This is a genomic window from Lentibacillus sp. Marseille-P4043 (assembly GCF_900258515.1).
In the GTDB taxonomy this organism is placed as follows: domain Bacteria; phylum Bacillota; class Bacilli; order Bacillales; family Amphibacillaceae; genus Lentibacillus_C.
Genome location: NZ_LT984884.1, coordinates 2593303 through 2823988, shown reverse-complemented (window position 1 = coordinate 2823988; position 230686 = coordinate 2593303). Strand labels below are relative to the sequence as shown.

Genomic DNA, 230686 nt, shown 5'->3' with positions numbered 1-230686 from the left:
CGCTTACATTGAAAATACCATTATCATTTAAAATTTTTCGAGCAACTTCTGCACCTGTCATGTGTGATGATGTTGCTTTTTTTGCATATTTTTTATAGGTGTTTTTCACTTTTGATTGCGCCAATAACGGAATAACCATTAATAGGACAAAGTAAATGATATACCCACCAAGTGACATTTGCATTCCTCCACTATTTTATTAAAACTAGCTTAAGGTCAATTTTAGTCAAAATTAATCAATAAGTCAACTGTTTGGTCCTTTCTTTGATCGTTTTTTTACTTCACCTTTATATTTTCTCCAACTAACATACGTCAGTGTAACTGCAATTAATCCACCAACAATTGCAATCATCCAGTACAATGGTGTCATATCACTGGTTGTTTCTACATTGGTAGCTGTTGAAAATGGAGGTTTTGTAAATGCATTGACAGCATATAGTGGAAAAACAAAAACACCTAACATTAACAGAACGAATAGGAAACGAACCAACAGATGCTTCATAGAGATCACCTCGTATACATCTTCTAACACTAATGTATATGCGTGTGATGTTAAATTTATAACGGATAACTTAGTCATTCAACCGATTTGAACTTCTAGCTGTTAACCAATATGCAATAAAAATAGATAATATACTGAGCCAGAAAGTAAAGTAGCCTATCTCATTCATATATTCCGTTAATGAACCATACATTGGCATCATCTCAAATACATAGTCAATCACATCATTATGTAACGTCCAAATTGCAGCAACTGCCAAATGTTTGAATTTAATTTTATAAAATGGTGCATAAAGTAACCCTTGAATTGCCATTGCACCATGTGATGCAATTAGCATGTAACCTTGCCAAGCTAAATGTCCGTCAACATTGAGCGTTAATAAATTCATAACGACTGCCCAAATTCCATATTTAAACAGTGTTACAATTGCAAGCGCCTCTAAGTAAGGTGCATGTTTTTTTAATAGAAAAAAAAGAAGAACGATTGTAAAAAACAGTGTTGCTGTTGGACTATCTGGTACAAAGATGAGAAAAATTGTTGGTGTAATCTCCAATTGTTGTTCATACCATATATATCCATAAATTGTTCCAAGTAAGTTAATAATAAATAAACAAAGTAAAAACTTTCTATCTTGCAGTATGTATCGTATCATAATAAACCCTTTCCATATTAAACAAAGATGGAAAAAGACACCTTCACCATTTTAGTATGGCAAAGGTGTCTAATTCGATTTATAACCGTCTATTTAGCTTCTTCATTAACAGATACAATAAATTCTGCTAAATCGTTTAATTCTTCATCGGTTCCTTTAAATACACCTGGAGGCATATCGCCGGTACCTTCTTGAGCAATTTTCATAACTTCTTCTTTCGAATGATCAATTCCGATTAAAGAAGGAGCAGCAGCCCCACCTTGTAAATCTTCACCGTGACAAGTCATACAATTGCTTTTGAATACTTTATAACCAGCACTATCTTTATCAATTTCGACATTTGTAGGTTGTACTGGTTTATTAGCTTCTGCACGAGCTTCCCAATCAACGTGTGCAGATGATTCATATGTTAACCAAATAACAGATGCTACACCAAGTAACATCATACCAACTGCAACAGGACGTTGGTGTGGTCTCCTACCAGGTCCTTTATCCAAAAATGGCGCTAATAACAGGCCACCAAATGCAAGACCAGGAATGACTAGAATACCAAATAGAATATATGGTCCACTTGCAAAGTCGTATTTTAACAATTCATATAAGAATAAGAAATACCAGTCTGGTAATGGTATATAACCCGCATTTGTCGGATCAGCCATACCTTCTAATGGTGATGGATGAGCAATTGTTAAGCAAAGAAATCCAACTAAGAATACAGAACCAACTAACCATTCTTTTAATAAAAAGTTAGGCCAAAAAGCTTCTGTTCTTCCAGGATACTCAGAATAGTCTTTGGGAACATTCGGTTTTGTATCGGCTGAAATTCGTGAATCGCCGACAAACTTCATTCCTTTACCCTTATGCACAGCTTTCCCCTCCTTTTATTTTATAGTGGTCCAGAAATACCTTGTTTACGTATTAGTAAAAAGTGAACTGCCATTAAGGCAAACAAACCTGCTGGCAAGAAAAATACGTGAATCGCAAAGAATCTTGTCAGTGTCTGTGCACCTACAATACTTGCATCACCAGCTAAAAGAACCTTTATCCACTCACCGATGAATGGAACACTTTCCGCTATTTCAAGTCCAACTTGTGTTGCGAAATAAGCTTTGTTATCCCATGGTAGCAGGTAGCCTGTAAATCCTAGTCCAAGCATACAAAAGAATAATAATACCCCTACCATCCAGTTAAGTTCACGAGGTTTTTTATACGCGCCTTGGAAAAACACGCGCAATGTATGTAAGAAAAGCATTACAATAACAACACTTGCGCCCCAATGGTGCATGCCTCGTACAATTTGACCATGAGCTACTTCTGTTTGTAAGTAGTAAACAGACTTCCATGCATTTTCAATATCTGGTACATAATACATGGTTAAAAACATTCCTGAAAGTATTTGTATTACTGTTACGAAAAACGTTAATCCACCAAAACAATAAACAAACGCTGAAAAATGGTGTGCCGGATTAACATGTTCAGGAACTTCGTGATCCGCAATATCGCGCCACAAAGGCGTAATATCAACGCGTTCATCGATCCAATCATACATTTTTTGTAGCATATTGTATTACGCCTCCTCTCTTGGTTTTGCTTCGCCAAGGTACAATATTCCGTTTTCCACTTTGCTTTCATAAATGTCAAGTCCAGCAGTTGGTGGTGTATGTGGAACGTTTACACCGTCTTTCGTGTAGCGTCCTCCATGGCATGGGCAGTAAAATTGGTTTGGATAATCTTCACTACCTTCCCAAGAAACAAAACAACCAAGGTGCTTACATATCGGGGAAAGTGCTACAACCTCATCGTTATCATCTAAGTAAACCCAAGCTGCTTTATCAACTTTAGATTCGTACCATGCATCAACTTGATCAATTTTCCAATCGATACGTTGTGGCTCATTTGTAAGATCATCGACAGATATATTAACATTCACTAATTCCCCTGATTTAGATGGCTGTAAAACTGGGTCAACGGCCATACGTAACATCGGGACAAGCATACCTGCTGCCATAAATCCACCTACACCCGTTAAGGTATAATTTAGAAATTGCCGACGGGATACTTGTTGCTTCTTTTCACTCATGATTTTCCCCCCTCTATTCGTTAATCACGGACATTTTTTATTAGATCAGATTACTAGGACATTACCATGATAGCGCAAACTGTTTGTCCGGTCAATATATAATCATTATTGCGGGCAAAAGATTTAACCTTTTACGGATATCATACTGGAAACTAAGCCCAGTACGATTTAATCAATTCACTAATCTGATTGACTTGATCATGAATAAATGAATGCATTTCTTTTGATTGTATATCACCGGATTGGATACCAGGTAACCATAGTAATGTTCCGTCTAATGCTTGTTCATTCTTTTTCCATGATGCATCAAATGTCACAAAGAATAAGTGTTTAAATGGCTGTGTAAAGATATTTTCAGTCCAAGCGTTTAACCTGCTTATCTCCTTTTCTTTAGACTCTGAATTTAAGTAATAATAGTTTGGTGCTAATAATATTCTCCCAGTCAAGCCCTTTTCAATTTCTTTGGCAAAGATAGACAGTACTTCACCCTGAAATGCATTTTTAGCTAAATTGGTGTCTTGTGACAACTGAAACGGAATTAATGGAACGATAACGGTATCAACATATTCCTTGGCCTGTATGTACTGCTGCAAATCTTGTTTAAGCCATTGCATGAATAACCAACCTCTCTCTCTATTCTTTTACAAAACGATAAAAAATATAAGCAAAATATTACGGTTCGTATAAATCTTATCTTATCCACACAAAAAAAATCAACCTATTGCTTTAGCAATTTAGGTTGATGCGGATGATTGGATTCAAGCTTATGTAGCTTTTTCACATATTTTTCAAAGTTCCGCTGATTTTTTTCATCCAATGATCGGTCGATTTCTGCTTGGATGACCTTTTTTTGGTAGTCAAAAAGTGTTTTATCTAATAACTGTTTCGCAAGATCTTGATCCTTTTTTGTGATGAAGTAATCTTCAGGAACAAACGGATTATCCTCAAGAACAGCTACATAAAGCGAATTTTGTTTTGCATTATTAAAATTCAACTGAATATACAGGGCTTCTTTTTGATTTAAACGTATATCGTGAAAAGATTTTTCTGCATCAGTTGTAACCAATTGACTTTTATAAAAACGAAATGGGACATCATCTGAACAATGACTGCTCATAATTATTGCACGTGGACAAAATCTCGCTTCCCTAATGAAGTGAACATTTGCTAATAGGTTATCATGATTTACCAAATAATTAAGAATCCAGACACTTTCTCGTTTTTTTAATTGATAATTGTTCAAAAACCATTGGATAAAGCTTTTTTTATCTTGTACGGAAACAGGAGTCTGCACGTATCTTTCCTCCTTTTTAATCCAGTAATACTTTATCTAGTTGTCTATTGGTTTAATCTGTGGAAAAATTCCTCAACTTCATAATCTTCTGGTTGTTGGGTTAAATAGGTCTTGAATATCGGCAGTGCTTCAGCAATCCTCCCTTCTTCAGTTAGAAAATAGGCATACTCTTTTAAAAATTCACTATCTTGATTTAGGTTATTATATGCTTCCTGATAGTGATTTAATGCATCATTATATGATTCTGTTTTTTCATAAGCTCGTGCCAATTCCCACTCATATAATGGATCATCCGCCCCGGATTTTTTAATTTGCTCTAATAGTTCAACAATTGCTGAATGGTTTTCTTTTGCCTTAAAGAATTCAACGAGAAATAAAATAGCCTCTTTATAGTCTGGGTCAAGTGCAATCGCTTCTCGAATCCATTTTTCACTTTCCTCATCTTCGTTTACTTGGTGTGCTAAAGATCCTGCGTAAAAGAAAAGTTCCTTATTAAATTCATCCACTTGCAGTCCTTTTTTTGCTGCATTATAGGCATCAATTGGCATTTCTTCCTCTTCGTATACTTTGGCAAGTTGATAATAAACAGTATGGTAATATGGATCAATTTCAACGACTTGTTCCCATGCTTTAATGGAAATATCACTTCTTCCTGCTTGATATGCAGTAAGTCCATATTTAAACAACGTATCAGAATCCTCGTTATCAACGTCCTGATAAATAGCTAATGCTTCTTCGTATTCACCGATACCAGCGTAACATTCTGCTAAACGAGTATGAATCGGCACATTCGCAATTTCACTCGTAACCTCAATAACCTTTTCGTAATGGGTAATCGCCTTTTTATATTCTCCGGTCGAGAACAACAATTCACCTAGTGCAAAATCAATAATCGGTTCCGTTGGATTTAATTGTTTGGCAGCTAATAATTTCTGTTCAGCTACTTCAAAGAGCCCTTGTGCTTGATATAAATCAGCAAGTTGAATTAGTGCTTCTAGGTACGATTCATCATCTTCTTTTATATCATTTAACAAATTAATGGCTTCTTCATCATTTTCAAGCTCGACATATATATCGGCTAGCATTATTTTTATTTCACTTTCCTGAGGATATTGTTGCATCAATTCCTGTAAAATAGTACTCGCCTCTTGTAAAAATCCCCATTGAATAAATAATTCAGCAATGGTAAATCTTTCTTCTTCATCCGCCATCGGTAAATAATCTTCTAATAGTGCGATCGCTTCATTACTTTTTTTACTTTCCATTAATCGAACAGCTTCCATTATAGTTTCCAAACTGTACATCCTTTCAATATAAAACTCATTTAAATTTTATCATAGATTGAAAAAGAATCCACTTCATGTGGATTCTTTTATTCTTGTTGGGCTTTTTCCAAATCAGCAAAAAAGTTGGGATAGGAGATTGCGATACTTGCTTCATCATCAAGAAATACACTCTCACTGGTAATACGTGAGGCGATCGCAATCATCATCGCAATCCGATGATCATCATAAGCACGTACATATCCACCTGTTAAAGGTGTCTTGCCATGGATGATCATGCCATCATCAGTCGCCTCAATATTTGCTCCCAATGTGGTTAAAACATCGACAACAGCTGCAATTCGATCGGTTTCTTTCACGCGTAATTCAGCTGCATCCCGAATAATAGTAGTCCCTTCTGCCTGCGTGGCCAGTAATGCAATAATTGGAATTTCGTCAATTAGCTTTGGAACAAGGTCACCTTCAATGGTTGCACTTGTCAAGTTTGCTTTCGAGATCGTTATATCACCAATTTTTTCCCCGCCAATTATTTGTTGATTGGCAATAGTTATTGGTACGCCCATTATTTGTAATACATCGATTATACCTGTTCGCGTTTCGTTAAGACCAACATTTTTTAATGTTAGGTTACTCCCAGGTACAATGGCTGCAGCTGCAAAAAAGAATGCGGCTGATGATATATCCCCCGGTACATAGATGTCTGTCGCGAGTAGTTCTTGTTTTCCTTTGACGATAATAGAATTTTCATCTTTATTCACATTTGCTCCAAAAGCTTGTAGCATATTTTCCGTATGGTTCCGTGTTTCCGCTTGTTCGACAACCTCAGTCATTCCATCTGCAAGAATTCCTGCTAATAATACAGCTGATTTAACTTGAGCACTTTTAACAGGAAGTTGATAGGATATCCCCGTTAATCCCCCGCCTCTGATCGCCAATGGCAGATAGGAGCTGTTTTCTCGCCCGTCAAAATTAGCCCCCATCTGTCGCGTTGGTGTAACTACACGGTCCATTGGTCTTTTTGTTAATGATGGATCCCCATAAACTGTAGTGAAAAGAGGCAATCCGGCAAGTACACCAATCATTAATCTGGCAGTAGTTCCGGAATTTCCAAAATAAAGAGGTGCTTTCGGTTCGGTTAGGGCTTTTACTCCTTTCCCGTGAATTAGTAAGGTTTTCTCATCTTTTTCAATTTTCACCCCAAGTGATTGAAAGATAGTTACTGTTCGCATGCAATCTTCGCCATCTAGAAAGTTTCTGACCTTTGTCGTACCAGTTGCCAGTGATCCTAATATGACTGCACGATGCGAAATTGATTTATCTCCAGGGACTTCTATAACACCTGTCAACGGTTGCTGGCATGGTTTTAGTTCTTTCTTACCCATTAAAGCATCCCCTTTTTACAAAATTAGAAAGTAAACATTTGGTCGACAAAATGTATCAGTGACCGTTTATTTATCTATTACAACTTCATACCCTTTTTTCTGTAGAATTTGACAGCATTGTAATTGGGTTGATTCGGTTGTAAAACTTAACCGCAAAACACCAGTAATATTGTCTCTAATTTCAAGTATTTCAATATTTTTTATACTAATGTTTTTAGCAGCAAGGATTTGGACAACGGAGGCAACAGCACCTGTCTGATCCGGAATATCAACATATAGATCATGGAAGGCAGGAATCGCACCTTTGTCTTCTTTTCCTAACCCATCACGATAATTTTTAGCTTGTTCTAAGTAGTCAATCATCTGTTGTTTGTCATTATAATCAAGGAAATGTTTCAACTCCGTCATTTCCGCTATCCAATCCGTTAATAGCTGTGACATTTTATTCCGATTATGATAGAAAATATCCTGCCACATTTCTGGATTGCTTGAGGCAATTCTCGTAATATCTCGAAATCCTCCCGCAGCAAGTTTTGGAATGAATGTATGTGTATACTCCCACTTTTTCGCCTGATGTACGAGTGACGAGGCAATCAAGTGCGGAAAATGAGAGATCACCCCTGTCATTTCATCATGTTCATTTGGATCCAGTGTAATAAAGTTACTATTAGTACTTTGCAACAGGTTTTTGAGAGATGCAAGATGTTCATTGGTACAGTTCCGCATCGGTGTTAACACATAAATAGCATTTTCAAACAAATGCTCTTTCGCGGCAATGATACCCTTTTTATGCGATCCTGCCATTGGATGCCCCCCGATAAAGGTTAAATAAGGGTTGGTTAATTGATTTGCTGCTAACATGACCGAACGCTTAACCGAGGATACATCTGTGATAATAACCGGATGCGAAAGCTCTATTTGGTCCAATTGCTGCATTAGCGAAATGGTTTCTGAGATAGGTGTGCCCAATATAACAAAATCAACTTGCTTCACACCTTTTGAAATAGACGTGCAAACTTCATCAATAATTCCATTCATCTGAGCAAATTCAATTGTTTGGCGGTCGGTATCATAGCCGATTATGTAATTTTCATCAGAAAGAGCTATGTTTTTGGCTAAGGATCCACCAATCAGCCCCAGACCGATAACAAGTACTTTTTGTTTTTCCATTTAATCCCCCTGTTGTGAAAATGCTGTTAAAATTGTTTGCAGTTCTTCCATATCCTGTTTTTTTCCAATTGTAATTCGGACTGTATTTGGGCATCCAATTCCGTCACAAGGTCTAACAATATACCCGTGTTTTAACAAATACGTAAACATCTCCTCACCAGATACAGGAACATGGACGAGTAAGAAATTTGTTTGCGAGTCGTCATAAGACCAACCAAGCTTATCTAAGGCACGCTCAAAATCAGTTCGTATTTGCCGATTCATTCGGTATGTTTCCTCAATGAATTGCTGATCATCCAACGCTATCGCGGCAGCTTTTTGTGCTAGAATAGATGTGTTAAACGGACCTCTAACAATATCCAATTTCGCAATCAAATCCTCATTTCCAATCCCGTATCCAACCCGTAAGCCAGCTAGACCGTAAGCTTTAGAAAATGTTCGTAATACTAGTAGATTGGGATAGCTGCTAATGTTTTCTAAAATAGTAGGTTTCCGTTCATCGTCAATGTACTCATAATACGCTTCATCTAAAACGACCAGGACATCTTTCGGACAATGCTCCATAAAGGAATAAAAAGCATCTTCTGGTATGATACTGCCTGTCGGGTTGTTTGGAGAACAAAGCCAAACAACTTTTGTATTTGCATCAATTGCATCAAGCATTGATTCTAAGTCATGGTACCCATCTTTAGTTGGAATTTCTTTTACATTTGCACCTTCGATTAATGCATGATGACTGTATTGCGGAAACGTTGGTGTAGCCATAACCGTTTTTGCATTTGGATAAAGAAACGTACGACAAATAATTTGAACCAGTTCATCTGACCCACTGCCAAAAACGAGCTGGTTTTCTTCTACATGTAACCGCGCTGCTAATTTCTTTCGTAAAGTTGCTGCATGTCCATCCGGGTAGCGTTCAAATTGCCCAAGCATTTCGGGCAATTCATCTCGCAGTTTTTGTGAATGACCGAATGGGTTTTCATTGGATGCTAGTTTGACAATTCGTGTTAGTCCAAACTCCCTTTTCACATCATCCATTTGTTTCCCCTGTTTATATGGTGCCATTTGGTTTAATATCTGCTTACCATCCATTGTTTTACTCACCTAACCTTTGCATTAAATCCGGCCGTAATTGCTTTGCTTCATGATGAAAAACGTGTTTTATTTCCTCTTGTCTGACCGTTGTATTGACGACCATCATGACACGTATACAGTAACCTAAACTATTTGGTACATCGATTTCTTGCATGCACATTACAGGGACATAGACCCAACCAGGTATTTGCCGGAGTGATTTTGCTGGAAAGGTAGCATTCAATTCGCCTGATACAGAAATCAAAACATGTGAAATAGAATCAACCTCTATATTATTTTTAAGAACCATATCTTCAACAAGACTTTTTGTATTTGTTACAATCTGATTCTCTTCATTAGCTTGGACTGTCGTTGCTCCTCGAACACCACGTATCATTTATCAACCAGCTCCCTTAAAAATGATTCTAAAAACACTTGAAGATCGTGATCATTGATTTCAGCTACAGTCGGGTTACCAGTCTGTTTTAATAACACCATCTGCACTTTATCATTGATAACCTTTTTATCTGATTTCATTTTTGCTATCAATGCACTCGTTTTAACCTCTTCTAGTAACAATGGGTAATCATTTCTTTTCAACCATTTATATAAATCGTCATATGGGAGATTACTAGAAAATAGAATCTCACTCACCTTTAGTGCAAATAACGTACCAATTGCTACTGCTTCCCCATGGGTTAATTTTCCATATCCTAGCTCAGCTTCCAATGCGTGACCGAGTGTATGGCCGAGATTTAAATACTTTCTGACGCCGGCTTCTTTTTCATCAGATTCTACAATACCTGCCTTGATGTGTATCCCTTTTTGTAAATGCTTTTCTAAATGTTCCCTTGATAACGAGGCAAGGTTGATTTCTGTTAGATCATTGAAAAACTGTTCATCGCCGAGTAATGCTTCTTTTACTAATTCCGCATATCCGGAACGCACCTCGCGTGGGTTTAGTGTTTGCAAAGTAGATGTATCATAGATTACTGCTTTTGGTGGGTAGAAACTGCCAATTAAATTTTTCCCTAATTCATGATTAATCGCAACTTTTCCACCAACACTACTGTCATGGGCTAATATGGTGGTTGGTACTTGAATGTAATCAATACCACGCATATAGGTTGCAGCAACAAAACCTGCAACATCACCGACAACACCACCACCTAAGGCGATAATCAATGACTGTCTATCAAGCCCATAAGTTAAGGCATCTGTCAGCAATTCATGATAGGTTTCCATACTTTTCGATTGTTCGCCATGTTGAACAATCGAGTGAAACACACGTTGGTCATTGGGCAAATTATTTCGTATATCATCAAGGTATAATTTGGAAACATGATCATCCGTGATAATAAAAAAAGACGAATACGTTTTTGGTAATAATTCCTTTAAAGAAAAGCGAACATCTTCCCCAGTATAAATAAAATAAGGATGTGTACTCGTTTTAATCAGCAATTTGTTCATCAAAAACACCTTATTTCTTCGCGGTAGTCCTCCACGGCTTTTTGTAACTTCGGAAACTGGTCATGCGGAAATTGTTCCAGCAATGTTCGTGCTATTTCAAATGCCACAACATGTTCCATGACGACAGAAGCAGCCGGTACAGCACAAGAGTCAGACCGTTCAATGCTGGCATTAAATGGCTCTTTCGTCTCAATATCAACGCTTTGTAATGGTTTATATAGCGTAGGAATTGGCTTCATTACCCCTTTTACAACAATTGGCATTCCTGTTGTCATTCCGCCTTCAAAACCACCTAGTCGATTGGTTTTACGATAATAACCATCTTGTTTATTCCAAGCAATTTCATCATGTACCTCACTACCATTTTTACGTGCTGCTTCAAAGCCAATGCCAAATTCAACACCTTTAAAGGCATTAATACTCGCTACACTACCAGCAATTCTGCCATCAAGCTTGCGGTCATAGTGTACGTATGAACCTACGCCAGCAGGCATTCCTTCCACATAAACTTCTACAACACCACCGATAGAATCACCATCTTTTTTCGCCTGATCAATCGCATCCATCATTTGCTTTTCAACTGTTTTATCTAGTGTTCTTACAGGTGATGCTTCCTGTTTTTCAATTCGTTCTTCCATGGAAAGTGATGGATCATCTTGTGCTTGGATTCCGGCAATCTCTTTTACATAGCCGATTATGTCAATTCCGAGCTGTTTTAATAATGTTTTGGCTACAGCCCCAGCAGCAACTCTAGCAGCTGTTTCTCTCGCCGATGAACGTTCAAGTACATTACGCATATCACGGTGCCCATATTTTAACGCTCCATTTAAATCGGCATGTCCTGGACGTGGGCGGGATACAGTACGCCTGATTTTTGCATCTTCATCTACTGGATCTTCCCCCATGATGTCTATCCAATGTTTAAAATCGTCATTATGTATTACTAGCGAAATCGGTGACCCTAATGTGTACCCATGTCGTACACCACTCGTGATTTCTACTAGATCTTTCTCAATTTGCATTCGTTTTCCGCGACCGTGGCCTTTTTGCCTGCGCAGTAATGAGGCATTAATATCTTCTTTAACCAACGGCATATTTGAAGGAATACCTTCGATGATTGCTGTTAATTGTTTCCCATGAGATTCTCCTGCAGTTAAGTAGCGCATATTTCATCCTCCATCAAAACAATTTTGTATTACTATACCATATCATATTCTAAATGTGACATTATTTTATGAAAAATTTTATTTATCCCGCATTATTTGGTAGTTAGACCTTCGCTAAATGGGTTCTTACTATATATCAATTCAATAAATTAGGAATTTTCATCTAAAGTTTGTTTGTTTTTTACACAGTAGATATATTATGCTCAATAACTAGAAATCAAATTCGGAGCTTTGACAACCGCTACGGGAAAACACTACGCTTTCCGCGGGCGCGGCTTCAGCCTCCGAAGCGGAAAACCGCCGCTTCGAAGTCTTCAGACACGTGCTGGGGCTGCGCTAACTCGCCCCACCGAAAACCATTGTTCCCGCAGGAGTCTCCGTGTTTTCCCTTCTCTAGTAGGTGCTATTACTTGATATACATGCTATATCTACACAAAAATTAGGGAACTTCTACTAGCGGAGTCAGAATACGTAGACTCCTTGAAAATACAGTTCGATTTTCTGCGTGCGATGTAACGCTGCCGAAGCATTCCTTGTCCTATGGGAACAGCACGAGTCCGAAGACCCCGCAGGACAAGGAAAACTCCAGTGGTATTACATCGCACGCAGAAAAAGTGGATTTCTTTTTCAAGGAAGCGTTCTTTGCTTCCGAGGAGGCTGAGGCCGTGCCCATGGAAAGCGAAGTATTCTGACGGAGCGAATCCAAGTACTCATATACCATTGGAACGGGAAGAAAGTGTCACCAAAGAGAACTTCATTACTGCGCATTATATATCAACTGCGAAATAAAGAAGTAACAAACATGGCGAAAAGAGCCTTATACAAAGAAACATACAAAAATACTCTTGACATGATCCGGCAAGAGTATTTCGTGTTTATTCTTTTTGGTAAAAAAATGTATCTTGTAAAGCTAAACCGTATTTGTTGGGACTGAAAATTTGTTCGGTACTACCAACAAACAACACACCATTTTCAACTAACGAATCACTAAAATTTTTATAGATTGTTTCTTTCGCCTGGTCCGTAAAATAGATTAGCACATTGCGGCAGACGATAAGATCATTGCCGCTGGGATAACGGTCGGCTAACAAGTTATGTCGTTTGAATGTAATCTTTCGTTTAATATGTTTATCGATGTGATATAACCCATGTTCTTCTGTAAAGTATTTTTCCTTCATCTGCTTCGGCAAGTCCTTTAATGCTTGCGCTGGATAAATACCTTGTTTGGCTTTTTCCAATACTGTATCATCGATATCTGTTGCGAGAACTTGTACGTCCGCATCAGGAAAATGTTCGTTTGCCATTAGAGCGATGCTATAGGGCTCTTCGCCTGTTGAACAGGCAGCACTCCAGATGGATAATTTCTGTTTCTTTTCCAGCAACAAAGGAAGGATTTTCTTCTGTAGTACATCCCAACGCTTCGGATTACGATAGAATTCAGAAACATTAATTGTCAATCGATCAATGAATTCCTGTAACAATTGTTCATTAGTGTCTAATGCTTGATAATATGTATCAAAATCAGCATATCCACGTTTGTTTCTTAGTGATGTGAGTCGGCGTTTCATTTGGGCCTCTTTATACAACCTTAAATCAATGCCAAGCTTTTGTTTGATACGTGCAATAAAATGTATGTAATCCTCAGCCATTTCTCTTCTCCTCTACTTAAAGGAAAACCTCCGTTTTAAACGGAGGTTTTTGTTTAATAAATCCATGCGCTATCTTGTTTCGAATAGGTTAAAACATCGCTTCCGTCAAAAAATAGGTTGATTTCACGTTCAGCACTTTCTGGTGAGTCAGAACCATGAATAACGTTTTTACCAACAGTAACACCGAAGTCACCACGGATTGTTCCAGGTGCAGCTTCCTGAGGATTTGTTTTTCCCATCATTTCACGTGCAGTTGCGATAACATTTTCCCCTTCCCAAACCATTGCAAACACAGGTCCGGAAGTAATGAAATCAACCAATTCACCAAAGAAAGGACGTTCTTTATGTTCTCCATAATGGTTTTCAGCCAAATCATTAGAAATAGTCATTAACTTAGCTCCAGCTAATTGAAAGCCTTTTCGCTCGAATCGATTAACAATCTCTCCGATTAAATTACGTTGAACTCCGTCAGGTTTTACCATTAAAAATGTTTTCTCCATCTTTCCACCTCTTCTAGTATGTATAATTAGTACAGCCTTTTAAATTCTAACAAATTTTTGCAAATATGACAACGACTTATGAACGCCTTTTCCCAATGTATTTTGCAATGTCTCGTAACGTGTTTTTTGCTTTATTATTTGGTAACTGATCGACAATGGCTAAAGCCTTTTTCAAATAAAGATCACTTAACTGATAGGAACATGAAATGGCATTTGTTTGATTTAAATTTCGAACAAGGTCATGCATGTGTGCTTCATTTACCGTATCCGGATTAGCAAATGCTTCTTTTAATAAGGCATAAAATGTTTCGTCTTGCATTGCATATAAAACAGGTAAGGTAATGTTCCCTTGAAGTAAATCGTGCCCAGCTGGTTTGCCAAGTTCAGTAGCTGATGATGTGAAATCAAGGATGTCATCAATTATTTGATAAGACATGCCAATGTAATACCCATACCTGTATAATTTGTTGGCAATTTCTTCTGGTACATCCGCGGCAATCGCGCCTAATTTACAGCTTGTTGCAATTAACAGAGCCGTTTTCCGCTTGATCCTGCGTAAATAATCGCGCAGTTGCTGGCTCCAGTCGTATTTATCTTTAATTTGTTCAATTTCCCCAATACACACTTCGACAATTGTCTTGGACAGCACGAGATGTGCATTTGGTTTTCGTAATGAAGTAATGCTTTCTAAGGATCGAGCTAATATGTAATCGCCTGCATACATTGCGACCCGATTATCATACATTTGCCTGATTGTCGGTTTCCCCCGTCGTAATTCTGCGTCATCAATTACATCGTCATGAACAAGTGTAGCCATGTGAATCAATTCAAGGGAGACAGCTACCGTCTTCATTCGTTCCATATCATAGTTGCCAAATTGTCCAGACAGCAGAACAAAGACGGGACGAATTCGTTTTCCGCCCGCTTCTAACAATTGGGTCGATGCTTTTCGTAATACAGGGTGTTCAGCTTGTATTACGTTATTTAACGCCACTTCAATTCGATCTAAGTCTTTTTTTAAAAATCCATATATTTTAGCTATTTTCATGCATGTCACCTTTAAATTCTCGTACTATTGTTTTGTTAAAAGCTAAGAAAGTATAGCATGTTGACCGCTAAAATAGCTATAGCCAACTCCAGCGCCTAGCGATACTTCGCTCAACTCCGTACGTCACTAAACGGGCGCTTACGCTTTTGTTTCCTCTTTATATCCCATATGCATTGCTGCTACACCACCCGTATAGCTCTTCACTTGGACATGAGAAAATCCTGCTTCTTGAAACATATGCTTTAATTCTTTTTTGCCTGGAAATCCTTTAGCTGATTCATGCAACCATGCATACTCTTGGTAGCTTTTTGCGAAGAGTCGTCCAATGAAAGGCATGATAAAACGAAAATAAAAATAATAGCCCTGTCTAAATCCAATCATTGTCGGCTGGGACGTTTCCAAGCATACCACTTTGCCATGTGGTTTAACAACACGGTATAATTCTTTTAATACAGTCATATAGTCTGGGACATTCCGTAATCCGAACCCAATGGTTACATAATCAAATGAATCATCAGCAAACGGAAGATCCATGGCGTTTCCATGCATAAAGCTGAGTTGCTTCATCGGAAATGTTTTCTTCTGCTTTTCTTTAGCTACTGTAAGCATGTTTTCGCTAAAATCGAGCCCGATAACTTCCCCATCTGGCCCAATTTTCTTAGCCAGTGAAATGGACCAATCTCCTGTACCACAGCAGACGTCCAGTGCTTTTGCTCCCTGTTTAACCTGCATTCGATTCATGACATCTTTCCGCCATGCCTTATGGCGCTGAAAGGAAATGATTGAATTCATGGAGTCATAGTTATCGTATATTTTTTCAAAGACGTGGTGGACACGTTCTTCTTTCGACTGTTGTGGCATCATTTACCCTTCTTCCGCTTTTGTAGTTTGTTTGTTCAAATTTCTCTTGATTTGATTGAAAATATGGTTTTTTAAGCTGGTATGATAGCCTGGAAGCTGCGGTAATATTTGCTCAATATGCTGTAGTGTACGATTGGTAATCGTCTCAACAGTTTTGACCATAGTCGAATAGGCGTCCGCACGAGATTGACTAAACCATAGATCAAGTAAAGGGGAGTAACCTTCTTTGGTAACATGCTCCCTTTCCTGTAGCAATTTACTAGCCAATAGCCATTCTTCGATAACATTTTTAACCGCGAATTCCTTAACATGTTCAGCAACATGAACAAATAAGAGGGATTCTATTTTCTGGGTTAACTTGATAAATGACAGAAATGAGTTTGCTTCTAAATAATATAGTTTCATTTTATATTCATTGATCTCTTTAATCGCGGATGCAAGGACATGAATCATATCATAGTCTCCGGCTTCTGCAAGTAAGGAATAGTACAACCCACTATAATAATCACCAGCTAAAACAGTAAGTTGCTTTTGCTGTTTTTGTTGTTTTTCCTCATCCGGTTGTGTAACTTTTATTACTTGATCATGTGTATCAAGTGCAATCTGAACTAGCATGGTTGTGATGATATATTGCTTTTTTTTTGCATCTGATAATGTTGTATTATCGATAATGGATATTAAAATCATTAATTTCTCGTCATCAAGCACGGGCTTTTTAATGTATTTTTCAAGATATGTATGCTGGATTTTGGTTTCAATCAAAGTCTTTATATTTTCAAGTTCCATACCTGATGTACTCAAAACGCCATCACCAAGCCCTTTCTTCTGTATAAACAAACTCTAGCCTATTAGACGCTAGATTTTATCGACATCTGTTAGACAGATATTTTTCGCCTTTGAATTTTCCATCTGTCATTATAGCATAATTTTATCGACAAATCATAAACAGACGAACAATAAAGTGAAAATATTAATCATTGTCCAGTTGTCCATGGCTTGTTTGGATGATCGCTTTCCCCCTAACTTTTACAGCTGATGTATGTTCTGTAAATTGGGCGATCATTACCTCGTCTTTATCCAGTTTTTCCGCATGGTGAAAGCGTGTATCTGTTCCCCTTGTTAATCCAATGACATTAACACCATCTTCTAATGCTTTAATTACAAAAAAATCTGTGTTTGCATTATCCATTTGAACTCCTCCTAATCTATACTTCTACACTATATCAAGAATTGGGTCTGTGAGCCAATCATAATAGAGTAAACAGAAAGAGGGTGCGTTATAAACGCACCCTCTTTCGCCCTATGTAAATCAATTATTTTACTGTATCTTTTAGGGCCTTACCTGGTTTAAACGCAGGAACTTTGCTTGCTGGAATTTCAATTTCTTCCCCAGTTTGTGGATTACGTCCTTTACGAGCTGAACGCTCACGCACTTCAAAGTTTCCGAATCCAATTAGCTGTACTTTTTCACCGTTTTTAAGTGAATCCATGACAGATTCAAAAACTGCATCGACAGCTTTTGTAGCATCTTTCTTAGAAAGCTCGCTTTTTTCAGCAACTGCATTTACTAAGTCTGTTTTATTCATGACATTCACCTCCTCCCAAAAGTTTCAATCGACATTGGAACAAATAATTAATCTTGTTTCATTTGTTAACCAATTAGCCTTCTTTTATACTTAAATGCCATCTTTTTCAAGGATGACAAGGCTTATAATAACGGAGTTTGCAACAAAATTCAACAATAAGATCGTTTTTTTTAGGTTATTATTGAATTTTAATTAACTTTTGCTATGATTTTTCCCTATTTATGGAAATATGCTTGCAGGCCGTCATTACCTGCTAATACTATATCTATACGACAAAAATGGTTGATTTCCTGCTGTTACTAAAAAAAATTTTAAAAAAGGTAAGAAAAGCGCAAGTGTCCGATTACTCGACCTACCGAAAACATCTGGTGTAGCATAATAGCTCCTCGAATTTAATACTTTCCTGCAAAACTGCAAAAAAAAAATAGCAGCCATGTAAGCTGCTATAAAATAATTGCGATTAAACCGCCTGACCCTTCGTTAATAATCCGTTCAAGCGTGTCCTTTAATTTGTATCTGGCATTCTCGGGCATCATTGCAATTTTTGCCTGTATGCCTTCCCTGACGATTGAACTTAGGGAGCGACCAAAAATGTCTGATTCCCAAATTGATAATGGATCCTCTTCAAAATCCTGCATGAGATATCGTACCAGTTCCTCACTCTGTTTTTCTGTTCCGATAATTGGTGAAAACTCAGACTCTACTTCAACCCGAATCATGTGGATGGATGGTGCAACTGCTTTGAGTCGTACGCCAAATCTGGAACCTTGACGAATAATTTCTGGTTCATCCAATTCCATATCTTCTAGACTAGGTGCCGCAATTCCATAGCCGGTTTGTTTCACCATTTGCAATGCACCTGATACCTGATCATACTCGCGCTTTGCATGTGCAAAATCCTGCATCAATTCAAGTAAATGGTCTTTTCCGCGGATTTCTTCACCGACTATTTCTTTTAAAACTTGATCATATAAATGGTCCGGTGCATGTAAATCAATTTCGGCAACCCCGTCTCCCATCTCCATCCCAGCAATATTCGCCTGATCGATATAATCGTAATCAGCGAAGTGTCCAACAATGTGATCGACATCACGCAGTCGTTTAATGTCCTTTACCGTTGTTTGAATGGCGTCCTGATAGTTCTCTCTGAGCCAATGGTTTTCTCGTAATACCATAACCCAGCTTGGCAAGTTAACATTTACTTCTAACACCGGGAATTCATATAACGCTTCACGTAATACGTTATATACATCGTGTTCCGTCATGGACTCTATGCTCATTGCCAATACAGGGATATCGTACGTTTCAGCTAATTCCTGGCGTAACAATTCTGTTTCTTGACTTGATGGTCTCACAGAGTTAACAACCATGATGAACGGCTTTCCGACTTCTTTTAATTCTTCAACGACTTTTGCTTCCGCATCAATATAATCACTGCGCGGTATTTCCCCAATTGTTCCGTCTGTTGTAACAACGACACCTATCGTAGAATGTTCCTGAATTACTTTTCGCGTTCCGATTTCGGCAGCATCATGAAATGGAATTGGTTCTTCATACCATGGGGTGTGAATCATTCTTGGTCCATTTTCATCTTCAAACCCTTTCGCACCTTCAACCGCATACCCAACACAATCCACAAGCCTCACATTGACGTCTAACCCTTCATCAACGTGAACAGATACAGCTTGATTTGGTACAAATTTAGGTTCTGTTGTCATAATTGTTTTTCCAGCCGCGCTTTGCGGCAATTCATCATGCGCCCTGCTTCGTTCGCTTTCGTCTTCAATATCTGGTAAAACAACGGATTCCATAAATTTTTTGATAAACGTTGATTTACCTGTCCGAACAGCTCCAACAATGCCTAAGTAAATATCTCCATTCGTGCGTTTCGAAATATCTTTAAAAATATCTACTCTCTCCAAACGATCCCCTCCCGATCTCACTAAACCTTTACTAATGAACAAACTACGAATAATTGACATTACAAGTCTATGATGTTGTCCTATCAAAATATGACTAAAAAAGTGAAAACAATAATTGCGATGCACCTATTAGCCTATTCTAATGACGTATACACCTGTTCTATTTCGAAAGGACCGCCCATTTAGTTGTTGACGCCTGCGTTGCCATTGTCCATTCAGATATAAATAAATTCCCTTGCAACAATATATGTTACAAGGGAATGATTATGCGTTATTTATTATTTTCTAAAAAGACAGGTTCTCCGTTACGAACCGTATACGGAAGGGAGTAAGCAGGAACAAACGGCGAGTTCTCTGCTAATAGATTGCGAATGTCTTCTCCTTCTTTATAATCGTGTTCATTCTTTTGCAATGCTTCGTATAAATCCATCCGATAATCAACAAATAATTGACCATCCGTATCCATTATAATTGGCAGGTTTTTTTGGGAATATGGACTTACAACGTACGGTTCACTGTCAAAGCCTAGTTTTTTATAATTCAGTTTATATACCCCGTTTTCAATTTCTTCGCCATATGGGGGATATAAATGTTCATTACGATAAATTTCTAATTTAACACGGACTTCGCGTATTGCTTCAGTCATACGTAAGTCAATTAATTTTACGCGTGGGTTATCCTCTGGTGTTATCAATGTATACTGGTAGACCCCGCCATTTTCATAGGCATTTCCAGGAATTTCTGTTATCAAATGTTTCGCCTTTAATGCGGTGAAGTCGACTAAGTATTTTTGGAAAATCGGTGTATCTTCTTCCTTCGTCTTAATTGGGACTAAACCATTTGTTTGTTCACGATAGTCATCAACAGATTTTTGAACTAATTCCAACTGATCTTCATTCGGTACTCGATTTTTTTCTAATTCATCATTTGGGTATAAACAGCCACTTAACAACATCGTTAATAGCAGCATTGCACCACATACACGTATATATGTAAATTTCACTAAAAAAGACCTCCTAAACCTTTTACCTGGTTGGCCCACTAAATACAATATAAAATATAATAATACTACCTATAATGAAACAAATGTAAGCTAATGTGGCTACAATTCCACTAAGCAATCCCTTTAGCTTGTACCTGCTTAAGTAAATAAGACCAATGGCTATAATTAACAAAGCCATCCCTATAAGCGATACCCACATTGCGATCATTGATACTGACATTTACTCACCCCTAAACACATAACGCTATTGTATCTGACAACGTATTATAACATAGAGAACGAAAATATAGCACGAAAAGACCTTTAATACACTATTAGGCATTAAAGGCACTAATCGTCTGAAATGAATGGTATGTGTTGAGATGAAGGGGGCTAACTTCATCTCTGTTTGACTAAATAACACCCACAACAACTCTATCCATGAATGCTTGTGCGATTTATTTTATGCGAGCTATTATGTTTTTGTATCCTCATTTGCCCAGTTTACGCTATTTCTTAAATAGTTGATTTAACGAGTTGCCATCCATTGGCATATTGCCGTTCGTAATAGACTTAACGATTTTGTCCTCTTTTTGTTTTGATAAAGGTTTATTTGCTAATTTTGACAGTCTACGTACTAGATTTCTTACTGTTTTTTCATCGGTAAAATCTGCGTTTTTAACTGAATCAGCCACATTATAGACGTCATTTGGGTCAATGTTTGCTTTTTGGTTTATTTTGTCAAAAAGGTTTTTTTGAAAATTGCTCACTTGCTCGCCTCCTTGCAATGTTTACTTCATCATAGTATATGCAAGAGGGCGATATAAGTGTTATTAGGAATACCTATTGCTTAGCAACAATGCAAGGTCGTCCATTTCTTCACGCTTATTCCGATTCATTAATTGATCAACGACGTCTTTAGGTTTTGCTTCTTCAAAAAGGATTTTGTGGATCCCATTTGTTATCGGCATTTCTATTTGTTGTTTCGTCGCGAATTGGTATGCTGCTTTTGTTGTTCGAACACCTTCTACAACCATGCCCATTTGATCCAACACTTGATCTAATTTATTTCCCTTTCCTAGTAGGTTTCCTGCACGCCAGTTTCTGCTGTGTACACTTGTACAAGTCACAATTAAATCACCGACACCTGGCAGCCCTAAAAATGTCAATGGGTTGGCACCAAGCGATGTTCCTAGTCGAGCGATTTCAGCTAATCCTCTTGTAATAAGTGCTGCCTTCGCATTATCACCATAACCTAGTCCATCAGAAATACCAGCACCTAGGGCAATGATGTTTTTTAGCGCACCACCAAGCTCCACTCCAATGACATCAGGACTTGTATACACACGGAAAAATTCATTAATAAATAAATCCTGGGCGATTTTTGCATTTGTCTCATTACTTGATGAAACGGTCACGGTTGTTGGTTGTCGTTTCCCAACTTCTTCCGCATGGCTTGGACCAGATAATACAACAATATCTTCATCATTATATTGGTCCATTTCTTCAGTAATCATTTCCGAAACACGCTTTAATGACTCCGGTTCAATCCCTTTCGACGCGTGGATTAGTGTTGCATTGTCCAGAGGCAAGTCATTCAATTGACCGCAAACTTCCCGAATCGCTTTCGTTGGCACAACAAGTACAATCGCGGTTACGTCCTCTACTGCTGCACTTAAATCATTGTACGCTTTTATTTCCTTTGGGATCATAATTTCCAAGTATTTTTCATTTTTATGAGTTGTGTTGATTGCCTCAACCTGTTCCTTGCGATGGGACCACAATTTCACCTCGTGTCCATTATCTGCTAGGACAATACTTAAAGCTGTTCCCCAGCTACCTGCCCCTAATACAGCTATTTTAGCCAAATCAATCTCCTCCTTACTGCCGTTTTCTTGCAAATATCTTGATTGGTGTACCAACAAATCCAAATGCATCCCTAATTTTGTTTTCTAGGAAACGTTTATACGAGAAATGCATTAAATCTGGGTCATTTACAAAGACAACAAAACTTGGTGGCTTAATTGCGACTTGTGTTGCGTAAAGTACTTTTAGCCGTCTTCCTTTAACAGTTGGTGTTGGATTCATTGCTAACGCATCCATAATCACGTCATTCAAAACATTTGTCGGTACCCGTTTCGCATGATTTTCACTTGCTAAGTTAATAGCAGGTGTTAGTGTGTGTAATCGTTTTTTTGTTTTCGCTGATAAAAAGACAATTGGCGCATAATCCAGAAATTGAAAATGGGCACGTAGCTTCGTTTCAAACTCTTTCATTGTTTTCTCATTTGTCTCAACGGTATCCCATTTGTTCACAACAATAATGACAGCTCGTCCTGCCTCATGTGCATAGCCGGCGATTTTTTTATCTTGCTCGCGAATTCCTGTTTCCGCATCAATTAAAACAAGCACAACATCTGAACGTTCGATTGCTTTTAGTGCACGCAACACACTATATTTTTCTGTTGTTTCGTACACCTTTCCCCGTTTCCGCATACCGGCGGTGTCGATGATGACATAATCCTGATCATCTTTATGTAAATGGGTATCAATGGCATCCCTTGTTGTTCCTTCTATTTCACTTACAATCACCCGTTCTTCATTCAAAATGGCATTAACCAGCGATGATTTTCCGACATTTGGTCTGCCAATCAAACTGAAGTAGATGGTATCTTCTTCTACATCGTCAGATTCCTGTTCTGGAAAGAGATCTACCACCGCATCCAGTAGATCGCCAAGGCCAAGCCCGTGTGAACCGGAAATTGGATATGGTTCTCCGAAACCTAGCGAATAGAACTCATAAATTTTTTCACGCATATCCGGATTATCTATTTTATTAACAGCGAGAACGACAGGCTTATTTGATTTGTATAATAGTTTAGCTACTTCTTCATCAGCAGCTGTTATCCCTTCTCTTCCGTTTACCAAAAAGATGATAACATCCGCTTCATCAACGGCTACTTCAGCTTGTTCCCGCATTTTTACTAGTAATGGTTCGTCACCAATTTCAATTCCACCAGTGTCAATAACATTAAATGTTGATGTTAACCATTCGCTCTGAGCATAAATTCGATCCCTCGTTACACCAGGGATATCTTCCACTATTGATATTCTCTCTCCAACTAAACGATTAAAAATAGTTGACTTACCTACATTTGGTCTCCCAACAATTGCAACTACAGATTTCCTCATAAAAAGGAACATCCTTTCTATTCTTCTCTTTTTTTCGGGTGAAACAGTATTATCCAATATAGCTTTATTAATTCTAGCAAAAGAATGTGCTTATCACAATGTTTTTCCTGTTTCAGCTAACAATGCTCTGCCTTGCTAGCCGTTCTTGGTCTGTTGTGTTAGTCCTTTTTGTTTTCGCATTGATTGCTTAAAATCTTGTGATAGTGCATAGATCGCTATTTTTCCCTGCTGTAATACTTCAAGAAGCGTCACAAATAAGACAAATGTTAACAGCATATCAAAAAAAGATTTATCACCTATGCCCTCTTGGATGGCATAATTAGATAAGATAAAACTATAATACATTTCGCCACACGTTATGCCAATGAGTCCAATTGCCAATCTTGACTCAAATTGTTTTGTAATAATGATTGTTAGTACAATAATCACGGTAGGAATCAAGACAGATCGAGGTATAAAAATCCAAATAGGCGTAATCTTTTCCCAAAAAAGAATAGCGGTGTACCCCAAACATATCGTAAACGAAGAAAACAGTAAATAGAATGACTTGGCAATCGCATGAAAAAAAAGCAATCCGACCAAAAGGACAATGAACGATAACTGGATAAGATATCCACCAATTTCAAGTGTCACGTTGGAACAAGCAATTAATAACAATAGAAGACAAGCAAAATACGTACGTCTCTTCCCTTTTTTCATTAAAAAGGTAACGACTATCCATAATAACCAGGCAAACCATAAAAATAATATTCCATCAGTCAATATACTCACCACCATTAGCATTATAGCTAACAAGGAACTTTCTTAAACAAAAATGTTATTTTCGCATTATTTATTGTTTTCCTCCCAACAACCCGTATACGCAATGTTTTCCGGGGGCAGTTTATTAGAAAACATGTTCCTAAACAGTTAGCAAAAAACGGTTCCCCCACATTAAGGAGGAACCGCTTTTTTACTAATTACTTATATTTATTAAGCTTATCGCCGATCATATCACCAAGCTGAAAACTAGATTGATCATCATCTTTTTCATATTGTTTGTAATCAGCTTCTGCTTGTTGTTGCTCCAACTCCTTGATACTTAATGAGATACGTTCTTCGTCCTCATTGACATCTAACACTTTTACTTGAACAGTTTGCCCTTCTTCCAGTACTTCCTGTGGTGTCCCAATGTGTCGATTAGCGATTTGGGAAATATGAACCAATCCTTCTACACCTGGTAACACTTCCACGAAAGCACCAAAATTTACTAGACGTTTAACTGTTCCCTCAAGGACATCGCCTTTAGCAACACGTTCTTCAATATTCTCCCATGGTCCAGGAAGTGTTTTTTTGTGGGAAAGAGAAATGCGTTCATTATCACGATCCACTGCCAATACTTCTACTTTAATCGATTGGCCTTCCGAAACGACATCGGTAGCTTTTTCAACATGTTTATGGGCAAGCTGTGAAATATGCACAAGTCCGTCAATACCGCCAAGATCTACAAAGACACCGAAACCAGTAATGCGTCGAACAATCCCTTCTAGCACTTGTCCTTCTTCTAATGATTGTAATAACCGTTGTTTTTGTGCCGTTAATTCTTCCTCTTCGACAGCACGATGTGACAATATGACGCGATTCTGTTCTCGATCTAAGTCAGCAATTTTGACAGTTAAACGCTTATTCAGATAATCAGAAAAATCTTCCACGTAAAATGTTTCAACGAGTGATGCTGGGATAAATCCTCTTAGCCCTACATCAACCACTAGTCCGCCTTTTACAACTTCTTTCACTTCTGTTTCGAAAATATCACCATTTTGATATTTCTCCTCAAGTGAACTCCATGCTTCGTCAGCGTCAATTGCCCGTTTTGATAAAACAATTTCATCATCTTCCACTTTTTTTACTTTTAATGTTAGTTTATCACCTTCGTCAACTTCTTCTGCCGTAGTTTCGATGTGAAGATTGGATAATTCACTAATTGGAACAATCCCTTCTGTTTTATATCCGACGTCAACTAGAACCTGTTTATCCTCTATTTTTACAACCGTTCCAGTCACAACATCACCAATTGCAATTTCTGTTAATTCATGATTCATCTCACTCATCACATAACCCTCCTTAAGATACAAACAACAAAAACAAAAAATATTCTTTTTTATAACTTCTAATAGTTATAATTATTTGTCAAGTAAAGTAGTTTCATGATTCGGTTTTTTGTAGACTGTTTTCACATTTTTACTTTCTACCCTGCAGCTCGTAAACACTTTGTAGATTTCTTGGCTGTATAATTATTTATCTTTTACTTTGGCAACTTCTTGTAAAATGCGATTGGCAACGTCTGAAATTGATAATGAGGTCGTATCGATTTCGATTGCATCGTCAGCTTTTACTAAGGGTGCTGCTGCCCGCTCGGAATCAATTTGATCTCGTTGTTCTATTTCCTTTTTTAATTCCGCTAAATCTGACGTAAATCCTTTTTTACTGTTTTCCGCGTATCTGCGCTTTGCCCGTTCTTCAACTGTTGCATGCAAAAATATTTTCACTTCTGCATCTGGTAAGACATGTGTCCCGATATCTCGGCCATCCATGACAACACCATGTTTAGCTGCAAGTGCTTGTTGTCTTTTGACCATGTCCTTGCGAATACTTGGATGTTTTGCCACATGGGAAACATGATTTGTAACCTCTAGAGAGCGAATTTCCAATGTGACATCATCCCCATTAACTAACACTCTTTGTCCGTTTTCCCCTTGTACAAGTTCGATATCTGTATGTATTAATAAATCAGCGAGACGACTTTCATCATCTAGTTGAATTTTTTCATCCAATGCCTTAAGGGTTAACGCGCGATACATTGCACCCGTATCGATATAAATAAAAGATAGTTCACTAGCGACGATTTTGGCTACCGTACTTTTTCCTGCAGCAGCTGGTCCGTCAATTGCGATTCGAATTGCCTTGTTATCCATTGGTGCTGTTCATTCCTCTCATTTTCCGTTACTAATAGCTGAAAAATTTGGTGATGCCAAATTTAATAGTAAAACGTAATATAAAAATAATAACATATCAAAAACAATAGCGGAAGTTGTTCCAAGTCTGTTTTATGCAGTGAACTTCTTAAGATATAAAAAAGCATAAAATTCGAAACGCTATTATGCTTACGCCACATGTTTTCGGTGGGTCGGGTAATCGACAGACCCAGGACGTCGCGCTCTTAGCCTGTAAGGGTGCTTGCGCTTTTCTTAAGATAGTTCTTTATTTCTAGCTTCTCGTTGCTTTTCAAAACAAAAACGGATAATATGCTGCCGATTTTGTGTTGAGATAGATGTGAATTTTAATGATGCTGTTCGTACTGAATTATCAGAAGTAATGACGCGAATCACCTCGGATTGTGCGTATACGTATTGATAATCACCGGTTTGCATAGGTAATACTAGCCATACATCCACCATTTCCTGCTCTTCTATCGTGGCCCCCCTAGGTAAAATGACGGATAAACCACCACCACTAACATCAGCAGTAACGGTCGAAAATGGGGCAAAAGACTCTTCTGTACTATGAATCGATACATCAACCGCAACGTCAATTCGGACATATTCTCTACGTTGAATACGTTTTATTTTATCTGGTTCCGGTATATTGATTACTAATCCCGGGACATTTAATTTCACCTTATCAACAATTTCAGAACGGAAAGAATAAACCGATTGGTCACTACCGATATATGTAACGGTGAAAGGTGTCTTTTTAGGTAAGGATGTTGATTTTTTTGTTTGTTCATCAATAGGATAATCGATAAAAATGTAATGCTTATTTTTCTCGATTACTTTGCATCGGAGTTTTCGTGTTTTGTTTGTAATAGGTTCTTTTGTTTCCAAGATGAGTACTGTTCCTATATTCATACATTTGTCCCCCAAATATCGGTGTTTTAATACGATATACCTATTATCACAGAAAAGTAAAAAAAGGGAAAGGCATTTGCCAATCCCTAAAAGTTTCCTGCAAATTTCAATTCTGTGCCACCTAACTTCTCCACCTTTTCTTCTGTCCCATTCATTGCATTAACAAAGATACGATACGTGTCATTGCCGAGAACACCTAAAAATTCGTATGTTAAAACTTCTTCACCAATATCATTATCAATAACCGCTAAATGTTCTTCGTTAATCTTTACTTCTGGATTTACTTTTTTCTTCGCTTCTTTCTTCGATATTTTCGGTTCAGGGATATCCCTATCAGCGTGATTCATGTAATAGTTTCGTGCTGTAAAGCCTAGTACATCTCCTTTATCAAGCCCTACCTTCACCTCTATCGAATCTGAATAAATTCGTACACCATCATCATTATAAAGGAACGAATAGACACCTATATTATCAAATTGGCTACTTTGAAAAATCTTCATATTTTCGAAATCGTATGTTTGTAAGTACTTCTCTGCCTTGTTCAACCCTTCATGTAAACTGATTTGTTTCTCACTGACAGGTCGATCCACTATTAGTGAAATTGGCTTCCCGCCCTTCTGTGCTAAGTCTAAATACCCATTTTTATCCCCATCTTTATAAGAAACACTGTATAAAGGGACATCTGCACCTTTTCCGCTTTTGGTTATGGTAAGCTTGTCCGCATTGTTCACATTAAATAAATCTTTACTTTGCTTCAAGGCATCCTTTTGGCTTATTTTATCACCTGATAAAAATTTGAAATTATGTTCCTCAGATGATGTTGCATTCACGTTGCTTTCCGGAAAACCTTCTACTTTTTTCTCTACCGTTTTCAACCCATCAATAATCGTGTTATCTGATTGTGCTTCATCGGATGCCAAGGCAAGCTGAACATCCATCCAGCGCAGATTATTATCTAAGACAACATGCTGGACTTGGCGTAATTCTTTCGTAAGGTCGCCAGATTGTTTATATAATGATTCTAATGTCTTCGTTTCTTTATCGGAAAGCGGCTCTTCTCCTAGGTCTCGTACAGCAGTTTTATAGGTGAAATCACCGATATTTGATAAAAATTCTTCTGTCTTATTAAATGGCAGCAACGAGAGTGGTAATTGTCCAACATTGGATAAAGCATCTGACGTAATTCGCCAAATTTCTACCAATTGTGGGGACAATGTATCTCTAGAATTCATTGCTAGCGCTGTACCAATTTTGTCATTTAATAAATCCATATGGTAAGAAAGTTCATGAAATGATCGTTGATACGTGTTTTCAGCCTGAATCAGTACAGCATTTTTCTCTCGATGTTCTTGGTATCCCCAAACCCCGACACCAATAAGCCCGATCGTTAGTACAGTAATTAAAATCCATCGTATCATTCCTATCACACCTTCCTATTTACAAAATATATGTTTGCCGATTTTTTTAATTTGTGGCCGTGACCAAATCCAAGCCGACGTTGCGGTATTGGGATTAAAATAATACAACGCATTACCTGTTGGATCCCAGCCGTTAAGAGCATCAAGAACGGCTTGTTTGGAGGTTTCGTTTGGCGTTAACCAAATTTGACCATCAGCAACTGCTGTAAATGCTCTTGGTTCAAAAATTACACCCGATACAGTATCTGGAAAAGTTGAGCTTTCAACCCGATTTAAAATAACAGCAGCAACCGCAACCTGACCGATATATGGTTCACCACGTGATTCTCCATGTACGGCATTGGCCAACAATTTAATATCGTTTTGAGAATACCCCTGTGGAACATTTACTGCAGTTGTCGATGTCTGATCTGTATTCGTATTAGGTTTGTTTGCTGACTGATTCGGTTTTGCCTTAGGTTTTGTTTGCTTTTCTTTGTCCACTCCGCCATAGTTGGTAAAGTCATTTCCTTTATTAATTTGTTCATGTACATATTGTTTATCGTACTCACTTGCCTTTACCAGTTTTTGTTTCGTAGTTTTACCTGCTAATCCATCAATGTCCATTCCAAACTCATATTGAAAATTCCGTAATGCCCAATATGTCCCCCAACCAAACACACCGTCGATATTTCCATTGTAAAATCCCAGATATTGCAACCTTGCCTGCAATTCGATTACATCTTCACCAGACGCCCCATGCTGAATTACTTGGTTACTAAAAGCGTGTACAACATTAGGGTTTTGGGAAGTTTGCAGTCCGATTGTAAAAAAACATATAATAATAAATAAAAGGGACATTTTTTTAAAGGTCATACTTCTTCCTCCTACTCTTCCATTATTGATATCTATTTTTTGATTAAATGTCCTTTTTATTCATGTATATAAAATAGGTTGTGGATGACTTGGAAATGAGAACGTAAAAAATCCTCCGCAAGTATGATTTGCAGAGGATTCTATGCACGTTGTTTTTCTTGTAAGATAAGGTTATGTGTTGGTTGTTGATTTGCTATCTTAACTTTTCGCAAACTATATACCCAGAGCACAATCATAAAAGGGATCAACAAAAATAACCAATCACTTGTAATAGTTTTTAAAATGTAGTTATACGTGCCATGCAGTAAAAATGGGACAACCAAAGCGAACATCATGTTTCGTTTTCGGTGTTGTTGATTCAGTTTTGCTTTGCCAAAGTAATATCCCATACTAACAGCGAATAAGGCATGGGATGAAACAGGAAACAATGCCCTGGAAAAAGCGTAACCGATCCCATTTGTCAACAAGTATAATAAGTTTTCAACCGTTGCAAAACCAAGGCTTATGGCAACAGCGTATACGATTCCATCATAATGAGCATCAAATTCAGTATGATGATAGATCACATATATGAAAATAAACCATTTGAAAAATTCTTCTATTAAACCACCCAAAATAAAGGAATTGATGACTGGACTTGTCACGATTCCCTCAGCCTGAAACGCGTATTGCAGGAACATAATTGGGAATACAAGTAACGCTCCATAGGTGAAAATCCGTATGATTAATCCTAAAGGTTCTGTAAAACGATCTTTTAAATAAAAGAAAGCCATTAAAGCAAAAGCAGGCGCTATACCGGCGGAAAGTATCGCAAACATTACGAAAGACCTCTTTCCAATTATAATAGTTTTATCGTATCATTAAGTAGCATGAAAGAAAATAGCAAATTCACCAGGTGGTTAGGCAGCTTACAATTAACAAACAGACAGAGGACGTGATGTAGTTGAAAAATATTTTAATCATCCATACAGGTGGAACCATCTCCATGCTGGAAAATAAAGAAACAGGTGAAGTCACCACAACAAACAAACATCCATTATCAAACATAGCGTACCATTTCAAATCCTATGCCAATGTAGATGAAAATATTGCATTTAAACTTCCTTCTCCACAAATTACGCCAAAACATATGCTGGAACTAGCAACAATCATTGATCAAAAGAGTGCTGTATATGACGGAATTGTTGTTACACATGGTACAGACACATTGGAAGAAACAGCTTATTTTCTCGATCAAGTTGTTCAGACAGATAAACCCGTTATTTTGACTGGTGCGATGCGTTCGAGTAATGAGATAGGATCTGATGCACTGTATAACTTAATTAGTTCATTAAGGGTTGCGGTGGAGAATGCTGCTTCCCAAAAAGGTGTGCTCGTTGTCATGAATGATGAGATTCATACCGCGGCAAATGTAACAAAGACATCGACGAGTAATGTTGCAACGTTCCAGAGTCCACAGTACGGTCCGATCGGAATTATAACAAAGGATGCCATTATTTTTCATCATACCATAATTGCTAGACACACGTATCCAATTAACAACGTGACAAAAAATGTGTTTTTACTAAAAGCCTTTGCGGGAATGGACGGGCAATTAATCGAAGCTGTGCAGCAAACCGAACCGGATGGACTTGTTATTGAAGGACTTGGCCAAGGAAATTTACCTAAAGACACCATTACACCTATTCAAGCATTGATAAAGCAGCAAATCCCAGTCATTCTTGTTTCCAGGTGTTATCAAGGTATTGTCCAACCAACATATGGTTATGATGGTGGTGGCAAGCAGTTAAAAGAAATGGGTGTTATCTTAGCTAATGGCCTTACTGGACCTAAGGCACGCATAAAGTTATTAATTGCCTTAGAGCAACAGCAACATGATCATGATACGTTGACGAATATATTTGCAGAATAAAGTACTGTTGTATGGAAAAAGCTCTTTTCGTAATGTTTGTTGCTTTTAAATTTCGTAGTTGATATAGAATGCGACGTAACTAAGAAGTCCCGCCAGAGTCTCGTTCGGATTGATCCACTCAGCACATATTAGAATGAGAGAAAGATTCACAAAATGAATTATCACTATGTCGCAGTTTATATCTATTAAGAAACAAGCAACAATCTTAGAAAACAGCTTATGAAAAAGGATGGGTGGTTACAATTGGTAACCTGTCCATCCTTTTATTGTTAGCCTTATTATCATTTATTTATAATCGAATTAGCTATTATTTCACCATGATACCTGCCATTTTCAATAAAAATCTCATTGTTATTATAGCCAGCAGCTACTACACCTGCCACATAAATTCCTGGTATATTCGTTTCCATTGTGTCTGGATCAAATTGTGGTTTTCCATTTGTTTCATTTACCGTGATGCCACTATTTTTCAAAAGTTGGTGATCTGGTTTATAACCGGTCATAGCAAATACATAGTCACTGTCAACTTTTTTCGTTTCCCCATCCACCATATAATAAACAGCATCCTCTGTAATTTCTGTAATGTGTGCATTAAAATCCATATGGACGATGTCTTTGCGGACTAACGAATCAAATTCTGGTAAAATCCACGGTTTTATACTTTTTGAATACGTACCACCACGATATAAAACAGTTACGCGAGCACCAGCCTTATGCAACTCCAATGTTGCGTCAACAGCAGAGTTTTTTCCACCGATCACAACTACATCCTTATTGAAATAGGGGTGTGCTTCTTTAAAATAATGCCTAACTTTTTCTAGGTTTTCGCCAGGGATATTCATTGTATTCGGTTGATCATAATAGCCAGTTGCAATAACCACGTGATTTGCTTGATAGGATCGTGTCTCTCCATTATCTTTTTCTGTTGTTACATCAAAACCATTTGTCGATTTTTTAATATCAATGACTTTTTCAAACGCATTTATTCGTATATTTTCCCGCTCGGCAACAGCACGGTAATAGGTTAATGCCTGAACTCGAACTGGTTTTTGTTTTTCGGTAACAAACAGATTACCGCCTATTTCTAATCTATCGCTTGAACTGAAAAATGTTTGGTGGGTTGGGAACTGATAAATGGTATTCACTACATTCTCTTTTTCTATAATTAACGGAGTAATACCACGGTTTTGCAATTCAATGGCACACGACAGACCACATGGACCCCCACCGATAATAATCGTATCTTCCTTCTGCATCGTACGCACTTCCTTTTCTTTACTTCTAGCCAAATTCTTTTTCACATACAAAGAAAAAACTCCTATCTAACTATACATGATAAGAGTTTTTCCGTCATTTATTCAGTTTGAGAATATACGATTTAAGAATTAAACCCAGCCACGGAATCTTGCCGCTTCGGCCATTTTGCGTACACCAATCATATATGCAGCTAAGCGCATATCAACGCGTCTAGTTTGTGCAGTGTCATAAATCGCGTTAAATGATTTAACCATAATGTTTTGCAGTTTTTCTTCAATTTCTTCTTCAGGCCAGTAATATCCTTGATTATTTTGCACCCATTCGAAATAAGAAACGGTTACACCGCCTGCAGATGAAAGTACATCGGGAACAAGCAAGATACCGCGTTCCGTTAATATTTTTGTTGCTTCAAGTGTTGTCGGACCGTTTGCAGCCTCAACGACAATACTTGCTTTAATGTTATTAGCATTTTGTTCCGTAATTTGATTTTCCACTGCAGCAGGTACTAGAATGTCACAATCTAATTCAAGTAACTCTTCATTTGTTATGGTATTATTGAATAGTTTTGTAACGGTACCAAAGCTATCTCTTCTGTCTAATAAATAATCAATATCAAGTCCGTTTGGATCATGAAGCGCACCGTAAGCGTCAGAAATACCGACTACTTTAGCGCCTGCATCATGTAAGAATTTAGATAAAAAGCTTCCAGCGTTTCCGAAGCCTTGGACAACTACCCTTGCCCCTTTTACATCAATTCCTTTTTTCTTTGCTGCTTCATTAATAACAATTGTAACACCTTTTGCAGTTGCAGATTCTCTCCCGTGCGAACCACCAAGCACGATCGGTTTACCAGTAATAAATCCTGGACTATTAAATTCATCAATACGACTGTATTCATCCATCATCCATGCCATGATTTGTGAATTTGTAAATACATCTGGTGCAGGAATGTCTTTGTTTGGACCAACAATTTGACTAATTGCACGAACATACCCACGACTCAAGCCTTCCAATTCACGGAATGACATTTCACGTGGATCACAAATAATTCCGCCTTTACCCCCACCGTAAGGCAAATCAACGATACCAGCTTTTAAACTCATCCAGATGGATAATGCTTTGACTTCTGTTTCGGTTACATCCGGATGGAATCGAACGCCACCTTTAGTTGGACCGACTGCATCGTTATGTTGAGCACGATAACCTGTGAAAATTTTGATGGAACCATCATCCATTCTGACAGGGATTCTTACAGTCATCATGCGAATCGGGTCTTTTAATAATTCAAATACTTCATCAGGGTAACCCAATTTATCCAACGCATTTTTTACAACAGTACGTGTTGAACTTAATACATCCATTTTTTGATTACTTTTTTCTTTGGTAGAATCTGCTGCTTTATCGGCTACCATGAATTTACCTCCTAGAATATCCATAAATATTTTATATAATAGCTGTACTCAGAGATTAGTATACACCTTCATCATAAATATGCAATAAAATAAAGCCATTTTATCTATTTATTTTAACCGCCAATGAAAGCGATTTCCTTAGACCCTGTTTTTAGAAGGTTTTGGGTGTTGCAAATGACCTATTTTATACTTTTTCTACCTCAACTATTTCAGGTGAATAGAGTGACAGCTACGTATAATTTGGATCATTCATATTTATTTCCCCTAAACGCACCAGGCCAATCATAACCGGATCAATAAAACGTGTCAATAATTGTTTTTACTGCATTTGTTCCCATGATAATTTTGCCATATTCCATTAATCTTGTTGAGGTGATAATGCTTGGCGATGAAAACTCGGACATGATCGCAATAACATGCTCTCGATTGTTTTTATTTAAATCGACATCTTCCAGTAGCATATAATAACGTTCATTCATATGATAAATTTGGCCACCAGTAATGGATTGTGCTAATAAGTAAGAAGATACTTGTATAATATCCTCGAATTCATCAAAAGAAAAAATCAATTCTTTGCTTTCATCCAAGGTAACTTTCATTTCAATAAAATCCTCATCCCAGTTTATATTTTCTATTTTTTGTGTAACAATCACATGCATACCCTGTGCTTGCATCAAATGAACTTGTACAAGCAGCATTCCTTCTAACTCAAACCCTAATTCACTACTTGCTTCATACATCATATCGCTAAACAAATTTCTGACTCCAGTAACATCTTCCCATAAATCATCTTTTGTAAAACCACGTTCAACTAAATCATCAAACGTTAAGAATATGGTAAATTGACTATCGGATACCCGTTCAATACGCATGTAGCATCCTCCTTTACTTAGCAATATAGTCTAATTTAGATCCTAAATTTTTGTGCTCTTACTATACTATATGCATAGGGAGCAATTGTTGAACTATTTGAAAAGGATCATTTTGCTTGTTTTTTCAAAGTTAGTACGTGACATTCAGCGTTTGTGCCTAAGCGAAATGGCAATCTGGTATAGCCATAACCTTCACTAACAAGAACATTGGAATGATGATGTTTGTGAAAACTACCCCTCTGATACGGCCCAAATCCAGCTATGCGAATTTGCCCTCCATGGGTATGTCCGGCTAATACGAGGTTGGCTTTCCGCTGTTCTTCTGCTTCTAAGTCATAAAACGTGCGTGGTGCATGAGTTGCTAATATGTAGAAATCTCCTTTTGCATGTTCCATCGCAAGGTCCATCCGTGCTTCTCGGTAATAACTACAATCCAAGCCTAAAATGCTCAGCATATCCCCGTTTTCGGCTGTTATGTCAGTGTGAGTGTTCGCTAAAATGATTACGCCTTCTTCTGATAACAGTTTAGCAATAGAAGGATAATCTGCCTCATAATCATTATTTCCCCATACAAAATAAATCGGTGCATTCCAGCGTTTTAACTTTTTAATGTTGGTTTTTGTTCGCTCAAGTGGGACACCCTTTTCCGTAAGATCTCCACCGATAATCACAATATCCATTTTTTCTGTTATGGATTCTAGTGTAGCATCGCGGATTATTCGTCGATGAATATCTGATATGAAAAAGATCCGGAAGTTGTCAAACCCGATTGGTTGTACAGTGTCATGAATCGTTTGATAATTGATTGTATCATGATGTGCTTGATAAACCATATACATAATGAAAACCAATAGTAACAGGATAACTAAAAAAAGCAAATATATCATCTATCCGCATCCTTTCCATTTGTATCCGATCATATCATATTTTAAGTGGTTCAGATAACGTGAAGATTCATAAGAAATAACAAAAAAACAGCATATCAATCGGTATGGTGTTTTTCCTTGATATGCATTTTTCGTTTATCTGAAGAGTTAAAAACAGGAAGGGTCAGAAAAAGCTACTGCTCGACTAACCAGACACAAGAAAAGGACAAGACGTTTGGAGGATATCTTATAACAGCAAAAAGAAAAGTGTCAAAAAAAGTCAAGAAATTGTCCCCTCAACCCGAGGGGACTAAAAAAACGAAATTGAGTTTTCTCAAGTCTTTCATAATAAAACGTAACAATTACACTTTCAATTTCACAATTTAAAGAAGTTGTAAACAAGTGTAAATATAAACAGCATACGAGGTGATCATTGCAAAGGCAATTTTGCTTTAATAATGTCCAAGTGTTCCCATCTTCCTTGCATGATTACTGGCCAATCGAAATGTAAATAGACCAATACCCATCCAAATCAACAAGTTGCAAATTCCATACCAAAATAAAGATCCGTTCTCAAAAAGTGTAGAACCTTCAATTACCATCTGCTTTAGTAAACCTACAATCGGTGCAAAAGGGATAAACATGAAAATTGTTCCCCAAGCACCATCAAAGTCTGTAAATGGGGTCATAATTACAAACAAAAGACCAAATTGCAACATGTTAAGAAATTGATCTATTCGTTTGAAAACGATTGTTATACTAGCAACTAAATATCCAATTCCGACAGCAACTCCAATAGCCATTAACAATGGGATCACATCTATCACTGAAAAACTTAAATAATTACCAGTCAGCACCATAATACAGATAAGAGCAATAATGATAAAGAAAATAATATAAAAAAGATTAGCTATATTCCGCAAAAGTAATACTAGTGTAGCGCCTAAAGGACTAAGAAAAATTTGTTCCAAGGTACCGTTTTGAGATTCCTCCGATATGTGAAACCCCATATCCCCAATGGCATCCAAAACCAAAACCCACAGGATATAACTAATGATCACAGCACTAAGCCGATCCCCCAGTATATCGCCACCAGTAACATATTTCCCTCCCAAAAATAAACCATAAAAAATTACTACAACCAAAAATACTTGGCTTATAAACTCAGTTGGATAACGCTTGAACTCAATAAAGTTTCGATGGAATTCAGCAATAAAAGCCGTTAAAATCATTCTAATCATTATTTATCTTCTTCAGCTCCTTGTATCATAAGTTCATCATTGTTTGTATAGTATCGAAAAGCTGTTGCCAAATCGGTGCTATCTTTTTGAAAACGTACAATTGGGTAAGGTTCAAGCACGCGAATAATATCATAAGGAGTTTGTAACCCATACAATAAAACCTTAAATGATGCTGGATTTATATATTCCGGATTATATGGTTCCAATAAACGCTTTAATTTATCGGATATTGGCTCTTCAGATTCAAATATGTACGTTCGATCATTAAAATGTTCCAGTACATCTTTTGTCTTTCCTCGTTTGATTATCTTACCCCTATTAATAATAACCACATGATCAGATAATCGCTCTGCTACCTCCATTTGATGTGTTGTTAACAAAATCCCGACATTATGTCTACTCGAAAGGTCTTTTATTAAAGCTTGAATGCGATCTGATGCATTAAGATCCAATCCCAATGTAGGTTCATCTAATAATAGTAATGGTGGTGAATGGATGAGAGCAGTACATATGGCGACCTGCTGTTGCATGCCTCTGCTTAATTGTTGGACAGTAGTATTAAGCTTATCTTCCAAACCAAAATAGCACATTAATTCTCGTCCTCTCTCCAAGGCTTTAGACCGTGGTACTCCCTTAATCCCTGCCCAATATTCAAAGTTTTCTAACGGCGTAAGACGCCAATATAAATTTCTGTTACCTTCTAACACAGCTCCAAAATAGTTGAGTGCGCTACTACGTTTTCTAATTATACTATTCCCATTAATTAAAACATCTCCGCCGCTAGGATCTATTAATCCAGCAATCATTTTTATTGTTGTAGTTTTCCCTGCACCATTTGGCCCTAAAAACGCAGTGATATCACCCGCCGATAGCTCCAAATTTATTGAACGCACCACTTTAAAAATATTATTTCTTTTCGTCTTAAAGCCCTTTTCCAATTTATCCACTTCAAGCAGCATAGACTACCTCCGAAATTATTTATTCTATTTATCAGTTATTTATATATGGAATTCCTTTATAATGTACAATAAATTCACCTTTTTGTAAATATTTTAACTTATTAAGTTTAACAATATAGGGATCAGAATCTTGTCATTATACGAACCTTTCTAGATCAGGATTTATTAGGGGGGGTTGTGTTTTTACTTGAGAATGTTGAACCATTGAAAAGAATCCTTTAATGCACAGTAAAAAAGTGCCGCATTGTATACTAACGGGTTCTCTTTAGAGGTGCAAACAAGAGAAAAACATCTCAAATCACAGAAAAATTTACAACAAAAACATCAGGGCAATTTACAGTAGTATTAACTTCTAATATTTGTTGGTGATAGAAAATTTATTGGGAGATTTCTGGTTCTGCTACAAATGGCCGCTCCAGAAAAACACTGCGCTTTCCGTGGGCGGCTGATGAGCCTCCTCGTGCTGTCGCACTGCGGGGTCTCACCTAGGCCTCTTCTCCCACAGGAGTCTCCGTGTTTTTCTTCCGCTGGATAGCAATCAGGGACAACAATTTTAAGTTAGATAATCTTAACTAGCGTAGGCAGAATACGTAGACTCCTGCGGGAACAGCACGTGTCCGAAGACCCCGCAGAGTGATTTTCTCGAGGAGGCTGAGGCCGTGCCCGCGGAAAGCGAAGTATTCTGCCGAAGCGGTTTTCCAGCACTAAATTAAGCGAGGATGTGAGAGTCAACAATATAAAGTTTATGTCATCCACAATCGGAACCGAGCCTTTTTGATTTCCACTTGTAAAATAACTGGTAGTTTATCAAATAAAATAGCAGAGTGAGAATATCTATTCCCACTCTGCTAAAGTTATTGCTATTTATCATGCTATTTTAACCAACAAATAGCCAAATGCATTGATATAACTACAAAAATAAGGGTGCGATACTGTATGTGATTTTGCACCCCATTTATATTGTTATTTGTTGTTTTGCAACCTTAAAGAGAACCCGTTAATTGTATACGCGGCACTTTTTTATTCTTCTAAAGCTTAAATTGATTTAATTCCTTATCCAGTTCATCGATCATGTCTTCAAGCTGGCTTACTTGTTGATGAACTTGCTGGAATGAGCGCTGCTGTTCTTCAACAGATGCGGCAATTTCTTCTGTACCTGCAGCTGTTTCCTCTGTTACAGCACTAATATTTTGGATAGATGATACAATTGTTGAACTCATATCACTTGAATCCTTCAAATCTCCTGTTAACTGCTGAAGCTGATTCGATATTCCGTTAACATTATCCTTTATAGTTGAAAAGGATACAACTGTCTGTTCCATCGATTGGGATTGTTCCTCTGATAGTACAGTTGTTTGTTCGGTAACGTCTTCAATTGTTTTGATTCCCGCTTGGATATTTTGTACCATCTTAAAAATTTGGCTTGTTGCTTTTGCTGACTCATCTGCCAATTTTCGAACTTCTTGGGCAACAACCGCAAACCCTTTTCCTTGCTCACCAGCACGGGCAGCTTCAATGGCGGCATTTAATGCTAACAGATTGGTCTGATCAGCAATGTCGTTCACAAGTTTAGCCGTATCCTCAATTTCTGTTGTATAGGTAACAAAGGATTTTACGGAAGTTTCGATTGATTTTGTTGAGTCAATACTTTTTTCCATAATGGACCGCTGTTTCTTTATCGATTCCTGTCCTTTTTCTACCGATGTTAGTGTTTCTTTACTCTTCTGTCTTGATAATTCACTCGTTTGCAAATTCGCCTCAACGTTTTCATTCATTTTATCCATATGATAAGCCGCATCTTGAATTTCCTCAGAGATGGACTGACTTCCTTGTGACAATTCATCGGTTGATGTTGCAACTTGACTAGAACTTTCTGTTAACTGTTGCATATTATTGGTTAATTTACTACTGAAATTTTGTACTTCCGTGCCAATTTTTTCAACCGATTGTATGGTTGTTTTTAGATTGGTAATCATCTGTTTAAACGCATTTGCCAATTGACCGATCTCGTTTTTCTCTTTTTCATTAACGGCAATATCAACCGTCAAATCACCATCTGCAACCTTGTTTGCGTATTCCGCCAAATGCTGGATTGGTCGTGCTGTTTTGGTTGTTAATCGGATAATCGCAAAAATGGAGACGATAATCAATACAATACTTGCAATGATTGTGACCGTAATGATACTCCCAATTTGTTTTCCTCTATCCGAAACGGTCTGATCATACCACTGATTGGAACTTCTTTGCAGCATATAAACATCATTTAAAACGCCGGAAGTTTTGGCAGCCTGCCGTTTGATCTCATTTGTATCTGTATCAGCAAGGGCTGTTTTAACAACAGGTTGTAGTGCTTCATATTTTGTCTGTACGCGTTGATACCATTGTTGATGTTCGGAAGTTTTTAGTTCGCCCTTTAATTCATCTAGCACATCTTTAATTGTTGTTAACTGTGTCGTAATTTCAGCTTTTGTCCCTGCTGATGGATTGTATGCATAATTACTTAATGCTTGTTGAACGGAAATAAATTCACTGTTTAATCCCTTTACTTCTAATAAAAGCTGAACGTCATTTTTAGATTCGTTTTGTAAACTATTCATTTGCATGATAATCATTGCAATCAAAGCCAAACTAAGAAGTAAAGGAATTAAGGACAGTATAAACAGTCGTTTTTTAATAGACATACACTCACTCCTCTACTTCAGTTGCTTGATCGATAATGGCTTGTTCTTCATCCGTCAATTTAATTAAGCGGATCGGTGCCAAGCCCACACCATTTTCTTTTAAGCCAAATGTTAGGTTTTCCCCATTTAACGTTTTACCATCGACTATCTTCTTAATGATGTCATATAACGCGACATCGACATTTTTAAGCATCGAGGTGACAACTGTTTTTTCAGCTAAGAAAAATTGGTCACTATCAACACCAAATGTATAAATGCCTTCTTCTTGTCCTGTTTTTAAGACACCGGTTCCTGTAAAACCAGCAGATGGGAAAATATAATCAGCACCTGCTTCAATTTGTTTCTGAGCAAGCTCTGCACCCTTTTGATCATCATTAAACGTGTTCGCATAGTCAACTAAAACTTTTGCGTCTTTGTTGACTTCTTTGACACCTTTTTTAAAACCTTTTTCAAAGTTTTGAATGACCGGTGCATTTTCACCACCAATAAATCCGACAGTATCTGATTTTGTTTTCATTCCTGCGATTAACCCAATCAGATACCCACCCTCATTTTCTTTAAATGTGATGGAGGTTACATTCTTTTTGTCTGAAACTGCATCAACTAGGATAAATTGCTGTTCAGGATATTTTTCCGCCAGTTCATCTACAGCTGGTGCAGCGTTAAAGCCGAGCCCGATTACAACATCGTGTCCTGCTTTGATAAGTTCCTCTAATTTTTCTTTGAAATCATTTTCTAATGGCTCTCGGTAATCAAACACGATTCCGAGTTCATCACGAGCTTTCTCTAATCCCTGAAATGCCGAATCACTGAATGATCCGTCTCCAAGCCCACCATCGGAAACAAGTAATCCAACACTTGTTACATCATTTGTTTCCTGGTTTGCGGTGCCTGCCGAACAAGCGCATAAGAAAACTAGCGCTACTAAAAATAGACGCCTCAATTCGATTCTCCTTTCTATGTTGTCTAATGTCAGACGTTTATTTCTTCCATTACCTTATATCGGTACATTTATTTAAAATCTGTAATAAACGATTAAATTCGTAATTTTTAGATCTTTGTATTTAAATTTATCCTGTGAGGCGATTTCATCATTGCAGTTTATTAAGGTTGTTTCTTATAGATTGTTGTTTTTGACACAATAGAAATAAAATGCGACGTAACTGCTGGGCTCTTTTCTATAGGTACGTGCATTTCACGCCGTCCGGGATCGCTTCGGGTGGATGCTTTCCGCGGGCACGGCCTCAGCCTCCTCGAGAAAACCACTCTGCGGGGTCTTCGGACACGTGCTGTTCCCGCAGGAGTCACCACCCTCCACTCACCCGGACTAGTGAAGTGGTAGGAATATTTATAGACACTTACAACTACGGCTAATGGTAGTAAATGTAATACCAGTGGAGAATATTCTGTATCCTGGTGTTTAAGATACTCCCACTACATCATTCCTAAATAGGTGTTTAAGAAATCCTAAGAAATCAGAAGCATTTTGAAGATATTCGAACTTTATAGAGGGAGGAAATACGTGTAGACTCCAGTCGCCCGCGGAAAGCGAAGTGTATTTCCGGAACGGCGGGAGAGCAATTTTCTAGTTGCGTCGCAGTTTCTATCAACTACGAAGCTAGAAAACAACCAAATTTACGGAAAGAGCTTCATTAATGACTATTTATAGTTGTTATTTAGCTCGCGGGTAGCTCTGAGCATTTGTTAAGTGGGGTTCTTTTATATAATAACAGCAATCTTTTATGAGCCAGGCAGTCTATATAAAAAACCACCTAACAACAGTGACCTGTCACTAGGTGGTTAAACGTTTATTCGGTAGGTAAGTGTAGAAGTTCATCTCCCCATACATAATAGAGTCCGACAAGGATACCGAGAACAATAATGATGACCAACACCAACCTGATGAATGGACGACTTATTTTCATATGTGCTCGCCCATTATCTTTCGTATGCACTTCTTTTCTTGGTGGTAAATTGAGAATATCAACTCCCCAGTCGACTTGCTCCGAATCTTCCGTAGACTCTTCTGCACTAGAATGATTATCGAACGAGGTGTTTGCTTGCCCTTCCTGAACTTCATTAACTAATTTTCTCAATTCTGTTGCCTGGTCTTCACGTTCTTTCGTCTGGTTCTCCATTAGCTAGCACCTCATTTTTGAAACCGGATAATTAATCCCAATAAAAAGTCAACAATAAAATGGGCTGTTATCGTTGTAAACAAATTTCCTGTTAGTTCAAACATATACCCGATATAAAAACTGACAAACAAGACCGAAACCAGCAATACTGGCTTCGTTATATAGCGAATATGGACGAGTGCGAATATGGAACTCGCTAGAATAAAACCAAAAGTTGTTTGCAACACGCCGCGAAACAACAACTCTTCTGAAACAGCTACAAGTAAAACAATCAGAAAGATACTCCCAATGGAACGATTCTGGAAAATTTTATTATTAATACCACCATCATCGTAATAACGCTTAGGAAAAATATACATAAGCAATAGATCACATAAAACGATGACCAATCCAGGAATAACCCCATACCAAACAACTTCTCGCATATCTAGTTGGAAATAGTCAAGCCATTGTGCCACGTGGTCAAAAAAGAATAGACTTAACACAAAACTAAGGATAAACAAAAGCATCTGGGACAAGATCAATTGTTTTCCCAACTCTTTGTCAGACATTTGTTGAATGATGTCACGTTGTCTAGCCATTGTGATCTCCTACAATCAATAAACGATGTAATTTCTCCTGCCACGTCGCCTCTTGTTCGATAGAAGGCTCCTGTTGTGGTGCCCACGCCGAAAATGAAAACCCGCAGTTACTGCAGCATGCGTGTTTTGGTTTCGTATAAGAATCTTGAAAGCCTTTATATAACTGTTCTCGTAAGCACCCTTGTTCATGTATCCAATCAATCATTTCCATTAGTTTTCTTTCTTTTATCGTTGTCCGTTCCTCGATAAAATACTGGATTCTCACAAAAGCCTGTTGCCAATTTTCATTATCATAAATGATTCTATTTTCTACTATCATACCATGTTTTTCGAATTGATAGTGTAAAAATCGCCATTGAATTTCACTTAGCTCAAAATCACGTGCTACCTCTTCCATATTAGCCGAAAGTAAATCCCCAGCATGGTAGCACTGCATCAACCTTTCAAACACAGTTGACAATTGCTCTACCGATGGAAGCTCTTTCTTAATTAAGTTATCAGGAATAAATCGATCTGTTTGTGAATAAAGGAGTAATCCAACACTTAACTCCCCATCCCTTCCTGCCCTACCAACTTCTTGGATATAGGATTCAATCTGTGATGGAAAATGGTAATGGATCACTAAACGAATGTTGCTTTTATCGATTCCCATTCCAAAGGCACTTGTACAACAGATAATATCTAATTGATCATTCATAAATTGCTGCTGAATGGCAACGCGATCGGTTTGCTCCATCCCACCATGATAAAAGGCAACCCGTTGATCCGGAAGTTTTAATCGCAATATACTTGCTATTGTTTCTGCTGACTGCCTACTAGAGAAATAGATAATTGTTGGAATTTTATATTGTTGGAACAGTTTTAACAATACATCCATTTTTTCTTGGTTGTCATTTACTTCTTGTATTGCAAAAATAATATTCTCTCTATCCATCGGAAAAATTCGCTTTACCATGTTTGGTCGCTCGAGAAATTTTACAATATCTTGTTGCACGTCTTTTGTCGCTGTGGCACTTAAGGCCATAATGGTTGGATTGTGTAACACTTCAATAATGTTACTAAGCTTTAAATAGTCTGGTCGAAACTCATGCCCCCATTGTGAAATACAATGTGCCTCATCAATCACAAATAAACGAACATGGATTCCTCTTAAACGATCTAGCAGGTCTTGCTGTTGCAATAATTCTGGTGAGACATAGATTAAATCATAGGACTGTAATTGACGGTATACCTGTCTTCGTTCATTCGGATGCATAAAACTATTCAATGCGACAACCGATTTGAATTTCATCGCTTTTAATTGTTTTACTTGGTCAATCATCAGCGATATTAACGGTGAAACGACAATCGTGGTCCCTTTTAAAAGTTTTGCCGGAAGCTGATAGCATAATGATTTTCCAGAACCTGTAGGCAAGATACCTAGAACATCATTTCCTTCCATGACTTCCTGGATAATTTCTTTTTGACCAGATCGGAACGCTGCATAGCCAAAATGATCATATAACGTTTGTTCCAATGTATCCTGTTGTTGGTTTATCATACAACTCACCTTTATTTGATTGATAGATTTTTAACAGTGGCTAATACGAGACGGATTTGAAAGTAGCTGATTTCGTCTGGTAATACTTGTTTTAATTGTTTTAAAGAAAATGAATTTATCTGCTTCATGGCATCAACAATTTGCGTATATTGTTCATTTGTAATAAACGGTGTTACCGGAAATGCCGGATTACATAGCGCAATTTCAACAATATGGTCATAAATGGTATTAACCTTTAACCGGCGTCGATCAGCAATTGCTTCCACAGAATAGTGACGCTTTAGCATCTGATATGTTCGATTGGCTGAATCCGTAATAAATGTCTGTTCTGTCGTATTATCGATCATGGCAAATAAGGTTGGAAATTCATGTTGATCGTGTTGAACGATGCTTACCATCCGATTCATGATTCTTGTCCACAACAATGGTACATCGGTAACTGGAATTTGATAGTAGTCTGCTAATTGCTGCCTGCTTTTTCCATAGTTTTTAAAGCCTGTTAGCCGATCAACAAATAGGCCAGCCTCTATTGTTTGGCATGTACTTAATATTCTATGTAACTCGTTATAAAGCGCATGTAAAAGTACTGCTTCATCCTTCTTATTATTTCGATAAAATTGTTTTACCCAGGCTTGAACGGACATTTTATCTACAACGGGAATAAACGAAAAGTTGCCCTTGCTGCTATTTGTTAGCGTTTGAATGAATAACAGCAGTCGATCTGAAAAAGTATCTGCCAATGCATGATAGTGCATACCATGAAAGTGTTCGAATGATAGTTTTCCTGCATGCTCTTTTAACCACCATTCCCCTTGTTCAGTGAGTTTGAAACCAGATGCTTCATCAATGGATAAAAGTGCTTTTTGTTCCAGTTGATGAATGATTGCATCAAACGTTTTTTTATGTAAGAATTTACCGATCCCATAAAAAGGTTGGATGTCATATAAATGGGCATCCTGAACCGTTTGAATGGATCTTTTTCCTGTTAACAAATGATAAATAGCTGAGGTGGTCCTTTTCGTTTTGATGTGTTCTGCACACGTTAGAATAACACCTTCCAGTAACATTATGTAACACCTCTAATTAATTATTTGTCCGCTTTTTGACATATATATGGGGAATTCTCCTTGAAACGAGTGAACGGTTATTGAAAAGTATCGGAAACAGTTTTACAATAAATGAGAACTTGTTTATCATGTTGGGAGATATGCTGTATGCCAAAGTATACAATTGTAGATAAAGAAACTTGCATAGCGTGTGGGGCCTGTGGAGTTGCTGCACCTGATATATATGATTACGATGATGAAGGCCTATCCTATGTCATCCTAGACGACAATAAAGGAACTGCTGAAGTCCCAGAAGTGTTAGAAGAGGATATGTTCGATGCACGTGACGGATGTCCGACGGATTCGATTAAAATTGCGGATAACTCATTTGATGGTGATCCTTTAAAATATGACGATGAAATGTAATACGACAGGCTGGTTTCTCCTATTTGGTCGAAATCAGCCTATTTATGTGCAGCGATCTTTACCACATCCAATACGTTTTTACCCAATGTAAATTGAATGATTTCGCTACCTGAAAAAAGTGCGCACAATGCGACAATCGTCGTCCAATTTGCACAAGTTCGCTTCTTTTCAATTTGTACAAGTGTTTTCTTAGAAATGCCTAAAACAGCTGCCATCCGGTCCTGCGTATAATCATTCTCCACACGGATTAATTTGATTTTAGCAGAAAGGGAGTGTATGATCGATTTCTGATCCATTGTAGACACCATTCCTATTACAGTTTCCATACCTTCCTATCTATCATAATTCGCTCTATTAGAAAAGTCAAAGCCAAAAAATTAAAAGTGTTTTGCGAGGAAATCTATGCTTAGGTATTTTTTCAAAAACAACAATCTTTTTAATAACGACCAAATTAAAGTACCATCCCTAACATAGGAATGGTACTTTGGTCGTTACAATCGTTTTTCCGTATAACGTTTGAAAAAGAATGAGATGACTGGATATAGCAGAATCATAAATAACGCATTTCCAATGGCATGATACGTGTCAAACGGCAATCCTGCTAGATAATAAGGAATAAATTTTCCCGTGATCGAGTAGTTTGTCAAGGAAATAATCAACCCATAAAAATACCCGCTGAATATGGCAAAAATAACGATAAGGCTTAATGGAATTCGCTTTGATAGCTTGCCTAACATTCCACTCATAAAGCCAATCATCGCCCACGAGATAACTTGCCAAATTGTCCAGATCCCCATTCCCAACATCATATTTGATAAAAATGTCGTTAACAGTGCTAAGCAAATTGCTGCTACAGGGCCTAAAAATATTCCACAGATGATAATTAGAGATGTAACGGGTTGTACGTTAGGCATGAAAGCGAATGCATATCTCCCTACAACAGCAAGGGCTGCCAGCAATGCAAGTAAGGTTAATTTATATGTATTCACTTCCTATCATTCCCATTTTTGTAAATCGAATGAAACTTCATCTCCAGGGGATAATTCAATATCTTTTGCCCCTTCCATTGCTGTTTCTCCATTCACAAAAAACATCCATGCGGTTTGTTCACCCTTATCCTGTGCTACCCCTTCAATTGATGTAATATATGCGCCGTCAAAATCGGTTTCAATCGTAAAGTTTTCCTCCATGACATCCATTAAATTTGCCCCATCTTCAATGGCAACATCCTTTTCATCGATATATTCCGTTTCTTTATCTTTTGATATTGTAATTGTGACTGTATCTTCGCTTTCTTCCCCTTCACTATTGCTTTGTTGTTCGGTTTGATTGTCGTTCGAAGTCGCTTGCTTCTCTTGTTCATCGCTGTCTCCGCACCCAGTTAATAAACCGATAATAACGATAAATGATGCCAATGTAAATAAACTTTTACGCATTTTCTTTTCCTCCCTGTTTAATAACATAAATGGTATAAATAGAAAAAAGCTGACACACGTGACGAGTCAGCTGCAAAAGACAATCGAAATATATATCATCCATATGAATTCGGTTGTCCCAATTGCTTATACCCTCGAAGCAGATGAAACGTTGATAAATTGGCAGGTCTACTGACTTGTGATGATTCCCTACTCTAGAGCCTTCCCATATGCATTGCATACAGTGGATATCCCTATTTTGTACATCACATACAGTTGCGAGGACAGTTCCAGCTTTTCACTGGATTCCCTTTTAAGCATGTGCACCAATTTCAACTACTTGTTCAATTTTCTTACCATGAAAATAGTATCATAAACTTAAGAAAATGAACATATTTTACGTATCTTTTAAATTTGTCGGAACTTTAAAGGTAAAGGTAGTCCCCTGGTTTAGTTTGCTTTGAACGGAAATGGTCCCATGATGCGCATCAATAATGTTCTTGGCAATTGCTAGGCCTAACCCAGTTCCTTTTTTCTTTTTATTCCGTGTTCTTGATTTATCGGCTTTATAAAAACGTTCGAAAATAAATGGCAAATCTTCTTCCGGAATACCACTGCCATTATCTTCAATCGTAACATAAAATTCTTCAGACGATGAGACAACCGCGACGTTTACGAAACCTTTGACACCAGTGTGGCGAATCGCATTATCAATCAGATTTGTAAAAACTTGTTCCATTCGATCAGGATCACAGTTCAGTGCTGCATTTGTTATTTCCTTTTTCAAATGTAACGTGATTTCATTATCATCAGCAGTTCCTTTGAATTTTTTGAGGATCCGTTCAACAAATTGTTCCACCTGAACGGTTTCTAAATTCAACTGAATATGACCTGCTTCCATCCGCGCCAGGTCCAGCAATTCACTAACAAGTCGACCCATCCGCTGTGATTCCTCGTGAATAATCTGTGCTAACTCATTCTTCTCCTCTGTACTTTCTGCCACATTATCGACAATTGCCTCACTATATCCTTGTAATAAAGAAATTGGTGTTCGTAATTCATGGGATACGTTGGCGATAAAATCTTTCCGTAATTTATCTAGCCGTCGTTCCTCGGTCATGTCCCGGATAACAGCAACTGCTCCGCGCACATATTTCTGATCGTATAATGGGGTCATAATCATTACCCAATTTCTACCTTGTAAAATAATTTCTTTTAAAACTTCTTTTTCTCCTTGAACAACTTCCTGTAAGACTTGGTTTAACTCACTAGGCAGCTTTTTTTCCTCTTCGTTTATTGGCAAATTGTTTTCAAAGTACCAATCTTGAATAAACCGTTCTGCAGGTGGATTGATTACCATCATCTCGCCATTTCGACTTAATGTAATAACACCATCTGCCATGGAATTTACAATACTTGAAAGTTGTTCTTTCTCTTGCCGTAATGCGTTAATATGAAATTTCAACTGTCTCCCCATTCGATTAAATGCCATTGCTAATTCACCAATTTCATCATGAGTCAAAATTGGTACTTTTGTATTAAACTCGCCTCTTGTTAAATCGAAAGCAGCTTCCCTCATTTTGATAAGTGGTGACGTGATTCTGGTTGATAAGAAAAAGGCAAAAATTGTTGTTAGGATAATTGCAATTCCAGCAGCAAGAAAAATTATTTTTGTTGTCTCTGCCTTTGTTTGGTTGATGACATCTAGTGATTGATAAACGAACACGGCTTTATTTTTTTCGGGAACAGGAATACCAACAATCATGATTTCCGTATCTGTCCCTGGTATCATCGTTTGTTTTTTCACTTTATCATTTTTGGTCAATACATCAGCTAGATCCTGATCCGTTTCCAACCAACTTTCCGTTAACTTGGATAATTGATTTTTATTGCTTGGTGATACCCATAATTGATCGTTTTCGGATACGATAGCCACCCTGCTTGACGGATCTTTCACACGATCAGTTGTTTCATAAAGCAAACCCCTGTCATCATATTGGTCCATCATTTCTGAAACCTTTGTTGCTGTTTGCATTAGATCGTTTTCAGCCTCATCAATATGAAGGTTTTCAAAAAATTCCAACAGTAAAATCGTTAAAATAAATAATACAAAAGAAACTAGCAATAATATGGTTACTGCTAGTTTCCCTACTACGCTACGCCAAAACATTATACATCATCAACCTCGAATTTATATCCTACGCCCCAAACCGTTACAATCATCTTAGAGGCTTCTTTGGATACATGGTTTAATTTTTCCCGTAATCGTTTCACATGGGTGTCAACGGTTCGCAAATCACCAAAAAATTCGTATTGCCATACCTCTTTTAAAAGTTGTTCCCGATTAAACACTTTATTGGGAGCCTTTGCTAGAAAACATAATAACTCGTATTCTTTCGGTGTTAAACTTACGTCCCCTCCATCAGCGGTAACCTGATGGGCATCATAATCAATCGTTAGATGTGGGAACATAATCATGTTTTTTTGCTCTACTGGCTCTTCTACTTCTTTTACAGTAGTAGACGTACGACGTAACAGGGCTTTCACACGTAATACGACTTCTCTTGGACTAAAAGGTTTGACAATATAGTCATCTGTACCGACTTCAAATCCTTGGACACGATTAGCTTCTTCCCCTTTTGCAGTTAACATAATAACAGGGGTATCTTTTTCTTTTCTTAATTTCTGACAAACTTCTATTCCATCCATCTCTGGCATCATGAGATCTAGTAAAATGACAGCATAATCATTCTCCAATGCTAACTGTAATGCGTCATTGCCATTGCTTGCTTCCTCGACAATGAAGTCTTCACGTTCAAGATACATCCGGATTAACCGTCTAATTCGATCTTCATCATCAACAACCAAAATTTTCGCATTAGCATCCATGTAAAATTCCCCCTCTTATACCCTTAGATAATGTAAGATTGGTAAAAAGTATAAGAAAAACGCTAAGTGCGCTTTTCTTATAATAATGAATCGACTAGGCGTACGAGTGCAACCCTGCTAGGATTAGGTTAACAGCAATAAGGTTAAACATGATGATGGCAAATCCGCCAACAGCTAACCAGGCTGATTTTTCCCCATGCCATCCTCTAGAAAGGCGTAAATGTAAGAATGCTGCATAAAAGAACCATGTTACAAGTGCCCATACTTCTTTTGGATCCCAGCCCCAGAAACGGTCCCAGGCTATTTGTGCCCAGATAGCTGCGAATATTAAACCGCCAAGGGTGAAAACTGGAAAACCAATTGCAACAGCACGATATGAAATTTCATCCAATAAATCTGGCTTCGCTTTTCTAAGCAATGGTTGAATTGCAGCACCAATCCTTTTTCTAACAATTAACCGGACAAGAACATAAATAATTAGTCCCGTAAAGACAGACCAAATAACGGTATTAAGCTTACGTCCTGCATCGGCCCCATGCATCCATGATGGTGTTTCAAACCAAGGTTCCATGACTCCCTCAGAAATCAATGTGCTATCATTCGGTGCAGCGATTGCTGGCATGTGATAGTCCGTTGTCATCTGCTCATCTTCTGGTCCGTATTGGAATTGAGCATGATAGTCCATTGTATTGAAAATAACCGTTATGACACTGAACCCAACAAATATGAACAACGCGAATAAAATAATTTCCAGCCAAGTTGTTCGACTGCTTCGTACAGATTGGTCGATTTGGCGAATTAAAAAGATTAATCCGGCCACAAAGCTAATCGATAGGATTGCTTCGGCAAGTGACACTGTCGTTACATGAATGTATAACCAATGACTTTGCAGTGAAGGCACTAATGGCGAAATTTCAGTTGGAAACATACTTGCAAAAGCAATAACAATTAAAGCAATTGGCAATGCGAATAAACCTAAAATACTTAAGCGGTAAATAAAGTAAATGATAATAAACGCAAATACCAAGCCCATACCAAAGAAAGTCATAAATTCAAACATGTTACTAACTGGTGCATGTCCGCTCGCTATCCATCTTGTAACAAAATAAACAAGCTGTGAAAGAAAACCAATGATTGTTATGGTTATACCGATTTTTCCGGCAACACCTTTTTTATTTTTAACGTTTTTTTGCCTGATTGTCGCCCCGAAGAAAGCGGTGGCGATCAAATATAGAAAAAATGCGATATATAGGGTCGTTTCACTAATACTAAGATAATCCATCAATATCCTCCTCTTATAGGCGTAGGTTCACTTAATCTTCCAGTTCTTGCTGATCCACTACCATGTTAACGTTTGTACCTTCAATTACTTTTTCAATATCCTTCTTGATTCCAAACCAGTTTTTATTCGTATGTGCAGCAACAAGTAATCCGTTATCTTTTGGATGGATCCAAATCCGTCGATGATGCCAGTACATGCCTTGGATAACCCCAATCATGAAGATAATCGCACCTAAAATAAAGAATGGAAGTGTATAGTCTTTTCGTACGGTTATCCCACTAACATCACGAAGCTCATAGTCTGCTAATCCGAGCTTATACTGATTTCCTTTTGTCATCGGATTATTTTCTCCTACCCCAACGAAACTCGTTTCAGCCTGATCACTTCCAGGAGCATAGATCGATAACTCAAAAGCTGGATTTCTAGGATATTTCGATTTTGATCTTGGTTCACCATTATCCGAATAATATTCTGGATAGTATTGTTCCACCACAACACGGGTACCGTTATCCAATTTGTATTCTGGTTTTGGTGAATCTAAGTCGATGGTAAATGTTCCTAGACCATTGTTATTGTCATCAAGTGCGTCTTCATTGCGCAATTCGAAGTCATCAATCGCGAGTTGGTATTGATTTTCCCCAGTTGCGTCAATATTTCTACCTAACCCAACAAAACTTACCTCAGGGTCGTCACTGTCTGGTGGATAAACGAAAAAGACAAATGCTGGATTACGTGGAACATCCGAATCCGATTTTGGTTCACCATTATCCAAGTAATAATCGGGATAAAATTGATTTACAACAACACGAAATCCGTTATCAAGCTCGTATTCATTTTTAGGAGAGTTTAAGTCGATTGTAAATGAATCAAGCGTATCCCCCGTTTTATCATCATCGGTTATTTTATTTAGGTTAAACTGTAAATTTTTAAATTCCACTAATGATTCGATATTAAATGACATACTGGAAAACTCATTTAATTGGTAGCCTGCTTGATATAATGTGTAGCCATCAAATTTAAGTGGCTGATTCATACGAATTTCGCCATCTGTAACTTTTTCTAGTTCGGGATCTGCGCCCGCAACAGATGTTTCCTTCTTTTTATAGATAACTGCATTCGTTTGATAGTTTTTAGCGACCATGCCTTCTTGATCGATCGCTTCTTTAAATCGGCCTTCTGAATCGTTTTCGTCGTATGTTTCTAAAATAAAGTCGTTATTTTTAATGTAATATTCCCCATCCGTTGATGGAATGACTGTTTGTTGCCCCTCACGTACCCAAACATAATCATCTAGGTATAATAGTGGGGTCATTCTCAAAATTGCTGCTAGCAAAATGATAATTAAGCCGATATGATTGACATAAGGACCCCACCGAGAAAATCGCCCTTTTTCCGCTAAAATATGTCCATTTTCTTCGCGAACTTTATAGCGTTGTTGCTTCAGGGCATTCTTGATCTTTTCTTTTTCTTCTGTTGTTACTTCTTCTGTTTCACTATAAAGTCGTTGTCTGTTCAAAAATGTTTCATGGCGTTTTGCTTTTTGTCGTTTTAATGCCTTGTACAATGGAACAAAGCGATCAATACTGCAAATAACTAATGAAATACCGATAAGTGCGATTAATATCATGTACCACCATGAACTGTATAAATGGTAAAACCCAAGCTGGTAATAGATTTTCCCAAACAAGCCGAAAGTTGACTCATAATAGACAGCAGGGTCACGCGAAACTGCTTCAGCTGGTATGTATTCTTCTTGTGGGAAAATAGTTCCGATTGCTGAGGCAACCAATGCTATGACAATCAGCCAGACCCCAACCTTGACAGACGAGAAAAAACTCCATATTTTGTCGACAAATGACTTGTTATAGGTTTGTGATCTACGGGCACTGCCATCATAACGCATGTTTAATAATTTGCGTTTATCATTCCCGTCAATGTGCTGGTTTTTTTCAATCGGTTTCCCACAAGCCTCACATAAAACGGTACCCTCTGGATTAACGTGGCCACATTCACATTTAATTTCGTTAATACTCATACATATCCCTCACATTAATCGTGTTTATTTCGGTTCAATTTGCTGCAAGTAGCCTTCGATTCGATCCAATGTTAGTGCTCCTTCGACAATTTCTACTACTTCTCCCTCAGGATTAATAAAAAATGTACTAGGAATTGGACCGACACTGTATTGATCCATTACCGTTCCTTTTGTATCGTGTGGAACCGGAAATGTTAAATCGTACTTGTCAATAAATCGATTAATCACAAGTTCTGTGGAATCTAAATTAACGGCAACAATTTCTACACCTTTATCCTTGTATTCGGGATACAATTTTTCCATATAAGGCATCTCAGATTCACATGGTTTGCAATAGGTGGCCCAGAAATTAAGCATAACACCTTTTCCTTCTAAGTCACTAAGCTGAACTGTTTCAAGTTCGTTATTTTTGTTGATTTGTTCTAATGCAAAGTCTGGTGCTTTGTCGCCAACATCAATATTCGTTTTATCTTTTGTTAAATTAGATACCAAGGCATAAACCACCGCAACTAGTAATATTGCTAATATGACCGATCGAAACACGAGACGATTTCGTTTTTTCTTTTTTTTAGCCGGACTAATATCCCTTGTCGTCAATACTACTCACTCCCCATGTCATTATAGCATGTAAACATATTGGTAAATTTGACTATTATTCAACAATTTTGCTAGCTTCCTGGCGCATCTTTTTTACCTCATGGGGTGTTAAAGCTCTAAATTCCCCAGGTTGCAACCCTTTTAAGGTTAACATCCCGTATTGTTCCCTCTTCAGTTTCATAACGGGATAACCTATTTGTTCCATCATTCTTCTAATATGACGATTTTTACCCTCATGTAAGGTGATTTCGATAATCGATGTTTGGCTATCTTTATCTGTTGACAAAATATTATAATGGACAGCCTTTAATATATCTCTGTCTGCTTTAACCCCTTTTCTTAGAACGTTTAATTCATTCTTACGGGGAATTCCCTTTATTTTTGCAACATAAACCTTGTCAACGCTATATCTTGGATGCATTAAAAGGTTTGCGAATTCACCATCGTTTGTCAGGATTATAATGCCTGAGGAATCATAATCCAACCGTCCAATTGGAAAAATTCGCTCTGGTACGTCTTGAAAAAAATCTGTAACTACTTTTCTATTCTTGTCATCTTTAACACTTGATATAACGCCGCGTGGTTTATAAAGCATGAAATAAACTGGGGTTTCCTTCTGCAATGGTACCCCATTAACTTCGATCTCGTCATTGTTGGATACTTTTGTACCTAATTCGGTCATTACCTTGCCATTTACTTTTACCTTGCCATCGACGATTAGCTGTTCTGCCTTTCGCCTTGAGGTAACGCCGCTTTTAGCGATAACTTTTTGTAGTCGTTCTAACGTGTTCGTCATGTTATATCACCAATTTCCTTCTGATTTATTTTTGACACTTTTATTGCTGTTTTAAATACCCCTTTTTTGTGGAATGTTTCCTTTATCTCCTGCGGTTCACTCCAGTCTATACGTCGCTTATCGGGCGCTTTCGCTTTTGTTCATCCAGCTACAGCGCCCAGCGACTAGTAGACTTCCCTCACCTCCGTACGATAAGTCAACATTGGCTCGCTTACGCTCACCATGTTTCCTTTATCTCCTGCGGTTCACTCCAGTCTATACGTCGCTTATCGGGCGCTTTCGCTTTTGTTCCCAACACAATAGTAGCGTTAACTCTAGGTTAACGCTACTTTTAAGGTTTATCCAAATACGATTGTGACGATGATAATCGAGGCTATTATACCAATTAGGTCGGCAATGAGTCCAACCTTTAGGGCATATCGCATTTTTTTAATTCCGACTGCACCAAAATAGATCGTGAGAATGTATAAAGTCGTATCTGTACTACCTTGCATGGTGGAGGCCAATCGTCCGATGAATGAATCTGGACCGTGTGTGTCGATTAATTCGGTTGTGACACCTAACGCGGCAGTTCCAGAAATAGGTCTTACAAGTGCTAGTGGGACGATATCTGGCGGCACACCTAGAAAACTTAAAACCGGTGACAGAAGACCAATGAATGCATCAAGTGCACCTGATGCCCGCAAGATTGCGATTGAAACGATCATTCCTACTAAAAAAGGAAGTAAAGAAAATGCCATCTTGACACCTTCCTTTCCTCCTTCAACAAACAACTCGTATGCAGGAACGCGTTTCCATGTACCGACAATCAGGACGATCATAATAAAACATGGGATGAGCCACGTACTAACTGCTGTAATCGCAGCCAAAACTACCCCCTCCTTAAACTCCGATAATAATAAAAACGGTCAACCATTATTGCACTCAGGGATGACACGACCGTTGCAATGATGGTGGTACCGACAATTTCAGTTGGTGATGTAGCATTATAATGCATTCGGATTGCAATAACGGTCGTCGGAATGATGGTTAGGCTTGACGTATTCAAGGCTAAAAAGGTAATCATTGATCGTGAAGCGGTATCCGTACCACTTAATTGTTTCATTTGCTCCATTGCTTTGATTCCCATTGGTGTCGCCGCATTGCCTAATCCAAACATATTAGCAGTGAAGTTGGACAGAATATACCCGATTGCTGGATGATCTTTTGGTATCTCTGGAAACAATTTCACCACAATCGGACGGAATAATTTTGCGAGGAATTGTAAAATACCCGCCTTTTCAGCAATCTTCATAATACCGAGCCAAAATACAAGAATACTAATTAAACCAATCGATATCGTAACAGCTTCATCTGCACTTTCAAAAACTGCTTTGTTTACATCTTCCATGGTTCCGTTAATCATTGCATATAGTATTCCAATGATTGCCATGGATGCCCAAATAATATTAACCATATTAATCCATCCCAACCATTTGTCTTAACATTGACATTGTGTCCGTTAATAAACTAGTACGGACTGTTTTCTGCTGTCCTTTGCTAAATATCGGAACTTCACTTATCGGTTTATGGTCAAGGTAAAAAATTGTTTTCCCAATAATCTCGTCATCTTTTTTGGTAGTATCATCTAGTAAGAATGTTTTTTTCTGGATATTCCCTACTTCATCTTTCTGCAATGGATAATGAAGACTATGTTTAACATAGCCTCTCGTAATATCATCCGAGCCGTTTACGTGATAGGTTTGGACTCCTTTATCAAGCACGGAAGTCATGTCATACGTATCAAATGCCCATTCATACATGCCAATATGATCCTTCCAGTCATCAGGCGCGTTTAATGTTACTGCAATTAGATCCATCTTATCTTTATGAGCCGCTGAAACCAATGTTCGTCCAGCTATTTTGGTAAATCCCGTTTTCCCACCTATGCAATAGTCATATAACGAGGTTAATAGCTTATTTTTATTTCCCCATGCATATTCCCGTGTACTAGCTTTATAGGAAGTAGTACCGGTAATCTTCTTAAAAACATCATTGGACATGGCATACCGCATTAGTAATGCCATATCATATGCCGTTGAATAGTGTTGTTCAGCATGCAGCCCATGTGGGTTTTCAAAATGGGTGTTGGTCATTCCGAGCCACTGTGCTTTTTCATTCATTAAGTAGTTAAATCCTTCCACACTACCACCGACATGCTCTGCAATTGCAACTGCTGCATCGTTGCCCGAGCGAAGCATCAATCCATATACAAGATCTTTTAGTTTCATCTTTTCACCCTGTTCCAGATAAATTGATGAACCACCAGTGTATACAGCTCGTCTACTTGTCGTGACCATCTCGTCCATTTTTCCAGATTCAATTGCGATAATCGCTGTCATGATTTTCGTTATACTTGCGATCGGCTTTTTTTCATGCGCATTTTTCTCATACAACACCCTTCCTGTTGATTGTTCCATTAAAACAGCATTATTTGCTGATGTTCCTGGTTTTGCTTGTCCAATAATCGGAAAAAAGAGACTCAGTAACAAAAATAATGTGATTGTTAAATAAACAGAACGCATAGTGGGCTTCCTCCCGCAGTTTTTGTGTCTGTATATTTTATGCGGGACAAGATCGGATATGAATAAAAACAATTCTGTGGATTTTTTTCAAATGGCCTTTTATATATGACACAGACTGAAATGGAGATTGGACTGCCATTACGGAAAAACACTTTGCTTGATACGCAGGCTCGGGTTGATGTTTTCGTTTTCGGGTTGATGTTCCCGCGCTCGGGGTCGATGATTCTGCTTTTGGGTTGATGTTTTCGCGCTCGGGTTGATGTTTTCGTTTTCGGGTTGATGTTTCCGTTTTTGGGTTGATGTTTTCGTTTTCGGGTCGATGATTTTGCTTTCGGGTTGATGTTTTCGTTTTCGGGTTGATGATTCTGCTTTCGGGTTGATGTTTTTGCTTTTGGGTTGATGTTCCCGCGTTAGTTACATCGCATTTTATATCTATTGTGCAAAAATACAACAATCTTTTAAAAAACAGCCTAAATAAAAAAGTAACCCCTTGCCATATTTATAAAGCAAGGGGGTTTGAGCATTAGTTTGACTGATCCATTTCCATATTAAATTTTTCAAAAAACAAATCTGCTTCGTGCTCGACATCATCCTGCTCAACATTATCAGGTAATGGTGGCAATTCATCTAGTGAGGTTAGTCCAAAATACGTTAAGAAATCTGTGCTAGTGCCAAACAAGATCGGCCTGCCAACACCTTCACGCCTGCCAACTTCTTCAATTAACGACCTGGCAAGTAGAGTCTGCACTGGCCGATCACTTTTGACACCACGAATATCTTCTATCTCCGTTCTTGTGATCGGTTGCTGATAAGCGATGATTGCCAGGGTTTCTAAAGCTGCTTGCGACATTCTGGACGTTTGTGGTGTTTCCAATAGTTTTTTGAAATAAGCACTATGTTCGGGTTTCGTTGTCAAATGGAATACGTCATGTGATTGCATCATCATGATACCCCTATCCGTATGTTCGTAATCATATTTTAATTCTTCAAGCAAATGGATAACTGTTGATGTGTTCACTTCTAGTATTTTAGAAATCTGCTTGATTGTAATGCCTTGATCACCGCTGGCAAACAATAACCCTTCCACAATAGCTTTTAAATCTGTATTCTTCACGATTGTTCCTCCATATAAAAAACATATAGTGTATCCAATTGTTTCTCTTGAACACAATATACTTCTTTCTCTTTCATTAACTCTAATAATGCCATAAAGGTAACAACAATATGGGAGCGGGATTGATAAGTAAACAAATTATCAAACGAAACACCCTGCTCAGATGCTTTTACGACCTGTCTGACTTCCTTCATCCGTTCTTCAATGGAAATTTCGATTCGTTTTATCTTTGTTTCTAGCGGCTCGTTCCATTTCTTTCGTTCCAGCATTTTCCCAAGCGCACCTAACATATCATAAATGGAAATATCGCCTTTTTCGACTGGTTGATCCACGTCAACATTGTCGAAATGGACAGGAGATCGTGTGAAAATTTGGTTCGCATCAAGTTCTTTCTCCTGCAGGTTTTCAGCTGCTTTTTTATATTTTCGATATTCAATGAGACGACCCATTAACTCCTCCCTAGGATCTTCCGCAAATTCGTCATCCTCCGTTTCGATTTCCTGTTTTGGCAGGAGCATCTGACTTTTTAATGCAAGCAATGTTGAAGCCATAACGAGATATTCACTAGCAATATTTAATTCCAACTTTTGCATCGTGTGTATGTATTCCATATATTGTCTGGTGATTTGCGCAACCGGAATATCGTATATATCAATCTCATACCGATTAATTAAATGTAATAATAAATCAAGCGGTCCTTCAAAAGAATCTATTTTCACTTGGTATGCTTGATTCATATCGTTTTTCTTCCTTTCTGTTTGAAGCCTATAGACGAATTCAACGAAAAAATAACAAACCTGTCATAATCGCCTATACATTTTGTCTGTTCCCTACATACGTTATTAACGTAAGATAAATGTTCTCAAATAGACATTTATTCTTTAAGTCGAAAAAGGAGGAATTTCATTATGGGTGCAGGTTATGGCGGTGGATTTGCGTTAATCGTCGTATTGTTCATTCTTCTAATTATCGTTGGTGCTGCGTGGTTATAGAATTATAGTCTCGTCACATTAACGATAACAAAATGATTGATTAGAGACGAAATGAATGAACGGGTACAAAGAGCCAACCCAATCATAAAGGGTTGGCTCTTTATTTTAGTTTTCATCATTACATTTATTGTAAAATTGTTGGGTAAACTCATCGGCACATACAGCGTATTTATCTTGGTACATATTGTTTATTTCATGAACCATTTTCTTACCAATGCCTGCATTTCGGTGTGATGGATTAACAGAAATATGCTGAACAACCGCATTAAGGTCGTCCTCTATTCTTAATCCAATTGCACCCAAAACATCATCGTCTTCTTTCCATAGAAAAAGATGCCAATTTGGATTCGATTCATATTCTTTAATTGTTTGCTGCAATTTTTTTACATCTTTTCCTTCAGGCATAAAAGACAGTAATCCCATTGCAATCTTTTCCATATTCTTTTTATAACGAATTAGCATAGATACCCCTCATTATGAAAATAACTTACCAACCATGGAGAGAAGGAAAATAATCCCTACAACTACGATCACCCAAAACAATATTTTATCTTGTTTTGCTCCATTTGTCATTTCGAAATCATCCCCTAAAGGAGTTGTATATTCTATTTATGCCCTAATACGGCATAATTGTCAAATTGAAATGTCTAAAAAACAAACACTGTCCAATAGATAATTCCCCAAGTTATGCCGATGGAGAGCAGTATGGCAAATAAAATCCAATTCTTTTTACGTTGACTCAAGTGACTTTCATCCTTTATTCAGCATTGACAGTTTCTCTAAAAGTATACTATTTATCTATTCCATTCCTTAAAATGTGTGTAGGCCTGAGAAACTGTTTTTACGATTGTATAACCATCTGAATGTTTTTCTTTTAGTTTAAATGGAATAATATTAACGATGGCAAGCCATATATTAAACAGAATGAATAATTGAACATATCCATTTGCAAAACCAAACAGTAGATAAACCAAACAAGCAGCGATCCCGTTAATAAACGGGCCGCAGATGGTAATCCAAACGATTTCCATTGGTTTATAAGGTTTATTTCTTTCACTATATGCAAGACCACCCAAAAAGAACAATGCATGAATAGAAACACGATATTGTTTGTGCGAGAAATGATACATCTTTTTCCCGACCCCAACTGCTAGTGTTATCTGATCGGCTTTTACCAATCTTGCTCCAAGCATATGACCACATTCATGCAAAACTGTACTAATAGGAGCAATGAAAAATAGTAGCCATAGTAGTACATAAATATCCATACATCACTTCCTAAATGTACAGGCTGAATCCTTACGCTTCAAAAACCTTCATTTCTTTCATGACATCGCCATTCTTCATTGCCTTTGCGTATTCCACACCTGATGTAACTTGTCCAAAAACTGTATGAACACCATCTAGATGTGGTTGAGCTTCATGAACAATGAAAAATTGACAGCTGCCAGTATCTTTTCCAGCATGTGCCATTGATAATGATCCTTCTACATGTTTATGTGGGTTTCCTTCCGTTTCACATTTGATTGTATAACCGGCATTGCCTGTTCCATTTCCATTTGGACAACCACCTTGACTGACAAAGCCATCTATTACCCGGTGGAATGTTAACCCATCATAAAAATTGTCGTTCGCAAGTTTTTCAAAATTAGCTACAGTATTTGGTGCTTCCTCTGGAAAAAGGTCAAATTCGATTTTATTCCCATTTTCCATTACAATATATCCTTTTTTAGCCATTATTCTATCCCCTTTATGTAAAATTCCTTTTTAGATCAAGTTAATCTTACCATTTAATTCGTTTTATTAAAAGAAAATAAGCGTATTCAATGATACGCTCATTTTTCATATGATAAATCATTTCTCACAACATCTTGATAGGTTTCCCTTGCAACGACTAGCTTGTCCTGCCCATTTTCAACAAAAACAACAGCAGGGTTTGGAAGCCGGTTATAGTGGCTGGCCATTGAATATCCATAGGCTCCTGTTGAGAAAACGGCTAGAATATCACCATCTTTTACTTCTGGAACAGGTAAATCCCAAATGAGCATATCGCCGGATTCACAACATTTACCAGCAATCGATGCCATTTGAACAGGGTCATGATCGACCTTATTCGCGATAACCCCGTCATATTTAGCTTGATACAGCGCCGGACGTAGATTGTCGGTCATTCCGCCATCAATTGAAATGTAGTTACGAATTCCCGGGATCTGTTTCATGGAACCAACTGTATACAAGGTTATTCCAGCGTTTCCAGCAATTGCCCGCCCTGGCTCAATCCAAATTTCTGGTAAAGGTATGGATAGTGCTTCAGCATGTTGCTTAACCGCTTTGACAAGGGCTTCCACGTATATGTTTAAGTCGATCGGGTTATCCGCTGCTGTATAACGAATACCAAAACCACCACCAAGATTCAATACTTCCGGTACATAGCCGGATTGTTCTTTCCATTTGGCAATTTCTTCAAACAATCGTTCAGTGGCCATTAAAAAACGGTCTGTCTCAAATATTTGTGAGCCAATATGGCAATGCAACCCCTTGAAATTTATGCGTTTATGGTTGTACAGTCGCACAAATGCTTCATCAGCCTGTCCATTATGCAAATTAAAGCCGAATTTAGAGTCTTCATTGCCTGTCATAATATATTGATGTGTGTTTGACTCAATTCCAGGTGTTACCCGCATCAGCACATCCATTTGTTTTTGATGTTCGTCAAGTAATGCTTCTAGAAGGTCGATATCATGAAAATTATCAACCACAATGCAACCAATATTGTGCTCAATGCCCATCTCCATTTCCTGGATGCTCTTGTTATTTCCGTGTAAATGGATTCGCTCAACAGGGAAATCCGCTTGTAATGCGGTATACAATTCCCCCTCCGAAACAACATCAAGGCTTAAATTTTCTTGTTTCATTACTTGCAGCATCGCAATGGAAGAGAATGCCTTGCTTGCATATGCAACTTGAGCTTTTACATTCAATTGTTCAAAAGTATGGACAAACGCCTGACAGTTCCTCCGAATCATGCCGACGTCATAAACATATAAAGGTGTGCCGTATTTCGCAGCTAAATCAATTGTATCGATACCACCTACCATTAAATGTCCATTGTTCGTTAAAAATGGATGATTATCTTTGATCATTTTGTCCCCATCCTCTTCACGTTGAATCATAAAAGTACTTTATCATAATGAAGCAGAAATGAAAAGGGATGGCTTTTTTATGAATCTTTTTTTAATGGTTGGCTATAGGTGTTTCGCGGATGTACGATACTTGGCCGTTTGTTGTTGAATGGTACAGGGATACGAAAGAGAATATGTGTAATCGCCCTTAAGTTGAACGGAATAAACGGCCAAAAATAAGGCGTCCGCAATGATTTTAAACTTACCAAAAAGAGAAGATAAGCGGTAAATCCGACTGCAAAACCAATTACACCAAATATAGCTGTGACAATGACTAGGAATAACCGGCCCAATTTGTTGGCCACACTTAATTCATAACTAGGCGTCACATAAGAACCAATCGCACTAATGGAAACATATAAAATAACTTCCGGACTAAGCATGCCGACATCGATCGCGATTTGGCCAATCAACACCGCCGCAATTAATCCCATGGCTGTTGACAATGGGGTTGGTGTATGAATGGCCGCCATTCGCAGGAATTCCACACCTAAAATCCCTAGTATAATTTGTACCGTTATCGGGATATTTCCTTCTTCGTTTGGACCAATAAACGATAGTGACTTAGGCAACAATGTCGGATCCATGGCAAAGAGCAGCCACATTGGCAAAAGAAAGATGGATGCTAAAATTGCCAGAAACCTTGCCCAGCGAATAAATGACCCAACAGCAGGTCGTTGCCGATATTCTTCAGCGTGTTGAACATGATGAAAAAAGGTGGTCGGCAAGATGATGACACTTGGTGATGTATCAACGATAATCACGACATGCCCTTCTAGTATATGATGGGCAGCAACGTCTGGTCGTTCAGTGTATCGGACCATCGGATATGGATTCCATTTACTGTTGATCATAAATTCTTCTAACGTTTTATCCGCCATTGACATGCCATCTATTTCCACTTCTCGGATTTTCTTTTTGATTAATTTGACTAATCCCTCATCTGCTACATCATGTAAATAGCAGACACAAACGTCCATTTTTGAACGTTCTCCTACCTTCAGCATTTCGTGACGCAATCGTTCATCACGAATTCTTCTTCTCGTTAAGGCGGTATTTTCAATTACATTTTCTGTGTATCCGTCCCTGGAACCCCGAACGACGTGCTCTGTATCCGGTTCTTCCGGGGTTCGACCAGGATAATGACGAACATCAATGACAAATGCCTCGTCTTCTCCATCAACAAAAATAACGATTAAACCAGATAAAATTTGATCAACCGCTTCATCCAATGATTTAATTCGCTCAACCTGTTGATGGACTAATCGATTCTCTATGATTTCTTGAACTTTTTTTCGATTTCCTTCATTATCATTAATCTGAACAAGGACTTTCATAATTTGCACAATTATAGAAGAATCAACTAAGCCATTCAGGTAGTACAATTGGATCTTATTTTTTAATACGACCATTTCTCGAAATCCAACATCGAACGAGATGCCAATTCCAATTTTTTCTTTCATAAAAGCTTCAATATCATCGATGTCTGGAGAAATTGGACTTTTATCCTTTGTATCTGTCATAGTTGCTGAATCACTCCATTCCTAATTGACATTACTTTACAAAAACGAGCCATTGAAACAACGACCCAGCTACTTTTCCAAAAACGATTGCCATCAGAAATGCTAATAATTGCTGTTCCATGCCTATTCGTTTAGAAAGAAGCGGGAAAACATTTAATACCTCTGTCAATGCTGCGGCCAACATCCCGTTGAAAATGCCATGAAATCCACCCCAAAGAATTAATATAATCAGCGGTTGATTCCACGTTATATCTGTAAATGAAAGATAGGTTCCAACTAACATACCAATGATCACGCATGCACCATAAACACGTATTAAATGATCAGTTTTACTTAATTGAATTAATCTGGGAATAATGCCTAAAACGGTTAAAAAGGCAACAAAGCCACCCCCAACAGCAAGACCTCCAGCAAATCCTATAATTATTTCCGCAAGACAAATCAAGCTATTACTTATCATTTAGTTTATTTTCGTTGTAACTGACATATTGATCAAGATCTTGCTGGTAATTAAAGATCTCCACTTCAAGTGGGCTTGGCTCCTCATTAAACCGTTTTTTAAACCAGTGATTGAAAAATAATAACATGCCGAGTCCGAGTCCGATTGAATATGGTATTTGAATCCATAGCGGATAGTCATTATGCTCACCGGTTAGCAAAAAATGAAGTCTTTGCTGAACCTCTTGCATACTGACATCATAATGAAAATTCATGATTGTCATCGCTGTTCCGATAAATAGTAATAGCCATACAAACGCAACAACTAAAGGATTTGGTGCCTTTTTTCGTTTGACAATCCGGATGATCGTCTGATTTGGACCTAACAGCTGAAATTCCAAATTCGGATACTTGTTTCGTAAATGGTCAATGATTAAAAAGCTATCGATAACAACGATATTACGGTCTTTTTTCGTAATCCTATAGAGGACGGTTTCTTCCATTTCGGTTTTATGCTCGGAAGACGTTGACAAATAGGCAATATCTTTTAAATGGACGGCCTGCAAATCTGTTGTTTCCACATTCTTTTTCATCCGCAAATAAACAATATCGACCATATGTATCACCTCAATTATCTGTGACGTAAGGATAGTATTTGTTAAACGTGATATTTTATAACAAAAAAACAAATCACCACATAAATGTGATGATTTGTTTTTGGGTGTTTGCGTTATGTAACTAACCCATTTGCGCTTTCATGTCGTGTAATATTTTTTTCTCTAATCGTGATACTTGCACTTGCGATATTCCTAGCCTGTCTGCTACTTCCGATTGGGTTTTATCTTTGTAGTACCGCAAGTAAACAATTAACCGTTCACGCTCATTCAACCCCCGAATCGCTTCTTGCAGTGATATTTTGTCAAACCATTTCGTGTCCTGGTCAGCTATTTGGTCTAATAATGTAATTGGATCGCCATCATTTTCAAATACGGTTTCATGAATGGAATGTGGCGATTTTGCAGCCTCTTCCGCATGGACAACATCTTCTGCAGGTATATCCAAGGCTTCTGCTATTTCATGAATGGTTGGTGACCTTCCAAGTTTTTTGGTTAATTCATCTTTTTTCTTACGGATTTTATTCCCTACTTCTTTTAAGGAACGGCTTACTTTAATGCTTCCATCATCACGAATGAATCGTTGAATCTCTCCAATAATCATGGGAACGGCATACGTCGAAAAACGAACGTCATACGAAAGATCAAATTTGTCAATGGATTTAATTAAACCGATACTACCAATCTGAAACAAATCGTCTGGGTCATAGCCACGATTGATAAAACGCTGCACCACAGACCAGACAAGTCGTATATTTTTTTCTACGAGTAAATCTCTAGCATCTTTATCGCCTTGTTGACTTTTATAAATATACTCCTTTACTTGCTCATCGGTTAAAGGATCTTTACGATTCAAATGCTTTACATTTACATCCATAGGCATCCCCTAGTTACAAACCGTCTTATTTTTCGTTAATTGTTTTGTCATTTGTACCGTTGTTCCCTCTCCAGCCACGGAGATGACGTTTACTGTATCCATGAAATTTTCAATGATCGTAAATCCCATTCCCGATCTTTCTAATTCCGGTTTTGATGTGAATAACGGCTGTCTTGCCTCTTCCACATCTCCAATTCCAATCCCATTATCTTTAATCGTTAATTCCAGTTCATCATCGCGTAACACACACGATATAGAAACTTTTTGATTCGACTCATTGTTGTATCCATGAATAATTGCATTTGTCACCGCTTCTGATACAACGGTTTTAATTTCGGTCAGTTCGTCCATTGTTGGATCAATCTGTGAAACAAATGCTGCTACCGTTACACGTGCAAACGATTCATTTTCACTAACACTGGCAAATTCCACAACCATTTCATTATTCATGAAGCCACCCCCAACGTTACTAAAGCAAATTGCTCGTTCTCCTCTAAACGAACAATTTTAAATAGACCAGACATTTCGAATAAACGGTTAACTGCTGGTGAAACGGAGCAAACAACCATTTCACCACCCAATTGCAAAACTTCTTTATAGCGACCTAATATCACCCCAAGTCCTGAACTATCCATAAATGATACGGATTCGAGGTTGAGTACAACATGTTTTACTGCGTTTTTATACATCATTTCCTTCCATTCATTGCGCAGACTTTCCGCTTCGTGGTGATCTAATTCACCCGACAATCGGACAATTAAGACATCTTCTTTCACATCAAACATCGTACTAAGACCCATTTTTGCTTTTCCTCCTCACAAATACGTTGTACAGTCTATTTCAAGATAAAGTGGGTCAATTCCTGCACGTTGACAAAAGAAGAAATAATTCGACGAAACTAGAGCAAAAATGCAGGAAGTGGAAGATTAATTGTCCACTCCTGCTAACGATTCATTTCTTCAAAGCCTTAGCGGTATTTTACCATTTCATTGATGGAACGTTTGAATAAGGTTAAAAATGACGCTGGTTGAACATTTTTATTGATAGTGAGTGGCGTTTTCGATAAAACCTTATCTCCATCTTTAACAGTTAATGTCCCTACTTGATCCCCTTTGCTAAGTGGTAGATCTAAGCTATTCTTCAATTTGACAGATGTTGTAATATTTTTTGGTTCTTCATCTTTTTTATGAAGTGTGCTGATTGATTCGGATGCAACAACGTTTAATTTTTTATTCTCAGCTTTTAATAAATCAAGCGTTGTGATCGTTTGCCCCTTTTCAAATAGTTTTGTTGTACCAAATTGACTAAAGGCATAATCTAGCATTTGGCTTACAGTCTCATTGCGCTCTTTTGTTGTCTTTGCTCCCATTACAACAGCAATTACACGCATATCCTGTTTTTCTGCAGTTGCCGTTAAACAATACTTTGCTTCATTCGTATAACCGGTTTTCAGACCATCCACACCAGGATAAAATTTCACGAGTTTATTCGTATTCACTAACCAAAATTCATCCTCGGTTCCTTTTCGTAAATAGTCCTCATAGATTGATGTATAATTCGTTATTGCTTCGTATTTTAATAGTTCCTTCGCCATAACTGCCATATCATGGGCTGTACTATAATGATCGTCTGCGGGTAGTCCTGTTGTATTATTGAAATGGGTGTTTTTTAAATTTAATTCTGCTACCTTCTCATTCATTTTCTGCACAAATGCTTCCTCACTACCGGCTATTTTTTCAGCCAGGGCCACACTTGCATCATTTCCGGATGCAATAGCAATCCCTTTTAACAGATCATCGACCGTCATTTCTTCCCCGGCTTCCAGAAATATTTGCGATCCCCCCATGGATGCTGCTCGTTCACTTACTCTAACTTTCTCATCCAATTGCAAATTTCCTTTATCGAGTTGTTCCATAATTAACAAGAGGGTCATGATTTTCGTCATACTTGCGGGCGGAAGTTTTTCGTCTGCATTCTTATCAAATAATAGTTTACCTGTATCGCGTTCCATTAAAATTGCCGATTTCGCATCAGGTGCAAGGTTTACCGACTGATCGGTTTTATCCGTATCCTTCTCCTCACCAAACACAGTAATGGCTGAGACCGATAATAGAGAAAAAACGATACTAACTAGTAAAACAATTTTTTTCATAACCTTACCTCCAAGAATCAATATAACCCTAGGATTGCCATGATATTAAATTTTTATAACATGAGAAAAGCGGAAGCGCCCGTTAAGCGACGTATGAACTGCGCCCGTGCAACACGGGTGGTTCAAGACGTGAGCGCATAGCGGCGAACTTAATTGAACATTCCTACCGTATGAGATAAAGGAAACATGCCACTTCATAGGGGTATGCCGACGTTGGACGCAAAGTCCGGTTTTAGTCGGCCCTCCTTCAATACCTGAATCGATGTTGACTTATCGTAAGGAGGCGGGTGTTGTTCACTAGTCGCTGGGCGCTGGTCGATGAAAACGCCACGTCCTGTGGCTTCATCGACACTAGTACGTCCTGTACGTCGGAGCTAGACATGGCCTACCTTGTCATTAGTGGGACAAAGCCAAATTTTAACTTCCATATCTAACACAAAAAGGGCACACATTGTTTCTGTGTGCCCCAAGTATGAATAGAATTATTCTGTTACGATATCATAGATTAAAGAAGGTGCTGAAACGTTGTCAGTTGAGACTTCAATCGATTGATATAGTTTCTCTTTTACTTCTTCAATATTAGCTTGATTTGCATGAATAGTTAACAATGATTCGCCAGCTTCAACCTGGTCACCGACTTTCTTATGAAGAACGATTCCCACAGCAAGGTCGATCACCGATTCTTTTGTTGCTCGACCGGCTCCAAGCATCATGGCGGCTGTTCCTAGGTCATCAGCGATAATGTTCTTGATCGTTCCTGCTTCTTTTGCTGGCAATTCAACCATGTAGTCAGCTTTTGGCATTAATTCAGGGTGATCAGCCACACTTGCATCACCGCCTTGCGATTGTAAGAACGTTTTAAACTGTTCAAATGCTTTGCCGTTCTCCATGTTTGCCTTTAGTTGTTCTCTAGCCTCATCAAGACTGGAAGCTTTTTTAGCTAGTACAACCATTTGACTACCTAATGTCAGACAAAGTTCTGTTAAATCTTCTGGGCCTTTTCCTTGAAGTGTGTCAATTGCTTCTTTTACTTCAAGCGCATTCCCAATTGCATAGCCAAGTGGTTGACTCATGTCGGAAATAACCGCCATTGTGTTTCTGCCAACCCGATTTCCAATTGATACCATTGCTTGTGCAAGACTTTTGGCATCATCAAGGCTTTTCATAAATGCACCGGCACCTGTTTTTACGTCAAGTACAATAGCGTCCGCACCAGAGGCGATTTTTTTACTCATAATCGAGCTTGCAATTAATGGGATTGAATTAACCGTTGCTGTTACGTCGCGTAAGCTGTATAGTTTTTTGTCTGCAGGGGTTAAGTTTCCAGATTGGCCGACGACAGCGACTTTATTTTTATTTACCAAATCGATAAATTCATCACTCGTTATTTCAACGTGAAAACCTGGGACAGCCTCTAACTTATCAATCGTCCCACCAGTATGGCCTAGTCCTCTTCCGCTCATTTTTGCAACTGGTACACCAAGCGATGCCACAAGTGGGGCAAGAATTAATGTTGTAGTGTCCCCTACACCGCCTGTGGAGTGCTTATCTACTTTTATTCCGGATATAGCAGACAAGTCAATCTTATCACCAGAATCAACCATTGCGGTCGTTAACACAGCACGTTCTTCTTCGGTCATATCTTGAAAATAGACTGCCATTAATAATGCACTAACTTGATAGTCCGGTATATCTCCATTTGTATAACCATTTATAAAAAATTGAATTTCCTCATTTGTGAGTTCGTGCCCGTCTCGTTTCTTTTCAATTAAATCGTACATTCTCATGTTATCTATCACCTTTACATCTAATTTTTATGGTAGTGTTTGAATAATTTTTTTCACGAATTGCAAGAAGTTTTCTCTGACCTTATCTGTTGTTTCGATTACTTCATCATGGGTTAATGGTTGATCAAGGATTCCTGCTGCCATGTTGGAAATGCAGGAGATCCCTAATACGCGCAAACCTGCATGTCCTGCAACAATTACTTCGGGAACTGTTGACATACCGACAGCATCTCCGCCCATTGTCCTGAGCATTTTAATTTCTGCAGGTGTTTCGTATGTCGGACCTGTATTTCCCACGTACACGCCTTCTTGTACCGTGATTCCTAATTCGTTTGCACATGATTTTGCATGTGCTAAATATTCCTTGTCATACACTTGTGACATATCAGGGAAACGCACACCAAACGCATCATTATTTGGCCCGATTAATGGATTGGTTCCCATATTATTAATATGATCACTGATGAGCATTAAATCACCAGGATTAAAGGTTTCATTTATGCCGCCAGCAGCGTTAGTCACAATTAGTGATGTGATTCCAAGTTCCTTCATAACTCGTACAGGAAAGGTAACTTGCTTCATTGAATATCCTTCATAAAAATGAAAGCGGCCTTGCATGGCAATAACTTGTTTTCCTTCTAACACTCCTGCAACTAGTTGTCCTTTGTGACCGGATACAGTTGATTCTGGAAAATGTGGTACCTCATGATATGGAATGACGGTAGGGTTTTCAATTTTGTCTGCTAATACACCCAACCCAGACCCTAAAATCAACCCTATTGCTGGTGTAGCTTGGAGTTTTTCCTGAATAACTGAACTCGCTTCTTTTACTTCTTGATGATTCATAATCGTTCCATCCTCTCTTGTAAAATGTTCGTAATCGTATGTATAAGCCAGGAACCAGCTAGGACTGGTTCCATGATCTTTTTTCTAGCGAATATTATCTAAAAAACTTTTTCCGTGTTCAGGCATTTTTACATCAAAGTTATCCGCAATGGTTGCGCCGATATCTGCAAATGTTTCTCGAAGTGGCAGTTGTTTTTCTTTGTTACTCTTGTTTGTATGATAAACAAGTAATGGCACATATTCGCGTGTATGGTCTGTTCCATGATGGATTGGGTCATTCCCATGGTCAGCTGTGATCATCAGCAAATCTTCATCCGTAAGTTTATTTAATACTTCTGGGAGTCTGGCATCATATGCTTGCAATGCTTCCCCGTAGCCTTCCGGGTCACGTCTGTGGCCATATTTCGCATCAAAATCAACTAAGTTTAAAAAGCTAATTCCATTAAAGTCTTTTTCCATTGTCTCAACTAGTTTTGTCATGCCGTCATCATTGTCTTTCGTACGAATTGCCTCCGTGACACCTTCTCCATCATAAATATCAGAAATTTTCCCTAATGCGATAACATCGTAATTAGCATCTTTTAACTCATTCATAACGGTACGTCCAAATGGTTTTAATGCATAATCATGGCGGTTAGATGTGCGTTCAAATGCACCTGGGTTACCGACAAACGGCCGTGCGATAACGCGACCGACCATATAGCGTTCGTCCAATGTTAATTCACGGGCAATTTCACAAATCCGATACAATTCATCAAGTGGCACAATGTCCTCATGTGCGGCGATTTGCAACACGGAATCTGCTGACGTATAGACAATTAATGCACCTGTTTTCATATGCTCCTCACCGAGCTCATCAAGAATTACTGTCCCAGATGCTGGTTTATTTCCAATCACTTTACGGCCGGTTTTTTCCTCTAATTCATTGATTAATTCGGGTGGGAATCCGTCTGGAAATGTACGAAATGGTTTTTGAATGTTTAATCCCATGATTTCCCAGTGACCAGTCATGGTATCTTTCCCGTTTGATGCTTCTTGCATTTTAGTGTAATAAGCCGTTGGTTCTGCTGCTGGCTCGATTCCTTTAATTTCTCGAATATTACTCAAGCCTAATTTTCCCATGTTTGGCATCTTCAAACCGTTCATCCGTTCTGCGATATGTCCATATGTGTCTGCACCTACATCATTAAACTTCTCAGCATCTGGTGCCTCACCGATCCCAACTGAGTCCATTACGATTAAAAATACACGTTTAAATTGATTCATGTTGATTACCTCCCGTTATTATATTCCCTAAATATACCTTTAATATGTCTATTTTACTACGTTGTAGGATGTCAGACAACTAAAGTTAAAAACTATGCTCGTGGATGATACGTTTTATACACATCTTTCAATCTAGCTTTTGTAACATGGGTATAAATTTGTGTTGTTGAAATATCGGCATGGCCAAGCATTTCCTGGACAGAGCGTAAATCAGCACCATTTTCCAGCAAATGTGTTGCAAATGAATGTCGCAATGTATGTGGTGTAATGGCTTTTTTAATCCCGGCATCCTTAGCAGCGCCTTTGAGAATTTTCCAGAAGCCTTGCCTTGTTAAAGGTCTACCATGCTGATTAACAAATAATGTATCCGCCCCACTACGCTTCACCAAGCCGCCGCGGGCATACTGCAAATAATTTTCCACTGCACGCTCAGCAATGTTACCAAGTGGGACAATTCTCTCTTTTGACCCTTTTCCAAGACAACGGACAAATCCCATCGTTAAATGTAGATCACTTACCTTCAAGGTGATTAATTCGGTCACGCGTAATCCAGTCGCATACAATAATTCCAACATTGCCTTATTTCGGATTTTTAAAGGGGAATTCCCTTCAATCGTGAGCAACGCTTCCACATCTTTTGGTGACAGGATATCCGGCAGTTTTCTTTCCTGTTTCGGTGTCTCTATATGTAAACTGGCATCATGTGTTACGATTTGCTCACTAATTAAAAACCGGTGAAATAAACGAATCGATGATATTGCACGAGCTAACGTTGCTGCTGATTTCCCATCATCTTTTAACATATACAAAAAGCCTATAATATCACTTCGTACAACAGATTCCCACGATGTTTTCTGGATAACCTTTTCCATGTATTGCTGATACTGGTTTAAGTCACGTTTGTATGATTTTAATGTGTTATTAGACAACCCGCGCTCGATTTGTAAATAATGAAAAAAATCTTCTAATGTAGACGCTAACATAGCTACTACTCTCCCAATTGAAAAAATATGTTCAATCGATCAATAAAATCCGGTTCTTGGTTAAAAACCTTTACTGATGGTCCTTCAGGTGAATCGTAGCGATGAATTTGTTCATATTCGGTGTGCATAATCCGCAATCCAAAATAAAACAAACATGTACATGCTACAAAAATGACAAAAATCTTTAGTGTATCCCATACCATCCGCTTCACAACAGCATATCCCCTTTTAAATATCTAATACTATTAATAAAAGATATGCCAAAAAAGCGGAACAATATACATACAAGCTTAAAATAGACTAGAAAATTACGTTATCTTCAAAATACCCTATTTTCATTCATTTGTAAATTATAAAGGAAATCCTGGTTCACGCTAAAACGTTTGTCTCCATCACCTCGATTTACCTTCGTTTCTGTTGAATATTTTGTATAGATTATTTTCATATGTCGAATACTTACTGTAGTACCCATAAATGAGGTGTTTTTTACAATGTATAAGGAAAATTTTTCAGTTATAGGTAAAGATGTACAACGTGTTGATGTTGCGGATAAAGCTTTTGGCAGGGTGAAATACACGAACGACATTTCGATTCCGGGTGTGCTGCACGCTAAATTACATACGAGTTCGCATGCCCACGCAATGATTACTTCCATTGATACATCAAAAGCCTGGGAGGTCATAGGAGTTCATGCGATTTTAACTGGCAATGATATATCGTTTCTTGTTGGTCCACTTCTTGCTGACCGTCCAATTCTTGCTGTAAATAAGGTAAGGTATTACGGTGAACCAGTTGCCATGGTAGTTGCTGATACGGAACACCATGCTAAACAAGCTATAAATCTCATTCAAGTAGAGTATGAACCCTTACCGGTCATCAATTCACCTGGTCAAGCTGTGAAACATGATGCACCATTAATTCATGAAAATTTAGGTGATTACCAGGTACAAGTGGAAGGTGTTCATGCGATACCTAACACCAATATTGCCAACCGAACCAAAATCCGAAAAGGAAATATAGCTACAGCTTGGGAAAAAAGCGATGTTACGATTGAAACAGATCTATCCTTCTCCCCTGCTGACCATGCAGCACTAGAAACTAGAGTTGCCCGGGTAGAAATTCTTCCAGATGAACGGGTGATGATTTATTCAGCAACCCAAGGCCCTTTTTATATCAAGAAATTATTCAGTCAATTTTTCAACCTTGATGCAGGAAAAATTTCCGTACATACACCGATGGTTGGCGGAGCATTTGGTGGGAAAGGGACCGTACAATTGGAATTCCTTGCATATCTAGCTTCACGTGCGGTTGGAGGCAAAATGGTCAAAATTGAAAACAGTCGGGAGGAAGATTTAATCACCTCACCTGTACATATTGGACTTGAAGCCAGGGTTAGGCTTGGGGCATCCAGCGATGGGAAGTTACAAGCAGCGGAATACGAGTTTTTATTTGACAGTGGTGCCTATTCTGATATGGGGGCGGGCATGAGTAAAGCAGGTGCAGTTGATTGTACAGGACCATATCGAATCGACAATGTTACATGTGACTCCCATTGTGTTTATACAAATCATCCATATGCAACCTCGTTTCGCGGGTTCGGTCACAATGAGCTTACATTTGTTATGGAAAGAGCGATGGACTTGCTTGCTGAGAAATTAAAGATGGACCCACTAGAACTTAGACTGACAAACGCTATTAAACCAGGAGATACAACACCAACGCAAACCCATTTAAATGCAAGCAATATTGGTGATACTGCTGCATGCTTAAGGAAGCTTAAGAAATTAATTAATTGGAATGAAGGACAAAAAATAGAAACAGCAGATGGAAAGATCCGGACAAAGGGAATCAGTTCATTTTGGAAAACATCTAGTACTCCACCTAATGCTACTGCAGGTGTTATTTTAACATTTAATCGCGACGGAAGTGTTAATTTAAATTGTGCTGCAGTGGAAGTTGGTCAAGGGACGAAAACAGTACTTGCGCAACTTTTGGCTGAGAAACTTAAAATGGATATGAAAAATATTCATGTAACGATGGAAGTAAATACCCAGTATGATCCACATCAGTGGAAAACTGTCGCGAGTAGTACAACATATCTAGCTGGACGAGCGGTTATCGCAGCCGGTGAGGATGTTAAAAAACAACTGAAAAATATCGGATCTGTTGCATTAAAATGCGCCCCTAGTGACCTTGATGTAGCGAATGGACAAATTTTTCTAAAAGATAGTCCCGAGTACGGAATTAAAATTAAGGACGTTGCTATCAGCTATAAGTACCCGAATGGCAATTCTGTTGGGGGACTTATTATCGGCGAAGGATCTCATGTTGTTCGTCATTTAACACCATTGGATCCAGAAACAGGCTTTGGTAAACCAGGACCACAATGGACTGTCGGTGCACAGGCAGTTGAAATAGAATACGATCCGACGAACTTCACGTACAAAATTTTAAAAGCGGCAACTGTACTTGATGCTGGAAAAGTAATTAATCCAAATGCAGCAATTGGACAAATGCGCGGTGGTATGTATTTAGGCTTAAGCTGGGCGAGCAGAGAATCGTTTACATTCGATGATGCTGGACGTGTTTTAAATCCAAAGTTACGTTCTTACGATACGCTTCGCTTTCGTGAGGCTCCGGAATATTTAGTTGACTTCGTTGAAACGCCGCTCGTTGATGGTCCATATGGGGCACGGGGAATTGGCGAGTATGGGGTGATTGGAATGGCCGGTGCACTTGTTAATAGTCTATCTGCTGCTTGTCATACCAATCTTAATCAACTCCCTCTCACCCCTGAGCTGATTTGGAAAAAGGTTAATAAGGAGAGTTCCAATGATCGCATTTGATTTTGCATATTACAAGCCTACGATGGTAGAAGAAGCAGTAAAACTTTTTCACGATTTGCAGGAAAGCGGAAAAGTACCCTATTACTACGGGGGCGGTACCGAATTTATCAGTCGAGCAAGAATGGATGAAGTTCAGGCGGATGCTCTTATTGATTTAAAAGGTATTCCAGAATGCAATGACCTGAAAACAGAACAGAATGAAATCATAATTGGGTCTGCGGTTTCGCTAACAAGTATTGCCGATGCTAATATTTTCCCGTTGCTTACAGAAGTAACACGATCCATTGCTCACCGGACTGCCCGTAATAAAATAACAATCGGCGGCAATATTTCCAGTCACTTGATTTATCGGGAAACTATTCTCCCTTTTTTGCTTGCAGATAGTGAGGTTATTATCGCTGAAAAAGAAGGATTAAGAAGGACGTCAATCAATAACGTATATCAAAATGGTATCCAGCTTAAAGACGGGGAATTTATCGTGCAAATTGTGACAAACAGTAAATTTTCTCAATACCCTTATACTCATAGTAAAAAGACAAAACAATCTACCGTGAATTATCCAATTGTATCTTTGGCATCCTTGCAGGTAAATGGACAGTTTCGTGTTGCTTTAAGTGGTGTTTGTAATTATCCATTTCGAATCGAAAAAATAGAATCGGAATTAAACGACACATCCAATTCGTATGAGAAACGAATTAAAAACGCCTTTAATCATTTGCCAGGTTCGGTCCTACATGATATGGAGGCGTCGGAAGAATATCGGAAGTTTGTTCTTAACCAAGCATTTATGGAAATGTTAATAAAAATGGAAGGAGTATCCGAATGATCGAAAGCCTCCATACAAGTCAACTTGTTACACTAACAATCAATGGCCATACAAAAGAATTATTTGTAAGGAATGCTGAGACACTTTTATATACCTTGAGAGATCAGTTGGGGCTAATGGGAGCTAAACCAGGATGTGAAAACGGTGATTGTGGGACTTGCACCATTTTAATTGATGGGACGCCAATTAACTCCTGCCATATTCTTACTGTTGAAGCCGTGGGCCACCAAATCACAACGATCGAGGGCCTCACAGATTCATCTATACAAAATGCCTTCATCAAAAATTGGGCCATTCAATGTGGATATTGCACACCCGGATATGTTTTAAACAGCTATGCACTAGTCCAAAATTGCCCGGACGCAGATGATGAAACTATTAATGAATGGTTGGAATCCAATCTCTGCAGATGTACAGGATATCAGGAAATAAAAGAAGCTGTAAAAAATACATTGAATGCGAGGAAACAAAATGGATAGTATTCAGCAAATTCTGGATGAAATTGTACGTACAGATCAATCAAGCGTGTTGGCGACAATTATTCGAGTCGAAGGATCTGCCTATCGTAAAGAAGGAACATCCATGTTATTTTTAGCAAATGGACAGCAAGTTGGAATCATTAGCGCTGGCTGCCTAGAAACGGATCTAGCAATCCAAGCTAAGAATCTTTTTTATAACGATACGATTCATTCCCGAACAATCGTGTATGACATGAGTGCAGAAGACGACCTTTCCTGGGGGCGTGGTGCCGGATGTAATGGAAAAATCCATATACTATTGGAAAAAATAACACCTGAATTAAAAAAACAACTTGGCACCCTACATAATAATCTTAGTCAAGGTACTTCCGTTACCATTTTCAAACGATTAGGTAAGGTTGTTCGGTCAGTTTTTGTAACTGAGGATCACCACATTTTTGGCAAGCAGGATACTGTTTCGGATCACTTCATACAGGGTGCATTGGATGGGAAAAGATCCGGTATTCAGTACGTAGAGGATGTTGAGGCAAATGTATATATTCACACCTATAAACCAAAACCTAGGCTATTTATCTTTGGTGCCGGTCCTGATGTTGTACCGTTTTCTTCAATGGCTGCCCAAACAGGCTTCTCAATAACCATCTGGGACTGGCGACCTGCTAACCTTGATCAAGTTCGTTTTCCAGATGCTCAGTTAGCAGATCCTGTTTCCATTCCGGAAATCATAAAAAAGATAGATTTCACCCCGACCGATTCCGTGATCATCATGACCCATGATTTTCAAAAAGATAAACAACTTCTTCATCGTTTACTAGAATATAAGCAATTACGTTATTTAGGCATTTTGGGTCCACGGAATCGAACTACTCGTCTATTGAATGGAGCGAATATTCCTGATCATCTTCGTTCCCCTGTTGGCCTCGCAATTAGTGCTGAAGGTCCAAATGAAATTGCGATTAGTATTATCGCAGAACTTATACATGTTTTGCGGGAAAGCCCTAATGAAAAGGAGCGTACTTTTGAAAAGGCAAGGAATCGTAGGTATTTATCTAGCAGCGGGTAAAAGTAAACGATTTGGAAAAAATAAGTTATTTCAGCGGGTTGGAAATGTTCCACTTGGTAGTCTAGCTTTACGCACTGCCTTACAATCACAGCTTGATAAAGTGGTCGTTGTTACGACAGAAGCGGATACACTTGGGTGGATTCCTGCTGAACTGTTTCCCTTATATCAAAAAAAGTGGTTTCAGGCTGTTTGTAAAGAATCTGTTAATGGACAATCCTATTCACTGAAACATGGATTACGATTTGCCAAAAAACTACAGGCTGATGCTGTTGTTATCCTATTGGCTGATCAACCATTGGTTTCAACGTGGATGATCAATACCATTATTTCTCGTTATCAGCATGGAATAACCAACAATTGTTCATTTGTAGCAGCGAGTCGTTTAGGCGTAACCTGTCCACCTATATTATTTTCCAATAATATGTTTGACGAGCTTTTTCATTTGCAGGGTGATATGGGTGCCCGCTACTTGATTAAAAATAAAGCAAATGCAGGGAGCTACATTGAGTTTTCTAATCCGTGGTCATTTTTTGATGTAGATACACCGGATGATTATGATACGTTGTGTAAAAAACATTTGTAGTAATAAAGTCTTCCTTCCTTTTCCATTAAGGTTAGGAAGACTTTCGTTTAATTTATTGTTGATTAATGAGGTTTAGTGTTTGGCTGGCTTGTTGAATTTGATGATCAAGCTGTTTTAACTGCTGTTCAGTACCTTTTGGAAGGCCTTGTGTAAGTTCTGGTGCGGATGTTTTTAACTGCTGCAATTGCTGTGTTGCATATTGTAATCGTTGATCCGCAATCTGCAGCTGAACCTGGGTTGGGTTAGCTGATTGAGCTTGTCGTACCGATTGATGTGCTTGATTTAAAGCTTGTTGGGTTTGTTTGAAAATTTTTTGTAGTTGCTGTTGGTTTGGTGGTTTTTGCTGCTGCTGTTGGATTTGCTGATTGAGCTTATCCAGACCTTGCTGCATAATTTGTTGCTGCTGATATTTTTCCTCAACGGTTTGTTTTTGCAAGAATTATCACTCCTTTTCGCCTTTATTACTACTCCTGTTATTATTTCCAGTTTATTATTTCTTATGAAGTAACAAAAAGACAAAAAAAAAATGCCCTTCTTCCTTATTTAGAAAAAAGGCACCGTATAAATTAGGTTGATTTAACAGTTACTTTTTGACATTGCTTACAAATACCATGAAATGTTAGGCGATGGTCTTTCACTTGAAATCCCCAGTCATTCTCAACAATTTTCTCGACATCACCTAAAAGATCATCAACTATTTCTTCAACAGACCCACATTCAATGCAAACAAGATGATGATGGAAGTGTTCAGCCCCTTCTTTACGTAAATCGTAACGAGAGACACCATCACCAAAATTAATTTTATCAACTATTTTCAGTTCAGATAGCAATTCTAATGTTCGATAAACGGTAGCAAGCCCAATTTCAGGTGCTTTTTCTTTCACTAACAAATAAATATCTTCAGCACTGAGATGGTCTTCCTCGCGTTCCAATAATACCTTTACTGTTGCTTCTCGTTGCGGAGTCAGCTTATAGCTTTGTGCATGGAGTTCCTTTTTGATTCGATCGATTCGATGTTCCATGGCCATAGCAGGTCCCCCTCCCTATTATCCCCATCTTCATTATAGGCACAGATGGAACCAGTGTCAAAGTATAATTATTACAAACTGTTTTCAATAATAATTATCATATTATAATAATTATTATTTGTAAATAGATTTGACTAACGCTTCCATCGCTTCATTACTCACAAAAGCTTCCATGCCCGCTGCAACAACAGAGACGATTAATAATAGGGAGAAGATCGTAATATATTTTCCAAATGGCTGTAAAATTGGTCTAGATAGTTTATTAGTAAACAATTTACTTAGCAATGTTAAAGAAAAAATCATCGACAGGCTGCCCGCCACGATATAGACCGGGATGATCAAAATATTTTGTGGGGCGATTGCTAATGCGGCTAGTGCCAATCCTTTGAAGCCAAGCTGATTGACAATAAAGCCGACAGAAAAGCCGACGACCAAGCCTTTTAAAAATAACAAAATCCAAACAATTGGAAGGCCAATAACAGATAAACCTAACACAAACAAGAGCAACAAATATTTCATATGATAAAAAAAGCTTTCCTTAAAGATGTCCATATTTTCAATGGATTGTTTCCCAGTAATTTGTCCGAAGAAACGTTCCAAATAGAAAAACAAATCCAGTTTTTGGACAACACCCATACTGTTTACAATAATTGCACCAAAAATGACGCCAGTTAAAAATAAAATGGTCATAAACAGGTAGATAGTTGCATGTTCCTTAACGTGATTGACTGCTAGAGTTCTTTTTTGGTACATCGGAATCCTCCATTCAAATTCAAAAGCTATTGGTGCTAAGCAAATGATTTTGTCTATAGTTAGAATCTATGAAGAATTCCAGATAAAAATACCAAATTTACTCTTTCAATGTTTATTTTTTCACTTTAAAAGATATAGCATTTCACCCGCATGTTCATTCCGACTGGGCGATGCTGCCATATCTCCCGCCACCGCCAGCGTTAATCATTAAATTTCCTTCTCGCATTTGAATAATTGCGGTTGCTAGTTTTTCCGGAACAATCTCTTGTAACTCTTCTAATGTGGCATGGTGGATTACATACATTTCGGTTTGAAAACGATCTAATAGTTTTTGAAATGTTTTCGGCCCAAGTTTTGGTAAATATTCTAATGGAACTTGATATAGATATGGCGGTCGTTCCCTTGTAACTGTTTCGGCATCAGTTAATTCTTGAATACGATCAAACACACCGTTAATAATTTTTTTCGAACCACAGCTTGGACATTGTTTCGTGTTATATGGCACTTGCTCTAAACATTTACTGCATACAGTTGTATGGTATTTGCCTAGTTGAGGATTCATGCCGAAGTTTTTGGTGATTTTACGGTCATTCACCTCGTGTAACGCCCAATAAAATTCCTTAAATGACGGTTCTTCCATCCGGATTTCTTGGTACTCCCTCGCTATTTTTGCTAGTGAATGAGCATCTGAATTGGAAACGAACGTGTAATCATGCAATTCACTAATTTGATCAGCCATGTCAGTATCTGAACTCAAGCCAAGTTCAATTCCGTCAATTAAATCCGGATCGAATACCTCTTTTAGGGACTTGTGAACCCCCTTGCCATACGTGCTTTTAAATGGTGTAAACACATGGGCTGGGATAAAAATTCCTTCTAATTCTTTAACTTTATATTGCAATTCTTTTGCGGTTCCGTAATAGCGTTGGGAGCTCAACGTAATGTTCTTCATTTTGGTTGTTAGCCACTCGGAAAACTGTTCAATTTTTGCAAGGGTCGGGAAAAAACAAAGCACATGAATCGGACCTTTACAGTTTTCGTCATAGATTTCAATTTCCGAACCCAACAATAATGTCACCTGTTCAAATTGTACGCCGCCATCGTTCAGTTCATAAGCCGCCCCTTGTTCGATCAATTGTTTCAGTTCCTGTTGAACAGCAGGAGCATGACTGTCTATCACACCAACCATTTGAATCCCTTTATTTCTGCTAGCTTCTTTCAAAACATTTGTTAGGGTTAAGGTTTTCGCTCCCGTTATTTTCACCGGTTTATTGTACATATCCCTGCCAATATGGATGTGCATATCGGCAAAATAAGTTTGTAGCATGTCTACATCATCTCCAAAGTTTCTAAGTAAAGAATCGCATAGTTTGTTTTCGCATCATGAATTCGTTGTTCTTTCACGTATTGTTTCGCTTCCTCTAACGTCAATTCAACGAGTTCGACAAATTCATCATCATCACCAGCCACTTTTTCCGTCAGGGCTTCTAATTGATCAGTCATGTATAGATGCATCAATTCGTCAGCAAATCCTGGCGATGTATAAAAGGACGCGACGTATTTAAGCTGGTTTGTTGTGTAACCTGTTTCTTCTTCCAGTTCCCGGACTGCGGTTATTTCCGGCTTCTCCCCTGCTTCCAGCTTGCCAGCAGGAATTTCGACGAGTGATTTTTCAAGCGGTTTTCGATATTGTTCAACGAAAATGATTTTTTTATCCTTGGTAATTGGGATAATCCCTACTGCACCCGGATGTTTGATCAGCTCGCGTTTAGCTGTATTTCCGTCTGGTAATGTTACGTCATCTACTTGTAGCTTGACCACTTTTCCATCATATATTTTCTCTGTCTTTATTGTTTTCTCTTCAAATTTTTTCATTGTATCAACCTCATTTATTTATGCTCACTCTATTTTACCATAATTGAAAAGCTTGAGTTTGGTGTGGGGTATTTTTACAATAGGTGTATGGAATTTGGAAACGGAGGGAATGGAATGAAGAAAAAACAGTTGGGAAAATCAGACTTATATGTTTCAGAATTGACGCTCGGGTGCATGTCACTAGGCACAGACCAAAAACAAGCACAAACGATTATCGATCAGGCTCTAGCAGCTGGGGTCAATCATTTGGATACCGCTGATTTATACGATTTTGGTTTGAATGAGGAAATCGTCGGTGCAGCATTAAAAGGCAGACGCGAGGAAGTGATTATCACATCAAAGGTTGGCAACCATTTTAATCGTGAGACGAAGGATTGGTTTTGGGATCCGTCCAAGGCACATATTAAGGAAGGTTTGAAGGATAGTTTACAACGTCTTAAAACAGACTATATCGATTTTTATATGCTACATGGTGGAACAATTGATGATCCGATTGATGAAACAATTGAGGCATTTGAGGAACTGAAAAAAGACGGACTTATTCGCGCATATGGGATATCATCGATTCGCCCCAACGTGATTCGGGAATATGTAAAACGTTCGCATATTGATGCTGTAATGATGCAGTACAGTATGCTGGATCGCCGGCCGGAAGAGGAAGTGTTAAATCTATTACACGAAAATAATATTAGTGTTCTTGCTCGTGGGCCACTTGCCAAGGGTATTTTGAGCAATAATGGTGAAAAACAAATTGAACGAAAATCGCGCGAAGGCTATTTGGATTACACGTATGAGGAATTAGTAAAAGTCTATGACGAAATAAAAGATATTATTGGCGAGGATGCTTCGTTTAATACCGCAGCACTGCAATATGTGCTTCATCATCCTGCAGTTGCAAGTGCTGTGTTTGGCGCAAGCTCTATAGATCAGCTTGTAGAAAATACGGCAATTACTCAGGCCGCTCCATTAACAGAAGAAAAGTATCAAGCATTACAAGCAGTTACAAAACCGATGCAGTATACGAATCATCGGTAGTGAAAAAGGATCGTCATGGTTGTGGCGATCCTTTCATTTGAACTTTTGTTTCAATGACGTATATATCATAAAATGCTATGATTTTTCCGTTTTCTTTAATTCAATAACACTACCAACAAAACCAATAAAACCACCTACTGCTAAAATAACAGGGATAAAGGATACATTTGATATGGAGCTTTCCGTTACCAATCCATACACACCGTAAATACAGATAACAAGATTAGCGATTATACCAATTAGCATTCTAGTTTTCTTACTAAATTTAGACACCCCATTTACTGCTTGAATTTCTGGAAAGGTTGCAGAATTAACGGCGGGATTTTATTCTAACACATGCGTGCTCAAAACCCTGTAACTATATCCCCACGTACAGGATCTATTCCATTCTCAATTTTTATTCGGATTGAAGTCGCTTCTTCCCATTTCGGGCTATCAGCCACATGAAAATGAATGTGCGGCTCACTGGAATTACCGGAATTCCCAACCAAACCTATTAAATCATTTGCACTTACTTTATCGCCTTCCACTACTTTCAAACTGCCTTCTTTTAAATGCGCAATCACGCTGTATTCATTATTTTCATGCTCGATAATAACATGATTTCCAAGCGGTTCTTCTGTATTTGTATCGACGGTCGGTGTATTGTCCGGGATCGCACTTTCAACAGATACAACTACCCCATCCCTTGGCGCTACAACTTCTTTGCCAAATGCATAGTAACTTTCATTATTTGCTGGATCACCCTTAAAAGATGTATCCCCATTCATCATGACAAGATCATACGCATACCGCTGATTTTCTGAGGCATAGTGGTAATTAACAAGTTCATTTGTTCCGCCCCAAAAAGTGAGCCATTTTTCATTCACTGGCATTCGATACGTATTCTCCGTATATCGCGCATCACTCTTCGGATAAGGTGTAATTGGCATAAGCTGTATCCCTTCAATAGTCATGTCATCGGCAAAGTAACTGCGAATTCCTTTATCTCCTTCGTCACTGATCCATTGGTACTCAGTCATGTTCTGTATAGGCATTTTAGAAACAAGCTGATAACCGTCTACACCTTTATTAAACCCTTCTCCAAGGTTAATAAATTGATCTAATGATACGTCAGCCTGGAACGTATCACTTGTTTGTTTGTAAATCGCCTCGAAATTGCTAGCTAAAAATTGATCCGGGAGTTGATCTGCGGATGCTAATTTTTCGAATGTATTTTTAGCATCCTCCTCCTGTTGTTTACCCGATGAATCTTTTTTTGTTCCTCCACATGCAACTAAACCAATGGCCAAAAGCAAAACGGATGATATTTTTAAATACGTTTTCATTGTTTAGCCCCTTTCCGACTTCCTATTACTTTATACGGCTGGGAGAAGGGAAAGGATTCAGTTTGTTGTCTGTATTCAGATAAACTTTACGCCTGATACCACGTTATTGCTTGTCTTTCTATTTCCAAAACAAGCTGTTCTTTTCCCTTTATATATGCTTCCACGTCATTGGGAAATCGTTTGGCTAAGGATTCTTTTAGGTTTCCATATTTTTCGGCTGTATCTGAATGCGCCCGCAAATAGTCCCGAAATGCAATGTGACGTTCGCCTTCGTGATTACCTGATTCAAAAATATGAACATGATGTGTGCGGGTATCTCCACCTTTTTGAAAATATCGCCGCCCAGGTATCCCATTTTCACCCTTTGCTTCATAGCCGATTTTCTTCATTGCATCGTTAAACGAATCAACCGACTCGATATTTTTTACCAAAGGCATCATATCAATAATCGGCTTTGCCTTTAATCCTTTTACCGATGTGCTGCCAATGTGATGGATGCTGGTGATCTCCGAGCCAAAAATTCCACGCAATTTGGCAGCCTCTTCTGCAAACATTAACGGCCATTTTTCGTTGTGATCCGTTACTACTACTTTTCTCATTTCATCACCCTTCAGGAAATGCGCCTGATTTGAATTATTTAGTGGCTAGCCAAATTGTCCATGGATCTTTTTCTATAATTGGACCATCTTGAATCGATTGATTTACATGGTCGGCGAATAACAATACTTGCTGATCTGATAAATCATGTAGAATAGATCGTCCGTTTCGGGATTTGATATCGTTGAGCAATAGTTTTTTGTTCGTATACGTTTCTCTTATTTCCCAAAGTTTCATTTCTTTAATGGATCGAAAGCCTGCTTTTTTAAGCTCGGTTTTAACGATTGGGGAGGCATATCTTCTTTTTGTCTCGATTTCTGCAAGATGCGGGAATAGGGTGAACAGGTAACCCCGAATATGATGACAATCCCCTTTTAACAAACAATCTTCGGGCGTCCTATCTTGTACTAATAGCATCCCATCTTGCTTTAAAATTCGATGGGCCTCAGAAAAACACGATGTTAAATCATCAAGGTGATGGATGAGTGCCCGCTCTAAAACGAAATCCGTATATCCATCTGGCAATCCGGTACAATAAGCATTCCCTAATTGAAACTTTATTTGTTTGTATGAGCTACAATTTTGTCTGGCAGCATTTACCATAGCCCTTGAAAAATCAATGCCGGTAATGGAGGGAATATCTATATCGGCAAGCGCCTTTGCATATATCCCTCCGCCTGTTCCAATATCCACTGCCTTGGTAATTGCCCGATCTTGAATCAATGTCTTTACAACACGTAACCATGTATCATCAGCTTGTCTTGTCACATAACTATGTTTATTCTTTTCATCGTGAAAGTTCATCCCCATTAAAATTACCCCTTTTATGTAAGATACCTTTAGTTTACAAGGAGAATAGCTACTTTGATAATACAGGTTTCAAATAGGTTACAATCACATTTTCTTATTGCACATACAGAATAAATTAGTTTGATAAAAAGGTTAACGCAACGACTGCGCTGATATGTGTCTTGTACAATTATGCAACTTCAGCTTCCATTCCACGTCAGCCTTTTCCAGTATTGTCAATGAACAGTTGTGAAGCGACGTCTCGACATCCTCATCCGGCAACATTTCTCTTAAAAGGGATTTAATAAAAGATCCATGGCTAACAATTAATATGTTCTTCCCATGTTGTTCGTTCAAAATTTCAGCCATTATCGATCGGCCTCTTGCCATAATACTTTCGCTTTTTTCTCTATGTAAGTCCAATTCCCGCCAATCAGGGCCCCATTTTGCTACCCGTTCTTCCTCTGTCGTTCCTTCGATCAGCCCACCACCATTTTCACGTAGTCTGGAATCGAAATGAATCGTTCTATTTTCTAGTTTATTTCCAATTATCTCAGCGGTTTGCTTTGCCCTTGCTAGATTACTAGAATAAATCACGTCCCAATCTTCAACCTGCAAACGATCCGCAAGTTTTTCCGCTTGTAAAAGCCCTTCCTTGTTAAGTGGCACATCAGTACTTCCTTGTGCCCTTCTTTCTATATTCCAATTCGTTATCCCGTGACGCACGAATCCGATTTTAATCATCTCTTCACCCCTAATTACTCTATAAAGTTCCTCGGCATTTCTAGCTTTTATTGTAACATAATAATAAATAATGAAGATTGGAAAAACTCGATCCGAAAAATTTCCTAATCCACGATTGTAACTTCTACTGTTCTTCTGCCCCAGTTATATGCTTGCTTCTTCGTCGGGAGGTGTACGTCGATTGCATTCCCATTTATGGCGCCGCCTGTATCAGCTGCCACAGCATAGCCGTAGCCTTCTACATAAACTTTTGAGCCAAGCGGGATAACGTTAGGATCAACAGCAATTACTTTTGCATTGGGATTCTCATGCAAATTCACACCTGTTGCGGTTATTCCCGAACATCCCGAACAATAAGCTGTGTAAGCTGTTGCTTCAACAGATAATGTCCTTCCTTCTGCTTTTGTTAGCTGTTTCCCGACCTGTTTACTTGCTTCCTTGCTTCCCTGCGTCTCCGATTTTTGGGAATGGGCCTCTATATTAGCCGCTGCTTCCACTTGTTTTGATTCTGGTCGAAGTTCCGGTCCATTTACTACCAGCTTTTGTCCAACAATAATTAAATCAGAAGAAAGGTCATTCCATGCTTTCAGATTCGCAACCGTTACTTCATCACCATATGCTTCACTGATCTCACTTAGCGTATCTCCCTTCTGTACGGTATAATACTCTTTTTTAAGTTTTAATGTTTGTTTCGAATATATCAACGTTGATTTTAATCCATTTACCTCCATCAGTTCGTCCACGGTTGTATGATGGTTAATAGCTATATCCCAAAGCGTGTCACCCTTACGCACTTCATATTCAGCCTCAGCTGCAGAAACGGTCATTGTAGAAATGAACAACATGATTAAACCAAGACACAAAGATACTAACTTTTTCATTTTGTTGTCCCCCTAAGGTTGTTCAAAAAATAACCAAATAATAAGCGGCGAATCTCTTCGTTGGCTTGCTTTTCCCCTCCTCGTGTACCTATTTATGTTACATTCCGGGGCTCAGGAGCTACGCCGCCTTGACCTTCTTGCTTCTAATTTGGCAATTTTTTGAACACGCACTTTTAATTACTGACAAGCTCATCGTATCATGGTAACCTTCCCTCTGCGGTTACAGCCTGTTTAAAAAAGAGTGACATGCTTTACAAATGAAATAAGTTATGATTAATCGGTTCTATTCCCTTTTTTCCCCGCATAAAATTCGCCTGGGTATCTGTTTTTTGTGTAAAAGTAGCCGTTGATTCAAATAATTACCATTGCATAAAGAACGTGTATTCGCATATAATAAAAATATAGGTACAGAACACTAGTTTCCTCAAAAGGAGTCTTAGGAATGAAACGGGTTATTTTTCTGGTTGATATGCAAACGTTCTATGCTTCCGTGGAAAAGGCGGAGAACCCAAAACTGAAAGACAAACCAGTGATTGTGTCAGGCGATCCGGAACGACGGAGTGGGATTATTCTGGCTGCCTGTCCCATTGCTAAAAAATACGGAGTAAAAACGGCTGAAGCATTATGGGAGGCAAAAAATAAATGTCCAGAAGCCGTCGTTATACGGCCACGCATGCAACGGTATATTGACGTGTCATGCCAAATCACCGAAATATTGGAGCACTATACCAATCTTGTGGAAGTATTTTCGATCGATGAACAATTTTTGGACATCACCGGAAGCCAAAAGCTGTTCGGAGACCCATTTACCATTGCCAAAAAGATACAGCAGGAAGTCATGGAGGTAACAGGCATCTATGCGCGGGTTGGCATTGGACCAAATAAAGTATTAGCAAAAATAGCTTGTGATGCATTCGCCAAGAAAAATCGGACTGGGATTTTTCAATTAGATAAATCCAACATGAAAGAAACGATGTGGGAGCTTCCAATCGGTAAAATGTTTGGTATTGGCAGCCGAATGAGGCATCACCTGCAACGAATGGGCATTCGGAAAATTGGACAGCTGGCGAATTTTTCTGTAGATGCATTAACCAAACGTTGGGGTATTAATGGGCAAGTCCTATGGCAAACGGCAAACGGAATCGATTACGCCCCGGTAACAACAAAGACACATGATGGACAAAAGGCAGTTGGACACCGCATGACATTACCTCGGGATTATGAAACGTTTGATGAGATAAAAGTGATCTTATTGGAATTAAGCGAAGAAGTTGCTAGACGTGCACGGGCCGATGGTTATCGAGGCAATACCGTGTCAATCAGTGTCGGAGGTGCGGATTTTTCCTTCAAAACCGGATTTCACCGGCAGATAAAGCTGGCATCACCGACCAATTTTGGCATGGATATTTTCCGGTCAGCATTGCATTTATTCCGGATGCACTGGGACCGACAACCCATTCGAAGTTCTGGGATAACATTGTCACAGCTGCAGCCAGCCGATCCTTATCAATTAAGCCTTTTCGATTTGTCATTAAAAAAAGAACGCCTTTCTCAAGCGATGGATGATATCTATACAAAATATGGACCAACCGCCATCGTCCGGGCATCATCGCTAACAAATGCCGGGCAAGTGTTCAGTCGAGCTGAAAAAATTGGTGGGCATTACAAATAAGGGATGTTCAAGCGGCGAATATCCTCGTTAGCTTTACTGAGCCGCCTCAACGTCAACAACTTTTGAACATGCAATAAAAGGAGTGGAAAATGAAATGAACCCTAATAAACTAACACCAGGCCGTAATTTGATGTGGGAATCCAGTCGCATGATGCTACCGGAGCATAAAGCGCGGATCCGTCAACACCAAAAAGAACTGACGAAACGAACAAAACCGATACTGGATGAACAGCAAATCGAATTGTTTTCTGGAATGATTTCTGATGCGATGCAACAAGGGTTGGATCTGAGAATTCAAATCTTCCACCCCTATCAGGACCATTACGTTACAGGAAAAGTGCAAAAAATAACCCCCGAACAAAAACTTAAACTAGTTACATTGGATGGAAGCGAATGGGTTTCTTTTGATGAAATTATGGATGTTTCTGTTTGCTGAATGGATTATGACGAAAGTTACGAGGATCCCTATACTTAAAAGTAGTGGGCAATCCCTAACAAGGAAAAGCCCACGTAGAAAAAGCACCGGATTACTCATTCCCCTTTCCCCTCTCCAGCTAATTCAATCGTCCCGCCAATTTTGCTTTATTAGGCTTTTTGGCCAACAGCGAACAAACAATTCCAATGATCGGGAAAATAAGTGAAAAAACGAGTACCAACGTATAGCTATGGAATGTGTCAAATCCAACACCAAATGGTAAAGGTCCAAATGCTGATCCTAATACGATAATGGTCATGCCGACACCATTAATGCTGCCAATATACCTTCTGCCAAAATAATCCGGCCAAATCACATTCATGCCAATCCGTTCAAAACCATTGGCCATTCCCCATAGGATGCCGAATAGAATTGCTATAGGTAGACTTGTTGTGACCAGAAGCAATAAAAGCATCGCCATTTCGATAATGAAAACAACGGCTAGGATATAATTCGTCTTTATCAAGGTAAGGTAACAATTGGCGAACTGAAAGAAATTATTCAATTGCAAGCGAACATCATGCACGTACACGTTAAGGTTATGTTAGCGTTGATCAATCCTCATCACCATGATTATGTCGAGGTTCCAAATTTAGACACTTATTATATGAGAAGATACCATCCGCACGAGATTAATAGGTATAGAGCTGAAACCGGCAACAAGTGGATTGCATTGGAAGCTCATACGACAGCTAAAGTTATGAATGATGAAAGACCAAAACGTTAGACATGCACACGTGGAAATGGCCTTGCAGCAATTAACTTTGATGGAGATGTATGAAGCATTGATGAAACGAATGGGCTGGTCTTTTACTCCTCGTGTATCGACCCAGGACCAAGTTAACACCTATCAGCATTTTTACCAAACGTTCAACCGTTGACCCGATTATCAAAAATCATAAATACAAATTAATGTAAGCATCCCCACACTCAGTCCAACTAGCCACTCTTTAACATATTAAGTGGCTAATTTGCAAAAACATCCTTGAGATCAGCGTGAAAACCAGGTAGAAATTTAGAGGTAATTATTCCCACGTCTGTTTTTACATCATGCTGTTCATACATACCTTGATCATTTAGCGCGTAGACCATTATCGAATCAAGTGACGGGTTGACAATCCAATATTCCTGAACACCATAATCCATATATAGATTCAGTTTTGTAACTAAATCATGGGACTGATTGGAAGGACTAAGGATTTCCACGACAAGATCTGGAACACCAACATACCTTGCATCCGTAAAACCACTTTTATCACAGATAATGCTGATATCTGGAATAACAATTTTCGTGCCATCGATTTTTTCATTCATTAATTCAATGTCGTACGGTGCAGGAAATACCTCACAAGGTCTACCCTTAAGAAAATTCCCAAATTCAATCTGTAGCTTACTAGATATGCGTTGATGCTTTGTCGATGGTGATGGTGACATATATACGAATCCATCAATATATTCCAATAATGCATCATTACTTTCGCGAATTTGAAAATACTCTGCAACTGAGACTGTCCTATTTTGATAAAGTACCATGATGAACTCCCCCATTCTTAAACTACTTTTGTGACACATCACATTCTCTGGAAAGGAAGTATATTTTCACCCTTTTTTATGTTGTAATAATGCCCTTCGTTGCACAACCCGCAATGTAGGCAGCTAATTTGCGAAAACATCTTTGAGATCAGCATACAAACTTGGGAACAACTTAGAAATAATCGTTCCTGTATCTGTTTTTACATCATACTGTTCATACATACCTCGATCATTTAGAGCGTAGACCATTATTGAATGAAGTATCGGGTTGACAATCCAATATTCCTGAACACTATAATCCATATATAGATTCAGTTTTGTAACCAAAGCATGGGACTGATTAGACGGGCTAAGGATTTCGACGACAAGATCTGGAACACCTACATACCTGGCATCAGTAAAGCCGCTTTTATCACAAATAATGCTAATGTCCGGAATAACAATTTTTGTGCCATCTATTTTTTCGTTTTTCAATTCAATATCATATGGTGCATGGAATAACTCACATGACTTATCATCCAGAAATGCTTCAAACGTACGCTCAAGTTTACGTGATATGCGTTGATGCCTTGTCGATGGCGATGGTGACATATAAACAAATCCATCGATATATTCCAGTAATGCATCGTTACTTTCGCGAATTTGAAAATACTCCTCAACTGAGACTGTCCTATTTTGATATAGTACCATGGTGAGTTCCCCTCCATTCTAAAATACTTGTTCTCACTTTTAATATGATACAGGCCTTTTGTTTCGGTGGATAAAGATAGAGAACGATTTAATATTTTCCGTACTCCATCGCTATTCCGTTTTCGAAACATGACCTTTATATTCATTTTCCTGAAAAACTGGTGTATTTTCATCCTTCCAATGATCAATTGTCTTTTGATAAGAATAACCACAACGGTAACACCAAATGAGCGTTTCATCTGTGCTGTAATAATAATCTTCCGTTGCACAACACCCACAATGTGGACATACTATCGCAGAATAAGTAGATGCCATTGAAATTCCGCTCCTTTTATCCAATTTTTATTATAGGCTGTTTTCGTAAACTTTGTTGCTTTTAATTTCGTGGTTGAAGGATTATGCGTAATAGTGAATATTACAAGGACTTCAATTGTTCTAATTAACAGAGGTGCTTGAATACGCTCCGCCAGAATACTTCGCTTTCCGCGGGCACGGCTTCAGCCTCCTCGAGAAAACCACTCTGCGGGGTCTTCAGCTCGTGCTGGGGCTGCGCTAACTCGCCCCACCGAAAACCATTGTTCCCGCAGGAGTCTTCGTATTCTGTCTCCGCTGATAAGAATTTTCTGGATTGTGAGTAGCTGTTAATGATTTTAATATTAAGTGGCTTTCTTCTCCCACGGACAGAAAATCAGACTTAGGCTTGGGGGAAATGAAACTCCTGTGGGAAAGGAACTGTCTGAAGACCCCGCAGTGAGCGGTTTTTGCTCGCGAGGAGGCTAAAGCGTTCCCCACGGAAAGCGAGTATTTCCCCCAAGCCGCGATTTCCACTCATCTTGTAAAGAATGAGAGGAAGTCACATAAAAGTTACTGCGCATTATATAGCTTATGTGTCATAAACAACAAATGTTTTCGGTGGGACGAGTAATCGCAGTCCCAATCCTTTAGAAAACAGCCTTATTATAAGACAATTTGAGAAACGGTGCAGACAGAGGAAATTCTGCTACCTGAGAAGAGTTCCTGAAGATTTAATATAAGAAGGTTACGGAGTTGATTTTATAGTATAACAACCAGAAAAATTAGCAAGTGTTAAATGTCTGAATAATTTAGTTCATCATATATTGCTTGCAGTTGGGTAAAATGAATCCTGAAAGGGTGTATGAGATGAATCATGATAAAGAGAACAAAAAAGATTCCAAACAACAATTTGGCAAAGTAAAACCCTACCAAGAGATTAACGATGTAATTTCCCAAAATGAAGAATTAAAACAAAGACAACCAACCCCGCAACCAGAAGATTTTGAGGAAATTGATTATTAACTCCATCACAGCAATCTACTCACACCGTGTATCCCGCGGTGTTTTTTTAACAGAAATACAATAGGGGTTACCCCGGGATTTCATCTGCACAAATTCATTTATCATTCAACGCTTCAATTGTTAAGAACAAACCTTTATCGTAAAAATCTACATGCTGAATCGACATATTTGCTTGCCTTACTAATTCCAGTGTATCGCGATTCAAATGGCACCCATCACAAATTTTCTTCCAAAACGGGGTTAATACATCCTGTGTTTTGCCTAACATTTCCTGGTCCATGCGAACATGTTCAAAAAATAATATTCGAGCTTCATGCTTACTCACCCGTTCGACTTCGCGGAGTGCTTGGACAGGATCAGGAATGGTACAGAAAACAAGTGTTGCGATGACAGAATCAAATGTATCATCAGCAAATGGAAGTTTTCCTGCTTCAACCTGGTGAATATGGATCGGAACAAGTGCAGCATGTTTTCGCTTCATCGATTTCTCCACCATCAAAGCATTCGGTTCAACCGCATCAACCTGTGAAATTTGATGATAAAATGGAAAATTCAACCCTGTACCTGAGCCAATTTCCAACACCCGTCCTTCTGCTTTGCCAATAAGTTCTTTTCTAATTTTTTTAAAGTGAAATCGCTCAAATGGTCGCATTGCTGGATCATAAATTCGTGGAAACCACTTCCCCATTTTTTCTTACCTCCGATGTATCGACGTTTATTATATTATTGTATCTAAGAGGTGTGGTTAATACAATCGATTTACCTTATCATATACATCTTTTTCTGTTCGATTTTCTTCATCTTTTTGAATGTAAGGAAGGATAGAAAGACCAACAATAACAAACCTACCACTAAAATGATTATTTCTAAAATTGTGGATTGATTTCACCCATAACTCCCTACTTTCTTTACTTATTTAGTTTCTTATCGCGAAACAGCATCCTTTTTTCCAATAACAAAAGATATAAGGGCGAAGATAGTTAAAAAGAAGGCGAGAATACCATAAACACCACCTTCAAATCCTCTAATTTGAACAAACCCAATATAAAAGATAATAGCAGCAGTAATAATTGTGATGATTCCAGGCAGCATTTTTACTAAGAAAGGAAAGCCTTTTTTACGAAACCACCACGTAACTATCAATACAACAATCCCTGGTATAAGGGCCATCAGCAAAGGTCCAGAAAACATCATTATCATCCCCCTCTCTATTTTCAAACAAAACCCCAACTACCTAAGACGTCTAAAAACATAATATTCTGAAAAAAACACTTATATCTCCCCTACATTTTATTTGTGTTTAACCAGAAATGATAGCCCCGGTAAATTTGGCATAATAAATAAAGCCCAGCAAGACTGAAAAATGATACCTCGTTCATGTATCCGAACATCGCTAACGCTAAGAGACCAAATGAAAATAAAACAGTCATCAAATCAAAGGCTTTCGCTTTCGCATTTTGATTGATTGTAATATTTCGTTCATCATTTTCCTCAATGCGTTGTTCTTTTGTCTTATATTTTTCGTGTATGATTGCTGAACCGCTCGAAAACAATAGTAAAACACCACAAAATCCAATTGCTATTGGTACTAAGTCCATTCGAACAAACGGAATCTGCAAAACTTCTGCACCAACAACTCCCAAAAGAATGCCTGACAGTAATAGTAAAACACCAATAGTTACTAAAGACCACAATAACTTATTGTTCATTATTCGCTTCCCCCTCATAGATAAAAATTTCTTCAATACTCAATCCAAAGTAACGTGCAATTTTAAATGCCAAAATAATTGATGGGTTATATCTTCCATTTTCGAGAGAACCAATTGTTTGTCTGGTTACTTCTAAAGCTGAAGCAAGTTCTTCTTGATTTATTCCGCATTTTTTTCGTATTTCTTCCAATCTGTTCTTCATATTATAATTCCTTCCTCATCACGGAAAGTTAACTTTCCATCATTATAAAGTTACTTCGTCTTTTTGTAAAGTCCACTTTCCATTTTTCATAAAAAAATTTGCAGATTTATATACCACCTGCAAAAATCTTTAAAATTGCTTATCTCATATCGTGTTGCATAAGGAAAGAGTTTTCCCAACAACCCCTTACTTAACTCTCATTCATTTAACCGTTGATCAATATGAAAAATGACAAAGTTGCATTCTTCAATCTCAAATTCATTCCGATATTTCAAATAGAAATCCAAGCACTTAACAGCATGCTTTCGCCACGCTTCTAATTCATCTATTGTGCAATTTTTTATCTGCTGCTTTACTAAATTCCGATTAATATTGCATCACCTCTTTCGTTGTGCGTTAGTTCCTCGGAATCCGCATATTGAGATTTTTCCATGGGGGCACGAGTAACCAAATGGAATTAGGTGACAATAAGGAAAAAAGGATGTGGCCCAATGGATACGTTTATTTTCTTCCTCCTTGGATTCGGTTATTTTTGTCTATTCATATGGGGGCTAGTTCTTTCTAGAAATTATGGCTTGTTAAACCTCACCAATGTGGTTCTGCTCGTTATTATCGGACTTATATACGATAACCTCATCATAGCATTTGGAAGATTTATCGGTGAAGGGAAATTGCTGGAAAATTTAAGCTATGCTCGATTTTGGTTACATGCACTGTTCACTCCCACCCTAATTCTTTTCGCTTGGAGCATTTGTTTCAGGACTGGTTTACCATGGGCTAAAAAAACGTTCTGGAAGGCTGTAGCATGGCTGATGACTATCGGGGGCATTCTTTATGAACTGCTAGCCTCGATAAAGGGACTTAAGCTTAAGCCAAAATGGAAAAATGACGTATTGACCTATGAAAGTGCAGCTCCGTCAGATAGTCTTATCATGGTAATCATCATCACCCTAGTTCTCGGTATTGTTGGGTTTATTTTAATGAGGAAATTCCGCTTTCCTTGGCTTTTTATCGGCACACTCGTCATGATTTTAGGCGGTATTTTAGCCATTTGGATCAAAAATTTTCCGATCATGAATGTATTGGAGTTTATTTTGATAATTTCTTTGCTTATGACAAGGCAATTTTCAAATCAAAAGTCAAAAAGCAGCTAACAGGGGTGAACCGCGCCCCATTTGGGAAGACTATTCTTATTCCATTACTGCGCCCTTTTCTTGAATATTAGCCAATAACAGAACAATGATTTGTACTAAAGTTGTTCAGCTATGCTCAATTTAATAAAGGATAAATATTTTCTTAGTATTACAGTATAAACTTAAATCCTGTTTTTCCGTGCTTTGTTTGGACTGTATTAAAGATTAGATAGTTTTACAATGAACAGTTGATCATGCTGTCATTATAGTATTTCCTCTTAAATGGTATGAATAGGGATTTCTATGAAGTGGATATTTGAAGAAATAAGAGCATAATCGCTCCTTATTGATTTTTAACTGTACTCCGAAAGAAGTCTCCCTCCTCAAGGAATGTGAAGGGCTATAGCCCAATGAGTAGGTGGGAGAAGAATTTCGGTTGGCGTTAGCCAAATGCTTTGTATTCAAACTGCCAATTGTTANTCATGCTGTCATTATAGTATTTCCTCTTAAATGGTATGAATAGGGATTTCTATGAAGTGGATATTTGAAGAAATAAGAGCATAATCGCTCCTTATTGATTTTTAACTGTACTCCGAAAGAAGTCTCCCTCCTCAAGGAATGTGAAGGGCTATAGCCCAATGAGTAGGTGGGAGAAGAATTTCGGTTGGCGTTAGCCAAATGCTTTGTATTCAAACTGCCAATTGTTATGATGACTGATTTGTGTCAATTTCTTGAGACTTACTTGTTTATAGCTTTTATTTGGCATGGTGATATAATCTCCATCAATGGACTTGACATAAGCACCACTTGTTCCAGTAAAGCCTGTAATGTATCCGGTTTTCTCATATAACCTTACCTTGTCATTCAAATAAAATCCCTTAAGATATTTCTTGTTCTTTTCATTTCTTTTACTCGTGATGTTTTTAGATTTACGTCCCTTTCTTGCCGTTGCCTCGTGTAATGAACGTTTCTTTTTGCGGAATTGCTTGATTTTGAACGTTGTCTTGGCGTTTTCCTTGATGGATGAAATACCACTGATGGCAATCGCATCATTTGCATGCGTTTTTTCCAATTCTAATGCTTTACGTTTCGGTGTTGTCACTGATCCGTATGTAATTCTTGCATGAGGATACTTGGTAAATACCCTCTTACGAACAATATTCATGAACGGACCTTCTTTGTACTGGGGCAATCTTTTCCCTTCTACCATCCATTTCCAAAGAATGTTTCCTCGCTGATGGTTGTCATGTGTATGGCAGTCTGTACAAACGGTAATCAAGTTGTCTGCCCGATTGGAACCTCCGTGTGTACGGTATATAATGTGATGTGTGTTCAAAATTTTGCCTTTCTTTTTGCATACTTGGCAAGTATAGTGGTCCCTTGCCAATACAAAGTAGCGCACATCATGATAGCCATACGTTTGACCTTCTTGATAGGCCACACCTTGAATAGCTGGATCAATCATTTTTTGCACATCGAATTTGCTGACCTCCATTGTCAACTTAGGATTTGGCACAAGGTCACAAAACTTGTCAATCCAAAAGAAAGTATTCTCCACCCGGCTTTGTATACTCGGCGGCAACCATCTTTTTCCGCGGGTACGATTTTGAAAACGCGGTTTACGATAACGTGTTTTCCTGTTTCTTCTGGAACGTCTGTATGTTCTTCTGGTATCAATGGCAGATTTGACATCCTGGCGAAGCTCCACTTCCCCTTTGGCTAGCACCTTGTCTTCGCTCGTAATGGCGATGCCAACATATTTCGCTCCTAAATCAATGCCAATCTTCACTTCCTGTGTGTAACTATTGGTTTCATACAATAATTGAATTCCAAACGGATTGCGGGAAACAATTTTTGCTTTCTTTTCTTTGAGCAGCAATCTTGCTTTTCTTGGTTTGCACGGCATTAAAGGCTTGCCATGCTTATTGATAACGAACACTATCATTGTGTTCCTCCTCTCAGAGTGGTTACCCTTCGCCAATGTTGGTAAGGCTTTGCGGTAATACCGCCAAATTCCGGTTGACCGTTCCTCCCCATTCAGAACTATTACAGTGCCGGCACAGAGCAATGGACTAGGGTATCATCCATGGGTGTGATAACCAAACTAACGTAGTCAATGAAGACTTAGGCTAGACAACTAAAGCTTTTTCAAGCCCCCACTTCAATCAGGCCGAAAGGCCGATAAGTGGTGGGTAGTTGACGTATGCGTTTAAATTCTTTTATTTCACTTTCGTTTTTAACAGAACGAATTGCTAACGTATCAATGACTCTTTGTTGGTCATCTAAAGTGTCTTTTACTTCATCAAATCTCACATCGACGTGTTTAGCAATTTCTTCGATATATGACCCAACCCGATTAATTGTGTTGTCTTTCAATTGTTCTTGCCCAACTTTAAGTTCTTTCATGTCTTTATCTAAGTTATCAAAACGTTGTTCAAAACCAATCATGCGTTGTTCAAAACCATCCATGCGTTTCTCAAAACCAACCATGTGTTGTTCAAAACCAATCATGCGTTTCTCAAAACCAATTATGTGTTTCTCTACACCATCCATGCGTTTCTCAAAACCAACCATGCGTTGATTAGTCTTTTGAAGTTCACTGAGTATTTGTTTCAATGTTTCTTCCATTAAAATCACCCCGATTTCTTTACTATATTAAACTATATTATAACACGATTAAATTAAAAAGGGATGTTTTAATCTTTTTCATTTTCCCTCTCTTTTTTCAAAAAACACACCTAATAATTAGTGTTCGTTATTTTTTAAGTGCTTTCGATGATGAAATAACTCTCTCATATTAGCAATATTGTGGAAGTTTTAAGAAACATGCCACATTACGTATATCAATGGAAGCAAACGAAAAGCTGTGTTGTGCGACAGCTAATAAAGACCGAAAATACGTGAATATTTCCGGCCAGCAATGAATCGCTCCCCTTCAAGAGGGGTCAGCGCAAGCAAGGAATAGACCTCACTCGTTCGCTAAAACTCAGGGAGGTCTATTTTTTCTGGTCTGTAATCGTTACAACAAGTGTTGCGAAAGCGATCATTAGAACCAGTTTCTCAAAACCAGAATGGGCAACACCCCCTTTCGTTATAGCATATCGTATGACACTACAACCGACAGGAATGCGCCGCCGACCTTCCTTGAGGAAAACGCGACTATTATATTTCCATTATATTATTTGCTTAAGGAGTTTTTTAACTTTCCTTTTGCAACTATTTTCTATGTGATGATTATTGCCATTGTATATGATATGAAAGTGTTCTTAATTAAAGATAATTGTCTTTTGCTAATTTGTCATTTTGTGGAAAACCTTATCCGATACAATTCAATAGAGATTTTATATTATTCGAGCCATAATAGCACTCCGGTCATAGCAACGGAGATTAAACTAATTTCGATAAGTGATAGTTTGTAATTTTTGCGATTCCTGGAAAATTTCCATTCAACATATGTTTGAAACCCAAGTTGAATTACTGTGAAAAGGGTCGATATAAGAAGTAAGATGATTGGTTTGGCTGTGAAAATGATCGCGCTCACTATAAAAAAGATCATAAAAATGATACGTAACGTCCAATCACCTTTTTTATGAAATTCATTGATGTAGTTATACGAGAACCACATCTTTTTATCAGCCCCCATTAAACGGCGAAGAAAAGCTGGAATTACAGCTATGAGAAAAATTACTGCTCCCATAATGATCAAAAATTCCTTCCAAAACCCAGGCTGGATTCCGTAGTGTTCCATTTTAAATCAACTCCGCTTGATCTGGCTTAACCTATTCATACGATAACAAACAGGTTGAAGTTTCACGATAGTGGTTGATAGGCATATGGGCGCTGGTTTTATTCCAGAAGTAAGTCCTTTTGCCATAGTTAAGATAGCCTCTTCAAACTAAATAAAGTAACAGCGTGAACAATATATATGTACCCGTTACTAAAAACCACATAGCCATTGATAACTTCCTAAAGAAAAAAGTGCTATAAGTTCATCAACCAAATAAATAATGAACCAACCCAAAATAACTAATGGAAAAGCAAATCTATACGAATCATTTAATATGAATTGTCGTGTGAAATGGATTTGTATTTCGATGACTCTATAACCGCCTTTTATTATCATCATCAGCGATTATGAGATTAAATATATCAAGTTGCCCGCCTACACTTTGGTATTTTGACGATTGAAGCGAATGTCTGAAATTAATGTCAAATGTTCTATGTTCATTCGCATCAAGTTTTAATTGGTGGTCTTTCAGATTAATTATGTCCATTACATTGAATCTATTGTGATCATATTTTTGGTCTATTGAAACACGGAAAGTAACGGGATCGCTACTATGGTTCACAATGGAGATTTTACAATTGCCTTCAACAATACCTGAATCATTTGTATCATATTCACAATTGCTTGCGTCCTGTTGGAATTCTAACGCATAAATACCATTTGCAAAGTTTGATTGATACACGTTTGCAAACAAGTTAGTGGGTATGAGTATCATCGCAAGAAAGAAAACAAAAATCAATTTACCGCTGTATCGTTTGGCCAGAAAAAACAGACCTATAATTAATAGTATAAGAGAAATAATTCCTGTGAAATGAAAACCACTATTACCATTAGACCACGCAGTTACGCCAATCAAACCAAGCAACCGATCGACAACAGGTTCGCTATATATAAATTCCCACTTGAATAAAAAAGCGAAGGCGAGCAACACAAAACCTATGATAACAAATGGTTCTGTTTGCTTTTTTTGATCCATCCTCATCCCTCCTTTTTCTTACTCAATTAAATGATCCTTATGTGTACAAGCGCCAAGTCTTATTTCGAATATGCGCCCGATTGCAGAACACTGACTTACTTAGACCGAATTGTAGAAATAAGCGTTACCTATTACTAATCCGATTACACTAAGACTGTAAAATAACCAAGCAAGTCTCCTATTACTTTTCGGTGCTTCTTCGCTTTTGAGTATCACTACAAGTTTATAAGTAAAAAATATTACAGCCAAAACTGAGATAAAAAAACCTTACTCATATTCATTTCCTCCTTCCGTTTTTATAAGTAACAATCTGGCCCGATTCAGGAATTATTTTATTCGTTTTCGCTTTGAACGAGATGGCAAAATGTTAATGACATCAATATCTTCTTCATTTTCATAAACCACATAATTTAGCATTCGATGGCGGCGATTTCCGTATGTAAGGCAACGCAAATCTTTGAAGGCCCCTTGATCAACCATCTTTTTGGCATATGGAAAAGAAGATAACAGACGATCAATTTCATCAATCATGTTATCTTCTTTGGTCATACCGCAGCTCCTTTAATTCTTTTGCGGTATACCTTTTCATGTCAGGATTATCAAGAAAACGCTGGAGCGAGTCTTTTAATTCCGGGTATGATTCAATTTCCTGTTCCAAATTGCCAAGACTTTCATCTCCTGATTCCGTATTATACACTTCAAGGGAGAACAGTTTTCCATCGGCCACAAACATAGCCTCATTTCTATCGTCCAATGCATTTGCGAGTTCTTGTTTTACATTTTTACTTAACGCACTCATTTTGATCACCTCAAAGGATTCTTCCTACTTCACAGTTTAAAGTCGCTCTGGATATCGTTGCATCATTTCACTTTAGGAAAACTCTATTTAAAAGTACTTTTGCGACACAGCCATTCAAAACATACTCTAACACGCCTAATTGCTTTTTAGATTTTCTAGACATGCTATTTTCACATGTAAATCGAAATAGTCATTTAAAAATTGTTGATAGTTGCCCTTTGTTACAGGTGTTCTACTCTTTTCCCCTTGTCGCGTGATTGTTAAGTCATTCTCGGACATGGTTACACGACCATAAGTCTTAGGTATCGAGATTACAAGTTTCTTTACAAAAATTGAGTTTTCATTATACTGGTTAAAGGCTAATGGCTCGTTAAACTCGGCAATGCTTCGTGATGTTAATGTACCTTCATATGACGTACGCCAATGATCACCCAACCACTTTTGTACATGAAACTTGTCATTATCTATATAAATTGCACGATAGGATCCATTAATATCGTTTACAATATCAAGCTCATCTTCGTAATCCAATGGCATCGCATGCAAAGGCAAATCGCCAAAACCAACATCTGCTACATACGGTTTATCTAAATAAACAATGAGAGACATATGAGACCCTGGCCTGCTCCAGCCTCCATTTGGTGTATGAACGGTTGCTGATACAAGATGCGCATCGAATCCTTTTTCTAATAAATAATGCCGAAATAATGTATTCATTTCATAACAAAAACCGCCACGTTTATGATGAACTATTTTGTTATATAAATGGTCCACATCAACTGAAATTGGCTTTTGATTTTGCACATCAATATTTTCAAATGGGACAGTCAACATATAACGCTCAAGATAATGATTCAGCGTCTTTACATTTACTTCATGAAATTGTTCGGTATCAATTTTTAGATACGATTCGAATTGGAATATATCCATAACTTCTTTCCTCCCAAATTCTACTGCAACGATTCTAAATTACATCGGGCACCACTTTTCCCGATTTAGATAATTACGTATTCTTTTCAGTTTTTTCCTCAGTTATGTCCTTAAATGACAGAAGATGCTTCCCCTTTTATACTGTTGTATTTAATTCCTCGTCTTGGCTATCATCTTCCCGGTAAAAAAGCTTTTTATTTGGCATCAAAACTAAAAATGAAAAAATAAACGATGCTAGCAACATGACAAGTGCTAATGTGACGATCGTGAGTCGTAAGGAAACAAGATCCGCCACGAACCCAATTGCCAGAATAAATACTACTTGAACAGCGCTTTGGATGAGCTGGTAAATGCTTGTGACTCTACCCATTATGTCTACAGGAACATTGTTCTGATAGAAAGTCATCATCCCAGCATTTAGGAACACATTAAAGAAACCTAAAATTACAAATCCAACAACTATCGATGCAAAAGACCAGGAAAATGCATAGATCACATAACCTATTATCATCATGGTTAACCCGATGACAATCATATATCTAAGTGAAAATTTATTTGAAAAAAGAGACAGTAAAACTGCACCTACCACCGAACCAATTCCGGTTATACTAATCAACAAGCTATAGTCCATTTCGGAAAGCCCAATGACTTGTTGGGTGAAAACTACTTCCTGTGCATCCATAGCAAATGAAAAAATCATAACCATAATAAAACCGAGGTAAATAAACGAAACATATTTATTGCTAGCCATAAATTTCTGAACGATCGTAAAGTCACGGACTACTTGTGAAAAAGTCAATGTCGGAATCGTTTCTTTATCAATATTTTCTTTATCGGGAAGCAATAGTAATAAAATTGCAGCGATTACAAAGAATGATGCATTAAGCCATAATGTTGCTTCAACAGATGTTAATAAAATAAGTGAACCCCCGATTGCAGGACCAATAATAAATGCACCGGAACTTGCAAATGAGCGGATTGAGTTAAACCGCTTTCTTTTTTCTTTTGGCACAAGAATGGCAACATACGTCATGGATGATGGATTGAAAAAAGCCCCTGCTACACTTAAGACAACTAGGATCGCATAGATAACAATCATATTTGGTGCTAAGGGGATGAAACAGATGAACACTGCTCTCATTATATATGTTACGATCATTACGCTTCTTTTACTTCGATAGTCTATAAAACTACCAGTCCAGAATTTTGTTACGATATTCGTTAATGGTCCGATGATCCAAAGCCCTGCAACAGCTGCTGCTGAACCCGTAATTTGATATACGATAATATTAATCGCAACTAAGTAAATAAAGTCACCTATGCTAGAAATTCCAACCGAACACAATAATACCGCTGGGTTTTTCCAACTTTTCAACGTATTTTTCATACAAAAGGCTCCTATTAAGTTTAATCAACTTTCCAATTTTTACGCCAAGTCCACCTCAGAATGGAACGATCTGTGTCTTATCTTGGAGTATGAAAAAAATAAAGTTCGCGACATTACTAGTTTGAAAATATCCCATTTTTCAAATTTATCTTACCATTTATTTTACCATATTATTGTTCATAACTATACGCTTTCCCTAAAGTTATTTACCTTCTCATTATGTGTGATATTTACTTTTATTGCTTCCTTTCTCCTAGCACATTATCCTTTTAAAATGTTCGGTGCCACCTTATAGTAAGATTGATTATTTTGCCAACATGACAACTGAAGTTACATACTTTGCATTTTAAAATCGTTGCGTTAAACTAAATAAATGCATGAAATGGGTTTGAAATAACAGTGGAGGCACAAAAAATGACGTTAGATATACAGCAAAGAAAAACGAAAGAGCAGGGGGCGTTTTTATTACTAGCCGCGATACTGTTATTCGCTGCTAATTTACGTGCTCCTTTAACATCTGTCGGTTCGTTAGTTCCCACAATTCGCGATAGTTTAGGAGTAAGTAATGCAGCAATTGGAATCATTACTACGTTACCACTCCTCGCTTTTGCATTCATTTCTCCTTTTGCACCTAAAATAGCCAACCGCTTCGGAATGGAAAAAACTATTTTCCTATCGATGATCATACTGTTCATTGGAATGATCATTCGTTCCATTACTGGTGTTGGGACATTGTTTGTCGGTACTGCTCTAATAGGAATTGCAATTGCTTTTGGAAACGTATTATTGCCAGGTTTTATCAAAATGAGCTTTCCATTGAAAATTGGTATCATTACGGGGCTTTATACTGTTGTCATGAATATATTCGGCGGATTAGCATCGGGATTTAGTGTACCGTTATCAAATATAGGTGGTTTCGGATGGCAAGGGGCGCTAGGAGCTTGGGCGATATTAGTGATAATTGCGCTGATTCTATGGTTTCCACAATTGCATCATTCTACAGAAACATCCACATCTGATTCAACAAAGAAAAGCAAGAAAACAAATATGTGGACTTCTTTTACAGCTTGGCAAGTAACCATTTTTATGGGATTCCAGTCACTTATGTTTTATACACCGATGACGTGGCTACCAGAAATATTACAAGCAAATGGGTATTCTCCGAGTGAAGCAGGTTGGATGTTATCACTGATGCAATTCTCTCTAATCCCTACAACATTTGTTATGCCAATTATCGCTGATAAAATGAACAAGCAAAAAGTATTGGGTGCCTTGACAGGGATTATTTTTATTTTAGGTGTACTCGGTTTACTAAGCGGGCATCCAAGCTTGATCATTATTTCCGTTATCATGATAGGAGTTGGATGTGGTAGTGGATTTAGTTTATCGATGATGTTTTTTACATTACGAACAAAGGATGGATATGACGCCTCAGAACTATCGGGAATGGCACAATCATTCGGTTACTTACTTGCCGCACTTGGGCCAGTATTATTTGGTAGCTTACATGACTTGACAGGAAGTTGGACGGCGCCGCTATTTCTATTATTAATTATTTCTATATTTGTTCTTATAACTGGTTGGCTCAGTGGCAGACAAGTAACCATTAAGTAACCGTCAATCATTGGGCGGGTTTTCCTTGCCCACCCTAATGTATCTCGCTTTATTAGGGTGAATTTTTACGCTAGGGTTTAGATATGTCGTCTCTAGTAGAGTGAAAAATTGCATTAAAAAATGAGATGATTCCATCGATGATTAAAGCAATTCCCCAGACAACAGTTACCAAATTAAACAGTTGATATTCGTATAGCTGAATCCAATCCCAAAGGTAACTAAGGTTAGCCTCAACCCATTCTCCAAGCGGATTTAGATTGAATATAACCCAATGGGAATAATTATCAACAATGAAGAAAGCAAGTTGTGCACTAACAAAAATTAAAAGATGAATCCACCAACAATAACGTATTTTCCTTGCTCCACTAGAAACATGCTCTTTGTCCATTGTCTTTGTCATCCACTCCTTTGATAAAAATTCATATAGCCTCGTTCTTTCATGGTTACCAGTTTTCGGAAAAGCTATAACCAAAGGAACTTGCAATGAATTTCAATTCTTTAACCCGCTTTTTACTTAGTTTCCTCATATCATCAATTGTTGATCAATATGAAAAATGATAAAGTTACATTCTTCAATCTCGTATTCATTCCGATACTTCAAAAAATAATCCTTGCACTTTACTGCGTGATTTCTCCACGCTTCTAAATCATCAATTGTGCAATTTTTGATTTGTTGTTTCACTAATTTCCGATTAATTAAAATCACCTCTTTAACTATGGTGGTTTCTTAGAAAGTAATTCGCTGTTTCATTTTAGAAGGCTGTAACAAGTAGATTTTCTACTCAATTCCGAAAAAGAATCCCCCAACTATTCACTCTACTTCTTCATATACCGTTCCATCCGTATCTGTGATGACAACTTCCTTCTGCAGGCGATCTAACCCTATCATGATCATTGGATTTTTCTCTGTTGATTGATCATAAAACGTCCTTATTTTTACATGAGTCGTGTATCCTTGTTCCTCGACATCCAATACTTCGATACTATTGCCAGCCATTTCTTCACCCAATGAAAGAATAATAGCTTTGGCTCCTTCAGATATGGTAACTGTTTTATATCCCCGGACATCGCTATTTTGCTGAAGGTTTTCCATATATGTGTTCGTGTTATGTTCCGATTTTTTTACTACCCAATAATCAACATTGTTTAGGTAGTCATATGTGATGGTTGAAATGACAAAAAGAATGACAATAGTATAGATAATCTTTCTCCACAATACTTTTCTTCCAAAAACAAGAAACAAAATTGCGATGGTTATCATCCCTAAAGCTAACACCCCAAATGGCATACCCGCAAAACCGCCAATGACGATAATGCTTGCTAAAAATACAAAGATCCCACTAGCAAAAACAATGACCGTCCTATTTTTATTGGTCATGGATTTGTTGAAAAAATATGTCAGCGCATAGATACCAAGTCCAATTACTATACCAATTAAAAACATATACATAAACACACCCATGTAATCCCCCCTTATAGCTTATTCTAAATATGTATCCGTTATTTTTTAGATAGAAAATGAATTCACTCAGTGATATTTATTTTAACATAATGATTTTGTTGCTTTCAAAAAAATTCAGAAATTACATACAGAAAAGCTCGCTAAGTTTTAGTATAAGCGAATTCTCATGATTAATTCCCAGCTTGAAGTAGACAAAAAATTCAGCATTAACTACAGTATAAATGATAGTAATATGTTATAATAAAGAAAAATAGACTGGCTTCGCATGAGGGGTTTGGTAGCACTGTCGATCTGCCGTTAGTCTTCGTCGGGAGGCTTCCCGGGGAGGGAGGTGCTTGCCAATGGACATTGTTAGTGCACTGACGCTGATGATATCTTTCGGGATGTTGGTGGCGTTTATTATGTCTGACAAAAACCATAAAAAATAACCCCTCATATGCGTTTCAGCGGCGCTGAGGGATTATTTTTGCCTAAAGCTGCCTAGCCCCTCTTGATGGGGTTCGGTCTATTGAGGCCGCTCCATGTAACAGCATGGGCGGTCTTTATTAATGTATGCACTTATATTCTTTCTATGTTAATTATACCACGAAATCAATGTTTGTACACATTGTTTTTTCAACATAACTTCTACTTGCTTACGATATCTTTTCTTGATTCCACAAATGCCCAATATCCGAAACGGGCACTGTCATCCATTGACACATTTTTATCATTTAGTATTTCGAGACTTTTTCATAAGATCGAGTAATAAAGGAAGGTTATTTGGCATACCCATTTTTAGTGCATCATGTAAATTTTATATTTTTCATTCATATTGTACAATCCTTTTCAATAAGATAAACACACTTAACTAATAATTAAAAAAGTTACATCCGTTGTAACACATATTGTTCACTTATATGGCCCATTAAAGCGATGATGGGCACAAATATATGCTAGATTAGCACTTGATTGTTTAATCGAATTTAAACCATTTGATTACTACATCAATCTCTAATTATCTTTTAGGAAACAGTCTTTTACAAAAAGAAGCTTTCGAAGTCAGCATAAAGAAAGGTTCAGAAAGTCTTCATGACTTCTGAACCTTGTTTGGATCTTGCTTTATTTTTTCTATGACTTCATCTTCCAATAATCCCTTTGGAAAACACTCATCATAATACAATCATGATACTCACCATTGATATAAAAGTGCTCAGTCATGACGCCTTCCGTTTGAAAGCCGACTTTTTCATAAATATGACTGGCCTTTTCATTTGCTTTGGCCACAATCAAGTAAAGTTTATGGAGATTAAGTACCGAAAATGCATAGTCCATCGCCAATTCGGTGGCTGTAGCTGCGTAACCCTTTCCTTGATGTGCGGGATCGATCATGATAGCAAATTCCGCATTCCTGTGTCGCTGTTCGATTTCATACAGACCAACAAAGCCCAGTTTGACCTGATCTTGGGTTGTTAGAATAAATTCACGTGTCTGCTCAACATCTTTATTTTTGTCAAACTTTTCCTTCATCAGTTCCAGTGACATATAAGATTCACTGAACCAAAAATTCATGATGTCCGGATTATTAAACAGTTTGTGCAAGAAGGCTAAATCATCCTTTTCTAGTGCACGTAGTTGAATCTCTTGTGTCATTTTTGTTAGGTCCCCTTTTGTGATTTGTGGATTTACATACTTCTTTGTATTTTCCTTACGCTAGTACTCCCCTGTATATGTAGTGCGTTTGTTCAGTAATCCGTTGAATATTTAAATGATCCTTTATAACATATAATATTAGGAAAAAGCGCCCTTTCTTGAGCAGTTTTCTCTGATATTAGCTAATCACAGAACAATGATTTGTACTAATGTTGTTCATTTGTCATGCCTAACTTAAAAAGGTAAGTATTTCCACAAAAATAACAGTATAAATGAAAGCAATATGTTATAATAAAATACAATAGACTGGCTTCGCATGAGGGGTTTGGTAGCACTGTCGATCTGCCGTTAGTCTTCTTTGGGAGACTTCCCAGGGAGGGAGGTGCTTGCCAATGGACATTGTTAGTGCACTAACGCTGATGATATCTTTCGGGATGTTGGTGGCGTTTATCGTTTCTGATAATAACCATAAAAAATAATCCCTCATGCACTTTAGCAGGTCTGTGAGGGATTATTTTCGCTCGCTACCTTTCCCCTCTTGACGGGGTTCGGTCTATTGCGGCCGCTTCATGTACCAGCATGGGCGGTCTTTATTATTGTATGCATTTACAATCTTCCTATGTTAATTATAGCACGAAATCAATGTTTGTACACCATTTATTTATTTCAATTTTTTGCAAACCTTGTCCTGAAATTATAAGAAAAAAACTTGCTGTCAAGAGTAAATGAACGCTCTTTCTATTACGCAGGTTGATAAGCTAATTTAGAAGCAACCTCTTTTACTTTACGTAAACCTTCTTCCACAATTTCATCTCGTTTTTCTGGCATTGCATTGTGGCCTTCAATGATTACTTCATCCAGAATTTCCATCCCAAAAATGCCACCAAATACATTGCGCATATAATTAACAGACATATCCATTGATGCTGTTTCTGGTATGGAATAAATACCGCCGCGAGAGTTTAGGAAAATTACTTTATTATCTGTCATTAATTTAATCATATTACCATCTTTATCATATTTGAAGGTGAATCCAGCTGTATATCATAGTCGATGAATGTGTGTAATTTAGCCGGAATCGTTAAGTTCCATAATGGGAATGCAACTACAACGAGATCTGCAGCAGTTAAAGCATCCATCGCTTTTTTCCTTGCAGCTAAAATGCGTTGTTCTATATCTGTTAATGCCTCACCACTTTTAACTTTACCTAGCGCATTAAATAAATCTTGTCCCATGTATGGCATGTCCTCAGCAAAAATATCATAGGTGGTCACATCCAAATTTTACGTATCATTTATCGTTTCCATAAAGGTTTCATGCATTTTACTAGAAATCCCCTCTGATGCTGGGCGATTGTTAGCTTTTATAACTAATATATTCATATAAAAATTCCTCCATCTCATTTATACATAGTTACCAATTATAAGCAAACGATAATTAACAATCAATTCATTTGTTTTAAGAGTTTCATTCACTAGAAATTCCAAAGCATCTTTCCGATCATCTACTAATCAATTTCAAGTATTTTAATCAATTCTTCAACCTTTTCATCGTCACCAGGGGCAATGGATACTTTTTTTGTATTCTCCGTCATTTTTTTATAGGTGTCCTCACCAGCGGGGTTCTTACCGTCCCAGCGTTTAGGAACATTATATACGTTTATTGTTCCATTTCCATTGCTGCTATACGTCACCACTCCATCTACTAGACGAGCGCCTGATAATTGGACAACATTTTCTGGATAATCCGTACTTGTTTCATCATCAGGGTTAAGTGGTTCACCAGCTGAGATATGTTTGGCATACAATTTTTCTATAGCTTGATTCGCACCAAGCTGTAGCCAAACGCGAGCAAATTCAATTTCATCAGAAGAATAGTCAGACAATGGATTACTCTTTTCGACATTGGATTGATCATTTGAGCCGTTATTTTCTTTTGAAGCTGTTTCATCAGAACTGTCGGTGCCTGGTTCCTCTGATTCTGATGTGGACTCCAATTTATCTCCTTGATTGTCTGTAGAGTCGTTTTCTTCCGCATTATCATGACTCTGTGCAGCTTGATTACTGTTTTTATTTTGTTCAGTATCATCATTGCAGGCCATCAGAATGAATGCCGTTGTAAATAAAATCGTTACGAGTAATCTTATTTTCATTGTTAATTCCACCTATCATCTACACATAATAGAATTTCTGTATTCATCTTGATAGAATCCACAAGTACGAACTTTGTGATCTGGGCCGTTTCCACAAGATAGGGCGCTTTATTTATGGTAAGCGTTTATTGAAAGGCCCCCAGAATTGGCAACTCTCTTTAAACTCGGGGGATTTTTCTTTACAACTAATTGCGCCCGTTACAAACGAAAGCAACTATTATGGAGATCATAAATAATGTTGATAAAGCCACCAAGTTCATAATATTACTTCTGTTTCTCTGATAAAGAGTCACCTTTAAAAGATAATAAAGTACACTCACTCCTAGTACAATGATTGTTGGAAGGATTCCTAGGTATCTAGAATTTGGGTATAAGTCTGCTAAAATTATATAAGCAAAAAGATAAATTACTATCGAAAGCATTCCTTTAAGCGCATTGCTTTCACTCCCAAAAACATATTCAACCACCTTATTATTCAACAATATTCCTCCTTAAAACAATCGATGGTTACTGCCCGTGTTTTATTATCTTTCTTGAAAAGAGTAAATTATTAGAGATTTTCTGCATACGGCTTACTCTCAAGAAAGATTACTATTCGATTGGTACTCCTGTTTGTTTAAGGAGTAAAATCACTTCTGTTTATTAACGAATATAAGAATAAGTCCATTAAAAATGGCATAAGTATCCAATGGTGTGCTTGTTTTTAAAATAACCACTGCTAATGCTAGAACTTAGGGATATCAGGACTAAACCGCAAAAAATCATTCGGTGATAATTTTGTTCATCGCTCCAGGATCCCACCGAGGACCTTCCTTACCTAATTAGCGCCTTCAAAAATGGTTGCTGTTTTCTTCTTGCATTACTACCCGCCTGTTAAAATTTTTATACAATCCAAATATACTTTCACCGGCAAACAAAATACCTAAAATTAAATAAAGCGATGCTCTTTCCATATCGTTAAAGCCGACGATTGTTGATATAATCAAACCTATTGCGAAACTCAGAATAATAAAATGAAAACTTACTTTAAATTTTCTGTACCCTTCATCCGTTTTACCCACCGTTATCCCTCTTTACTTTATATAGATCATTTCCCTGTTTAAAAAACACCATCGCAAGTTGACAGATACATTATTTTTTATACAGCAGCTTAAACCTTTCACAAACAACAGGAATCTTATAATGGAAGTCTATATTTGTATCTTTACATTCATTTTTGAAAAATGTCTCATGAACGTCACGCCAATAAGCTAATGTACGGTCGCCTTCTCCTTCCAAGTATGCATGCTCTTCTGTAACTTCATCAAAAGGAACAACTTCTACTGATGTCGTCTCTACGATTGCGACAGCCTCCTCATCCCCATTGAGAATAATATTGTGCAGACCAACGTACGGTAAATCCTCATTATCCAATTCATATAGCGAATAGTTTGATGCTGTTGCGGTTTTCGTTCCTTCTAACACTAATGCCGCAAGTTCATCAGCCATCTCTTTTGAGTCACCAAATGCCCACGCCTCATAATCCGTTGGTGCATTTAGATTATTTTTTCGATAGTCTTCCCACATTTGAATAATAGAATTATTACTCATATATATCAACCTACTTTCTAAATTTAAAAGATAGTAAAAATTATAACATTTGTATCTTTATTGTGTATCCGTCTTGTTGAACCTCTTCCTAAATATTCATGTTCTCAATACCAAGAATATAAGGTAAGACTAAAATAATAATGCCAATAATTATAATAATTGTACCAAAAAACCTTGATGATAATTTATCGCTATAGGAAACACCCTGTTTTAAGAAAAAATCAAGTAATGTTGGTGCTTTACCAGTGAAAATTAAATACCCAAAATAAATAAATACGACCCCAATTAACAGGACAAAAATCACTTGAATTGGCATTGCTATCTTCTCCTTCGAACTAAATTTCCCGTACTACTCGCTTATACGATCATTATTTGCTACTATTATTGCTTTTTGTAAATTTTTTCGAAATAAAATAAGCAATTGTAGCAGAAAGAAAGGCAAGAATTAATGTAGGTAGAAAGGAACTATTCCCTTTCATAATAACTTCTTGAGATGAATGACTGCTCATTTTCCAAGCCTCTGCTATATCTGGAGTGTATGTAAATGTCAGGATCATTCCGGATAAAACTTGGAATAATGAAAATAGCAATATAAAACTAATAGCAAAAATAATGTATCTTTTCATTGTTGGTCCCTCCTATTATTTTTACGTTTCTTCCTATAGAAAGTTTCATTTAATATCTCACCTCCCTTTAGTAGAAAGATTATACCTGGTTATGGAAATAAATAAAATCAGCTAGTCAAAGTCCACTCTTGGGTAAGTTTTTAAATGTTCATAATCAATTAACGTACCATCTGCGCGTACAACAATTACATCTTCACCATACGTAATATGAGCACGATAATAAGGGTTTACTTTCAACGTGATTTCATATGCCCCACCTACTCCATATATCTGCTTTATCTTTAAAATCTTTGTGTCATACGAAGCCCAAGTAAGTCCTTCTGGTGCATGTTTATCATTTTTATAAATTTCAGTTATGGCTTTATCAATTGGCTCCCTCAGGCTATTGATTAGTGCATATTGGAGTGTATCGCATAATTCAGTATCAGTTTCATTTATTGTTTGTGAATAAGCTGGTACATGATAGCCTATTAAAATGACTGTTAAGACAAGACTTATAATAAATTTTTTCATCGTTACCACCTCTGTATAGGTTTTAAAACTAAATGGTGCTCATTAAAGCAACACCAAAAAACAAGGGAAATAAACCGCCACCTAGCGATTTATTTCCCTTAATCAGTTTTAATCCCCATCATTCCGCTTGCTTCTCATGATTCTTCGGTCGTATAGCGATCAACGCCAGAATAGACGCGACCACACACACCGCTGCAGTCGATAAAAAGAGGATTTGATGGGACGATTTTATAATAATAGCAAACAATGGCGGCCCTAGCGCAACACCGATAAACCGCATGCTACTGTAAATCGAACTGACTGTCCCTCGCTGTTCTTTTTCGATGCCACCTGTAATAAATGTATCCAGGCATGGAAGGCATACACCGATACCAATTCCACCGAAAACTAATCCGCCAATTAATAGGTAAATTTGCTCCGAAAAGCTGATGGCAAAAACAGAACATGATAGCAATAAACAACTCGAAAATGTCAGCCACTTCATTAATGGTTTACTTTGCCCAATGTTCTTCCCGGTGATATAAGACGCGATGGATAAAGCAAGTAATGGAATTGCCAGGACTAGACCTTTAAGCAAACCGGTCAATTTATATGTTTCCTCCAGCAAGGTCGATAAATGGAACAATACCCCAAACAAGACGTACATTAAGATGCATCCGATAGCAAAAATCGCATAAAGCCACCTGCCCTTTTCTGCAAAAATTGCCTTGATCGATGCAATAAATTTCCCAAACGGAATTGGTTCTTCCTGTTGCTCTGGTGCTTTTAACAAAAAGAAAACAAGCAGAAGGGAAGCAAAACTAAATACCGGTATCGCCAAAAGTGGGACGTACCAGACGATCAACGCCAATGCTGCACCAATGATCGGACTTAATACTTTCCCAAATGTGTTGGAGGTTTCAATTAACCCCAAACTTGTACTGACTTTCCGATCATCTTTATACATATCCCCAATTAATGGAAGAACTACCGGGAAAGTTCCTGATGCACCGATCCCTTGGATAAATCTGCCTAGCAAAATTAAATAATAGGAATTATCCAAGAGCATCGCAGACAGACCACTAACAAGCCCACCAACAGCAGTAATAATCAAACTGGGAATAATAATTTTTTTCCTGCCGAATTTATCCGATAGGTACCCGGCAATTGGGATAAGGACAATTGCAATTATGGAATAGACCGTAATAATTAGGCTGGATTGAAACGAACTAATGGCAAGCTTTTTTTCAATTACAGGCAATACCGGAATGAGCATCGAATTCCCCAGCGTCATAACTAACGGAATTGAAGCAATCGAAATTAAATCCCACTTTTTTTTATCTTCCATCTACAAACTTCCTCCAGGTCAGACTTTACCCCTAGTATTTTCGGGAAGTGTAGAAACATACATTAGAACCATAAACATATGAAAAACGAATCAAACCGGCTCACTAAAAGAATTTTTCTCAGGCGTCTCAATTCATCACCTTATTATACGTATTCTCAAATCGGCCATATTCTTTATTGAAAAATAGTTCCACTGTCCCTGTTGGACCATTACGCTGTTTGGAGAGAATAACTTCAATTTTGTTTTTCCTGTCTGAATTTGTATCATAATAATCGTCACGATATAGAAAGGCAATCAAATCAGCGTCTTGCTCAATGTTTCCGGATTCACGAAGGTCAGACATTAACGGCCGTTTGTTTTGTCTTGATTCCACACCACGTGATAACTGGGAAAGCAAGACGATCGGTATGTTTAATTCCATCGCCAGTAGCTTTAATTCCCTAGTGATTTCCCCAATTTCTAAGTCGCGTCGTTCTTTTTTGCCACCAGGAGCGATTAACTGTAAATAATCAATGAACGCCACATGTTTTTCCTCCGGGCGATCCAGCGCAGTTTTTCTTATAGCGGAACGAATTTCAGTGATCGTCCGTTTTTGGTCAAAAATCGTTAACTCCCAGTTGGAAATATCACCTACTGCTCGGATAGCTCGTTCATAATCCTGTTCGGAAAAAGCCATGCTGCGCCATTTTTGGCCATCAAGTGTTCCCCCAGCGGAAATGAGTCGCTGTAGTAATTGTTTTGTCACCATTTCCAAACTAAACATGATAGACGATCCACCATTTTTGCAATGATTTGCTGCTAGATTCAAGGCAAATGCGGTTTTACCAACAGAGGGCCGTGCTGCGACAATGATTAATTCCCCACGCTGCAATCCACCAGTCATTTCATCAAATTCATCAAAGGCTGTAATGAAACCTGATTGCTCAGACTGTGGATCACACATTGCTTCGGTGATTTCAATCAAATAATCACTTGTTGTTTTTTCCATTTTTACAACACCAGCATCTCGATACGTTTGCAAACTGTTGATCAACACATCCAAACGTTGATCGGTTGGATTCTCGGCATACGCGAATGCATGTTTACTAGATTCTCTAGCTCGGTAGGAATCAAACACCAGTCGCTCATAATGCTGCAATCCCTCCATACTTGGCACAGATTCCGCCATCTGCAGCAAATAGGTTGTTCCCCCAACTTCGTCAATGTCTTTCCCTAGATACGTTGTCACCATAACCATGTCGACTAAATCATCTTGCTCAGATGCTTTCTTCATCGCACGATAGATTTTTTTATGTTTGGCAAAATGGAAATGTTCTTCCTGTACGGTTAACTCCTTAAAAACAGTTCCATCATACAAAACAGCTCCAAGAATCGCCGCCTCAGCCTCCATGTTCGTATTAGTCATCATATGATTTCTCCATAATCAATTTACGTAATTGCTCCTGAAACCTCATTTTTGTCGCTTTTGGCACCCTGGAAGCTTCATGCTGCCATTCCCGAATTTTGGATAACGCCTCATTTTTTTCTGGTGGATAGTCAGCAATTTCAGCAACGGTTGGTGGATGAGGGGATGTTGCGACATGTTGTTTCAGTCGATCCATCACACGCTGGTAATCCATTTGTTTAAATTGAGGTATGATCATCTGTGCTTTCTTCTTCGTTAACTCACTTTTCGGATATAGTTGGGTAATTGTTTCTAAGACGTCCATTGCTTCATGATGATTCATGCCCACCCCTCCTCCCGTAATTCAGCAATTACCGCTTTATTGTTTGCTTTAATTTGATCTTGGAAAGAAGCTGCACCCTTCCAAGATGACTTTCTACTAACATATTTTTCAACATCGGCAACCGTATGTAAATTTGCATCTGTCCATTCTTGCAAAATTTTCTCGATGTAACGAAATGATCGACCCCCGTGCTTTACCGCATGCTTAATGGCTGCGATCATCATATCGTTACCAAGCTTATCACACCAGTCCGTAAAAGCTTTTTTTGACGATGGATGAAGCGTGCCAAAATATTTTTGATACAAGGCAAATGGATTTTCAACGTGCGGATCTCCTCTTCTTTCTTCTCTTTGTTTCTGTTTAGGTATGGTCCTGGATGGATGCTGTGATTTATCCTGGGATTGGTACCCTGATTGGTCACAAAATGGATCATCCGATTGGTTCTGGGATTCGTCCTGGGATTCGCCTGCTTTGGGTGCAACATGCTCTTGTGACTGGTGTTGCGATTGATTTTGTAATGGCTTACTAGACGGTTCCCCAGATTGATTTCGATACTGGGGATCTGGTTCGTTCTGTAATTTGTACTGTGATTGGTCTGATGATGCATTTTGTGATTGGTTTTGTGATTCTTCCCGGAATTGATCCTGCAATCGGTCCGTTGATGGATCCCGATATTGGTATCGTGACGAGCCCATCGATTGATCATCACGCTGAAGCAGCGAAATCATGTTATAAACAGGCGCCTTACCCTTTTTGCCGTTTTCACACGTAATAAAATTTGCTTCAATCAGACGCTTTCTGGCTTCATGCAGACGACTTTTACTTAATCCAGAAAGTTTTCCCACCACTGAATTAGGTGCATTAAAATGTGGTTTCCAGCCAACGGAATTATTAAGTGCCATTAATGTATACCATAAAACAATCGCATGTGCCGGCAGATCATTCACTAATAGCCAATCCTTAAATGCTTTGAGTTCCTTCAAGTAATTCATGAAAAACAATCCTTTCAGGTAGTAGATTTTTTTCGACTAACGGACGAGTACCCCCACTGTTTGATCAAATGTGGAGGTGAACTGTCTGTTATGTCAGTTGTCTATATTTTCCCTTGCTTGACCCTGCATCCATTCGTCAATTGTCTCTTGCGTAAACAAAATACGATTTCGCAATTTCACGTGCGGAATTTGCTTAAGTTTTACCATGGTGTAGATCGTATCCGTATGAACTCCCAAATAACGTGCTACTTCCTTAACCGATAATGTGTGACATTGCATAACCCTCTCTCCCCCTTTCAACACTGCTTATAGTAAAAAGAAATCGAATTATCCAGCAGAAAAAACTTCCGATTGAATCCGATTTATTTCTCCTTTCACCGTTACAATCGTATGTCATCGTGATTAGGTGGCATGGATTTGATAATTTTTTGGTTGGTTGCTGGGAAATGGAACAAACCGCGTAGAAAGTGCAATTATCGGAGACAGCACAATTTTATCAATTTAGTTCCCGAGCCGTGCGATGAGCATCAACCCGTACGCGAGAACATCAACCCGTGCGCGAAAACATCAACCCGTACGAGGAAACATCAACCCGTGCGCGAGAATATCAACCCGTACGCGAAAACATCAACCCGTACGCGAAAACATCAACCCGTGCGCGAAAACATCAACCCGTATGCGAGAACATCAACCCGTGCGCGAAAACATCAACCCGTATGCGAGAACATCAACCCGTACGAAGAAACATCGACCCGTGCATGAAAACATCGACCCGTATGCAAAAACATCAACCCGTACGCGAAAACATCAACCCGTGAGAAGAAACATCAACTTATCAATGTCATCAACATTTTAATCCCCTTCCCTATGTTTATTAAAAATCGCCCAAGGTTGAATATACACAAGCATCGAAGCATACATTATAGGTGGAATTAAATAACTGATGAGGATAGGTGATTGCATGGATGATAAGTCATCAAGAAACCAGAAGCCTGTTAATAAAAACCCCAAACAAGAACAACTGGATCAGTACCGTAAAGTAAACACTGGAAAACCAATGACGACCAATCAAGGGAGAAAAATATCAGACGATCAAAACCAATTAAAAGCGGGTGTACGCGGCCCGACATTACATGAAGACCATCAATATTTTGAAAAAATGACCCACTTTGTAAAAGAAGAGATACCGCAAAGAGTCGTACACCCAAGAGGTTACGGAGCGCATGGGGAGTTTGAATGCTATCAGTCCATGAGGCATGTGACAAAAGCGGGATTTTTACAGGAAGCTGGAAAAAAGACTCCTGTATTTAACCGATTTTCTACCGTACAAGGGAGAGCTGGATCAAAGGATACGGCAAGGGATATGCGCTGCTGGGGCGCTAAGTTCTACACAGAAGAGGGAAATTATGATCTGACAACGATTAATAATCCTGTGCTTATTAATCAAGACGCGATGAAGTTCCCGGATGCGATGCATGCGTATTTCAATAATATACGTGATGATATGCCTACAGCTACTGGCGCACACGACACGTTTTGGGATTATGTCGCCAACAATCCGGAATCGATCCATCAGACCCTATGGATTATGTCTGACCGGGGCGTTATAAAAAACTATCGAATGATGGCATCGTGGTCAATTAATACGTACCTGTTTGTCAATGAAGAAGAGAAAGCAACTTTTGTAAGGTTTGTTTGGAAACCTGTTCTTGGAGAACATGCAATGCTTATGGATGAGGCTCAGAAAATCGGTGGCATCGATCCGGATTACCACCGGCGAGATCTGCACGATGCCATTGACCGTGGGGCTTATCCGGAATATGAATTAGGTGTCCAGTTGATTGCGATGGAAGATGAATTCAAATACGACTTTGATCCTCTCGATCCTGCAAAGTTTTGGCCGGAAGAGGTTGTCCCTGTTCAGCTTATTGGCAAGTTGACATTGAATCGAAATGTGGATAATTACTTTGCGGAAACGGAGCAATCGGCCGTTAGCCCTGGAAATGTTGTTCCGGGCATTGATTTTTCCAATGATCCCGTCCTGCAAGGAAGATTAGCTGCATACCTACCTGCACACTATCATCGGCTTGGTCCGAATTATCAGGAATTACCGATCAATAAACCGATCTGTCCGTTTCATAATAACCAGCGTAGAGGAGGTAATACCTTTTCAATCGATGTCGATAAGGTATGGTATCACAAAAATTCGCTGGCAAATAATACGCCCTACACAACGCCTCCGGAAGAAGGGGGATATGAGCATTATCCAAAGAAAGTAGATGGACACACAATTCGGAACCGAAGTGAATCGTTCAAAGATTACTTTTCCCAACCAAGGATATTTTGGAATAGCATGACACCAGTTGAAAAGCAGCATTTGATTGAATCACTTAGCTATCAGCTTGGGAGATGTAAAAGCGAATCTGTTCGTCAGCAAGCTGTTAATCTGCTTGTCAACGTTGATAAAGAGATGGCATGTATTGTTGCTGATAATGTTGGTGTAGACCGCCCAAGCGGGACGAATGTTCCTGTTTCAACAAGTTATCCTTCTCTTAGCATATTCAGTTCACCGAATTACGCATATACACAAAAAGTAGGTGTACTTATTGGCAATGGCTTTAACGGTCAAGAAGTGACAAATGTGCTTAACTACTTGCAGCAATGCGGGGTATTTATAGATATTGTAAGTGAAACGCTTGGTACGGTTACAGGAGCGGATGGTACAACGATTGAAGTTGACCAGACATTCCTGACAACTAGTCCTTACCTGCTTGACTCGCTTTATATTGTTGGTGGAAGTTCTAAAAATGAAGCAAAATTCCTTCAAGACGTTATGTATTACACAAAAGTAGCATATAAACATTTTAAACCAATTGGTGTTGCTACGACCGGGCAGTCCTTTATTCAGTCATCAGCGGAAAATAATTTAGCCGGTGTAGTCTTTGCCGGAAACAATGCTGACTTCGGGAAAGATTTTGTCGCTGCTATTGCCCAGCAACGCTTTTGGAATAGACAATAATTAAAATAAAGCAGAAAATAACGTTTCAACGGTATTTTCTGCTTTCGTATTCAATTGATTGAGGCAATATTGTCACCTACCCTCAATCTGCAAATTTTCCAGCCAATATTAATCCCTTTGGTGCTTCCCTTTCCATGATGCGGTTGCACCACGATGGCCTTCTCCCTTTTTGAAACCTTTATCCAATTTTCCGGCATTTTCAATATCGCCAGAAGTCTCATATCCTGCAATTTCCATGTTTGATGTCGTTCCATAAAGACCCATGCCACCGAGTTCAACATTAATATTTTCCTGATTTTTTTCTTTATCCTTTGCCATTTTCAAACACCTCCTACTAATAATGTAACCGAAGTGTTTGAGAATATAATTGGTAAAGAGTGACTGACTTTGCCACAAAAGTATAGAAATTTTGCGATTTGAAATAATAAAGATATGGATATAATCTAGGAGTGAAAACAATGGAAAATAACAACGCAGATAAATCAGCTAGAGATAATGACAATTTAGACGGTGGACCAGTTGAAAATCGCTTGAATAGTGATAATGCATTTAGTGATAAAGGTTTGGAAAATAGACGATCCATGCAGAATGCCGTGAAGAAAGGAAATCATAATAAATAATGAATGAGACCTCACTTGACGAGGTCTCATTTCATTGTGCCGGTTAAAATTTTACCCCATACTTTTTCTTACCTTTTCAGGAATCATAACGACTTCTGTTTTTAAATCAATTGGCAGGTAAGTTTCGTCAATACACTCATCCCAAAATTCTAAATGCCTCTGATCAACCCAATGCTCTGATTGCTCTACTTCCTGCCCGCCTTCACCTTGTACGGAATACCAATATAGAAACTCATCCCCATTTAGATGTTCTCTAAAAATAGTCTCTACGTACATCTTCTCATCTTCCAAGGTTACAAGAACATCTTTGGCATGATCATTCAAAAACTTCACCCATTCATTTACACGTTCTGATTTACCTTTTTTCACTTTAAATCTTGTTAACTCAACGTTCATGTATGTCACCCCCCATCATATATTCAACCATCTAAACAATAACTAGTTTTTTTGCGATTGGTTATGGCATGCAAAAAATGGTAAAATGAAAGCTAATTAACATCAAAAGTCGGAGGGATTATATGATCGTTGAATTTGGATTAAACTTTGCAATTGCTTTCATTATTGTCGGCATTATCGGTTTTATTTTCAGAACCTACTCCTCTAATAAAGAAGTTAGCGGGAAGAAGAATTTTCTAATATTACTGGTTGAAAGCCTGATAATTGCTTGCCTATTAACTTGGGTTGTGTAGGAACACTTACATACCTTTTTCCGTATTTTCCACCAGCCAATTAGCAATATATGGTAGTGGAACCTGCCCCTCTGCAACCAGTGTTGTAAATTCTTTCATTTCTTGATCATTTTGCTTTAGTTTAAACCCGTTTTTCTTTAAAAAAATATCAAGCACCGCAACTGCCGTTTTCGCATTTCCATCAACAAAACAATGATTTCCCGCTAATGATTCAAATAAAACGCCAGCCTTATCAAATAAAGAAGGATAAGCATCCTCCCCTAAAACAGATTGTTGCGGGAGGTGAACCGCCGATTCTAACAACCTCTCATCCTTTATTCCAGCTTGTCCCTCCTCCCCATATTTTTTCATGACGATGAAGTGTATTAAGGTTACATCTTTAGCCAATAAATAATTCATTTCATCACCTGTCTTTTAACTTTTCAAATACACGATGATGTTCCTTAAACGTTTCCGTAAGCATTTTCATCATTTCAACATCCACCTGGTCTTCTAAACGATTCTTTTTGCTTAAAATCATTCGATTGTCCTTCACGTCAAATTCGATTTCATCGCCACGTTTGATGTTTAAAGCATCAACAATATCTTTCGGCAAACCTATTCCTAAACTATTTCCCATCTGTGTTACTTTACGCGTCTTTTTATCCGCCATCATAATCACATCCATTTTTGTTTGAATGACAATACGGTGCATATGTTATAACGTAAGTACAATAAAGTTATTGAATTATAATGTACTTACATCTTAACATAACAATATTGAATTGTTAAATTAATTTAAATTTTTAGCTTATATAAACCATTTGCTTAAAAAGTCAAATTAAAAAAGTCTACATTCAATTGCAGACTTTTGCTTATCCATATTTGTTTTTATTTCATCCCTTAAATAAGCATTCGAGTAAGAAAATAATAAAAAGCTATTCCTATTGTGTGAAGCTTATCGTTAGGTAATCCCTCACTGATCCCCTTTTACCAATCGCTGAAAAACCAAATGTGTATTTGTTTTATGATTTCATTCCCTTTCATCATTTTTGCCAGTTTTTCGGACCCCAGCCGATTCAAACGCCTGGAACATAGATAAAAAGGGCCGATAGCACGCAATTCAGGGTAAAAACCCCCAAAATAAAATTTTATAAATCCATTCACTAAGCCTCATTCGGACTTATAACAGTCATTCACATCCCTCCGTTTTTTGATCTTTGTTAAAAGTGAAACTCATCAAGCCAATCAGTTTCGTTTTCACTTATGTTAAAATGATTCTCTTAATTCCGCTATTTCCCCAGTTCCTAATTCCGTGATTTCTGCTATTTCGTCATTTGTGAAACCCTTCTTTACCAGTTTCCTAGCAATCTTAATCAACGAATCCTTTCTTCCTTCCTTTCTCCCTTCTTCTCTCCCTTCCTTTATCGCTTCTTCCTTCCATTCTTTATAAACTTCAAACAATGTTGGCGATAAATCCAATTCTTCTGCACGCATTTTCTGTGCAACCTCCTTTCCTAAATATGTGATGATTTATTATCGATCATGATAATGAAAACGAAACGAATTAAGATCAAGCCAATCAGTTTCCTTTCCACTTATGCTAAAATGATTCTCTCAATTCCGCTATTTCCCCAGTTCCTAATTCCGTGATTTCTGCTATTTCGTCATTTGTGAAACCCTTCTTTACCAGTTTCCTAACAACCTTAATTAACGAATCCTTTCTTCCTTCCTTTCTTCCGTCCTCTTTCCCTTCCTTTCTCCCTTCCTCTATGCCCTCCCGCTTCATCTCTTCAAATATCTCCGCCAAAGTTTGAGATGTATCCGTTTTTTCTGCACGCATTTTCTGTGCAACCTCCTTTCCTAAATATGGAATAATATCGTTTTTCAATTGCTGACTGTATTCTTTTGGGACTTGGAGCAAATAATCAATGAAGTAAAATAATGCTGATAGGTATGTGCGAGATTTTTCTTGTTGGGAGGTGAATTTCTGCAATGTTTGGATCATTAATTTTCGTTTGAACGTATAACGTTTAGATGCATTTGTTTTTGATTTATTAGCATAAATGCCTGCGATGACAGCAGCTGCAAATGGGTTGGCTGACTGCTCAAGTTTTTCGATATTGCTTTCCTTAAAATGATATATATTATATGTGTAATCTATTTTGGTGCCATAAAAATTATAGTGAAATCCATTCGTCTGATTTTGCGCTTGTTGTTCCGTTAAAAGTGCAATTGCGTAGACTTCCCGGTCAAACCGGTCATAAATTCGGTAAAAATAGCGAAACATCCGCTTACCAAAATCGTCTTCCTCTTTACCTTGGACTTCCACATGTACTAATATCCATTTTTCTTCACCGCTTTTCAAATACACTTTCACTATTTGATCGGCAATCATTCGGCCTTTCTTTTCCTGAATAATTTCTTTGTACAGTTCCTGCTTAAGAAAATCCGGCATTTTGGAAAAGTCAATTTGCTCATATAAATCTGCTGCAAAAAATAGCATAAACTCCTCAAATAATTCTTCAATCAACTTCTTCCAGAGAGCATCATAATCCGGCCTTTTCACCTGGTAATTAGCCGGTTTCTCCAGAACTGCTTCTTGTGCCATCATTTTACCACATCCTTTCAAATTGATGAATCATCTTCATTATATACGAACGCATGTTTTATGTCTAATAAACGTATCAGGCTCTGAATTCTTCGGTTTTTACGCTGCCCTCGTTTAGCTCATATAACTTTGAGAGTTCCTGAACAGCATTAGGAAAAAGATGGGCTTTAACCCTGACTTGAATGTCTAAATCACCCTTTGTAATACTATTTGGTATAGTCGTGCTTCCTACGTGCTGAATAACTGCTTCGGACAAAATCCCCCTATCAGCCTATTTCACTAAACTCCCTCTTTAACACAAGAAGCAATTGCCTCTTTTGAACAAACGCTACCCAATAGTTTGAGTACAATATTTCACAATCTTTTACGTTAATCAAATAAAAAGGCGATACTATCTAAAGCACCGCCAACACATTTGGAGAAAAGATAACTCACTTAATTAAAGGTTTTAGTTTTAAATTGTTGCTGGTGTAAGCATACTTAATTTGAAATAACATCCAAAGTATAAATAAAACTCCGCTTACAGTAAATAATGCAATTGGGAATAAATAAAACCAACCTGAAAAATAGTGATGAACAATATAATAATTCCCAGCTTCGAATCCTTCAGTTACACGAAATCCCTCTATCCTGTGTGGCTGTCATGTCAGGGGCTACACTTGCACTAAACTGCCCAATAGTAAAATAGCGACTGCTGCTTATTCAACAATCGCACCCTATAGTTTAATAGGCAGTTCCACTGCGTAATTCCATTTATCAGCAAAAAAGAACCCTATTTTTATATAAGGTTCTTTTCAAGCGTTCATATTCATTTCAAGATTAAGCAAGTCTATATTAAATCCTGCTTTGATTAACAAATCCAACCCAAGTAATCCGTTAATGTCATCATATCCAAAGTCATTAAAATCTACTTCAACTTTTTGAACCATAAAATCACTAATTTGTATTTAATCTACTTGTTTTCTAAAGGCATGCTCTTTACCACCAACTCCAAAATAAGTGACGATTCTCGACTTGAAGACCGATATCTTCAACAATATCTTGGGCGATTAGTGTTCTAGCTGCCCCAGTATCTACCACCATATTTTCTATCACTTTACTATTTCCGTTAAATGTTAAAGTTATATCAACTAAAAGCAACCCATATTTATGCTTGATTTTCATGATAGTCAAATCTCCTTAATCCAACATCCTGACGAACTTCAAGCAAAATATTTTCATTTGTAGTATGATAAACCAATTCATCACCTTTTGATTTTAAAAGTTCCTTTGTTGCCAATTCATTTGATATAGGCTTTATAACGGCAATATCCTCAATAAATTCTTGACCATTTTCAATATGAGACGATAACACTTTTAATTTTACAAATTGATCCGGGTACAATTTTCTAACCTCTGACCATTTCATGTTTTTCACCGCCCCTTCTTTTTATATCTTTATTTTAACACACCGCTCTATCTCCTACCCATAAAATTCCATTCATTTTGCGGACAAAAGACTCGAAACAGACACACACTTCTTAAAGAAAAGCTACCCGTTACTTTAAGTTCACTACCTCACAAACATCGATGTTTTAATATAAAAAATAACATCATAGCATTTATCCCAAGCCATGATGTTAATCTTTAAAATTTCTAGCATTGTGCAGCCGTGATATCAATAGATTTATCTGTAATATTAATTTTGGATTAGTTCTAATTTCCCTAAATCTATGATAAACTTTCCATTCATTAATATATCTAGTCCTAATAGTCCATTGATTCCCCAACCATCTAAATTACCAAAGTCTAACTTCATATCTGGAATTTCATAATTGTCTAGCTTGATAAAATCAACTGGTTTACGGAAAGAATACTCCTCACCGCCAATTCCATAAGAGCTTACAAGAGGATCTCCATTTTTAAAGTATATGTCTATCTCATCAACAACGTCAGATGAAATAAGAGTATGAGCTGCACCTGTATCAACAACAAGCTTATCTATTGTTTTCATTTTTCCTTTGTAGGAAATCGTCATTTCAACTTCTAGTAAATTATTTACAAATTCTAACCTCATAATCTCATACCTCTTAAACCTATTGCTTTTCTCATCTCAATTACGATTTCTTCAGCCCCTGTATGGTAAACAATGGTATCGCGCTTAGACTTAAGTAACTCTTTAGTAGCTAATTTAGGATCTTCCATAACATTAATTAACGCAACATCAGTTACAATCTTTTTATCATCTTCTTGGTAAAAGTCTATGATGTTAAGTTTAACATATTGATTTGGGTACATTTTTCTAACCTCTGACCATTTCATAATATACACCACCTCTTTTACACTTTACAATTATTATATCATCGTTTTATACAACTATCATGTCTTATAGCACCCAATAGTACAATAATTTTAAGTAAACTTTTTCCTAGTTATTCAGGAAGAAAATAGCAACCACGAAAAGCAGAGAAACTAACATACTTTTAATTTTACTTCTTCCCCAAATATCAATTACTGCTACAATCCCACCTATTATAAATATTAAAGTTCCAATAGTATTTATTAAATTTATGGATAAGATGCTTCCTACTTGAGCTATAAACAGACCAATTGTGAGAAAACCTATTGTGAAAATAAAACGAGGTGTCTTAAAATCCTTTTTTGCATCATTTCTCTCATCTGTATCCATTTTCGCATATGCTCTAGCCATAAAAAAGATTGGGAATCCCCACATTAACAAAAAAGGAATTACTCGGTCGATATCTATATTCAAACAAACTCCCTCCAACATTTATAACCCTCTAATTTAAGTACGAATTACAAAGCAAATAGTTTCATCTTATTCGTTATTGCACAATCCTGCCCGTTTAAGTGAAAAAATACACAATCTTTGTTATTCCACCTTAAAACAAGCTCAATTTCCATCAAAAAATCTGCATTTATTGTATCAGTACTTTTTAAATGATCAATCTTTTGAAATATATCAAGACTAAATCGGAAAAAGTCATTTCTTCAACATGAAATGATATCTACTTCTAACTCTTCCTGGCTATATGTATGTCCGAAAAAATAAGATCTCCCGAGCAGAGCGTGGATACTCAGAGGGGAGGTCTTATTTCTTGTTGGAATTATTCGTCTATTATGTTTACAAGCGCCAAAACCGTGGTATTCTATACATAGAAAAAGTTTACACAGCATAACATATAAAAATCGCTTCATGGGCCACATGAAGCGGTGCAATGATCAAACCCCATCAAAAGGGTTGGCTCATTGTCCGAAGAAAAGATCTCCCGACTAGAGCTGGGTACTCAGAGGGGAGGTCTTATTTCTTGTTGGTTCCAAATATCATCCCACACTACGCTTCATTCGGCCAATCCCCATACTGCTCGACAGCTTCCTTCATAATCGCATTCGTAATAAACAACAGTTGCTGCCCCTTAATATTCTCGCGCATCAACACGTTTTTTACGGAGATTTTTACTTTGGCATAAATATTTTTACGGTGGTCGCTTGTCCAATCCTGGCTCAAGTTTTTCTTCAGCTCTTTGACCACTTTATGAATCAGATCCGCCAAGAACGCATTGTCAAAGGATTCCATTTCCAGGCCAGTTATTGCCTTATAAAATTCGGCCTCTTCATCATTCAAACCAAGCTCCCCGCGAAATTCAGCTTCCTCATCCACGTCCTTTCGCATTTCCACCATCATCCGTACAACGTCAGCCGCTTGTATTATCCGGTTATGATAATCGGTCAGCGTTTTCTCCAACAATTCACGCATCTGGCGTTCTTTTGGACTGTTCTTTTTAAAATTCACCGTAATATGACCTTCTAACAGTTTCTGCAGTAATTTCAGTCGTAAGTCTTCATGCTCCTGCTTGCTTTCGATATCTTTCAAAAACGCTTCATCCAAAATGCTAATATCAGGTTTTTCAATTCCAGCTACTTGATAAATATCGACTGGATCTTTCGTCTCCAGATGGCTATCAACTAATTGATTCAGCCGCTCCTCAATCGTTTCATTGCTTTCTGTCCCCACTTTTCTCGGTGAAATCAACTTTTTCACTTGGACACGCACCATCTGATAGAGGGTAACTTCATCTGCCAGTGGAATAATTTCCTGCAGATGTTTAATGAGCTTATATGCTTTTTCCAACTTCACACATGTCTCAACAAAGGATTCCGGATCACCATTTAACTGTTCATTCACCAAATCCGCAATCAAATCGTCCCGCTCGATCTTCGGCAAAGCCCGCCAGTCATCACGATGTTCAATCGCCCCGAATAGTCCGCGCACTTCTTTTAAATGTTTTTGAAAAATTCCAACCGCAGCATCCACGTCAATGTTTGTCTGATTGGTCGCATTGTCTCCAGTATAATTGTTCGTTGCTTCCTTTAGCGATGTGGCAATCCCGATGAAATCAACAATCAATCCGCCTTCTTTTCCAGGAAAAACACGGTTAACACGAGCAATTGCTTGGATCAGGTTGTGACCGTGCATTGGTTTGTCAACATATAAGAATGATAGATTTGGAGCATCAAAACCTGTCAGCCACATGGAAACTACGATAACTAATTTCAACGGATCTTCCGGATTTTTCAGGCGCTTTTTCACATCTTCCTGTTCTTCTTTCGTTTTAATATGCGCATACTTACTGCCAGGATTTTGCTTGCGCCAGCTATCCGGATCTTTGGCAATCTTTCCGGTCATGACGATTTCCACTTCCGGACAATCATCCCGCTGTTTCAACGCCTCGTACAAGCGAACCGCAACTTGCCTGCTCATGCAGACGATCATCCCTTTTTGATACGGATTTGCCGCGGCGTTAAAATGATCCAAAATAGACCCCGCAAGTTTGTGTAAACGTTTCGGTGTCCCAACTACCTTTTCCAGTGCTGCCCATTTCAACTTGTACGAATCAGACTCCTCATCTTCCATGCCGATTTCCGTAACAATCGATTCATACTCTTCATCAATTCCCGCCCCTGCAAAATCAAGCGGAATCATCCGACTTTCGTAATACAATGGCAAAACAGCTTTATCCTGAACAGCCTGCGCCATATCGTATCGGTGAATTACGTGACCAAAAATTTCCTCTGTATTGTTTCCAAGCAGTTGAACCGGTGTACCCGTAAACCCAACGAATGAAGCATTTGGCACCGCATACCGTAATTGTGCCGCATATCCACCATCAAAACCAGATTGGGTGCGATGGGCTTCATCGGAAATGACGATAATATTGCTGCGATCTGAAAGCACAGGGTGTTTAGCCTCCCCTTCCTTCAGCCGAAATTTCTCAATCGTGGAAAAAACAATCTGGCCACCTTCACCTTTTAATAAGTCACGCAATTGATCAGATTTTTCCGCATGGTGAATATGCCCAATCAAGCTATAGCCTTCCGAAAACGTGTCGTGCAGCTGCACATCCAAATCATTACGATCAACCTGAATAACAATTGTCGGATTATCCAATTGTTTATGCTTAGCCAAAATCGAACTATAAAACAACATACTGATCGATTTGCCGGAACCAGTCGTATGATACATCACACCAATACGGCGATCACCATCAGGACTCGTTGCCCGTACAGTCTCGTCAACTGCAAAATTCACACCAAAATATTGATGATATTTCGCACCAATCTTTATCCGCTTATCCCCTTTATCCAAAAAGACGATGAAATTGCGGATATAATTCAGCAGCCGATCTTTCGGAAACAACCCTTGAATTAACGTTCGCATCGTATTCGCCACATTATTGTCCACGCTCACACCATCAATCGTTTTCCAGGAAGCAAAAAAATCATATGCAGCAGACGGCATCCCGTGCATTGTTTCCACCCCGTCCGAAACAACGGTAAAGGCATTATATTCAAACAGCTTCGAAATATCATGCGTATAGTTGCGGATCTGGTTGTAAGCATCATGTACGGTAACATTTTCCTTGTTCGGATTTTTCAATTCAAACACAATGAGCGGAAGCCCGTTTACAAAAATAACTACATCCGGACGACGTGACATGCGCCCTTCAATCGAAAATTGATTCACAACCAGAAAGTCATTGTTCTCCGGATGTTCCCAATCAATTGGATAAACATGCTGGACTTTTTCTTCGTTATCTTCCTCATATACAAACTCCAGTCCCTTGACACATTTCTGGTGAAAGTAAAAATTCCGATCTTCCCAGCCGACACCTTCATTCAACGCAAAAACATTCGCCAATCGATCAACTTCATCAGTCGGAATCATTGGATAGGAATGCCGCAAAAAAGTTGCTAAACGTCCATGAAGCACTACTTCCTGCAGGCGGTCCCGCTCCCCGCGCTGGAATAGCTCTTGCCCATGCAAGTATTCATAGCCTAACTTCCCAAGCCGCTCAATCGTCGTTTCCTCAAAATCCGATTCACCAAGTACATTCATCGTCAAATCCCCTTTGCTAAAGCGTTTCGTCAACTATGCCCTCTGCATCTGATACATCGATTTCTCCTGAGATTAGTTTTGGGAGGAGGTAATCACGTAAACTAATTAACTCCTCTATTTCTTTTGAATTTGATAAAATTAGATCGTAATATGGCTTCAACTGTTTTTGAATTTGATCCAATAATTCTGAAGTAGGGAGAGCAATTTTTTCGTCAATTAAATGCTGTTTCGTTATATGTCCCATTGTCGTAGCTCGCCCTGCAGCAATTGATACAAATTTATTGATTACCCTTTTTAATATAAAATAAATTAATGGTTTTGTAATATTTGATTTTTCTTTAGGTTGCACATTAAAAATATGCTGATTTAATAAAGCCTTTCCTTTGGTCCACATATAGACACCCAGTGAAGCTGACCAAGCAAACAATATACCACCATCATTGATCTCATGTTTCATATCGTATTTATTCATATAAAATTTGGTATTTCTTGTGATCCCCGACTTCAACTCAGCAATTTTAATAACTGGTAAACCCTCAAAATCATTCAAGTTCTTCATTTTAAAAGCTTTTCCGTTTACGAAATCAGCAATATTATATAACGAATGAATTTCCCAATTCTTTGGAATCATCCCCCATTCCGATTCAACAAACTCCCCATCTTGAAATGGGCCAAAATCAACGAACCAATGTTTATAAAGCGTCATGGCCATTTCTTCGAGAGTTTCGTTCATTTCATGGTTTAATGATTCTTTTCTATCAATGCTCTCAATTATATCAACAATTCTTTCTTGTTCATCAATTGAAGGCAATGGTATCTCCAAACTTGATAACTCAGAAAACGTGATTTGAGGAAACGTCCCTGACCTATATTCGGCAATAGACTGCAGCTGATTTATTGTCTGATCCATAGTTAAATAATAATAAACATACTTAACTAATACCCGAGTGTCAGCTTTCACCCTTAAAACCATTAATTTAGTAGACACAACATAATCTTCAGAATCAAAATCTACAAATGCGAATCTCCTATTTTTAGGTCTTATTTCACTATACAAAATATCGCCATTGTTAATCGTTTTTTTTGCTTGTCCAGGAAATTTTGATACCTCATTATAATTATGATGCAAAATTTCACCGTTAAGTATATCTGAAGTGTTTAGAAAGACAAGTTTATCCTTATCAAACTTATGTTTTACCGAAATACTATCAACTAAATCCCCTAACCTAACCCTTTCAAACTCACTCACACCAACCCCTCCAAATCCTTCCTAATCTTCTCCTGGAGGCGATCTGATTCCTCAAATTGCTCAAATAATTTCGTGCGCAAGAACTCCATCTTTTCCTCAAACGGCACGCCATCATCCTCTATTTCTTCCGTTCCAACGTAAATTCCCGGTGTCAGCTTGTAGTCATTTTCCTTCACTTCATCCAATGTCGCAACTTTACAGAACCCTGCCACATCTTTCACAGCTTCTTCATCAAACTTGAATGTATGATAAACCTCAGCAATGCCTGCGATTTCTTCTTCAGACAATGCTTTTTGCTTCCGGCTAACGAGTGAACCCTTCTGCCGAGCATCAATAAACAATATTTCATTTTTGCGTTCGCGGTGATCCCCATCTCCATCTCGTGTCTTGCTGAGGAAGAAAAGACAAACAGGAATACCAGTTGATAGGAATAATTTTTCTGGCAATGCTACAATACAATCAATATATCCACCATCGACAAACCATTCACGGACCTGTTTTTCTTGCTTTAAGTTTGTCGTCATCGCACCATTCGCCATAACAAACCCAGCTGTTCCATGCTCATTCAAATGGGCAAAGAAATGCTGCATCCACATGTAGTTGGCATTGCTGTTCGTTACCGGTCCAACTAAACGAGGATCATCATTTGAGATGCGATCCGCTCCCCAATCGTCCTGGTTGAATGGTGGATTGGCAATGACGTAATCTGCTTTCAAATCCGGAAACTTATCATCCAACAACGAATTCCCTAGACGAATATCCGCATTCATCCCATGTAGTAGCACGTTCATTTTTCCCAACCGAACCGTCGTTGTCACGTTTTCTTGCCCGTAAAACGATAACGCATTCCGCCTTGGAGCATATTCCTCACTTTGAATGAACATACCGCCTGAGCCACACGCCGGATCAAACACGGTACCCTTAATTGGCTCCAGCATTTTTACCAAAAGAGAAACAACCGATGCTGGGGTAAAGAATTCACCACCGCGGTTTCCTTCCGTTGAGGCAAATTCACTTATAAAATACTCATACACGCGCCCGATAATATCGACACTGCGTTCATCGTTCGCACTAAACACATCTCGTGAAAAAATCTCGATTAATCCTGCAATATTTTCCGGTGGCAAGTTGCTCCCTTGGAATGTCCGCGGCAACATCCCTTCCAAATCCGGATTTTCTTCTTCTAAACGCTTCATCGCATTATCCAAAATTTCTTTAATGTTTGGCTGCTTGGCATTTTTAAGAATGTATGACCATCTTGCTTCTTCCGGCACAACGTACACATTCTCAGCCAAGTACATATCGGAATCTTCCATGATAATGTGTTGTGTATCTTCATCTGGTGCATACCAGTCACTTGATGGATCTTTTACTAAACTATGAATCTCGTCTTTTCTGATTTCATATCGATTCGATAAATATCGTAAAAATATCAACGGCAACACATAATGCTTGTAATCAGCCGGCGCCACACTACCACGCATTTTTGTCGCTGCATCAAATAAGTCTTTTTGAAAATCTATATCTGCTCTAGCTGCCATGTTTCGTTCGCTCCTTAAGTAGTTCTATATTACTAATAATAGCAGAGATAGCATAGGGAGACTAGGGTTTGTTATATGCTTGGAAAAAAGGAGGGGCAATTTTTTGTAATTTCAATACTGTGGAGACATAGTGGAGGAAACGCCTTAATGCTTATGATCTCCTTTGGTGTTAATTGTGGTTTATGATGTCTGACCATAAAAAATAACCCCTCATATGCGTTCCGGGTATCGCTGAGGGATTATTTTTTCTCTAACTGCCAACCCCCTCTTAATGGGGTTCGGACTATTGTACAATAGTCCGCAGAAATTAATCTAATTAAATCGGTCTAACTGTAATTTCGTTTACATTTATATAGTCAGGCTGCGTCACAGCATATATGACCGCTCGTGCAATATCAGTCGTTTCAAATTTTTTCCGGTCATTCTCAAATGGACTTTTTGAACTAAACGGGGTTTCCACCATGCCCTGCGAAATGGTGTTTCTTGTTTTATTGTGTACTTTCAATCCAATGCTTTCTTGTTTTTAGACTCTCTTTCTGACGATTTTTTGGGCCTATAAGGGTAGCCACCATACCAATTACTCCATAAAGTATAAACGAAGGAGCATAGCCCCATGCTCCAATAAACCAGCCAGCGAGTATGGAACCAATTACTTGCCCTACTGCCAAAAGTAAAAATGGAACGCCAATACCTAATGATGCATTTGTAATAAATACACGAATTCCCCACACAAGGAGAACACCGCTTAGAAATATATAGGAGCTACCGAAAATTCCAGCTGATAAGTAGGAAGTTGAAAAGTATTCGGGTGAAAGAGCCAGAATAATGGACGCTGAAGCAATAGACAAACTTCCTAATGTATAAGAAAAAGACAGCCCTCTCTTTTCAATTAGATAACCAGAAAAACCACCCAGCACACCAAATAATCCAATGGCGATCCAAAATCCAGAAAGTTCCCAATCACTGTAATCACCAGCCGCTTCAATAAACGATCTGGAAAATGTCCAAAAGGGTGCTGTGGAGATTCCCAGGATAAGCGATGCCAATATCAAAGGGATAGACCCTCTCACTCCTCGTATAGAGAGGTTCCCCTTTTTAAACTGCAATCCCTCCCCCATCCCGACTTTTGGAATGGCTCGGAAATTCCATATCAATATCAGAAATGTCAACATTGCATAAATCAAATACGTTAGTCTCCAATTCGGTGATAATAGAATAGCTCCAGCTCCAGACAGGATAATGCCAAAACTTGTTCCCGAATTAATCCATGTATTTGCTTTCCCCTGTTTATCCCCTCTAATCCATAGCGATATCGCCGCACCATATGGTGGAGATGCCAAGCCTGTGCTTCCTCCAGCAAGTAACACGCCCAACGCAAGCCACCATGCATTTGGAGTCATAGACATCAACAGCAATCCAGCAAAAGCTGACAGACCAGCTAAAATAATCATCCTCCTTGGTCCTTCCTTTGTCGTAATCACAGTGGATAAGACAATCGTACAGCAATAGGCCAAATAAAATAACGAGGAGATCACCCCTGATACAAACTCAGACATATTAAGTGATTCATTCATATCGGGAAGAAGCAACCCAAAGCTAAATCTCGCTAATCCATAGGTGACAGCAATCATGGTAACCCCTGGTAAAACTAACTTTGAAAATTTCATCGTATCCATTCACCCTAACTCAATAATTTATATAGAATGACCTTTCTAATTTTGTATTAAAAAATTACGATGTATGTTGGACAAGTGTCCTCGCCATCGCAATAGAGTACTCCGTTGCTTTATCTGCACCAATCAATGTCGTCATGGAGGTAGTTCCTTCAAGCAGCAACGTTAATTGATTAGCTAAATCTCGTTTGTTTTCTTTCTCTTTTATTTGAGCCAATTGCTGAAAATATTCTAGCAATCTAGATTTATGTCCCCTTGCAATATTTTCAATCTCATTATCCGTTCCTGCATAATCTTCTATCGCTCGTAAAAACATATCTCCTTTGTAGGACTGTTCTTTCAACCAGCGGCCATGAGCTTCTACAGCAAGAATAAAAGGAGAATCCGATTCTGTTTCTATGGTTGAATCCAAATAAGACCAATAACGTGCTTCACGTTGCTTAAGTACTTCTTCGACCAAATTGTCTTTGGAAGAAAAATGATTATAAAGCGTCATCGTTGCTACATTCGCTTCACTTATGATTTGCTTTAAACCTACCCCACGAAATCCGTATTCATAAAATAATCGTTCAGCCACTTCAAGTAATGTATCTTTTTTTACAGACCGACTCATGTCATCCACTTCTCCTTTATTTATATAGAACGACCTTTCTATTACAAGGGTATCAATTCCTCGAATTAACGTCAACAAATTTTTATCTCCCCAATCCATAAACTCCACAATATGGCTTAGTTCAAGAATTGTTTTATTCCGCATTAGCGTATTGTTGAAAAAACTACTACATCGGTTCATCTTTATCACTTAGTTTAATACGAAAAAGAAGAAAAGGAACAAATAAAAGACTTAGATACCCTAATGTAAATAACCTTTGGGTATCAGCGGAAATGTATTGTTTATGCCCACAGTTTCCTCCGTTCAAATGTTTACCTCTATTATATCAAAGAAGCAACAGAATTTTACAAACAGAAAAGGCTTGGTCAATTTATCATAAAAGCGTCCGTTTGTTGAAATGTGTTTATTTATTTTCAAATTTTAGGGCATCCACATACTGTTTACCTCCACCAATGAAAGCCCTAATGTTTCTCTACCTCTTTCACCGCTTTCACCATCTTTAATTAACTCTCACAACAATTGTTAATTGGATTCTCAGGAATGTTTACCTGCTTAATCCTAAAAGCGTTTTAAAAGGATTAGACCGTAAGCTATTCTGGAATCGCGCCTTATTATGGTATAAATTAATCAATTAATACTTCAATTTCTTCCTCATTCTCTTCCACCAATTCCTCTAATAAATAGTCAACTTTTTCGTGAGATTCCTCCGCCCATTTTTCATCATTAAGTTCTGCTTCCCCTAACTTTTCTTCAAGGTAAGTAGTGATATAAGCATTTTGCTCATCAATTCTTTTCGCATAATCCCGCTGAAATTCTTCTGGTTTCATATCTAATTTTTTTGCTTGTGATTCGGCAAACTTACGAATTTGTTTTCCTCCTTCATCTTTTGTGTTTTTAGGAGGCAGTTCCCTAAACCAATCATCGGCCCCTTCTAAATTGTCAGAAACATCAAGGTTCATATCCTTTACCTCTTGTTTTACCAACTCTACATTTATTGCCCATTCAAGATAATCCAACGCAGTATCATCTGGGTATAAAAACCGCAAATCACCTACTGTAATTTCTTGTCCTTTTACAATGGCTGCTACTTCGTTATCATCATAGTTTGAAATACCGTTACATCCAGCCAGAAAAATAAAGACTATCAAAATGGTAAACTGAAAGATTTTTGACATTAAAACACCTCTAATCCGCACTTCCACAATGTGACCTGATTCAGAATTTATTAGAAACGTTCCAAGTTTGCCTTAGTTAACTGTTTGATCTTATTTTATTGCCGCGAAAGTTGTGTTATTTATATGAAACTTACACCATCACGTATCAAAAAATCTAATACTTCATATTTCACCTCTTCAATAAGCTCAAGAAAATGAGCCGATTCCAGTACAATTCTTATTCCAGATTTTGCACCATTTTGCGGAAGATTGAAAATAATCTTAAAATACTTTTGACTACCTTTAATAAGAAACCCCTTTCCATAGAGGGCAATTCTGCAAACTTATTTCCTTTTCTTCCAATAAACATTTTCTCTCTTATGTTTAATACCATCAATCCAAACAACGGCACTTCTCCCATTGGGTATTTGATTTGCAGTCAAAATGCACATATAGGATAAACGTTCAAAAGTATCCAGATATTTGCGTTCTTAAACTTTTGGGGGATATGCAAGTATATTACTCAATTAATCAAGGGCGTTTGTGACCAATAAACGTTATAAGTTTTGTTCACTTTCAAATTCCCTAATTTTGTTCTGAAGATATTTTAGTTCCTGCTCTTGATTATAAATATGTCCATTTGTACGATCATCCTGACTTTTCTGTACTTGGCGGATGAGTTCTTTATCCCCCGTAAATAGGTCTAAATCAAATTGGTCAATGACTTCTCTATCCCGTTTCATGTTTAGATAACCAATAAAATCATATACTTCAGCTGCATCTTCTTCGTGAATAAAGTCAATTAACTGTTTTAGCTCTTCACGGTTAACACTCATTTTAAACACCGCCTTGTATTTACTAACACCATTATACCATTGAATGCATCATTTACTTAACTCATCCTTATGTCAAAATCTCGCTTCCCTCTGTTTAATTGTTTATCATTGTTCAACTCTTGCGCCCGTTTGTTGCATACCCACTTTTCTCATGGGAAGAGGTATCCTTTTAAAATGGCGTCCTTTTACGGAACAATGATTGATGCCATTTGTTGTTAAACTTTTTACCCAAATTTGAATAAAAATAACCTTGTAAATTAAGTATAAATGATCGTAATATGTTATAATAAAATACAATAGACTGGCTTCGCATGAGGGGTTGGCAGCACTGTCGCTCGTCGGTAGTCTTCGGTTGGGAGACTTCCCGGGGAGGGAGGTGTTGCGAATGGAAATGACACATGTACTAACGCTTATGATATCCTTCGGGATGTTAATTGCGTTTATAATGTCAGACCATAAAAAAATAACCCCTCCTATGCGTTTGACTGGCGCTGAGGGATTATTTTTCCTAGATGCTGCCTAGCCCCTCTTGATGGGGTTCGGTCTATTATGACCGTTCCATGCACCAGCATGGGCGGTCTTTATTAGTGTATGCACTTATAATCTATCTATGTTCATTATACCACGAAATCAATGTTTGTACACATTTTATTCATTTTTACTTCTTTGTTCCTTCAATTCGATTTTTAAGCAAGCTTCAGACGCAATTTATTATTTATATGAAACTTACACCATCACGTATCAAAAAATCTTTCCTATTTGATTAGCGCGCCCTTTAGCTGAAGACTTGAATTCAAGATAATATTACAAAACAAATTTATTTTGAGTATCTATACAAGCCCCAAAAACTTCATTAAACATTTTTTAAAAAGCTTTTTTCATTTAAAGTTTTTTATCTCTGGTTATTCCAACCAAGATATTGAGTCATTCTACCTTGATTTATCTTAGTTGTTATTCAACAATACGTCCCTATACAAAATGAACACCCCTTTTGTAAAGATGGTGTCCACTTATTTTTTGTAAATATCGCCACGGCTGCCGATTTTCAAGACAAGCACAATGAGATCGCCTTGATCGACCTCGAAAATTATCCAAAAATCACCAACGCGCTTCCGGAATGTACTCGTATAACCTTTCAGCCGTGTCACGTTTGCATCAGTAAAGGGGGTTTCTGCTAATTTCATCAAGGCTTCCACTAACCGTCTACGAGTTGGCTTATCCAACTTTTTGAGGTATTTGGCTGCTTGCTTATCAATCTTCAACTCATACATCCTGATTTTCCTTCAAAAGTTCATCCAGTGTAACATGCTCACCGCTTTTAATACGCTCACGGGCCTTGTCAACTTCTTTTTTCGTCTCATCGTTCAATTCCAATTCATCTTCATCGAACAAATAACGGAAAAAGTCCCCCATCCGGGGCAATTTTTCTTCCGGTAATTCCTCCACTAATCGGTGCAGTTCTTTGCGATCCATCATGACCCCTCACCATCCTTTTATTTATTATATCATGTTTAGAGGGAGACGGTTCAACTTTTCTTAGTTTCAACGAGGTACACGACAGTTTTAAGTCCTTCCCCTTTCATAATCACATTATAAAGGGCACTTCCTTATCCTGCTAAAGCGCCCGTTTGTAGAATAATCTAACTGTATATTATATAAATAATGCGCAACTTTGTACAATTACCGCTCTGATATCACCAAAATAACGCTTTAAAAGGTCACATTGAAAGCCGTACATCTTCAAAGTAAGAGGAGAATACCCCTCTATTTACTCCAGCTAAATAACACATTGCAATTTTCACATTTTTGCAAGACAACTCCCACCTTTCAGCAATCTGGCCCTTATATATGGTATTGACGCTATTCTTATTAGGAAAAAGCCCGTTTGCGGCATAGTCAGACAAAATCCCTAGGTTAACATGTCCTTTTAATGAGCAATGATTTATACATTTGTTGTTAAATTTATACCCAATTTGAATAAATCAAAATAATTTTTATTTATTGCAATATAACTAATAGAGATTTAAATGGTCCAACACTAGCAAATTGGGCGCTGTTCTTAGTTCCGGAATGGCGCCCGATTGATGAAGATTATAAACCATTTATAATGGATACATAATTGCCGCTTTCGTTAAGATATTGATGTTGGACAAAGATCCCAAAAAATAAACCATGGCCACAAGCTAAAAGGAACAGCTGTAGTTACCATGATTATTCCTCTAAATCATCCTTTAATTGTCTTGATTGGTGTAATACTCGAACCACTTCAATATATTCTTCATGTATCCTATAAAGTATCCTGTAACTCTTAATCATTTTTTCTCTAATCATTTCGGAATTATACTTTGATACAGCTCTCCTTGAATATGGGAACGTTGAGATTGAATCAACAATGTTTACAATCTCCCGAGCAACTATCTTTGAATATCTTTCTGAGTCCTTTGCGATATCTAAGCAGATGTTTTCTAAATCATCTGCTGCCAGTAATGACCATCTCAACTCAGCCACTTACTCATACGCTCCTTTACTTGATCATGAGTAAGATATTTCCCTTCATCAAGTTGCCTTAATCCGGCATCAATTTTAGATTGAACATATATCTCCTCCATAATATCCTCATAAGTTACATCGTTTGGAAGCTCTTTTATTGCTTTTATAACATGATCTTTGACACTCATTTTTTTACCCCCAATCATTTATTTATTCTTATTAATTATTATAAAGGATTTCTTGCGTATCTCCAATAAACAGGTCCTAATGCGCAGAAAAGATGTTTGCTTTTGTTCGATTAGCGCGTCCTTTAGGTTAATTTAAGTACAATATTTCACAAAATTTTATAAAGACCTTCATACAAAGTATTGTTGTCATTGAAACTGAATTTCCCTTTGTATTATACAGTCAACTCAACGTGATTTCCTTCTGGATCTTCAATAACGCTTTCATAATATCCATCCCCAGTAACTCGAGGACCGCTAATAAGGCGATAACCATCATTTTTTAATCTGGCTGTCAAGTCATTAACAGATTCCCTGCTTCCTAAAGAAATTGCAATATGAGTCCAGCCTATCATATCTTCCTGTTTTTTCTTATCAATACCAAATTTACGCATAATCTCTAAACGTGTTCCAGAATCAAATGAGAGAAAATATGATTCGAATTTCTTTTCTGCATTATGATACTTATTGTTTGACTTACAATTAAAATACGTTTGATAAAACTCTCTCATGATTTCCAGATCATTTACCCAAATAGCTACATGTTCAATTTTCATCTCTATTCCCCTCCACGATGTAGTAAATATTTTTGTCACTATAATTCAATTTGTTTAAAGACTCTTGCTGGGTTCCCACCTACGACTACATTATCTGGTACATTTTTAGTTACTACTGAACCTGATGCAATAACAACATTGTCTCCGACCGTAACTCCTGGGTTTATCACTGCACTTCCTCCAATTCATACGTTGTTTCTGTGTTCACTTGCAAAGATTATTTAAACGATAAAGTCGATGATTCCTATCCTTTAATTCCTACCCCCATTTGATTATTCATTCTTATTTTCTTTGTCTTCGAATGTCATTTCGAATAAAGTTAGTAACATCGCAACTATTATCCCTATTTTCCAGGACAATGTAATATTATCCATAAACACATCAACTACAAAAAGGCCTAACCAATTTGTTAGACAATGAATACTAAATTGGATAAACAAGATCTCAAATTTTCCTGTTATTTTTTCTGTAAGTAATTCAGAAATGGGTTTAGAAAACAGTTCGACAATGGAAGCCAGAATAAAAAAACTGATAACAAAAATAATTAATGACCAAACAGATGTGTATTGAATACCAAGCAATTCAAAAATACCGGCCATTCCAAACAGGTAAATCCCAATAATAAAACCGAATACCAAGACGATAAAGAGTGTTACTCCTACAACTGTTCCTATTTTTTGTTTAATATCCATCATGAATCTTCATCACGTTCAGCCATTTACAATATCACTCCTGCAAAGTTTCCTTTCAATACTTGTTTCTCCTTCTGATTTGTACATATAAAAGATGCAACAATTGCTGTTCGATGATTATCTTGCTTTTCAAACTTTTCAATTGTTACACCGCAGCATATGGTATCTGTTGTAAACACCGGTCTTAGAAACTCAAAATTCATCGTGCGAGCGAGTACATTGTTATCCCCGCCAATTTTTGTCGGCAATGTAGCAGTTAATAACCCCTGAATAACAAGTCTCCCCTGTTCATCAGGATTCAAGTGATGGTCCCCTTCGTCTCTAGATATTTTTGTAAACATTTCCACATCTTCTGTCGTGAATGTACGTTCAAAGCTTAGTTGATCCCCTACTCTTAATCCCAATCTTAACTCCCCCTTGAATGTAATGTGTTTCTATAGTTTTAATATTTAGATAACTTATGTTTGACATTCTAGTTTATGGTTCTATTACGATGTACAACCAGAGTAATTGCATTTAAGATGATTGTTACAATGAGAAGAACTGTTGCAACGAATGCCACCGCCCCCGTTATGTCCATCAACGCAGACCAATCCTCAATCTTTACTAGATGATGATAGCTATAGAAAATCTGGAAACATAGTGAAATAGCACACGCACTAATGCTCATTATGGAAAGAATGAACCAACTCTTATGGTCATCCCTTTTATCCCGCGTAAGATTAATAATAGGAAGTAGCCAGGCAATTTCCAAGCAAAAGACTGCCAAGATGAAGCAAAGTAATCATTTCTTATCCCCTTTGTAGTATTTATTTCTTCATTCTTGTTCAGCAATTCTGCTTATTTATTCGCATCCGTTTGTTAAGTTATGTATTTTTAAATGGCTCCACGATACATTAAAAACTTTAACTGTACTCCGAAAGAAGTCTCCCTCCTCAAGGAATGTGAAGGGCTATAGCCCAATGAGTAGGTGGGAGAAGAATTTCGGTTGGCGTTAGCCAAATGCTTTGTATTCAAACTGCCAATTGTTATGATGACTGATTTGTGTCAATTTCTTGAGACTTACTTGTTTATAGCTTTTATTTGGCATGATGATATAATCTCCATCAATGGACTTGACATAAGCACCACTTGTTCCAGTAAAGCCTGTAATGTATCCGGTTTTCTCATATAACCTTACCTTGTCATTCAAATAAAATCCCTTAAGATATTTCTTGTTCTTTTCATTTCTTTTACTCGTGATGTTTTTAGATTTACGTCCCTTTCTTGCCGTTGCCTCGTGTAATGAACGTTTCTTTTTGCGGAATTGCTTGATTTTGAACGTTGTCTTGGCGTTTTCCTTGATGGATGAAATACCACTGATGGCAATCGCATCATTTGCATGCGTTTTTTCCAATTCTAATGCTTTACGTTTCGGTGTTGTCACTGATCCGTATGTAATTCTTGCATGAGGATACTTGGTAAATACCCTCTTACGAACAATATTCATGAACGGACCTTCTTTGTACTGGGGCAATCTTTTCCCTTCTACCATCCATTTCCAAAGAATGTTTCCTCGCTGATGGTTGTCATGTGTATGGCAGTCTGTACAAACGGTAATCAAGTTGTCTGCCCGATTGGAACCTCCGTGTGTACGGTATATAATGTGATGTGTGTTCAAAATTTTGCCTTTCTTTTTGCATACTTGGCAAGTATAGTGGTCCCTTGCCAATACAAAGTAGCGCACATCATGATAGCCATACGTTTGACCTTCTTGATAGGCCACACCTTGAATAGCTGGATCAATCATTTTTTGCACATCGAATTTGCTGACCTCCATTGTCAACTTAGGATTTGGCACAAGGTCACAAAACTTGTCAATCCAAAAGAAAGTATTCTCCACCCGGCTTTGTATACTCGGCGGCAACCATCTTTTTCCGCGGGTACGATTTTGAAAACGCGGTTTACGATAACGTGTTTTCCTGTTTCTTCTGGAACGTCTGTATGTTCTTCTGGTATCAATGGCAGATTTGACATCCTGGCGAAGCTCCACTTCCCCTTTGGCTAGCACCTTGTCTTCGCTCGTAATGGCGATGCCAACATATTTCGCTCCTAAATCAATGCCAATCTTCACTTCCTGTGTGTAACTATTGGTTTCATACAATAATTGAATTCCAAATGGATTGCGGGAAACAATTTTTGCTTTCTTTTCTTTGAGCAGCAATCTTGCTTTTCTTGGTTTGCACGGCATTAAAGGCTTGCCATGCTTATTGATAACGAACACTATCATTGTGTTCCTCCTCTCAGAGTGGTTACCCTTCGCCAATGTTGGTAAGGCTTTGCGGTAATACCGCCAAATTCCGGTTGACCGTTCCTCCCCATTCAGAACTATTACAGTGCCGGCACAGAGCAATGGACTAGGGTATCATCCATGGGTGTGATAACCAAACTAACGTAGTCAATGAAGACTTAGGCTAGACAACTAAAGCTTTTTCAAGCCCCCACTTCAATCAGGCCGAAAGGCCGATAAGTGGTGGGTAGTTGACTATTTCTAAAGCCATAGCCATTATTACAAAGATAAAACACATGATAGCATACGGATAATTATTAGATTTAACGTAATAGATTCCCCTTCCTAAGAAAAAAAGGAATGCTATAAACAGCACAATTTCGCTATAAATTAAATAGTTTTGACGGTCCATAAACATTAAAATAACACTTATAATACCTACGATTATTAGGCTAATGCTTAATATAGATATAGTTCTACTTACAGGTTTATTTAATTTCATTTTACCCCTCTTTCTCCCCGCCACCTTTTTTCGTTAAACTTTCCCATTCGTTTTATAATATGATTTTATTTTAACATTAACTGCCATTGTAATCACCCAAGTTATTTAAAAAGTTATTTTATTCTGCTATTCTGGGAAACTTTTGAAATAATTTGGAAGGTTGCTTGCTCCCATATAAAAAGGTCAGTAACGCGAATCTTTAAAATCACCGAATTCCTTTAACTTTTAAGCATAGTAAGCAATTAAGTTTGTTTCCCCAATACTTATTGCTACAATGAATTCGAGACGCTTAAAGAAAAGAGGTAACATATAATGGCAACTATTAATATACCCGTATCAGTATTGAATTTGGCTCCGATTCGCCAAGGAGGCAATGCTAAAGATGCAGTCGATGCCATGGTCGATTTGGCACAAGCCACAGATGACATGGGCTATACAAGATATTGGATAGCTGAACATCATAACACGTCAACATTGGTGAGCTCGGCTACCTCGATTTTAATAAAACATACGCTAGAACATACGAAACAGATCCGTGTTGGCTCCGGCGGGGTAATGCTGCCTAACCATTCCCCATTAGTCGTTGCCGAACAATTTGGAACGATGGCCACCATCTATCCTGATCGTCTGGACTTGGGTCTGGGCCGTGCGCCTGGTACAGACCAACTGACTGCAAGCGCATTAAGACGGTCAAAAAGTGATACTGTTAATACATTTCCAAATGATGTCCAATCCTTATTAACTTATTTTGGTCCGGAAGAAAAGCAAGGTTTTGTCAAAGCTTTTCCAGGTATTGACACAAATATTCCAATCTACATTCTTGGTTCATCACCCAATTCCGCCCATCTAGCAGCTGAATTAGGATTACCATATGTATTTGCTTCTCATTTCGCACCGAGATTCATGGAGGACGCTATTTCTATTTATCGCAAAAACTTCAAGCCATCGGAATACTTAGCTGAACCATATATGATGGTCTGTCTAAATGTCATTGCGGCAGAAACGGATGAAGAGGCAGCATTTGAAGCAACAACCATGCAGCAATTTTTCCTAAATATTGTACGTGGTACGAAGAAACTATTATGTCCGCCAGTTAAAAACATGGATGAAATTTGGAACCCACAAGAGAAGCAAGCAGCGAAATCCATGTCCAGCATGACGTTGATGGGAAGTAAAGATTCAATCCGCGAACAACTGACAAGTTTCCAGGAGAAATACAACGTGGACGAGCTCATGGCCGTATCCTATATGTATGATCCTGATAAACAAAAACGTTCGTATGAGATTTTAAAAGAAGTGGTGGATGGAAAATAATATAGGTGGGTATTTACTTAAGGGGGACTAGATGCATCTAGTTCTCTTTTTATTGTGAAATGACAAATCAAAAAATAAGACCTCCCCTCTGAGTATCCACGCTCTGTTCGGAGATCTATTTTCTCGGACATACATACAGTTTACCATGAAAACGGTACATGTACACCCATTCAACTACCATTTCTTCTTGATAAGAACCATGCAAAGGTTTCAAATCCCCCGCCAGCAAACAGACTCATTCATCATAATATTCCCAGTCAATTTCCCCACTCTTAACAAGCGATTCAATCGTTTTCGTTTGATCTGTCCCATCAACGATTTCATAAACTCCATTGGAACCTGCAGAAGTAGTAAGATAATTTTCATTGAACCCGACAGTCAAACTTTCCGTTGAGTAATGATCCGTTGCAACCTGATTGGTAACAACAATTCTGACCCTATATTTCCGATACTCAGGAAACCCATCCATTTTTTTCAATTCCATATCTGAGAAATCTTCCACTATACGATCAAGCATTTCTTCATCTTTGATGGCTGCGCTAGCCTTCCTCTCCGGAATATCGCCAGTCAGATCGTTCTGATAAATGGTAATGCTTCGAACGGTTGTTTCTTCGTTAAGTTGATCAGACACAACCTCTGAAAATGTCGTATATTTCATCTGGTCGTTGATGAAATATATCGCCAACAGACAGGCTGCACCAACTACCATAAGGATCAGAGGAATCACATATTGTTTCGACCCCTGCAAATACTTCCATTCCATAAAGGCTTGAAAGACATACATCACAACCAAAAAACACAGCAAAAACACCATAATAGCCTTACTATCCACTGCATCCATACGAACGATGAAAATGTAAACACCAATACCAATACATACAAGTAAAAAAGTCAGCCACCGATGAATCGTTTCACCGTCTGTTTCGGAAATCTTTTTTCTTTTCTCACCGAATAACCACCTGCTTAACTGGAAGTTCATGATAGCTAGAAAAAACGCTAAACATACGATTGCAACCTGCATGAGAACCTCCTTCCAATATGGCAATTAGTACCATTTTTCAACAGACGTTGCATGAATAAAACCCTACGACCAAATTTTTGTGCTCCAAACAGGACACGCATGACAACAACTTGTTTTTCTTCTTCTTCAATTAAATAAAATGCAATGTAATTCTCAATAACGAGCTTACGGTAACCTTTACTCTTTAAAATTTCATCCGTTACAAAACTACAGGAAAAAGGGAATTCTTTTAGCCTCATGACACTCGTTTCTATCTTCTTCAATAGGCTATCGGCTGCACCTTCATTATAAAGGTCATCAGTGATGTAGCTATAAATCTCATCCAAATCTTCAAATGCTTTTGGTGCAAACTTAATTGTATATTTATCCTCTGTCATATTTTTTCTTTAGATCCTTAAAGACTCTTTCTCCATCTAAAAGTTCATCCCCGCTTTTAATTTGAGCTTCCGCTTGAGCTAATTTTTCATATAACTCCAGCTTAGCCAGAGAATTATCATAAGTTTCCATGCTCATAACGACCATATCCCCATAACCATTTTTTGTGATGAATAATGGTTCCTTTAATTGGTGACACAGTTCAGAAATTTCCGTGGTATTTCTTAAATCTTTTATCGGGCGGATTTCAGGCATAACATCATCTCCCATTACATTATTATGCCATAATTATATCATTATTATGTCTATTCATCAATTAAGTTTCGCTTACCTCAAGTCCAATTTCATTAAAATCCCCGCAAATATCACTCTTTAGAAAAATACAGGATATTTGCTTAAGATACTTATTCAACAATCTGGCCTCGTTTGTTGAAGATAATTATTATTGAAATTCAATCAAAAATATGTACGGCAAGTATATAATTCAAAATTCGTATGCTTTTTTGCCTCCTTGAACGTAATGTTCCATTGAAATTTTAATATTTAGATAACTTGTGTTAGGACATACTAGTTTGCTGTTCTATTACGATATACAACCAAAGTAATTACATTTAATAGGATGGTAACAGTGAGAAGAACTGTTGCGAGTAATGCCACAGCACCCGTTGTGTCCATAAGCGCAGACCAATCCTCAATCTTTACTAGATGATAGCTATAGAAAATCGGAAACATAGCGAAATAGCACAGGTACTAATGCTCATCACGGAAAGAGTCAACCACTCCATTTGTTTTACAACTAATAGACTGGGTTTCCAACCTATTTAAAAAGGATTATCATTTTGCTTTAAACCTTCTGAATATACATTTCCGGATTCACTCGTATTTTTGTCTCTTTCTAGGTTTATTTTTTTTCCTCTTAATTTCGCTATTAGGTCGGCAATAATTCCGATTAGGAGTAATCCGCCAAGTGGAATTACAAAGAAAATCCATACATTCACCATAATTCTCCTTTCGTTTTTAATTTGAAATTTGACTTCAAACGATTTGCCTGCCTTATTACATTATCATGAACGTGGTTAATCAGTAGCTAGCTATTCTTTCATGTATTCTATATCTTCCTTGCCCCCAGGAGGTTCGTCAGTGTAAGCTATCCAATACTGTATTTTCTCTGAATAATTCTCCATCACATCATCATAATAAGTGATTGATTTGACTGGTTCGCCAAATACTTTTACTTGTTTTACATTATAATCTCTTGGTTTGATGACCGTAACAACTGGAGACCCTTTATCTGCTAAAGAAGTGACAGGAGGTGAAACTTCTTCTCCCATAATCCATTGTAATTCCTGCTCATCTTTCTTTAAAATAGCCATAGCCAACTGTCCATAACCGCCATTACTTTTTGCCATTATATAAATAAAATTGCCTTTAACATCATAATCAATAATCGCATCGTAGTTAAAATCATTCTGGATCATAACCTCTTGAAGGCTCTCCTCAAAGGAAAGATCATCATTTACATTTTCTTTGTCATCATGAACATTCGAACAACCAACAAGAAACAAAACGATCGTCATAGTAAGGAAAAGCTTTTTCAAATCCTCAACTCCCTCCCAACTCTAGTATACGTATGGAATTAACCGTTAGTTCCAATACGCAGGTAATTATACAAATATTTTATCCAGGTACCAATCCCCTGCAGCATAAGATAACATCAAAAAAAGAGCAAGACCCTGCATCATCTACAGGTTCTTACTCTTATCCAATCCACAAGTCACTTAATCTTCTTTATTCACATACTGCCGCATATTGTCCTTCATTCCGGCTAAACAAATTGTTGCTGGATCATTCGTAACATCTAATTCTAATGTTGACCCATCAATCGGTAATGTTTCTTGAAAAATTTCCTCGTATTCTGCAACGGTTACTTCTTTTCTTGCTGCAAATAACTGTGTATGCTCTGCAATGTGTAAATGTTCCCGGTAATTTGGCTGCAAGATACCAGTGAAAAACTCCCCTACTGCGCCGGAACCATAGCTAAAGAGTCCAATTTTTGCACCAGACTGTAAATCATCTTTTTGTTCTAGCAAAGAAAGCAAGCTTAAATATAATGAGCCGGTATAAATATTTCCGACATTTCGATTATACTTCCTGCTGATTTCAAAATTGGCTAATAATCGTTCCTTATCTTCTTCCTCTGCTTCATCCAAAACAGCCCGTAACGCCTTTAGTCCCATTTTTGTATATGGAAGGTGAAAACAGATTGCTTCAAAGTCCTTCAATGAAAGGTCTGTCTTTGCTTTGTACTGTTCCCAAACTTTTTCAAAAAATAGAATGTATTGTTCATTGGAAAACTTGCCATCAACAAACGCTTTATCTGAGTAGATCGGACGCCAGAAATCCATAATATCATCTGTCAGGTATACATTGTTTTCTTCTAGTTCCATGATACGGGGTTCTGCGCTGATCAGTAGTGCAACGGCCCCCGCTCCTTGTGTTGCCTCACCTGACGTATTCAAACCGTATCTGGCAATGTCGGATCCTAATACCAACACCTTGCTGTCGGGATTTAACGCAATATGTCCTTTTGCCATTTGAATACCTGCTGTTGCACCATAGCAGGCTTGTTTCACTTCAACCGCACGAGCATGGGGGTTCAACCCTAATAAACGATGGACGTAAACCCCTGCAGATTTCGAGTTATCGATCCCTGATTCCGTGCCGAAAATAACAAAATCTATCTTTTCTTTATCTTCATTATCCAAAATTTCCAATGCCGCATTTGCTGCTAATGTAACCGGATCCTGTGAGATTGGAGGTATCGCCATTTTCGATTGACCAATCCCGATTGTAAACTTTTCTGGTTCTACATTTCTGCTGACAGCTAGCTTGTTCATGTCAACATATAAATGCGGTGTATAAAATCCTATTTTGTCAATTCCTATTTTCACCATTCTTCACCTTTTCTTACCAGTATAAATTTTTAAATAACTTAGTGATTTTCTTCACAAATAAAACTTGCTTAAAACCAACATTATAAATCATAATATAATCTATTGTGAAAAACAATGAAAAGAGGACGAAAACGAGGTGAACTTGGGGGAAGATCTCCTATTTATATGCCCCAGGTTCACCAGCATCTCCCCACGCCAGGGACTATGCTTTCGGTTTTGATGGAAAAATAGTATACGACCATGACCAGATAAAATCAACAATGAAAACAATCCCCCAAAGCATCCCGATCGAATAAATCGTTTCATTCGGATATGGAGATTCTGCGGCAGTACCCGCATCAATCCATGAAAGATCACGTAAATATCCGATCGCATCTTCCAGACTATCTGTCCCATACATCCAGAATATGGATTGTACCAAAGCAAATACAACGAAATGCGCGATGGAAGTTCGACGATATTTTCTCGCCACATACTTCGGATCCTTATTTCTTTCCATGATTTGATAGTCTTTTTCTTTTAAAAGTTCCACACCACGCCAACCACCAATTTTCATCCGCATCCAGCGATCAAGTTTCATAAAGTCAAAAATTCCAAATGTGCACGCATAGATGACGAATATAGCAATGACAATCTGGAAGGTAGAAATCTTCCCTGTTTCTTGATAAATCAATAATGCCAACAGTGCCTCCAATGCTATTAATGCTAGAAAAGCGAGGATGAATAAGGTGCTTACTTTTTTCTTATTCAGGAAATAACGTACAAACCCAAAAAGTAAAAGTGCTACAATGGACGACACTTCAATTGTAATAAATATTTCCCATTGGTAAGTGAGAATTAGTTCCATCTATTGCTCACTCCCTTCTTTTTCACTATATTCAGTTTCCATTTAAACAATAAGGAAGTCAATAGTTTTTTTGCCCCTTTTCAAAACAGCTATAAAAGGAATTTTATGTTAAAGTAAAGGTAACTTGTACCAAAGGAGATGATATGGTGTCCCTTGTCTTTTTAATCGGACTTATCGGCGTCTTAATTGCCATCTTTTTCAAAGAACCAATAATTGGTCTAATCAGCAACGATCATAAATTTGTTCGAAAATTTGAACGTGTAACATGGTTTCACAATCATTGGTCAGCGGGAATATTTCTGTTTGTGCTGAACGCTGCTATATTTTTCGCTGCAGGGCTAATCCTGTTCGCATTGACGTATTTCTTAATTCCATTTGTCCATTTTGTGATCATGTTTTTTGCAGTAATCAGTTGTATCTTTTTATGGATTCTTTTTAACAAAGCATGGCAAGGTACGAAGAAAAACCGCGTCAAAATGGGGCTAATCGGAAGCAGTTTCTATATGGTATTAACGTTCGTTTTCGTTTATTTCCTATTGACAATGAAGCCTTCTTATCCAGGAGAAGATACATTTATGGGAGCTATCGGCCTTGTTTTTGCGATAATTATTACATTCCTTGCGTTTATAACATGTTTTACCTATACAGGGTTTCCTGTGAAGAAAGAAATCCGGTGACAAAACAACATACATATCAACATAAATCCAATGTGTAAGGAGAGAACTCGACCATGCCTAAAGAACATCAACTATTCCAGGAAAACTCGAACTTTCTAAAACAGCATGCTGATAATCCGGTAAATTGGTATCCATGGGGAAACGAAGCATTTGCAAAAGCAGAACAAGAAAATAAACCTATTTTTCTATCCGTCGGTTACAGTACAAATCATTTATGTCATGTGATTGAACGCGAATCATTTAGAGATCAACAAGTTGCGGATTACCTAAATGAGCATTATGTTTCTATTTTAGTTGATCAGGAAGAACGACCAGACATTGCTTCATTGTACGCAAAAGTATGCCGCATGATGACCGGTCAAAGCGGTTTTCCACTGTCTATTTTCATGACACCTAAGCAAATCCCATATTATGCGGGGACATATTTCCCAAGGGAAGGTAAATCGTTTATACCCGGAATTATGGACGTACTTATGAGCATGCATCATGAATTTCACGATGACCCGGAGCATATCACAGCAGTTACCAAAAGTGTCAGTGAGGAGTTAAAAAATAGCCTATCTACCAAGAGCCCGAAGAAATTATCGAGCAAATACACGATTAAAGCTTACCAGCTGCTTCACGAGAGACAGGATACAACATACGGCGGATTTGGTGCAGCACCCAAATTCCCTGCCCCGCAAAATATTTTATTTTTGTTGCGTTTCTACCGTCTAACTGGTAAAAAAGATGCCTTAAAAACAGCGGAACATACATTAAAAGCAATGGCGAACGGAGGAATTTACGATCATATTGGTTTTGGTTTTTCCCATTATGCTATCGATGAGAAGTGGCTTGTCCCCCACTTTGAAAAAAAGCTGTCTGACAATGCGCTGTTGCTGATCGCTTTTACGGAATGCTATCAAATGACGAAAAAACCGTTTTACAAAGAAGTAAGCGAACAAATTATTTCGTTTGTTATGCGTGAGCTGCATCGATCAAATGGCGCTTTCCATTCTGCAATTGATAGTGAATCAGGTGGTGTGGAAGGTGGTTATTATGTATGGGAGTTGGATGATGTACAGCAGATCCTTGATGAGGAACTTGAAGAACTCTATACGAAGGCATATGGCATGACACCCGAAGGTAATTTCAAGGGCAAAAATATACCCAACTTGGTTGATTCCGATCTGGGAGCGATAGCGGAGGAACATCAGCTTACATTAGAAGAACTATATCAGCAGTTAGAGGCAGCGCGTGTTCCATTATTAGCAGCTCGTGAAGCAGAGCGAGAGCACCCAACAGTCGATAAGAAAATTTTAACGGCTAGCAATGCAATGATGATCACCGCACTAGCAAAAGCAGGCAATGTATTCGAGGAACCAAATTATCTTAAAACAGCCGAGGATACCATGGCATTCATCGAAACGAACTTGGTGCAAAACGAACGGGTAATGGCTTGTTACTATGACAACGACACCTTAAAATGTAATGGCTATCTGCACGACTATGCGTATCTTTTAGAGGCATACATCGAATTGTATCACACAACATTAGCATTGCCCTACCTAAACAAGGCCAGGGAGCTAGCCGACAGGATGATTGGTTTGTTTTGGGATCGCGACCAAGCTGGATTCTTCGCTTCTGGATATGACAGTGAAAAATTATTTATTCAGGATAAAGAAATCTTTGATCATAGGCTGCCATCTGGAAATAGTGTTGCGGCACTTGCCCTTATCCAATTAGGCCATTTAACCGGAGAAACCGCCTATTTTGATAAAGTTGATGACATGTATCATACATTCTACATGGATGTACGGCAAAATCCAGCTACAACAACATCATTTATGCAGAGCCTACTATTGACAGAACTGCCAACAAAAGAGGTTATCATGATCGGTAATGATCGTGATTTCACAACACAATTACAGCAAGAATTTTTACCAAATGTTTCACTGCTTCAATGTGAAACACCTGAACAATTGACCGCCATTTCCCCCTTTGCGTCTAATTTTACGAAACTGGATGGAGAGACAACTTTTTACGTATGTGAAAATTTCGTATGTAACCACCCGACAACAGACCCAGCAGCAGCCTGGAAACTAGTGAAAAAAAATTAAAGCATCCGCAATCTTTTTTGGGAGATTGCGGATTTTGTGCTCGTTCGGCGACTTCTCGCTTTCGTCCGGCGACTTTCCGCTTTCTTCCGGCGACTTCCCACTTTCGTCCGGCGACTTTCCGCTTTCGTTCGGCGACTTCTCGCTCTCGTCCGGCGACTTTCCGCTTTCTTCCGGCGACTTTCCGCTTTCGTTCGGCGACTTTCCGCTTTCTTCCGGCGACTTTCCGCTTTCTTCCGGCGACTTTCCACTTTCTTCCGGCGACTTTCCACTTTTGTCCGGCGACTTCTCAACTTTTCCAACCGACAGAAGCAGGGTTTTACATCAATATTCTCGAAATAGTTTAGTAGACGATACAGAAGCATGTCAGGATGCAATACATCATAAAGTGTAAGTAGCAGAAAGCCTATTCCCCACCACATATGATAGCTAGAAACAATCAGCGATCCAGATGGTAATGAATTAGGCTTTGTCCAAGAATAAAGGAGGGTTTTTTTGCCTACGAACGAGAAGGAAGCAATTGTAAAAATATGGTTTGAAGAGGTGTTTACAAAAGGCGATCTACAGGCTGTTGATCAGGTCGCAGCAGCAGACATGATCACTTACTCACAAGGGCATGATGAAGGTTTTGTTGGGAGGGATAATTTTAAAAATTGGCTATCGTGGTACTGCACTTCTTTTGTCGATCGTAGCTGGGTAGTCCAAGATACGATTGAAGAAGGCGATAAAATCGTTGCTCGTTATACTGGCTACAGCACATATAAAGGCGGTTTACTTGATATCCAATCTGAAGATCAGCAAGTGAAGGAAACAGGTATCATTATATTCCGAATAGAAGATGGAAAAGTGAAGGAGCAATGGTGCGAGATGAGTGATTTGCAAGTCGTGCAACAGTTAGGAGCTCAAGTTGTATCACCATGAATTGGCATTTTCACCTAATTTCTCGGAGGGGGAATAATGTGAAAAAAAGTCTGTTTCTATTTGTAATTATCGCTTTTATTTTAGTTAGCTGCTCCCAAAAGACGCTTACATTTACCGGTGGGAGTGACAATTGGTCTGTTCGGTACACTGCTCATATACACGAAACTGACAGTGAAAGTATTGAATATGCTATTCGCTATATAGGAGAAAAACCTGCCCCTGAAACAATTGATTATGAATTAGGCAGCCTCTCCGTACATGGGAGGATAGTAAACAAGGACACATCCGCAGTTACCAGTAAAGGTGGCAGCTGTTTCGGATGTGCCGTAACGCAAGAGGATGAGGAAATCGAAGCAGTGATTATGTGGAATGGAAAAACGGAAAGCTTTACATTAACTCCTGAATCGTCCAACTAATTGCGATGGGGGAAAAGCTCCCCCCTTCTATTTCCGATTAAATTGCTTCTTCAACAACGTCTCCACTCCACCTGGAAACAGCTGATAAAGCTTACTTCCAGCATCCATCCAATGTGGCAAATTAATTTCCCGCTTCTTACTAAATAAGTTCTTTACAATTTTCGTTGCCACTTTATCTGGATCAAGCATATACCGGGCAACGCTTTTCTGATAGCTACCGTCTGGATCCGCGGTTGTAAAGAAATTCGTGCGTACTGGTCCTAAATTAACCGCCATCACGTAAATTCCTTTACTGGCAACTTCCAGCCGAAGAGCATTGGTAAAGCCAATGACTGCATGTTTTGTAGCCGCGTAAACAGCGGATTTCGGTGTGGCAATTTTACCGGCTTGGGAGGCGATGTTGACAATATGACATTTCCGCCGATTCGCTGAAAAGTGTGGCAACAGCAGTTTTGTACCACGAATCAAAGCGAATACATTCAATTGAAACATGCGCTCCATATCATCAAGTTTCATTTCGTTTACATAGTCAAAAACACCTACACCTGCATTATTAATCAGGCCATGTATTTGTTTATGGTCCGTTAAAATTTGCTTGATCACATCTTCAAACTCTTCATGATCGGTTATATCTGCCTGATAAGCAAATGACGTGGCATCAAATGAGCGTTTCAATTTCTCCCGCTGATTTTCCAGTTTATCAAGTGAACGGGCAATCATGATCGGTGTCCCGCCATTTTTCGCTATATGCCACGATAGACGTTCACCGATCCCACTTGATGCTCCTGTTACAATAATCGTTTTATTTTGTAAATGCAGCCTCACATACATCACCTACTTTGCTTTAACGAAAAGAACACCATCACGCTTTGTTTTCTCAATTTTTCCTTCCTCTTCCAGAAAATCAAGCTGACCGATCGTTTCTGACATGGTTAAATCAAGTTCACTTTCATATTTTCTCGGAAAGAGTTGTTGGCAAACTTCAAAAGGTGTCTGCTCTTTTTCCTGTAACATGTGAAGCACCTTATTCGCTCGCTGCTCCTGCTTCGCCAAACGCATTGGAATCAATTCGTCCACATTTGAAAATATATCACCATGCCCCGGGTAAACGGTGGTGATCCCAAGCTGCAAACATTTTTCGAGATTTTTTCGATATTGTGGCAATGGTTTAGCTCGCTCTGTCTCATCTGCATGTGGCGGTTCCAAAATTGGGTTTGGTGAAATATGCTTGAGCAGATGATCTCCTCCAAGAAACGCCCCATCAGCCTCACGGAAAAATGACAAATGACTTTGCGCATGCCCCTTCGTCTCAATAACCCGCCAATCCGCATGACCTGGCAAAATGTCCCCTTCATCAAGGAAGGCCGTTAGCTTTCCATGACCGGTAAGTTCTAATGGTGTTTGCAGTTTTTCCAAGAGTTGTAAATATCGATTAGGCACACCAGCAAGCTTAAACGCATCGCTAAAAAACTGCTGGTACTGATTTAAAAATGCTTCATCCCTTGTTAACCAGGGATCATTGTATTTATGGCCAACAATTGCTTGTGCCCTCGGGAATTCACCTACTAATCCAATATGATCTGGATGATGGTGGGTTAAGATGTGCTGTTCGATATCATTTGGCGTGTAGCCGATTTGTTTTAATTGTACGGTTAGAGCTTCCCACGCCTCTTTCGTTTTCACACCGGCATCAACAAGTGACAGTGTATCCCCTTTCAAAAGGTAAACATGAACATCCCCTACAGGATATGGTGTTGGTAATGTAATTTTCGTAATCGTGTCGTGTAATACTTTCATTTATATAAGCTCCTCTAAAAGTGAATGGTCATTCATTTATCTATAGTTTACCCTTTTTTCTTCTTTTTGTCACATTGTTTATTTCTTTTTCAGAAGTTGTTTAATCGCATCAGTCAAAATTTCTGGCAAATACTCGAAGCTGTATGTCAGTTCCAATCGCTCTGTCCACTGATGCGGGTCCCTCCCTAGTGGGCCAATATTCAATACTGGCATTGTCAGCTGTTCCATGACATCTTCGGGAAAAACAAACCCATTATTTTGCAGTGGCATATTCGTTGTTAATTGACTTAATTTGCTTTGTGATGATGGTGGTCCAACATAGCTTAAATCGGACAGTCCGGTAAAAAATTCTGCCACAGTCAATTCAATCTGATATTCCTCTTTTGTTTGTTTCGTCACGTTATCCATCACATCTTGAATATACGGGTCATCAAACGATGAAACAGCGGGATAAAATGGTGGACTGTAAAATAAAATAATCATTGGCCCCAAATCTTTACAAAGTGCAGCCAAATCTTGTACGAGCAATGTGGAAAAATCACGGTCGCCATGTTCCCGTTTGGAAACTAATAAATTTTGCCGCCGCGTAATCTCTTCTTTTCCATATCGTTTTACTGCTTCATGATATAATTCTTCATACATCATGACACGTACCCGAAAATCTGGCAATGTAAAATCCGTGGCAACATCAGCAAAATATCCTGCTTTCTGTTTTACGTGATTTTCGATTTCCTGCGCTGCTTGTGTTGCACCAGCAATCAATTTTTCATTTAGTTCGTGAAAGGATTGTTTTAAATACAGAACATTGTACATCGCAATTGCAGCATTTGGTGTCTGGACCGAATAGGCTTCTTTCAAATCCCGCTGCATTAAACTTGTTGGCGGCGGTGTCACTTCATCACCAATTTTTTCAATAAACGCTTCATTTAGTTCCAATTGCTGCGATAAAAAACTGATCATTAAATTAGGATTTACACCCGCAAACGGTTCTCCAACATGTGATTCCTTTCCATAGCAATAAAAACCAGGAAGCACTTTTCCGATCGACCCTGTATATACATAGTAATGATCGTCACCGGGATATTTGCTAAACATTGGCTCACCATTTAAACAGGCATTATAGGTTATGTTTTCTTCTTTTTTTAATTGGTTCAATACGGGCAACGCTGTTAACATTCCATGTGAATTCACTTCTTCATCTGGTACCGTCAACAAAAGAATGTTTCCGTCAAATTCATCATCTATCGCTTTTTCAATCATGGATAAGTGAAGAGAGAGACCTGCTTTCATATCCATCGAACCCCGTCCAAACAACCAGTCACCAGTTATAATATCCTGCCTGACCTGTTCTGGTAACTCATCCTTGATCCGTTCCATTTCTTTCGTTAATTCCTTTGGATGAAAAGCAAGATTTTCTAATGATCCATAATCCTCCACACCGACAACATCAAAATGGCTTAGCAAAATAACTGTTTCTTTTGTATTGCCCTTTTTTACGAATGCAGTTAAAAGTCTTCTGCCATCGTCTAACGGATGCAGTTTTAAGAAATCAGGATGGCTTTGAAAATATTCCTTTTGTGCTAAAATATGGTAGAGATATTCAGCAAGCGCAATTTCCGCATTGCTTTCGGTAACACTTTGATGATGCACGAGTGAACATAACAATTCCGTTAACGCTTCTTTCGTTTGCCAATGTTTCATTCTAAATTCCTCCCCTGGAAATTGACTTTTAGAAAAAATTGCAACACAATGAACAAAAGCGTAAGCGCCTGTTTAGCACGTAACGCCAAAACCAAATTTCCCCTATTTAAAATCAAGATGAGGTGAAACGTTTGAAAACAAAAATTATTGCACATCGTGGTGCTAGCAGGCTTGCACCTGAAAACACGATGCCTGCCTTTGAACTCGCCTACAAGCTAGGTGCAGATGCAATTGAAACAGATGTTCAACTTACGAAAGACAATGTTCCCGTAATAATCCATGATGAACATGTAAGACGAACAACAAATGGAAAAGGGTACATCAAAAATTTTACATTTCAAGCGTTACAACAATTAGATGCCGGTTCCTGGTTTTCACAAAAATATGCCGGAGCCACGATCGTTTCTTTAGACGAATTTTTGCAATGGATCAAACCCAAGTCGTTATACTTAAATATTGAGTTGAAAAATAATAAGATAGATTATACGAACATTGAAACAATTGTATATGAAAAACTTAGACAATATCAATTGATAAATCGAACTATTCTGTCGACATTTAACCCGGCCAGTGTAAAGCGAACACATGAGCTTCATCCAGATATAAATGTCGCTCTTTTAACATCAAGACGAAATCGATATCTGGTACGTGATGCGAAACAACTTGGCGCAACTGCCCTGCACGTGAAATACCGGCTGCTTAATCAATCGCTTATTGACGCATGTCACGAGGAAAATATGCCTGTGCGTGTCTATACGATAAACAGATCAATAAGGATGCAGCGCTGCTTTACACTTGAAAGCGACGGAATTTTCACCGACGTACCAGATCTCGCCATCGAGCAACGAAAGCTATTTCATACCGAACAAAAACACTAGGAGGATTCACCATGCCAAAATTATTTACACCAATCCATTTCCAAAACGTTGAACTAAAAAACCGGATCGTTATGTCTCCGATGTGTATGTACTCCTGCTATAAGCAAGACGGAAAAGTCACCCCTTTCCACTTAACACATCTCGCAAGCCGGGCAGTCGGGCAAGTAGGATTAATCATCACTGAAGCAACAGCTGTTCAGCCAGAGGGGCGCATTTCTCCCCAAGATTTGGGCATCTGGGATGAGGATCATGTGAAAGGACTAACAATGATCAACGAACAAGTTCATGCTTATGGTGCAAAAACCGCGATACAATTGGCCCATGCCGGTCGTAAAGCAGAACTTGAGTCAGATATTTTCGCACCAACAGCAAAACAGTTTAACGAAAACTACAAAGTGCCAAAAGAAATGACTGAGGAACATATTAAGCAAACCATCGATGCTTTTAAACAAGCAGCCAGACGTGCAAAAGCAGCCGGATTTGACATCATTGAACTTCATGGTGCACATGGCTATTTAATTAATCAATTTTTGTCACCATTAACGAATCATCGATCAGACAACTACGGTGGAACCCGGGAAAATCGCTATCGCTTTTTATCCGAAGTCATTGACGCGGTAAAAACAGAATGGGATGGTCCAATTTTTGTACGCATTTCAACAGATGAATATGATGAAGCAGGCAACAATAAGGATGATATTCTTTACTTCACAAATGAAATGAAAAAACAAGGAATCGATTTAATTGACTGTAGTTCAGGTGGTGTCGTCCCAGCCAAAGTCCATTCCTATCCAGGTTATCAAGTCCCTCGCTGTGACATGATTAAACACGAGACAGACATTGCCACAGGTGCGGTTGGATTGATCACGAGTGGATTACAAGCAGAGGAAATTGTCCAAAATGACCGTGCAGATGTCGTCATCATTGGTCGTGCCCTACTGCGGAATCCATATTGGGCCAAAGCTGCTGCTGACGAGCTAGGCTATGCGATTGAAGCACCAACACAATACAAACGAGGCTGGAAATAGGAGGACTTTACAATGGAACTATTTTTCCTCGGCACTGGTGCAGGTGTCCCAGCAAAAGAACGTAATGTATCAGCAGTTGCTCTGAAGTTGCTTCAAGAGCACAACAGTATCTGGCTTTTTGATTGTGGCGAGGCAACCCAGCACCAAATTTTACAAACATCAATTAAACCAAGAAAAATCACGAAAATTTTTATTACCCACCTTCACGGGGACCATATCTTTGGACTTCCTGGGTTTTTGAGTAGTCGTTCCTTCCAAGGTGGCGATGATTTATTGACGGTTTATGGGCCAACAGGGATTAAACGGTATATTGAGACGAGCCTGGAAGTAAGCGGCACTCATCTTGCCTACCCATTAGAAATTATTGAAATTAACGAAGGACAAATTTTTGAAGATGATACGTTCACTGTTTATTGCCAAGAACTGAACCATGGAATCCAATGTTTCGGTTATCGCATCGTCGAAAAGGACAAACCAGGCGAGCTTTTGGTGGATAAATTAAGAGAAGCCGGAATTCAACCAGGGCCAATCTATAAACAAATTAAAGACAACCCTATCTCGACAACCGAGGAAGGAAAAACGATTCACCGCGCTGATTTTATCGGGCCAGATAAACCAGGACGTATTATTTCGATTCTCGGGGATACACGCTTCCCCGAACGAAATCAGTCGTTTGTAGAGAATTCCGATGTCCTTGTTCATGAAGCAACATTTGATCACGACAAAGCAGCACTGGCAAACGATTATTTTCACTCGACAACAACCCAGGCTGCATTACTTGCGAAACTGAGCAAGGTCAAGAAATTGGTTTTAAATCATATCTCTTCACGTTACCAGCAAGCCGATTATCAACAATTACTCCAGGAAGCTCGTGACGTTTTTCCAAACACAGAACTTGCGAATGATTTTTATGTTGTTCCTATAGAATCAAAATAATCGAGGAGGACGTTCATGAATCAGTTTGCAGAAATAGTCAACAGTCAACGGGAATATTTCTTAACTGGGGAAACATTGTCGTACGCTTTTCGTAAAGCTGTTTTCTAAAAGATTGTTGTTTGTTACACATTAGATATAAAATGCGACACTAATTACCGCTACGGAAATACACTTCGCTTTCCGGGGGCGGCTGTTGAGCCTCCTCGTGCTAACGCACTGCGGGGTCTCACCGATGCCTCTCTCCCCCCAGGAGTCTGCGTGTATTTCCTCCGCTGGTATTGCATTTACTACCAATAGCGGTAAGTGTTCCATAATTATCCTACCACTTCACTAGTCCGGGTGAGTGGAGGGTGGTGACTCCTGCGGGAACAGCACGTGTCCGAAGACCCCGCAGAGTGGTTTTCTCGAGGAGGCTGAGGCCGTGCCCGCGGAAAGCATCCACCCGGAACGATCCCGGACGGCGGGAAATGCACGTACTTATAGAAAAAATCACAGCTTACTGCGCAGTTTATATCTACTACGAAATTAAAAAGCAACAAACATTACGGAAAGAGCTTTTCGTAAAGAACGGTTAAAAAATTAAAATCCATGCTGAAAGCGAACGAAAAGCGGATTTATCAGGCATTAAAAATGGATTTAAACAAATCACAGCACGAGACACTTACAACAGAATTAGGCTTTTTATATACTGAAATTGATTTTGCCCTTAAACATCTTAAGGATTGGATGGAGCCGGAAAAAGCTGACACACCCATCACCCATAAAGGAACGAAAAATTATATTGTCCGAGAGCCATATAGAGTTACACTTGTCATCTCCCCTTGGAATTATCCGTTACAACTAGCCATTGCTCCAGCGATTGGTGCGATGGCTGCGGGGAATACAGTCGTACTAAAACCGTCCGAGTTCACTCAAGCAACATCATCGCTACTAGCGGAAATGATTCGTGATACGTTTGACAGCCACTATGTTACGGCAGTTGAAGGAGAAAAAGAAACAAGCGCACAATTAGTAGCGCAACCTTTTGATTACATCTTTTTCACAGGTAGTTCAGCAGTCGGGAAACTCATTATGCGCGAAGCAAGTAAGCACCTCATTCCTGTCACCTTGGAATTAGGCGGGAAAAGCCCTGCCATTATTGAACAAGACGCAAACATTAATCTTGCAGCAAAACGGATTGTTTGGGGAAAATTTACAAACGCAGGACAAACATGTGTAGCACAAGATTACGTATATGTTCATGAACATGCAAAACCAAAATTACTAAAAGCAATGAAAAAACATCTGAAATCCTTTTATGGTAAAAACCCATTAAAAAACGAGAATTATGTACGCATCGTTAACAAGAAGCACTTTGACCGATTACAAGCGTACATGAATGATGGAAGCATTATCTTCGGTGGGAAGGTTGATTCGGATAACCACATGATTGAACCAACTTTAGTGGATGAAATTTCTTGGAAAGATTCCATTATGCAGGAAGAAATTTTCGGTCCCCTCCTGCCTGTATTGACCTTTACCAAATTGGATGATGTCATTTCCAAGTTAAAACAAATGGATAAACCACTAGCACTCTATTATTTTGGCGAAAATGAACAAGATCAGCAAAAAGTAATGCAGCACATCTCCTTTGGTGGCGGATGTATCAATGACACCCTCTACCATCTAGCAAACCCACACCTGCCATTTGGTGGTGTCGGCAATAGCGGCATCGGCGGATATCATGGGAAATATAGCTTTGAAACATTCTCCCATGAAAAGAGCATCATGAAGCAAACGACGAAGTTTGATATGCCATTGCGCTATCCTGGAAGCAAACTAGCAAATTCACTCGTTAAACGGGTGATGAAGTAAGGCTCACTAATTGCAAATCTAGCACTGTTTGAAAGACTAAAACAGTGCTAGATAACTATTGGTGGAGACGGAGATTTCATTCTAAAGTGTTCTCTTTGAATTGCTGGTAAATCCACTCGGTAGCTTTTTTGTCAGCCTTTACCGGATATGTATAATCGAATTTTTCTGCAGTTTCACTAGCAATCATAAGTCTCCCATTCTTGTGCAAGCACACTATACAAAACGCAATCATGATAGTGATCGTATACGTATTCACCGTTCCTAATGATCCCCTCCTGCTTGAACCCGAGTCTTTCAGGGATGGCTTTGCTCCTTTGATTAGCGATCCCACACTGTATTTCAACACGATTCAGATCATAAGCTGTGAACGCATAATCTATCAATGCTGCTACAGCCCTTGTTATCAAACCTCGTCCTTGGTATTTTTCGGACAACCAATAGCCAATGCTTGTTTTTCTGTTTGACCAATCAATGCCATGGAAACCAACCATGCCCACAAGACGTTCATTGTACATAATGCCGACTTGAAAACCATCATGGTCGGCAAATTGCTTCAACCACATTTCAATGACAGGCTCATAATCCGCCACTTGTTTCATGTTATCAACCCATGGAAGCCACTCCCTTAAGTAATCTCTGGAATCATCCACCAAAGCAAACAATACATCAGCATCTTCTTTTTCAAGTAATTTCAATGACAAATCTTCATCCACTTTATACGTAAACATGAAATCCTTCTCTCCAAAGTTTAATAATCATATGCCTATTCCAATTACAATGCTTACAAACGAACACATTCTTTAGTCTTTCCTATGAAACAAGTTTAAGCTTGAATAGACAAGTAAAATAGCCCCTACAAGCATATTATTATTCATCAGACTTTTATCAAAAACAATAAAATAAATTACGTTCAAGAACACTATAATCAAACTCATAGCAAAAATAATTGAAAATATAATAGGACTCCATTTAATTTCTTTACCGAATATAACCATCACTTATCCCCCTCCTGTAGGTTCAAAAACCACATAATAAATTTGATCATTAATTAACGCAGAGAAGCAAGCATGATATCTATTGCGACAATAAACGCATTTTCGCAATACTCATAATTATTTTAACACAAATTATAAATTACTTTTACATAAATTCACTGAATATTATAACCAACACTTGAATTTGCACCCTAATTGAAATTAATAAATATTTCTGTCCGGTGAATTTATAACTGAAAAAGCGTTTGAGTATCGTTACCAAGCACTCAAATCATGTTGCCAATAAAAATCCACACGTTATTTCTAGTGTGAAATAACGTGTGGATTGATATGCCATTTGATTGTTTACATTCCGATCGTTAACCCGTTACTTTTTCCCATCATTTAATCTTCTAGCTTCTTCAGGGCTGGACATTTTTGTTGCCCCTTTATAGCGTAGACCAACATCTCGATCAGATTCAACATGTCCGCTTTTTCTTAACTTTTGCTCTTGCCGATCCCTTCCCATTTTTTTAGCACCTCCCAACCTTAACATGAGTCTTCTGGCAAAGATTATGCATCAAGTATTGTGATTGCATAATCTTTGCAGTAAATAGAGATTGGTTTTTCTTTAGGAGGAATCCCCCTTTCATTATGATCATTTCACCACTGCTTTCATTTGTTGAATATGACAAGGAATGTACCTGTAAATAACACAGATATGTTTGATGTTTATCTATAAATATTGTTTCTCAGTAGGGATGAGAGCCTTTTTCTTATTCTATAACTTTTATTTTAATATATTTAACACTGCCAAGGAATTCCGAGAATATTATGATACAATAAAATTAGATGATTAATGATATGAACAAATATAGGGTTACAATAAATTTTAAGGGAGTGACCTTTTATGTCAATTGACTCTTTTCAAATTAACATACCTAAAGAATTTTACCCGTTAATTGATGAGCTAGAAGGACCGAATCTTGATGCTAAAGCGAAGGTATCATTAGCTCTTGGGCTTTTTGTCAATAAACAGGTAACTTTGGCAAGAGCAGCTCAATTATCTGGAAAGTCATTAAGTGATTTTATTGATTTATTACGATCAAAAAATATACCTTGGATGGAGTATTCAGAAGAACACTTACAAGATGATCAGCGCGTGATTAAAGAAGTTTTAGGAGACGAAAAAGCAGATGAGTAGAATCATAACTAATTCAACTCCTATTATTGGATTGTCTATTCTTGGCAAAATAGATCTTCTGTGTGATATATTTGATGAAGTTTTTGTACCAGAAGGGGTCTATAAAGAAATAGTATTCAGTGATTCTGTAAATGATTATGGTAAAACAGAATTAAATAAAATGATTGATGTTGGAAAAATCCTGTTAAGAAAAGTTGAAAATCGTAATTTAGTTCGCAAATTATATGGAAAGCTTCACGAAGGAGAACTTGAAGTGATCGTTGGAGCGAAGGAACTTAACATCGGAATTGTTGCTATTGATGAAAAAGCTGCTAGAACGCTTGCTAAAACTTTTCAATTACGGCCAATTGGTACAGTTGGTATATTAATCATTGCTAAAGATAGAGGCTTAATTAAGGAGGTTAGGCCTTTACTTGACAAATTAATAGGTTATAACTTTTTTATTTCAAAAGCCATCTATCACCATGCATTGGAACTAGCCGATGAATAAAAGAAATAGAAGTAAATTGTGATCAATGAATTATGATTTAGACATAAAAGGGATTATTGGCTATGCTTTCATGAAAGATAGGACTGGTTTCAAGAAAGGTCAAGCCTTTGCTTTATCGCATCAACAACAGCAGCAATACTTTCATTTTCAGTGTCAATATACTCCTCAAAATTGTTTTCTCGAAAGGCATTTAAACACTTATCAGTTTGTTGAAAACACCAATTACCTTCATCCTCTCCCCGTTTCCTAAGTCTTCCGTAAATAGTATCCTTATTTGCTGTTAAACAAAAGTGGTATGTTTGTTTATCGATACGTTGAAATCCCTCTTTAATGTAATGGAGGTAAGCTGGATTGCGAATAGTCATTGGTACGATTAGGTTCTTTTCATATGTCGTAATTAAAAGATTTGCTACGTGAACAGTCAGCTTCCTCCATAATTGTAAATCTTGAAAATCCCCTGTTTCCGCTTCAAGCTGTTTTATATTCCTTGGGATTATATTTCGTAACAAAAAACCTACCTCTTCAGGGTCATATATCATACTATTTTTTATCTCTCTTAAAAGTTCATTCGAAATGGTTGTTTTACCTACTCCAAATGCCCCATTTATCATTACAATCATTTCGTTTTTACTCCATTTCGAATCGTTTTTGGAAAGTCCTTTTTGATCTATCTGTCCCGCAGTCAGGCACAATTTTCCGAGTCAATCATCTATAATCGTGGAATACACATCCACCTCCTCCCCGCCCAACACAACTTTTTTCTCTAACGCCATCCCTAGTTTCTTTGCAACTTTTCGAGAAGCTACATTACCAGGTTGAATCAATGCAATAAATCTTTCTCTATCAAGTTGTTTATGTCCATATTCCAACAATGCCTTAGCTGCTTCTGTTGCATATCCTTTTCCCCAATGTTCGCGCGTAATCCAATAGCCTATTTCAATTTCTTTCACCTTGTCAACTTGGGGAACGAAACCTGCATGTCCAATTAACGTGTCATCTTCTTTATTGACTAAAAGCCTTAATCCCATATTCTCACCGTATTCATATGTACGATATATCCAACTCAAAAAATACTTCCCACCGTTTTTATCCCTTGTCTTCCCATTTCCGATAAATCGCACTACTTCAGGATCTGACAACAACGACATAAGAAATGCAAAGTCAACGTCATTGTATGGACGAAATAACAACCTTGCCGAGGTAACTCGCAAATTTCAACATCCTTTCATATTTACGATCGTTTCATCGCTTTCCTGAACCTGAGAATGCAAAAACTACACCAAGAACCATATAAATTCCACTAGATACGTAGCGCAGTTTCCCACCCAAAATCCCTCGCCGATTCAGCCAGTTTCCGGCCGTTCCAGCTAGCAATGCATAAATACTATCGGTACAAACTCCAAGTATTACGAGCATAAGTCCAAAAAAGAGTGTTTGTTCCCATATGCCTCCCTGTGATGCATCAACAAACTGAGGGACAAATGCAACGAAAAATAGTACGGTTTTCGGGTTCAATACCGCAACAATGATTCCCTGGTTAAATATATGTAAAAGTCGTTTACGTTGAGGTACTATCGGGTCATGACTATCATTACTGAACAAGCGGTTTATTCCCAGATAAATTAGATAGGCGGCACCAAGATACTTCACTACATTGAAAACCACACCAGATGAAGCCAGAATTGCGGACAATCCCGCCGCAGCCGCGACAGAAAGTATGACGCTTCCCAGTGCATTACCCAAGACAGACACAAGACCTGCCAAACGCCCTTGGTCAAGGCTACGTGCTATAATATAGAGAACAGACGGTCCAGGTATCACAAGCAGTACCAACGCAGCAATAATAAACATGCCAAAAGTTTGTGTGTCTAACATAGGTGCCCTCCTCTCTTATGTAGTTCAATGACTTAATTAATTTTAACACACGCCACCCAACAAAGTTGACCAATTCCGAAAATTCCAATTCTCCTTTTTCGGTGCATTTTATTAATCAAATAAAACTTTAAACCAGACTATCGCAATATTGTTTTCCATATTTTCTTTTACTAAAAGCTACCCTTTAATGGAAGTCAACAACCATAAATTTAACACGCATATATCGAATTTGCTTAACAATTACAGATCATTACTACGTTACCATCAGGATCCTTTATATTAAACCAAGCTGTCTCTCCAACCCACTCTATTTCTCGTGCAATTTGAATATCTTTCTCTTTAATATACTGATAGGCTTCCTCAATTTCCGGGGCATAAAGGTTAAAAATTGGACTGGGGCTTGTATTATGTTTAAATTCTGGATCAAAGGCGTGATCATCTAAGGTTAGAGCAGTTGTTCCTACTAACGGTATATTAAAGATAGGCGACTTTACCTTATCTACATCAATATCTAAATCTAACAAATCAGAATACCATTTTACTGAGAACTTTAAATTAGATACATGAACAAAAACACCATTCATTTGGTTCTTTATCGGTATTGATTTATCCATTTTAAGACCTCCTCCATTATTTATTTCGATCACTTTTAAAAAAATCCTCTTTCAATGAATGATTCTTACCGAAAATAACTACTTTGCTTTATTTCAAAAATTCAACAACTGATTTAGCAAATTCATCAGGTTCCTCAGCGTGCGGGAAATGTCCACTGCTACTGAATGTTATTACATCTGCAACTGCAACATCTTCTTTAAATTTCACCATTTGCTCCTTGCACGTAACAGGATCGTACTGACCCCTAATCAAAAGTGAAGGATTTTTTACTTTTTTCAGCATTGGAAGAATGGATTCAAACATCTCTTCCCCTTGTATCAATCGACTATTATGAACATTCGTCCTTTCCAAAAACTGCTTCCACTCTTCATCTGTATAAAGGGAGTAATCAGTCTTATATTCCGGATTATGTACATGGATCTTCATACCCTGTTCGCCAAGTTCAGGGCGCAATTCAATAAATTTTAGCATAAGTTCTTTGGCTGATTTATCGGATTCAGCTAACATAAAACATTTTTCTGCCAATTCTACCATATTTTCCTCTTTAGAAATCTGGGCCATTTTCCTTAATAGACTTCTGCCTGAAAGCCCAAAATCAAAAGTTGGACATTCAAATACAATTCGTGTAATGGAATCAGGAAACATACTGGCATATTTCAAGGCAATATAACCCCCAAATGAATGTCCTAGCAATGCCCATCGTTTAATCCCTAACTTCTTCCTTAGCTCTTCACCATCCATTAAGATATCATCTATGGAAAAATGCTCATTTTCTCTGATCATCTCGGACCTGCAAACACCCCGTTGATCGATAGCGATAAGTCTGAAATCTTCTTGCAGCCTCTCAGCTTGATGATAGCAAAATTCATAGCAACTCTCACCTGGCCCTCCGTGAAGGTACAACAGCGGATAAGCATCTGCATTTCCGTGGATTTCAACATACATATCCTTGCCTCGTACTTCTAAATAATTTTCGCTTGAAATTGTTCTCACGCTCAATTCCTCCACATCTCTAGTTTATTCCATAATTCCACACCTAGATATTGACATCCATCAAAATGAATCGTCCTTTACACAATAATGAATTTTTAGTTAATTGATTTTATAACGTCTGTGAATAATCGTTCCATCTCCATTTCCGCTATAAGTGACGGTTCCAGCTGCCATAATTTTGCCTCCTAATGCAATAACATCTTCTGGATAATCAACACTGTCATCATCTTTATCTTCTTTTTCATTGTGAGAGTTGCTTTCTCCTTTACTGTCCTGCTCGCCTACGAATGCGTGATAGACTTATAGATTTTTACATACAGAAACATATTCAGACAAAATCTGCACAGAAAGTAAAAATATAGACAAATTAAAAAGCACCTTCTTGATGGACTATGTTTTTTCCGCGTTTCCAAAACCTATACCTATGCCTTCTTTCAACGATTTAAACCCTAGGCTGATTACGTACTACAGGTGGGCACAATCAAAACTAGACAAGCTATGATACATAATAATATAATACTTTTGCTTTTCATCACGTTACTACAAAATGATAACTTGAATATTGCGAATCCCTAATTTTCTAAAAAGTCGTTTAAAGCTGAACGATTCTTCTCCAAGTCTAGTTCAAGTACTGCGCTATTATAACCGCCTATCATAACCCTAGCATTTCTATATCCATTCTCTACAGGTATTCTAAAAGATTGAATACTATTGTCATCAGATATAAAGCTAGTAGCCACAGATAGTATGAGTTTCTTGTCTACATTGGTGTCAATATATGGCTGAATGGTTCCAACCATTCTTGGCACTTGTGTAATTCCAGAAAAACTAACTACATTATCTGCAAGGGTTTTTAAAACCACCTGTTGCCTGTTAACTCTACCAAAATCCCCTTGAGCATCTTTCCTAAATCGTACATATCCTAGCAATTCTTTTCCATTTAGCGTTTGCACACCTGGGGATAGGGTTACTCCAATTTCTTTTGACATTTGTTTTTCGACATCTATTTCTATGCCATCCGGAAAAGCCTTATCAATCATTTTAGTAAAACCTTTGAAATCGATTAACGCATAATATTGAACATCTACATCAAAGTTTTCCTTTATCGTTTGACGAAGTAATTCCGGTCCCCCAAAGGCTTCTGCTGCATTGATTTTATTCATTCCATGACCTGGAATGTTAACATAAGAATCTCGCATAATAGATACTAATTTGGGTGTTTTGGTATCTTGATTATATTGGGCAATCATAATCGCATCTGATCGTGAGTGTTTTTCTCCCCTTGAGTCCACGCCAATCAGTAATACATTGACATTGCCAAATTTGTCCTTCACACCATGGAATTCTGTTTCAGATTCGTTATCATCACCAACCTCAGCTAAAGATGCCTTTAATGCAGACTTATACTGCCAGTAAGCATAGCCAAAGGTTCCAATGACAAGGGTGAAGATCGTAATAAGTACTAGAAGAAGTACTCTTTTTCTTCGGAGTTTCCTTCTCTTTACTACTCGTTTAGTTTCCATAATTATTCTGTCCCTCTTTACTTAGGTTTGGTCAGCAGTTATATAGTCAGATTTTCTATATATCTGCCATTTCTTTATACGCAAGGCTTATTTTTCTTTCAAACCATAATGCCTTTTTGTACATCTTTTTCTCAGAATAGTATTTTGATAGTATTTCTGAGTAACGCGCTATTTTTACGTAATTATTTCTTTGCGATAAAATAGGTAGCAATTCATTCTTAATGAAATATTCCATTTCGTCATATTGTTCATTTAGCCTGTATTTGTAGGCTGAAAGTTCCAACCGTGTATCTAAACTGTCGATATCATCATGATGTTCTAGTAAGGAAAGACCAGTTGTAGCACCTTTGTATGCGGATACAAAATCATTATTCTTAAAATACTCTTTTGTTAAACCTAATAAAGTAAGTGCTTTGTCACAATCAAGCGTAAAATATTCCAAGGACTTATTATAATAGTGTATAGATTGTTCGCTATCTCCCTTTTCGGAGAACAGATGACCCATATTCATGTATGAAAGCCCTACTAAATGGTTTCTTTATATCTTCATAAAGATAACTAAGTCTATCCTTTTCAGACCCAAGGAGTAAAGCATGGAACCAAGTACGGCATTTCTTTTCCAGTACAAAATCATTTAACTGAAGTTCTTCTTCAATATCTATTCCCAAACGTTTAAATATTAGGTTATAAACCTCTTCACTAGGGAAAATTTGATTATGTTCTATCTTAGACAGATAGGAAACAGATATTATTCCTTCTGCCAATTCTCCCTGGGTAAGGCCGCATTTCAGTCTATTTAGCTTAATAATTTCACCCTTTTTCGTGGTACTTCCCCTCCTTATTTAAAAGTAGATAGCTAAACGATATTTTACTAAACATTGACATCTTGTTCAATCCTAATTATAGATAATTCAAATATGAAAATCCATCCCACACTAAAATGGTTGTTTTTTGTCGATTTTCTCAATACAAGATCGGCTTTTATTGCTACAAAGTATACATATTTCAAAGCCACTAACAGAACTACTTCATTTTAACAATTACATCTGTAACACAATATCAAAAAAGGGAGCATCTATTTCCCTTGGTTTTTCTATATAAAATTGTTCTTGACCACCAGAATAAGCAGCGGCGATTAAAACAATTGTCATTTTCCAACCATAGTCTCCAGTAGTTATAAAATCATAAAAAGCCCATATTAGTAAAGCTTCTGTATAAGTCACACCACATCTTTTAGCAAGTTCTTGAATATTGCGGACAGTTTGAGCCAGCAGTACGAAGTTTTGAGCCACTGTATGCGGATGTTTGAGCCAGTAATTGTGGAAGGGAGATCCACAGTAAATGCTTTGCCATAAATAGCGCAAATAATATTGTCCGCCCCCATGACTTAACTTTTGTCTGTGTTAAGGAACAATCGCAGGTCTGTCATAAATATTGCCAAAGAGGCACACCTGCTTATGTATGATAACACAGACAATCCCCCTGTAGCTTTAAAATAAAAATTGATATAAAAACATCTTCTATCCCTATACAACAACAAACAGAAAACCGTAACTTTGAATCAATATTGATTAAAGTTACGGTTTATTAATGAATATTATTTATTACAATAAAGTTTGATCGTTTCTTTGTTAAGCTTACGCACCCAATAGTTTAAGTGCTTCTTTTCACAAACTTGTCCATTTGTTATAGAATAAGGGACATTCCTAAAAGTATCTATTTAGTCAAAAAAATTATTTCATATCTTTCTTGGCTAATACCTGCTGATTGAATTCCATCGAGCCATTCTTAGGGATGCTTAATATATTCCAATTCTTGTCCTTTTTTTGTTTTCCAATATAAAGAATTTGTCCTAAGTGGTAACTCATATGAGCTATTTCAGTCTGAACTGCCTGAAGTACGCTTAATGGTTGTTGTCTCAAAAAAACAGTTTTGCTTAGATCCTCTTCTTTAAGGTTTAACGAAAAACTCTCCCTAGGGTAATCTAGAGAGAGTTATATATAATAAACTATTTATAAATATCTCCACGGTTTCCAATGGCTTCGATATAGACCACTTGCTCTTGGTGATCAATATTAAAGATCACACGAAAACTCCCAATCCTTAATCTGTATAAACCTGGATGCCCCTTAAGTCTTTTAATATCTCCTTCTGGTGGTATTGATAAAAGTCCTTTTAACCCAGTTACAATTCTTTCTTGAGAGGTTTTATCTATTTTAGCTATGAATTTAACTGCGGACTTATGGTAAATCAACTTGTAGTCCGAATTCATGCTTTGCATCCTCCCCTGAAATGTATCCTTCTTCGCTTTCTAACTGCTTATGTTCCTCTTCAGTCAACGGTTCTTTATCACTTTCCGATTCATCAATCCTTTGCCAAGACTCGGGCTTTTTATTCTTTGAACGTTCAATTAAAAACTCCATAAAGTCAAAGGCTGCTTTCTTATCTTCATTGCTTAATGACTCCACCATTCTATATAAATCTTCCTTACGAATAGCCATTACTTACACCACCTTTTTCTCTACATTCTTTTATTAATATTATAAACCATTTTTGATTTTATTTTAACAAAGGATCTTAATTAACCACTTTATTGGCAAAGGTAACTAAAAGCACCCGATTCTTGAACAACCTGATTTATAAGTTGGCAAGGCAGCCTTCCAGATAAATCAGTTTCATTTGCATTTTTTGTATCTATTATTAATATTCATTAATGACCAATGTTATCATTGTCACCATTAATTGGTTCTACTACTTTTCCGTTTTTATCCGTTATGATGGTATCTGTTTCTTTAATAGGTTCTTTCGAGATTGGATAATAAACAAAGGCTACAATTATAATAGCTATCATAATCAACCCAATAGAAACCTTTTTTTTTCAAAAGAATCTCCTCCTTGTTCAATTCTTGCACCCTATAGTTTAAGTACATTTCTTCACAATTGTCTTTAACTTTAGTATAAATTTATAATAATGGACACCCAAAAATATAAAGCTAAATTTCATCTATCCATTTATACTAGTACCAACAAGCGTTTTAGATTGTCATCAATAATTTTATTATCAGCAATGTTGATTCCGCGACCTGCAAAATGGCCCCAAATCGACTCGATAGGGTTATAAACAGCATTAGGTATAAGATTTGCCTCGTATTCGTTCTCGTCCGCAGTACAGAAGAGATCTGTACTTCCAGGCATGATGGAGGCAAACGCATTAATACTTCTAAGAGCCTCATCGAAATCTCCGTTATAGGTGTTGTTTGCACTAATATCTGCAAATTGGCCTGTCCATAACATAGCTAGGAAATTGTGCGGATCCATTTTCATAAAGCTATTTTCATAGACGCCAGACACAAAACTTTCCAATGAATCAAATCCCATTTCTCGATAGAGTTTCTCTCTATAATAGGCTTGTGATAATCCCCACCCTGCATAGACGCGGCCAACAGCGCGCATGTCCTCAGTAGTTAATTGGTTTAGTTTACTCGATTCGAAGCCAATTGTAGCCATAAGGGCAGCTTTCATTCCGTCTAAGACCACATATGTTTGCGGCCAAGTCTTTGCACCTCCGCAGAAGGGTGCAATTCGTTCCACCATGTCAGGATAACTTGCTCCCCATTGGAAAGATTGGATGCCTCCCATTGACCATCCAACCACGAGTGCAATCTTTTGAATGCCGAATTTTTCGGTAACCAGCCGATATTGAAATTTCACATTATCATAGATGGTTACCTGTGGAAAATTTGCCTTGTCAAATGGAGCAGGTGTGTTACTAGGAGAGGAAGATAATCCGTTTCCCAGTAAATTTGGAATGATAATGAAATATTCTCTCGGATCTAGTGCCCTGCCATTTCCAATCAGCCATTCATTCTGAACATGTTGGTCACCAAAAGCAGTTGGATAGATGACAACATTGTCTTTCTTATCATTTAATTCTCCATAAGTCTTATAAGCAAGAAAAGCGTTTGGTAAAGTTATTCCTGATTGCAAGGTTACGTCACCTAAGTTAAAAGTCTCATAATCCATTGTTTTATCACTCCTTTCAAAATGAAACACAAACATTAGAATGCATTTCTTGTTATTAAGTATAAAGCTGTGATACTCTCAATAAAAGTGAACATAATTCAAAATAGTATTCAATAATATTGAAAGTGAAAGGATGAAGCATGATGGAATTACGCCAACTGATTACGTTCCGCACGGTTGCATCAACTTTAAATTTCAGTCGGGCTGCAGAAGTTCTGAACTACGTCCCCTCCAACGTTACGATGCAAATAAAGTCATTGGAGGACGAGCTTGGTGTTCGTCTCTTTGACCGCCTGAGCAAGCAACTCGTTCTCACAACTGCAGGTAAACGTTTTCTAACTCATATCCAAGGCGTTCTAGACAAATTGGACGAAGCTAGAAGTGTCGTTCACGACAATGAAAATCTAAGCGGTACCTTAACGATAAGTGCCAATGAGGTTCTTTGCGCCTACCGGCTTCCATCTGTATTTCGACTATTTCGTTCGCGCCATCCGGGAGTGCGCATCACCTTCCGCTCGGTTCCAAATCAGCATCTGAAGCAAACGCTCTTTGAGGGAACTGCGGATGTCGTCTTTATGCTAGACGAACCCATACTTTCAACAGGACTTACAGTGGAACCGTTACTCGAAGAAACTTTTCGCTTTTTCGTCGCTCCAGACCACCCTCTCGCGAAACTTACTGTACTACAGTTTGAAGACTTTCACGGAGAAGTGTTTCTGGTCAATGAAAAAGGTTGTACCTATCGAACCATGTTTGACCGGTCATTTGAGAAAAAGGGCATTGATGATATTACTTATTTAGAGTTTCAAAATGCTGAAGCCATTAAACAATGTGCAATTACAGGAATCGGTATTGCCTTTCTTCCAGAAATAACAGTGGAAGCTGAAGTTGAACGGGGTGAACTTATTGCTCTTCCATGGCAAATTTCGGATTTGCACGTATATACACATATGGCATGGCATAAAGACAAGTGGCTTTCACCAATCATATTATCTTTCATAGAAGCAGCAAGGGAAGTCATAACTATAGAGGAACATTCCTGTTAGAAGGATTTTCGGGGACCTGAACAAAAAGGAAATATCATAAAAATCATGGATAGGTGAATTATGCGGTAAAGTTATATAACGAAGGAAGTATGACTGTAAATCAAACATAGAAAGCTATCGGAAAGGAAAATAATCCATCCTTATTCCATAAAAAAACTTTATTGGAATAGCAAAATTAGATTTCCACGATTTAAAACTGTTCGGTAAATCTTTTGTTAATGTTCCTTCATAGTTGATCTCAACTTCTACTTTATCGTCTGTATAGGTTAAGAGCGATAACGATGGCACAGGCAATACCGCTGACAGAAATTTTTCTATTATAATATTGAAATGGTGAGAGGTATACGAGTCACTGATACACAGGAGGATACAATGTATAAACTATTAATCGTTGAAGATGAAGTGAATATTGCGAATACATTAAAGATCCATTTTGAAAAATATAATTATGATTGCCATATTGTAGAGGATTTTGAAAGGGTACTTGATACTTTCCAAGAATTCCAACCACACCTCGTCATAATGGATATTAATCTTCCCGCTTTTGACGGCTATTATTGGTCTCGAAAAATTAGGCAAGTTTCAAATTGTCCCATTATGATACTTTCTGCCCGTATGAGTGAGTTAGATCAAGTCTATGGTATTGAAAATGGGGCAGATGACTTTATAACAAAACCTTTTTTAATGGATGTAGTTCTAGCAAAAGTAAATGGGCAAATTCGTCGAGTATATGGGGAATATGCGAAGGATTCGCAAACCCGAATGTTGAAAGAGGGAAATACAACTTTAAATTTGGATACTTTTCGATTATTTACACCCGAACAAGAGACAACATTGACAATAAAGGAATTACAGTTATGCTCTGTACTTTTTGAAGCATTCTCGAATGTTGTGACAAGGCAGCAACTGCTGGCAGCCATTTGGGATGATGAGTCATTTGTTGAAGAAAATACATTAACAGTCAATATTGTTCGGTTACGCAAAAAACTAGAATCTATTTATTCTTCATTGGAAATAACAACTATCCGAGGGATTGGCTATCAATTAGCGGAGAAGATCTTATGAAGCCTTTTTTACGTGATCATTTAAGTTTTATAACTCTTTACATTATAACGATGATTTGCTTACCAATTGTTATTCATTTGCTAGATGACTTTAGGAATCATTATGCCTATTTTATATTTTTAGCTACTATTTTATTAGCCATTCTTCTTTTATTTCGATATATTCGACGCAAAAAAATGTATGCTCATTTGAATGGAAAGGGAGAAACAAGTGATTTATTAATTCACCATCCTCAAGCCCCGGTTGAAAAGGCATATGCAAAGCAAATGCGGTTCATTCAGTCCCTTTTTCTTACAAAAGAGGATGAACACAAAGATTTCTTACATGAACAGCAACTAATGATTTCTCAAACTGTTCACCAAATGAAAACACCACTTTCCGTCATTCAATTACTTATACAAACGAATCAATTAAAAGAACCAAGTTTATTCCAAGAATGGCAAAAGATAAAAAAAGAGTGCGATAAAGTAAATTTTTCTTTAAATCAGCTATTAACTTATAGCCGATCATCCCAATTATTGGCTGATCTAAAGATTGAACCGATATCTTTAAAGAATATAGTCCAAGAAGTGGCTAATGATTTAAAAGATTACTTTATTGAAATGGAGGTATACCCCAAAAGTACAATCGAAGAAAATATCATCATTTATTCTGATCGTAAATGGCTTAGAGTTGTTATCTATCAACTATTAAGTAATGCTGCCAAATATGGTGAAAAGAAATCGTTCGTTCTAATTCGATATGAAAATAGTAGTCAGTTATGGATCAAGAACAAAGGCGAAACAATACCGGAAAGTGAAATTAATCGTGTATTTGATTTGTTTTACACTGGTACTAAAGGACGCATCCAAGGTGAAGCGACTGGTATCGGACTATATTTAGTCAAAAAGATACTCTCTACACTAAATCATCCTTATAAGTTATCCTCTGCTCATAATGAAACGATTTTTGAGATTGATTTTTCCAGAGAATAGACGGCTTCCAAATAAGGTAGTCGTTTTTTAATATGACAATTTTGTCATATTGCTGTCATGTCTAAAGATTTTAAGAGGGGAACGGTTTGTTTATACTAAATGTATCAAAGAACACCAAGGAGTGAAACCGTAATGGGAGATACAATTTTAACAGTAAAACAACTACAAAAGGAATATACCGGAGAAATCACATATAAGGCATTAAACGGCATTGATTTCCATTTAGGGGAGAAAGAATTTGTTGCAGTAATGGGCCCATCTGGCAGTGGAAAAACGACCTTCCTAAACTGCATTTCCACCATCGATCGTCCCACTAATGGTTCAATAATAATTAATTCAAAAGATCCGTATAAATTAAATGATGATGAATTAGCAAGGTTCAGGCGTACAGAATTAGGCTTTGTCTTTCAAGATTTTAACCTTGTCCACACATTAACAGTTGAGGAGAATATATTACTTCCTTTAACACTTGATTCTGTGGCAGAGAAAGAAATGAAACAGAGTTTAAAGCAAGTCGTTGATTTTTTAGGGATTGAAGAAATATTAAAAAAGCGCACGTTTGAAATTTCTGGTGGACAGAAGCAACGTGTGGCGATTGCAAGAGCGGTTATTCATAATCCAACATTACTATTAGCAGATGAACCGACTGGAAACTTGGATTCTAAATCTGTGAATAGTGTTATGACGTTATTCGAATCAATTAATAAAACCTTTAATACTGCCATTTTAATGGTAACACATGATGCCTACGTTGCTAGTTTTGCTCAGTGTGTCATCTTTATACAAGACGGTATTCTCTATAATGAGATACATCGAGGGAAAAACAAACAGCAATTTTACCAAGAAATTATGGATACACTCACATTTCTAGGTGGTGGTCAGCATGAGTTTTAATCATATTGTTGTTCAAAATATTTTACGGGATAAGTCGACATACATTTCCTACTTTCTAAGCTGTGTGTTTTCTATAGTGGTTTTTTTCCTGTTTTCAACTATCGCTTTTCATCCAATGTTGGCGGAATTGGATCCATCAAGTACACTAGGAGTAACAATGGTGCTTGCCAGCTTCTTTATTTATATTTTTTCTTTTGTCTTTATCATCTATTCGTTGTTCGCTTTTTTGAAAAAGAAATCGAAAACGCTAGGCACCTTTATGATGATGGGTGCTTCCATGAAGCAAATCCGCAAAATGGTTTTCAGAGAAAATATGATCATTGCTGGCGTAGCAATTATCACAGCTATTGTGTGTGGGCTTGTTATTGCACCATTATTTTTAATGGTTGCCAAAAAGATCTTACGTGCGGAAATCTTTGGCATGTATGTCCCAATTCAAGCCACTCTAATAACAATTGTTTTATTTTCTCTGTTATTCTTGATTGTTACTAGACTAATGACACGTATGATTAAAAATGAAGAAATTGTTCAACTATTAAAAGCAGATATTACACAAGAAAAGCTGATTAAACCTGCACCAATTAAATTGATCCTATCCATCATCGTTAGTGTGTTCTTGCTCTTTTCCATGATGAAGGAATTAAATTGGGTGGAATCCTTTGGAATTATTTCTTACATTGCGTTATTTATTAGTCTGTTATTAGCCATTTACTTTACAGTCACACAAGGAATGTTGTTAGCCATTCGTTTATGGCAAAAGCATCCATCGTATTTTAGAAAAACTAATATGCTTTTTGTTTCTAACTTAAAGGCAAAAGGGCGTTCACATGCCCATATCATTTATTTATTAACCGTCTTACTATTAGGTGCCTTTATAAGTACAAGCGTACTATACAGCTCTTACTACAGTGTAGAGGAAAAAACAGAAAGGTTATATCCTTATAGTTTCCAATATACTTCTTACCCCGGTAACGAATCAGAAGCTCGGAAAGATATAGCATTTATAGAAGAGTCCTTAGATAAAGCAGGTAATTATGAAGCATACTATTCTGCCTTTAAAACGGATGAAGATCGTAGGATTGCTTTTATGTCCGTTTCGAATTTCAATCAACTTGGCCAGCATAAGCCTATCACGATAAAGGACAATGAGTATTTTGTTGCGGCTGGTAATGAAGGTGTTGACCCTAGCAAAGAATCCATTCATGATTACCCATTTGGAAACCTTGAATATACAGGTACAGAAAAGGAAAATATTTTACAAACTGGGTTGCAAAATGTATTTTATATCGTTCCTGATGAAATATATGAAACAATTGAGTATCCAGAATATAAAATATTTGCTTATGAATTGGATGATTGGACAAACAAGACTCAAGTGGCTGAAACTATTTCATCAAAAATTACTTCAGAACCTGATATACGCTTAATGTCTTCTAAAATTGATTTATATGATGCAGAGAAGTTTATAAAAAGCATTATGGTCCTCATTGGGTTTATGCTTAGTCTGATTTTTATGAGCGCAGCAATGAGTATTCTTTATTTTTACCTCCAAACATCGCTTGAACAAGAAAGAGTAAAGTTTTCAGGCATTAGAAAAGTTGGTTTTTCCATTAAGGAATTAACATCTGTCGTGACAAAAGAGCTGGCTACCTTAATTTTTATCCCATTTACCATTGCAGTTTTTATTTTATTGGCAACATTGCTCGGCATGCATAACCATATCTCATTGGCATTTTATCAACTAACAGCAATTGGCTTAAGTATATTTTTACTGCTGTTTACAATAAGCTTTTTCTTTATTCGGAGAGCTTATTTAAATAAACTTGCTAATTAACGATATCCGATTTTAACCAGCAAGTAAGTATAAAACTGATGTTGTTGATTGTCTGACAGGAGTTATTTAAAGTAGAGTAATAATGTATTAGCCCGTAAATTATTCATCTCTAATTGGGGTACCGTCAGGAAATGCGGTTTATTGGTGGGACCCCTTTTTTAAGAAGTTATGGCTAAATATTATATCTTGAAAAATCAAATGTTCAATAAATGACGCGGAATTGTGAAAAGTTCGGGCAGAAAATAATCAAACTTTTAAAATTTATCAAGACCTAAATCGCAAAAAGCCATTAAAAATTATAGAGTGATACATATTAGTCATGTATACTATGTATCACTCTTTTCTACTTTTTCCGCAACCGCACCAGTTAAAGAAACTAATTATCGTACTCCAACTTTAGTTCCTCTAGGTTATCATTCCAACTTATAGTTGCTTCTATATTTTCAGATTCATCGATTATAAATGTACACTCACTGCAAGAACGTCTATGTCCTCCTATTTCTGTTACAACTTTATCACCTAATGAAGTATTACATTCCATTTTTCCACTGTCGGTTTCGCTAATGTATCTAATTTCGTGTGGAATAGGTTTCTCACCAATATAATCTATTTTTGTTTTTGTTTGCTCTATTTGTTCATCAAGTATTTCTACCATATAAATTACTTTCCAATTATCACTTTAACCTTCAAAATTATATATTTCTGTTTTCGAACACGCACCTAAAATTACAGATATAAGCAATACTAACAAGACCTTTTTTAACATATAATTTCCCCAATAAATTTTGCATATATCTCCGACTCATTAAAACATCTACTTAAACAAACCTGCCCCCGTTAGTTTAAGTGATTCTTTTCACAATCACTATATAATTTGATATTAAATCAAATATAATATCCATTAGATAATCCTGCAAGCCACTTTTAATAAATTACCAAACTTTATTTCAAAGCTAAGCCCCGACCCCTTCCAGCAAATGCAAAGAATCGGGTGCCAACAGTTTAATGACAAGCAGCTCCACTGTAGCTCCGAATCTATACTTTAAAGACAGGTTGTACATTAGTGGCTCAAAACTAAGCACAAGTGGATCAATTCATCCGCAATAATCAGTTCTACTTGAGAAAACTTCATCGACTTTCTAAATACCTTTAAATTCAACAAAATTGACTAATTATTTTTGCACTTTTTTGCTGATTTCATATTTAAATAATCTGCCCCGATAACTCAAGAAGCGATTGTTCCGTATTTAACAATCGCGAATGTGACTTTTCTAATAGCTTTGTAAATTTTTGTTTCAGGATGATATGTAATAATTTCAACATTATAAATAACTGTGAATACTCCAAAAGGTATCGGATATTTTTGTTGAGCCATTTCATAATTATCTAATGCTAGTACATTTACATTTATATCAAGTTCATCAGCCACAGCCTTCAAGTTAATTTACAGCGTCTTGAATAAATGGACACTGTTCTGATTTAAGGACAGTAATCCAGTTATCATTTTTTTACTGTTTTTTGCCAATTATAAAAATTTGGTGTAGTTTCATCTTTAAAGAATTGAGCAATTAACTTAATTTATCCAATCTGATCCACAAGATATTGGGCAACCAGTCTTTTTCACTAGTTATCAATACAACTCCAGCTAGATTTAATATTATTGCATCCGATTACAGAAGTCCGTTCCAAGACCTTATTAAAGTAAAGCAGCAGTTAGCCCAAGAAAAATTAATTGATATTTAGTTTTTCGTTTGGTTTTTTATCCATTTACTCATCTGATTACTAATAAAACCTGGCTTATCCCAGTAAACATTGTGTGATGCATCATCAACGTCAATTACTCTAACATTTAAATACTGTTTTAATCGGTTCGTCTCGCTATTCCTAACTGGATTAAAATCTTCTGGTAAAGTGCTTTTTAACATTAGAATTGGTGTTTCAATTCCTGTTAAAGTATCTTTAGTCGGTTCATAAAATTTCTGTTTTACTATATGTTTCGCAGCATCAGAATTAACGATTAGTTTAATTTTATCGTTTTTGTTCTCCATACTACTCTTTGACAATTTAATCGATTTATTAGATAAACCATCATTGATAAGTTCGTTCTCGTATTCTCTCCAAGAAGAGAATGTGTAATTCTTGATATGTTGTTCTGTCATTTTCATTTCTTCTTCAAGTGTATTTCCTAGTAAGCTACTCGCCCTTATATATCCACCATCCAAGAGTATGAGTGACTTTAGCAAATTTTGCTTAGCAAATGCTAACCCTATATATCCTCCGACAGAATGCCCAGCAATATGAAAATCACTAACATCATAGTAATGGATTACATCTTTGACCCAATTTGCTAATGATGCCATAGAAAAGAAACTCTCATCATTTAAAAATGAAGATTTACCGTGTCCAGGTAAATCAAAAGCCATCACCTTAAAATTCTTGCTTAACATTGTTGCTAACTCATCAAAGCTACCACCCGTACTACCCAATCCGTGCAACAGAATTATGGTTGGCTTATGAGTCCCCCACATGCTAACATTAACCCGTAATTTGTTTTCTAATGTTATTATTTCAGATTTCATTATTTTTTCTCCTTGCGATTAGATTAAGTTTTATAATTACTCTTAAGAGAAAGTTTTTTTATTAAACACCCCTGCCCCAATACTGGAATGAGCTGCAACTCCATATTTAAGATCAACCCGTTAGTTGGGTATTACAGTATATATACCAACAAAAATCACAAATACAGAGGCACCAATGTTAACATATCCCCAAAAAGCTTTTCGATCTTTTTTGAGTTCAATAATTCCCAAAATAAAAGAGTGGATTCCTACTAAAAACAACATATAGGGTAATAAAGCAAAGTTTTGAGTTATTAAAGCAATGCTTCCTAACGCGACAACAATTACCGACAAAATAATACTTAATACTTTTAGCAAATTTCTCTCCCCCTTGCTTAACACTTGCGCCAGTAGTTAAAGGCTACTTTGACTCTCCTTGATTTTTTATCTCTTCTAATAAGCGAATGATATGGTCATTTTGTTCAATTTTCTAAGCCGCTAACAGAACTATTTCATTTTATCAATTGCACTCGTTTGTGAAAATAACAACAGACAAGGCCACATACTATATCGTTTTGCCCCTTTTTTTAGCATCCGCATCCATGCCAGATCCAATTGCTAATCCAATGCACATTCCAACTCCAATTGGTAATCCTAATAAACCAATGTCTAATACAGTTAATCCAAACACAACACCTAAGCTCAGCCCCAAGGACATAAAAATTCCAAGGTAGTATCCCTCTTCGACCAACTTATGTTTTTTCTGTAGATTACTCACAAACTTTATTTTTATTTTACCATAAGTATTCTGAATACCTTATAAAATCAGGTAAATCAATTGAAGATTTTTTACCGAATATGCACCACAAATAGTAGATAATGTTGGGCAAATTTAAAACACGTTTCATGTATCATCCTTTCCTATCAAAAAAACTGACTATCAACTCAACTTGCATTTTGATAGTCAGTTTAGCTTTCATTTTTAATGTTTGTGATATCTCGTAATAAGGTGGCCACCTTTCTGGCTCAATCGATGTGATATTTATTCCACCAGGTCTCTCAAGCGGTTTTTCAATATTTTACCCACACCATTTCGAGGCAATCTCTCCATAAAAACAACGTGGGATGGTGTTTTATATTTTGCTAGCTTTTGCTGTGTAAAATCGATCAATTCTGTCTCCGTTAATTCAGCAGCTTCCTTCTTAACAACACAGGCAACTACGATTTCCCCCATTTTTTCATCTGGAACACCGACAACCGCAACCTCTTGCACACCTTCATACCCAGCTAAAAGTTCCTCTGTATCGCGAGGGTAAATATTGAACCCACCGCGAATGATGATATCTTTTTTCCGATCAACGATATATAAATAACCATCTTTATCCAATTTTCCCATATCACCAGTATAGAGCCAGCCATTCCGGATTGTCCGTTCTGTTTCTTCTTCTAATTGATAGTACCCTAGAAAAATATTGTCCCCTCTAGCAATTACTTCGCCAATTTCTCCAACGGGTACTTGAATTCCCGCCTCATCTACAACCTTCACTTCTACACCCGGGATCGCACGCCCGACTGAACCTGGTTTTATTTCTTCCCCGATTCGATGTGTGGTAAGGACTGGCGCAGCTTCTGATAATCCGTACCCCTCTAACACATTCGCATTAATTTTTTTAGTAAACGCTTTCATAATTGGGATCGGTAATGGTGCAGATCCTGAACTGACATTTTCCAGACTTCCTAGATCATAATTCCCATGTGTTTGGTCAGCTACCATGGCATAAATCATTGCAGGCACAACCGAAAATTGTTCCACACGGTATGTTTCGATCGCTTTGAACAATGCTCCTACATCGAATTTTGGGAATATGACAACAGCACTGCCATTAAAGAACAATGCATTCATCATGGTAAATCCGAAAATATGGGCAAGTGGCAATACACCAACTGTTACATTACTATTTTTCGTATCTGTTTCGGAAAGAAGCGCTGACGTACGCGCACTAGCATACAAATTCTTGTGGCTTAACATGACACCTTTAGGTCGCCCTGTCGTACCAGAAGTATACAAGATAACTGCCACATCATCCTCATTCGCGGGCACATTATCAAGCGTGGCTAAATTCGCTTGATCAATTGCATCATAAAAATAAGTAATTTCTAGCCCCGCATAATCTTCTTGCTTCACTTCATCATCCGTTAAAAATATTTTTGGCTTGATAGGCAAAGCTGCGACCGCTTCCTGAATTTTTTCCATGAAAACGGATGACGTAATTACTACTTTTGTCTTTGAGTCAGCTAAAATGTAACGAATCTCACTAGCTGTTAGAAGATACATAACTGGCACTACTATGTTGCCTGAATGAATAATTCCCTGATATGAAAAAACTACTTCCGGTGTATTTGGCAAACAAACCATGATATTTTCTTCACTCAGTCCTGCTTGTTGCAAATAAGTGGAAAACTTCTTCGATAACCATTCAACTTCCTTATTTGTGTACGATTTGTCTTGAAAATAAAGAAACGGATATTCCCCATGTGTCTTCAGATTATCCTCAAGCAATTTGGTCAAGTGCATTTTCCAATCACCCCATGAAATTATTTTCTATCATAACCATGTTGTTGTAGTGACATATATGCAATGAATCCAATCTTTGTAAAAATATATGATGAATTGCTAATGGTTATTCAGTTTCGGTGCACTGTTTTTTTATGTAAAAAAATCTTCCTATGACCGATCTGTGCTAGCAGGTTTCTTTTGGACATTAGAGTTGACCCAATAAGCCTTTTGTTACTAATAATTATTTCTTATCTTTTTAGTATGCTTAACAAACCAATACTGAATATTAATGTACCAACTAACATCAATGAATGGATTAATCCGTTTAATATTGGAACATATTCTCCAGTCAAATTTTTGTTTTGGTATAATATATCCACCAATTTGTACGCTAAGGGTGTACTTATCAGTATTATAATAAGGCCCGATACAATATACGTCACTTGTTTTTTCATAATCGTTCTCCCCCTTACACACGATATTTTTTTGGAAAATAAAAGTCTGACTACAGAGATAGATTAAGATATTAACTTCACAATGACGGCGGGCGATCAGGAATTAAGTTGGCAAGAATTAGATAGATAAGCAAACTAGCAGGTAGAAAAATAAATAGTAGTCTTACTCCCAAAGATGAAATACCAAAAAACTCAGCTATGCCTCCACAAACTCCCGTAATCGACCTATCTGTTGCTGATTTTCTTAATTTATTATTCAATGCAAAACCTCCTTCCCTTGTAACAACGCTTATGTCCTCTTTTTACTCAGCACCTTTATTATTAGCGCGAACAAAATGATACTAATGAGAAGGCCGACGATGATTCCCCATGAAAAATAATCAAAAATGAAATATCCCATCACTATACTAACAACATATCCTGCTGAAAAGCCTACGATATATTTTTTTAAGTTCAAGATAATCGCCCACCTATCTATTTATTGGATTGGGCCAAAACACCCAACTTAATAGACTTACTTTTCTTTTTCTGACAAAACCTTATCCAACTTTTCTTCCACCCTTGCCAATCGTTCATTTCTCTTTCTAAACTTAACGAACAATAAAATGACACCCGCAACTGCAGCAATCATCATTAATAATAAAAATAATTGGAAGATGATATCTCCAACAAATATGTCACCTATCATTGCTAATAAAAACACAGTTGATTCATCCTCTCGCAAAAAGTTGTTCCTTCATCCGTATATGTACCTTAAGTATTTCATTTCATCTTTTCTAAAATTAAATAATCCCTCGTTTTAAATATCGGTATTTCATGATCATGAGCAAAGCCCATTACATCATCATAAGCTCTCTGTGAATCAAGAACAATTAGTCTAATATTAAATCCTTTGTTGACTTTGATAATTGCACCTTTTTCATTCCAGCCAACACGCACAAATTTTAATTGCTTGATTTGACCAGGATAGATGTGTCTTTTAAAAAGGGTTATCTGAAAAAATTGCATATGATATACGAAATGGTCCTTGTTCATTTCAAGTTTAAATCGAATCGATCCTAATCCAACAGCCATCAGTAAAACCACTGAAATCAGGGATAAAGACATTCCGAAATAATCATTTAATATATTCCATAATAGAACTAAAAAGAGAATACTAAAAAATGATAATCTTTTTGAGTTTATACCATAGACCATTGCTTTCCCCCTATCAATAAAGTAAGGTTCCCCCGATCGTTGTACCTAAAAAAAATAATTATAACATATTTTAAGACTATTCTGAACCTTAGAAGCACGTTTATTGAAAATAAAACTCCCCTGCTTCTATTGTATTCGTAAACTCATAAAACGACATTTATTTATTAATTCTAGGACTTCACTGCTTTGTTAAACTTATCTGTTATATCCCACAGCAAACCAACAATAACACCTAAAAATATCGATATTCCATAAAGATAGGTCATATCAGTATCGGTCATAATATTTAATCCAGCATTAACAATCCATCCACCTACCCCACCTGCAATTACAGATATTAATGTTAGTCCTTCATTTCTCTTTGTTTCTGTTTTTGTCACTATGTAACACTCCCAGTATGTTGTTTACTAACTTTGCAAGGGTCAAATTCATTCATCATAAAATTCCATATGGCTTTTTTCCAGTTTATAGTAATCTAATCTATCCCGTAAAGTACCTGTATGAAATTCAAACTTATGACCATCTGGATCAGTAAAATAAATAGATTTTTTGTCTCGTTTATCCCTTGGCCGACCTGACAGTATATGGACATTCAATTCCTTCAGTTTCCTATACATGTTGTCAAACTCTTCCTCTTCAATTGAAAAAGCTATATGTGTATATGAATGTTCGATTTCATTACGAGGTATGTCTTTCTCCAAATTAAGGGCAAGCCACATGCCATTCAAATCAAAATAAGCAGTATTTCTTCCTTTTACCAACAATTTGGCATCAAATACATTTTTATAAAAGTTAATAGAATTCTCTAGATTAGAGACAGAAAATAACAAATGATTAAGTCCTTTTACTGACACCATATCACCTCAAAAAATTAGTATCGTCTTTCAAAAAACTGATGAATAAGGCGCAATTCCTTATCTTAGACATATAGCAGTTTCGTTCAGTACAATTCTTCACATTCTGTATCAGTTTAACATAAAGCGACCTAAATTTTTTGAATACTTTAGGCTCATGACACAAAACAATTGAATATCAAAATAAATCAATAAAATTAGGAGTACAAACCGAAATACAGTTTGTACTCCTAATTCATGCGTTTCCTCCCTGCTAATCCAAAGCCGTTCGCCTAAAATTCATCTCTTTTTATTGTATCCAGGGAAACTCCTGCCTCAATCTAACTTCGAATCAATTTCCAATCTTTATCTTCTAACTATTAAAACATAGATTCGCGCCTCAACCCATCACCTTCTGATCATCCACTTTTAATGAATCCTTCGCTTCTTCCAACTGTTTACAAACTTGGTTTTTCGCCGTACCACCTAAGCTATTTCGTGCATCGACAACATGTTTTGGCTGAAGCACATCAAAAATATCCTCTTCAAATAGCGAACTGAACCCTTGATATTCCTCTAATGTCAATGCAAGTAAAAATTTTTTCTGCTGGATCGCATATAACACGATTTTCCCAATGATTTCATGGGCCTGTCGGAATGGTAAGCCTTTCGTGACCAGATAGTCCGCGATATCGGTAGCATTGGAATAGTCCTGTTCAACAGCATTGTACATGTTCTCCTGCTTCACCTGCATCGTTTCAATCATTGGTGCCAGTAAACGTAATGACCCATCCAACGTTTTTACCGTATCAAGCAATCCTTCTTTATCCTCCTGCATGTCTTTGTTATAAGCTAATGGAAGGCCTTTTAACACTGTTAGAAGGCCGAATAAATTGCCGTGTACACGTCCAGTTTTCCCTCTAAGAAGCTCTGGTACATCAGGGTTTTTCTTTTGCGGCATAATACTTGATCCCGTACAAAATGAGTCATCCAACTCAATAAAATCAAATTCCTGACTTGACCATGTGACAAGCTCTTCTGATAGTCTTGAAATGTGTGTCATTAAAATCGATGCAATCGACAGGAATTCCAACACAAAATCCCGATCACTGACAGCATCAAGACTATTTGGATAAACTTTATCAAATCCTAGTAATGCCGCTGTACGATCACGATCGATTGGAAATGTCGTCCCTGCCAAGGCACCAGAGCCAAGCGGTGACCAATTTACCCGTTGCAAACTGTCAACAAGACGCTGTTTATCCCGCTCAAACATCCAGAAATAGGCTAGTAAATGATGGGAAAATAAAACTGGCTGGGCACGTTGTAAGTGTGTATACCCTGGCATAATCACACCCATATTTGCTTCCGCCTGGTTAACAAATGCTTGCTGAACAGCGGTGACAAGCTCAATCATTTCATGTGTTTTCTTGTTTACATACAAATGAATATCTGTTGCAACTTGATCATTTCGACTTCTTCCGGTGTGCAGCTTGCCACCAAGCGGTCCTATTTCATCGATGAGCATTTTTTCGATGTTCATGTGAATATCCTCGTCTTCCACGGAAAATGGGACAGATCCAGCCTTTATTTTTTCCTCGATAGTCTTTAACCCAGTGATAATCTGCTTTGCTTCTTCGTTTGTAATAATCGAACATTCAGCGAGCATTGTAACATGAGCAATGCTTCCTGCAATATCTTCTTGTGCAAATTGCTGATCAAATTCGATTGATGCGGTAAATTCTTCAACAAGTTGATTGGTAGATTTGGTAAAACGGCCTCCCCAAAGCTTTGACATATGTAAACCTCCCCCTTTTTAATCTGGGACTATCCAGGATTCAGCCCCCAAGTCCCCCACAATACTATACTTTTCCTTTGACTGTTTCTAAAAGATCGGACTGTGATTACTCGCCCCATCGAAAACATTTGTTGTTATTACAAAATAAATAGATTATGTGCAATAACTAGAAATCAAGTTCGGAGCTTTGACAACCGCTACGGGAAAACACTACGCTTTCCGCGGGCACGGCTTCAGCCTCCGAAGCAGAAAACCGCCGCTTCGAAGTCTTCAGACACGTGCTATTCCCGCAGGAGTCTCCGTGTTTTCCCTTCGCTAGTAGGTGCTATTACTTGATATACATGCTATATCTACACAAAAATCAGGGAACTTCTACTAGCGGTGTCAGAATACGTAGACTCCTTGAAAATACAGATCAATTTTCTGCGAGCGATGTAACGCCGCCGAAGCATTCCTTGTCCTGCGGGATTTTCAGCTGTTGCTTTCTCGTATTATTACAATTATTAATGCTTGATTACAGGGAAATATTGAAGCATATACTTCCTCACAAGCAGCCCGTATACACGTAGACTCCTGGGGGATGAGAGGCATCGGTGAGACCCCGCAGTGCGAAAAAGGAGTAAAGGCTAAGATCGCCACGTCCTGTGGCAACGCCTTCATGACCAACGTCGTGTTGGCCTGAGGAGGCTCTCCAGCCGCCCCCGGAAAGCGGAGTGTATACGGGCTGCGGGGCAGAAAGCAACAAACAATGTGAAATCAACATAGCACTTACGTCGCATTTTCTATCAAGTACGAAATTTAAAATGCAACAAGCATTACGAAAAGAGCTTTTCCTTTTGATGGATTTCAGCGTGTACTTTCGTTGGCAATCCCCACAATTTGATAAAGCCAACTGCTGCTGTGTGATCAAACATATCTCCCTTTTCATAGGTTGCCAGTTCCTCATTATATAAACTATAGTCAGACTTCCGAGCGATAACGGTATGATTCCCTTTAAACAACTTCACACGAACTTTTCCGGAGACCGTTTTTTGTGTTTCCGCTACAAATGCATCAACGGCTGGACGCAATGGAGAATACCATAGACCTTCATAGATCATTTTGGCAAACTGCTGATCAATTGTTTTCTTAAATTGGCTAACTTCCCTCGTATGTGTTAAAAACTCCATTTCCTGATGGGCATGGATTAAGATTAATGCCGCCGGATTTTCATAGACTTCCCGTGATTTAATGCCAACCAAACGATTTTCAATATGATCGATCCGTCCAATTCCATGCTTGCCGCCAGCTTCATTTAATGTTTCAATCATGTCAACAAGTTCCATTGGTTGGTCATTAAGTGCCACTGGAATGCCATTTTCAAATGAAATATCGACAAGTTCAGGTTGGTCTGGTGTTGCTTCAATTGGATTCGTCCAGGCAAATGCTGCTTCTGGTGCTTCATTCCACGGATTCTCCAGCACACCCGCTTCACACGCTCTTCCCCAGATATTCGCGTCAATCGAAAATGGATTGTCAAGATCAACGGGGATAGGAATTCCTTTTTTCTCTGCATAAGCAATTTCCTCATCCCTTGTCATGCCCCATTCTCTAACCGGTGCAACCACTTGTAAATTAGGGTTTAGTGCTTGAATCGATACTTCAAAACGCACCTGGTCATTTCCTTTGCCAGTACATCCATGGGCTACAGCAACTGCGCCTTCTTGTTCGGCAACATCGACAAGCAATTTGGAAATTAACGGTCTGCTTAATGCCGAAGATAATGGATACTTCCCTTCATATAAAGCATTGGCCTGTAAAGCTGGCATTAAGTAGTCTTTCGCAAGCATTTCCTTTGCATCAATAACAATGGCTTTGATCGCTCCGACATCTAACGCCTTTTGCCTTACCGATTCCAAATCCTTTTCCTCACCAAGATCAATCGCCAGTGCAATGACATCATAGTTATATTTCTCCTGTAACCATTTAATAGAAACCGACGTATCCAAACCACCTGAGTAAGCTAACACTACTTTTCCTTCACTCATGTATAATCCCTCCATATTTGAATTATTCACCTAATAACAGTTTTAATAGTGCTTTCTGTGCATGAAGACGATTTTCTGCTTCGTCAAATACAACGGAATGAGGGCCATCAATTATTCCGGCCGTTACTTCCTCCCCGCGGTGGGCTGGTAGACAATGTAGAAAAGTAAAATCCGCTTTTGCTTGCTGACACAAACGTTCATTTACCTGATAAGGTGTGAAAATTTTCTTTCGTTGCTCATTTTCATCCTCTTGCCCCATGCTTGCCCATACATCCGTAACGACAATATCAGCACCAGCCATCACTTCAAATGGATCCTGACTACATTCCACCGTCGTACCGTTTTCCTTGGCCTCATGTGTCATTTGCTGAAAAATACCTGGATTTGGGCCATAACCAGGTGGACACGCAACATGAATATCCATCCCGACCTTCACCGCGCCTTCCATCAGCGAATGGCACATATTGTTGTTGCCATCACCAATATAGGCAAGTTTTAATCCTTTAAACTTTCCCTTATGCTCATAGATGGTTAATAAATCTGCTAGCACCTGTGTTGGATGATGCAAATCTGTCAACCCGTTAATAACCGGGATCGAAGCATGCTTTGCATATGTTTCCATCATGTCATGGCTAAATGTCCGGATCATCAGCCCATCAACATAACGTGATAACACTTTTGCTGTATCGATTGTTGATTCTCCCCTGCCAAGCTGAATATCATTGCTGCTAAGAAAAATTGCTTGCCCACCAAGTTGGAGCATCCCCACTTCAAACGATACCCTTGTTCTTGTTGATGCCTTTTCAAAAATCATTCCCAGAACTTTTCCTTGTAAATGTGGTTCTTGAATTCCTAATTTGGTTTGTTTTTTAAGCCGGACCGCTTCATCCAGCAACGCCATTATGTCCGTACTGCTGAGGTCGCCTAAAGCTAGAAAATCTTTTTTTCCCAACATGGGTCGTGCTTTTTGTTTTGAAAGTGTGCTAGCCATTGGAATCAACCCTTTCTTTGAAATAACGCTCTATTCGCATTGTTTGTTGTTATCTGCTCCGCATCCCGTATACACTCCGCTTTCCAGGAGCAGCTGGAGAGCCCTCCATAATTTTTACTCAACTTTCACACCAATGAAATAAGATCAAACAGTTAGCTGAGGCAAATTGGAATGTTTCTAATAATTGCCTTGACAACTCTGGTAAACCTAAAGACTGTTAAAATTGGGACTGCGATTATTCTCCCCATCAAAAACATTTGTTGATTTATACACAAAATGCACAGTAACTAAAAAATTACTCCCTCGCCGTTTCGGAAATACACTACGCTTTCCGGGGGCGGCTGCTGAGCCTCCTCGTGCTAACGCACTGCGGGGTCTCACCTAGGCCTTTCCTCCCCCAGGAGTCTCCGCGTATTTCCTACACTGGTTTTGCATTTACTACCATTAACTGTAGTAGTATGTTTTCTACCAAGCCACATTCTACCGCTTCACTAGTCTGGGTGAGTGGAGGGTGGTGACTCCTGCGGGAACAATGGTTTTCGGTGGGGCGAGTTAGCGCAGCCCCAGCACGTGTCCGAAGACCCCGCAGAGTGGTTTTCTCGAGGAGGCTGAGGCCGTGCCCGCGGAAAGCATCCACCCGGAAGGATCCCGGACGGCGGCAAATGCGCGTACATTTAGAAAAGAGTCTAGCAGTCACAGCTTGATTAAATGTGATTAATCCAAGTCAACTTGAGTAGTGAAAAATATACATACTTCCTTATATTATCAAGGCTTATTTTGTCCCTTTTACACTGCGAAAGTTGAATTATTATAAATTCGAATAATTCCTTCTCTATATAGGATTCTATTTTAGATTATGTATTATTATAACTAAATACGTATAAATATACAATACCTATTTCAAATAATTTTGATAAAATTGAATATCATAATTTTTTATATCGTTTATATAAGTGATGAAAAGCCCACACTGCAATCATTCTAGTGTGAGCTTTCATCTTGGCTTTTTTGCATAAATTCCTGTTTTTTACCTTGCATCCCGTTAGAAAAAGCCTATCATTTAAATGGTTGCATAAAGACGATGATACGACTGCAATGATGTAATCGGATCTAGCGTTTTATCCATACAATCCACTGCCACTTGTAATGTTTCAAGACAAGTAAACAAAGCAACTTGATGTGTGATTGCCAACGTTCTGATTTCGTTACCGCTTCGTTTATCTTGAAAACCACTTGGAATGACAACAACCCCCGCTAATGATTGCTCCTGAAATAAATCCGACAGTGCTTCCGGGTTGCTGTCAACAGTTTGATTAGCAACACCATGTGCAGTTAAAAACGCACTCGTTCCCGATGTCGCAAGTAATGAAAAATCCTGGCTGAGTGTCTTAAGTACTGGTAGAAATGCTGCCTTTTCTCTGTCCGCAATGGAACATAGCAAATAAGGCTTTTTCGCATCCTTATTTAATGAGTACGCAGGAAAATATGTTGCTTTAGCAAGTGCCTGTTGATAGGTGTTTGCTAAACCGATCAATTCTCCAGTCGATTTCATTTCCGGCCCTAGTTTTGGATCAACACCCGTTAACTGTGCTGCAGAGAACACGGGTGCTTTCACTGCATAGTAACCAAGTGATTCTGGTCCACCATCCGCCTTTAGTTTCTCCCCCATTTGTGTACGAACAGCATGCTCGACCATTGGTACACCGGTTATTTTACTGATCATCGGTACCGTTCGTGATGCCCGTGGATTTACTTCCAATACATAAATTTGCTCATCCGTTACAACAAACTGGATATTTACCAATCCGACAATGTTTGCCTGTTTACAAATGGATTTCGTATAATCGAGTAAAATATTCTGCTGTAGTTTGGATAAATGAACAGGTGGCATCACGGCAATGCTGTCACCTGAGTGAACACCAGCTCTTTCCACGTGTTCCACAATTCCCGGCACCAAAATATGTTCGCCATCACTAATCGCATCCAATTCCACTTCAAGACCAGGCGTATAGTTATCAATTAAAATCGGCCAAATTCGCTGATCTGAATAACGCAGTGTTGCTAAATATGCATCCATTGTCTCTTCCTGGTGAAGAATATACATCGATTGCCCACCAATAACATAGGATGGACGAACGATAACCGGATAACCAATTCGATTTGCAGCAGCTTTTATTTCCTCTAAACTATAGGCCATTTCCCCTTTCATATGCGGGATGTGTAATTGTTTCAACAGCTGATAAAAATGCTGACGATCCTCGAGCTGATCAATTTTTTCAGGTGTTGTTCCATAAAGACGAACGCCAGCTGCTTTTAATTCTTTTGCCAGGTTAATCGCTGTTTGCCCGCCGAACTGAATCAATACACCAGCCACTTTTTCTCGATTGACGATCGCTAAAATATCCTCGGCAGTTAAGGCTTCAAAATACAACCGGTCGGCTACAGTGCTATCGGTACTAACTGTTTCTGGATTGTTGTTGACAATGACTGTTGTATAGCCCATTTTTTTTAATGCATATATCGCCTGTACCGACCCATAATCAAATTCCATGCCTTGCCCAATAAGAATTGGCCCGGATCCAATGATAAGCACCTTTTTATCACCGTTACATCTTGCATCATGATTAAGGTCATCATGCCATGTCGAATAATAATACGGAAAATGATTTTCGGAATCGACAACTTGATAAGTAGGCGATAAATGACACGCTTTGATTTTTTCCCGAACTGCTGATTCAGTCGTTTGCAAAAGTTCACTTAATGCCTTATCACTTATTTGCATCTGTTTTGCCTGACGTAACTGTTCGGCTGAAATCGTGGCTAACGAGTTTTGCGATAAAGCTACTTCCATCTCCACGATTTGCTTGATTTTTTCTAAAAATGGCAGGCTAATCGAGGTATAGTGATAGACTTCTTGAATGCTTTTTCCTTGTCGTAATGCTTCTGCAATAGCAAACAAACGTAAATCGGTCGGTATTTGCATGTGCTCAAGCAGAACGGTATCGGTTTGACCGGAAATCATCGGATGTGTCAATGTTGTCAACCCATTATCCAACGAGCGAATGGCTTTATTTAGGGCAGCTTCAAATGTCAGATCAATTGCCATCGTTTCCCCGGTCGCTTTCATTTGGGTTCCCAGCTTTCTATCTGCTGTTGGAAACTTATCAAAGGAAAAGCGCGGCATTTTTACGACGGTATAATCGATCATAAGTTCATGAACAGCCTCCGTTTTGGAAGGAAAACAGTCATCCAATTTAAACCCCAGCGCACATTTGGTTGCTATTACCGCAATCGGACAGCCTGTTGCCTTTGATGCCAAAGCAGATGAACGACTCACCCGTGGATTTACCTCAATAATATAATAGCTATTTTTGTCCTGATTAAATGCAAATTGAATATTGCAAGCACCGACAACACCAAGCCTGCAAATAATTTTCACCGCTGCATCACGAAGCAACGAATATTGTTCCTCGGTCAATGTTTGCTGTGGTGCAACGACAATGGAATCACCAGTATGGACACCGACTGGATCCACATTCTCCATACTGCAAACAATCACACAGTCATCATCACGATCACGAATGACTTCAAGTTCAATTTCCTTCCAGCCTTTGATGCTTTTTTCCAGCAAGACCTGATGAATCGGACTTACCTGTAGACCAGTCGTCACGATCGATTGCAATGACGCTGCATCTTCCGCAAACCCGCCACCTGCACCTCCTAGTGTATAGGCAGGCCGAACCATCACCGGGTAACCCATTTCTTCTGCATGATGGATAGCTTGATCAACCGTCGTAATAATGTGTGAATCCGCAACTGGTTCTCCCATCTCCTGCATCAGTGCACGAAATTTTTCCCGGTCCTCCCCTTGTTGAATCGAATCCACCGATGTCCCTAACAATTGAACGTCATATTTTTCAAGTAACCCAGATTGATAGACTTCTAGTGTTAAATTCAGTCCTGTCTGGCCGCCAAGTGTCCCGATCATGCCATCAGGTTGTTCCTTTTGAAAAATTTCCTCAATCGTTGTGACGGTCATCGGCTCCATGTAAATATGATCGGCAATCGATTCATCGGTCATAATGGTAGCTGGATTGTTGTTAAGCAAAATAACTTCTATTCCTTCTTCTTTTAACGCTAGGCATGCCTCTGTACCAGCATAATCAAATTCGGCTCCCTGCCCGATGACAATTGGTCCAGAACCAATAACGAGTACTTTTTTTATCTTATGAATAAGTCAAACCTCCTATCCTTCTATGAAAAAAGTGTTTCCAACACGGTGCGAAATTCCTCTATGAATAGCAAAATATCATCTTCTGTCACGGTAAGTGGTGGCAAAAGACGCACCACATCTGGTCCTGCTGTTAAGATTAATAAGTTTTCCTTAATCGCTTTCCGAACAATCTCACCTGCCATACCATCTACTTCAATCCCAATTAGCAACCCTTTGCCACGGATTCCTTTCAGTTGTGGAAATTCATCCATAAGCTGCTTTAACTGCGTAATCAGCAACAGGCTTTTCTCTAAACTACTTTTTATAACGGGAGAATGAACAAGTTCTGTCACCGTTGCCAGCCCAGCTGTTGCAGCTAGTGGATTCCCACCAAACGTACTACCATGACTGCCTGGTTGAAATGCGTTAGCCACTTCCTCTTTCGCGAGCATCGCCCCGATTGGAAATCCGGATCCCAGCCCTTTTGCGAGTGTGACAATATCCGGTTCAAAGTCATATTGTTCATAGGCAAACAAGGTTCCAGTCCTTCCCATCCCTGTTTGCACCTCATCAACAACAAGCAAAATCTGCTGATCGGAACAAATTTGCACAAGTTCATCTATCCAATCCTGATCTGCTGGAATAACCCCACCCTCTCCTTGAACAAGTTCAAACATAACAGCTGCTGGCGGGTCATGTTGAAGGCTTTTTAGACTAGTGTTATCGTTATAAGGTAAATAGGTGAACCCTGACAATAAAGGAGCAAAACCTGTTTGTACTTTTTCCTGCCCTGTAGCACTTAAAGTTGCCAGTGTTCTGCCGTGAAAGGATTTGTTGAACGTGACAATTGTGCGTCTTTCCGTGTGATAGGCGCGAACCAATTTCAATGCTGCTTCATTCGCTTCTGCACCACTGTTACAGAAAAATACCTGATCAAAATTGCTGTTATTGGTTAATAAAGTTGCCAACTGTTCTTGTGCTTCAATCTGATATAGATTCGAACAGTGCCAAAGCTTTTCTAATTGATCAGCCACAGCGTATTTCACTACTTCTGGAACATGGCCAAGGTTACATGTCGCAATCCCTGAAGTGAAATCTAAAAATGACTTCCCTGCTGTATCCCAAACATAACTTCCTTTTCCTTGTTTAATGGCAACGGGGAAACGATTATAAGTGTTCATTAACGAAGAAGTTACGGTATTTGTTTCTGCCAACTCAATCCCTCCTTATCATGTTTCAATTTTATCTAAGCTAAATGATGTTCCAATTTCCTCTCCTTGCAAGAGCCGGGGGAGACTGTTTATTTCTAGACCGTTCAAAATGACGACTTCGTTTACCCCTTGCTGCAAACTATCCAGTGCTGCTTGAACTTTTGGTATCATTCCACCATGAATGTGGCTAGAAGTTATCATCGCTTCTGCTTCAGAGGTGGTCAGCTTTGTTCGCAGATTGCCTTGCTTAAGAACTCCTGGAACATTTGTCATCATATATAGTGGTGCTTGCAATGCTTTTGCGACCGCTGCTGCCGCTAGATCTGCATTGACATTCCAGCGTTGACCTTGCTTATCAATTGCAACTGGGGAGATGACAGGGATTTTGCCTTGGCTACTGATTGACTCCAGTTCCATCGTGTTAACAGCAATAACCTCCCCAACAAAGCCAAGTCCCTGCTGATGCACAAGCACTTTAGCTTCCAGCAGCATGCCATCAACCCCGCTTAATCCAACCGCTGAACCACCATTCGCAATGATATGACGAACGATTTTCTTATTGACCGAACCCGATAACGCCATTTCCACCACATCTAACACTTCCTCAGTTGTCACGCGCATCCCATCAACGAACTTCGTTTCCATATTTAGTTCCGTGAGTAGCGAGGAAACCATTGGCCCACCACCATGGACGATAATTGGCTGATATAGATAATCACGCGCAATCGAAGCAATGTTTTTGTAAAAAGCTGCTGGAAGTTGCTCCAAGACACTTCCACCACATTTAATAACAAGATAGGACATAGACGTTTCCCCTCCTCACGTACGATAGGAAGCATTAATTTTCACATAGTCATAAGAAAGATCACAGCCCCATGCCGTTGCTTCCTGATTCCCACTATTCAAATCAATGACAATCGTTATTTCTTCTTTTTGTTGCAAATAAGCCTCAGCTGTATCTTCATCAAAAATGACTGGCATACCCCGATGAACAACTAGCGTATTGCCAATGGAGACATCTACCTTATTCGTATCGATTTCGGTTCCACTATACCCGATTGCACAAATGATCCTACCCCAATTAGCGTCTGCACCGAATACTGCTGTTTTTACAAGACTTGAACCGACGACCGTTTTACTGATTGTTTGTGCATCCTCATGCGTTTTTGCTCCTTTGACTTGTACTTCAATTAGTTTCGTTGCACCTTCACCATCTCGGGCAATTTGTTTTGCAAGATTCTGACATACAACTGTTAACGCATCACTAAATAACTGAAAACTTTCCGAATCTTGTTGTGTAATTAATGGATTGTTTGCTAATCCATTCGCCATCACCATCACGGTATCATTTGTACTTGTATCGCCATCAACTGTAATGCAATTAAACGTCTGATCTACCGCTGTCTTTAGTGCCAAATCCAGAGCAGCCGGTTCAATCGCTGCATCGGTTGTCAAAAAAGTGAGCATTGTTGCCATATTAGGATTAATCATTCCCGAACCTTTTGCCGCACCGCCAATTATCACTTGCTGCCCATCTATTTCGGTCTGTACACATGCATGTTTTGTAAACGTATCGGTCGTTAAAATCGCTTTTTCAAAATTCTCCTGAACGGAATCAGTCAAGTCAATTTGTGCAATTCCCTCTGTAAGCTTTTCCATTGGCAACTGCTCGCCAATGACACCAGTTGAGTTGACGGCTACAAGGTGATCGGCGATTCCTAATTTATTTGCAAACAAATGGCGCATTTGATAGGCATTGCTTAATCCTTCTTCACCCGTACAAGCATTTGCAACACCAGAATTAACAATTAACCCTTGAATTTTTCCCTCTGCTTGAATGCTTTCCTTTGTTACAACAAGTGGTGCTGCCTGGAACTGATTTGTCGTATATACAGCAGCAGTATTGGCAGGCACATCTGAATATAACCAACCTAAATCATTTCGTTTGCGCTTGATCCCACAATGTAATCCGCCAGCGTAAAACCCATTGGCTGTTGCAACATTACCATCAACTTCGATCAGTTTTGTTTTTGTATAAGTTTCCATTACGCCCTCCTTCTATGGATAAACCGGAATAGTATCCAGTCCTGTTTTTTCATCCCAATTGTTCATTAGATTCAGATTTTGGATCGCCTGACCGGCTGCACCTTTCACTAGATTGTCAATGACCGAAATGATCGTTAATATATTCGTTCGTTGGTCAATTGAAACACCAATATCACAAAAATTTGTTCCGTATACTTCCTTTGTTGCCGGCCAGCATTTTTCTGGTCTAACCCGAACAAAATGCTCATCTTGATAAGTCTCGTTGTACAATTGCACAACATCTGCATCTGTCAGGTGTATATTTTTTAACGATGCATAAATCGTGCATAAAATCCCTCTTGTCATAGGAACCAAATGGGCATTAAATGTTACTTTTGTCTCTGCCCCTTTAATTTGGGACAATACTTGCTCTATTTCCGGTGTGTGCTGATGACTACCAAGCTTATATGCCTTCATGTTCTCATTGATTTCCGAAAATAATGTCCCTTGTGTAGGCTTTCTACCAGCACCAGATACCCCAGTTTTTCCGTCAATGATAATCGGATAAGTTGTATCAATTATGGATGCCTTAACTGCTGGAACGATACCGAGCAGTGCTGCTGTCGGATAACAACCCGGATTAGCAATAAATGTTCTGTCGTTCAAATCCTTGCGATAGATCTCAGGCAACCCATACACAGCCATATCCAAAAACTCCTGCTCAGCGGGTGCATTTTTATACCATTCTTTATACATTTGCTTATCTTTTAACCGGAAATCGCCTGAGAGATCAATACACGGGATGCCTGCTTCGACAAATGGAGGAGCAATATCTTTCGTCACTCCTGAGGGCGTTGCAAAGAATACCGCATCCACCCGATTGATGATTTCCGGAACATGGAGTTTTTCCAATGGTAACTCTAAGACATGTTGCAACTGTGGATACTGATCCGTTATTTTCTGCCCTTGCGTCGAATGAGAAACGAGTAAATCAACCGTAACCATTGGATGATTGTGCAAGAGCCGAATTAGTTCTGCACCCCCATACCCATTCGCACCTACAATTCCTACCTTCACAAATGTCAGCCCCTTAAAAATTAATTGTGTATCATTATAATAAATATTGAATAAATATACAACAGTTATTTTAAAATATTTTAATTATTTTCTGAAGGGGTTGAATTTATAATAATTTCGTAGTTGGTATAAATGTTGGTTTCGCATTTTTTGTTGCTTTCTGACCCGCAGCCCATATACACTACGCTTTCCGGGGGCGGCTGGAGAGCCTCCTCAGGCCAACACGACGTTGGTCATGAAGGCGTTGCCACAGGACGTGGCGATCTTAGCCTTTACTCCCTTTTCGCACTGCGGGGTCTCACCTATGCCTCTCTTCCCCCAGGAGTCTACGTGTATACGGACTGCTTGCGAGGAAATATATGCTTCTCCTGTAATCAAGTATAAATATTTAAATAATTGTAATAAGATGATAAGGCACAATACCAGTAAAGGAAATATACGTATACTCCTTGAAAATAAAAACCATTTTCTGCGTGCGATGTTACGCTGTCGAAGCATTCCTTGTCCTGCGGGAAAGCGAAGTGTATTTCCGCAACGGTAGTTAATGCACAGTTTATGAATATTGTGCAACAATCTTTTTGAAAACAGACTTAATTAAAAAAAGCCCACACCTGAATTCCAAGTGTGTGCTTGTTATCGTTTATAATCATCCAAAAAATCTTTTTGAAAGCTTGTGTGCGGCTGATCCGCTTGATTTTGATTTTCCTCCAGCTGTGTAAATGGATTTTTCCCGTATTTCGTTGTCAATTCTTCAATTGCCGTATATAACTTTTCTTTTCCCGCTTCTTTTTCATAGGTAAACAAGTCAAGTTGGTGTGCAATGTTTTGTTTTTCTTCCACATCTTGAACTGTAATTCCTAGCAGGCGTATCGGTTCTAAGTTCCAATGTTTTTGAAATAATTCATTCGCAACAAAAAGAATATCCGCTTTTTTCTCAATATAGGATTGCAGCTTTTTACTTCGTGTAACTGTCTTCCGATCGTGGTAACGAATCATAATCTGAACACTTCGCCCTGCAGCTTGTTTTCGTTTCATTCTACGTTCTACATTGTCAGCAAGTTTCCCCATTAATTTCTTAATTTCGGTTTCGTTTGTTGTGTCCTCAGCCAATGTTTGCGAACTGCCAATACTTTTAAATTCATTTACCGCTTCTGGATCTACCTGTCTTGGATCAATCCCGTTTGCTCGGTTTTTCAAACGTTCGCCATTTATGCCTAAAATTTGTTTCAGTTGGTAAACATCCCAACCGGCAAGATCACCAATCGTCTTCACATCAATCGCATTTAATTTCCGTGCTGTCTTTTCCCCAACTCCATACATTTCTTCAACAGGTAATGGCCACAATTTATGAGATAGGTCCCGCTTTCTAAGAATAGTTATCCCCATTGGCTTTTTCATATCAGAGGCCATTTTCGCTAAAAACTTATTTGGGGCGATCCCAATACTACATGGCAGATCCAACTCATGTTTAATTTTATTCTGTAGATTTTCCGCTATTTTGATTGGATTCCCGAGATGCTCGCATTCCGTAATATCCATGTATCCTTCATCGATTGAAACTGGTTGAACAAATGGGGTTATGTCAGCAAGCATTTTAAACATTTCTCTGGAAGCTGCCCGGTAACGATCAAAATTAGGTCGTAAAACCATTAACTGCGGGCATAGTTTTCTTGCCTGCCATAATGTCATTGTTGTCTTGACCCCTTTAGCCCTAGCTTCATAACTACTCGTCACAACAATTCCCTTGCGTTCTTCCGGATTACCAGCAATTGCTAGTGGTTTTCCTTTCAACTTCGGGTTATAGGCCATTTCAACGGATGCGTAAAAACAATTCATATCAATATGGAAGATAACACGGCCTTTTTTCGGATACCATTGTGACATTCTATCACCCTTTACGAACGGTTGTTTCTTTTTATTTATTATAGCACAAAAAAAGGAGACTGGACATTATCCAATCCCCTCCGTTTAGATGGAGAAACACCTATATTAAAACAAATGATAATTAGTTGAATTAAAATCACATTTTTAAGTAAGATAATAATTCGATTTCTTATTTACGCTATATTTGATTTAGGGAGGAAGAGAAACGGCGAGACTCCTGCGAAAAAACGAGTGAGCCGAGACCCCGCAACGATTTTTGTGAGGAGGCTCGGGCGCTCGTCCGTGGAAAGCGAGTCGTTTCTCTGACTCCCCTTCTCCTTTTTCCATAAACGGACCCTTATTATCATTAGGTTTATTAACTTATGTGCTAATTATTTAGCCGTTTCTTGCACAATTGCTGTAACTAATTCCGTTACTTTTACTAGTTCATTAACTGGAATTCGTTCATTTGTCGTATGGATTTCCTCATAGCCAACAGCAAGGTTAACGGTTGGAATTCCATAACCTGCAATAACGTTGGCATCACTTCCACCGCCACTTTTTAGCAGCTTGCTTTCCCGACCGATTGTTTTTGCTGCATTACGGGCAACCTCAACAACTTGATCTCCTGCTGCCTGTTTAAAGCCAGGGTACATAACTTGCACGTCAACTTCTGCAGTTCCGCCAAGTTCTTCAGCAGTCGTTTCAAATGCCTCTTTCATCTTCGCAACTTGTGCTTCCATTTTTTCCGGAACAAGTGAACGAGCTTCTGCTAAAATTTCAACATAATCACAAACGATATTGGTTTGTTGTCCACCTTCAAATCGACCGATGTTTGCGGTTGTTTCATCATCAATTCGACCTAGTGGCATTTTCGCAATTGCTTTAGCTGCCAAGGTAATAGCCGAAACGCCATTTTCTGGAGCAACACCCGCATGTGCTGTTTTTCCTTTCATCACGGTAGAAATCTTTGCCTGTGTTGGTGCAGCAACGATGATGTCGCCAACTGTACCATTGCTATCAATTGCATAGCCGTATTTTGCATGGAGTAGCGAACTATCCAATGCTTTGGCACCAACTAATCCTGATTCTTCACCAGCTGTAATGACAAATTGAATATTGCCATGCTCAACATTGTTCTCTTGCAATGTACGGATTGCCTCGAAAATTGCTGCAAGTCCAGCTTTATCATCGGAACCAAGTATTGTTGAACCATCTGACACAATATAACCATCTTTAATGGATGGTTTAATCCCGTTCCCTGGAACAACTGTATCCATATGGGAGGTAAAATAAATCGAGTCAACGCCATCTTTTGTTCCTTTTAAATTGCAAATTAAATTATTCGAACCGTGGCCAGTCTTTTCTTTGCTGTTATCCTCGATCACTTCAAGTCCCAAGTCAGTAAATTTCTGTTTCAATACGTCGGAAATTTTTTCTTCATGTCCTGTTTCTGAATCAATCTGTACTAATTCCATAAATTCATTAATTAAACGATCTTGATTTACTTGGACCATTTTTATAAAAGCTCCTTCTTTTGAAATTACAATGGAATATTCCCGTGTTTTTTCTTCGGTCTATCCTCTTGTTTATTGTATAGCATCTCCAAAGCCTGCATAAGTTTAATCCGAGTTTCCCGAGGATCAATCACGTCATCAATCATACCAAGTCCAGCAGCAACGTATGGATTAGCAAATTTTTCACGATATGTATCGATCTTTTCCTGACGTGTTTTCTCTGGATTATCACTTTCCGCAATTTCCTTGGCAAAAATGATATTTGCTGCACCATCAGGCCCCATGACAGCAACTTCTGCATTTGGCCATGCATACACCAAGTCGGCGCCAATGGATTTACTATTCAACGCGACATAAGCACCACCGAACGCTTTCCGAGTGATGACGGTAATTTTCGGAACGGTTGCCTCTGAATAAGCATATAAAATTTTAGCTCCATGACGAATGATACCACCATGCTCTTGTTTAACGCCAGGGAAAAACCCTGTCACATCCTCAAACGTGATAAGCGGAATATTGAAAGCATCACAAAAGCGAATGAACCGTGCTGCTTTATCACTCGAATCAATATCAAGCCCACCAGCCATATATTTTGGCTGATTGCTTACAAGGCCAACCGATTGTCCATGAATCCGGGCAAAGCCAACAACAATGTTTTTCGCAAACTCTTGGTGAATTTCATAAAAACTATCTGTATCCACAACTTGTTCAATTACTTTCTTAACATCATACGGCCTTGCAGCATCAAATGGAACAACTTCTGTTAGGTCTGGACATTCTGCTGCACGCTCATCCGGCGTCTGTAGTGGGGGTTTTTCTTGACTATTTGCTGGTAAATACTGCAACAATTCGCGAACCTTGTCCAGTGCCTCTTCTTCACTCGCTGTCTTGATATGAGCATTCCCGCTTTTTGCATTATGAATATGTGCACCGCCTAAGTCTTCGGATGAAATTTTTTCTCCGGTTACCGTTTCAATCACTTTCGGTCCGGTGATAAACATTTGAGAGGTCTTCTCAACCATGATGACAAAATCGGTAATTGCTGGCGAATAAACAGCACCACCAGCACTTGGCCCCATAATTACTGAAATTTGCGGAATCACACCAGAATAAATCGAGTTGCGATAAAACACTTGTCCATACCCGTCCAGTGAAGATACACCTTCCTGAATCCGGGCACCACCCGAATCATTTAGGCCAATAAAAGGTACACCATTTTTGGCTGCAAGATCCATAACCGCGGCAATTTTTTTCCCATGCATTTCACCAAGTGCACCACCATAAACGGTAAAATCTTGTGCAAATAAATAGATTGGTTTGCCATTGATTTTCCCATATCCGGTTACAACGCCTTCTCCCTTAGCAATTGATTTATCCATTCCAAAGTCTGAAGCACGGTGTTCAATAAATGGATTTAATTCAACAAATGAATCATCATCAAGCAAATAATCAATCCGTTCTCGTGCAGTCATTTTTCCTTTTGCATGTTGTTTGTCAATTCGTTCATCGCCACCGCCAAGCTCTACTTGTCTGCGTTTGTCATATAGTTCGTTAATTTTATCAAAAATATCCATTATGCATCACTTCCCTCGTTCTCTTGGCACAACTCAAATAATACCCCATTTGCTGCCTTCGGATGGATAAAGGCAATTTGGCTATTATGTGCGCCACGTTTTGCTTCTTCGTTAATTAACTTAATACCATCATTTTTATATTGTTCTAGTCGTGCATCAATATTGTCAACTGCGAGCGCAATATGATGAACCCCTTCTCCTTTTTTGTCAAGGAACTTTTTGATAGCAGACGTTTCATGAAGTGGTTCCAGTAACTCAAAACGTGTTTCCCCAATCGATAAAAAGGCTACTTTTACGCCTTCTGATTCAACTTCTTCTACCGTTTCAAGCTCAAGCCCTAATGTATCGGTGTAAAAGGAAATCGTATCATCAATTGATTGAACAGCAATACCGATGTGTGAAATTTTCTTTGGTTTTTCCAAATAGGTCGCACCTGGCTGGATCAATTGTTTTATGTAATTCGCCAGTGCGTCTGTTGATGAGCCACTGGTGAAAATCTTTTTAATCCCTTTTTCAATCAAAAACGGAATATCTTCACTTGGGATCACACCACCGCCAACAACCGGAATATCGCTTGCATTTCGCTCTGCCAATGCTTCGATAATTTTTGGAAATAATGTCCGATGTGCACCAGACAACGATGATAGCCCAACAACATCCACATCTTCCTGTACAGCTGCTTGTGCTATTTGGACTGGTGACTGCCGTAAACCAGTATAGATTACTTCCATCCCATGGTCACGTAATGCTTGTGCAATGACAAGTGCACCACGGTCATGTCCATCTAATCCAGGTTTTGCAATTAAAACGCGTATTTTTCCCATCTGTCTCTCCCCTTTATCGTTAAACGTCACAAAGACCGGTGAACATCTCGGAAAAGAAGCTATGATTTATACGAGCGTTCTTCTCCGATTATTCTACTTCTATTTATACTCCTGCATACTCACCAAATTCGTCGCGTAACACATTACAAATTTCACCGATTGTTGCATATACTCTTACAGCATCTAAAATGTATGGTATCAAATTTGCTTTCTCTATTTTAGCATGCTTTTTCAGTTCCGCTAAAGCCTGATCCACTTTCTCCTGATCCCGGCTTTCTCTGATTGATTGAATTGATTGAATCTGTGCTTGTTCCAGTGCCTCATCCACTTTTAATAAATCAGGGTTTACTTCCTCATCCAATTTAAATTTGTTCAAGCCGACAATGATTTCTTCTTCACTCTCAATCCGTTTTTGAGTTTCATATGCATTATGATGAATTTCCCGTTGCATAAATCCTTCTTCAACCGCTTTTACTGCCCCACCTATTTCATCAATCCGCTCAATATATTTATTCACTTCTGCTTCTATTTGATCCGTTAATTCCTCCACATAATACGAACCGCCAAACGGATCAATGGTATCCGCTACACCGCTTTCATTCGCAATAATTTGCTGTGTGCGTAATGCAATCCGAGCAGATTCTTCTGTTGGTAATGACAATGCTTCATCACGGGAATTAGTATGCAAACTTTGTGTCCCGCCCATCACTGCCGCGAGCGCTTGCAATGTAACACGAACAATATTATTATCCGGCTGTTGCGCTGTTAATGTTGATCCACCAGTCTGGGTATGAAAACGCAACTTCCAGCTTTTCGGATTTTTGGCCTTGTAATGCTCTTTCATAATCTTTGCCCAGATTCTGCGAGCTGCACGGAATTTGGCGACTTCTTCAAAAAAATGATTGTGTGCATTAAAGAAAAAGGCTAACCTTGGCGCAAACGCATCAATATCAAGTCCAGATTCCAACGCTGCATCGACATATGCCATGCCATTTGCGATGGTGAATGCCACTTCCTGTACCGCTGTAGAGCCTGCCTCGCGAATGTGATACCCAGAAATGCTGATCGTATTAAATTTTGGAACGTGCTCCTGGCAAAACTCGAAAATATTTGTGATCAATCGCATCGATGGTTTTGGTGGGAAAATATAAGTTCCACGAGCAATGTATTCTTTTAAAATATCATTTTGAATCGTACCCGTTAATTTTTCTAGCGGGACACCTTGCTTTTCTCCAACTGCAATATACATACATAGCAACACAGATGCGGGTGCATTAATTGTCATCGATGTACTAACTTTATCAAGTGGAATTTGATCCAATAGTTGCTCCATATCGTGCAACGAATCAATGGCTACTCCTACCTTGCCAACTTCCCCTTCTGCCATCGGATCATCCGAGTCATAGCCAATTTGTGTTGGCAAATCAAAGGCAACGGAAAGCCCTGTTTGACCTTGCTCAAGCAAATAACGAAAACGCTTGTTCGTTTCCTGTGCAGAGCCAAAACCAGCATATTGTCGCATTGTCCAAAACCTGCTGCGATACATTGTTGGCTGAATTCCACGTGTATATGGATAAGATCCTGGATAACCCAGTTTTTCTTCGTACGTGTTATTTGTTTCATCCCTATATAACCGGTCTACTTCAATGTCAGATGAGGTTGTGAAGGTTTCTTTTCGTTCTGGAAAACGTTCAACGGTTTTCTCAACGTGCTGCATCCATTCTTTTTCTTGATCAGATTGAAATTCACTTTTCGTCATTGGGTAGTTCCTCCTCTAGGCGAATTTTCTATTTTCCTGATTTTTTTATACTTGTCCAATAGTCATTTTAACGATAAAATACAAGTAGCATGTGGGAATGAAGGAGGAGTAAAAGATGGCTACAAAACAAGCAAACAAACAAATGCCAAAGAAACGTTCAAAACGTGACAGACGATTTAGATTAGTTGTTTATCTTATGATACTTGCTATGGTTTTGACATCGCTTACAACAGGTTTGGCAATGTTTCTATAATAAAAAGGGTTGAAGACTGGTTAATCAGCGGGTTGCTGAGATCCAGTCTTTTTATTTTTCCGCACAACATCACTCGATTTGAATTTCTTTTTCAAACGTAAATAATCCTCAATTTCATGCAGCAAACGAAATAAATTAGCTCTCGTTTCGAATTCCTCTCTTGTTTCTGGAAGTGGTTCCTGATTAAAAGATTTACGCAAATCTTCCAGTTCATCAAGAAACAAGACCGCTGTATTACCAGGATGAACCGCATTTGCCAGCTCTTCAAAAAAACTCGCAATTGGCTCCGACGCTGAATCTGTATTTGGCAACCTGCTCACAAGCGGCAGCATTCGTTGTAATAATTCAAATTGTTTCGAACGCATCGTAAAATAGTCATCGTACGGGTGTTTGTTTCGAAATAAATGATTTTCCCTGTCACGCGCCACCAAATCATTTGCCTCTTGTAACGTTTTTTCTGCTTCCGTTAATTCCTTACCATCCCACGCTTGGTTTTTATCTCGTATGTATAATGCAATTTCCAGCAAAATCGCTTGGAAATTCTGCTCAAGTTTAGCCTGTTTTTTGGTTAATTCATTATCTAAGCTTGGCATATATAAATTTAGTAATAAACCTGTCCCAACACCAACTAAAATGAGTAAAAATTCTTCGATAATAAATGTAGTGGAAATATGTCCCGCACCATATAGTTGTAAAATAATAACAGAGCTCGTTGCGATACCAGGTGATATTTTCAAAAATACAGTTGCTGGGATAAAAAATGCTAACATAATCCCTACTGAAATTGGATTGTATCCTAGTGTTTCAAAGAAAACGTAGGAAAATATAATTGCCAAGGTACAAGCCAAAAAACGATGCCATGCACTTAAGACAGATCGTTTCCTGGAAGGTTGGATACATAAGATCGTTAAAATTCCAGCAGAAACATAATTCGTTACACCGACCAATTGAGCCAATGTAATTGCAATGGGAGTTCCTATTGCTGTCTTAATCGTTCGATAGCCAATTTTCACAATAAAATCTCCCCTATTAAAAGCTGATATAAGAAAATTGAAATTGTCTGGAATCGAATTTTGATTAAAATGGGGCTGACCCGGTTTACTTGAGACAGCCCCATCAAAACTAGGATAGCCTAGTACAAATTATACTTCCTCACAATGTTCGTCGAAGATATTTTGAAGCTTGCCCATTACAGAAACTGCTGTAAAGCCTTCTATGTCATGGCGTTCAAGCATTGTCACGATTTTTCCATCCTTTAGAAAAGCGAAAGATGGTGATGATGGTGCATATCCTTCAAAATATTCTCTGGCTTTTTCTGTTGCCTCGGCATCTTGACCTGCAAAAACGGTAACCAAATTATCTGGTCGTTTATCATAATTGATCGCATTTGCAGCTGCCGGACGTGCTACGCCACCTGCACAACCGCAAGTCGAATTGATCATTACCAATGTTGTTCCTTCACGGTTAAGTGCGTCGTCTACTTGCTCTGGCGTTTTTAGTTCTTCGTAGCCAGCTTCCATTATATCCTTGCGAGCAGCGTCGACAACGTCATTCATAAATAGATTGAAATCCATCTGAACATCCATCCCCTTAATTAATTAAGTATTGTTAAACCTATTCTTAGCTTATCAATTTTACCAACAGATTTCAATTCAAATAGATTGAAGGTAACAATCAATTAGTAAGGCTGTTTCATAAATGATTGTTGTTTTTTACACAATAGATATAAAATGCGACATAGTGAAAATCTTCTTTCATAACGCTTTCTGGTTCTAATAATGATTGTGCTTGGACTTCGCTCCGTCAGAATACTTCGCTGGTTGTGGTTCTCTGATTTATCGACAGGAGAAATGCCATGGCTTTTAACGTTACACAGACTTTTTCTCCCTTGAACCGAGAATTCACTCAAGCAATAGCTGAATGTAATGAGTTTTTAAATTACAACACCAGTGGAGGAAATACACGTAGACTCCTCGAAAATAAAAACCAATTTTCTTCGTGCGAGGTAATGCTGACGAAGCATTCCTTGTCCTGCGGGATGAAAGGCCTAGGTGAGACCCCGCAGTGCGACGAGCGAAACTTCCACCGAGTAAGCTTCAAGTTGCGAGGAGCGATACTTCATCGGAATTACTTGCAACTCAGGCGAGCACCCAACACGAGGAGGCTCAACAGCCGCCCGCGGAAAGCGAAGTGTATTTCCGGAACGGCAGCCCAACCACCATCACAACCTACTTCGCATTTTTTCTATCAACTATGAAATTTAAAAGGCAACAAATATTACGCAAACAGGGCCTTTAGTAAACATTTGTTGTATCTTTGTTCATATTCTCTAAAATTTCTTTTACCCTTGCTAGGAATTGACCGCAAATTAGGCCATCCAGAATGCGGTGATCTAGTGATAATGATAGATTGACCATATCTCTAGCAGCAAACATATCATTAACAATCATTGGCCGTTTTACAATTGATTCAATTTGCAAAATAGCCGCCTGTGGATGATTAATAACTCCCATCGAGTGAATCGAGCCAAACGATCCAGTGTTATTTACTGTAAATGTTCCGCCCTGCATATCGTCTGACGTTAATTTACCAGATCGAGCTTTTGTCGCAAGCTCATAAATACTTTTCGCAATTCCTTTAATGCTTTTTTCATCTGCATGCTTAATAACCGGTACAAATAATTCTTGCTCTTTCGCCACAGCAATCGATAAGTTGATGTCCTTTTTTTGGATAATCTTATCGCCAGCCCATGCACTATTTAATTGTGGGTATTCTTTTAGTGCCTGTGCAACCGCTTTGACGAAGAAGGCAAAGAATGTTAGCCCAAATCCTTCTTTTTGCTTAAATTCATTTTTCACTTGATTACGATATGTAACAAGATCTGTCACATCTACTTCAACAGTCATCCATGCATGTGGAATTTCCTGCGTTGAGCGCACCATGTTTTGTGCGATGACTTTACGAACTCCAGTAACTGGAATTTCGATATCACCAGCTTGTGGTTGCGGTGCTGGTTGGGTTTTAGGTGCTGATGCCGGCGCTGACTTCGGTTGAACAGGCGCTTGTTCTTGCTTAGCAGCAGGCTGTTCTGACCCTGCTTTTGGCATCTCTCCAGAGGCAATTATTTTTTCCATGTCTTTTCTAGTGATACGTCCACCTTTACCTGTTCCATTGACTTGTGTTAAATCAATATCGTTTTCTTGCGCCAAACGCAAGACAGCCGGAGAATAACGCTTTTTCATTGGTTGCTCATCGTCTGATGTGTCAGGTTTTGATTCTTCCGTAGTCTCTGTCTGCTCTGTTTTAGTGGCTGTTTCGTCTGCTGCTCCACCTTCTGTCTCGATATAACACATTAGTTCGCCCACTTCAATGGTATCTCCTTCTTGGGCAACAAGTTCTTTGATTACACCGGTAAACGATGATGGAACTTCTGCATTTACCTTATCCGTCATTACTTCTGCTATTGGGTCATACTTATTAACCTTATCACCCACACCAACTAGCCAGGAGCTAATTGTTCCTTCTGTTACACTTTCGCCTAGTTGTGGCATATTGATTTTTTCTTTAGCCATAAAGAATCCCTCCTTCTGCTTCTAAAATTCTGCTAGCTCTCGAATTGCTTTCTCTACTTTATCTGGATTTAACATAAAGTATTTTTCCATTGTCGGTGCATATGGCATGGAAGGTACATCAGGCCCAGCAAGACGTTTTACTGGTGCATCAAGATCGAATAGGCAGTTTTCTGCGATAATCGCAGCAACTTCACCAATGATGCTACCTTCTTTATTGTCTTCCGTAATAAGTAAAACTTTACCTGTTTTCTTGGCAGCGTCGATAATTGCTTCTTTATCAAGCGGATAAATCGTACGTAAATCCAAGATATGTGCGTCAATTCCTTCTTCCGCCAATTTTTCAGCCGCTTGTAAGGCAAAATGAACACATAAACCGTACGTAATGATCGTAATATCGGAACCTTCTCGCTTCACATCTGCTTTTCCGATCGGCAACACATAATCATCTTCAGGAACGTCGTTTTTCAATAAACGATACGCGCGTTTATGTTCAAAGAAAAGAACCGGATCATTGGAACGAATGGAAGCTTTTAATAAACCTTTTGCATCATATGGCGTTGATGGCATCACAATTTTCAAACCTGGTTGATTTGCAAATACCGCCTCAACGGATTGTGAATGATACAATGCACCATGAACACCACCACCGTATGGCGCACGGATGGTAATCGGACAGTCCCAATCATTGTTAGAACGATAACGAATACGAGACGCTTCGGATATGATCTGGTTGACAGCAGGCATAATGAAATCAGCAAACTGCATTTCCGCAACTGGACGCATTCCGTACATCGCAGCACCAATACCAACTCCGGCAATTGCTGATTCGGCTAATGGTGTATCAAGTACGCGCGCATCACCGAATTCATCATACAATCCTTTTGTCGCACCAAACACGCCGCCTTTTTTCCCGACGTCTTCACCAAGTACAAATACTTTCTCATCACGTTGCATTTCTTCCCGTAAAGCTGTTGTTACAGCTTGAATATATGACATTACTGGCATATTTATCTCCCTCCTTACTCTTCATAAACAAATTTTAATGCATCTTCTGGCTCTGCGTATGGAGCATTTTCCGCATAGTCTGTTGCTTCGTTTACAAGGTCGGCAATTTCTTTATTCATCTCTTCCTCTACCGCCTCGGTTAAAATTCCGGCTTCTTTTAGGTAGGCAGCAAACGTTACAATTGAGTCTTTCTTCCGGGCTTCTTCCACTTCTTCACTCTCCCGGTATTGACGATCATCATCATCACTTGAGTGTGCCGTCAACCGGTATGAAACAGCTTCAATCAACGTTGGTCCTTCCCCATTAACTGCACGGCTGCGAGCTTCTTTCACTGCTTCATAGACTGCTAGTGGATCGTTCCCATCAACCGTTACACCAGGCATCCCATATGCTACTGCCCGATCAGAAACGTTTTCACTTGCTAGCTGGCGTTCGATTGGAACAGAAATAGCGTATTTATTATTTTCAACCATTGTTATGACTGGTAATTTGTGGACACCAGCAAAGTTTAACCCTTCATGAAAGTCACCTTGGTTTGATGAACCTTCTCCTAATGTAACAAGAGAAACGACATCTTTTTTCTCCATTTTTGCTCCAAGCGCGACACCAACAGCATGCGGAACCTGGGTTGTTACAGGTGATGAACCAGTTAGAATTCTATTTTTCTTTTGGCCGAAATGTCCAGGCATTTGACGTCCACCTGAGTTTGGATCTTCGCTTTTGGCAAACCCAGACAGCATTAGATCTTTCGTTGTCATCCCAAACGCAAGTACGACACCAAGATCACGATAGTATGGTGCAACATAATCCTGTTCGCGGTTTAGTGCAAATGATGCGCCAACCTGTGCTGCCTCTTGACCTTGGCAGGAAATGACGAACGGAATTTTACCAGCGCGATTTAAGAGCCACATTCTTTCATCAATTTTTCTAGCTAAAAGCATCGTCTTAAACATGTCTAAAACTTGTTCATCCGTTAAGCCTAATGCTTCATGACGATTCGTTGTCATGTAGTAGTCCCTCCTTTATCATTATCCATGAATTTGTTTGCCATCTACAGCCAATGCTGCTTCACCCATAACTTCAGATAGTGTTGGATGTGGATGGATGCTGTCGGCAATTTCCCATGGTGTTGCATCCAAAACTTTCGCAAGTCCCGCTTCCGAAATCATATCGGTTACATGTGGGCCAATCATATGTACTCCAAGCAAATCATCGTTGGCTTTATTCGCAATTATTTTCACAAAACCATCCGATTCACCGTGTACAAGTGCTTTACCAATCGCTTTAAAAGGGAATTTACTTGTTTTTATTTCAAATCCTTGCTCAATCGCTTGTTTTTCTGTTAAACCAACACTGGCAATCTCCGGATTTGAATAAATACACGTTGGAACATTTTCGTATTCAAGTGGTAGTGGATTTTGATCTGCCATATGCTCAACAGCGACAATCCCCTCATGTGAGGCAACATGTGCTAGCTGCATCCCGCCAATTACATCCCCAATCGCATAGATGTGCGATTCTTTGGTTTGGAAAAATGAGTTTGTTTGAATAACACCTTTGTCAACTACAATATCCGTGTTTTCTAAGCCAATATTTGTCGTATTTGCCTGGCGTCCAACTGAAACGAGCATTTTTTCCGCTTGAAAGCTTTCATTTTTACCCTTAATTTCTGCTTCAATTCGTACGCCATCATCAATCGTTAACGTATCAGATAAAACTTTAGCACCCTTTTCAAATGTAATGCCTTTTTTCTTCAGGAGCTTTTCTGCTTCTTTGGCGATTGCTTCATCTTCTGTTGGTAAAATTTGGTCTAAGTATTCAATGACCGTAACATCCACTCCAAAATCTGTAAGCATGGATGCCCATTCGATACCAATCACACCACCACCGACAATGATGATCGAGTTTGGTAATTCAGTCATTTGCAATGCTTCATCAGAAGTCATTACGTGTTCTCCATCAATTTCAAGTCCCGGTAATGATTTTGGTTTTGATCCTGTTGCGATCAACACATTTTTCGGAACAATCATCGTATTCTCATCACCATTTTCATGTTCAACTGAAATCGTTCCTGGCATTGGTGAGAAAATACTAGGTCCTAAAATTCGGCCAAACCCTTCATAAACATCAATTTTCCCTTTTTTCATAAGTCCTTGTACACCTTGGTGTAGCGTACGAACGACATTGTTCTTCCTATCTTGTACTTTTGCAAAATTCAAGGCTATCTCAGCTGTTTCAATTCCATATGTTGCCGCTTCTTTTGTTTGTCTAAAAACTTCCGCACTACGGAGCAACGCTTTTGATGGAATACATCCACGGTGCAGGCATGTTCCGCCTAATTGCCCTTTTTCCACAACGGCAACGTTCATGCCAAGTTGGGAAGCACGAATTGCCGCAACATATCCGCCTGTTCCTCCACCAAGAATGACAAGATCATATTCTTTTGCCATAGGTTTCATCCTCCTTTTTATACTCTTTTTTAAAGATTGTAATTATTTGATCTCGCAGTCCGAATACACTTTTGCTTCTTCTTCATTTCGCAACACTCGTAATGTTCCTTCTGCGAGTGCCTGCAATCCATTTTCTCCAGGATATACAAATACATCGGCGATCCAATTGACCCGTTCCGAGATTTTCTCAACGAACGTTTTTCCATATGCAAGACTTCCCGTTAACACGATAGCATCAACTGATCCTGCCATAACAGTGCCCATCGATCCAATTTCTTTCGCAACCTGATAGGCCATCGTATCGTATACTACTAAAGCACGGGGATCTCCATTATGAATACGTTCTTCCACCTCAGTTGCATCATTTGTCTGCAAATAGGCCATAAGACCGCCAGAACCAACCAGCTTATCCATGATTTCATCCCGCGAATAATTCCCGGAAAAGCATAGGGAAACCAAGTCACCGGTTGGGATAGTGCCAGCACGTCCCGGTGAAAATGGCCCATCTCCATGCAATCCATTGTTTACATCAATTACTTTTCCACGTTTGTGGGCCCCTACGGTAATACCGCTGCCGAGATGCGCGACAATCAGATTCAGTTGTTCATATGCTTTCCCTAAATCAGTTGCACAGCGTCTGGCCGCCGCTTTCTGGTTTAATGCATGAAAAATACTCTTTCTTGGTATCTCAGGCAAGCCAGAAAATCGAGCAACAGTCGCCAATTCATCGACCACAACAGGATCAACAATATAAGACGATATGTTTAAACCTGTTGCGATTTCATATGCGATAATACCGCCCAAGTTTGAGGCGTGCTCTCCATAACAACCATTTTTTAAATCGTGAAACATTGCGTTATTTATTGCATATGTCCCACCTTCAATTGGATGAAGTAGCCCACCCCTACCACAAACCGCAGTTAATTTTGAAATGTTAATTCCTTCATAGTCCAATTGTTCGAGAATAATCTTTTTCCGAAATGCATATTGATCCATTATTCGTCTATATGTTGCCAATTCATCAGGGTTATGATGGATTGTACGATCCAAAATACACACTTCATTGTCGAAAACGCCAATTGTGGTTGTTGTTGATCCTGGATTCAATACTAATATGCGAAACGGTTGCTGCATATTGGCTGACCTCCATTACCGTCTGCTTAATGTATGATGGCCGTTTAACAAAAATTGACTACGTGATTTACTTACAGACGCAATACGTTCTTCTGCCATACGATCAGCAGCAACATACGAAGGAATGTTATCACGTTTTGATATTTCGAATACTTTCATTAAGCTATCGTAAATTGTCTCTACTTTTCTCATTGCCCGATCTTGGTTGTAACCGTTAAGTTCGTCAGCCACATTGATAACACCACCTGAATTAATGACGTAATCTGGCGCATAGACAATTCCTTTTTCATGAATAATATCGCCATGTTCAGATGTTTTCAATTGGTTGTTGGCTGAACCAGCAATAACTTTAGCTTTTAATTGTGGAATGGTTTCGTCATTTACCGTTGCACCGAGCGCACATGGGGCATAAATGTCACAATCAACACTGTAAATGTCATCAGGACCTACTGCTTTTGCTCCAAATGCTTCGACTGCCCGATTAACCGCATCCTTGTTAATGTCGGTAACAATCAAGTTTGCCCCTTCTTTATGAAGGTAATCGCATACAGTAAATGCAACATTTCCTACACCCTGTACGGCAACCGTTTTCCCTTCCAATGAATCAGAACCAAAAGCCTCCATAGCCGCAGCTTTCATACCTTTGTAAACTCCGTAAGCGGTAACTGGTGATGGATTTCCAGATGAACCGAATTCTGGTGAGATACCAGTTACGAAATCTGTCTCCATATGGATTGTGTCCATATCCTCAACAGAAGTTCCAACATCCTCTGCAGTTATATACCGGCCATTTAAGCTTTGAATATAGCGACCAAACGCACGAAACATTTCTGGATTTTTATCTTTTTTAGGGTCACCAATAATAACCGTTTTCCCACCACCAAGGTTTAATCCAGCTGCAGCGTTTTTATATGTCATCCCTTTAGCCAAGCGGAGAGCATCTTCAATCGCTTCTTCCTCTGAATTGTATGTCCACATTCTTGTCCCACCTAATGCAGGTCCAAGCGTCGTATCATGAATAGCAATAATTGCTTTTAAGCCCGAATTTTTATCTTGACAAAAAACCAATTGTTCATAATCGTATTGTTCCATGTTTGAAAATATTTCCATTTGTATTTCCTCCTAAAATGTTTTAACCCTGATCTACTGCGCTTCCGCAACTGTTGTCATATTGATGCAAGGTTTATGACGGGTTTGCCTCTTCTACTTGTTCTATTAATGGTGCGAATAATTGGATGATTTCCCGCCGAAACACACCCATTCTAACTATTGCAAGAATCGTGCCAAGTCTATTTTAATTGAAAGCGCTTTATTTTAGCGGTTTATAACCATGCAACTTTTTGCACTTATGAAGAATCTTGCGTGCTATTTTTTTCAATCTGATATTTGTTCATCTTGTAATAGAGATTACGTATGGATACCTGGAGCTCTTTCGCTGTTTTTGTTTTGTTATAGTTGTTTCGTTTATAGGCATCAGCGATAACCTGTTTTTCATATTGATCCAACGATTGTTGCAATGTTAGTCCTGATTGGTTACTAGCAGCAGCATGATTATCTGGATTTACTTGACCAGTTGTCAACCTAGGAATATGCTCTTTTTGGATGACTTCCTCATTCATATCCATATAAATCATTGCTCGTCCAATTACATTCTCCAATTCCCGAACATTTCCAGGCCATTGATAGGTTGCTAACTTTTTTAATGCGGGTTCAGAAATGGAACGGACATTTCTACCATAATCCTGATTTGTTTTATCAATAATACGATCTATTAAAGGGGACAAATCCGGAATTCTTTCACGTAAAGACGGAATATAAATCGGTAATCGGTTTAAACGGTAATAAAGATCTTCCCGAAAGGACTTTTTCATGATTGCCTTTTCCAGATTACTGTTTGTCGCGGTAATGATTCGAACATTAATGGTAATCGGATCCGTTCCACCAACACGCACAATTTCACTTTCCTGCAGTACCCGAAGCAATTTGGCTTGCATATTCAAAGAAAGCTCACCGATTTCATCAAGGAAAATACTACCCATATTCGCTTCTTCAAATATCCCTCTTTTTCCGCCACGTTTGGCACCTGAAAACGCGCCTTCCTCATACCCGAACAATTCACTTTCTAGAATGGATTCCGCTATAGCCGCACAATTAACACGGATAAACTTATTATGCTTCCGGTCACTTTCATTATGAATCGCATGGGCAAATAATTCCTTGCCTGTCCCAGATTCGCCTCTTAATAGCACAGTTGCAGGGGTCCTCGCACCTACTTTCGCTTGTTCCAGTGCTAATTTCATTTCAGATGATGTTCCAATGATGTCATCAAACGTATATTTCGCTTCCAAATTACGAATAATCTGTCTGGCCCGCTTTAGTTCACTTGTTAATGTTTTAATTTCGGAAACATCGTGAAGAACACCGACACTCCCCTTTATTTTGCCTTCCACGATTATCGGAGCAACATTAACTAACACATCTCGTTTTGCGGGACCAACTTTCATTCGCACCCCACGTACTGGGCGACGGGTTTTCAATACTTTCATGTGCATGCTTTCGCCCTCTGAAATATCTACAGTCGCCGGTTTACCCACTACTTCAGCCTCTTTTAATCCAGTTATTCTCGAATAGGCCGGGTTAATCATAATGCCTTTCCCATCTTCATCAACGACACTAATTGCCTCATCTGAAGATTGAATGATTGCTTCAAGCATTGTTTTTATTTCCGTCAGATCCGTATTCGCTTCTGCTAGATCAAGCACTTCCGTAATGTCTTTAAAAACGGCAAAGGCCCCAATTAACTGATCTTCTGCATTAATCATTGGTATTCTCGTTGTAATTACCCGCTTACCATTTTCCAACACTAATCGTTGATTCACTTCTTTTCGACGACTTGAGAGCACCTGTGGCAATCTACTCTGCGCGATCACATCGGTAATTAGCTGGCCTTCAAAACTATCTTTGGAAACATCCATAATGCGTTCCGTACTATTATTAACAAATCGAACAATGCCTTGGTTATCCACCACAATCATGCCATCACGAATATTATTTAAAATTAATTCCTGGTTTCGCATTTGCAATTTTATTTGGTTTAGCAAGGTTTCTTTTTCTTCCATTAATTCAGCTATTATGTACGCGATTGTACCAGGAATAACAACTGTTTTTCCGCTGCTTGTTGCCAATAATTCATCAAGCACGTGCTCATTTCCAGTTGCTTCTATGACAATATCGATTTTTTGATGGATCCACTCTCTCCAATTTTGACCGGTAGGAATTTGGTATTGTTCAGCAAGAGCTAATCCGCTTGCTTCTTTGTTTATATCAATAACAGCAACCATTTCCATCCGTTGTGTAGCCGATAAAAGTTTTAATAATGCACTACCACCCTTACCTGCGCCAACAATGAGCACCCGTTTCATTATACCCCACCTTGCAATTTTTTGCATATATTTATCATATTATATTCTGCACGTTTTAGCAAATTTCCGTTATTATTCCTATTTTACCATGCATTTGATATACTAAAATCATGATGATAAATAAAGGGGAACAGGTATGATTCGTATTATTGCCGTCATGATTTTAGTCATTCCCGGACTAATCGCAGCATATGGCATAAAACTTATGCGGGATTCATTATTTAATGAACTTAATTTTATTTTTCTTCACACAGGCCTGCAATTTTTTATTGGCTTTATCTTTTTTGTTGGTGGATTAGCTTTTATTGGTGGATTTATTGTCCACCGCGATCGAAAGCGTCAAGCACCGAAAAAAAGTAAAAAAAAATAAGTGTAAAGGATGCTTGAATAATAAATTTGGCATCCTTTTTTATTTTCCCGAGACAATCAGGCTGTGGCAGTTCAGCGCCACTAAACAGATGTTCTCGCTTTTCCTAGTTTTGCAAAAAATCTTTCTCCCTTTGTTCACAAATTGGCTGTAATATGATACTATTTGTAACATTATTAGAAAACTTAAAACAATGGGGAGATGTTTATGAAAGTAGCAAAATTCGGTGGGAGTTCGGTTGCTAGTGCTGAACAAATCGAAAAAGTAGCAACGGTCATCCGTAATGATCCGGACAGAAAATTTATCGTGGTATCTGCTCCAGGGAAACGCGATAAAGATGATTTTAAGATAACCGACATGTTAATTGAAATAGCAAGCCGCCATGAAAAAAACCAACCCTTTGACGAACTGGTGCCAATTATCATGCAACGTTTTTCAGAAATGGTTAATAAACTGAAGCTTTCAACAACAATTGTAGAAGAGATGGAACAAACGATCCGCGAGACATTGAAAAGCAATGTACCATCTACTCTTAAAATGGATACGATTAAATCATTAGGGGAAGTTTTTTCAGCAAAAGTGTTAAGTAACTATTTAGCATCATTAGATCTTGAAGCCACTTTTCTCGATCCAAAAGAAGCGGGAATTATGGTAAGTGATGAGCCTGGAAATGCACAAGTATTGCCAGAGAGCTTTTCAAAACTTTATACATTGCGAGAAAACGATGGAGTTTTCGTCATTCCGGGATTCTTCGGTTATACAGAAAACGAGAAGTTAGTAACCTTTTCTAGAGGCGGATCCGACATTACTGGGTCCATTGTAGCCGCCGGTGTGAAAGCATCCCTGTATGAAAATTTCACAGATGTTGACTCTGTATATGCCGTTAATCCAGCAATTGTCCACCAACCTAAACAAATTTCAACAATCACCTATAAAGAAATGCGGGAATTATCCTATGCTGGATTTTCTGTTTTTCACGATGAAGCATTAATTCCCGCTTTTAAAGAAAAAATACCAGTATGTATCAAAAACACAAACAACCCTGACGCACCCGGAACAATGGTTGTTGCAGAAAAGAAGCCTAATGAACAATGTGTCGTCGGAATAGCAGGTGATGCTGGATTTTGCAGCTTATACGTCAGCAAATACCTTATGAACCGGGAATTAGGATTTGGGCGGAAATTATTGCAACTATTTGAAGATGAACATATTTCGTTTGAGCACGCACCTTCTGGTATTGACGATATGTCTGTCGTTATTCGCCAAAGTGAACTAACCCAAGAAAAAGAAAAAGTTATCCTAAGACGATTGCAAGACGAACTACATGTCGATACGATTAAAATACACCGTAATCTGGCCATGGTCATGGTTGTTGGTGAAGGAATGATAAGTACAATTGGAGTTGCCCAAAAAGCTACAAAAGCCATTACCGATGCAAATGTTAATATGGTTATGATCAACCAAGGATCATCAGAGGTTTCCATGATGTTCGGTATTCAAGAAGAGGACTTAACCCGTGCCGTTCAATCATTGTATTCTGCATTTTTTCAAGAAGAAAAAACAACAGTGTTAATTTAAAAAAAGGTCAGGCTCCCCCACGAGAGTCTGACCTTTTTTTATAAGTTAACTTGCCTTATGTTCCAACCGTAAGCGGTCAGCAACCATTGCGATAAATTCAGAGTTCGTAGGTTTGGCTTTGGAAATACTCACCGTGTAACCGAATAAGGCTGAAATTGAATCAATATTACCACGGCTCCAAGCTACTTCAATGGCATGACGAATTGCTCGCTCCACCCTAGAGGCTGTCGTGTTATATTTTTTAGCAATATCTGGGTACAATACTTTGGTAATTGATCCTAACAGCTCTATATCATTATAAACCATTGTAATCGCCTCTCGTAAGTACATATACCCTTTAATATGTGCTGGAACCCCTATCTCATGAATTATGTTTGTAATGCTTGCCTCCAAATCTTTTTTCTTCCGCTCTTTTTTGTTTACTTTTTTCGTTTTCGTATGTGCAATCATATTTCCCTGTACTTGACGAATTTGATCAGCTAAGTTGTCTAGATCGAATGGTTTTAAGATGAAATAAGAAGCACCTAAATCCACTGCTTTTTTCATAACTTCTTCTTGACCGAACGCTGTCAGCATAATGACATGTGGATCTTTACTTCTTTCCATACCTTTTAGTGAATTAAGTACCGCAAGCCCATCTACATGTGGCATAATGATGTCTAATATCAAAACATCCGGATCGATGTCCTCCAGTAACTCCAAACAATCTCGGCCATCAAAAGCCGTACCAATTATTTCAATATCCGGCTGGTTATCGAAATACTCTTCCATTAATTGAATAAGTTCTCTGTTGTCGTCAACTAAACAAACTGATATTTTTTCCACTAAACCGTTCCTCCTTTAATCATTCGAGCTTCCACGTAATGTATTCGACATAAGTATTAAATATCCTTTTTTTATTAAAAAAACTTTAATTTTTTTTGCAAAAACTCGTTTAAGCTTTATTTTACTTCGTTTTTTGATAAAAACCGACATTGATTTCATTTGTTTGTCGAAAAATATTTTTCAACACAAATAAACTGCCCAAAAATGTATGATCTACACTTTTGGGCAGACATTCTGACGGCTAGCTTGCCTTTTCTTCTTTTGATTTGTAAATATTAATTCCGGCCTCTTGTAACATCCATTCAATATGGACTCCATAACCGGATGTTGGATCATTGACAAACACATGTGTTACTGCTCCGACCACTTTACCATCTTGAATAATTGGACTTCCACTCATACCCTGGACAATTCCACCGGTCTTTTCTAACAATTCTTTATCCGTAATTTGGATAATCATCCCTTTTGTCGCTGGGTACTTTTGTGGAACACTACTCACGATTTCAACGTCAAATTCCTCCACTTCCTCACCATCAATAACCGTCAAAATTTTGGCTGGTCCTTCTTTCACCTGATGGGATAAAGCAATTGGCATTGGTTTATCATATTCATCATTCGTAATCGGTTCATTTAATTTCCCAAAAATACCAAATGGGCTATTTTTCGTGATTGAACCTAACTTGTCATCTTTAGCAGAAAACTCAGCTTGTTTTTCACCCGGAGTACCGTTATTACCTTTTTCAATCGAGGTCACATTAGAACCAACGATCGATCCATTATGAATTTCCACTGGTTTTTGCGTATCCATATCAGATATGACATGTCCTAATGCACCATATTTTTTTGATTTAGGTTCATAAAACGTCATTGTCCCTATACCGGCAGCTGAATCCCTAATATACAGGCCAATTCGATATTCATTTGCTTTTTCATCTTTTACCGGATCAAGCGTCGTTTCTATTGTTTCTTTCCCTCTTTTTATTGTGACATTCAACGGATCATGATTTTCACCAGCTTTTTCAACATATGGTTTTACATCAGCCATTTCTTTAATTGGCTCTCCATTAATTTTAAGGATCACATCGCCAACTTTTATGTCTGCTTTCTCACCTGGTGACATGGAACCAGCTTCGCCTTTTACAAGATGATGGCCGACAACGAGGACACCTAATGTGTGAAGCTGTACCCCAATGGATTGTCCGCCGGGTACTACTTTAATGTCATCTAGAACCGAGACATCAACTTTTTTAATTGGAAGCCCTGCTACGTCATAAACTAACTGACTATTTCCAGGTTCTTTTGTATAAAATACAGAGGAGTCTATTGCTTGCATATTTTCATCAGTTGAATCAATTTTAACGTTATCACCTAATGCTGGAACCTCTATTGGAGATTGGTTATCAAAGGTTACAATATCATTGGGTATGGAAAGGTATTGCTTTACAGGTGTAAAAAACGGAACCGCTAATAAAGTTATAAGCAGCAGTACACCAACCAATATGCGAATTTTGTTTGTGTTTTTCAATCATTTCACTCTCCTCGTTCCAAACCCATACCATTTTATCTCTGTACTTCTAATTTGACCGAACGCGCTTTGTTTTAAACTAGTGAAAGAAAAGAAAATATGTGTATCATTTCCTTTTAAAAAGGTCGTATAATCAACATACCGATACGTTTGTTCCATTAGTGATGATTATCCAAAATAAAGGCTCCAATATTATTGCCCCGGATAGCACTCGTTTTATAAAGGACGGGAGGGATGTCGCAATAATGTTCTTTGCATTTTATAACTATTGTGCAAGTGTTTTTGATGGGGGGGAGTAACCGCAGTCCCAATTTTTTATAAAATAGCCAAAATAAAAAAGCCAGATACTCTATTTTCTGGCTTTTTCAGTAAAATTATCCGCTTTATTTTCTTTATAGGATGCAGCTAATGCAAGCATTTCTTTTGCATGTTCTTTTGCGGTATCAGTTAATTTCGTTCCAGTGATCATGCGACTTAATTCTTCAATTGTTTGCTTACTGGTCAATTCAGAAATGGTTGTTGATGTACGGTTACTCTTTTCCAGTTTCTCGATTAATTTGTGTGTATCTGCCATAGCCGCAACCTGTGGTAAATGAGTAATACATAAAACCTGCGATTCTGTGGAAATATGGTAAATCTTCTCTCCTATCGCCTGAGCAACCCTGCCACTTACACCTGTGTCAACTTCATCAAAAATAACACTCGTCACACCTTGGTGTTTTGCAAAAATCTTCTTAAGAGCAAGCATGATTCTTGATAATTCCCCACCAGATGCTACTTTATTCAACTCTTTTAAAGGCTCTCCCGGATTTGTGGAAATGAGAAAGTAAACATAATCAAAACCATTTTTATGTAATTTAATGACAGACTCTTTCGTGGTTGGATCAGTCTCCTTTTTTGATTCAAATGCAATGGAAAATGTTGCTTTTTCTAAATATAGTCCCTTTAGTTCTCGATGAATGGCCTTTGTTAATGATTTAGCAGCTTTTTCGCGGATATCATGTAGTTGTTTCGCCTCTAAATAAGTATCTTGTTCCGTCTCTTTTATCTGCTCGGCAAGTTTTGATAAATGGGAATCCTTATTTGTCAGTTGCTCTAATTCTTCCTCAATTCTTCCCATGTAATCGATAATATCATTAACGGTTGCTCCATATTTTTTCTTTAACCGATTAATTTCAGTTAGTCTCGCTTCAATTTCATTTAACCGCTGGGGATCATATTGTAATGTTTCACTATAATTCCGCAATTCAAATGTTAATTCTTCAATGATGTAATAATGATTAGACAGTTCTTCTGCTTTTTCAGCAATAAAGTTGTCATATGAACGATTGTCCTGTAATGCTTGGCTTGCTATACTCAACCACTCGATACCCTTTTGATCGCCGTATAATGCATTGTATGCGTCCTGAACACCTTTATAAATGCGTTCAAAATTCGCCAACTTATCTCGTTCTTCTTCCAGTTCCTTATCTTCGTTCGGTGAAAGTCCCGCTTGCTCAAGTTCATTCATCTGAAATTCCAATAAATCCTGACGATGCGCTATTTCCTGTTCATTTTCACTTAATTTATTATAACGTTTCTTAAGTGTCTGAAGTTTGTCAAACAGACGTGAGTATTCATCTTTGGATTTTATAATTGCCTTCTGATCATATAAATCAAGCAAGTCAATATGATTGATTGGGTCCAGCAAAGCCTGTGTTTCATGTTGACTGTGAACATCAATAAGGGTTTTACCAAACTCTTTTAGAATCGCTAGCGTGACCAATTTTCCATTTACCCGACAAATGCTTTTCCCATTTGCCGTTATGGTTCGATGTAAGACAACCATTTCATCTTGAATATCAATTCCATATTGCTGCCCAGCTTTATAAATCGGATGGTTTTTATAATCAATACTAAATAGCCCTTCAATTTCTGCTTTCTTTGTACCATGTCGAACAAATTCAACGGAACCACGACCACCAGCTAACAATTGAATTGCATCAATGATGATGGATTTCCCCGCACCTGTTTCTCCAGTCAATACTGTGAGTCCGTCATTAAAGGTTATCGATAATTTATCTATAATTGCAAAATCATGAATGGATAATTCAGTAAGCACGTAATTCACCCCGCTTATTCATGTTATAACATACTTAAAAACCGATTTTTAATGGTTTCTGATTCTGTTTCCGTCCGGCAAATAATCAGGCATGTATCATCACCACATATCGTGCCCATTATTTCTTCCCAATCCAGATTATCAATCAAGACACCAATGGCATGTGCATTTCCCGGAAGTGTTTTTAAGATGATAAAATGACTTGCATGATCAATTTTAACAAAAGCATCCATAATTAAGCGCTTTAATTTATCTAAGGGATTGAATCGTTGATCAGCTGGAAGGCTATATTTATATACACCTGTACCAGTTGGGACCTTCACAAGATGAAGTTCTTTGATGTCACGAGAAACAGTTGCTTGCGTTACATTGAACCCCAAATTTTTTAACTCATCGACTAATTCATCTTGCGTCTCGATATCATTTTCTGTAATTAATTCCCGTATTTTTATGTGACGTTGAATCTTACTCATACTATTCCCCCATAAAAAAATAAAAGTTAAACTCTTTAAAGTGCGTGTTCAAAAAGGAGGATAAAAAGGACCGAGAAATTCGATGTGTCATTTTTACCGGACTTTTTGAATAACCTCTTACAATAGAAAAGGACTACACATACTGCAGTCCTACGGTTTATTTACCTCGGTAAAATTGCGATGTGCTTCATCTACTACTTGACTTAATTCGTCATCTGTTACAGTAATTCCTACTTTTTCATGTTTCCAGCCAAAATGCGCTAGAAATTCTATATTCCCATCGCCACCCGTAATTGGAGAATAGGTCACATCAAACAATTGATATCCTTCAGATAAGGCATACGAAATAATGCGTGATAACACGGCAAGATGTACTTTTTTATCACGGACAATTCCTTTTTTCCCAACTTGGTCACGCCCCGCCTCAAACTGTGGTTTAATCAATGCGATAACATCACTATTTTCCGCTAATAACTGTTTTAAAACCGGCAAAATGAGTTTTAGGGAGATAAATGATACATCAATAGTAGCAAAATCAGGTATCCCTTTTTGCAGCATTTCAGGTGTCACATAACGGAAATTCGTTCTCTCCATCACGATGACTCGTTCATCACTTCTCAGCTTCCAAGCCAATTGATTATATCCAACATCAATGGCATAGCTTAATGTTGCACCATTTTGTAAGGCACAATCGGTAAAACCCCCTGTAGAAGATCCAACATCGACCATTATTT

At 38.2% G+C, this 230686-nt stretch carries 254 protein-coding genes, 3 pseudogenes and 1 riboswitch (2 of these 258 running past the window's edge); of the genes and pseudogenes, 38 read left to right on the top strand and 219 right to left on the bottom strand.

Annotated elements, in window-relative coordinates; all coding sequences use genetic code 11:
- The 35 genes from C8270_RS13970 to prsW form a co-directional block, all read right to left on the bottom strand.
- A protein-coding gene (locus tag C8270_RS13970) for a zinc metallopeptidase (RefSeq protein WP_106497420.1) crosses the window boundary here: on the bottom strand, positions 1-184 show its 5' portion. It extends 506 nt beyond the left edge of the window; 184 of the gene's 690 nt are visible here — the first part of the coding sequence; its start codon is at positions 182-184; its stop codon lies beyond the left edge, outside the window.
- Between the two features lie 60 nt (positions 185-244).
- Complete coding sequence (locus C8270_RS20840; protein WP_106497419.1) at positions 245-580, bottom strand: sporulation protein YpjB; 336 nt, start codon at positions 578-580, stop codon at positions 245-247.
- A complete protein-coding gene (locus C8270_RS13960) occupies positions 573-1154 on the bottom strand; it encodes a DUF1405 domain-containing protein (protein WP_106497418.1) in 582 nt (193 codons plus the stop codon). Before C8270_RS13960 ends, C8270_RS20840 begins: the two co-directional genes overlap by 8 nt.
- Before the next feature lie 89 nt (positions 1155-1243).
- Positions 1244-2020: a menaquinol-cytochrome c reductase cytochrome b/c subunit gene (locus C8270_RS13955; RefSeq protein ID WP_106497417.1), complete on the bottom strand. Its 777-nt coding sequence runs from the start codon at positions 2018-2020 to the stop codon at positions 1244-1246.
- A gap of 20 nt (positions 2021-2040) precedes the next feature.
- A complete protein-coding gene (qcrB, locus tag C8270_RS13950; RefSeq protein WP_106497416.1) occupies positions 2041-2715 on the bottom strand; it encodes a menaquinol-cytochrome c reductase cytochrome b subunit in 675 nt (224 codons plus the stop codon).
- Positions 2716-2721: 6 nt separating this feature from the next.
- A complete protein-coding gene (locus tag C8270_RS13945; RefSeq protein ID WP_106497415.1) occupies positions 2722-3234 on the bottom strand; it encodes a QcrA and Rieske domain-containing protein in 513 nt (170 codons plus the stop codon).
- A gap of 152 nt (positions 3235-3386) precedes the next feature.
- Entirely contained in the window at positions 3387-3848 is a 462-nt protein-coding gene (locus tag C8270_RS13940) for a YpiF family protein (protein ID WP_106497414.1), read from the bottom strand.
- A gap of 104 nt (positions 3849-3952) precedes the next feature.
- On the bottom strand, positions 3953-4528 hold the full coding sequence (locus C8270_RS13935) for a ReoY family proteolytic degradation factor (RefSeq protein WP_106497413.1): 576 nt from the start codon (positions 4526-4528) through the stop codon (positions 3953-3955).
- Positions 4529-4572: 44 nt separating this feature from the next.
- On the bottom strand, positions 4573-5823 hold the full coding sequence (locus tag C8270_RS13930; RefSeq protein ID WP_106497412.1) for a tetratricopeptide repeat protein: 1251 nt from the start codon (positions 5821-5823) through the stop codon (positions 4573-4575).
- A gap of 77 nt (positions 5824-5900) precedes the next feature.
- Positions 5901-7193, bottom strand: a complete 1293-nt coding sequence (aroA, locus tag C8270_RS13925) for a 3-phosphoshikimate 1-carboxyvinyltransferase (protein ID WP_106497411.1) — start codon at positions 7191-7193, stop codon at positions 5901-5903.
- A 66-nt stretch (positions 7194-7259) separates the two neighbouring features.
- Positions 7260-8363, bottom strand: a complete 1104-nt coding sequence (locus C8270_RS13920; RefSeq protein WP_106497410.1) for a prephenate dehydrogenase — start codon at positions 8361-8363, stop codon at positions 7260-7262.
- A complete protein-coding gene (gene hisC, locus C8270_RS13915) occupies positions 8364-9455 on the bottom strand; it encodes a histidinol-phosphate transaminase (protein WP_106497409.1) in 1092 nt (363 codons plus the stop codon).
- Positions 9456-9459: 4 nt separating this feature from the next.
- On the bottom strand, positions 9460-9834 hold the full coding sequence (gene aroH / locus C8270_RS13910; RefSeq protein WP_106497408.1) for a chorismate mutase: 375 nt from the start codon (positions 9832-9834) through the stop codon (positions 9460-9462).
- Positions 9831-10907, bottom strand: coding sequence for a 3-dehydroquinate synthase (gene aroB / locus C8270_RS13905; RefSeq protein WP_106497407.1), 1077 nt, complete (start codon positions 10905-10907; stop codon positions 9831-9833). The genes aroH and aroB overlap by 4 nt, the downstream gene beginning before the upstream one ends.
- Positions 10907-12073: a chorismate synthase gene (aroC, locus tag C8270_RS13900; protein ID WP_106497406.1), complete on the bottom strand. Its 1167-nt coding sequence runs from the start codon at positions 12071-12073 to the stop codon at positions 10907-10909. The genes aroB and aroC overlap by 1 nt, the downstream gene beginning before the upstream one ends.
- An 875-nt stretch (positions 12074-12948) precedes the next feature.
- Positions 12949-13722 carry a CheR family methyltransferase gene (locus tag C8270_RS13895; RefSeq protein ID WP_106497405.1) on the bottom strand — a complete coding sequence of 258 codons (774 nt, stop codon included), beginning with the start codon at positions 13720-13722 and terminating at the stop codon, positions 12949-12951.
- Between the two features lie 53 nt (positions 13723-13775).
- The gene (gene ndk, locus C8270_RS13890) at positions 13776-14222 is read right to left on the bottom strand and encodes a nucleoside-diphosphate kinase (protein ID WP_106497404.1); all 447 of its coding nucleotides are present in this window, start codon (positions 14220-14222) and stop codon (positions 13776-13778) included.
- Positions 14223-14298: 76 nt separating this feature from the next.
- On the bottom strand, positions 14299-15270 hold the full coding sequence (gene hepT, locus C8270_RS13885) for a heptaprenyl diphosphate synthase component II (RefSeq protein WP_106497403.1): 972 nt from the start codon (positions 15268-15270) through the stop codon (positions 14299-14301).
- Positions 15271-15408: 138 nt separating this feature from the next.
- On the bottom strand, positions 15409-16131 hold the full coding sequence (locus tag C8270_RS13880; RefSeq protein ID WP_106497402.1) for a demethylmenaquinone methyltransferase: 723 nt from the start codon (positions 16129-16131) through the stop codon (positions 15409-15411).
- Between the two features lie 3 nt (positions 16132-16134).
- Positions 16135-16932, bottom strand: coding sequence for a heptaprenyl diphosphate synthase component 1 (locus C8270_RS13875; protein ID WP_106497401.1), 798 nt, complete (start codon positions 16930-16932; stop codon positions 16135-16137).
- 169 nt (positions 16933-17101) lie between these two features.
- Positions 17102-17320, bottom strand: coding sequence for a trp RNA-binding attenuation protein MtrB (gene mtrB / locus C8270_RS13870; protein WP_106497400.1), 219 nt, complete (start codon positions 17318-17320; stop codon positions 17102-17104).
- Between the two features lie 124 nt (positions 17321-17444).
- Positions 17445-17717, bottom strand: a complete 273-nt coding sequence (locus tag C8270_RS13865; protein ID WP_106497399.1) for an HU family DNA-binding protein — start codon at positions 17715-17717, stop codon at positions 17445-17447.
- A 443-nt stretch (positions 17718-18160) separates the two neighbouring features.
- Positions 18161-19639, bottom strand: a complete 1479-nt coding sequence (spoIVA, locus tag C8270_RS13860) for a stage IV sporulation protein A (RefSeq protein WP_106497398.1) — start codon at positions 19637-19639, stop codon at positions 18161-18163.
- A 271-nt stretch (positions 19640-19910) separates the two neighbouring features.
- Positions 19911-20609, bottom strand: a complete 699-nt coding sequence (locus C8270_RS13855) for a hypothetical protein (protein WP_106498545.1) — start codon at positions 20607-20609, stop codon at positions 19911-19913.
- A 55-nt stretch (positions 20610-20664) separates the two neighbouring features.
- A complete protein-coding gene (locus C8270_RS13850; protein ID WP_106497397.1) occupies positions 20665-20862 on the bottom strand; it encodes a DUF2768 domain-containing protein in 198 nt (65 codons plus the stop codon).
- Positions 20863-21130: 268 nt separating this feature from the next.
- Positions 21131-21391 carry a stage VI sporulation protein F gene (locus C8270_RS13845; RefSeq protein ID WP_106497396.1) on the bottom strand — a complete coding sequence of 87 codons (261 nt, stop codon included), beginning with the start codon at positions 21389-21391 and terminating at the stop codon, positions 21131-21133.
- Between the two features lie 63 nt (positions 21392-21454).
- On the bottom strand, positions 21455-22489 hold the full coding sequence (locus tag C8270_RS13840) for an NAD(P)H-dependent glycerol-3-phosphate dehydrogenase (protein ID WP_106497395.1): 1035 nt from the start codon (positions 22487-22489) through the stop codon (positions 21455-21457).
- Between the two features lie 13 nt (positions 22490-22502).
- Positions 22503-23813: a ribosome biogenesis GTPase Der gene (gene der, locus C8270_RS13835; protein WP_106497394.1), complete on the bottom strand. Its 1311-nt coding sequence runs from the start codon at positions 23811-23813 to the stop codon at positions 22503-22505.
- A gap of 135 nt (positions 23814-23948) precedes the next feature.
- Complete coding sequence (locus C8270_RS13830; protein WP_106497393.1) at positions 23949-24575, bottom strand: YphA family membrane protein; 627 nt, start codon at positions 24573-24575, stop codon at positions 23949-23951.
- Between the two features lie 197 nt (positions 24576-24772).
- A complete protein-coding gene (rpsA, locus tag C8270_RS13825; protein ID WP_106497392.1) occupies positions 24773-25903 on the bottom strand; it encodes a 30S ribosomal protein S1 in 1131 nt (376 codons plus the stop codon).
- Positions 25904-26086: 183 nt separating this feature from the next.
- The gene (gene cmk / locus C8270_RS13820) at positions 26087-26767 is read right to left on the bottom strand and encodes a (d)CMP kinase (protein ID WP_106497391.1); all 681 of its coding nucleotides are present in this window, start codon (positions 26765-26767) and stop codon (positions 26087-26089) included.
- A 273-nt stretch (positions 26768-27040) separates the two neighbouring features.
- Entirely contained in the window at positions 27041-27700 is a 660-nt protein-coding gene (locus tag C8270_RS13815; protein WP_106497390.1) for a flagellar brake protein, read from the bottom strand.
- Positions 27701-27786: 86 nt separating this feature from the next.
- Entirely contained in the window at positions 27787-29118 is a 1332-nt protein-coding gene (ypeB, locus tag C8270_RS13810; protein WP_106497389.1) for a germination protein YpeB, read from the bottom strand.
- Between the two features lie 15 nt (positions 29119-29133).
- Positions 29134-29973 carry a spore cortex-lytic enzyme gene (gene sleB / locus C8270_RS13805; protein WP_106497388.1) on the bottom strand — a complete coding sequence of 280 codons (840 nt, stop codon included), beginning with the start codon at positions 29971-29973 and terminating at the stop codon, positions 29134-29136.
- A 140-nt stretch (positions 29974-30113) separates the two neighbouring features.
- Complete coding sequence (gene prsW / locus C8270_RS13800) at positions 30114-30791, bottom strand: glutamic-type intramembrane protease PrsW (protein ID WP_106497387.1); 678 nt, start codon at positions 30789-30791, stop codon at positions 30114-30116.
- A gap of 125 nt (positions 30792-30916) precedes the next feature.
- Here prsW and C8270_RS13795 point away from each other — a divergent pair, with 125 nt between their 5' ends.
- A complete protein-coding gene (locus C8270_RS13795) occupies positions 30917-31885 on the top strand; it encodes an asparaginase (RefSeq protein ID WP_106497386.1) in 969 nt (322 codons plus the stop codon).
- A 281-nt stretch (positions 31886-32166) separates the two neighbouring features.
- Here the strand turns inward: C8270_RS13795 and C8270_RS13790 are convergent, their stop codons facing one another.
- The 12 genes from C8270_RS13790 to C8270_RS13735 all read right to left on the bottom strand — a co-directional run bounded on the left by C8270_RS13790 (position 32167) and on the right by C8270_RS13735 (position 46499).
- Positions 32167-33141: a YpdA family putative bacillithiol disulfide reductase gene (locus C8270_RS13790; RefSeq protein ID WP_106498544.1), complete on the bottom strand. Its 975-nt coding sequence runs from the start codon at positions 33139-33141 to the stop codon at positions 32167-32169.
- A gap of 129 nt (positions 33142-33270) precedes the next feature.
- Positions 33271-34554, bottom strand: coding sequence for a Glu/Leu/Phe/Val family dehydrogenase (locus C8270_RS13785; RefSeq protein ID WP_106497385.1), 1284 nt, complete (start codon positions 34552-34554; stop codon positions 33271-33273).
- Positions 34555-34847: 293 nt separating this feature from the next.
- Positions 34848-35426, bottom strand: coding sequence for a genetic competence negative regulator (locus C8270_RS13780; protein WP_106497384.1), 579 nt, complete (start codon positions 35424-35426; stop codon positions 34848-34850).
- A gap of 107 nt (positions 35427-35533) precedes the next feature.
- Positions 35534-36313: a metallophosphoesterase gene (locus C8270_RS13775; protein WP_106497383.1), complete on the bottom strand. Its 780-nt coding sequence runs from the start codon at positions 36311-36313 to the stop codon at positions 35534-35536.
- 431 nt (positions 36314-36744) lie between these two features.
- Entirely contained in the window at positions 36745-37533 is a 789-nt protein-coding gene (locus tag C8270_RS13770) for an ABC transporter (protein WP_106497382.1), read from the bottom strand.
- Positions 37533-38492 carry an ABC transporter ATP-binding protein gene (locus C8270_RS13765; RefSeq protein ID WP_106497381.1) on the bottom strand — a complete coding sequence of 320 codons (960 nt, stop codon included), beginning with the start codon at positions 38490-38492 and terminating at the stop codon, positions 37533-37535. Before C8270_RS13765 ends, C8270_RS13770 begins: the two co-directional genes overlap by 1 nt.
- Before the next feature lie 1028 nt (positions 38493-39520).
- The gene (locus tag C8270_RS13760) at positions 39521-41173 is read right to left on the bottom strand and encodes a methyl-accepting chemotaxis protein (RefSeq protein WP_106497380.1); all 1653 of its coding nucleotides are present in this window, start codon (positions 41171-41173) and stop codon (positions 39521-39523) included.
- 4 nt (positions 41174-41177) lie between these two features.
- Positions 41178-42116 (bottom strand): BMP family lipoprotein, encoded by a 939-nt coding sequence (locus C8270_RS13755; RefSeq protein WP_106497379.1) that lies wholly within the window; start codon positions 42114-42116, stop codon positions 41178-41180.
- A gap of 865 nt (positions 42117-42981) precedes the next feature.
- Positions 42982-43311 carry a hypothetical protein gene (locus C8270_RS13750; RefSeq protein WP_106497378.1) on the bottom strand — a complete coding sequence of 110 codons (330 nt, stop codon included), beginning with the start codon at positions 43309-43311 and terminating at the stop codon, positions 42982-42984.
- 11 nt (positions 43312-43322) lie between these two features.
- On the bottom strand, positions 43323-43892 hold the full coding sequence (locus tag C8270_RS13745; RefSeq protein WP_106497377.1) for a CPBP family intramembrane glutamic endopeptidase: 570 nt from the start codon (positions 43890-43892) through the stop codon (positions 43323-43325).
- Positions 43885-45432, bottom strand: a complete 1548-nt coding sequence (locus tag C8270_RS13740) for a RecQ family ATP-dependent DNA helicase (RefSeq protein WP_106497376.1) — start codon at positions 45430-45432, stop codon at positions 43885-43887. Before C8270_RS13740 ends, C8270_RS13745 begins: the two co-directional genes overlap by 8 nt.
- An 11-nt stretch (positions 45433-45443) precedes the next feature.
- Entirely contained in the window at positions 45444-46499 is a 1056-nt protein-coding gene (locus tag C8270_RS13735; protein WP_106497375.1) for a helix-turn-helix domain-containing protein, read from the bottom strand.
- 147 nt (positions 46500-46646) lie between these two features.
- Between C8270_RS13735 and C8270_RS13730 the strand changes: the two genes are divergently transcribed.
- Positions 46647-46904: a ferredoxin gene (locus tag C8270_RS13730; RefSeq protein WP_106497374.1), complete on the top strand. Its 258-nt coding sequence runs from the start codon at positions 46647-46649 to the stop codon at positions 46902-46904.
- A 38-nt stretch (positions 46905-46942) separates the two neighbouring features.
- On the opposite strand, the gene C8270_RS13725 is transcribed toward C8270_RS13730, so the two are convergent.
- The 15 genes from C8270_RS13725 to C8270_RS13655 all read right to left on the bottom strand — a co-directional run bounded on the left by C8270_RS13725 (position 46943) and on the right by C8270_RS13655 (position 60333).
- Positions 46943-47230 (bottom strand): helix-turn-helix transcriptional regulator, encoded by a 288-nt coding sequence (locus C8270_RS13725; RefSeq protein ID WP_442785807.1) that lies wholly within the window; start codon positions 47228-47230, stop codon positions 46943-46945.
- A gap of 165 nt (positions 47231-47395) precedes the next feature.
- Complete coding sequence (locus tag C8270_RS13720) at positions 47396-47893, bottom strand: ECF transporter S component (RefSeq protein WP_106497372.1); 498 nt, start codon at positions 47891-47893, stop codon at positions 47396-47398.
- Positions 47894-47899: 6 nt separating this feature from the next.
- Positions 47900-48340, bottom strand: a complete 441-nt coding sequence (locus tag C8270_RS13715) for a DUF4430 domain-containing protein (protein WP_106497371.1) — start codon at positions 48338-48340, stop codon at positions 47900-47902.
- 144 nt (positions 48341-48484) lie between these two features.
- A riboswitch (cobalamin riboswitch) is annotated at positions 48485-48663 on the bottom strand.
- 53 nt (positions 48664-48716) lie between these two features.
- Complete coding sequence (locus C8270_RS13710) at positions 48717-50489, bottom strand: ATP-binding protein (RefSeq protein WP_106497370.1); 1773 nt, start codon at positions 50487-50489, stop codon at positions 48717-48719.
- Positions 50489-51208: a response regulator transcription factor gene (locus tag C8270_RS13705; RefSeq protein ID WP_106497369.1), complete on the bottom strand. Its 720-nt coding sequence runs from the start codon at positions 51206-51208 to the stop codon at positions 50489-50491. The genes C8270_RS13710 and C8270_RS13705 overlap by 1 nt, the downstream gene beginning before the upstream one ends.
- A 94-nt stretch (positions 51209-51302) precedes the next feature.
- Complete coding sequence (gene ccsB, locus C8270_RS13700) at positions 51303-52490, bottom strand: c-type cytochrome biogenesis protein CcsB (protein WP_106497368.1); 1188 nt, start codon at positions 52488-52490, stop codon at positions 51303-51305.
- A gap of 31 nt (positions 52491-52521) precedes the next feature.
- Entirely contained in the window at positions 52522-54519 is a 1998-nt protein-coding gene (gene resB, locus C8270_RS13695) for a cytochrome c biogenesis protein ResB (protein WP_234028649.1), read from the bottom strand.
- 30 nt (positions 54520-54549) lie between these two features.
- A complete protein-coding gene (gene resA / locus C8270_RS13690; protein ID WP_106497366.1) occupies positions 54550-55122 on the bottom strand; it encodes a thiol-disulfide oxidoreductase ResA in 573 nt (190 codons plus the stop codon).
- A gap of 55 nt (positions 55123-55177) precedes the next feature.
- Entirely contained in the window at positions 55178-55918 is a 741-nt protein-coding gene (locus tag C8270_RS13685) for a pseudouridine synthase (RefSeq protein WP_106497365.1), read from the bottom strand.
- Between the two features lie 338 nt (positions 55919-56256).
- Positions 56257-56787 (bottom strand): spore maturation protein, encoded by a 531-nt coding sequence (locus tag C8270_RS13680; RefSeq protein WP_106497364.1) that lies wholly within the window; start codon positions 56785-56787, stop codon positions 56257-56259.
- Between the two features lie 2 nt (positions 56788-56789).
- Positions 56790-57374 (bottom strand): nucleoside recognition domain-containing protein, encoded by a 585-nt coding sequence (locus C8270_RS13675; protein ID WP_106497363.1) that lies wholly within the window; start codon positions 57372-57374, stop codon positions 56790-56792.
- Between the two features lies 1 nt (position 57375).
- On the bottom strand, positions 57376-58482 hold the full coding sequence (locus C8270_RS13670) for a D-alanyl-D-alanine carboxypeptidase family protein (RefSeq protein ID WP_106497362.1): 1107 nt from the start codon (positions 58480-58482) through the stop codon (positions 57376-57378).
- Positions 58483-58519: 37 nt separating this feature from the next.
- Positions 58520-58933, bottom strand: coding sequence for a hypothetical protein (locus tag C8270_RS13665; RefSeq protein WP_158701731.1), 414 nt, complete (start codon positions 58931-58933; stop codon positions 58520-58522).
- Between the two features lie 72 nt (positions 58934-59005).
- Complete coding sequence (gene scpB, locus C8270_RS13660; protein ID WP_106497360.1) at positions 59006-59596, bottom strand: SMC-Scp complex subunit ScpB; 591 nt, start codon at positions 59594-59596, stop codon at positions 59006-59008.
- Complete coding sequence (locus tag C8270_RS13655) at positions 59593-60333, bottom strand: segregation/condensation protein A (RefSeq protein WP_106497359.1); 741 nt, start codon at positions 60331-60333, stop codon at positions 59593-59595. Before C8270_RS13655 ends, scpB begins: the two co-directional genes overlap by 4 nt.
- A 171-nt stretch (positions 60334-60504) precedes the next feature.
- Here C8270_RS13655 and C8270_RS13650 point away from each other — a divergent pair, with 171 nt between their 5' ends.
- Complete coding sequence (locus C8270_RS13650) at positions 60505-60588, top strand: YjcZ family sporulation protein (protein WP_064503397.1); 84 nt, start codon at positions 60505-60507, stop codon at positions 60586-60588.
- A 105-nt stretch (positions 60589-60693) separates the two neighbouring features.
- Here C8270_RS13650 and C8270_RS13645 read toward each other — a convergent pair whose 3' ends face one another.
- The 16 genes from C8270_RS13645 to C8270_RS13570 form a co-directional block, all read right to left on the bottom strand.
- Complete coding sequence (locus C8270_RS13645) at positions 60694-61050, bottom strand: GNAT family N-acetyltransferase (RefSeq protein ID WP_106497358.1); 357 nt, start codon at positions 61048-61050, stop codon at positions 60694-60696.
- Between the two features lie 332 nt (positions 61051-61382).
- Positions 61383-61856, bottom strand: a complete 474-nt coding sequence (locus C8270_RS13640; RefSeq protein ID WP_106497357.1) for a site-2 protease family protein — start codon at positions 61854-61856, stop codon at positions 61383-61385.
- Between the two features lie 31 nt (positions 61857-61887).
- Complete coding sequence (locus C8270_RS13635) at positions 61888-62325, bottom strand: peptidylprolyl isomerase (RefSeq protein ID WP_106497356.1); 438 nt, start codon at positions 62323-62325, stop codon at positions 61888-61890.
- Between the two features lie 98 nt (positions 62326-62423).
- Positions 62424-63731 carry a diaminopimelate decarboxylase gene (lysA, locus tag C8270_RS13630; protein ID WP_106497355.1) on the bottom strand — a complete coding sequence of 436 codons (1308 nt, stop codon included), beginning with the start codon at positions 63729-63731 and terminating at the stop codon, positions 62424-62426.
- Positions 63732-63808: 77 nt separating this feature from the next.
- A complete protein-coding gene (locus C8270_RS13625) occupies positions 63809-65293 on the bottom strand; it encodes a spore germination protein (protein WP_106497354.1) in 1485 nt (494 codons plus the stop codon).
- A gap of 31 nt (positions 65294-65324) precedes the next feature.
- A complete protein-coding gene (locus tag C8270_RS13620) occupies positions 65325-65753 on the bottom strand; it encodes a stage V sporulation protein AB (protein ID WP_106497353.1) in 429 nt (142 codons plus the stop codon).
- Complete coding sequence (locus C8270_RS13615; RefSeq protein WP_106497352.1) at positions 65743-66348, bottom strand: stage V sporulation protein AA; 606 nt, start codon at positions 66346-66348, stop codon at positions 65743-65745. The genes C8270_RS13620 and C8270_RS13615 overlap by 11 nt, the downstream gene beginning before the upstream one ends.
- Before the next feature lie 121 nt (positions 66349-66469).
- Entirely contained in the window at positions 66470-67222 is a 753-nt protein-coding gene (sigF, locus tag C8270_RS13610) for an RNA polymerase sporulation sigma factor SigF (RefSeq protein WP_106497351.1), read from the bottom strand.
- A 9-nt stretch (positions 67223-67231) separates the two neighbouring features.
- Positions 67232-67672, bottom strand: coding sequence for an anti-sigma F factor (gene spoIIAB, locus C8270_RS13605; protein WP_106497350.1), 441 nt, complete (start codon positions 67670-67672; stop codon positions 67232-67234).
- Positions 67669-68022 carry an anti-sigma F factor antagonist gene (gene spoIIAA / locus C8270_RS13600; protein ID WP_106497349.1) on the bottom strand — a complete coding sequence of 118 codons (354 nt, stop codon included), beginning with the start codon at positions 68020-68022 and terminating at the stop codon, positions 67669-67671. The genes spoIIAB and spoIIAA overlap by 4 nt, the downstream gene beginning before the upstream one ends.
- 167 nt (positions 68023-68189) lie before the next feature.
- Positions 68190-69374, bottom strand: a complete 1185-nt coding sequence (locus tag C8270_RS13595) for a D-alanyl-D-alanine carboxypeptidase family protein (RefSeq protein ID WP_106497348.1) — start codon at positions 69372-69374, stop codon at positions 68190-68192.
- Between the two features lie 482 nt (positions 69375-69856).
- Entirely contained in the window at positions 69857-71161 is a 1305-nt protein-coding gene (locus C8270_RS13590; RefSeq protein WP_106497347.1) for a pyrimidine-nucleoside phosphorylase, read from the bottom strand.
- Positions 71162-71188: 27 nt separating this feature from the next.
- The gene (locus tag C8270_RS13585; protein WP_106497346.1) at positions 71189-72007 is read right to left on the bottom strand and encodes a purine-nucleoside phosphorylase; all 819 of its coding nucleotides are present in this window, start codon (positions 72005-72007) and stop codon (positions 71189-71191) included.
- An 84-nt stretch (positions 72008-72091) separates the two neighbouring features.
- Positions 72092-73273 carry a phosphopentomutase gene (gene deoB, locus C8270_RS13580; protein WP_106497345.1) on the bottom strand — a complete coding sequence of 394 codons (1182 nt, stop codon included), beginning with the start codon at positions 73271-73273 and terminating at the stop codon, positions 72092-72094.
- A gap of 92 nt (positions 73274-73365) precedes the next feature.
- Positions 73366-74256 (bottom strand): site-specific tyrosine recombinase XerD, encoded by an 891-nt coding sequence (gene xerD / locus C8270_RS13575; protein WP_106497344.1) that lies wholly within the window; start codon positions 74254-74256, stop codon positions 73366-73368.
- Positions 74257-74261: 5 nt separating this feature from the next.
- The gene (locus C8270_RS13570) at positions 74262-74459 is read right to left on the bottom strand and encodes a YqzK family protein (protein WP_325034802.1); all 198 of its coding nucleotides are present in this window, start codon (positions 74457-74459) and stop codon (positions 74262-74264) included.
- 288 nt (positions 74460-74747) lie between these two features.
- On the opposite strand from C8270_RS13570, the gene C8270_RS13565 reads away from it, so the two are divergent.
- The 5 genes from C8270_RS13565 to C8270_RS13545 are packed head-to-tail and all read left to right on the top strand — an operon-like array spanning position 74748 to position 80053.
- Entirely contained in the window at positions 74748-77102 is a 2355-nt protein-coding gene (locus tag C8270_RS13565) for a xanthine dehydrogenase family protein molybdopterin-binding subunit (RefSeq protein ID WP_106497342.1), read from the top strand.
- Positions 77089-77928, top strand: coding sequence for an FAD binding domain-containing protein (locus C8270_RS13560; protein WP_106497341.1), 840 nt, complete (start codon positions 77089-77091; stop codon positions 77926-77928). Before C8270_RS13565 ends, C8270_RS13560 begins: the two co-directional genes overlap by 14 nt.
- Positions 77925-78407, top strand: a complete 483-nt coding sequence (locus C8270_RS13555) for a (2Fe-2S)-binding protein (protein ID WP_106497340.1) — start codon at positions 77925-77927, stop codon at positions 78405-78407. Before C8270_RS13560 ends, C8270_RS13555 begins: the two co-directional genes overlap by 4 nt.
- Complete coding sequence (locus C8270_RS13550) at positions 78400-79470, top strand: XdhC family protein (RefSeq protein ID WP_106497339.1); 1071 nt, start codon at positions 78400-78402, stop codon at positions 79468-79470. The genes C8270_RS13555 and C8270_RS13550 overlap by 8 nt, the downstream gene beginning before the upstream one ends.
- Positions 79427-80053 carry a nucleotidyltransferase family protein gene (locus C8270_RS13545; protein ID WP_158701730.1) on the top strand — a complete coding sequence of 209 codons (627 nt, stop codon included), beginning with the start codon at positions 79427-79429 and terminating at the stop codon, positions 80051-80053. The genes C8270_RS13550 and C8270_RS13545 overlap by 44 nt, the downstream gene beginning before the upstream one ends.
- 52 nt (positions 80054-80105) lie before the next feature.
- Here C8270_RS13545 and C8270_RS20065 read toward each other — a convergent pair whose 3' ends face one another.
- From C8270_RS20065 to C8270_RS13520, 5 genes are all read right to left on the bottom strand, one after another.
- A complete protein-coding gene (locus tag C8270_RS20065; protein WP_158701729.1) occupies positions 80106-80489 on the bottom strand; it encodes a hypothetical protein in 384 nt (127 codons plus the stop codon).
- A 130-nt stretch (positions 80490-80619) separates the two neighbouring features.
- Positions 80620-81075 (bottom strand): ferric iron uptake transcriptional regulator, encoded by a 456-nt coding sequence (fur, locus tag C8270_RS13535; RefSeq protein WP_106498543.1) that lies wholly within the window; start codon positions 81073-81075, stop codon positions 80620-80622.
- Positions 81076-81195: 120 nt separating this feature from the next.
- The gene (gene spoIIM / locus C8270_RS13530; protein WP_106497336.1) at positions 81196-81834 is read right to left on the bottom strand and encodes a stage II sporulation protein M; all 639 of its coding nucleotides are present in this window, start codon (positions 81832-81834) and stop codon (positions 81196-81198) included.
- 154 nt (positions 81835-81988) lie between these two features.
- Entirely contained in the window at positions 81989-83161 is a 1173-nt protein-coding gene (locus C8270_RS13525) for an endonuclease Q family protein (protein WP_106497335.1), read from the bottom strand.
- Between the two features lie 2 nt (positions 83162-83163).
- Entirely contained in the window at positions 83164-83709 is a 546-nt protein-coding gene (locus C8270_RS13520; protein ID WP_106497334.1) for an NUDIX hydrolase, read from the bottom strand.
- Positions 83710-83823: 114 nt separating this feature from the next.
- Between C8270_RS13520 and C8270_RS13515 the strand changes: the two genes are divergently transcribed.
- Positions 83824-84744: an aldo/keto reductase gene (locus tag C8270_RS13515; protein ID WP_106497333.1), complete on the top strand. Its 921-nt coding sequence runs from the start codon at positions 83824-83826 to the stop codon at positions 84742-84744.
- A 75-nt stretch (positions 84745-84819) separates the two neighbouring features.
- Here the strand turns inward: C8270_RS13515 and C8270_RS20060 are convergent, their stop codons facing one another.
- The 6 genes from C8270_RS20060 to C8270_RS13490 form a co-directional block, all read right to left on the bottom strand.
- On the bottom strand, positions 84820-85017 hold the full coding sequence (locus C8270_RS20060) for a hypothetical protein (protein WP_158701728.1): 198 nt from the start codon (positions 85015-85017) through the stop codon (positions 84820-84822).
- 71 nt (positions 85018-85088) lie between these two features.
- A complete protein-coding gene (locus C8270_RS13510) occupies positions 85089-86072 on the bottom strand; it encodes a M23 family metallopeptidase (RefSeq protein ID WP_106497332.1) in 984 nt (327 codons plus the stop codon).
- A gap of 86 nt (positions 86073-86158) precedes the next feature.
- On the bottom strand, positions 86159-86671 hold the full coding sequence (locus tag C8270_RS13505) for a GrpB family protein (RefSeq protein WP_106497331.1): 513 nt from the start codon (positions 86669-86671) through the stop codon (positions 86159-86161).
- A 34-nt stretch (positions 86672-86705) separates the two neighbouring features.
- Complete coding sequence (locus tag C8270_RS13500) at positions 86706-87479, bottom strand: class I SAM-dependent methyltransferase (protein ID WP_106497330.1); 774 nt, start codon at positions 87477-87479, stop codon at positions 86706-86708.
- Between the two features lie 132 nt (positions 87480-87611).
- Positions 87612-88202, bottom strand: coding sequence for a histidine phosphatase family protein (locus C8270_RS13495; protein WP_106497329.1), 591 nt, complete (start codon positions 88200-88202; stop codon positions 87612-87614).
- 104 nt (positions 88203-88306) lie between these two features.
- Entirely contained in the window at positions 88307-89083 is a 777-nt protein-coding gene (locus C8270_RS13490) for a 3D domain-containing protein (RefSeq protein WP_106497328.1), read from the bottom strand.
- Between the two features lie 442 nt (positions 89084-89525).
- Here C8270_RS13490 and C8270_RS13485 point away from each other — a divergent pair, with 442 nt between their 5' ends.
- Together C8270_RS13485 and C8270_RS13480 are read left to right on the top strand one after the other, a co-directional pair.
- Complete coding sequence (locus tag C8270_RS13485; protein WP_106497327.1) at positions 89526-90755, top strand: DNA polymerase IV; 1230 nt, start codon at positions 89526-89528, stop codon at positions 90753-90755.
- A 94-nt stretch (positions 90756-90849) separates the two neighbouring features.
- The gene (locus tag C8270_RS13480) at positions 90850-91191 is read left to right on the top strand and encodes a YolD-like family protein (RefSeq protein WP_106497326.1); all 342 of its coding nucleotides are present in this window, start codon (positions 90850-90852) and stop codon (positions 91189-91191) included.
- Positions 91192-91309: 118 nt separating this feature from the next.
- On the opposite strand, the gene C8270_RS13475 is transcribed toward C8270_RS13480, so the two are convergent.
- Positions 91310-91696, bottom strand: coding sequence for a hypothetical protein (locus C8270_RS13475; protein ID WP_158701727.1), 387 nt, complete (start codon positions 91694-91696; stop codon positions 91310-91312).
- Positions 91697-91937: 241 nt separating this feature from the next.
- On the opposite strand from C8270_RS13475, the gene C8270_RS20055 reads away from it, so the two are divergent.
- Positions 91938-92111 (top strand): hypothetical protein, encoded by a 174-nt coding sequence (locus C8270_RS20055; protein WP_158701726.1) that lies wholly within the window; start codon positions 91938-91940, stop codon positions 92109-92111.
- An 85-nt stretch (positions 92112-92196) separates the two neighbouring features.
- Here C8270_RS20055 and C8270_RS13470 read toward each other — a convergent pair whose 3' ends face one another.
- From C8270_RS13470 to C8270_RS13460, 3 genes are all read right to left on the bottom strand, one after another.
- Positions 92197-92763, bottom strand: a complete 567-nt coding sequence (locus tag C8270_RS13470) for a Uma2 family endonuclease (protein WP_106497324.1) — start codon at positions 92761-92763, stop codon at positions 92197-92199.
- 123 nt (positions 92764-92886) lie between these two features.
- The gene (locus C8270_RS13465; protein ID WP_106497323.1) at positions 92887-93453 is read right to left on the bottom strand and encodes a Uma2 family endonuclease; all 567 of its coding nucleotides are present in this window, start codon (positions 93451-93453) and stop codon (positions 92887-92889) included.
- A gap of 111 nt (positions 93454-93564) precedes the next feature.
- The gene (locus C8270_RS13460; RefSeq protein WP_106497322.1) at positions 93565-93768 is read right to left on the bottom strand and encodes a hypothetical protein; all 204 of its coding nucleotides are present in this window, start codon (positions 93766-93768) and stop codon (positions 93565-93567) included.
- 822 nt (positions 93769-94590) lie between these two features.
- Here C8270_RS13460 and C8270_RS20050 point away from each other — a divergent pair.
- Complete coding sequence (locus C8270_RS20050) at positions 94591-94770, top strand: hypothetical protein (RefSeq protein WP_158701725.1); 180 nt, start codon at positions 94591-94593, stop codon at positions 94768-94770.
- A gap of 94 nt (positions 94771-94864) precedes the next feature.
- Here the strand turns inward: C8270_RS20050 and C8270_RS13455 are convergent, their stop codons facing one another.
- From C8270_RS13455 to C8270_RS13440, 5 genes are all read right to left on the bottom strand, one after another.
- A complete protein-coding gene (locus tag C8270_RS13455; protein ID WP_106497321.1) occupies positions 94865-95458 on the bottom strand; it encodes a class I SAM-dependent methyltransferase in 594 nt (197 codons plus the stop codon).
- A gap of 57 nt (positions 95459-95515) precedes the next feature.
- Complete coding sequence (locus C8270_RS20045) at positions 95516-95659, bottom strand: hypothetical protein (protein ID WP_158701724.1); 144 nt, start codon at positions 95657-95659, stop codon at positions 95516-95518.
- A 35-nt stretch (positions 95660-95694) separates the two neighbouring features.
- The gene (locus C8270_RS13450; RefSeq protein WP_325034778.1) at positions 95695-95961 is read right to left on the bottom strand and encodes a hypothetical protein; all 267 of its coding nucleotides are present in this window, start codon (positions 95959-95961) and stop codon (positions 95695-95697) included.
- 92 nt (positions 95962-96053) lie between these two features.
- The gene (locus tag C8270_RS13445; protein ID WP_106497319.1) at positions 96054-96479 is read right to left on the bottom strand and encodes a hypothetical protein; all 426 of its coding nucleotides are present in this window, start codon (positions 96477-96479) and stop codon (positions 96054-96056) included.
- Entirely contained in the window at positions 96469-96681 is a 213-nt protein-coding gene (locus C8270_RS13440; RefSeq protein ID WP_106497318.1) for a helix-turn-helix transcriptional regulator, read from the bottom strand. The genes C8270_RS13445 and C8270_RS13440 overlap by 11 nt, the downstream gene beginning before the upstream one ends.
- 491 nt (positions 96682-97172) lie before the next feature.
- Here C8270_RS13440 and C8270_RS13435 point away from each other — a divergent pair, with 491 nt between their 5' ends.
- Complete coding sequence (locus C8270_RS13435; protein WP_106497317.1) at positions 97173-97835, top strand: hypothetical protein; 663 nt, start codon at positions 97173-97175, stop codon at positions 97833-97835.
- A gap of 649 nt (positions 97836-98484) precedes the next feature.
- Here C8270_RS13435 and iscB (C8270_RS13430) read toward each other — a convergent pair.
- The 8 genes from iscB (C8270_RS13430) to C8270_RS13395 form a co-directional block, all read right to left on the bottom strand.
- Complete coding sequence (gene iscB, locus C8270_RS13430) at positions 98485-99759, bottom strand: RNA-guided endonuclease IscB (protein WP_106497316.1); 1275 nt, start codon at positions 99757-99759, stop codon at positions 98485-98487.
- Between the two features lie 203 nt (positions 99760-99962).
- A complete protein-coding gene (locus tag C8270_RS13425) occupies positions 99963-100442 on the bottom strand; it encodes a hypothetical protein (RefSeq protein WP_106497315.1) in 480 nt (159 codons plus the stop codon).
- A gap of 718 nt (positions 100443-101160) precedes the next feature.
- Positions 101161-101562 (bottom strand): DUF4181 domain-containing protein, encoded by a 402-nt coding sequence (locus C8270_RS13420; RefSeq protein WP_106497314.1) that lies wholly within the window; start codon positions 101560-101562, stop codon positions 101161-101163.
- 352 nt (positions 101563-101914) lie between these two features.
- Positions 101915-102577 (bottom strand): hypothetical protein, encoded by a 663-nt coding sequence (locus C8270_RS13415; RefSeq protein ID WP_106497313.1) that lies wholly within the window; start codon positions 102575-102577, stop codon positions 101915-101917.
- 327 nt (positions 102578-102904) lie between these two features.
- The gene (locus C8270_RS13410) at positions 102905-103126 is read right to left on the bottom strand and encodes a hypothetical protein (protein WP_106497312.1); all 222 of its coding nucleotides are present in this window, start codon (positions 103124-103126) and stop codon (positions 102905-102907) included.
- Positions 103110-103376, bottom strand: coding sequence for a hypothetical protein (locus tag C8270_RS13405; RefSeq protein WP_106497311.1), 267 nt, complete (start codon positions 103374-103376; stop codon positions 103110-103112). Before C8270_RS13405 ends, C8270_RS13410 begins: the two co-directional genes overlap by 17 nt.
- Before the next feature lie 135 nt (positions 103377-103511).
- Positions 103512-104306 carry an arylamine N-acetyltransferase family protein gene (locus C8270_RS13400; protein ID WP_106497310.1) on the bottom strand — a complete coding sequence of 265 codons (795 nt, stop codon included), beginning with the start codon at positions 104304-104306 and terminating at the stop codon, positions 103512-103514.
- Between the two features lie 136 nt (positions 104307-104442).
- Positions 104443-105693, bottom strand: a complete 1251-nt coding sequence (locus tag C8270_RS13395) for an MFS transporter (protein WP_106497309.1) — start codon at positions 105691-105693, stop codon at positions 104443-104445.
- 414 nt (positions 105694-106107) lie between these two features.
- Here C8270_RS13395 and C8270_RS13390 point away from each other — a divergent pair, with 414 nt between their 5' ends.
- Positions 106108-107307 carry a CynX/NimT family MFS transporter gene (locus C8270_RS13390; protein WP_106497308.1) on the top strand — a complete coding sequence of 400 codons (1200 nt, stop codon included), beginning with the start codon at positions 106108-106110 and terminating at the stop codon, positions 107305-107307.
- A 70-nt stretch (positions 107308-107377) separates the two neighbouring features.
- Here the strand turns inward: C8270_RS13390 and C8270_RS13385 are convergent, their stop codons facing one another.
- The 16 genes and pseudogenes from C8270_RS13385 to C8270_RS13310 form a co-directional block, all read right to left on the bottom strand.
- Entirely contained in the window at positions 107378-107707 is a 330-nt protein-coding gene (locus tag C8270_RS13385) for a hypothetical protein (RefSeq protein ID WP_106498542.1), read from the bottom strand.
- A gap of 411 nt (positions 107708-108118) precedes the next feature.
- On the bottom strand, positions 108119-108769 hold the full coding sequence (locus C8270_RS13380) for a hypothetical protein (RefSeq protein ID WP_106497307.1): 651 nt from the start codon (positions 108767-108769) through the stop codon (positions 108119-108121).
- A 1110-nt stretch (positions 108770-109879) separates the two neighbouring features.
- Positions 109880-110401, bottom strand: a complete 522-nt coding sequence (locus tag C8270_RS13375; RefSeq protein WP_106497306.1) for a GNAT family N-acetyltransferase — start codon at positions 110399-110401, stop codon at positions 109880-109882.
- A 741-nt stretch (positions 110402-111142) separates the two neighbouring features.
- A pseudogene (locus C8270_RS13370) lies at positions 111143-111783 on the bottom strand (FMN-dependent NADH-azoreductase).
- A 125-nt stretch (positions 111784-111908) separates the two neighbouring features.
- Positions 111909-112553: a hypothetical protein gene (locus tag C8270_RS13365; RefSeq protein WP_106497305.1), complete on the bottom strand. Its 645-nt coding sequence runs from the start codon at positions 112551-112553 to the stop codon at positions 111909-111911.
- 185 nt (positions 112554-112738) lie between these two features.
- Positions 112739-113032 (bottom strand): hypothetical protein, encoded by a 294-nt coding sequence (locus tag C8270_RS13360; RefSeq protein ID WP_106497304.1) that lies wholly within the window; start codon positions 113030-113032, stop codon positions 112739-112741.
- A gap of 351 nt (positions 113033-113383) precedes the next feature.
- Positions 113384-113614, bottom strand: coding sequence for a hypothetical protein (locus C8270_RS13355; protein WP_106497303.1), 231 nt, complete (start codon positions 113612-113614; stop codon positions 113384-113386).
- 70 nt (positions 113615-113684) lie between these two features.
- Complete coding sequence (locus C8270_RS13350; RefSeq protein WP_106497302.1) at positions 113685-114143, bottom strand: ASCH domain-containing protein; 459 nt, start codon at positions 114141-114143, stop codon at positions 113685-113687.
- Between the two features lie 88 nt (positions 114144-114231).
- Complete coding sequence (locus tag C8270_RS13345) at positions 114232-114459, bottom strand: hypothetical protein (protein ID WP_106497301.1); 228 nt, start codon at positions 114457-114459, stop codon at positions 114232-114234.
- Positions 114460-114511: 52 nt separating this feature from the next.
- Positions 114512-114769 (bottom strand): hypothetical protein, encoded by a 258-nt coding sequence (locus tag C8270_RS13340; protein WP_106497300.1) that lies wholly within the window; start codon positions 114767-114769, stop codon positions 114512-114514.
- Between the two features lie 111 nt (positions 114770-114880).
- The gene (locus C8270_RS13335) at positions 114881-115282 is read right to left on the bottom strand and encodes a DUF3888 domain-containing protein (protein WP_106497299.1); all 402 of its coding nucleotides are present in this window, start codon (positions 115280-115282) and stop codon (positions 114881-114883) included.
- A gap of 118 nt (positions 115283-115400) precedes the next feature.
- Positions 115401-116609, bottom strand: coding sequence for an MFS transporter (locus C8270_RS13330; RefSeq protein WP_106497298.1), 1209 nt, complete (start codon positions 116607-116609; stop codon positions 115401-115403).
- Between the two features lie 127 nt (positions 116610-116736).
- Entirely contained in the window at positions 116737-118014 is a 1278-nt protein-coding gene (gene dnaB, locus C8270_RS13325) for a replicative DNA helicase (RefSeq protein ID WP_106497297.1), read from the bottom strand.
- On the bottom strand, positions 118007-118336 hold the full coding sequence (locus C8270_RS13320) for a replicative helicase loader/inhibitor (protein WP_106497296.1): 330 nt from the start codon (positions 118334-118336) through the stop codon (positions 118007-118009). The genes dnaB and C8270_RS13320 overlap by 8 nt, the downstream gene beginning before the upstream one ends.
- Positions 118333-119328, bottom strand: coding sequence for a DnaD domain-containing protein (locus C8270_RS13315; protein ID WP_106497295.1), 996 nt, complete (start codon positions 119326-119328; stop codon positions 118333-118335). The genes C8270_RS13320 and C8270_RS13315 overlap by 4 nt, the downstream gene beginning before the upstream one ends.
- A gap of 93 nt (positions 119329-119421) precedes the next feature.
- Positions 119422-119607: a helix-turn-helix domain-containing protein gene (locus C8270_RS13310; protein ID WP_106497294.1), complete on the bottom strand. Its 186-nt coding sequence runs from the start codon at positions 119605-119607 to the stop codon at positions 119422-119424.
- A gap of 241 nt (positions 119608-119848) precedes the next feature.
- Between C8270_RS13310 and C8270_RS20040 the strand changes: the two genes are divergently transcribed.
- Both C8270_RS20040 and C8270_RS13305 read left to right on the top strand, forming a co-directional pair.
- Positions 119849-120184, top strand: coding sequence for a hypothetical protein (locus C8270_RS20040; protein ID WP_158701723.1), 336 nt, complete (start codon positions 119849-119851; stop codon positions 120182-120184).
- An 87-nt stretch (positions 120185-120271) separates the two neighbouring features.
- Positions 120272-122347: a catalase gene (locus C8270_RS13305; protein WP_442785806.1), complete on the top strand. Its 2076-nt coding sequence runs from the start codon at positions 120272-120274 to the stop codon at positions 122345-122347.
- Between the two features lie 108 nt (positions 122348-122455).
- On the opposite strand, the gene C8270_RS13300 is transcribed toward C8270_RS13305, so the two are convergent.
- On the bottom strand, positions 122456-122665 hold the full coding sequence (locus tag C8270_RS13300; protein WP_106497292.1) for a hypothetical protein: 210 nt from the start codon (positions 122663-122665) through the stop codon (positions 122456-122458).
- 140 nt (positions 122666-122805) lie between these two features.
- On the opposite strand from C8270_RS13300, the gene C8270_RS20035 reads away from it, so the two are divergent.
- Positions 122806-122967 carry a hypothetical protein gene (locus tag C8270_RS20035; protein ID WP_158701722.1) on the top strand — a complete coding sequence of 54 codons (162 nt, stop codon included), beginning with the start codon at positions 122806-122808 and terminating at the stop codon, positions 122965-122967.
- A 51-nt stretch (positions 122968-123018) separates the two neighbouring features.
- Here C8270_RS20035 and C8270_RS13295 read toward each other — a convergent pair whose 3' ends face one another.
- Positions 123019-123363, bottom strand: coding sequence for a DUF6176 family protein (locus C8270_RS13295; RefSeq protein WP_106497291.1), 345 nt, complete (start codon positions 123361-123363; stop codon positions 123019-123021).
- A 122-nt stretch (positions 123364-123485) separates the two neighbouring features.
- Between C8270_RS13295 and C8270_RS20030 the strand changes: the two genes are divergently transcribed.
- Entirely contained in the window at positions 123486-123656 is a 171-nt protein-coding gene (locus C8270_RS20030; protein ID WP_158701721.1) for a hypothetical protein, read from the top strand.
- Positions 123657-123662: 6 nt separating this feature from the next.
- Here C8270_RS20030 and C8270_RS13290 read toward each other — a convergent pair whose 3' ends face one another.
- The 28 genes and pseudogenes from C8270_RS13290 to iscB (C8270_RS13150) form a co-directional block, all read right to left on the bottom strand.
- Positions 123663-124055, bottom strand: coding sequence for a type II toxin-antitoxin system death-on-curing family toxin (locus C8270_RS13290; RefSeq protein ID WP_106497290.1), 393 nt, complete (start codon positions 124053-124055; stop codon positions 123663-123665).
- Positions 124056-124059: 4 nt separating this feature from the next.
- Positions 124060-124350 (bottom strand): AbrB/MazE/SpoVT family DNA-binding domain-containing protein, encoded by a 291-nt coding sequence (locus C8270_RS13285; RefSeq protein WP_106497289.1) that lies wholly within the window; start codon positions 124348-124350, stop codon positions 124060-124062.
- Positions 124351-124904: 554 nt separating this feature from the next.
- Positions 124905-125132 (bottom strand): hypothetical protein, encoded by a 228-nt coding sequence (locus C8270_RS13280; protein ID WP_106497288.1) that lies wholly within the window; start codon positions 125130-125132, stop codon positions 124905-124907.
- Positions 125133-125238: 106 nt separating this feature from the next.
- Positions 125239-126246, bottom strand: coding sequence for a hypothetical protein (locus C8270_RS13275; protein WP_158701720.1), 1008 nt, complete (start codon positions 126244-126246; stop codon positions 125239-125241).
- Between the two features lie 76 nt (positions 126247-126322).
- Positions 126323-126502, bottom strand: coding sequence for a GrpB family protein (locus C8270_RS13270; RefSeq protein WP_234028567.1), 180 nt, complete (start codon positions 126500-126502; stop codon positions 126323-126325).
- Between the two features lie 722 nt (positions 126503-127224).
- A complete protein-coding gene (locus C8270_RS20765) occupies positions 127225-127410 on the bottom strand; it encodes an aspartyl protease family protein (protein WP_325034775.1) in 186 nt (61 codons plus the stop codon).
- Positions 127394-127654 (bottom strand): hypothetical protein, encoded by a 261-nt coding sequence (locus C8270_RS13260; RefSeq protein ID WP_106497286.1) that lies wholly within the window; start codon positions 127652-127654, stop codon positions 127394-127396. The genes C8270_RS20765 and C8270_RS13260 overlap by 17 nt, the downstream gene beginning before the upstream one ends.
- Before the next feature lie 270 nt (positions 127655-127924).
- Positions 127925-128302: an aspartyl protease family protein gene (locus tag C8270_RS13255; RefSeq protein WP_106497285.1), complete on the bottom strand. Its 378-nt coding sequence runs from the start codon at positions 128300-128302 to the stop codon at positions 127925-127927.
- Positions 128299-128547 (bottom strand): hypothetical protein, encoded by a 249-nt coding sequence (locus C8270_RS13250; RefSeq protein ID WP_106497284.1) that lies wholly within the window; start codon positions 128545-128547, stop codon positions 128299-128301. The genes C8270_RS13255 and C8270_RS13250 overlap by 4 nt, the downstream gene beginning before the upstream one ends.
- A gap of 106 nt (positions 128548-128653) precedes the next feature.
- Positions 128654-128998: a hypothetical protein gene (locus tag C8270_RS13245; protein ID WP_106497283.1), complete on the bottom strand. Its 345-nt coding sequence runs from the start codon at positions 128996-128998 to the stop codon at positions 128654-128656.
- A gap of 582 nt (positions 128999-129580) precedes the next feature.
- A complete protein-coding gene (locus tag C8270_RS13240) occupies positions 129581-132643 on the bottom strand; it encodes a type I restriction endonuclease subunit R (protein ID WP_106497282.1) in 3063 nt (1020 codons plus the stop codon).
- 16 nt (positions 132644-132659) lie between these two features.
- Positions 132660-133892, bottom strand: a complete 1233-nt coding sequence (locus C8270_RS13235) for a restriction endonuclease subunit S (protein ID WP_106497281.1) — start codon at positions 133890-133892, stop codon at positions 132660-132662.
- A complete protein-coding gene (locus C8270_RS13230) occupies positions 133889-135433 on the bottom strand; it encodes a type I restriction-modification system subunit M (RefSeq protein WP_106497280.1) in 1545 nt (514 codons plus the stop codon). The genes C8270_RS13235 and C8270_RS13230 overlap by 4 nt, the downstream gene beginning before the upstream one ends.
- Before the next feature lie 316 nt (positions 135434-135749).
- Positions 135750-135938, bottom strand: coding sequence for a hypothetical protein (locus C8270_RS13225; RefSeq protein ID WP_106497279.1), 189 nt, complete (start codon positions 135936-135938; stop codon positions 135750-135752).
- Positions 135922-137100, bottom strand: a complete 1179-nt coding sequence (locus C8270_RS13220; protein ID WP_106497278.1) for an MFS transporter — start codon at positions 137098-137100, stop codon at positions 135922-135924. The genes C8270_RS13225 and C8270_RS13220 overlap by 17 nt, the downstream gene beginning before the upstream one ends.
- 64 nt (positions 137101-137164) lie before the next feature.
- On the bottom strand, positions 137165-137719 hold the full coding sequence (locus tag C8270_RS13215; protein WP_106498541.1) for a TetR/AcrR family transcriptional regulator: 555 nt from the start codon (positions 137717-137719) through the stop codon (positions 137165-137167).
- Positions 137720-138342: 623 nt separating this feature from the next.
- A complete protein-coding gene (locus C8270_RS13210) occupies positions 138343-138894 on the bottom strand; it encodes a hypothetical protein (RefSeq protein WP_106497277.1) in 552 nt (183 codons plus the stop codon).
- A 217-nt stretch (positions 138895-139111) separates the two neighbouring features.
- A complete protein-coding gene (locus C8270_RS20025; protein WP_158701719.1) occupies positions 139112-139294 on the bottom strand; it encodes a hypothetical protein in 183 nt (60 codons plus the stop codon).
- A 136-nt stretch (positions 139295-139430) separates the two neighbouring features.
- Positions 139431-139709: a hypothetical protein gene (locus tag C8270_RS13200; protein WP_106497276.1), complete on the bottom strand. Its 279-nt coding sequence runs from the start codon at positions 139707-139709 to the stop codon at positions 139431-139433.
- A 1010-nt stretch (positions 139710-140719) separates the two neighbouring features.
- Positions 140720-140971 carry a type II toxin-antitoxin system RelE family toxin gene (locus C8270_RS13195; RefSeq protein ID WP_158701718.1) on the bottom strand — a complete coding sequence of 84 codons (252 nt, stop codon included), beginning with the start codon at positions 140969-140971 and terminating at the stop codon, positions 140720-140722.
- 1 nt (position 140972) lies between these two features.
- Positions 140973-141182 carry a hypothetical protein gene (locus tag C8270_RS13190; RefSeq protein WP_158701717.1) on the bottom strand — a complete coding sequence of 70 codons (210 nt, stop codon included), beginning with the start codon at positions 141180-141182 and terminating at the stop codon, positions 140973-140975.
- A gap of 738 nt (positions 141183-141920) precedes the next feature.
- Positions 141921-142217: a type II toxin-antitoxin system RelE/ParE family toxin gene (locus C8270_RS13185; RefSeq protein ID WP_106497273.1), complete on the bottom strand. Its 297-nt coding sequence runs from the start codon at positions 142215-142217 to the stop codon at positions 141921-141923.
- Positions 142205-142387, bottom strand: a complete 183-nt coding sequence (locus C8270_RS13180) for a hypothetical protein (protein ID WP_106497272.1) — start codon at positions 142385-142387, stop codon at positions 142205-142207. The genes C8270_RS13185 and C8270_RS13180 overlap by 13 nt, the downstream gene beginning before the upstream one ends.
- 212 nt (positions 142388-142599) lie before the next feature.
- Positions 142600-142980 (bottom strand): VOC family protein, encoded by a 381-nt coding sequence (locus C8270_RS13175; protein WP_106497271.1) that lies wholly within the window; start codon positions 142978-142980, stop codon positions 142600-142602.
- A 38-nt stretch (positions 142981-143018) separates the two neighbouring features.
- Positions 143019-143165, bottom strand: a pseudogene (locus C8270_RS13170) (DapH/DapD/GlmU-related protein); the annotation flags it as partial.
- Between the two features lie 87 nt (positions 143166-143252).
- The gene (locus tag C8270_RS13165) at positions 143253-143675 is read right to left on the bottom strand and encodes a YrvL family regulatory protein (protein WP_106497270.1); all 423 of its coding nucleotides are present in this window, start codon (positions 143673-143675) and stop codon (positions 143253-143255) included.
- A gap of 23 nt (positions 143676-143698) precedes the next feature.
- Entirely contained in the window at positions 143699-144076 is a 378-nt protein-coding gene (locus tag C8270_RS13160) for an enoyl-CoA hydratase (RefSeq protein WP_106497269.1), read from the bottom strand.
- A gap of 590 nt (positions 144077-144666) precedes the next feature.
- Positions 144667-145941: an RNA-guided endonuclease IscB gene (gene iscB, locus C8270_RS13150; RefSeq protein ID WP_106497268.1), complete on the bottom strand. Its 1275-nt coding sequence runs from the start codon at positions 145939-145941 to the stop codon at positions 144667-144669.
- Positions 145942-146755: 814 nt separating this feature from the next.
- Here iscB (C8270_RS13150) and C8270_RS13140 point away from each other — a divergent pair.
- Positions 146756-147757, top strand: coding sequence for an LLM class flavin-dependent oxidoreductase (locus C8270_RS13140; protein ID WP_106497266.1), 1002 nt, complete (start codon positions 146756-146758; stop codon positions 147755-147757).
- A 235-nt stretch (positions 147758-147992) separates the two neighbouring features.
- On the opposite strand, the gene C8270_RS13135 is transcribed toward C8270_RS13140, so the two are convergent.
- The 8 genes from C8270_RS13135 to C8270_RS13105 all read right to left on the bottom strand — a co-directional run bounded on the left by C8270_RS13135 (position 147993) and on the right by C8270_RS13105 (position 152954).
- The gene (locus tag C8270_RS13135; protein WP_106497265.1) at positions 147993-148778 is read right to left on the bottom strand and encodes a DUF4181 domain-containing protein; all 786 of its coding nucleotides are present in this window, start codon (positions 148776-148778) and stop codon (positions 147993-147995) included.
- Positions 148754-149155, bottom strand: coding sequence for a type II toxin-antitoxin system RelE/ParE family toxin (locus C8270_RS13130; RefSeq protein WP_106497264.1), 402 nt, complete (start codon positions 149153-149155; stop codon positions 148754-148756). The genes C8270_RS13135 and C8270_RS13130 overlap by 25 nt, the downstream gene beginning before the upstream one ends.
- A complete protein-coding gene (locus C8270_RS13125; protein ID WP_234028566.1) occupies positions 149142-149423 on the bottom strand; it encodes a type II toxin-antitoxin system Phd/YefM family antitoxin in 282 nt (93 codons plus the stop codon). Before C8270_RS13125 ends, C8270_RS13130 begins: the two co-directional genes overlap by 14 nt.
- 297 nt (positions 149424-149720) lie before the next feature.
- Positions 149721-149885, bottom strand: a complete 165-nt coding sequence (locus C8270_RS13120; protein ID WP_199794680.1) for a hypothetical protein — start codon at positions 149883-149885, stop codon at positions 149721-149723.
- An 89-nt stretch (positions 149886-149974) separates the two neighbouring features.
- Positions 149975-150151, bottom strand: coding sequence for a hypothetical protein (locus C8270_RS20295; protein ID WP_199794679.1), 177 nt, complete (start codon positions 150149-150151; stop codon positions 149975-149977).
- Positions 150152-150244: 93 nt separating this feature from the next.
- The gene (locus tag C8270_RS13115; protein WP_158701716.1) at positions 150245-150751 is read right to left on the bottom strand and encodes a hypothetical protein; all 507 of its coding nucleotides are present in this window, start codon (positions 150749-150751) and stop codon (positions 150245-150247) included.
- Positions 150752-150931: 180 nt separating this feature from the next.
- Positions 150932-152104, bottom strand: coding sequence for a hydroxymethylglutaryl-CoA synthase (locus C8270_RS13110; RefSeq protein WP_106497261.1), 1173 nt, complete (start codon positions 152102-152104; stop codon positions 150932-150934).
- Between the two features lie 205 nt (positions 152105-152309).
- Positions 152310-152954 carry a hypothetical protein gene (locus C8270_RS13105; RefSeq protein ID WP_106497260.1) on the bottom strand — a complete coding sequence of 215 codons (645 nt, stop codon included), beginning with the start codon at positions 152952-152954 and terminating at the stop codon, positions 152310-152312.
- 146 nt (positions 152955-153100) lie between these two features.
- On the opposite strand from C8270_RS13105, the gene C8270_RS13100 reads away from it, so the two are divergent.
- Positions 153101-153631, top strand: a complete 531-nt coding sequence (locus C8270_RS13100; RefSeq protein ID WP_442785805.1) for a hypothetical protein — start codon at positions 153101-153103, stop codon at positions 153629-153631.
- A 53-nt stretch (positions 153632-153684) separates the two neighbouring features.
- Entirely contained in the window at positions 153685-155730 is a 2046-nt protein-coding gene (locus C8270_RS13095) for a thioredoxin domain-containing protein (RefSeq protein WP_106497258.1), read from the top strand.
- Here the strand turns inward: C8270_RS13095 and C8270_RS13090 are convergent.
- Positions 155727-156029 (bottom strand): hypothetical protein, encoded by a 303-nt coding sequence (locus C8270_RS13090; protein ID WP_158701715.1) that lies wholly within the window; start codon positions 156027-156029, stop codon positions 155727-155729. The two genes, C8270_RS13095 and C8270_RS13090, sit on opposite strands and share 4 nt — an antisense overlap.
- Positions 156030-156222: 193 nt before the next feature.
- Between C8270_RS13090 and C8270_RS13085 the strand changes: the two genes are divergently transcribed.
- Together C8270_RS13085 and C8270_RS13080 are read left to right on the top strand one after the other, a co-directional pair.
- Complete coding sequence (locus C8270_RS13085; RefSeq protein ID WP_106497256.1) at positions 156223-156648, top strand: ester cyclase; 426 nt, start codon at positions 156223-156225, stop codon at positions 156646-156648.
- Between the two features lie 38 nt (positions 156649-156686).
- Positions 156687-157064, top strand: a complete 378-nt coding sequence (locus C8270_RS13080; protein WP_106497255.1) for a hypothetical protein — start codon at positions 156687-156689, stop codon at positions 157062-157064.
- A gap of 27 nt (positions 157065-157091) precedes the next feature.
- Here the strand turns inward: C8270_RS13080 and C8270_RS13075 are convergent, their stop codons facing one another.
- From C8270_RS13075 to C8270_RS13065, 3 genes are all read right to left on the bottom strand, one after another.
- Complete coding sequence (locus tag C8270_RS13075; protein WP_106498540.1) at positions 157092-157895, bottom strand: SDR family NAD(P)-dependent oxidoreductase; 804 nt, start codon at positions 157893-157895, stop codon at positions 157092-157094.
- Positions 157896-157898: 3 nt separating this feature from the next.
- Positions 157899-158861, bottom strand: coding sequence for an MBL fold metallo-hydrolase (locus C8270_RS13070; protein WP_106497254.1), 963 nt, complete (start codon positions 158859-158861; stop codon positions 157899-157901).
- 78 nt (positions 158862-158939) lie between these two features.
- Positions 158940-160562 carry a M20/M25/M40 family metallo-hydrolase gene (locus C8270_RS13065; RefSeq protein WP_106497253.1) on the bottom strand — a complete coding sequence of 541 codons (1623 nt, stop codon included), beginning with the start codon at positions 160560-160562 and terminating at the stop codon, positions 158940-158942.
- A gap of 131 nt (positions 160563-160693) precedes the next feature.
- Here C8270_RS13065 and C8270_RS13060 point away from each other — a divergent pair, with 131 nt between their 5' ends.
- From C8270_RS13060 to C8270_RS13045, 4 genes are all read left to right on the top strand, one after another.
- A complete protein-coding gene (locus tag C8270_RS13060; protein ID WP_106497252.1) occupies positions 160694-161440 on the top strand; it encodes a glycerophosphodiester phosphodiesterase in 747 nt (248 codons plus the stop codon).
- A gap of 11 nt (positions 161441-161451) precedes the next feature.
- Positions 161452-162468 carry an NADPH dehydrogenase NamA gene (gene namA, locus C8270_RS13055; protein ID WP_106497251.1) on the top strand — a complete coding sequence of 339 codons (1017 nt, stop codon included), beginning with the start codon at positions 161452-161454 and terminating at the stop codon, positions 162466-162468.
- Positions 162469-162480: 12 nt separating this feature from the next.
- On the top strand, positions 162481-163404 hold the full coding sequence (rnz, locus tag C8270_RS13050; RefSeq protein WP_106497250.1) for a ribonuclease Z: 924 nt from the start codon (positions 162481-162483) through the stop codon (positions 163402-163404).
- A 588-nt stretch (positions 163405-163992) separates the two neighbouring features.
- Positions 163993-165258 carry an aldehyde dehydrogenase gene (locus C8270_RS13045; protein ID WP_106497249.1) on the top strand — a complete coding sequence of 422 codons (1266 nt, stop codon included), beginning with the start codon at positions 163993-163995 and terminating at the stop codon, positions 165256-165258.
- Between the two features lie 176 nt (positions 165259-165434).
- On the opposite strand, the gene C8270_RS13040 is transcribed toward C8270_RS13045, so the two are convergent.
- Together C8270_RS13040 and C8270_RS13030 are read right to left on the bottom strand one after the other, a co-directional pair.
- A complete protein-coding gene (locus C8270_RS13040) occupies positions 165435-165986 on the bottom strand; it encodes a GNAT family N-acetyltransferase (RefSeq protein ID WP_106497248.1) in 552 nt (183 codons plus the stop codon).
- 634 nt (positions 165987-166620) lie between these two features.
- Complete coding sequence (locus C8270_RS13030) at positions 166621-166761, bottom strand: YpzI family protein (RefSeq protein WP_106497246.1); 141 nt, start codon at positions 166759-166761, stop codon at positions 166621-166623.
- A 381-nt stretch (positions 166762-167142) separates the two neighbouring features.
- On the opposite strand from C8270_RS13030, the gene C8270_RS13025 reads away from it, so the two are divergent.
- Together C8270_RS13025 and C8270_RS13020 are read left to right on the top strand one after the other, a co-directional pair.
- The gene (locus C8270_RS13025; RefSeq protein WP_234028565.1) at positions 167143-167436 is read left to right on the top strand and encodes a UPF0175 family protein; all 294 of its coding nucleotides are present in this window, start codon (positions 167143-167145) and stop codon (positions 167434-167436) included.
- On the top strand, positions 167429-167926 hold the full coding sequence (locus tag C8270_RS13020) for a DUF3368 domain-containing protein (protein WP_106497245.1): 498 nt from the start codon (positions 167429-167431) through the stop codon (positions 167924-167926). Before C8270_RS13025 ends, C8270_RS13020 begins: the two co-directional genes overlap by 8 nt.
- 89 nt (positions 167927-168015) lie before the next feature.
- Here C8270_RS13020 and C8270_RS13015 read toward each other — a convergent pair whose 3' ends face one another.
- From C8270_RS13015 to C8270_RS12955, 14 genes and pseudogenes are all read right to left on the bottom strand, one after another.
- Complete coding sequence (locus tag C8270_RS13015) at positions 168016-168546, bottom strand: AAA family ATPase (protein ID WP_106497244.1); 531 nt, start codon at positions 168544-168546, stop codon at positions 168016-168018.
- 81 nt (positions 168547-168627) lie between these two features.
- Positions 168628-169137, bottom strand: coding sequence for a GNAT family N-acetyltransferase (locus tag C8270_RS13010; RefSeq protein WP_234028564.1), 510 nt, complete (start codon positions 169135-169137; stop codon positions 168628-168630).
- A 31-nt stretch (positions 169138-169168) separates the two neighbouring features.
- Positions 169169-169801: a LysE family translocator gene (locus C8270_RS13005; protein WP_199794678.1), complete on the bottom strand. Its 633-nt coding sequence runs from the start codon at positions 169799-169801 to the stop codon at positions 169169-169171.
- Between the two features lie 233 nt (positions 169802-170034).
- On the bottom strand, positions 170035-170415 hold the full coding sequence (locus C8270_RS13000; RefSeq protein ID WP_106497243.1) for a VOC family protein: 381 nt from the start codon (positions 170413-170415) through the stop codon (positions 170035-170037).
- A gap of 88 nt (positions 170416-170503) precedes the next feature.
- Entirely contained in the window at positions 170504-171409 is a 906-nt protein-coding gene (locus C8270_RS12995; protein ID WP_442785804.1) for an alpha/beta fold hydrolase, read from the bottom strand.
- Between the two features lie 572 nt (positions 171410-171981).
- Positions 171982-172932: an LCP family protein gene (locus C8270_RS12990; protein ID WP_106497242.1), complete on the bottom strand. Its 951-nt coding sequence runs from the start codon at positions 172930-172932 to the stop codon at positions 171982-171984.
- 55 nt (positions 172933-172987) lie between these two features.
- Complete coding sequence (locus C8270_RS12985; protein WP_158701714.1) at positions 172988-173443, bottom strand: hypothetical protein; 456 nt, start codon at positions 173441-173443, stop codon at positions 172988-172990.
- Positions 173406-173738, bottom strand: a complete 333-nt coding sequence (locus tag C8270_RS12980; RefSeq protein WP_267894866.1) for a helix-turn-helix domain-containing protein — start codon at positions 173736-173738, stop codon at positions 173406-173408. The genes C8270_RS12985 and C8270_RS12980 overlap by 38 nt, the downstream gene beginning before the upstream one ends.
- Positions 173739-173972: 234 nt before the next feature.
- The gene (locus C8270_RS12975) at positions 173973-174296 is read right to left on the bottom strand and encodes a hypothetical protein (protein WP_106497239.1); all 324 of its coding nucleotides are present in this window, start codon (positions 174294-174296) and stop codon (positions 173973-173975) included.
- 369 nt (positions 174297-174665) lie between these two features.
- A pseudogene (locus C8270_RS12970) lies at positions 174666-174878 on the bottom strand (DUF1572 family protein); the annotation flags it as partial.
- A gap of 62 nt (positions 174879-174940) precedes the next feature.
- On the bottom strand, positions 174941-175204 hold the full coding sequence (locus C8270_RS12965) for a type II toxin-antitoxin system RelE family toxin (RefSeq protein WP_106497237.1): 264 nt from the start codon (positions 175202-175204) through the stop codon (positions 174941-174943).
- Entirely contained in the window at positions 175173-175433 is a 261-nt protein-coding gene (locus C8270_RS12960; RefSeq protein ID WP_106497236.1) for a hypothetical protein, read from the bottom strand. The genes C8270_RS12965 and C8270_RS12960 overlap by 32 nt, the downstream gene beginning before the upstream one ends.
- A gap of 209 nt (positions 175434-175642) precedes the next feature.
- Positions 175643-175783: a hypothetical protein gene (locus C8270_RS20290; RefSeq protein ID WP_199794677.1), complete on the bottom strand. Its 141-nt coding sequence runs from the start codon at positions 175781-175783 to the stop codon at positions 175643-175645.
- Positions 175784-175944: 161 nt separating this feature from the next.
- Entirely contained in the window at positions 175945-176955 is a 1011-nt protein-coding gene (locus C8270_RS12955) for an alpha/beta fold hydrolase (protein ID WP_106497235.1), read from the bottom strand.
- A 143-nt stretch (positions 176956-177098) separates the two neighbouring features.
- Here C8270_RS12955 and C8270_RS12950 point away from each other — a divergent pair, with 143 nt between their 5' ends.
- The 5 genes from C8270_RS12950 to C8270_RS12930 all read left to right on the top strand — a co-directional run bounded on the left by C8270_RS12950 (position 177099) and on the right by C8270_RS12930 (position 182768).
- A complete protein-coding gene (locus C8270_RS12950; RefSeq protein WP_106497234.1) occupies positions 177099-178001 on the top strand; it encodes a LysR family transcriptional regulator in 903 nt (300 codons plus the stop codon).
- A gap of 372 nt (positions 178002-178373) precedes the next feature.
- Positions 178374-179066 carry a response regulator transcription factor gene (locus C8270_RS12945; RefSeq protein WP_106497233.1) on the top strand — a complete coding sequence of 231 codons (693 nt, stop codon included), beginning with the start codon at positions 178374-178376 and terminating at the stop codon, positions 179064-179066.
- Complete coding sequence (locus C8270_RS12940) at positions 179063-180040, top strand: sensor histidine kinase (RefSeq protein ID WP_106497232.1); 978 nt, start codon at positions 179063-179065, stop codon at positions 180038-180040. The genes C8270_RS12945 and C8270_RS12940 overlap by 4 nt, the downstream gene beginning before the upstream one ends.
- Before the next feature lie 132 nt (positions 180041-180172).
- Positions 180173-180934, top strand: coding sequence for an ABC transporter ATP-binding protein (locus C8270_RS12935; protein WP_106497231.1), 762 nt, complete (start codon positions 180173-180175; stop codon positions 180932-180934).
- Positions 180924-182768, top strand: a complete 1845-nt coding sequence (locus C8270_RS12930; RefSeq protein ID WP_106497230.1) for an FtsX-like permease family protein — start codon at positions 180924-180926, stop codon at positions 182766-182768. The genes C8270_RS12935 and C8270_RS12930 overlap by 11 nt, the downstream gene beginning before the upstream one ends.
- Before the next feature lie 376 nt (positions 182769-183144).
- On the opposite strand, the gene C8270_RS12925 is transcribed toward C8270_RS12930, so the two are convergent.
- The 24 genes from C8270_RS12925 to C8270_RS12795 all read right to left on the bottom strand — a co-directional run bounded on the left by C8270_RS12925 (position 183145) and on the right by C8270_RS12795 (position 211247).
- The gene (locus tag C8270_RS12925; protein ID WP_106497229.1) at positions 183145-183423 is read right to left on the bottom strand and encodes a hypothetical protein; all 279 of its coding nucleotides are present in this window, start codon (positions 183421-183423) and stop codon (positions 183145-183147) included.
- A gap of 570 nt (positions 183424-183993) precedes the next feature.
- A complete protein-coding gene (locus tag C8270_RS12920) occupies positions 183994-184197 on the bottom strand; it encodes a hypothetical protein (RefSeq protein WP_158701713.1) in 204 nt (67 codons plus the stop codon).
- A gap of 310 nt (positions 184198-184507) precedes the next feature.
- Complete coding sequence (locus C8270_RS12915; RefSeq protein WP_106497227.1) at positions 184508-185347, bottom strand: alpha/beta fold hydrolase; 840 nt, start codon at positions 185345-185347, stop codon at positions 184508-184510.
- Positions 185348-185467: 120 nt separating this feature from the next.
- On the bottom strand, positions 185468-185704 hold the full coding sequence (locus tag C8270_RS12910) for a DUF3953 domain-containing protein (protein WP_106497226.1): 237 nt from the start codon (positions 185702-185704) through the stop codon (positions 185468-185470).
- A gap of 187 nt (positions 185705-185891) precedes the next feature.
- Complete coding sequence (locus C8270_RS12905) at positions 185892-186104, bottom strand: hypothetical protein (protein WP_234028562.1); 213 nt, start codon at positions 186102-186104, stop codon at positions 185892-185894.
- A 264-nt stretch (positions 186105-186368) separates the two neighbouring features.
- The gene (locus C8270_RS12900; protein ID WP_106497224.1) at positions 186369-187901 is read right to left on the bottom strand and encodes a class I adenylate-forming enzyme family protein; all 1533 of its coding nucleotides are present in this window, start codon (positions 187899-187901) and stop codon (positions 186369-186371) included.
- A gap of 514 nt (positions 187902-188415) precedes the next feature.
- Positions 188416-188598 carry a PspC domain-containing protein gene (locus C8270_RS12890; protein ID WP_106497222.1) on the bottom strand — a complete coding sequence of 61 codons (183 nt, stop codon included), beginning with the start codon at positions 188596-188598 and terminating at the stop codon, positions 188416-188418.
- A 254-nt stretch (positions 188599-188852) separates the two neighbouring features.
- Positions 188853-189062, bottom strand: coding sequence for a hypothetical protein (locus tag C8270_RS12885; RefSeq protein ID WP_158701712.1), 210 nt, complete (start codon positions 189060-189062; stop codon positions 188853-188855).
- Between the two features lie 38 nt (positions 189063-189100).
- Entirely contained in the window at positions 189101-189535 is a 435-nt protein-coding gene (locus C8270_RS12880; RefSeq protein ID WP_106497220.1) for a hypothetical protein, read from the bottom strand.
- A gap of 170 nt (positions 189536-189705) precedes the next feature.
- On the bottom strand, positions 189706-189915 hold the full coding sequence (locus C8270_RS12875; protein ID WP_106497219.1) for a hypothetical protein: 210 nt from the start codon (positions 189913-189915) through the stop codon (positions 189706-189708).
- A 48-nt stretch (positions 189916-189963) separates the two neighbouring features.
- The gene (gene fosM / locus C8270_RS12870; RefSeq protein ID WP_442785803.1) at positions 189964-190392 is read right to left on the bottom strand and encodes a FosM family fosfomycin resistance protein; all 429 of its coding nucleotides are present in this window, start codon (positions 190390-190392) and stop codon (positions 189964-189966) included.
- Positions 190393-190768: 376 nt separating this feature from the next.
- Positions 190769-192166 carry an argininosuccinate lyase gene (argH, locus tag C8270_RS12865; RefSeq protein ID WP_106497217.1) on the bottom strand — a complete coding sequence of 466 codons (1398 nt, stop codon included), beginning with the start codon at positions 192164-192166 and terminating at the stop codon, positions 190769-190771.
- 815 nt (positions 192167-192981) lie between these two features.
- Entirely contained in the window at positions 192982-194193 is a 1212-nt protein-coding gene (locus C8270_RS12855; protein ID WP_106497215.1) for an argininosuccinate synthase, read from the bottom strand.
- Positions 194194-194215: 22 nt separating this feature from the next.
- On the bottom strand, positions 194216-195184 hold the full coding sequence (argF, locus tag C8270_RS12850) for an ornithine carbamoyltransferase (protein ID WP_199794676.1): 969 nt from the start codon (positions 195182-195184) through the stop codon (positions 194216-194218).
- 1060 nt (positions 195185-196244) lie between these two features.
- Positions 196245-199418 carry a carbamoyl-phosphate synthase (glutamine-hydrolyzing) large subunit gene (carB, locus tag C8270_RS12845; protein WP_106497214.1) on the bottom strand — a complete coding sequence of 1058 codons (3174 nt, stop codon included), beginning with the start codon at positions 199416-199418 and terminating at the stop codon, positions 196245-196247.
- A gap of 20 nt (positions 199419-199438) precedes the next feature.
- Positions 199439-200578 (bottom strand): acetylornithine transaminase, encoded by a 1140-nt coding sequence (locus C8270_RS12840; protein WP_106498534.1) that lies wholly within the window; start codon positions 200576-200578, stop codon positions 199439-199441.
- Between the two features lie 48 nt (positions 200579-200626).
- Complete coding sequence (gene argB, locus C8270_RS12835) at positions 200627-201412, bottom strand: acetylglutamate kinase (RefSeq protein ID WP_106497213.1); 786 nt, start codon at positions 201410-201412, stop codon at positions 200627-200629.
- A gap of 15 nt (positions 201413-201427) precedes the next feature.
- On the bottom strand, positions 201428-202654 hold the full coding sequence (gene argJ / locus C8270_RS12830) for a bifunctional ornithine acetyltransferase/N-acetylglutamate synthase (RefSeq protein ID WP_106497212.1): 1227 nt from the start codon (positions 202652-202654) through the stop codon (positions 201428-201430).
- Between the two features lie 12 nt (positions 202655-202666).
- On the bottom strand, positions 202667-203710 hold the full coding sequence (gene argC, locus C8270_RS12825) for an N-acetyl-gamma-glutamyl-phosphate reductase (protein ID WP_106497211.1): 1044 nt from the start codon (positions 203708-203710) through the stop codon (positions 202667-202669).
- Between the two features lie 633 nt (positions 203711-204343).
- Complete coding sequence (locus C8270_RS12815) at positions 204344-205594, bottom strand: DNA polymerase IV (RefSeq protein ID WP_106497209.1); 1251 nt, start codon at positions 205592-205594, stop codon at positions 204344-204346.
- A gap of 371 nt (positions 205595-205965) precedes the next feature.
- Positions 205966-207090: a M20/M25/M40 family metallo-hydrolase gene (locus C8270_RS12810; RefSeq protein WP_106497208.1), complete on the bottom strand. Its 1125-nt coding sequence runs from the start codon at positions 207088-207090 to the stop codon at positions 205966-205968.
- A gap of 26 nt (positions 207091-207116) precedes the next feature.
- Positions 207117-208664, bottom strand: coding sequence for an acyl-CoA carboxylase subunit beta (locus C8270_RS12805; protein ID WP_106497207.1), 1548 nt, complete (start codon positions 208662-208664; stop codon positions 207117-207119).
- The gene (gene mce, locus C8270_RS12800) at positions 208664-209488 is read right to left on the bottom strand and encodes a methylmalonyl-CoA epimerase (RefSeq protein ID WP_106497206.1); all 825 of its coding nucleotides are present in this window, start codon (positions 209486-209488) and stop codon (positions 208664-208666) included. The genes C8270_RS12805 and mce overlap by 1 nt, the downstream gene beginning before the upstream one ends.
- Before the next feature lie 103 nt (positions 209489-209591).
- Positions 209592-211247 carry an acyl-CoA mutase large subunit family protein gene (locus tag C8270_RS12795; RefSeq protein ID WP_106497205.1) on the bottom strand — a complete coding sequence of 552 codons (1656 nt, stop codon included), beginning with the start codon at positions 211245-211247 and terminating at the stop codon, positions 209592-209594.
- Between the two features lie 115 nt (positions 211248-211362).
- Here C8270_RS12795 and prli42 point away from each other — a divergent pair, with 115 nt between their 5' ends.
- Positions 211363-211500, top strand: a complete 138-nt coding sequence (gene prli42, locus C8270_RS20020) for a stressosome-associated protein Prli42 (RefSeq protein ID WP_158701711.1) — start codon at positions 211363-211365, stop codon at positions 211498-211500.
- 20 nt (positions 211501-211520) lie between these two features.
- On the opposite strand, the gene C8270_RS12790 is transcribed toward prli42, so the two are convergent.
- The 9 genes from C8270_RS12790 to C8270_RS12745 form a co-directional block, all read right to left on the bottom strand.
- Positions 211521-212516, bottom strand: coding sequence for an aromatic acid exporter family protein (locus C8270_RS12790; RefSeq protein ID WP_442785829.1), 996 nt, complete (start codon positions 212514-212516; stop codon positions 211521-211523).
- A gap of 126 nt (positions 212517-212642) precedes the next feature.
- Positions 212643-213074: a BrxA/BrxB family bacilliredoxin gene (locus tag C8270_RS12785; RefSeq protein WP_106497203.1), complete on the bottom strand. Its 432-nt coding sequence runs from the start codon at positions 213072-213074 to the stop codon at positions 212643-212645.
- Between the two features lie 720 nt (positions 213075-213794).
- A complete protein-coding gene (locus tag C8270_RS12775) occupies positions 213795-215072 on the bottom strand; it encodes a dihydrolipoamide acetyltransferase family protein (RefSeq protein WP_106497201.1) in 1278 nt (425 codons plus the stop codon).
- 21 nt (positions 215073-215093) lie between these two features.
- Positions 215094-216077, bottom strand: coding sequence for an alpha-ketoacid dehydrogenase subunit beta (locus tag C8270_RS12770; RefSeq protein ID WP_106497200.1), 984 nt, complete (start codon positions 216075-216077; stop codon positions 215094-215096).
- A 14-nt stretch (positions 216078-216091) separates the two neighbouring features.
- Complete coding sequence (locus C8270_RS12765) at positions 216092-217084, bottom strand: thiamine pyrophosphate-dependent dehydrogenase E1 component subunit alpha (protein ID WP_106497199.1); 993 nt, start codon at positions 217082-217084, stop codon at positions 216092-216094.
- Between the two features lie 21 nt (positions 217085-217105).
- The gene (gene lpdA / locus C8270_RS12760) at positions 217106-218527 is read right to left on the bottom strand and encodes a dihydrolipoyl dehydrogenase (RefSeq protein ID WP_106497198.1); all 1422 of its coding nucleotides are present in this window, start codon (positions 218525-218527) and stop codon (positions 217106-217108) included.
- 42 nt (positions 218528-218569) lie between these two features.
- Positions 218570-219661 (bottom strand): butyrate kinase, encoded by a 1092-nt coding sequence (buk, locus tag C8270_RS12755; protein WP_106497197.1) that lies wholly within the window; start codon positions 219659-219661, stop codon positions 218570-218572.
- A 15-nt stretch (positions 219662-219676) separates the two neighbouring features.
- Positions 219677-220771 carry a branched-chain amino acid dehydrogenase gene (gene bcd / locus C8270_RS12750; RefSeq protein WP_106497196.1) on the bottom strand — a complete coding sequence of 365 codons (1095 nt, stop codon included), beginning with the start codon at positions 220769-220771 and terminating at the stop codon, positions 219677-219679.
- A gap of 236 nt (positions 220772-221007) precedes the next feature.
- Positions 221008-223083: a sigma 54-interacting transcriptional regulator gene (locus C8270_RS12745; RefSeq protein ID WP_106497195.1), complete on the bottom strand. Its 2076-nt coding sequence runs from the start codon at positions 223081-223083 to the stop codon at positions 221008-221010.
- Positions 223084-223219: 136 nt separating this feature from the next.
- Here C8270_RS12745 and C8270_RS12740 point away from each other — a divergent pair, with 136 nt between their 5' ends.
- Together C8270_RS12740 and C8270_RS12735 are read left to right on the top strand one after the other, a co-directional pair.
- On the top strand, positions 223220-223453 hold the full coding sequence (locus C8270_RS12740) for a DUF2627 domain-containing protein (RefSeq protein ID WP_106497194.1): 234 nt from the start codon (positions 223220-223222) through the stop codon (positions 223451-223453).
- 204 nt (positions 223454-223657) lie between these two features.
- Positions 223658-225028: an aspartate kinase gene (locus C8270_RS12735; protein ID WP_106497193.1), complete on the top strand. Its 1371-nt coding sequence runs from the start codon at positions 223658-223660 to the stop codon at positions 225026-225028.
- Positions 225029-225073: 45 nt separating this feature from the next.
- Here C8270_RS12735 and spo0A read toward each other — a convergent pair whose 3' ends face one another.
- The 6 genes from spo0A to C8270_RS12710 form a co-directional block, all read right to left on the bottom strand.
- Positions 225074-225853: a sporulation transcription factor Spo0A gene (spo0A, locus tag C8270_RS12730; protein ID WP_106497192.1), complete on the bottom strand. Its 780-nt coding sequence runs from the start codon at positions 225851-225853 to the stop codon at positions 225074-225076.
- A gap of 241 nt (positions 225854-226094) precedes the next feature.
- Positions 226095-227378: a SpoIVB peptidase gene (gene spoIVB, locus C8270_RS12725; RefSeq protein ID WP_106497191.1), complete on the bottom strand. Its 1284-nt coding sequence runs from the start codon at positions 227376-227378 to the stop codon at positions 226095-226097.
- A complete protein-coding gene (locus tag C8270_RS20015) occupies positions 227379-227537 on the bottom strand; it encodes a hypothetical protein (RefSeq protein ID WP_158701710.1) in 159 nt (52 codons plus the stop codon). It abuts the gene before it with no gap.
- A gap of 190 nt (positions 227538-227727) precedes the next feature.
- Positions 227728-229479, bottom strand: coding sequence for a DNA repair protein RecN (recN, locus tag C8270_RS12720; RefSeq protein WP_106497190.1), 1752 nt, complete (start codon positions 229477-229479; stop codon positions 227728-227730).
- A 23-nt stretch (positions 229480-229502) separates the two neighbouring features.
- On the bottom strand, positions 229503-229952 hold the full coding sequence (gene ahrC / locus C8270_RS12715) for a transcriptional regulator AhrC/ArgR (RefSeq protein WP_106497189.1): 450 nt from the start codon (positions 229950-229952) through the stop codon (positions 229503-229505).
- Positions 229953-230102: 150 nt separating this feature from the next.
- Positions 230103-230686 carry the 3' portion of a TlyA family RNA methyltransferase gene (locus tag C8270_RS12710; RefSeq protein ID WP_106497188.1) on the bottom strand. Its footprint extends 244 nt past the window's final position, so the window shows 584 of its 828 coding nt (coding positions 245-828); its start codon lies beyond the right edge, outside the window; its stop codon occupies positions 230103-230105.

Coding starts and splice junctions, on each gene's coding strand:
- C8270_RS20840 (WP_106497419.1), bottom strand. CDS start 580: ATGACTAAGTTATCCGTTATAAATTTAACATCACACGCATATACATTA.
- C8270_RS13960 (WP_106497418.1), bottom strand. CDS start 1,154: ATGATACGATACATACTGCAAGATAGAAAGTTTTTACTTTGTTTATTT.
- qcrB (WP_106497416.1), bottom strand. CDS start 2,715: ATGCTACAAAAAATGTATGATTGGATCGATGAACGCGTTGATATTACG.
- C8270_RS13945 (WP_106497415.1), bottom strand. CDS start 3,234: ATGAGTGAAAAGAAGCAACAAGTATCCCGTCGGCAATTTCTAAATTAT.
- C8270_RS13940 (WP_106497414.1), bottom strand. CDS start 3,848: ATGCAATGGCTTAAACAAGATTTGCAGCAGTACATACAGGCCAAGGAA.
- aroA (WP_106497411.1), bottom strand. CDS start 7,193: ATGGGTAAGAAAGAACTAAAACCATGCCAGCAACCGTTGACAGGTGTT.
- C8270_RS13920 (WP_106497410.1), bottom strand. CDS start 8,363: ATGGAAAAACAAAAAGTACTTGTTATCGGTCTGGGGCTGATTGGTGGA.
- hisC (WP_106497409.1), bottom strand. CDS start 9,455: ATGGATGGTAAGCAGATATTAAACCAAATGGCACCATATAAACAGGGG.
- aroH (WP_106497408.1), bottom strand. CDS start 9,834: ATGATACGTGGTGTTCGAGGAGCAACGACAGTCCAAGCTAATGAAGAG.
- aroB (WP_106497407.1), bottom strand. CDS start 10,907: ATGAACAAATTGCTGATTAAAACGAGTACACATCCTTATTTTATTTAT.
- aroC (WP_106497406.1), bottom strand. CDS start 12,073: ATGCGCTACTTAACTGCAGGAGAATCTCATGGGAAACAATTAACAGCA.
- C8270_RS13895 (WP_106497405.1), bottom strand. CDS start 13,722: ATGGCTGAGGATTACATACATTTTATTGCACGTATCAAACAAAAGCTT.
- ndk (WP_106497404.1), bottom strand. CDS start 14,222: ATGGAGAAAACATTTTTAATGGTAAAACCTGACGGAGTTCAACGTAAT.
- hepT (WP_106497403.1), bottom strand. CDS start 15,270: ATGAAAATAGCTAAAATATATGGATTTTTAAAAAAAGACTTAGATCGA.
- C8270_RS13880 (WP_106497402.1), bottom strand. CDS start 16,131: ATGCCACAACAGTCGAAAGAAGAACGTGTCCACCACGTCTTTGAAAAA.
- mtrB (WP_106497400.1), bottom strand. CDS start 17,320: ATGGATAATGCAAACACAGATTTTTTTGTAATTAAAGCATTAGAAGAT.
- C8270_RS13865 (WP_106497399.1), bottom strand. CDS start 17,717: ATGAATAAAACAGACTTAGTAAATGCAGTTGCTGAAAAAAGCGAGCTT.
- C8270_RS13855 (WP_106498545.1), bottom strand. CDS start 20,609: ATGCTGCTATTAACGATGTTGTTAAGTGGCTGTTTATACCCAAATGAT.
- C8270_RS13850 (WP_106497397.1), bottom strand. CDS start 20,862: ATGTCAGTATCAATGATCGCAATGTGGGTATCGCTTATAGGGATGGCT.
- der (WP_106497394.1), bottom strand. CDS start 23,813: ATGAGGAAATCTGTAGTTGCAATTGTTGGGAGACCAAATGTAGGTAAG.
- rpsA (WP_106497392.1), bottom strand. CDS start 25,903: ATGAGTGAGATGAATCATGAATTAACAGAAATTGCAATTGGTGATGTT.
- cmk (WP_106497391.1), bottom strand. CDS start 26,767: ATGGATAACAAGGCAATTCGAATCGCAATTGACGGACCAGCTGCTGCA.
- C8270_RS13815 (WP_106497390.1), bottom strand. CDS start 27,700: ATGAATATAGGAACAGTACTCATCTTGGAAACAAAAGAACCTATTACA.
- ypeB (WP_106497389.1), bottom strand. CDS start 29,118: ATGATACGATGGATTTTAATTACTGTACTAACGATCGGGCTTATTGGT.
- sleB (WP_106497388.1), bottom strand. CDS start 29,973: ATGACCTTTAAAAAAATGTCCCTTTTATTTATTATTATATGTTTTTTT.
- prsW (WP_106497387.1), bottom strand. CDS start 30,791: ATGTTTGCGATACTTTCCGCCGGTATAGCGCCTGCTTTTGCTTTAATG.
- C8270_RS13790 (WP_106498544.1), bottom strand. CDS start 33,141: ATGCAGAAGGAAGATACGATTATTATCGGTGGGGGTCCATGTGGTCTG.
- C8270_RS13785 (WP_106497385.1), bottom strand. CDS start 34,554: ATGGTAGCCGATAAAGCAGCAGATTCTACCAAAGAAAAAAGTAATCAA.
- C8270_RS13780 (WP_106497384.1), bottom strand. CDS start 35,426: ATGCGTATTGAACGGGTATCCGATAGTCAATTTACCATATTCTTAACG.
- C8270_RS13775 (WP_106497383.1), bottom strand. CDS start 36,313: ATGATATATTTGCTTTTTTTAGTTATCCTGTTACTATTGGTTTTCATT.
- C8270_RS13770 (WP_106497382.1), bottom strand. CDS start 37,533: ATGATTAGAATGATTTTAACGGCTTTTATTGCTGAATTCCATCGAAAC.
- C8270_RS13765 (WP_106497381.1), bottom strand. CDS start 38,492: ATGCTGCTTGAAGTGGATAAATTGGAAAAGGGCTTTAAGACGAAAAGA.
- C8270_RS13760 (WP_106497380.1), bottom strand. CDS start 41,173: ATGTCTATTAAAAAACGACTGTTTATACTGTCCTTAATTCCTTTACTT.
- C8270_RS13750 (WP_106497378.1), bottom strand. CDS start 43,311: ATGGAGAACCAGACGAAAGAACGTGAAGACCAGGCAACAGAATTGAGA.
- C8270_RS13745 (WP_106497377.1), bottom strand. CDS start 43,892: ATGGCTAGACAACGTGACATCATTCAACAAATGTCTGACAAAGAGTTG.
- C8270_RS13740 (WP_106497376.1), bottom strand. CDS start 45,432: ATGATAAACCAACAACAGGATACATTGGAACAAACGTTATATGATCAT.
- C8270_RS13735 (WP_106497375.1), bottom strand. CDS start 46,499: ATGTTACTGGAAGGTGTTATTCTAACGTGTGCAGAACACATCAAAACG.
- C8270_RS13730 (WP_106497374.1), top strand. CDS start 46,647: ATGCCAAAGTATACAATTGTAGATAAAGAAACTTGCATAGCGTGTGGG.
- C8270_RS13725 (WP_442785807.1), bottom strand. CDS start 47,230: ATGGAAACTGTAATAGGAATGGTGTCTACAATGGATCAGAAATCGATC.
- C8270_RS13715 (WP_106497371.1), bottom strand. CDS start 48,340: ATGCGTAAAAGTTTATTTACATTGGCATCATTTATCGTTATTATCGGT.
- C8270_RS13710 (WP_106497370.1), bottom strand. CDS start 50,489: ATGTTTTGGCGTAGCGTAGTAGGGAAACTAGCAGTAACCATATTATTG.
- C8270_RS13705 (WP_106497369.1), bottom strand. CDS start 51,208: ATGGATGCTAATGCGAAAATTTTGGTTGTTGATGATGAAGATCGAATT.
- ccsB (WP_106497368.1), bottom strand. CDS start 52,490: ATGGATTATCTTAGTATTAGTGAAACGACCCTATATATCGCATTTTTT.
- C8270_RS13685 (WP_106497365.1), bottom strand. CDS start 55,918: ATGACGAACACGTTAGAACGACTACAAAAAGTTATCGCTAAAAGCGGC.
- C8270_RS13675 (WP_106497363.1), bottom strand. CDS start 57,374: ATGGTTAATATTATTTGGGCATCCATGGCAATCATTGGAATACTATAT.
- C8270_RS13670 (WP_106497362.1), bottom strand. CDS start 58,482: ATGCGTTCTGTTTATTTAACAATCACATTATTTTTGTTACTGAGTCTC.
- C8270_RS13655 (WP_106497359.1), bottom strand. CDS start 60,333: ATGAATCAAGCATACCAAGTGAAAATAGATTCTTTTGAAGGACCGCTT.
- C8270_RS13650 (WP_064503397.1), top strand. CDS start 60,505: ATGGGTGCAGGTTATGGCGGTGGATTTGCGTTAATCGTCGTATTGTTC.
- C8270_RS13645 (WP_106497358.1), bottom strand. CDS start 61,050: ATGCTAATTCGTTATAAAAAGAATATGGAAAAGATTGCAATGGGATTA.
- C8270_RS13640 (WP_106497357.1), bottom strand. CDS start 61,856: ATGGATATTTATGTACTACTATGGCTACTATTTTTCATTGCTCCTATT.
- C8270_RS13635 (WP_106497356.1), bottom strand. CDS start 62,325: ATGGCTAAAAAAGGATATATTGTAATGGAAAATGGGAATAAAATCGAA.
- lysA (WP_106497355.1), bottom strand. CDS start 63,731: ATGATCAAAGATAATCATCCATTTTTAACGAACAATGGACATTTAATG.
- C8270_RS13625 (WP_106497354.1), bottom strand. CDS start 65,293: ATGACAGATACAAAGGATAAAAGTCCAATTTCTCCAGACATCGATGAT.
- C8270_RS13620 (WP_106497353.1), bottom strand. CDS start 65,753: ATGATAAGTAATAGCTTGATTTGTCTTGCGGAAATAATTATAGGATTT.
- C8270_RS13615 (WP_106497352.1), bottom strand. CDS start 66,348: ATGGTCGATATTGTTTATTTGCGGATGAAAAAGAATGTGGAAACAACA.
- sigF (WP_106497351.1), bottom strand. CDS start 67,222: ATGGATGTAAATGTAAAGCATTTGAATCGTAAAGATCCTTTAACCGAT.
- spoIIAB (WP_106497350.1), bottom strand. CDS start 67,672: ATGAATAATGAAATGGTTGTGGAATTTGCCAGTGTTAGTGAAAATGAA.
- spoIIAA (WP_106497349.1), bottom strand. CDS start 68,022: ATGGGTCTTAGTACGATGTTTGATGTGAAAGAAGATGTCTTAATTGTC.
- C8270_RS13595 (WP_106497348.1), bottom strand. CDS start 69,374: ATGAAAAAAATTGTTTTACTAGTTAGTATCGTTTTTTCTCTATTATCG.
- C8270_RS13590 (WP_106497347.1), bottom strand. CDS start 71,161: ATGAGAATGTACGATTTAATTGAAAAGAAACGAGACGGGCACGAACTC.
- C8270_RS13585 (WP_106497346.1), bottom strand. CDS start 72,007: ATGAATCATCAAGAAGTAAAAGAAGCGAGTTCAGTTATTCAGGAAAAA.
- deoB (WP_106497345.1), bottom strand. CDS start 73,273: ATGAATCAATTTAAACGTGTATTTTTAATCGTAATGGACTCAGTTGGG.
- xerD (WP_106497344.1), bottom strand. CDS start 74,256: ATGTTAGCGTCTACATTAGAAGATTTTTTTCATTATTTACAAATCGAG.
- C8270_RS13570 (WP_325034802.1), bottom strand. CDS start 74,459: ATGGTATGGGATACACTAAAGATTTTTGTCATTTTTGTAGCATGTACA.
- C8270_RS13565 (WP_106497342.1), top strand. CDS start 74,748: ATGTATAAGGAAAATTTTTCAGTTATAGGTAAAGATGTACAACGTGTT.
- C8270_RS13560 (WP_106497341.1), top strand. CDS start 77,089: ATGATCGCATTTGATTTTGCATATTACAAGCCTACGATGGTAGAAGAA.
- C8270_RS13555 (WP_106497340.1), top strand. CDS start 77,925: ATGATCGAAAGCCTCCATACAAGTCAACTTGTTACACTAACAATCAAT.
- C8270_RS13550 (WP_106497339.1), top strand. CDS start 78,400: ATGGATAGTATTCAGCAAATTCTGGATGAAATTGTACGTACAGATCAA.
- fur (WP_106498543.1), bottom strand. CDS start 81,075: ATGGAACATCGAATCGATCGAATCAAAAAGGAACTCCATGCACAAAGC.
- spoIIM (WP_106497336.1), bottom strand. CDS start 81,834: ATGTACCAAAAAAGAACTCTAGCAGTCAATCACGTTAAGGAACATGCA.
- C8270_RS13525 (WP_106497335.1), bottom strand. CDS start 83,161: ATGCTACAAACTTATTTTGCCGATATGCACATCCATATTGGCAGGGAT.
- C8270_RS13520 (WP_106497334.1), bottom strand. CDS start 83,709: ATGAAAAAATTTGAAGAGAAAACAATAAAGACAGAGAAAATATATGAT.
- C8270_RS13515 (WP_106497333.1), top strand. CDS start 83,824: ATGAAGAAAAAACAGTTGGGAAAATCAGACTTATATGTTTCAGAATTG.
- C8270_RS13510 (WP_106497332.1), bottom strand. CDS start 86,072: ATGAAAACGTATTTAAAAATATCATCCGTTTTGCTTTTGGCCATTGGT.
- C8270_RS13505 (WP_106497331.1), bottom strand. CDS start 86,671: ATGAGAAAAGTAGTAGTAACGGATCACAACGAAAAATGGCCGTTAATG.
- C8270_RS13500 (WP_106497330.1), bottom strand. CDS start 87,479: ATGGGGATGAACTTTCACGATGAAAAGAATAAACATAGTTATGTGACA.
- C8270_RS13495 (WP_106497329.1), bottom strand. CDS start 88,202: ATGATTAAAATCGGATTCGTGCGTCACGGGATAACGAATTGGAATATA.
- C8270_RS13490 (WP_106497328.1), bottom strand. CDS start 89,083: ATGAAAAAGTTAGTATCTTTGTGTCTTGGTTTAATCATGTTGTTCATT.
- C8270_RS13485 (WP_106497327.1), top strand. CDS start 89,526: ATGAAACGGGTTATTTTTCTGGTTGATATGCAAACGTTCTATGCTTCC.
- C8270_RS13480 (WP_106497326.1), top strand. CDS start 90,850: ATGAACCCTAATAAACTAACACCAGGCCGTAATTTGATGTGGGAATCC.
- C8270_RS20055 (WP_158701726.1), top strand. CDS start 91,938: ATGAAAGACCAAAACGTTAGACATGCACACGTGGAAATGGCCTTGCAG.
- C8270_RS13470 (WP_106497324.1), bottom strand. CDS start 92,763: ATGGTACTTTATCAAAATAGGACAGTCTCAGTTGCAGAGTATTTTCAA.
- C8270_RS13465 (WP_106497323.1), bottom strand. CDS start 93,453: ATGGTACTATATCAAAATAGGACAGTCTCAGTTGAGGAGTATTTTCAA.
- C8270_RS13460 (WP_106497322.1), bottom strand. CDS start 93,768: ATGGCATCTACTTATTCTGCGATAGTATGTCCACATTGTGGGTGTTGT.
- C8270_RS20050 (WP_158701725.1), top strand. CDS start 94,591: ATGAATCCTGAAAGGGTGTATGAGATGAATCATGATAAAGAGAACAAA.
- C8270_RS13455 (WP_106497321.1), bottom strand. CDS start 95,458: ATGGGGAAGTGGTTTCCACGAATTTATGATCCAGCAATGCGACCATTT.
- C8270_RS13450 (WP_325034778.1), bottom strand. CDS start 95,961: ATGTTTTCTGGACCTTTGCTGATGGCCCTTATACCAGGGATTGTTGTA.
- C8270_RS13445 (WP_106497319.1), bottom strand. CDS start 96,479: ATGAACAATAAGTTATTGTGGTCTTTAGTAACTATTGGTGTTTTACTA.
- C8270_RS13440 (WP_106497318.1), bottom strand. CDS start 96,681: ATGAAGAACAGATTGGAAGAAATACGAAAAAAATGCGGAATAAATCAA.
- C8270_RS13435 (WP_106497317.1), top strand. CDS start 97,173: ATGGATACGTTTATTTTCTTCCTCCTTGGATTCGGTTATTTTTGTCTA.
- iscB (WP_106497316.1), bottom strand. CDS start 99,759: ATGATAGTGTTCGTTATCAATAAGCATGGCAAGCCTTTAATGCCGTGC.
- C8270_RS13425 (WP_106497315.1), bottom strand. CDS start 100,442: ATGGAAGAAACATTGAAACAAATACTCAGTGAACTTCAAAAGACTAAT.
- C8270_RS13420 (WP_106497314.1), bottom strand. CDS start 101,562: ATGGAACACTACGGAATCCAGCCTGGGTTTTGGAAGGAATTTTTGATC.
- C8270_RS13415 (WP_106497313.1), bottom strand. CDS start 102,577: ATGGATCAAAAAAAGCAAACAGAACCATTTGTTATCATAGGTTTTGTG.
- C8270_RS13410 (WP_106497312.1), bottom strand. CDS start 103,126: ATGACCAAAGAAGATAACATGATTGATGAAATTGATCGTCTGTTATCT.
- C8270_RS13405 (WP_106497311.1), bottom strand. CDS start 103,376: ATGAGTGCGTTAAGTAAAAATGTAAAACAAGAACTCGCAAATGCATTG.
- C8270_RS13400 (WP_106497310.1), bottom strand. CDS start 104,306: ATGGATATATTCCAATTCGAATCGTATCTAAAAATTGATACCGAACAA.
- C8270_RS13395 (WP_106497309.1), bottom strand. CDS start 105,693: ATGAAAAATACGTTGAAAAGTTGGAAAAACCCAGCGGTATTATTGTGT.
- C8270_RS13390 (WP_106497308.1), top strand. CDS start 106,108: ATGACGTTAGATATACAGCAAAGAAAAACGAAAGAGCAGGGGGCGTTT.
- C8270_RS13385 (WP_106498542.1), bottom strand. CDS start 107,707: ATGACAAAGACAATGGACAAAGAGCATGTTTCTAGTGGAGCAAGGAAA.
- C8270_RS13380 (WP_106497307.1), bottom strand. CDS start 108,769: ATGGGTGTGTTTATGTATATGTTTTTAATTGGTATAGTAATTGGACTT.
- C8270_RS13375 (WP_106497306.1), bottom strand. CDS start 110,401: ATGACACAAGAGATTCAACTACGTGCACTAGAAAAGGATGATTTAGCC.
- C8270_RS13365 (WP_106497305.1), bottom strand. CDS start 112,553: ATGAAAATAAGATTACTCGTAACGATTTTATTTACAACGGCATTCATT.
- C8270_RS13350 (WP_106497302.1), bottom strand. CDS start 114,143: ATGAGTAATAATTCTATTATTCAAATGTGGGAAGACTATCGAAAAAAT.
- C8270_RS13345 (WP_106497301.1), bottom strand. CDS start 114,459: ATGCCAATTCAAGTGATTTTTGTCCTGTTAATTGGGGTCGTATTTATT.
- C8270_RS13340 (WP_106497300.1), bottom strand. CDS start 114,769: ATGAAAAGATACATTATTTTTGCTATTAGTTTTATATTGCTATTTTCA.
- C8270_RS13335 (WP_106497299.1), bottom strand. CDS start 115,282: ATGAAAAAATTTATTATAAGTCTTGTCTTAACAGTCATTTTAATAGGC.
- C8270_RS13330 (WP_106497298.1), bottom strand. CDS start 116,609: ATGGAAGATAAAAAAAAGTGGGATTTAATTTCGATTGCTTCAATTCCG.
- dnaB (WP_106497297.1), bottom strand. CDS start 118,014: ATGACTAATACGAACATGGAGGCTGAGGCGGCGATTCTTGGAGCTGTT.
- C8270_RS13320 (WP_106497296.1), bottom strand. CDS start 118,336: ATGAATCATCATGAAGCAATGGACGTCTTAGAAACAATTACCCAACTA.
- C8270_RS13315 (WP_106497295.1), bottom strand. CDS start 119,328: ATGAATTACTTGAAGGAACTCAAAGCATTTAAGGATTGGCTATTAGTG.
- C8270_RS13310 (WP_106497294.1), bottom strand. CDS start 119,607: ATGCAATGTCACACATTATCGGTTAAGGAAGTAGCACGTTATTTGGGA.
- C8270_RS20040 (WP_158701723.1), top strand. CDS start 119,849: ATGAGCATCAACCCGTACGCGAGAACATCAACCCGTGCGCGAAAACAT.
- C8270_RS13305 (WP_442785806.1), top strand. CDS start 120,272: ATGAGGATAGGTGATTGCATGGATGATAAGTCATCAAGAAACCAGAAG.
- C8270_RS13300 (WP_106497292.1), bottom strand. CDS start 122,665: ATGGCAAAGGATAAAGAAAAAAATCAGGAAAATATTAATGTTGAACTC.
- C8270_RS20035 (WP_158701722.1), top strand. CDS start 122,806: ATGGAAAATAACAACGCAGATAAATCAGCTAGAGATAATGACAATTTA.
- C8270_RS13295 (WP_106497291.1), bottom strand. CDS start 123,363: ATGAACGTTGAGTTAACAAGATTTAAAGTGAAAAAAGGTAAATCAGAA.
- C8270_RS20030 (WP_158701721.1), top strand. CDS start 123,486: ATGATCGTTGAATTTGGATTAAACTTTGCAATTGCTTTCATTATTGTC.
- C8270_RS13290 (WP_106497290.1), bottom strand. CDS start 124,055: ATGAATTATTTATTGGCTAAAGATGTAACCTTAATACACTTCATCGTC.
- C8270_RS13285 (WP_106497289.1), bottom strand. CDS start 124,350: ATGCACCGTATTGTCATTCAAACAAAAATGGATGTGATTATGATGGCG.
- C8270_RS13280 (WP_106497288.1), bottom strand. CDS start 125,132: ATGCGTGCAGAAGAATTGGATTTATCGCCAACATTGTTTGAAGTTTAT.
- C8270_RS13275 (WP_158701720.1), bottom strand. CDS start 126,246: ATGGCACAAGAAGCAGTTCTGGAGAAACCGGCTAATTACCAGGTGAAA.
- C8270_RS20765 (WP_325034775.1), bottom strand. CDS start 127,410: ATGAAAATCAAGCATAAATATGGGTTGCTTTTAGTTGATATAACTTTA.
- C8270_RS13260 (WP_106497286.1), bottom strand. CDS start 127,654: ATGAAATGGTCAGAGGTTAGAAAATTGTACCCGGATCAATTTGTAAAA.
- C8270_RS13255 (WP_106497285.1), bottom strand. CDS start 128,302: ATGAGGTTAGAATTTGTAAATAATTTACTAGAAGTTGAAATGACGATT.
- C8270_RS13250 (WP_106497284.1), bottom strand. CDS start 128,547: ATGAAATGGTCAGAGGTTAGAAAAATGTACCCAAATCAATATGTTAAA.
- C8270_RS13240 (WP_106497282.1), bottom strand. CDS start 132,643: ATGAATGTACTTGGTGAATCGGATTTTGAGGAAACGACGATTGAGCGG.
- C8270_RS13230 (WP_106497280.1), bottom strand. CDS start 135,433: ATGGCAGCTAGAGCAGATATAGATTTTCAAAAAGACTTATTTGATGCA.
- C8270_RS13220 (WP_106497278.1), bottom strand. CDS start 137,100: ATGAAATTTTCAAAGTTAGTTTTACCAGGGGTTACCATGATTGCTGTC.
- C8270_RS13215 (WP_106498541.1), bottom strand. CDS start 137,719: ATGAGTCGGTCTGTAAAAAAAGATACATTACTTGAAGTGGCTGAACGA.
- C8270_RS13210 (WP_106497277.1), bottom strand. CDS start 138,894: ATGTCAAAAATCTTTCAGTTTACCATTTTGATAGTCTTTATTTTTCTG.
- C8270_RS20025 (WP_158701719.1), bottom strand. CDS start 139,294: ATGGGAGAAGTGCCGTTGTTTGGATTGATGGTATTAAACATAAGAGAG.
- C8270_RS13200 (WP_106497276.1), bottom strand. CDS start 139,709: ATGAGTGTTAACCGTGAAGAGCTAAAACAGTTAATTGACTTTATTCAC.
- C8270_RS13190 (WP_158701717.1), bottom strand. CDS start 141,182: ATGGATCGCAAAGAACTGCACCGATTAGTGGAGGAATTACCGGAAGAA.
- C8270_RS13180 (WP_106497272.1), bottom strand. CDS start 142,387: ATGAGTGTCAAAGATCATGTTATAAAAGCAATAAAAGAGCTTCCAAAC.
- C8270_RS13175 (WP_106497271.1), bottom strand. CDS start 142,980: ATGAAAATTGAACATGTAGCTATTTGGGTAAATGATCTGGAAATCATG.
- C8270_RS13165 (WP_106497270.1), bottom strand. CDS start 143,675: ATGATGGATATTAAACAAAAAATAGGAACAGTTGTAGGAGTAACACTC.
- iscB (WP_106497268.1), bottom strand. CDS start 145,941: ATGATAGTGTTCGTTATCAATAAGCATGGCAAGCCTTTAATGCCGTGC.
- C8270_RS13140 (WP_106497266.1), top strand. CDS start 146,756: ATGGCAACTATTAATATACCCGTATCAGTATTGAATTTGGCTCCGATT.
- C8270_RS13135 (WP_106497265.1), bottom strand. CDS start 148,778: ATGCAGGTTGCAATCGTATGTTTAGCGTTTTTTCTAGCTATCATGAAC.
- C8270_RS13130 (WP_106497264.1), bottom strand. CDS start 149,155: ATGACAGAGGATAAATATACAATTAAGTTTGCACCAAAAGCATTTGAA.
- C8270_RS13125 (WP_234028566.1), bottom strand. CDS start 149,423: ATGGGAGATGATGTTATGCCTGAAATCCGCCCGATAAAAGATTTAAGA.
- C8270_RS13120 (WP_199794680.1), bottom strand. CDS start 149,885: ATGTTTCCGATTTTCTATAGCTATCATCTAGTAAAGATTGAGGATTGG.
- C8270_RS13105 (WP_106497260.1), bottom strand. CDS start 152,954: ATGGAACTAATTCTCACTTACCAATGGGAAATATTTATTACAATTGAA.
- C8270_RS13095 (WP_106497258.1), top strand. CDS start 153,685: ATGCCTAAAGAACATCAACTATTCCAGGAAAACTCGAACTTTCTAAAA.
- C8270_RS13075 (WP_106498540.1), bottom strand. CDS start 157,895: ATGTATGTGAGGCTGCATTTACAAAATAAAACGATTATTGTAACAGGA.
- C8270_RS13070 (WP_106497254.1), bottom strand. CDS start 158,861: ATGAAAGTATTACACGACACGATTACGAAAATTACATTACCAACACCA.
- C8270_RS13065 (WP_106497253.1), bottom strand. CDS start 160,562: ATGAAACATTGGCAAACGAAAGAAGCGTTAACGGAATTGTTATGTTCA.
- namA (WP_106497251.1), top strand. CDS start 161,452: ATGCCAAAATTATTTACACCAATCCATTTCCAAAACGTTGAACTAAAA.
- rnz (WP_106497250.1), top strand. CDS start 162,481: ATGGAACTATTTTTCCTCGGCACTGGTGCAGGTGTCCCAGCAAAAGAA.
- C8270_RS13045 (WP_106497249.1), top strand. CDS start 163,993: ATGCTGAAAGCGAACGAAAAGCGGATTTATCAGGCATTAAAAATGGAT.
- C8270_RS13040 (WP_106497248.1), bottom strand. CDS start 165,986: ATGTTTACGTATAAAGTGGATGAAGATTTGTCATTGAAATTACTTGAA.
- C8270_RS13030 (WP_106497246.1), bottom strand. CDS start 166,761: ATGGGAAGGGATCGGCAAGAGCAAAAGTTAAGAAAAAGCGGACATGTT.
- C8270_RS13025 (WP_234028565.1), top strand. CDS start 167,143: ATGTCAATTGACTCTTTTCAAATTAACATACCTAAAGAATTTTACCCG.
- C8270_RS13020 (WP_106497245.1), top strand. CDS start 167,429: ATGAGTAGAATCATAACTAATTCAACTCCTATTATTGGATTGTCTATT.
- C8270_RS13015 (WP_106497244.1), bottom strand. CDS start 168,546: ATGATTGTAATGATAAATGGGGCATTTGGAGTAGGTAAAACAACCATT.
- C8270_RS13005 (WP_199794678.1), bottom strand. CDS start 169,801: ATGTTAGACACACAAACTTTTGGCATGTTTATTATTGCTGCGTTGGTA.
- C8270_RS13000 (WP_106497243.1), bottom strand. CDS start 170,415: ATGGATAAATCAATACCGATAAAGAACCAAATGAATGGTGTTTTTGTT.
- C8270_RS12990 (WP_106497242.1), bottom strand. CDS start 172,932: ATGGAAACTAAACGAGTAGTAAAGAGAAGGAAACTCCGAAGAAAAAGA.
- C8270_RS12985 (WP_158701714.1), bottom strand. CDS start 173,443: ATGAATATGGGTCATCTGTTCTCCGAAAAGGGAGATAGCGAACAATCT.
- C8270_RS12965 (WP_106497237.1), bottom strand. CDS start 175,204: ATGAATTCGGACTACAAGTTGATTTACCATAAGTCCGCAGTTAAATTC.
- C8270_RS12960 (WP_106497236.1), bottom strand. CDS start 175,433: ATGGCTATTCGTAAGGAAGATTTATATAGAATGGTGGAGTCATTAAGC.
- C8270_RS20290 (WP_199794677.1), bottom strand. CDS start 175,783: ATGATAGCTATTATAATTGTAGCCTTTGTTTATTATCCAATCTCGAAA.
- C8270_RS12955 (WP_106497235.1), bottom strand. CDS start 176,955: ATGGATTATGAGACTTTTAACTTAGGTGACGTAACCTTGCAATCAGGA.
- C8270_RS12950 (WP_106497234.1), top strand. CDS start 177,099: ATGGAATTACGCCAACTGATTACGTTCCGCACGGTTGCATCAACTTTA.
- C8270_RS12945 (WP_106497233.1), top strand. CDS start 178,374: ATGTATAAACTATTAATCGTTGAAGATGAAGTGAATATTGCGAATACA.
- C8270_RS12940 (WP_106497232.1), top strand. CDS start 179,063: ATGAAGCCTTTTTTACGTGATCATTTAAGTTTTATAACTCTTTACATT.
- C8270_RS12935 (WP_106497231.1), top strand. CDS start 180,173: ATGGGAGATACAATTTTAACAGTAAAACAACTACAAAAGGAATATACC.
- C8270_RS12930 (WP_106497230.1), top strand. CDS start 180,924: ATGAGTTTTAATCATATTGTTGTTCAAAATATTTTACGGGATAAGTCG.
- C8270_RS12925 (WP_106497229.1), bottom strand. CDS start 183,423: ATGGTAGAAATACTTGATGAACAAATAGAGCAAACAAAAACAAAAATA.
- C8270_RS12915 (WP_106497227.1), bottom strand. CDS start 185,347: ATGAAATCTGAAATAATAACATTAGAAAACAAATTACGGGTTAATGTT.
- C8270_RS12900 (WP_106497224.1), bottom strand. CDS start 187,901: ATGCACTTGACCAAATTGCTTGAGGATAATCTGAAGACACATGGGGAA.
- C8270_RS12880 (WP_106497220.1), bottom strand. CDS start 189,535: ATGGTCTATGGTATAAACTCAAAAAGATTATCATTTTTTAGTATTCTC.
- fosM (WP_442785803.1), bottom strand. CDS start 190,392: ATGGTGTCAGTAAAAGGACTTAATCATTTGTTATTTTCTGTCTCTAAT.
- argH (WP_106497217.1), bottom strand. CDS start 192,166: ATGTCAAAGCTTTGGGGAGGCCGTTTTACCAAATCTACCAATCAACTT.
- C8270_RS12855 (WP_106497215.1), bottom strand. CDS start 194,193: ATGAGTGAAGGAAAAGTAGTGTTAGCTTACTCAGGTGGTTTGGATACG.
- argF (WP_199794676.1), bottom strand. CDS start 195,184: ATGGCTAGCACACTTTCAAAACAAAAAGCACGACCCATGTTGGGAAAA.
- C8270_RS12840 (WP_106498534.1), bottom strand. CDS start 200,578: ATGAACACTTATAATCGTTTCCCCGTTGCCATTAAACAAGGAAAAGGA.
- argB (WP_106497213.1), bottom strand. CDS start 201,412: ATGTCCTATCTTGTTATTAAATGTGGTGGAAGTGTCTTGGAGCAACTT.
- argJ (WP_106497212.1), bottom strand. CDS start 202,654: ATGGAAACTTATACAAAAACAAAACTGATCGAAGTTGATGGTAATGTT.
- C8270_RS12815 (WP_106497209.1), bottom strand. CDS start 205,594: ATGTCACAATGGTATCCGAAAAAAGGCCGTGTTATCTTCCATATTGAT.
- C8270_RS12810 (WP_106497208.1), bottom strand. CDS start 207,090: ATGGTCCAAGTAAATCAAGATCGTTTAATTAATGAATTTATGGAATTA.
- C8270_RS12805 (WP_106497207.1), bottom strand. CDS start 208,664: ATGGATATTTTTGATAAAATTAACGAACTATATGACAAACGCAGACAA.
- mce (WP_106497206.1), bottom strand. CDS start 209,488: ATGGGAAAAATACGCGTTTTAATTGCAAAACCTGGATTAGATGGACAT.
- C8270_RS12795 (WP_106497205.1), bottom strand. CDS start 211,247: ATGACGAAAAGTGAATTTCAATCTGATCAAGAAAAAGAATGGATGCAG.
- prli42 (WP_158701711.1), top strand. CDS start 211,363: ATGGCTACAAAACAAGCAAACAAACAAATGCCAAAGAAACGTTCAAAA.
- C8270_RS12785 (WP_106497203.1), bottom strand. CDS start 213,074: ATGGATTTCAATCTATTTATGAATGACGTTGTCGACGCTGCTCGCAAG.
- C8270_RS12775 (WP_106497201.1), bottom strand. CDS start 215,072: ATGGCTAAAGAAAAAATCAATATGCCACAACTAGGCGAAAGTGTAACA.
- C8270_RS12770 (WP_106497200.1), bottom strand. CDS start 216,077: ATGCCAGTAATGTCATATATTCAAGCTGTAACAACAGCTTTACGGGAA.
- C8270_RS12765 (WP_106497199.1), bottom strand. CDS start 217,084: ATGACAACGAATCGTCATGAAGCATTAGGCTTAACGGATGAACAAGTT.
- lpdA (WP_106497198.1), bottom strand. CDS start 218,527: ATGGCAAAAGAATATGATCTTGTCATTCTTGGTGGAGGAACAGGCGGA.
- buk (WP_106497197.1), bottom strand. CDS start 219,661: ATGCAGCAACCGTTTCGCATATTAGTATTGAATCCAGGATCAACAACA.
- bcd (WP_106497196.1), bottom strand. CDS start 220,771: ATGGAAATATTTTCAAACATGGAACAATACGATTATGAACAATTGGTT.
- C8270_RS12745 (WP_106497195.1), bottom strand. CDS start 223,083: ATGAAACGGGTGCTCATTGTTGGCGCAGGTAAGGGTGGTAGTGCATTA.
- C8270_RS12740 (WP_106497194.1), top strand. CDS start 223,220: ATGATTCGTATTATTGCCGTCATGATTTTAGTCATTCCCGGACTAATC.
- C8270_RS12735 (WP_106497193.1), top strand. CDS start 223,658: ATGAAAGTAGCAAAATTCGGTGGGAGTTCGGTTGCTAGTGCTGAACAA.
- C8270_RS20015 (WP_158701710.1), bottom strand. CDS start 227,537: ATGGAACAAACGTATCGGTATGTTGATTATACGACCTTTTTAAAAGGA.
- ahrC (WP_106497189.1), bottom strand. CDS start 229,952: ATGAGTAAGATTCAACGTCACATAAAAATACGGGAATTAATTACAGAA.